The sequence below is a fragment of the Streptomyces sp. NPDC050433 genome, from assembly GCF_044458565.1.
Classification (GTDB): Bacteria; Actinomycetota; Actinomycetes; order Streptomycetales; family Streptomycetaceae; genus Streptomyces.
The window spans coordinates 1-226,144 of sequence record NZ_JBITIB010000008.1 but is presented as its reverse complement, the minus strand read 5'-3'; the positions used below and the strand labels follow the sequence as shown (position 1 = coordinate 226,144).

Annotated in this window: 201 protein-coding genes, 7 tRNA genes and 6 pseudogenes (1 of these 214 cut by a window edge); 55 read left to right on the top strand and 159 right to left on the bottom strand. The window is 70.5% G+C overall.

Annotation, left to right across the window (positions count from 1 at the left end):
• A protein-coding gene (locus tag ACIBLA_RS12815; RefSeq protein WP_363244805.1) for an SDR family oxidoreductase crosses the window boundary here: on the top strand, positions 1–479 show its 3' portion. 268 nt of this gene lie to the left of the window's left edge; 479 of the gene's 747 nt are visible here — the last part of the coding sequence; its start codon lies off the left edge, out of view; the stop codon is at positions 477–479.
• Positions 480–539: 60 nt separating this feature from the next.
• Here ACIBLA_RS12815 and ACIBLA_RS12810 read toward each other — a convergent pair whose 3' ends face one another.
• A complete protein-coding gene (locus ACIBLA_RS12810; protein ID WP_399198564.1) occupies positions 540–1,724 on the bottom strand; it encodes an ROK family transcriptional regulator in 1,185 nt (394 codons plus the stop codon).
• Positions 1,725–1,853: 129 nt separating this feature from the next.
• Here ACIBLA_RS12810 and ACIBLA_RS12805 point away from each other — a divergent pair, with 129 nt between their 5' ends.
• Positions 1,854–3,101, top strand: coding sequence for an MFS transporter (locus ACIBLA_RS12805; protein WP_363245211.1), 1,248 nt, complete (start codon positions 1,854–1,856; stop codon positions 3,099–3,101).
• A gap of 245 nt (positions 3,102–3,346) precedes the next feature.
• The gene (locus ACIBLA_RS12800; RefSeq protein ID WP_363245212.1) at positions 3,347–4,732 is read left to right on the top strand and encodes a solute carrier family 23 protein; all 1,386 of its coding nucleotides are present in this window, start codon (positions 3,347–3,349) and stop codon (positions 4,730–4,732) included.
• A gap of 13 nt (positions 4,733–4,745) precedes the next feature.
• Here the strand turns inward: ACIBLA_RS12800 and ACIBLA_RS12795 are convergent, their stop codons facing one another.
• Both ACIBLA_RS12795 and ACIBLA_RS12790 read right to left on the bottom strand, forming a co-directional pair.
• Positions 4,746–6,467: an NAD(P)/FAD-dependent oxidoreductase gene (locus ACIBLA_RS12795; RefSeq protein WP_363245213.1), complete on the bottom strand. Its 1,722-nt coding sequence runs from the start codon at positions 6,465–6,467 to the stop codon at positions 4,746–4,748.
• 97 nt (positions 6,468–6,564) lie between these two features.
• Positions 6,565–7,389 (bottom strand): carbon-nitrogen hydrolase family protein, encoded by an 825-nt coding sequence (locus ACIBLA_RS12790; protein WP_399198540.1) that lies wholly within the window; start codon positions 7,387–7,389, stop codon positions 6,565–6,567.
• 298 nt (positions 7,390–7,687) lie between these two features.
• On the opposite strand from ACIBLA_RS12790, the gene ACIBLA_RS12785 reads away from it, so the two are divergent.
• Positions 7,688–8,278, top strand: a complete 591-nt coding sequence (locus tag ACIBLA_RS12785) for a hypothetical protein (RefSeq protein ID WP_399198538.1) — start codon at positions 7,688–7,690, stop codon at positions 8,276–8,278.
• Between the two features lie 78 nt (positions 8,279–8,356).
• On the opposite strand, the gene ACIBLA_RS12780 is transcribed toward ACIBLA_RS12785, so the two are convergent.
• The 14 genes from ACIBLA_RS12780 to ACIBLA_RS12715 all read right to left on the bottom strand — a co-directional run bounded on the left by ACIBLA_RS12780 (position 8,357) and on the right by ACIBLA_RS12715 (position 25,525).
• Positions 8,357–8,812 (bottom strand): Lrp/AsnC family transcriptional regulator, encoded by a 456-nt coding sequence (locus tag ACIBLA_RS12780; protein ID WP_354609492.1) that lies wholly within the window; start codon positions 8,810–8,812, stop codon positions 8,357–8,359.
• The gene (locus ACIBLA_RS12775; RefSeq protein WP_363245216.1) at positions 8,803–9,006 is read right to left on the bottom strand and encodes a hypothetical protein; all 204 of its coding nucleotides are present in this window, start codon (positions 9,004–9,006) and stop codon (positions 8,803–8,805) included. Before ACIBLA_RS12775 ends, ACIBLA_RS12780 begins: the two co-directional genes overlap by 10 nt.
• Positions 9,003–9,875, bottom strand: coding sequence for an RNA polymerase sigma factor SigF (locus ACIBLA_RS12770; protein ID WP_399198537.1), 873 nt, complete (start codon positions 9,873–9,875; stop codon positions 9,003–9,005). The genes ACIBLA_RS12775 and ACIBLA_RS12770 overlap by 4 nt, the downstream gene beginning before the upstream one ends.
• A 178-nt stretch (positions 9,876–10,053) precedes the next feature.
• A complete protein-coding gene (locus ACIBLA_RS12765; RefSeq protein ID WP_363245217.1) occupies positions 10,054–11,496 on the bottom strand; it encodes a GuaB1 family IMP dehydrogenase-related protein in 1,443 nt (480 codons plus the stop codon).
• A 217-nt stretch (positions 11,497–11,713) separates the two neighbouring features.
• Positions 11,714–12,763: a sugar-binding domain-containing protein gene (locus ACIBLA_RS12760; RefSeq protein WP_363245218.1), complete on the bottom strand. Its 1,050-nt coding sequence runs from the start codon at positions 12,761–12,763 to the stop codon at positions 11,714–11,716.
• Between the two features lie 102 nt (positions 12,764–12,865).
• The gene (gene rpe / locus ACIBLA_RS12755) at positions 12,866–13,549 is read right to left on the bottom strand and encodes a ribulose-phosphate 3-epimerase (protein WP_363245219.1); all 684 of its coding nucleotides are present in this window, start codon (positions 13,547–13,549) and stop codon (positions 12,866–12,868) included.
• Between the two features lie 195 nt (positions 13,550–13,744).
• The gene (locus ACIBLA_RS12750) at positions 13,745–16,930 is read right to left on the bottom strand and encodes an amidohydrolase family protein (protein WP_399198536.1); all 3,186 of its coding nucleotides are present in this window, start codon (positions 16,928–16,930) and stop codon (positions 13,745–13,747) included.
• A 4-nt stretch (positions 16,931–16,934) separates the two neighbouring features.
• Positions 16,935–18,251, bottom strand: a complete 1,317-nt coding sequence (locus ACIBLA_RS12745; RefSeq protein WP_399198535.1) for a PLP-dependent aminotransferase family protein — start codon at positions 18,249–18,251, stop codon at positions 16,935–16,937.
• Positions 18,248–19,651, bottom strand: coding sequence for a (3,5-dihydroxyphenyl)acetyl-CoA 1,2-dioxygenase DpgC (dpgC, locus tag ACIBLA_RS12740; protein ID WP_399198534.1), 1,404 nt, complete (start codon positions 19,649–19,651; stop codon positions 18,248–18,250). The genes ACIBLA_RS12745 and dpgC overlap by 4 nt, the downstream gene beginning before the upstream one ends.
• Before the next feature lie 83 nt (positions 19,652–19,734).
• Positions 19,735–20,499 (bottom strand): enoyl-CoA-hydratase DpgB, encoded by a 765-nt coding sequence (gene dpgB / locus ACIBLA_RS12735; RefSeq protein WP_399198533.1) that lies wholly within the window; start codon positions 20,497–20,499, stop codon positions 19,735–19,737.
• Between the two features lie 110 nt (positions 20,500–20,609).
• Positions 20,610–21,818, bottom strand: a complete 1,209-nt coding sequence (dpgA, locus tag ACIBLA_RS12730) for a 3,5-dihydroxyphenylacetyl-CoA synthase DpgA (RefSeq protein WP_399198532.1) — start codon at positions 21,816–21,818, stop codon at positions 20,610–20,612.
• Entirely contained in the window at positions 21,815–23,059 is a 1,245-nt protein-coding gene (locus ACIBLA_RS12725) for an aminotransferase class I/II-fold pyridoxal phosphate-dependent enzyme (RefSeq protein WP_399198531.1), read from the bottom strand. The genes dpgA and ACIBLA_RS12725 overlap by 4 nt, the downstream gene beginning before the upstream one ends.
• Positions 23,060–23,161: 102 nt before the next feature.
• Positions 23,162–24,415: a hypothetical protein gene (locus ACIBLA_RS12720; RefSeq protein WP_399198530.1), complete on the bottom strand. Its 1,254-nt coding sequence runs from the start codon at positions 24,413–24,415 to the stop codon at positions 23,162–23,164.
• A gap of 258 nt (positions 24,416–24,673) precedes the next feature.
• Positions 24,674–25,525 carry an enoyl-CoA hydratase-related protein gene (locus ACIBLA_RS12715; protein ID WP_363245268.1) on the bottom strand — a complete coding sequence of 284 codons (852 nt, stop codon included), beginning with the start codon at positions 25,523–25,525 and terminating at the stop codon, positions 24,674–24,676.
• Between the two features lie 307 nt (positions 25,526–25,832).
• Here ACIBLA_RS12715 and ACIBLA_RS12710 point away from each other — a divergent pair, with 307 nt between their 5' ends.
• Positions 25,833–26,834, top strand: coding sequence for a helix-turn-helix transcriptional regulator (locus ACIBLA_RS12710; protein WP_363245269.1), 1,002 nt, complete (start codon positions 25,833–25,835; stop codon positions 26,832–26,834).
• Positions 26,835–26,855: 21 nt separating this feature from the next.
• Here the strand turns inward: ACIBLA_RS12710 and ACIBLA_RS12705 are convergent, their stop codons facing one another.
• The 4 genes from ACIBLA_RS12705 to fmt all read right to left on the bottom strand — a co-directional run bounded on the left by ACIBLA_RS12705 (position 26,856) and on the right by fmt (position 31,870).
• Positions 26,856–28,193, bottom strand: coding sequence for a hypothetical protein (locus ACIBLA_RS12705; RefSeq protein WP_363245227.1), 1,338 nt, complete (start codon positions 28,191–28,193; stop codon positions 26,856–26,858).
• Complete coding sequence (locus tag ACIBLA_RS12700) at positions 28,190–29,155, bottom strand: RimK family alpha-L-glutamate ligase (protein ID WP_399198529.1); 966 nt, start codon at positions 29,153–29,155, stop codon at positions 28,190–28,192. Before ACIBLA_RS12700 ends, ACIBLA_RS12705 begins: the two co-directional genes overlap by 4 nt.
• A gap of 261 nt (positions 29,156–29,416) precedes the next feature.
• Positions 29,417–30,850: a transcription antitermination factor NusB gene (locus ACIBLA_RS12695; protein ID WP_363245229.1), complete on the bottom strand. Its 1,434-nt coding sequence runs from the start codon at positions 30,848–30,850 to the stop codon at positions 29,417–29,419.
• A gap of 63 nt (positions 30,851–30,913) precedes the next feature.
• A complete protein-coding gene (gene fmt / locus ACIBLA_RS12690; RefSeq protein WP_363245230.1) occupies positions 30,914–31,870 on the bottom strand; it encodes a methionyl-tRNA formyltransferase in 957 nt (318 codons plus the stop codon).
• Positions 31,871–32,183: 313 nt separating this feature from the next.
• On the opposite strand from fmt, the gene ACIBLA_RS12685 reads away from it, so the two are divergent.
• A complete protein-coding gene (locus ACIBLA_RS12685) occupies positions 32,184–32,726 on the top strand; it encodes a hypothetical protein (RefSeq protein WP_363245231.1) in 543 nt (180 codons plus the stop codon).
• Positions 32,727–32,819: 93 nt separating this feature from the next.
• Here the strand turns inward: ACIBLA_RS12685 and ACIBLA_RS12680 are convergent, their stop codons facing one another.
• The 14 genes from ACIBLA_RS12680 to pyrR form a co-directional block, all read right to left on the bottom strand.
• Complete coding sequence (locus ACIBLA_RS12680; RefSeq protein ID WP_399198527.1) at positions 32,820–34,967, bottom strand: primosomal protein N'; 2,148 nt, start codon at positions 34,965–34,967, stop codon at positions 32,820–32,822.
• A gap of 125 nt (positions 34,968–35,092) precedes the next feature.
• A complete protein-coding gene (metK, locus tag ACIBLA_RS12675; RefSeq protein WP_363245233.1) occupies positions 35,093–36,301 on the bottom strand; it encodes a methionine adenosyltransferase in 1,209 nt (402 codons plus the stop codon).
• 242 nt (positions 36,302–36,543) lie between these two features.
• Positions 36,544–37,797 (bottom strand): bifunctional phosphopantothenoylcysteine decarboxylase/phosphopantothenate--cysteine ligase CoaBC, encoded by a 1,254-nt coding sequence (gene coaBC, locus ACIBLA_RS12670; protein WP_363245234.1) that lies wholly within the window; start codon positions 37,795–37,797, stop codon positions 36,544–36,546.
• 97 nt (positions 37,798–37,894) lie between these two features.
• Positions 37,895–38,167: a DNA-directed RNA polymerase subunit omega gene (gene rpoZ, locus ACIBLA_RS12665; RefSeq protein WP_023542989.1), complete on the bottom strand. Its 273-nt coding sequence runs from the start codon at positions 38,165–38,167 to the stop codon at positions 37,895–37,897.
• Positions 38,168–38,248: 81 nt separating this feature from the next.
• Complete coding sequence (gene gmk, locus ACIBLA_RS12660) at positions 38,249–38,812, bottom strand: guanylate kinase (protein WP_363245235.1); 564 nt, start codon at positions 38,810–38,812, stop codon at positions 38,249–38,251.
• A gap of 38 nt (positions 38,813–38,850) precedes the next feature.
• Positions 38,851–39,174: an integration host factor gene (locus tag ACIBLA_RS12655; RefSeq protein WP_016638838.1), complete on the bottom strand. Its 324-nt coding sequence runs from the start codon at positions 39,172–39,174 to the stop codon at positions 38,851–38,853.
• A gap of 224 nt (positions 39,175–39,398) precedes the next feature.
• Positions 39,399–40,277 carry an orotidine-5'-phosphate decarboxylase gene (pyrF, locus tag ACIBLA_RS12650; protein WP_363245236.1) on the bottom strand — a complete coding sequence of 293 codons (879 nt, stop codon included), beginning with the start codon at positions 40,275–40,277 and terminating at the stop codon, positions 39,399–39,401.
• Positions 40,274–41,383: a quinone-dependent dihydroorotate dehydrogenase gene (locus tag ACIBLA_RS12645; protein ID WP_399198525.1), complete on the bottom strand. Its 1,110-nt coding sequence runs from the start codon at positions 41,381–41,383 to the stop codon at positions 40,274–40,276. The genes pyrF and ACIBLA_RS12645 overlap by 4 nt, the downstream gene beginning before the upstream one ends.
• 15 nt (positions 41,384–41,398) lie before the next feature.
• Positions 41,399–44,719 carry a carbamoyl-phosphate synthase large subunit gene (carB, locus tag ACIBLA_RS12640; protein WP_363245238.1) on the bottom strand — a complete coding sequence of 1,107 codons (3,321 nt, stop codon included), beginning with the start codon at positions 44,717–44,719 and terminating at the stop codon, positions 41,399–41,401.
• A complete protein-coding gene (gene carA / locus ACIBLA_RS12635) occupies positions 44,712–45,863 on the bottom strand; it encodes a glutamine-hydrolyzing carbamoyl-phosphate synthase small subunit (protein WP_363245239.1) in 1,152 nt (383 codons plus the stop codon). The genes carB and carA overlap by 8 nt, the downstream gene beginning before the upstream one ends.
• Positions 45,860–46,498, bottom strand: coding sequence for a hypothetical protein (locus tag ACIBLA_RS12630; protein ID WP_363245240.1), 639 nt, complete (start codon positions 46,496–46,498; stop codon positions 45,860–45,862). Before ACIBLA_RS12630 ends, carA begins: the two co-directional genes overlap by 4 nt.
• Positions 46,495–47,781: a dihydroorotase gene (locus ACIBLA_RS12625; RefSeq protein WP_363245241.1), complete on the bottom strand. Its 1,287-nt coding sequence runs from the start codon at positions 47,779–47,781 to the stop codon at positions 46,495–46,497. Before ACIBLA_RS12625 ends, ACIBLA_RS12630 begins: the two co-directional genes overlap by 4 nt.
• 2 nt (positions 47,782–47,783) lie before the next feature.
• A complete protein-coding gene (locus ACIBLA_RS12620; protein WP_363245242.1) occupies positions 47,784–48,806 on the bottom strand; it encodes an aspartate carbamoyltransferase catalytic subunit in 1,023 nt (340 codons plus the stop codon).
• 129 nt (positions 48,807–48,935) lie between these two features.
• Entirely contained in the window at positions 48,936–49,511 is a 576-nt protein-coding gene (pyrR, locus tag ACIBLA_RS12615; RefSeq protein WP_363245244.1) for a bifunctional pyr operon transcriptional regulator/uracil phosphoribosyltransferase PyrR, read from the bottom strand.
• Between the two features lie 215 nt (positions 49,512–49,726).
• On the opposite strand from pyrR, the gene bldD reads away from it, so the two are divergent.
• Positions 49,727–50,227: a transcriptional regulator BldD gene (gene bldD / locus ACIBLA_RS12610; protein WP_329828429.1), complete on the top strand. Its 501-nt coding sequence runs from the start codon at positions 49,727–49,729 to the stop codon at positions 50,225–50,227.
• A gap of 482 nt (positions 50,228–50,709) precedes the next feature.
• Here the strand turns inward: bldD and nusB are convergent, their stop codons facing one another.
• The 14 genes from nusB to ACIBLA_RS12540 all read right to left on the bottom strand — a co-directional run bounded on the left by nusB (position 50,710) and on the right by ACIBLA_RS12540 (position 64,487).
• Positions 50,710–51,141, bottom strand: coding sequence for a transcription antitermination factor NusB (gene nusB, locus ACIBLA_RS12605; protein ID WP_363245246.1), 432 nt, complete (start codon positions 51,139–51,141; stop codon positions 50,710–50,712).
• A 2-nt stretch (positions 51,142–51,143) separates the two neighbouring features.
• A complete protein-coding gene (gene efp / locus ACIBLA_RS12600; RefSeq protein WP_363245247.1) occupies positions 51,144–51,710 on the bottom strand; it encodes an elongation factor P in 567 nt (188 codons plus the stop codon).
• 84 nt (positions 51,711–51,794) lie between these two features.
• Positions 51,795–52,907 carry an aminopeptidase P family protein gene (locus tag ACIBLA_RS12595; protein WP_399198523.1) on the bottom strand — a complete coding sequence of 371 codons (1,113 nt, stop codon included), beginning with the start codon at positions 52,905–52,907 and terminating at the stop codon, positions 51,795–51,797.
• A gap of 107 nt (positions 52,908–53,014) precedes the next feature.
• Entirely contained in the window at positions 53,015–54,046 is a 1,032-nt protein-coding gene (locus ACIBLA_RS12590; RefSeq protein ID WP_363245249.1) for an AAA family ATPase, read from the bottom strand.
• 144 nt (positions 54,047–54,190) lie between these two features.
• On the bottom strand, positions 54,191–54,631 hold the full coding sequence (aroQ, locus tag ACIBLA_RS12585) for a type II 3-dehydroquinate dehydratase (RefSeq protein ID WP_363245250.1): 441 nt from the start codon (positions 54,629–54,631) through the stop codon (positions 54,191–54,193).
• Complete coding sequence (gene aroB, locus ACIBLA_RS12580; protein ID WP_363245251.1) at positions 54,628–55,731, bottom strand: 3-dehydroquinate synthase; 1,104 nt, start codon at positions 55,729–55,731, stop codon at positions 54,628–54,630. The genes aroQ and aroB overlap by 4 nt, the downstream gene beginning before the upstream one ends.
• Positions 55,728–56,294, bottom strand: coding sequence for a shikimate kinase (locus ACIBLA_RS12575; protein WP_363245252.1), 567 nt, complete (start codon positions 56,292–56,294; stop codon positions 55,728–55,730). The genes aroB and ACIBLA_RS12575 overlap by 4 nt, the downstream gene beginning before the upstream one ends.
• On the bottom strand, positions 56,291–57,475 hold the full coding sequence (gene aroC / locus ACIBLA_RS12570) for a chorismate synthase (RefSeq protein ID WP_399198522.1): 1,185 nt from the start codon (positions 57,473–57,475) through the stop codon (positions 56,291–56,293). Before aroC ends, ACIBLA_RS12575 begins: the two co-directional genes overlap by 4 nt.
• A gap of 134 nt (positions 57,476–57,609) precedes the next feature.
• On the bottom strand, positions 57,610–58,455 hold the full coding sequence (locus ACIBLA_RS12565) for a shikimate dehydrogenase (protein WP_399198521.1): 846 nt from the start codon (positions 58,453–58,455) through the stop codon (positions 57,610–57,612).
• The gene (gene mltG / locus ACIBLA_RS12560; RefSeq protein WP_399198520.1) at positions 58,442–60,283 is read right to left on the bottom strand and encodes an endolytic transglycosylase MltG; all 1,842 of its coding nucleotides are present in this window, start codon (positions 60,281–60,283) and stop codon (positions 58,442–58,444) included. The genes ACIBLA_RS12565 and mltG overlap by 14 nt, the downstream gene beginning before the upstream one ends.
• 190 nt (positions 60,284–60,473) lie before the next feature.
• Positions 60,474–60,950 carry a Holliday junction resolvase RuvX gene (gene ruvX, locus ACIBLA_RS12555; protein ID WP_363245257.1) on the bottom strand — a complete coding sequence of 159 codons (477 nt, stop codon included), beginning with the start codon at positions 60,948–60,950 and terminating at the stop codon, positions 60,474–60,476.
• Positions 60,951–60,983: 33 nt separating this feature from the next.
• The gene (alaS, locus tag ACIBLA_RS12550; protein ID WP_363245258.1) at positions 60,984–63,653 is read right to left on the bottom strand and encodes an alanine--tRNA ligase; all 2,670 of its coding nucleotides are present in this window, start codon (positions 63,651–63,653) and stop codon (positions 60,984–60,986) included.
• Positions 63,653–64,015, bottom strand: coding sequence for a DUF6167 family protein (locus ACIBLA_RS12545; RefSeq protein ID WP_363245259.1), 363 nt, complete (start codon positions 64,013–64,015; stop codon positions 63,653–63,655). Before ACIBLA_RS12545 ends, alaS begins: the two co-directional genes overlap by 1 nt.
• Positions 64,016–64,022: 7 nt before the next feature.
• Positions 64,023–64,487, bottom strand: coding sequence for a DUF948 domain-containing protein (locus ACIBLA_RS12540; protein ID WP_363245260.1), 465 nt, complete (start codon positions 64,485–64,487; stop codon positions 64,023–64,025).
• 245 nt (positions 64,488–64,732) lie between these two features.
• Here ACIBLA_RS12540 and ACIBLA_RS12535 point away from each other — a divergent pair, with 245 nt between their 5' ends.
• Complete coding sequence (locus ACIBLA_RS12535) at positions 64,733–66,997, top strand: ATP-binding protein (RefSeq protein ID WP_399198519.1); 2,265 nt, start codon at positions 64,733–64,735, stop codon at positions 66,995–66,997.
• Between the two features lie 31 nt (positions 66,998–67,028).
• Here the strand turns inward: ACIBLA_RS12535 and rpsD are convergent, their stop codons facing one another.
• Positions 67,029–67,643: a 30S ribosomal protein S4 gene (gene rpsD / locus ACIBLA_RS12530; protein ID WP_147877610.1), complete on the bottom strand. Its 615-nt coding sequence runs from the start codon at positions 67,641–67,643 to the stop codon at positions 67,029–67,031.
• A gap of 180 nt (positions 67,644–67,823) precedes the next feature.
• Between rpsD and ACIBLA_RS12525 the strand changes: the two genes are divergently transcribed.
• The gene (locus ACIBLA_RS12525) at positions 67,824–68,501 is read left to right on the top strand and encodes a DUF2470 domain-containing protein (RefSeq protein WP_399198518.1); all 678 of its coding nucleotides are present in this window, start codon (positions 67,824–67,826) and stop codon (positions 68,499–68,501) included.
• Positions 68,502–68,520: 19 nt separating this feature from the next.
• Here ACIBLA_RS12525 and ACIBLA_RS12520 read toward each other — a convergent pair whose 3' ends face one another.
• Positions 68,521–69,888 (bottom strand): replication-associated recombination protein A, encoded by a 1,368-nt coding sequence (locus ACIBLA_RS12520; RefSeq protein ID WP_363245264.1) that lies wholly within the window; start codon positions 69,886–69,888, stop codon positions 68,521–68,523.
• 45 nt (positions 69,889–69,933) lie between these two features.
• On the bottom strand, positions 69,934–70,569 hold the full coding sequence (locus tag ACIBLA_RS12515) for a vitamin K epoxide reductase family protein (RefSeq protein WP_399198517.1): 636 nt from the start codon (positions 70,567–70,569) through the stop codon (positions 69,934–69,936).
• 143 nt (positions 70,570–70,712) lie between these two features.
• Between ACIBLA_RS12515 and ACIBLA_RS12510 the strand changes: the two are divergent.
• Positions 70,713–71,459, top strand: a pseudogene (locus ACIBLA_RS12510) (ABC transporter ATP-binding protein); the annotation flags it as partial.
• A 198-nt stretch (positions 71,460–71,657) separates the two neighbouring features.
• Here the strand turns inward: ACIBLA_RS12510 and hisS are convergent.
• Positions 71,658–72,920 carry a histidine--tRNA ligase gene (gene hisS / locus ACIBLA_RS12505; RefSeq protein ID WP_399198515.1) on the bottom strand — a complete coding sequence of 421 codons (1,263 nt, stop codon included), beginning with the start codon at positions 72,918–72,920 and terminating at the stop codon, positions 71,658–71,660.
• Between the two features lie 13 nt (positions 72,921–72,933).
• Positions 72,934–73,647 (bottom strand): MBL fold metallo-hydrolase, encoded by a 714-nt coding sequence (locus ACIBLA_RS12500; RefSeq protein WP_399198514.1) that lies wholly within the window; start codon positions 73,645–73,647, stop codon positions 72,934–72,936.
• A 169-nt stretch (positions 73,648–73,816) separates the two neighbouring features.
• Between ACIBLA_RS12500 and ACIBLA_RS12495 the strand changes: the two genes are divergently transcribed.
• Together ACIBLA_RS12495 and ACIBLA_RS12490 are read left to right on the top strand one after the other, a co-directional pair.
• A complete protein-coding gene (locus tag ACIBLA_RS12495) occupies positions 73,817–74,605 on the top strand; it encodes a peptidylprolyl isomerase (RefSeq protein WP_363244294.1) in 789 nt (262 codons plus the stop codon).
• Positions 74,606–74,852: 247 nt separating this feature from the next.
• Positions 74,853–76,082, top strand: coding sequence for a DUF349 domain-containing protein (locus tag ACIBLA_RS12490; protein ID WP_363244295.1), 1,230 nt, complete (start codon positions 74,853–74,855; stop codon positions 76,080–76,082).
• Positions 76,083–76,159: 77 nt separating this feature from the next.
• Here the strand turns inward: ACIBLA_RS12490 and ACIBLA_RS12485 are convergent, their stop codons facing one another.
• The 15 genes from ACIBLA_RS12485 to pgsA form a co-directional block, all read right to left on the bottom strand.
• Positions 76,160–78,754, bottom strand: a complete 2,595-nt coding sequence (locus ACIBLA_RS12485) for a RelA/SpoT family protein (protein WP_363244296.1) — start codon at positions 78,752–78,754, stop codon at positions 76,160–76,162.
• 190 nt (positions 78,755–78,944) lie between these two features.
• Entirely contained in the window at positions 78,945–79,490 is a 546-nt protein-coding gene (locus tag ACIBLA_RS12480) for an adenine phosphoribosyltransferase (RefSeq protein ID WP_363244297.1), read from the bottom strand.
• Positions 79,487–80,623 (bottom strand): protein translocase subunit SecF, encoded by a 1,137-nt coding sequence (gene secF / locus ACIBLA_RS12475; protein ID WP_363244298.1) that lies wholly within the window; start codon positions 80,621–80,623, stop codon positions 79,487–79,489. Before secF ends, ACIBLA_RS12480 begins: the two co-directional genes overlap by 4 nt.
• 1 nt (position 80,624) lies before the next feature.
• Positions 80,625–82,424 carry a protein translocase subunit SecD gene (gene secD / locus ACIBLA_RS12470; RefSeq protein ID WP_363244299.1) on the bottom strand — a complete coding sequence of 600 codons (1,800 nt, stop codon included), beginning with the start codon at positions 82,422–82,424 and terminating at the stop codon, positions 80,625–80,627.
• 144 nt (positions 82,425–82,568) lie between these two features.
• The gene (gene yajC, locus ACIBLA_RS12465) at positions 82,569–83,072 is read right to left on the bottom strand and encodes a preprotein translocase subunit YajC (protein WP_399198513.1); all 504 of its coding nucleotides are present in this window, start codon (positions 83,070–83,072) and stop codon (positions 82,569–82,571) included.
• A gap of 166 nt (positions 83,073–83,238) precedes the next feature.
• Positions 83,239–84,336: a Holliday junction branch migration DNA helicase RuvB gene (gene ruvB / locus ACIBLA_RS12460; RefSeq protein ID WP_363244301.1), complete on the bottom strand. Its 1,098-nt coding sequence runs from the start codon at positions 84,334–84,336 to the stop codon at positions 83,239–83,241.
• An 83-nt stretch (positions 84,337–84,419) separates the two neighbouring features.
• Positions 84,420–85,046: a Holliday junction branch migration protein RuvA gene (ruvA, locus tag ACIBLA_RS12455; protein ID WP_363244302.1), complete on the bottom strand. Its 627-nt coding sequence runs from the start codon at positions 85,044–85,046 to the stop codon at positions 84,420–84,422.
• Positions 85,043–85,600 (bottom strand): crossover junction endodeoxyribonuclease RuvC, encoded by a 558-nt coding sequence (gene ruvC, locus ACIBLA_RS12450; RefSeq protein WP_363244303.1) that lies wholly within the window; start codon positions 85,598–85,600, stop codon positions 85,043–85,045. Before ruvC ends, ruvA begins: the two co-directional genes overlap by 4 nt.
• Before the next feature lie 166 nt (positions 85,601–85,766).
• A complete protein-coding gene (locus ACIBLA_RS12445; protein WP_164249023.1) occupies positions 85,767–86,519 on the bottom strand; it encodes a YebC/PmpR family DNA-binding transcriptional regulator in 753 nt (250 codons plus the stop codon).
• A 62-nt stretch (positions 86,520–86,581) separates the two neighbouring features.
• Positions 86,582–87,187 (bottom strand): pyridoxal 5'-phosphate synthase glutaminase subunit PdxT, encoded by a 606-nt coding sequence (gene pdxT, locus ACIBLA_RS12440; protein WP_363244304.1) that lies wholly within the window; start codon positions 87,185–87,187, stop codon positions 86,582–86,584.
• Positions 87,177–88,091 (bottom strand): pyridoxal 5'-phosphate synthase lyase subunit PdxS, encoded by a 915-nt coding sequence (gene pdxS / locus ACIBLA_RS12435; protein ID WP_363244305.1) that lies wholly within the window; start codon positions 88,089–88,091, stop codon positions 87,177–87,179. Before pdxS ends, pdxT begins: the two co-directional genes overlap by 11 nt.
• Before the next feature lie 115 nt (positions 88,092–88,206).
• Positions 88,207–88,752: a hypothetical protein gene (locus ACIBLA_RS12430; RefSeq protein WP_363244306.1), complete on the bottom strand. Its 546-nt coding sequence runs from the start codon at positions 88,750–88,752 to the stop codon at positions 88,207–88,209.
• A gap of 225 nt (positions 88,753–88,977) precedes the next feature.
• Positions 88,978–90,141 carry a glycosyltransferase family 4 protein gene (locus ACIBLA_RS12425; protein WP_363244307.1) on the bottom strand — a complete coding sequence of 388 codons (1,164 nt, stop codon included), beginning with the start codon at positions 90,139–90,141 and terminating at the stop codon, positions 88,978–88,980.
• Entirely contained in the window at positions 90,138–91,058 is a 921-nt protein-coding gene (locus tag ACIBLA_RS12420) for a phosphatidylinositol mannoside acyltransferase (RefSeq protein ID WP_363244308.1), read from the bottom strand. The genes ACIBLA_RS12425 and ACIBLA_RS12420 overlap by 4 nt, the downstream gene beginning before the upstream one ends.
• Positions 91,055–91,780: a phosphatidylinositol phosphate synthase gene (pgsA, locus tag ACIBLA_RS12415; protein WP_363244363.1), complete on the bottom strand. Its 726-nt coding sequence runs from the start codon at positions 91,778–91,780 to the stop codon at positions 91,055–91,057. Before pgsA ends, ACIBLA_RS12420 begins: the two co-directional genes overlap by 4 nt.
• 239 nt (positions 91,781–92,019) lie before the next feature.
• Between pgsA and ACIBLA_RS12410 the strand changes: the two genes are divergently transcribed.
• Positions 92,020–94,233 carry an elongation factor G-like protein EF-G2 gene (locus tag ACIBLA_RS12410; RefSeq protein WP_363244309.1) on the top strand — a complete coding sequence of 738 codons (2,214 nt, stop codon included), beginning with the start codon at positions 92,020–92,022 and terminating at the stop codon, positions 94,231–94,233.
• Between the two features lie 154 nt (positions 94,234–94,387).
• Positions 94,388–96,043 (top strand): hypothetical protein, encoded by a 1,656-nt coding sequence (locus ACIBLA_RS12405; protein WP_363244310.1) that lies wholly within the window; start codon positions 94,388–94,390, stop codon positions 96,041–96,043.
• Between the two features lie 15 nt (positions 96,044–96,058).
• On the opposite strand, the gene ACIBLA_RS12400 is transcribed toward ACIBLA_RS12405, so the two are convergent.
• Complete coding sequence (locus ACIBLA_RS12400; protein WP_363244311.1) at positions 96,059–96,628, bottom strand: HIT domain-containing protein; 570 nt, start codon at positions 96,626–96,628, stop codon at positions 96,059–96,061.
• A 66-nt stretch (positions 96,629–96,694) separates the two neighbouring features.
• Between ACIBLA_RS12400 and ACIBLA_RS12395 the strand changes: the two genes are divergently transcribed.
• Positions 96,695–97,399 (top strand): potassium channel family protein, encoded by a 705-nt coding sequence (locus ACIBLA_RS12395; RefSeq protein WP_363244312.1) that lies wholly within the window; start codon positions 96,695–96,697, stop codon positions 97,397–97,399.
• Between the two features lie 41 nt (positions 97,400–97,440).
• On the opposite strand, the gene thrS is transcribed toward ACIBLA_RS12395, so the two are convergent.
• Positions 97,441–99,423: a threonine--tRNA ligase gene (thrS, locus tag ACIBLA_RS12390; protein WP_363244313.1), complete on the bottom strand. Its 1,983-nt coding sequence runs from the start codon at positions 99,421–99,423 to the stop codon at positions 97,441–97,443.
• Positions 99,424–99,617: 194 nt separating this feature from the next.
• On the opposite strand from thrS, the gene ACIBLA_RS12385 reads away from it, so the two are divergent.
• On the top strand, positions 99,618–100,343 hold the full coding sequence (locus ACIBLA_RS12385; protein WP_363244314.1) for an exonuclease domain-containing protein: 726 nt from the start codon (positions 99,618–99,620) through the stop codon (positions 100,341–100,343).
• A 53-nt stretch (positions 100,344–100,396) separates the two neighbouring features.
• Here the strand turns inward: ACIBLA_RS12385 and ACIBLA_RS12380 are convergent.
• Positions 100,397–100,468, bottom strand: a tRNA-Val gene (locus tag ACIBLA_RS12380).
• Between the two features lie 39 nt (positions 100,469–100,507).
• Complete coding sequence (locus tag ACIBLA_RS12375; RefSeq protein ID WP_363244315.1) at positions 100,508–100,963, bottom strand: SRPBCC family protein; 456 nt, start codon at positions 100,961–100,963, stop codon at positions 100,508–100,510.
• 93 nt (positions 100,964–101,056) lie between these two features.
• On the opposite strand from ACIBLA_RS12375, the gene ACIBLA_RS12370 reads away from it, so the two are divergent.
• On the top strand, positions 101,057–103,594 hold the full coding sequence (locus ACIBLA_RS12370; RefSeq protein WP_363244316.1) for an SCO7613 C-terminal domain-containing membrane protein: 2,538 nt from the start codon (positions 101,057–101,059) through the stop codon (positions 103,592–103,594).
• Between the two features lie 88 nt (positions 103,595–103,682).
• Here the strand turns inward: ACIBLA_RS12370 and ACIBLA_RS12365 are convergent.
• Positions 103,683–103,754, bottom strand: a tRNA-Val gene (locus tag ACIBLA_RS12365).
• A 54-nt stretch (positions 103,755–103,808) separates the two neighbouring features.
• Positions 103,809–104,267 carry a TIGR02611 family protein gene (locus tag ACIBLA_RS12360; RefSeq protein WP_363244364.1) on the bottom strand — a complete coding sequence of 153 codons (459 nt, stop codon included), beginning with the start codon at positions 104,265–104,267 and terminating at the stop codon, positions 103,809–103,811.
• A 190-nt stretch (positions 104,268–104,457) separates the two neighbouring features.
• Here ACIBLA_RS12360 and ACIBLA_RS12355 point away from each other — a divergent pair, with 190 nt between their 5' ends.
• Positions 104,458–104,871: an SsgA family sporulation/cell division regulator gene (locus ACIBLA_RS12355; RefSeq protein ID WP_078078286.1), complete on the top strand. Its 414-nt coding sequence runs from the start codon at positions 104,458–104,460 to the stop codon at positions 104,869–104,871.
• 188 nt (positions 104,872–105,059) lie between these two features.
• Positions 105,060–105,617 carry a CGNR zinc finger domain-containing protein gene (locus ACIBLA_RS12350; protein ID WP_363244317.1) on the top strand — a complete coding sequence of 186 codons (558 nt, stop codon included), beginning with the start codon at positions 105,060–105,062 and terminating at the stop codon, positions 105,615–105,617.
• 3 nt (positions 105,618–105,620) lie between these two features.
• Here ACIBLA_RS12350 and ACIBLA_RS12345 read toward each other — a convergent pair whose 3' ends face one another.
• On the bottom strand, positions 105,621–105,773 hold the full coding sequence (locus tag ACIBLA_RS12345) for a hypothetical protein (protein WP_363244318.1): 153 nt from the start codon (positions 105,771–105,773) through the stop codon (positions 105,621–105,623).
• Between the two features lie 127 nt (positions 105,774–105,900).
• Positions 105,901–106,374, bottom strand: coding sequence for a hypothetical protein (locus ACIBLA_RS12340; RefSeq protein ID WP_363244319.1), 474 nt, complete (start codon positions 106,372–106,374; stop codon positions 105,901–105,903).
• 206 nt (positions 106,375–106,580) lie between these two features.
• On the opposite strand from ACIBLA_RS12340, the gene ACIBLA_RS12335 reads away from it, so the two are divergent.
• Positions 106,581–107,093, top strand: coding sequence for a DsbA family protein (locus ACIBLA_RS12335; protein WP_363244320.1), 513 nt, complete (start codon positions 106,581–106,583; stop codon positions 107,091–107,093).
• A gap of 42 nt (positions 107,094–107,135) precedes the next feature.
• On the opposite strand, the gene ACIBLA_RS12330 is transcribed toward ACIBLA_RS12335, so the two are convergent.
• Genes ACIBLA_RS12330 through ACIBLA_RS12320 form a run of 3 tightly spaced genes read right to left on the bottom strand, consistent with a single transcriptional unit; the run spans position 107,136 to position 109,895 of the window.
• Complete coding sequence (locus ACIBLA_RS12330; RefSeq protein WP_363244321.1) at positions 107,136–107,975, bottom strand: GNAT family N-acetyltransferase; 840 nt, start codon at positions 107,973–107,975, stop codon at positions 107,136–107,138.
• Between the two features lie 42 nt (positions 107,976–108,017).
• Complete coding sequence (locus tag ACIBLA_RS12325; protein ID WP_363244322.1) at positions 108,018–108,839, bottom strand: aminodeoxychorismate lyase; 822 nt, start codon at positions 108,837–108,839, stop codon at positions 108,018–108,020.
• Positions 108,840–109,895 (bottom strand): chorismate-binding protein, encoded by a 1,056-nt coding sequence (locus ACIBLA_RS12320; RefSeq protein WP_363244323.1) that lies wholly within the window; start codon positions 109,893–109,895, stop codon positions 108,840–108,842. It abuts the gene before it with no gap.
• 179 nt (positions 109,896–110,074) lie between these two features.
• On the opposite strand from ACIBLA_RS12320, the gene ACIBLA_RS12315 reads away from it, so the two are divergent.
• From ACIBLA_RS12315 to ACIBLA_RS12295, 5 genes are all read left to right on the top strand, one after another.
• A tRNA-Gly gene (locus ACIBLA_RS12315) sits at positions 110,075–110,147 on the top strand.
• A gap of 34 nt (positions 110,148–110,181) precedes the next feature.
• Positions 110,182–110,255, top strand: a tRNA-Cys gene (locus ACIBLA_RS12310).
• Between the two features lies 1 nt (position 110,256).
• A tRNA-Val gene (locus ACIBLA_RS12305) sits at positions 110,257–110,328 on the top strand.
• Positions 110,329–110,348: 20 nt separating this feature from the next.
• Positions 110,349–110,420: transfer RNA gene (locus ACIBLA_RS12300), tRNA-Val, on the top strand.
• A gap of 23 nt (positions 110,421–110,443) precedes the next feature.
• A tRNA-Val gene (locus ACIBLA_RS12295) sits at positions 110,444–110,515 on the top strand.
• 57 nt (positions 110,516–110,572) lie between these two features.
• Here ACIBLA_RS12295 and ACIBLA_RS12290 read toward each other — a convergent pair.
• From ACIBLA_RS12290 to ACIBLA_RS12275, 4 genes are all read right to left on the bottom strand, one after another.
• Positions 110,573–110,854 carry a zf-TFIIB domain-containing protein gene (locus ACIBLA_RS12290; RefSeq protein WP_363244324.1) on the bottom strand — a complete coding sequence of 94 codons (282 nt, stop codon included), beginning with the start codon at positions 110,852–110,854 and terminating at the stop codon, positions 110,573–110,575.
• Positions 110,855–110,922: 68 nt separating this feature from the next.
• A complete protein-coding gene (locus ACIBLA_RS12285) occupies positions 110,923–111,912 on the bottom strand; it encodes an aminoglycoside phosphotransferase family protein (protein WP_363244325.1) in 990 nt (329 codons plus the stop codon).
• Between the two features lie 207 nt (positions 111,913–112,119).
• Positions 112,120–112,326: a hypothetical protein gene (locus ACIBLA_RS12280; protein ID WP_356592158.1), complete on the bottom strand. Its 207-nt coding sequence runs from the start codon at positions 112,324–112,326 to the stop codon at positions 112,120–112,122.
• 187 nt (positions 112,327–112,513) lie between these two features.
• A complete protein-coding gene (locus ACIBLA_RS12275; protein WP_329389828.1) occupies positions 112,514–112,771 on the bottom strand; it encodes a hypothetical protein in 258 nt (85 codons plus the stop codon).
• Positions 112,772–112,976: 205 nt separating this feature from the next.
• Between ACIBLA_RS12275 and ACIBLA_RS12270 the strand changes: the two genes are divergently transcribed.
• On the top strand, positions 112,977–114,287 hold the full coding sequence (locus ACIBLA_RS12270) for a protein kinase (RefSeq protein ID WP_399198563.1): 1,311 nt from the start codon (positions 112,977–112,979) through the stop codon (positions 114,285–114,287).
• A 31-nt stretch (positions 114,288–114,318) separates the two neighbouring features.
• On the opposite strand, the pseudogene ACIBLA_RS12265 reads toward ACIBLA_RS12270, so the two are convergent.
• Positions 114,319–114,486, bottom strand: a pseudogene (locus tag ACIBLA_RS12265) (rRNA methyltransferase); the annotation flags it as partial.
• A gap of 262 nt (positions 114,487–114,748) precedes the next feature.
• On the opposite strand from ACIBLA_RS12265, the gene ACIBLA_RS12260 reads away from it, so the two are divergent.
• Positions 114,749–116,098 carry an aspartate aminotransferase family protein gene (locus ACIBLA_RS12260; protein ID WP_399198562.1) on the top strand — a complete coding sequence of 450 codons (1,350 nt, stop codon included), beginning with the start codon at positions 114,749–114,751 and terminating at the stop codon, positions 116,096–116,098.
• A gap of 31 nt (positions 116,099–116,129) precedes the next feature.
• Here ACIBLA_RS12260 and ACIBLA_RS12255 read toward each other — a convergent pair whose 3' ends face one another.
• Positions 116,130–116,591 carry an Lrp/AsnC family transcriptional regulator gene (locus tag ACIBLA_RS12255; RefSeq protein ID WP_399198512.1) on the bottom strand — a complete coding sequence of 154 codons (462 nt, stop codon included), beginning with the start codon at positions 116,589–116,591 and terminating at the stop codon, positions 116,130–116,132.
• Positions 116,592–116,770: 179 nt separating this feature from the next.
• On the opposite strand from ACIBLA_RS12255, the gene ACIBLA_RS12250 reads away from it, so the two are divergent.
• Positions 116,771–117,757, top strand: coding sequence for an alpha/beta hydrolase (locus ACIBLA_RS12250; RefSeq protein ID WP_363244328.1), 987 nt, complete (start codon positions 116,771–116,773; stop codon positions 117,755–117,757).
• A 333-nt stretch (positions 117,758–118,090) separates the two neighbouring features.
• A complete protein-coding gene (locus ACIBLA_RS12245; protein ID WP_399198561.1) occupies positions 118,091–119,578 on the top strand; it encodes a Na+/H+ antiporter NhaC family protein in 1,488 nt (495 codons plus the stop codon).
• Between the two features lie 192 nt (positions 119,579–119,770).
• On the opposite strand, the gene ACIBLA_RS12240 is transcribed toward ACIBLA_RS12245, so the two are convergent.
• The 8 genes from ACIBLA_RS12240 to ACIBLA_RS12205 form a co-directional block, all read right to left on the bottom strand.
• Complete coding sequence (locus tag ACIBLA_RS12240; RefSeq protein ID WP_363244329.1) at positions 119,771–120,664, bottom strand: RNA methyltransferase; 894 nt, start codon at positions 120,662–120,664, stop codon at positions 119,771–119,773.
• Entirely contained in the window at positions 120,657–121,922 is a 1,266-nt protein-coding gene (gene cobA, locus ACIBLA_RS12235) for a uroporphyrinogen-III C-methyltransferase (RefSeq protein WP_399198511.1), read from the bottom strand. Before cobA ends, ACIBLA_RS12240 begins: the two co-directional genes overlap by 8 nt.
• A gap of 394 nt (positions 121,923–122,316) precedes the next feature.
• Positions 122,317–125,643 carry a nicotinate-nucleotide--dimethylbenzimidazole phosphoribosyltransferase gene (gene cobT, locus ACIBLA_RS12230; RefSeq protein WP_399198510.1) on the bottom strand — a complete coding sequence of 1,109 codons (3,327 nt, stop codon included), beginning with the start codon at positions 125,641–125,643 and terminating at the stop codon, positions 122,317–122,319.
• 335 nt (positions 125,644–125,978) lie between these two features.
• Positions 125,979–127,199: a precorrin-6y C5,15-methyltransferase (decarboxylating) subunit CbiE gene (gene cbiE / locus ACIBLA_RS12225; protein WP_399198509.1), complete on the bottom strand. Its 1,221-nt coding sequence runs from the start codon at positions 127,197–127,199 to the stop codon at positions 125,979–125,981.
• 157 nt (positions 127,200–127,356) lie between these two features.
• Positions 127,357–127,995, bottom strand: a complete 639-nt coding sequence (locus ACIBLA_RS12220; protein ID WP_363244333.1) for a GNAT family N-acetyltransferase — start codon at positions 127,993–127,995, stop codon at positions 127,357–127,359.
• A gap of 130 nt (positions 127,996–128,125) precedes the next feature.
• Positions 128,126–128,986 carry a MetQ/NlpA family ABC transporter substrate-binding protein gene (locus ACIBLA_RS12215; RefSeq protein WP_363244334.1) on the bottom strand — a complete coding sequence of 287 codons (861 nt, stop codon included), beginning with the start codon at positions 128,984–128,986 and terminating at the stop codon, positions 128,126–128,128.
• A 101-nt stretch (positions 128,987–129,087) separates the two neighbouring features.
• Entirely contained in the window at positions 129,088–129,756 is a 669-nt protein-coding gene (locus tag ACIBLA_RS12210; protein ID WP_363244335.1) for a methionine ABC transporter permease, read from the bottom strand.
• Positions 129,753–130,877, bottom strand: a complete 1,125-nt coding sequence (locus tag ACIBLA_RS12205; RefSeq protein ID WP_399198508.1) for a methionine ABC transporter ATP-binding protein — start codon at positions 130,875–130,877, stop codon at positions 129,753–129,755. The genes ACIBLA_RS12210 and ACIBLA_RS12205 overlap by 4 nt, the downstream gene beginning before the upstream one ends.
• Positions 130,878–131,499: 622 nt before the next feature.
• Between ACIBLA_RS12205 and ACIBLA_RS12200 the strand changes: the two genes are divergently transcribed.
• Positions 131,500–131,859 (top strand): hypothetical protein, encoded by a 360-nt coding sequence (locus tag ACIBLA_RS12200; RefSeq protein ID WP_363244337.1) that lies wholly within the window; start codon positions 131,500–131,502, stop codon positions 131,857–131,859.
• A gap of 2 nt (positions 131,860–131,861) precedes the next feature.
• Complete coding sequence (locus ACIBLA_RS12195) at positions 131,862–132,305, top strand: hypothetical protein (protein ID WP_399198507.1); 444 nt, start codon at positions 131,862–131,864, stop codon at positions 132,303–132,305.
• Positions 132,306–132,382: 77 nt separating this feature from the next.
• On the opposite strand, the gene ACIBLA_RS12190 is transcribed toward ACIBLA_RS12195, so the two are convergent.
• Together ACIBLA_RS12190 and ACIBLA_RS12185 are read right to left on the bottom strand one after the other, a co-directional pair.
• The gene (locus ACIBLA_RS12190) at positions 132,383–132,886 is read right to left on the bottom strand and encodes a GNAT family N-acetyltransferase (RefSeq protein ID WP_363244338.1); all 504 of its coding nucleotides are present in this window, start codon (positions 132,884–132,886) and stop codon (positions 132,383–132,385) included.
• Between the two features lie 349 nt (positions 132,887–133,235).
• Positions 133,236–134,411, bottom strand: coding sequence for a glycerophosphodiester phosphodiesterase (locus ACIBLA_RS12185; RefSeq protein WP_363244339.1), 1,176 nt, complete (start codon positions 134,409–134,411; stop codon positions 133,236–133,238).
• 139 nt (positions 134,412–134,550) lie between these two features.
• Between ACIBLA_RS12185 and ACIBLA_RS12180 the strand changes: the two genes are divergently transcribed.
• The gene (locus ACIBLA_RS12180; protein ID WP_399198506.1) at positions 134,551–135,324 is read left to right on the top strand and encodes a lysophospholipid acyltransferase family protein; all 774 of its coding nucleotides are present in this window, start codon (positions 134,551–134,553) and stop codon (positions 135,322–135,324) included.
• 79 nt (positions 135,325–135,403) lie between these two features.
• Here the strand turns inward: ACIBLA_RS12180 and ACIBLA_RS12175 are convergent, their stop codons facing one another.
• Positions 135,404–136,993 carry an MFS transporter gene (locus tag ACIBLA_RS12175; protein WP_399198505.1) on the bottom strand — a complete coding sequence of 530 codons (1,590 nt, stop codon included), beginning with the start codon at positions 136,991–136,993 and terminating at the stop codon, positions 135,404–135,406.
• On the bottom strand, positions 136,990–137,538 hold the full coding sequence (locus ACIBLA_RS12170; protein WP_363244341.1) for a TetR/AcrR family transcriptional regulator: 549 nt from the start codon (positions 137,536–137,538) through the stop codon (positions 136,990–136,992). Before ACIBLA_RS12170 ends, ACIBLA_RS12175 begins: the two co-directional genes overlap by 4 nt.
• Before the next feature lie 122 nt (positions 137,539–137,660).
• Here ACIBLA_RS12170 and ACIBLA_RS12165 point away from each other — a divergent pair, with 122 nt between their 5' ends.
• On the top strand, positions 137,661–139,880 hold the full coding sequence (locus ACIBLA_RS12165; protein WP_399198504.1) for an NADP-dependent isocitrate dehydrogenase: 2,220 nt from the start codon (positions 137,661–137,663) through the stop codon (positions 139,878–139,880).
• A gap of 78 nt (positions 139,881–139,958) precedes the next feature.
• On the opposite strand, the gene argH is transcribed toward ACIBLA_RS12165, so the two are convergent.
• The 3 genes from argH to ACIBLA_RS12150 all read right to left on the bottom strand — a co-directional run bounded on the left by argH (position 139,959) and on the right by ACIBLA_RS12150 (position 143,176).
• Positions 139,959–141,386, bottom strand: coding sequence for an argininosuccinate lyase (gene argH, locus ACIBLA_RS12160; protein ID WP_363244343.1), 1,428 nt, complete (start codon positions 141,384–141,386; stop codon positions 139,959–139,961).
• Positions 141,387–141,513: 127 nt separating this feature from the next.
• Positions 141,514–142,707: an argininosuccinate synthase gene (locus ACIBLA_RS12155; protein ID WP_363244344.1), complete on the bottom strand. Its 1,194-nt coding sequence runs from the start codon at positions 142,705–142,707 to the stop codon at positions 141,514–141,516.
• 61 nt (positions 142,708–142,768) lie between these two features.
• Complete coding sequence (locus tag ACIBLA_RS12150; protein ID WP_363244345.1) at positions 142,769–143,176, bottom strand: DUF488 family protein; 408 nt, start codon at positions 143,174–143,176, stop codon at positions 142,769–142,771.
• Positions 143,177–143,246: 70 nt separating this feature from the next.
• Here ACIBLA_RS12150 and ACIBLA_RS12145 point away from each other — a divergent pair, with 70 nt between their 5' ends.
• Positions 143,247–143,822 carry a pyridoxamine 5'-phosphate oxidase family protein gene (locus ACIBLA_RS12145; protein WP_363244346.1) on the top strand — a complete coding sequence of 192 codons (576 nt, stop codon included), beginning with the start codon at positions 143,247–143,249 and terminating at the stop codon, positions 143,820–143,822.
• Between the two features lie 98 nt (positions 143,823–143,920).
• Positions 143,921–144,634 carry a L,D-transpeptidase gene (locus ACIBLA_RS12140; protein WP_399198503.1) on the top strand — a complete coding sequence of 238 codons (714 nt, stop codon included), beginning with the start codon at positions 143,921–143,923 and terminating at the stop codon, positions 144,632–144,634.
• A gap of 11 nt (positions 144,635–144,645) precedes the next feature.
• Here the strand turns inward: ACIBLA_RS12140 and ACIBLA_RS12135 are convergent, their stop codons facing one another.
• The 6 genes from ACIBLA_RS12135 to ACIBLA_RS12110 all read right to left on the bottom strand — a co-directional run bounded on the left by ACIBLA_RS12135 (position 144,646) and on the right by ACIBLA_RS12110 (position 150,304).
• Positions 144,646–145,224, bottom strand: a complete 579-nt coding sequence (locus ACIBLA_RS12135; RefSeq protein ID WP_363244348.1) for an arginine repressor — start codon at positions 145,222–145,224, stop codon at positions 144,646–144,648.
• 7 nt (positions 145,225–145,231) lie between these two features.
• Positions 145,232–146,446, bottom strand: coding sequence for an acetylornithine transaminase (locus ACIBLA_RS12130; protein ID WP_399198502.1), 1,215 nt, complete (start codon positions 146,444–146,446; stop codon positions 145,232–145,234).
• Positions 146,443–147,360: an acetylglutamate kinase gene (gene argB, locus ACIBLA_RS12125; protein WP_363244350.1), complete on the bottom strand. Its 918-nt coding sequence runs from the start codon at positions 147,358–147,360 to the stop codon at positions 146,443–146,445. The genes ACIBLA_RS12130 and argB overlap by 4 nt, the downstream gene beginning before the upstream one ends.
• Entirely contained in the window at positions 147,357–148,538 is a 1,182-nt protein-coding gene (argJ, locus tag ACIBLA_RS12120; protein WP_363244351.1) for a bifunctional glutamate N-acetyltransferase/amino-acid acetyltransferase ArgJ, read from the bottom strand. The genes argB and argJ overlap by 4 nt, the downstream gene beginning before the upstream one ends.
• A 61-nt stretch (positions 148,539–148,599) precedes the next feature.
• The gene (argC, locus tag ACIBLA_RS12115) at positions 148,600–149,628 is read right to left on the bottom strand and encodes an N-acetyl-gamma-glutamyl-phosphate reductase (protein WP_363244352.1); all 1,029 of its coding nucleotides are present in this window, start codon (positions 149,626–149,628) and stop codon (positions 148,600–148,602) included.
• Between the two features lie 91 nt (positions 149,629–149,719).
• Positions 149,720–150,304 (bottom strand): CGNR zinc finger domain-containing protein, encoded by a 585-nt coding sequence (locus ACIBLA_RS12110; RefSeq protein WP_363244353.1) that lies wholly within the window; start codon positions 150,302–150,304, stop codon positions 149,720–149,722.
• Positions 150,305–150,387: 83 nt separating this feature from the next.
• On the opposite strand from ACIBLA_RS12110, the gene ACIBLA_RS12105 reads away from it, so the two are divergent.
• Positions 150,388–151,560, top strand: coding sequence for an epoxide hydrolase (locus ACIBLA_RS12105; RefSeq protein WP_399198501.1), 1,173 nt, complete (start codon positions 150,388–150,390; stop codon positions 151,558–151,560).
• 90 nt (positions 151,561–151,650) lie between these two features.
• Here the strand turns inward: ACIBLA_RS12105 and ACIBLA_RS12100 are convergent, their stop codons facing one another.
• The gene (locus tag ACIBLA_RS12100; RefSeq protein WP_399198567.1) at positions 151,651–153,279 is read right to left on the bottom strand and encodes a hypothetical protein; all 1,629 of its coding nucleotides are present in this window, start codon (positions 153,277–153,279) and stop codon (positions 151,651–151,653) included.
• Between ACIBLA_RS12100 and ACIBLA_RS12095 the strand changes: the two are divergent.
• Positions 153,263–153,445, top strand: a pseudogene (locus ACIBLA_RS12095) (short-chain dehydrogenase/reductase SDR); the annotation flags it as partial. The gene ACIBLA_RS12100 and the pseudogene ACIBLA_RS12095 overlap by 17 nt on opposite strands.
• A gap of 17 nt (positions 153,446–153,462) precedes the next feature.
• Here ACIBLA_RS12095 and ACIBLA_RS12090 read toward each other — a convergent pair.
• A complete protein-coding gene (locus ACIBLA_RS12090) occupies positions 153,463–153,675 on the bottom strand; it encodes a hypothetical protein (protein ID WP_363244355.1) in 213 nt (70 codons plus the stop codon).
• Here ACIBLA_RS12090 and ACIBLA_RS12085 point away from each other — a divergent pair.
• Positions 153,674–154,651: an SDR family NAD(P)-dependent oxidoreductase gene (locus ACIBLA_RS12085; protein WP_399198500.1), complete on the top strand. Its 978-nt coding sequence runs from the start codon at positions 153,674–153,676 to the stop codon at positions 154,649–154,651. The genes ACIBLA_RS12090 and ACIBLA_RS12085 overlap by 2 nt on opposite strands.
• A 57-nt stretch (positions 154,652–154,708) precedes the next feature.
• Here the strand turns inward: ACIBLA_RS12085 and ACIBLA_RS12080 are convergent, their stop codons facing one another.
• The 4 genes from ACIBLA_RS12080 to ACIBLA_RS12065 form a co-directional block, all read right to left on the bottom strand.
• The gene (locus tag ACIBLA_RS12080; protein WP_399198499.1) at positions 154,709–155,374 is read right to left on the bottom strand and encodes an ATP-binding protein; all 666 of its coding nucleotides are present in this window, start codon (positions 155,372–155,374) and stop codon (positions 154,709–154,711) included.
• Positions 155,375–155,452: 78 nt separating this feature from the next.
• Positions 155,453–156,028, bottom strand: coding sequence for a histidine phosphatase family protein (locus ACIBLA_RS12075; RefSeq protein WP_363244358.1), 576 nt, complete (start codon positions 156,026–156,028; stop codon positions 155,453–155,455).
• Positions 156,029–156,059: 31 nt separating this feature from the next.
• Positions 156,060–156,503: a GNAT family N-acetyltransferase gene (locus tag ACIBLA_RS12070; RefSeq protein WP_363244359.1), complete on the bottom strand. Its 444-nt coding sequence runs from the start codon at positions 156,501–156,503 to the stop codon at positions 156,060–156,062.
• 63 nt (positions 156,504–156,566) lie between these two features.
• A complete protein-coding gene (locus tag ACIBLA_RS12065; protein ID WP_399198498.1) occupies positions 156,567–158,003 on the bottom strand; it encodes a PLP-dependent aminotransferase family protein in 1,437 nt (478 codons plus the stop codon).
• Between ACIBLA_RS12065 and ACIBLA_RS12060 the strand changes: the two genes are divergently transcribed.
• The gene (locus ACIBLA_RS12060) at positions 158,002–158,898 is read left to right on the top strand and encodes a DMT family transporter (protein ID WP_363244361.1); all 897 of its coding nucleotides are present in this window, start codon (positions 158,002–158,004) and stop codon (positions 158,896–158,898) included. The genes ACIBLA_RS12065 and ACIBLA_RS12060 overlap by 2 nt on opposite strands.
• A 24-nt stretch (positions 158,899–158,922) precedes the next feature.
• Here ACIBLA_RS12060 and ACIBLA_RS12055 read toward each other — a convergent pair whose 3' ends face one another.
• Positions 158,923–160,167, bottom strand: a complete 1,245-nt coding sequence (locus ACIBLA_RS12055; RefSeq protein ID WP_399198497.1) for a glycoside hydrolase family 10 protein — start codon at positions 160,165–160,167, stop codon at positions 158,923–158,925.
• 157 nt (positions 160,168–160,324) lie between these two features.
• On the opposite strand from ACIBLA_RS12055, the gene ACIBLA_RS12050 reads away from it, so the two are divergent.
• On the top strand, positions 160,325–161,185 hold the full coding sequence (locus ACIBLA_RS12050) for a 3-hydroxybutyryl-CoA dehydrogenase (RefSeq protein WP_363244362.1): 861 nt from the start codon (positions 160,325–160,327) through the stop codon (positions 161,183–161,185).
• A 247-nt stretch (positions 161,186–161,432) separates the two neighbouring features.
• Here the strand turns inward: ACIBLA_RS12050 and pheT are convergent, their stop codons facing one another.
• The 7 genes from pheT to infC all read right to left on the bottom strand — a co-directional run bounded on the left by pheT (position 161,433) and on the right by infC (position 169,059).
• Complete coding sequence (gene pheT, locus ACIBLA_RS12045; protein WP_399198496.1) at positions 161,433–163,982, bottom strand: phenylalanine--tRNA ligase subunit beta; 2,550 nt, start codon at positions 163,980–163,982, stop codon at positions 161,433–161,435.
• Positions 163,982–165,112, bottom strand: a complete 1,131-nt coding sequence (gene pheS, locus ACIBLA_RS12040) for a phenylalanine--tRNA ligase subunit alpha (RefSeq protein WP_363246456.1) — start codon at positions 165,110–165,112, stop codon at positions 163,982–163,984. The genes pheT and pheS overlap by 1 nt, the downstream gene beginning before the upstream one ends.
• A 117-nt stretch (positions 165,113–165,229) precedes the next feature.
• A complete protein-coding gene (locus tag ACIBLA_RS12035; RefSeq protein WP_363246455.1) occupies positions 165,230–166,423 on the bottom strand; it encodes an ATP-binding protein in 1,194 nt (397 codons plus the stop codon).
• A gap of 93 nt (positions 166,424–166,516) precedes the next feature.
• Complete coding sequence (locus tag ACIBLA_RS12030; RefSeq protein WP_399198495.1) at positions 166,517–167,356, bottom strand: TrmH family RNA methyltransferase; 840 nt, start codon at positions 167,354–167,356, stop codon at positions 166,517–166,519.
• Between the two features lie 187 nt (positions 167,357–167,543).
• Positions 167,544–167,930, bottom strand: a complete 387-nt coding sequence (gene rplT, locus ACIBLA_RS12025; protein ID WP_363246453.1) for a 50S ribosomal protein L20 — start codon at positions 167,928–167,930, stop codon at positions 167,544–167,546.
• Between the two features lie 116 nt (positions 167,931–168,046).
• Entirely contained in the window at positions 168,047–168,241 is a 195-nt protein-coding gene (rpmI, locus tag ACIBLA_RS12020) for a 50S ribosomal protein L35 (protein ID WP_363246452.1), read from the bottom strand.
• Positions 168,242–168,363: 122 nt separating this feature from the next.
• Positions 168,364–169,059, bottom strand: a complete 696-nt coding sequence (infC, locus tag ACIBLA_RS12015; protein WP_399198494.1) for a translation initiation factor IF-3 — start codon at positions 169,057–169,059, stop codon at positions 168,364–168,366.
• A gap of 375 nt (positions 169,060–169,434) precedes the next feature.
• Between infC and ACIBLA_RS12010 the strand changes: the two genes are divergently transcribed.
• The gene (locus tag ACIBLA_RS12010; protein ID WP_363246450.1) at positions 169,435–169,797 is read left to right on the top strand and encodes a DUF1844 domain-containing protein; all 363 of its coding nucleotides are present in this window, start codon (positions 169,435–169,437) and stop codon (positions 169,795–169,797) included.
• Positions 169,798–169,809: 12 nt separating this feature from the next.
• Here the strand turns inward: ACIBLA_RS12010 and ACIBLA_RS12005 are convergent, their stop codons facing one another.
• A complete protein-coding gene (locus ACIBLA_RS12005) occupies positions 169,810–170,568 on the bottom strand; it encodes an SseB family protein (RefSeq protein WP_363246449.1) in 759 nt (252 codons plus the stop codon).
• 74 nt (positions 170,569–170,642) lie between these two features.
• Between ACIBLA_RS12005 and ACIBLA_RS12000 the strand changes: the two genes are divergently transcribed.
• Positions 170,643–171,359 (top strand): serine hydrolase, encoded by a 717-nt coding sequence (locus tag ACIBLA_RS12000; protein WP_399198493.1) that lies wholly within the window; start codon positions 170,643–170,645, stop codon positions 171,357–171,359.
• Here ACIBLA_RS12000 and mycP read toward each other — a convergent pair.
• Both mycP and ACIBLA_RS11990 read right to left on the bottom strand, forming a co-directional pair.
• Positions 171,334–172,542 (bottom strand): type VII secretion-associated serine protease mycosin, encoded by a 1,209-nt coding sequence (mycP, locus tag ACIBLA_RS11995; RefSeq protein ID WP_363246447.1) that lies wholly within the window; start codon positions 172,540–172,542, stop codon positions 171,334–171,336. The two genes, ACIBLA_RS12000 and mycP, sit on opposite strands and share 26 nt — an antisense overlap.
• Positions 172,539–173,339 carry a hypothetical protein gene (locus ACIBLA_RS11990; protein ID WP_363246446.1) on the bottom strand — a complete coding sequence of 267 codons (801 nt, stop codon included), beginning with the start codon at positions 173,337–173,339 and terminating at the stop codon, positions 172,539–172,541. The genes mycP and ACIBLA_RS11990 overlap by 4 nt, the downstream gene beginning before the upstream one ends.
• Positions 173,340–174,223: 884 nt before the next feature.
• Between ACIBLA_RS11990 and ACIBLA_RS11985 the strand changes: the two genes are divergently transcribed.
• Entirely contained in the window at positions 174,224–175,426 is a 1,203-nt protein-coding gene (locus tag ACIBLA_RS11985) for an amino acid deaminase/aldolase (protein WP_363246445.1), read from the top strand.
• Positions 175,427–175,460: 34 nt separating this feature from the next.
• On the opposite strand, the gene ACIBLA_RS11980 is transcribed toward ACIBLA_RS11985, so the two are convergent.
• Genes ACIBLA_RS11980 through ACIBLA_RS11965 form a run of 4 tightly spaced genes read right to left on the bottom strand, consistent with a single transcriptional unit; the run spans position 175,461 to position 179,987 of the window.
• Complete coding sequence (locus ACIBLA_RS11980; RefSeq protein WP_399198492.1) at positions 175,461–176,393, bottom strand: DUF2510 domain-containing protein; 933 nt, start codon at positions 176,391–176,393, stop codon at positions 175,461–175,463.
• Between the two features lie 31 nt (positions 176,394–176,424).
• The gene (locus ACIBLA_RS11975; protein ID WP_363246443.1) at positions 176,425–177,228 is read right to left on the bottom strand and encodes a 3-oxoacyl-ACP reductase; all 804 of its coding nucleotides are present in this window, start codon (positions 177,226–177,228) and stop codon (positions 176,425–176,427) included.
• 3 nt (positions 177,229–177,231) lie between these two features.
• On the bottom strand, positions 177,232–178,605 hold the full coding sequence (locus ACIBLA_RS11970) for an aldehyde dehydrogenase family protein (protein WP_363246442.1): 1,374 nt from the start codon (positions 178,603–178,605) through the stop codon (positions 177,232–177,234).
• An 11-nt stretch (positions 178,606–178,616) separates the two neighbouring features.
• Positions 178,617–179,987 (bottom strand): glutamine synthetase family protein, encoded by a 1,371-nt coding sequence (locus tag ACIBLA_RS11965; protein ID WP_399198491.1) that lies wholly within the window; start codon positions 179,985–179,987, stop codon positions 178,617–178,619.
• 78 nt (positions 179,988–180,065) lie between these two features.
• Here ACIBLA_RS11965 and ACIBLA_RS11960 point away from each other — a divergent pair, with 78 nt between their 5' ends.
• From ACIBLA_RS11960 to ACIBLA_RS11945, 4 genes are all read left to right on the top strand, one after another.
• Positions 180,066–180,818: a FadR/GntR family transcriptional regulator gene (locus tag ACIBLA_RS11960; protein WP_399198490.1), complete on the top strand. Its 753-nt coding sequence runs from the start codon at positions 180,066–180,068 to the stop codon at positions 180,816–180,818.
• A 157-nt stretch (positions 180,819–180,975) separates the two neighbouring features.
• Positions 180,976–182,478, top strand: coding sequence for an ethanolamine permease (eat, locus tag ACIBLA_RS11955; RefSeq protein ID WP_363246439.1), 1,503 nt, complete (start codon positions 180,976–180,978; stop codon positions 182,476–182,478).
• 72 nt (positions 182,479–182,550) lie between these two features.
• Positions 182,551–183,240, top strand: coding sequence for a gamma-glutamyl-gamma-aminobutyrate hydrolase family protein (locus ACIBLA_RS11950; protein ID WP_363246438.1), 690 nt, complete (start codon positions 182,551–182,553; stop codon positions 183,238–183,240).
• Between the two features lie 159 nt (positions 183,241–183,399).
• The gene (locus ACIBLA_RS11945; RefSeq protein WP_399198489.1) at positions 183,400–184,878 is read left to right on the top strand and encodes an alkaline phosphatase PhoX; all 1,479 of its coding nucleotides are present in this window, start codon (positions 183,400–183,402) and stop codon (positions 184,876–184,878) included.
• 71 nt (positions 184,879–184,949) lie between these two features.
• Here ACIBLA_RS11945 and ACIBLA_RS11940 read toward each other — a convergent pair whose 3' ends face one another.
• Entirely contained in the window at positions 184,950–185,873 is a 924-nt protein-coding gene (locus ACIBLA_RS11940; protein ID WP_399198488.1) for a LysR family transcriptional regulator, read from the bottom strand.
• A gap of 70 nt (positions 185,874–185,943) precedes the next feature.
• Here ACIBLA_RS11940 and ACIBLA_RS11935 point away from each other — a divergent pair, with 70 nt between their 5' ends.
• Positions 185,944–187,137, top strand: a complete 1,194-nt coding sequence (locus tag ACIBLA_RS11935; RefSeq protein ID WP_399198487.1) for a TDT family transporter — start codon at positions 185,944–185,946, stop codon at positions 187,135–187,137.
• Here ACIBLA_RS11935 and ACIBLA_RS11930 read toward each other — a convergent pair.
• The 4 genes from ACIBLA_RS11930 to ACIBLA_RS11915 form a co-directional block, all read right to left on the bottom strand.
• Positions 187,076–187,807, bottom strand: coding sequence for a helical backbone metal receptor (locus ACIBLA_RS11930; protein ID WP_399198486.1), 732 nt, complete (start codon positions 187,805–187,807; stop codon positions 187,076–187,078). The genes ACIBLA_RS11935 and ACIBLA_RS11930 overlap by 62 nt on opposite strands.
• Before the next feature lie 13 nt (positions 187,808–187,820).
• Positions 187,821–188,372 carry a helix-turn-helix domain-containing protein gene (locus ACIBLA_RS11925; RefSeq protein ID WP_399198485.1) on the bottom strand — a complete coding sequence of 184 codons (552 nt, stop codon included), beginning with the start codon at positions 188,370–188,372 and terminating at the stop codon, positions 187,821–187,823.
• A 293-nt stretch (positions 188,373–188,665) separates the two neighbouring features.
• Complete coding sequence (locus tag ACIBLA_RS11920) at positions 188,666–191,287, bottom strand: ABC transporter permease/substrate binding protein (protein WP_363246216.1); 2,622 nt, start codon at positions 191,285–191,287, stop codon at positions 188,666–188,668.
• Positions 191,280–192,443: a glycine betaine/L-proline ABC transporter ATP-binding protein gene (locus ACIBLA_RS11915; protein WP_399198484.1), complete on the bottom strand. Its 1,164-nt coding sequence runs from the start codon at positions 192,441–192,443 to the stop codon at positions 191,280–191,282. Before ACIBLA_RS11915 ends, ACIBLA_RS11920 begins: the two co-directional genes overlap by 8 nt.
• 277 nt (positions 192,444–192,720) lie before the next feature.
• Between ACIBLA_RS11915 and ACIBLA_RS11910 the strand changes: the two genes are divergently transcribed.
• Together ACIBLA_RS11910 and ACIBLA_RS11905 are read left to right on the top strand one after the other, a co-directional pair.
• A complete protein-coding gene (locus ACIBLA_RS11910) occupies positions 192,721–193,626 on the top strand; it encodes a 5'-3' exonuclease (protein WP_363246220.1) in 906 nt (301 codons plus the stop codon).
• 102 nt (positions 193,627–193,728) lie between these two features.
• On the top strand, positions 193,729–194,577 hold the full coding sequence (locus ACIBLA_RS11905) for a siderophore-interacting protein (protein ID WP_363246214.1): 849 nt from the start codon (positions 193,729–193,731) through the stop codon (positions 194,575–194,577).
• 57 nt (positions 194,578–194,634) lie between these two features.
• Here ACIBLA_RS11905 and ACIBLA_RS11900 read toward each other — a convergent pair.
• Positions 194,635–194,919, bottom strand: a pseudogene (locus tag ACIBLA_RS11900) (ABC transporter permease); the annotation flags it as partial.
• 314 nt (positions 194,920–195,233) lie between these two features.
• Between ACIBLA_RS11900 and ACIBLA_RS11895 the strand changes: the two are divergent.
• Positions 195,234–196,032 (top strand): annotated as a pseudogene (locus ACIBLA_RS11895) (SDR family oxidoreductase).
• Positions 196,033–196,630: 598 nt separating this feature from the next.
• Here ACIBLA_RS11895 and ACIBLA_RS11890 read toward each other — a convergent pair.
• The 13 genes from ACIBLA_RS11890 to ACIBLA_RS11830 all read right to left on the bottom strand — a co-directional run bounded on the left by ACIBLA_RS11890 (position 196,631) and on the right by ACIBLA_RS11830 (position 209,145).
• Complete coding sequence (locus tag ACIBLA_RS11890; protein WP_363246213.1) at positions 196,631–196,915, bottom strand: DUF6355 family natural product biosynthesis protein; 285 nt, start codon at positions 196,913–196,915, stop codon at positions 196,631–196,633.
• Positions 196,916–197,075: 160 nt separating this feature from the next.
• The gene (locus ACIBLA_RS11885) at positions 197,076–199,904 is read right to left on the bottom strand and encodes a DEAD/DEAH box helicase (protein WP_363246219.1); all 2,829 of its coding nucleotides are present in this window, start codon (positions 199,902–199,904) and stop codon (positions 197,076–197,078) included.
• Positions 199,905–199,997: 93 nt separating this feature from the next.
• Positions 199,998–200,894 (bottom strand): diacylglycerol kinase, encoded by an 897-nt coding sequence (locus tag ACIBLA_RS11880; RefSeq protein WP_399198483.1) that lies wholly within the window; start codon positions 200,892–200,894, stop codon positions 199,998–200,000.
• Between the two features lie 4 nt (positions 200,895–200,898).
• Positions 200,899–201,792, bottom strand: a complete 894-nt coding sequence (gene tatC / locus ACIBLA_RS11875) for a twin-arginine translocase subunit TatC (protein ID WP_363246211.1) — start codon at positions 201,790–201,792, stop codon at positions 200,899–200,901.
• A gap of 112 nt (positions 201,793–201,904) precedes the next feature.
• Positions 201,905–202,201: a Sec-independent protein translocase subunit TatA gene (gene tatA / locus ACIBLA_RS11870; protein WP_363246210.1), complete on the bottom strand. Its 297-nt coding sequence runs from the start codon at positions 202,199–202,201 to the stop codon at positions 201,905–201,907.
• 208 nt (positions 202,202–202,409) lie between these two features.
• On the bottom strand, positions 202,410–202,607 hold the full coding sequence (locus ACIBLA_RS11865; protein WP_399198482.1) for a hypothetical protein: 198 nt from the start codon (positions 202,605–202,607) through the stop codon (positions 202,410–202,412).
• A 38-nt stretch (positions 202,608–202,645) separates the two neighbouring features.
• Positions 202,646–202,900 carry a hypothetical protein gene (locus ACIBLA_RS11860; RefSeq protein ID WP_399198560.1) on the bottom strand — a complete coding sequence of 85 codons (255 nt, stop codon included), beginning with the start codon at positions 202,898–202,900 and terminating at the stop codon, positions 202,646–202,648.
• 50 nt (positions 202,901–202,950) lie between these two features.
• Positions 202,951–203,922, bottom strand: coding sequence for a helix-turn-helix transcriptional regulator (locus tag ACIBLA_RS11855; RefSeq protein ID WP_399198481.1), 972 nt, complete (start codon positions 203,920–203,922; stop codon positions 202,951–202,953).
• Positions 203,923–203,940: 18 nt separating this feature from the next.
• Entirely contained in the window at positions 203,941–204,897 is a 957-nt protein-coding gene (locus ACIBLA_RS11850; RefSeq protein WP_399198480.1) for a helix-turn-helix transcriptional regulator, read from the bottom strand.
• Positions 204,898–205,022: 125 nt separating this feature from the next.
• Entirely contained in the window at positions 205,023–205,397 is a 375-nt protein-coding gene (locus ACIBLA_RS11845; RefSeq protein WP_363246206.1) for an FKBP-type peptidyl-prolyl cis-trans isomerase, read from the bottom strand.
• 43 nt (positions 205,398–205,440) lie between these two features.
• On the bottom strand, positions 205,441–206,376 hold the full coding sequence (locus ACIBLA_RS11840; protein ID WP_363246205.1) for an FKBP-type peptidyl-prolyl cis-trans isomerase: 936 nt from the start codon (positions 206,374–206,376) through the stop codon (positions 205,441–205,443).
• Between the two features lie 126 nt (positions 206,377–206,502).
• On the bottom strand, positions 206,503–207,864 hold the full coding sequence (gene pafA / locus ACIBLA_RS11835; protein ID WP_023542813.1) for a Pup--protein ligase: 1,362 nt from the start codon (positions 207,862–207,864) through the stop codon (positions 206,503–206,505).
• Between the two features lie 9 nt (positions 207,865–207,873).
• A complete protein-coding gene (locus tag ACIBLA_RS11830; RefSeq protein ID WP_399198479.1) occupies positions 207,874–209,145 on the bottom strand; it encodes an MFS transporter in 1,272 nt (423 codons plus the stop codon).
• A 162-nt stretch (positions 209,146–209,307) separates the two neighbouring features.
• Between ACIBLA_RS11830 and ACIBLA_RS11825 the strand changes: the two genes are divergently transcribed.
• Positions 209,308–210,366: a LacI family DNA-binding transcriptional regulator gene (locus ACIBLA_RS11825; RefSeq protein ID WP_399198478.1), complete on the top strand. Its 1,059-nt coding sequence runs from the start codon at positions 209,308–209,310 to the stop codon at positions 210,364–210,366.
• 66 nt (positions 210,367–210,432) lie between these two features.
• On the opposite strand, the gene prcA is transcribed toward ACIBLA_RS11825, so the two are convergent.
• The 6 genes and pseudogenes from prcA to arc form a co-directional block, all read right to left on the bottom strand.
• Positions 210,433–211,224 carry a proteasome subunit alpha gene (gene prcA, locus ACIBLA_RS11820; RefSeq protein WP_363246202.1) on the bottom strand — a complete coding sequence of 264 codons (792 nt, stop codon included), beginning with the start codon at positions 211,222–211,224 and terminating at the stop codon, positions 210,433–210,435.
• Positions 211,225–211,277: 53 nt separating this feature from the next.
• Positions 211,278–212,123 (bottom strand): proteasome subunit beta, encoded by an 846-nt coding sequence (gene prcB / locus ACIBLA_RS11815; RefSeq protein WP_363246201.1) that lies wholly within the window; start codon positions 212,121–212,123, stop codon positions 211,278–211,280.
• A pseudogene (locus tag ACIBLA_RS11810) lies at positions 212,075–212,308 on the bottom strand (endonuclease VII domain-containing protein); the annotation flags it as partial. The pseudogene ACIBLA_RS11810 and the gene prcB, both read right to left, overlap by 49 nt.
• Before the next feature lie 72 nt (positions 212,309–212,380).
• Entirely contained in the window at positions 212,381–212,599 is a 219-nt protein-coding gene (locus tag ACIBLA_RS11805) for a ubiquitin-like protein Pup (RefSeq protein WP_363246200.1), read from the bottom strand.
• Positions 212,600–212,732: 133 nt separating this feature from the next.
• Positions 212,733–214,244 carry a depupylase/deamidase Dop gene (dop, locus tag ACIBLA_RS11800; RefSeq protein WP_363246199.1) on the bottom strand — a complete coding sequence of 504 codons (1,512 nt, stop codon included), beginning with the start codon at positions 214,242–214,244 and terminating at the stop codon, positions 212,733–212,735.
• A 236-nt stretch (positions 214,245–214,480) separates the two neighbouring features.
• Positions 214,481–216,247, bottom strand: coding sequence for a proteasome ATPase (gene arc, locus ACIBLA_RS11795; RefSeq protein ID WP_363246198.1), 1,767 nt, complete (start codon positions 216,245–216,247; stop codon positions 214,481–214,483).
• A gap of 253 nt (positions 216,248–216,500) precedes the next feature.
• Between arc and ACIBLA_RS11790 the strand changes: the two genes are divergently transcribed.
• Complete coding sequence (locus ACIBLA_RS11790; protein ID WP_363246197.1) at positions 216,501–216,821, top strand: ferredoxin; 321 nt, start codon at positions 216,501–216,503, stop codon at positions 216,819–216,821.
• Positions 216,822–216,852: 31 nt separating this feature from the next.
• Here the strand turns inward: ACIBLA_RS11790 and ACIBLA_RS11785 are convergent, their stop codons facing one another.
• From ACIBLA_RS11785 to ACIBLA_RS11775, 3 genes are all read right to left on the bottom strand, one after another.
• The gene (locus ACIBLA_RS11785) at positions 216,853–217,440 is read right to left on the bottom strand and encodes a hypothetical protein (protein WP_363246196.1); all 588 of its coding nucleotides are present in this window, start codon (positions 217,438–217,440) and stop codon (positions 216,853–216,855) included.
• A 164-nt stretch (positions 217,441–217,604) separates the two neighbouring features.
• A complete protein-coding gene (locus tag ACIBLA_RS11780) occupies positions 217,605–218,507 on the bottom strand; it encodes a tRNA (adenine-N1)-methyltransferase (RefSeq protein ID WP_363246195.1) in 903 nt (300 codons plus the stop codon).
• 53 nt (positions 218,508–218,560) lie between these two features.
• Entirely contained in the window at positions 218,561–219,847 is a 1,287-nt protein-coding gene (locus ACIBLA_RS11775) for a site-2 protease family protein (RefSeq protein ID WP_363246217.1), read from the bottom strand.
• A 70-nt stretch (positions 219,848–219,917) separates the two neighbouring features.
• Between ACIBLA_RS11775 and ACIBLA_RS11770 the strand changes: the two genes are divergently transcribed.
• Both ACIBLA_RS11770 and ACIBLA_RS11765 read left to right on the top strand, forming a co-directional pair.
• On the top strand, positions 219,918–220,793 hold the full coding sequence (locus ACIBLA_RS11770) for a PD-(D/E)XK nuclease family protein (protein WP_363246194.1): 876 nt from the start codon (positions 219,918–219,920) through the stop codon (positions 220,791–220,793).
• An 81-nt stretch (positions 220,794–220,874) separates the two neighbouring features.
• Complete coding sequence (locus ACIBLA_RS11765; RefSeq protein ID WP_363246193.1) at positions 220,875–221,546, top strand: response regulator transcription factor; 672 nt, start codon at positions 220,875–220,877, stop codon at positions 221,544–221,546.
• A gap of 84 nt (positions 221,547–221,630) precedes the next feature.
• Here ACIBLA_RS11765 and ACIBLA_RS11760 read toward each other — a convergent pair whose 3' ends face one another.
• The 3 genes from ACIBLA_RS11760 to ACIBLA_RS11750 all read right to left on the bottom strand — a co-directional run.
• Complete coding sequence (locus ACIBLA_RS11760) at positions 221,631–223,235, bottom strand: ABC transporter substrate-binding protein (RefSeq protein WP_399198477.1); 1,605 nt, start codon at positions 223,233–223,235, stop codon at positions 221,631–221,633.
• A 465-nt stretch (positions 223,236–223,700) separates the two neighbouring features.
• Positions 223,701–224,402 carry an HAD family phosphatase gene (locus ACIBLA_RS11755; RefSeq protein WP_363246913.1) on the bottom strand — a complete coding sequence of 234 codons (702 nt, stop codon included), beginning with the start codon at positions 224,400–224,402 and terminating at the stop codon, positions 223,701–223,703.
• A 143-nt stretch (positions 224,403–224,545) separates the two neighbouring features.
• A partial coding sequence (locus ACIBLA_RS11750; protein WP_399198476.1) for a vitamin B12 dependent-methionine synthase activation domain-containing protein occupies positions 224,546–226,144 on the bottom strand: 1,599 nt, incomplete at its 5' end.

Sequence of the window (226,144 nt, the reverse complement as noted above, 5' to 3'; positions counted from 1 at the left end):
TGGTCCACGTCTCGATCGTCGGGGTCGACCGACTGCCGCTGCGCTACCACCGGACGAAGCGGATCGTCGAGCGGATGGTGGAGGATTCGGGTCTCGGCTGGACGATTCTGCGCACGACCCAGTTCCACGATCTCGTGCTGCGGATGCTGGAGGGCGCGACGAAACTGCCGGTCGCCGCCCTGCTGCCGGCCGAGGTGCGTCTGCAGCCGGTCGGCTCGGCGGAGGTCGCGTCCCGGCTGGCGGACCTGGCCACGCGCCCGCCGTCGGGCCGGGTTCCCGACTTCGGCGGTCCCGAGGTCCGGACGGTTCGCGATCTGGCGGATGCCTATCTGCGGGCGACGGGCCACCGGCGACGGCTGGTGACGCTGCCACTGTTCGGGAAGGCGTACGCGGGCTACCGCCGGGGCGACCAGCTGACACCCGAACGAGCGGTGGGGAAGGAGACGTTCGAGGACTTCCTGGCGACGCGGAAGCTGTGAGGGAGCGCTGAGGGGAAGCCCTGGAGGAAAGCCCTGGGGAAGGCCCTGCGGAAGCTCTCGTCAGACCGGTGGTGCGAAGAGGTCGTCCTGGGCCGCGTCCCGCGCCGTGAGCAGCGCTCCCCGCAGTACGGCCGCGCCGCCCAGCGGGCTGGCCACCACCTCCGTACGGAGGGGGGACATCTCCGCGAGGCGGGCCTCGACACGGGAGGCCAGTGCCGTACCGCCCGCGTGGCCGACCTCGCCCCCCAGCACGACGCGACCCGGATCGAGTACGGCGCTGATGGCGGCGGCGCCGACCGCGAGGCGCGCGGCGAGGGCGTCGAGGAAGGCGTCGCCCGCCGCGCCCGCCGTGAGGGCGGCGCGGACGACGGCCGCCGCGGGCGGCTCCTGGGGGCCGGCATCGGCGAACAGGCCGTGCCGCTCGGCGAGTTCGCAGACGGCGGCCGAGCCGGCGAGCGTGTGGAACCCGCCGTCGCAGGCGGTGGCGGAGGGCAGCCCCGAGGTACCGGGCACCGGCAGGAAGCCGATCTCGCCCGCGCCGCCCGACGCGCCCCGCCGGACCTTCCCGTCCAGGACGAGCGCGGCGCCCACACCGAGGCCGAGCCACAGCAGGACGAAGGTGCCCGCGCTCTGGTCGCGGGCGGCGCCGGCGCGCTGTTCGGCGACGGCGGCGAGGTTGGTCTCGTTCTCGACGAGGACGGTGGCGGGCAGGCGTTCCTGGAGCGCGGCGACGAGTCTTCGGTGCCAGGCGGGCAGGCCGCTGGTCTCGCGGAGTTCACCGGTCACCGGGTCGATCAGGCCGGGCGCACCGATGCCGACGCTGTGCAGCCGTACGGCGCCGGCCTCGTGGGCCGTCCGCTCCAGCAGGGCCGCGGCGCCCTCGACGGCCGGTTCGGTGCCGGTGTCGCTGCCGATGGGCAGCACGGCCTCGGCGAGTGTCGTCCCGAGGAGGTCGCTGACGACGACGGCGACGCTCCGGGTCCTGACGTCGAGCGCCGCGAGGTGCGCCCGGTCGGCTGCCAGCCCGTACAGCCGCGCGTTGGGGCCGCGGCGTCTGCCGCCCGTCTCGCCCACGATCCTGACCAGGCCGGTGTCTTGCAGCCGGTCCACGAGGTCGGCGACGGTGGGCCGGGAGAGCCCGGTGAGGGTCTTGAGCTGTCCCGCCGTCAACGGGCCTTCTTCCTGGAGCAGTTCCAGGGCGAGACGGTCGTTGATGGCCCGTGCCGTGCTCGGGGATGCGGCCATGCCGGGATCCTTCCAGATGTCCGCGATCTCTCGCGGTAGTGCCATCTATTTATCATGCAGGGTTCCTGATAGTTTACTGCCGCACTGTTGGGCGGGCGTCACCGCGCCGCACGGGGAGGACGAGACGCAATGCCGACTGGGACACCGGTCTTCGACAAACAACGACTGCGCCAGGCACGGTTCGCCGTGGCCGCGGTCTTCTGTGTGCACGGCTCCGTCACCGGCAGTTTCGCCACCCGTATCCCCTGGATCCAGGACCACGCGGGCCTGAGCGCCGGGCAGTTGGGCCTCGCGCTCGCCTTCCCCGCCATCGGCGCCTCGGTCGCGATGCCGCTGGCCGGCGCGATCAGCCACCGCTTCGGCGCGCGTACGGCGCTGCGCGGGCTGCTCGCGCTCTGGACGCTCTCCCTCACGCTGCCCGCGCTCGCCCCCAACCTGCTGACGCTCTGCCTGGCGCTCTTCGTGTACGGCGCCACCTCGGGCATGTCCGACGTGGCGATGAACGCGCTCGGCGTGGAGATCGAGAACCGGCTCGACAAGTCGATCATGTCCAGCCTGCACGGCATGTGGAGCACGGGCGCGCTTCTCGGCTCGGCGGGCGGCACGCTCGCCGCCCACCTGGACAGCGACGCGCGCGTGCACCATCTGATCGCGGCCACCGTGCTCACGGTCGTGGGCCTGCTCGCCTGCCGGTGGGTGCTCGACCTGCGCAGCGCGCCGGACGACGAGCCGCCGCCACGCTTCGCCCTGCCGCCGAAGTCCGCGCTGCTCATCGGCGCGATCGGGTTCTGCGCGGTCTTCGCCGAGGGCGCGAGCCTCGACTGGTCGGCGGTGTATCTGGAGGACGTACTGGACACCTCCCCCGGTCTCGCCGCCGCGTCCACCACGGCCTTCGCGCTCACCATGGCGATCGCGCGGCTGCTCGGCGACCGGGTCGTCGACCGCTTCGGCGCCGTGCGCTGCGTGCGGGTGGGCGGCTTCTCCGCCACCCTCGGGGGCGCGTTGGTGGTCTTCGCGCCGAATCCGGTGGTCGCGATGGGCGGGTTCGCCTTCGTCGGGCTGGGGGTGGCGGTGGTCGTACCGCTGGCCTTCGCCGCCGCCGGGCGCAGCGGGCCCAACCCCAGCCAGGCCATCGCGGGCGTCGCGACGATCACGTACACGTCGGGGCTGATCGCCCCCTCGGCGATCGGCGCGGTGGCCGACGCGACGTCGCTGGTCGTCTCCTTCGGGCTGGTGACCGTGCTGGCCTTCGGTCTGGTGCTGGGGGCGAGCGTGCTGAGGACCGGGGACCGGCGTACGGCTCCGGACGCCGGGGCACCGGATGCCGGAGCACCCGCGCCCGGCCCCGCACCCGCGCCCTCCGTGCAGAACGACTGACGGGTCCGGTCCTGGGCTGCGACGGCCACCAGTACGGCGCCTGTTGGCGCTGGGTGCGGCGCAACTCCGGTTCGCCGACGTGCAGTCGGGCCTTGGCCTGCCGCATCCGGGCGCTGTCGGCGACGACCGAGGCCGGATGGTGAGGAGCTGGGGGCTTGTGGACGCGGCCCGAAGCCCGTAGACAGCAGGCCCTACCATGACGCTGATCTTTTCGGCGCCGTATCTCGGAAGTGGAGCCACCCCTCATGAAGCTCGGTGTGCGCTGGACCCTGCACGGCGACGGGCGCACGCCTGCGCCCGGCGCCGTCGTACGCCCCGATGAACGGCTCTCCTGGCCCCGTACGGCGGGACTCGGCGCCCAGCATGTGGTGGCGATGTTCGGCGCGTCGTTCGTCGCGCCCGTCCTGATGGGTCTCGACCCCAACCTCGCGATCATGATGTCCGGCGTCGCGACGATCGTGTTCCTGCTGGCCACGCGCGGCCAGGTGCCGAGCTATCTCGGCTGTTCGCTCTCCTTCGTCGGGGTCGCCGCGACCATCCGGGCGGCGGGCGGCGACAGCGCCACCGTGACCGGCGCGGTCTTCGTCGTCGCCGTCGCGCTCTTCCTCGCTGGGCTCGCCGTGCGGCGCTTCGGCGCCCGGATCATCCACGCCGCGATGCCGCCGGTGGTGACGGGCGCGGTCGTGATGCTCATCGGATTCAATCTGGCGCCGGTCTCCGCCAAGACGTACTGGCCGCAGGACCAGTGGACCGCGCTGCTGGTGATGGTGGTCACCGGGCTGGCCGTGGTCTGTCTGCGCGGCTTCTGGTCACGTATCGCGATCTTCCTCGGACTGGTCTTCGGCTACGGCGTCTCCTGGCTCTTCGACCGGGTCTTCGGAAAGATCCACTCCCCGGCGGGCGGCGCGGAGTCCGTGGACCACTGGCGGCTGGACCTGTCCATGGTCGGTAAGGCCGACTGGATAGGCCTGCCGGACTTCCACGCGCCGAGCTTCGAGTGGTCGGCGATCCTGGTCGCGCTGCCGGTGGTGATCGCGCTGATCGCGGAGAACGCCGGGCATGTGAAGGCCGTCGGCGAGATGACCGGCACCTCGCTCGACGGGAAGCTGGGCACGGCGATCGCCGCCGACGGCGCCGCTTCGATGCTCTCCACCGCCGTCGGCGGGCCGCCCAACACCACGTACTCCGAGAACATCGGCGTGATGGCCGCGACCCGCGTGTACTCGACCGCGGCGTACTGGGCCGCCGCCGGCTTCGCCCTGCTCTTCGGACTCTGCCCGAAGTTCGGCGCCGTCGTGGCCGCGATTCCGGGCGGGGTGCTGGGCGGGATCACGGTCATCCTGTACGGCATGATCGGTCTGCTCGGTGCGCAGATCTGGATCAACGCCGGGGTGGATCTGCGTAATCCGCTGAATCTGGTACCGGCCGCCGCGGGCATCATCATCGGTGTCGGCGGGGTCAGCCTGAAGTTCACCGACAGCTTCGAACTCAGCGGGATCGCGCTCGGCACGCTCGTGGTGATCGTCGGCTACCACGTGCTCCGCGCCTTCGCCCCGCCGCATCTGAAGGGCGACGGACCGCTGCTCGACTCCGGCACGTCCACGTACGACAGCGGGGACCAGGGGAAGTGACCGGTGGGGCCGCTCAGTCCTCCGGCAGTTCCACCGGCGCGATCGCGTCGTAGACGTCACCCGGCCCCGGATTCGTCGCGTCCGTCGCGCCGCCGAAGTGGGTCAGCACGCCCCACACGGCGTTCAGCGCGGTCTGTACGGCGCCCTCGGCCCACCCCGCCGTCCAGGAGATGTCGTCGCCCGCCAGGAAGATCCCGCGCTTGTCCGCGGGCAGCCGGTCCTGCATGAAGTGGGTGAACAGGCGGCGCTGGTAGCGGTAGTGACCCGGCAGGTTCGCCTTGAACGCGCCCATGAAATACGGCTCGTTCTCCCACGAGACCGTCACCGGACTGCCGATGACATGCGCCCGGATGTCGACGTTCGGATAGATCTCGCCGAGCGACTTCAGCATGACCTCCATCCGCTCGTTCGCCGACAGGGGCAGCCACTTCAGGCTGTCGTCGCACCAGGTGTAGGAGAGACAGATGACGGCCGGCTTGCCAGGCCCGTTGTCCAGGAGGTACGTGCCGCGCGTCATCCGGTCGGTGAGCGTCATCGACATGGTGTCGCGGCCGGTCGGCTCGCCCCGGTCGTCGACGGCCTCGTCCAGCCAGAACGGCCGGTCCACCGGCACGAACAGCTTGGACGACTCCATGTAGTGGGTGCGCTCCATCGCCGTCCAGTGGTCGATCGGGAAGAGCGAGTCGGCGCAGTCGATCTTCGAAAGCAGCAGCCAGGACTGCGCGGTGAAGACGGCGGCGCGGTAGGTGCGGATCTCCCCCGAGGCGTCGGTGACGGTGATCCGGTTGCCCGCCGTGCGGCGCAGCCGGGTCACGGCGCCGCGCGGCACGCCGCCGTGCAGGGAGGAGAGCGAGGTGCCGAGCGGCCAGTGCGTGATCTTGGCGGGCTCGCGTTCCCAGAGCCGCAGCGGCAGTTGCTGACTGCCGCCGACGATGCCGCGGTGGTGGTCGTCGGCCTCGGAGTAGACGACGCGCAGGATCTCCAGGATCGAGTTGGGGAAGTCGGTGTCCCAGCCGCCCGTACCGAAGCCGACCTGGCCGAAGATCTCTCGGTGCCGGAAGGACTTGAAGGCGTCGGAGTCGCAGAGGAAACCGTAGAAGGTCTGGTTGTCGAGCTTCTCCACCAGCCGCGCCCAGATCTCCCGGATGCGCGGTACGTCGCGCTCGCGCATGGCACGGTTCATGTCGGAGAAGTCGGCGCCCTCTTCCAGGCAGGTGTTCCAGGCCGCCATGACGTCGCGGTAGACCTGCGGCAGGTCGTCGATCGTACGGGCGTAGTGCGACTCGCCCTTGAGGTCCACGACGGTCGAAGGGGTGCCGGGGGCAAGGGGGTTGGGGAACGGTTCGGTGTCCAGGCCCACCAGGTCGATGTAGTGCTGGAGCGCCGTGGACGACGGGGGGAAGCGCATCGCGCCCATCTCGGCGGTGAGGGAGGGGTCGCAGCCGTCGAAGCCGACGGTGCGCAGCCGGCCGCCGATCCGGTCGGCCTCGTGGACGACGGGACGCAGGCCCATCTTCATCAGTTCGTACGCGGCGACGATGCCGGAGAGTCCGCCGCCGATGACCGCGACCTCGGCGCCGTGCTCGGTCGCCGGGATCTGGCCGAGGCCCGCGGGGTGGGCGAGGTGGTCGTCGTACGCGAACGGGAAGTCCGGACCGAACATGGTGATCGGCGGCAGGGCGGCCGACGGCTGCGCCTCGGAGTGCTGGACGGAGGTGGGCACCGTGGACGTCATGGGGTACGGACTCCTTGCGGGGGCGTGCGGGTGTGGTGCGGGGGCGGTCTTGGGGATGTCGCGGGCGGTCGCGGGGCGGTCGCGGTCGCTGTCCCGGTCAGTGCAGCGAGCCGTACAGGCCGGGGCACCGGTCACGCAGATACGGGTTGGCGGCGCGGGAGGCCCGTAGCAGCTCGGGGTCGACGTCGCCGAACAGCAACTCGTCGCCGCGGCCCGCCCTCGCGCGCGTGGTGCCGTCCGGCCCGGCCAGGCAGCTCAGCCCGACGAACTCGAACGCGTCGGCGCCCTCGCCCTCGTGGCCTGTCCGGTTCACGTACGCCACATACATCTGGTTCTCGAAGGCGCGCACCGGGACGACCGATTCGGCGACGAACTGGAACGGATGCATCTGGGCGGTGGGCACCAGCAGCAGATCGGTCCCGGCGAGCGCGTGGGCGCGTACGTTCTCCGGGAACTCGACGTCGTAGCAGATCATGATTCCGACCCGCAGGCCGTCGAGGTCGGCCTGGACGACGGGGGTGTCGCCCGGCGTGAACCACTCCTGCTCGAAGCCGCCGAAGAGGTGGGTCTTGCGGTAGTCGGCGAGGGGCGAGCCGTCCGGGCCGACGAGCCGGGCGGCGTTGTGGATCGTCTCCCGCCGCGCGGGGTCGGCGGAGCGTTCCGGGTAGCCGTACAGGACCGCGATGCCGTACTCGTCGGCGATACGGGACACGGCCCCGGCGGCCGGGCCGTCGGCGGTCTCGGCGAGCCGGGACACGTCCGCGCCGATCGCGTAGCCGGTGAGGAACATCTCGGGACAGACCAGCAGGCACGCCCCGCCGGCCGCGGCGGCACGGGCGGCGCCGTCGACGACCTCAAGGTTCTTCACGGTGTCGCCGGGCCGGCCGGAGCTCTGGAGCAGGGCGATACGCGACGACGGCATGGCGGACCTCGGGACGTCAGGTGTTCGGGGGGACGCCTTGACGGTACGGCTCCGGCTTCCGCCGCGACAAGGCGCCTCTGTTGCGTGTGGGCGGGGCGTTCGTTGCGTCTTCGGGCCTGTCCACGGCGATTCGTTGCGCCGCTGGTCGTAGCCGGTTCTCCGCCGTTCGGCGGAGTGGACGGGGACCGTGGCGTGACGCCCCGGTGGGGGCCCGCGCGGGACGGTGATCGAGCCGGGGGGAGCCCGGCGCAGGTCATCGGTACCGGGGGAACCGGTACTCCTGAGAAGGGGGATTTCCATGAGTCTTGCCGCACCGTCGCCCCGCCGCCGCAGCCGCGCCGCGGTGGTGGGGGCCGCGCTGCTGATCGCCACCGCCGTCGCCATCACCGGCGGATCGGCCGTCGCGACGGACACCGACGGCGCCGGAGCGGGTGACCGGGGCACGACGCGCGAGGCGGCGGCGCTCACCGGCTCCGCCAAGCTGTACCGCTCGCTCGGTGACGACATCACCTTCACCTTCGACGCCCACCTCGCCGCCAAGGACAACGGCGACCCGACCAAGGCGACCGGCACCTTCCGGTTCAGCCACTACCTGAACGGCGACGGCGCGTCGGCGGACGCCACGGTCGACTGCCTGCTCACCGGCGGGAAGGTGGCCGTCGTGAGCGGCGTCATCACCAAGTCCGGCCTGCCGGGTGCCGAGGGCCTGCGGGTCGGCGTCACGGTGCACGACGTGGGCGGGAAGGACCGGCTGGGCTACAGCTGGGCCTCCACCGGAAATCCCGTGGAGCAGCCCCAGCTGCCGAAGTGCGTCAGCTCCGCGCCGTTCGAGAAGGTCAAGGCGGGCACCGGCGACTTCAAGGTGCTGCCCTGGGAGCCGGAGTTCTGAGCCGGCCGACCGGCGCGGCGTGAGACGGCCGGGGCTCCCGCACAGGGGACGGGAGCCCCGGCACCACAACCGTCGGCGTCAGCCGGGTGCGCCCGACGAGAAGCGCCTGAGCAGCGGGGAGAGCACCAGGACCGACTTCGTACGCTCCACGTACGGCTCCCCCGCGATCAGTTCGAGCACCCGCTCGAAGTGGCGCATGTCGGACGCGAAGACCTGGACCACGGCGTCGGCGTCGCCCGTGACGGTCGACGCGGACACCACCTCCGGGTAGCGCGACAGACCACGCCGGATGTCCTCGGGCGAGGTCTTGTGCCGGCAGTAGATCTCGACGAACCCCTCGGTCTCCCAGCCGAGCGCGGCCGGGTCCACCCGCACGGTGAAGCCCGTGATGGCGCCTTCGGCACGCAGCCGGTCGACGCGCCGTTTCACGGCGGGCGCCGAGAGGCCCACCTCGGAGCCGATGTCCGCGAAGGAGCGGCGGGCGTCCTCGGCGAGGGCGTGCACGATGCGTTCGTCGAGCTTGTTCAGTCGCACTGCGGGCGGATCACTTCTCTGCGGGTGGTGGTTCTGCCGGGGCCGGCCGAGGGGGCGGCGCGCCCCGTATCGAAGTAGACCACGAGGCCGACGCCGCCCCGCACCGCGCGAAGGGCCCGCGTGGAGATCCGGCCGCTGCCCGGCGGCAAGCGGGTGCGGGCGGTCTGGGACCGCCCGGCGTGCCGATCGGTCATTCGACCGCCAGCAGGCCCTCCCGCAGCCGCCCGGTGATCCGCGACAGCAGTCGCGACACATGCATCTGGGAGACACCCAGCTCCTGCCCGATCTCCGACTGCGTCATCTCCGCGCCGAAGCGCATCTGGAGGATCCACCGCTCGCGGTCGTCCAGCTCCTCGATCAGCGGTTTGAGCGCCTGCACGTTCTCCGCGGCCTCCAACTGCGCGTCGGGCGCGCCGAGTCGGTCGGAGAGCGGGGACGAGGAGTCGGCGGTGTCGTCCGACGGCAGGTCGATCGAGCCGGCCGTGTAGCCGTTGCTCGCGACGACGCCTTCGATGACCTCGTTCTCGTCGAGGCCGAGGTGGTCGGCGAGTTCGGGCGTCGTCGGCGCGCGGTCCAGCTCCTGCGACAGGTGGTCGGTCGCCTTGGCCAGGTCGATCCGCAACTCCTGGAGCCGGCGCGGCACATGGACGGCCCAGCTCGTGTCACGGAAGAAGCGCTTGATCTCACCGACGATGTACGGGACGGCGAACGTCGCGAACTCCACCTCGCGGCTCAGCTCGAAGCGGTCGATCGCCTTGATGAGGCCGATGGTGCCGACCTGGACGATGTCCTCCATCTGGTCCGAGCGGTTGCGGAAGCGCGTCGCCGCGTACCGCACGAGGGCCAGGTTCAGCTCGATGAGAGTGTTGCGGACGTAGTTGTGCTCGTGTGTGCCTTCCTCCAGCTCCGCGAGCCGGACGAAGAAGATCCGCGAGATCTCCCGTGCGTCCTTGGGTGCCACGTCCGCCGGGCACTCCACGTACGGAAGCCCCAGTTCCGCCAAGTCGGCCTGGTGGGTGCCGTACCGCGTGCTGTCGGTCGGGACTGTGTTCGCCGTGGACACTGTGTCCTCCCCTGTTCCGTTGGACAGTGCACAGCCCGTGTACCCAGACCGAACCCAGTCATGTCTCCCGGATCCCGACCGGGATATGCCAGTCCCGGTCACCGCGGCTGCGACAACCGGGACAACGTCCCGCGTACGAGGGAGAGATGGCAGGTCAGAGAGGTGGGAGCGGCCCCTGCTAACTCCAACTGGCGTGCAGCGGCTTGCCTTCCGCGTAACCGGCCGCGCTCTGCACACCGACGATCGACTTCTCCGCGAACTCCTCCAGCGAGCCGGCCCCGGCGTAGGTGCACGCGGACCGGACCCCGGCGATGATCGAGTCGATCAGGTCCTCGACACCCGGCCGCACCGGGTCCAGGAACATCCGCGAGGTGGAGATGCCCTCCTCGAAGAGCGCCTTGCGGGCGCGGTCGTACGCCGACTCCTCGCTCGTACGGTTCCGTACGGCGCGTGCCGACGCCATGCCGAACGACTCCTTGTAGAGCCGTCCGTCGGCGGCCTGCTGGAGGTCGCCGGGCGACTCGTACGTACCGGCGAACCAGGAACCGATCATGACGTTCGACGCACCGGCGGCCAACGCCATGGCGACGTCGCGCGGATGGCGGACGCCGCCGTCCGCCCAGACGTGCTTTCCGTACTTCCTCGCCTCGGCGGCGCACTCCAGGACGGCGGAGAACTGCGGTCGCCCGACGCCGGTCATCATGCGGGTGGTGCACATGGCGCCGGGCCCGACACCGACCTTGATGATGTCCGCGCCGGCCTCGATGAGATCGCGCACGCCCTCGGCGGCCACGATGTTGCCCGCGACTATCGGCACCTTCGGATCGAGCGCCCGGACGGCCCTGATCGCCGTGAGCATCGACTCCTGGTGGCCGTGCGCGGTGTCCACGACGAGCGTGTCGACGCCGGCGTCGAGGAGCTGTTGCGCCTTGCCCGCGACGTCGCCGTTGATGCCGACGGCGGCGGCGATACGGAGCCGGCCCTGCGCGTCGGTGGCCGGGGTGTAGAGCGTGGCGCGCAGAGCCGCCTTACGGGTGAGGATGCCGACCAGCTTGCCGTCGCCGTCGACGGCCGGTGCCAGCTTGCGGTTGGCGCCGTCGAGCCGGTCGAACGCCTCGCTCGGGTCGATGCCGGCGTCGACGAGCAGCAGGTCCTTCGACATGACCTCGGACAGCTGGGTGAACCGGTCGACCCCGGTCAGGTCGTGCTCGGTGACGACCCCGACGGGACGCAGATCGCCGTCGACCACCACTCCGGCACCGTGCGCCCGCTTGTGCAGCAGGGACAGGGCGTCGCCGACGGTCTGCGTCGGTGCCAGGATGATCGGGGTGTCGAGCACGAGATGGCGCGTCTTGACCCAGGAGACGACCTCGGTGACGACCTCGATCGGGATGTCCTGCGGGATGACGACGAGGCCGCCGCGCCGGGCGACGGTCTCCGCCATCCGGCGGCCCGCGATCGCCGTCATGTTGGCGACGACGAGGGGGATGGTGGTGCCGGAGCCGTCGGGTGCGGCGAGGTCCACGCCCTGCCGGGAGCCGACGGCCGAACGGCTCGGCACCATGAACACATCGTCGTACGTCAGGTCGTACGGCGGCTTCAGATCATTGAGGAAACGCATACCGACTCTCTCACCTGCGGTTCTACGGAAAGGGCGGGTGGGGAGTCAGCTCCGACCGGTGACGGTCCCGGCTGCGGCTCCTACGTCATCATCGCCGATGGCACACGTTTCTGGCGAACCGGCGGGGTGCTTTCCGTACCATCGGCCGATGCGCGCCGGGGGCGTTGGTGGCTTCGCCCGAGACCGCGTACGTGCTGGTCACCGGGGAGCGCCGGACTCACTCGCCGTCGGGGTCCGCGCGCTCCAGGGCCGGGCGGGGGCCGGGCGCGAAGTCGTGCAGCAGGAAGTCGGCGGCTGCGGTGTCGGTCACCAGGCTCGTGACGAGTCCGGATCTCAGAACGGCTCCGATGGCCGCGCCCTTGCGCTGGCCGCCCGCGATCGCCACGACCTCGGGGATACGGCGCAGCCGGTCGGCCTCGACGGTGATGCACCGCTCACCGAGGTCACGTCCGACCCGCCGCCCCTCCGCGTCGAAGAGGTGCGCGGACATCTCGGCCTCGACCCCGAGGGACGCGTAGTGCGAGCGCTCCTCGTCGGTGAGCATGTCGTGGACCGTGGAGATCCCCGGCTCCCAGGAGCCGATGGAGACGGCGGCGACGGTGACCTTGTCGAAGTACTCGAAGGCGCGGGCGATTCCGGGCTGGGCCCGCAGCGCGGCGGCCGTCGCCGGGTCGGGCAGCAGCATCGGGGCGTAGATCGGGTGCGCCTCGCCGCCGGAGACCTGCGCGGCGCGGCGTACGGCCTCGACGGAGCCGCGCTCGGCGGTGCCCGCGTCGTACACACCGGTCAGCTGGACGACGGTGCAGGGCGGCAGCCGGTCGAGGGCCGCGGCCATGTGGATGGTGGAGCGGCCCCAGGCGAGGCCGAGGATGTCGCCCTCGACAACCAGTTCGCCGAGGAGGTCGGCGGCGACCTCGCCGAGGTTCTCGGGGTCGGGCGACTCGTCGGCGGTCTCGGCGGGCGACTCCACGACGACGGCGTGCCGCAGGCCGTAGCGGGCCCGCAGGGCGTCGGAACGCTCGGCGTCCAGCTCGGCGGGGACGCGGATCTCGATCCTCACGAGGTCGCGTTCGAGCGCGGTCTCCAGGACCCGGGCCACCTTGAAGCGGCTGACGCCGAACTCCTCGGCGATCTGGATCTTGGACTTGCCCTCCAGATAGAAGCGCCGGGCCATGGCCGCCGCCTGCACCAATTCCGCGGGTCCCATGCGCAGGGCCGACCGACCCGCCGACATACCAGACACCGCGATCTCCTCACTGCTGTTCACACTCTGGACGCGCTCTCATCCTGTCAGACTCGGCGGTCCTTGATCAGCCCGGTTGGGCGCCGTTCATTCAGCCGTGGCCCGGCGGCCGTGTGGAGTTGTGGCTCAGTGGGCACAGGCCCAGCCGGCCGAGGCGGTCGCCTCGTCGGCCTGGTGGCGCAGCATCCGTACGGCTGCCGCCGGGTCGTCCGTGCCGTACACCGCCGATCCCGCGACGAAGACGTCGGCGCCCGCGTCGGCGCACCGTTCGATGGTCTCGGCCGAGACTCCGCCGTCGACCTGGAGCCACAGCTCCAGTCCGTGCTTGGAGATCAGCTCCCTGCTGCGGCGGATCTTGGGCAGCATGATGTCCAGGAAGGCCTGGCCGCCGAAGCCCGGCTCGACGGTCATGATCAGCAGCATGTCGAGTTCGGGGAGCAGGTCCTCGTACGGCTCGACTGGCGTCGCGGGCTTCAGCGCCATCGAGGCGCGCGCGCCCTTGGCGCGGATCTCCCGCGCGAGGCGTACAGGGGCCGCCGCCGCCTCCACATGGAAGGTGACCGAACCGGCTCCCGCCTCGACGTACTGCGGCGCCCAGCGGTCGGGGGCCTCGATCATCAGATGGCAGTCCAGCGGGGTCTCCGTCGCGCGGGCAAGCGCTTCGACCACCGGCACACCGAGGGTCAGATTGGGCACGAAGTGGTTGTCCATGACATCGACGTGCAGCCAGTCGGCGCCTTCGGCGGCTTTCGCCTCATCGGCGAGACGGGCGAAATCGGCGGACAGGATGCTGGGGTTGATCTGGGCCATGTGCCAAGCCTGCCATGCTCCGGGCGACTTCCCCGCCGCGATGGGCGGCATCGGGCGCCGGGGCCGGGCACACAGCGCGCAATCCTCGCGTTTCAACGGTTCCGTGTGCGATTCACCGATTCTGTGGGCGGCGGTGGGAGTGGGCGCCGGAGTGGCCACCGACCCGGCCCCCGCCGGTTCTCCCTCAGCTCTTCCTCAGCACAGACAGCCCGTCCCGCCGGGGCGCGGGTCCTGCCACCCGTACCGGCGCTCGGTCCGCGCGGACACCAGGGACCGCTCCTTCGCATTGGCAGCGGGAGACGGCGTACGTGTGGCCCTGAAGGGCTCCAGCAACGAGGACACCGTACGGACCGTGCCGCCCGTCACCACCGTCCGTACGGCCGCCGCCGCGTCGATGTCCCGCAGCGGATCGCCGTCCACGAAGACCAGATCGGCGAGCATGCCCGCTTCGAGCGCACCGAGGTCGTCGTCCACGCCCATGCGCCGGACGGGGTTGGCGGTGGCGGTGCGCAGCGCCTCGTACGGGGTGAAGCCGCCCCGCACCATCGCGCGCAGGTTCTGGTGCAGCGACAGGGCGGGATCGTCCAGCGGGGCGTCCGAGCCCGCGATGACGCTGCCGCCGCCGCGCTGTACGCGCAGCAGCATGTCGACGCCGCCCGCCAGCAGCGCGCGGTTCAGCCCGGCGTCCGGGCCGCCGGCCGCGTCCGCCTTGGCCACCAGGGCCGTGTAGTCCCACGGCGGGTAGAGCAGGCGGGTCCGTTCGTCGGTGACCAGGGAACGGTCGTCGGCGAGCAGCACGGAGGAGTTCATCAGCGTGGAGGTGACGGGCATCCCGGCGGCCGTCAGGACGGCGATGGCGTCCTGGTATGCCCTGCCCAGCCGGGTCTGGGTCTGCGAGTAGCCGACGCGGTTGCCGCCGCCCGTGTGCTCCATGGCGTCCATGCCGTACGCCGCGTGCGGGTAGGCGTAGTGCGAGGTGACGAGCAGCCCCCGCTCGTGTGCCTGGCGGGTGACCGCGCGCTCCAGTGGGGCCTGCAGCCGGATGTAGGTCTTGACGAGGTCGTACGAGAGCCGTTCGGCGCGCTCCATCTCCAGCCGCAGCTGGTCGGTGCCGACCACGGGACGGGCGAAGTTCCAGAACACCCGCGCCCCGTCCAGGGCGTCGCCCGTACCGAAGAAGCGCGGCCCCACCTGGGCGCCCGACTCGATGGCCTCCCTCGTCTCCACCATCTGGTAGGCCGGATCGCCCGGTGACAGCACGGTGGTGATGCCGTACGACAGCAGCAGGCGTCCCGTGCGGTCGCCCCACTGCCGGCCGCGTATGTGCCAGTGCAGATGGGCGTCGACCAGGCCGGGCATCGCGGTCAGGCCCGACAGGTCCACGACGGTGTCGCCCCGGCCCTGTCCCGCGGGGCGGATCGCGGCGATCCGGTCGCCCCTGACGACGATGTCGGCGGCGCCGCGCAACTGATGGGCGCGCCCGTCCCACACGGCACCGGCGCGGAGCACCACGGTGCGGGCAGTCGCCGGTCTGCGGTAGGTGAGGGGGACGGGCACGGTATGCGGGGTGCCGCCGGTGAGCGGGACGGTGCGCAGCGTGCCGTTGCTCAGATAGAAGAGACGGCCGCGCGTGTCCACGGAGAGGGAGTCGGTGACCTCCGCGGTGATCTGCTCGGGTGCGCCGGTGATCTGTCCGGTGGGATCGACGGGCACCCGCCACGCCGTGCTCTCCATGACGAAGACGAAGTGCTTGCCGTCCGGGGTCCACACGGGTCCGTCGTCGCCCCGGGTGGCGATCGACCGGTGGGCGGCCACGGGCTGGGAGCGGGTGGCGCCGGTGGCCAGGTCGACGGTGAGGACTTCGCTCAGCCCGGCCCGGTTGCGCCTGGAGTAGGGCTGGTTGGCGGCGACCGCGAGGTGGGCGCCGTCCGGGGACCAGGTGGGGCGGCCCGGCTGGAAGAGGACGGGCAGCACCTGGCGTACGGCGCCGGAGGCGAGTTCCAGCACCCAGGTCGCGCCGTTCTCGTCCTGGTAGGCGATCTTCGTGCCGTCCGGGGACCAGCGGGGGGTGAGCTGCGCGCCCGGCAGGGAGGTCAGCCGTACCGGCTCACCGCCGGTGAGGTCCCGGCGCCACAGCGCGGCCGTTCCCGAGCGGTCGCTCGCGTGGACGAGGGCCGTGCCGTCGGGGGACCAGTCGGGGTCGGAGTTGAAGAATCCGTCGTCGGCCAGTCTGACGGGGGCCTCGCCGGTCTTCATCACCCACAGCGCGTTCAGGGCCCGGAAGGCGATGCGCTGCCCGTCGCGGGAGACGACCGGGCTCGCGATTCCCTTGGCCTGCTTGGCCGCCTGGGAGGTGAAGTCCCTGACCCGCGGCGTCCAGGGCTTGCGGGTGAAGGTGACCGTCGCGGTGAAGTCCACCGTCCGGGGGGTGCCGCCGGGGCGCAGCCGCCGGACGCGCCCGCCTGCCGTGTAGAGCAGGTCACTGTCCGAGGTCCAGGATGTGCGCACGGCGTGCACGTCCTCGCCGGCGGCGGCCACCTGGCCGTCGATCATGACATCGGCTCGGGTCCCCGCGAACTGCACATAGCTCACCCGGCGCCCGTCCGGGCTCGGCGCCGGGCCGAAGATCTTCGCTCCGGCGCTCGCGGTGATCAGCCGGGTCCTGGTCCCGGTCGCCACGTCCACGGAGTCGATCGCCGCGTCGTTCACCGTGCAGACGATCGTGCTGCCGTCCGCCGACCAGGCGGGTGTGCCGTCCTCGTCGGGGCCGGTGGTGAGCTGCGTACGGACGCCGGTGGCCGGGTCGAGCAGCCACAGGTCGTTGCTGCCCGACCGGTCGGAGGTGAAGACGATCCGGCTGCCGTCGGGCGCGTACTGCGGCTCGCGGTTGTCATACGCGTCGTCGGTCAGCCGGGTGAGGCCGGTGCCGTCGCGCTTCACCGACCACAGCTGGTAGGCGCCGTCGCGGAAGGACTGGAACACGACACGGCTGCCGTCCGGCGCCCAGTGCGGCTGGGTGGCGTCCTGCAGTTCGCCGGTGAGCCGGACGGCGGCGCCGCCCGCACCGGGGACCAGCCAGATCGCGCTCAGTACGTCGACGGCGAGGCCGGTGCCGTCGGGAGAGAGGGCGGCGGCCATGTTGGTGCCCTCGGAGACGGTGACGGTGACGGCACGAGGCGTACCGCCGGGTCGCTCGGCGGGCCGCCCCGGCTCCGTGCCGGCCGCGGCGGCCCGGCCCGCGCTCGTACCCCCGGCGGTCAGCGCGCCGGCGGTCACCGCACCGCTCACGGCCAGGACATGCCGTCTGCTCGGGCCGGGAGCGGGGGCGGGGGCGGAGTTCGTGACGTCCATCAGGTTCTCGTGTTTCTTCAGGAGGGACATACCGTCAGGAGGGACAGACCGCGTGCAGGAAGCGGGCCAGTCGGGCGACCCCTTCCTTGATCGCGTCGGGGTCCAAGTAACTACAAGCCAGGCGGAGTTGGTAGTCCCCGCCGCTGCCCAGATAGAAGTGGGACATCGGAGTCCACAACACTCCGAACTCGCGGGCGGACCGTTCGAGCAGCCGCTCGTCCGCCGGTACGGGAAGCCGGACCCGCACGAAGAAGCCGCCGCGCGGCCGGTTCCAGGAAACCCCGGCGGGCGCGCCGGTGCCCGGTCCGAGCGCGCGGTCCAGCGCGTCCAGCAACAGACGCAGATTGCGCTGGTACAGCGCGGCCTTGGCTCTGACGACCGAGGCGAGCGAGCCCCGGTGCTCCAGCAGGATGCCGCCGACGACGGCCTGGGCGATGGGCGAGGTGTTGACCGTCACCATGCTCTTGAGGGTGGCGAGTTCGTCGGCGAGCAGCCCGGTGCGGCCCGACGCGTCCCGTACCCGCTGGTCGGCGACGACGTAACCGACCCGGGCTCCCGGCATGCACACCTTGGCGAACGTGCCCAGATGCACGACCCGTTCACCGCCGGGCAGCGCCTTCAGCGGCGGGAGCGCGCCCGGCTGTCGCGCGGTGAACGCGTAGGCGTTGTCCTCCAGCAGGAGGAAGTCCTCGCGGGCGGCGACGTCGAGCAGCCGGTGGCGGTCCGCCAGGCCGAGGAAGCCGCCGGACGGGTTGGAGAAGTCCGGCGCGACGTACAGGGCCCGGATACGGCGGCCCGCCTCGCGCGCGGCCCGGCACACGTCGTCCAGCCGGTCGAAGTCGATCCCGTCGTCGGTGTCGTCGACCGGGACGAGGTCCACGCCGAGCAGGCCGGCCGCCCCGGACAGACCGACGAAGCACGGGTTGACGACCGCCACGAGATCCGTGGGCTCGGCGGCGAGCGCGCGCAGCGCCAGCAGCATCGCCTCCTGGCAGCCGACCGTGATCACCACGGACTCGGGCGTCACGTCGATGCCCTGGTCGGTGCGGAGCGCGCCCGCCACCAGATCGCCGATGAGACCCCGGCTCGGCCCGTACTGGTAGAGGAGCCGTTCGGCCCGGTCGGGCTTGAGCCCCCGGTCCTCGGTGAGATGGCGGAGATAGCGGTCGATGTGCCGGGGGATGTCGATCTGGTCGAAGAAGCTGATGTGGGGGGCGCCCGGTGCGAAGGAGAGCGCGTCGGGGAAGCGGCCCATCACCTCGTTGAGGAAGTTGATCGATCCCATGGCGGGGGAGCCCAGGGAACTGTGCAGGCTCTCGCGCCGCAGGACGACACCCGCCCCGGCGGTCACCGGCCCGTCTCCGCGCCGGGCTTCAGCGGATCGGTGGCCGAGGGCCCCGTCCCCGACCGCGCCGAGAAGCGGCCCACCTTGTCCAGCACGTCCTCGCCGTAGAGCCGTTCGGCCTGGGCCAGCGAGAACTCCGCCATGTACGCGCGGAACGCGTCGACAGGCTCCTCCGAGACACGCAGCATGCGCCGGTTGGCGAGCACGGCGGGCGCCGCCAGCTGGGTCACCGCGTCGTCCACCGCCCGGTCCATCGCCTTCGGGTCGACCACCTCGTCGATCAGCAGCCGGGCGTCCGGCTCGCCCGCCCAGATCTTGCGTCCGCCGAGCACCGCCTGGCGGGCCATCCGGCCGCCGGTCAGCCGCGCCAGCCGGAAGTTCGCCGCGCCGGGCACGATGCCCTCCTGCGCGGCGGGGAGGCTGAGATACGAGTCGGCGGCGGCGATCACCTTGTCCATCACCAGCAGCAGCTGGGTGCCGCCGCCGATGGCGAACGTCTCCACCGCCGCCACCCACGGCTTCTCCACGCCGTGCGCCGGGAAGGTGTCCGGGCGGCCCCGTGTGGACAGACCCCGGTACATCTTGCTGATGTAGCCGAGTTCGCGCTGGAGCAGGAAGCCGGTGAACGAAATCCGGCCGTGGTGCAGATCGGCCAGATTGACGCCCGCGCTGAAGACCCGACGCCCCCGGTAGCGCGGGTGGGTCATGGGCCCGCCGCGCAGCACCCCCACCCTGATCCCGTCGTCCAGCAGCACGAGGTCGACGGCCACTTCGAGCTGGGCGATCAGCTCGTTGTCCTCGGCGTTGAGACAGGAGTCGTTGTGGAAGGTCACATGGCCGCCGTCGCCGTGCCGCTCCACCGTCACCTTGCCCAGCTCGGCCCGTCCTGTGACCCGGAAGTCCGGCAGCAGCGCGTGTGCCCGGGGCGTCGGGTCCCGCATCACGTCGACCAGATGTGCGCCCGCGCAGGACAGCCGCAGGATCTCCCGGAAGAAGATGCCCTGGTCGATCTCCCGGCCTTCCTTGTCCGCCTGCGCGTGGCGCAGCTCCTCGGCCAGCTGGGCGCCGTCCGGGACGAGTCCGGGGAAGCTCTCGGCCGCCGCGCCTGCCAGCTCGGTCAGCCCGAGCCGTACGGTACGTCCTTCGGTCAGCCGGTCGTAGACCGCCGCCGCGTGGGTCCGCAGGAAGGCGGCCCGCAGCTCGCGGCAGGCGCGGTGGACCGCCGCGGCTCCCAGTTGCTGCTCCTCGGAGCGGTCGGAGCGCGGCGGCAGCGCGGCCAGCGGTGCCTCGCGGTCGCGGATCTCGGCGGCCAGCGCGAGGGCGGCGGCGGACAGCTCAGCACCGCCCGCCGGGGCGACGGCGGTGGCGGGGGCGGAGACGGATCTGGGGGAGCCTGACGTCGACACGCGGTTCCTTCGGACGAGGAGGGAGAGGGAGGGGGCGTGCGGGTCCCCGTCCGGGCGGGCGGAAAGCCGCTTCGTACGGTGGGTCAGCGCGCCTGGGCCAACGAGCCGTCGGCCGCTGCCTGTCCGGCCGCTGCCTGTCCGGCCGTGGTGCGGCGGCGCAGACTGCGGTCGCACGCGGCCAGATGGGCGCCCAGGGCCTCCTCGTAACTGAGGGTGGCGTCGAACAGCAGCCTGCGCCGGATCGACCACTCGCGGCCCGGCACGGCCGACAGCTCGCCCGCCACCAGCACCGCGCGGCGCAGGGCAGCCTCGCCGCCGTCCGCCGTCTCGTCCACCAGGTCCAGATCAGCGGCCTGTTCACCGTCCAGCCAGGGGCGGCGCAGCAGCAGGCGGCGCGCCCGCGCCATGCCGATCTGCTGCGCCAGCCGGTGCACCGCCGTGCTCGGCCAGGCGCCGTCCTCGGCGCCCGAGAGCCGCAGGCGCGTGTCGCCTGCCGCGATCCGGTAGTCGGCGGTGAGCAGCGTCTCCAGCGCGGGGCCGGTGCAGGTGCCCTCCACGAGCGCGAGGGTGGGGCGCCCCGAGGTCTCCAGCCGACGCAGTGCCCGCTCCCAGGTGTTGACCAGATGGATGCCCGTACCGGCGGGGGACACGCCCTCCGCGGCGCCGGCGCCGCCCAGCAGGAGCAGGACGACACCGCGGTCGGCGCCCTCCGCCTTCTCGGCGGCGGTGCGCACCCGGTCGACCAGCGCCGGGGTCAGTTCCTCGTCGCCGACCGTCAGGACGGCGGCTGCCTCGTCGTGGAGACGGACGGTCAGGGCGTTGGGGGTATCGGTATCCGTGCCGGACACGGTCACACTTCCTTCGTCGTCCGCCGGTGAGGGCGGTGAGGGTGGTGGGGTCAGGTGGGGGTGGTTCGGTCAGTGCGGCGGGTGCGGTCGGTGTCATGGCACGGGTGCCGTCACCACTGGACGAGCGCCGTCTCGATGGTGGAGCCGGGGCCCATGGTCATGAGCACGCCGTAGTCACCGCGCCGCACCCGGCCCTCCTCCATCAGGCGCTCGTAGGAGAACAGGAACGAGCCGCTCGACAGGTTTCCGTAGTCGCGCAGCACCCCGGTGGTGTGGCGCAGCGCGTACGTGCTGAGGCCGAGGTTGACCTTCACCGAGTCGATGACCTTCTTGCCGCCCGAGTGGACCAGCCAGTGGTCGATGTCCGCGCGCTCCAGACCGGTGCCGCCGAGCAGCCGGTCGACCACCTCCTCGGCGTTCGCCCCGACGACATACGGCACGTCACGGTCGAGGAAGAAGCTGAACTTGCCCTGGTCGTCGTCCCAGTCGTAGCGCATCGCGTCCACCGCTTCGGGGATGATGCGGCTGGCGGCCTTCAGTACGGTGCCCACGGGCGCCGCCTCGCCGGCTTCCGCCGTCTCCGTCGCGTGCGCGCTGTGCGCCGCGTGTGCCGTTCCCGCCGGGTCGGTGACCATCACGACGGCCGCCGCGCCGTCGCCGAAGAGGCTGTTCACCACCGAGGTGCGCATGGTGCCGTCGAAGACATAGGCGGCGGAGCAGACCTCCGCGCAGACCATGACGGCCGCCTGCCCGGGGTTGGCCGCCGACCAGGACGCGACGGCGGCCATGGCGTTGAGGCCGGCGTTGCAGCCCATGCCCACGACGTCGAGCCGGCCGGTGGAGACCGGCAGCCCCGCGTCCTTGACGAGATGGGCGGAGAAACCGGGTGTGAGCAGCCCCGTGGTGGTCACACAGCACAGGTATCCGACATCGGGGAGCGCGAGCCCGGCCCGCTTCAGGGCCGTCTCCAGTGCCTCCCTGCCCGTCCTGATGCCCTGCTCCTTGTGCTTGGCGAGCAGTTCGCCCTGGGTCTCGGTTTTCCGTGTGCCGTCGGCCAGTTCGGGCGGCAGCGTCAGATAGCGGCGCTCGATGGCGCTGTTGAGGAAGACGGACCTGATCCGGCGGTCCTCGATGCCGAACAGCTCCAGCATCTCGCGCTGTGTGTAGGAGTTGGCGGGGGTGGCCGTGCCGAAGCCGACAACCGACGGCCGGGGCCCCGCGTTCGCCGTGCTGAGCCGCTGTCCGGGCGCCCGGGTCCCGGGCGCGGTGGGCACGGCAGCGGCGAGGGAGGCCGGGGCGGTGGGTGCTGGGGCGGTCATGCCGGCACCTCCAGCTCGTTGGTGGCCAGCTCGATCTGCTCGGTGGTGTGCGCGGCCGAGACGGCCATCCGGATCAGACCGCTTCCCTTGGCCACGGTCGGGAAGAACGCGGGGGTGACGATGACACCCGCCTTGCGCAGCCGCGCCGCGGCCACCAGCGCGTCCTCCTCGCTCTTGAAGAGCGCCCCGCGGATCGGCGACCGGGTGCCCGCGTTGAACAGCGCGCCTCCCATGCGGGAGTCGAAGAGTTCGGTGTTGCGCCACAGATCCCGCTGGAGCCGCGCGACCGTACCGTCGAGATGCAGCTCCGCCGACGCCCGGCAGGCGCTGACGACGGGAAGGGCGATGGGGCCGCCGAAGATCAGCGGATTGCCGAATCTTCGCAGCTCCACCGTGTCCTCCTCGGTGTTCAACAGGACGAAGCCGCCGTTACTGCCGCCGAACGCCTTGGCGAGCGAGCCGACGAGGATCACCGAAGCGGGCAGCCCGCCGGGCAGGTGGCGGAACTCCTCGTACGCGAAACCCGCCCCCTGCTCACCGGAGATCGACACACCGTGCGCGTCGTCCACATACAGATAGCCCTCGGCCGCCGCGCACAGGTCGTACAGCGCACCCACGTCGATGAGCCCGCCCATGGACCCCACGCCGTCCACGAGGACGATCGGCGTGCGGCCGGCGTCGCGTACCGCCGCCAGCCGGACGGCGAGGTCGTCCAGGTCCTCACAGTCGAACCGGTCCACGTCGCCGATCTGTTCGAGCACGCCGCGCAGGACCTGGATGGACGCGTGCGCGGTGCGCTCGACCAGGAAGGTGACCCCGCTCACCGACACGGGGTAGCTGGGCAGCACGCCCGTTCCCAGCAGCGGCAGCACCCCCAGGTGGACGCTGCCGACGGCCGTGAAGCACGTGGCGTGCCGGCCACCGTAGATGACGCCGAGCATCCGCTCCAGCGATTCGAGGTCCTCGTACCGCATCCGGGTGCGTGACGAGGAGAACTGCACGCCGACCCGGCGCAGGCTGGCGACGGCCGCCTCCACCACGGCCGGGTGGGTGTCGAGGCCCAGATAGGAGCAGGAGATGAACTCGACGGCGCTGCGGCCGTCGGCGAGCGTCACCGCTTTCCCCTCCCGCCCGGTGAAGACATGGCTGGTCAGGTCGGTGGCGATGGCCCGGGTCAGCGCGTCCGACGTCTTGTCTACGCGCGTGGCTACCCAGTTGTGTCGTTCGATCGTACGAGGCATCGGGGTGTCTCCAGGGATGCGTACGGATGCGTGAGAAGAAGCGGTCGGAGCGGCGCGGAAATCTCGCGGGAACGGCGTGACGAACGTGCCGCGGAAGGGAGTTCAGCCGGCCGGGCGGTTGACGAAGAAGGGTGTCTTGCCCCGTGCCGTGTGGTGGAACTCGGAGCTGTCGACCCGCTCCAGCGTCAGCCCGCGGTACAGCGGCGCGGTGAAGACCCTCCCCATGTGGTAGGCACCGTGCAGCGCGGCGACGGCGTCCTCGGCCGTGACCGAGGGCGGCGTACGTTCCGAGACCAGCAGCCGGATCGAGAAGCCCGGATCGTGCTGGGTCACCTCGAACTGGCAGTCGGCCGGGTCGCTGATGCCCAGCGTCGCCAGCTGCTCCATCACCAGATCACGGGAGATGGTGGTGCTGTCGACATTCATGGACATGCCCACCCGGCCCGTGAGGGTCAGCTGCCGCGCGGCACTGCCGCACAGACAGGGGCGGGTCTCGATGAATCCCTCGTCGCCGATCCGGTAGCGCAGCAGCGGCATACCGGAGTCGGTGAGCATCGTGACGACGACCTCGCCGACCCGGCCGTCGGGCTGTATCCGCTCGGCGTCCGTGTCGACCACCTCGACCACCAGCACGTCCTCGTGCAGATGGTGGGTCGAACCGCTCTGGTAGGTGCACTGGTAGCCGACGGGCCCGGTCTCGCTGGTGGAGTACGAGAACGAACGCACCCGCAGATCGGGCCGGGCGTCCGCGAGTTGACGCTCCCTGCTCTCACCGAGGATCTCCCCGATGTACAGCAGACTGCCCACGCCGCACAGGAGTTCACGTGTCGCGTCGCCGGTCAGCAGCCCCGTCCCCGCCGAGGGTGAGCAGATGACCGCGTCCACCCGGTTCTCGCGCAGCAGCTCCGCCGTCTCCGGGGAGGCGAGGGCGCTGCTGCCCATGGGGAACGACATGGCCGGCAGCAGCTCCGTGACCTCCTGGGCGAAGGTGAACGCGCCGTTCAGCTCGCCCGGGTAGAGAAAGTTGGCGATACGGCGGGGATGCGGCCGCAGCGCGCTGCGCACCCCGCGCGCGCCGAGAGCCGAGACCCGGCGGCTGAACTCCCACGAGTGGTAGATCATCTTGCGCCGTCCCGATGTACCGCTGGAGCGCAGGACGAGCCCGGAGCGGCCGTCGCCGAGCACCAGGTTCTCCGAGGCGGGCGGACAGGACGCCTGGAGGTCGGCCGGTGAGAACAGGGGGAGTTTGAGCAGATCGCGCGGCACCCGCACGTCGAGCGCGCCGGGCCAGCCGGCGGCCACCGCCGGATTCCTCTTCAGGGCGTCCACGGTGCGGGCGAGGTTGCGCTGCTGCATTTCCTCAAGCTGCGCCCGCGTCAGAATGTCGAGATTCTCTGCCAGTTCAATCTTTGACGACTCACCGGCACGCGCCTCGCTGTGGCGCGAGGTCGGATACATTTCCCCCAGCACGATTTCCTCACTTGGTCCGCTGTTCAACAGATTTACCTGTCCGCACCGGTCGGCCGAGGCATGTTTTTCAGCCATTGCGCCGCTGTCGCCGGGCTGGAGAAAGTTGAATTCCGGTTGCTTCCGGCGTATGCTCCGACGCCCTCCTCACGGCGGTACGTTCGCTGCCGCAGGCTGATTCCCGTTCTGGTCCGCGCCACGGTATCCGGGCCAGTCCGGTGGGCGGCGGCCGTTGAACGCGGCGACGCCCTCCACCCAGTCGGCCGAGAAGGCGACCGTGTGCCAGGCGGCGTCCTCGACTTCGAGCCCCGCCGCCAGATCCCGGCCCTGTCCCAGTCGCAGCGCGCGCTTGGCGGCCCGCAGCGCTACCGGTGAGTTGGCCGCGTAGGTCCGTGCGAGATCGAGAGCCGTGGCGCGGACCGCGCCGGCGGGCGCGAGGACGTCCACCAGCCCGAGGTCGCGCGCTTCGGTGGCCGGTACCTGTCGCCCGCTGAAGATCAGCTGGGCCGCGACGGCCGCGCCGACCCTGCGCGGCAGCAGCTGCGTACCGCCGCCGCCCGGAATGACCCCGACCGTGGTCTCGGGCAGCCCCACGGTCGCCCCGGGGTCCGCCACGATGACGTCGCAGGACAGCGCGATCTCGTAGCCACCGCCCAGTGCGTAGCCCTGAACAGCGGCGATGACCGGCATGGGCAGCGCCAGGACGCCCGCGTACGCCGCCCGGCTGCCCGGCCGCGCCGCGGCCCGGTCGGCCTCGGTGTAGCCGGCACGCTCCTTGAGATCGGCGCCCACGCAGAAGGCGCGTTCGCAGCGGGAGGTGATGACGGTGACGCCGACGGAGGGGTCATGTCCGAGATCAGCCGTCGCGTCGGCCAGCGCGGCGCCGAAGTTGGCGGAAACCGCGTTCATGCGTTCTGGCCGATTCAGGACCAGTTCGGCGATCCGGCCGTTGTCTGTGCGGTGAACGAGAATGTACGCTCCGTAGCGCAGTTCGGACATCACGCCCTGCCCGGTCCGGAATCGGGGCCGATGTCCGCCATCGACGGTGAGCACGCCGTCCCGCTGTGAATTCCGGCCACGGCCGAATATGGCGCGGTTGGACATGTGATTGAGCGCAGCACGACTCGCTTCTCCCCCGACGTAATCAGTGCCTGATACGACGTAAATCTGCCACCCGCCGAGAGGGGGCCGCCAGTGCGCATGCACGTCGTAATACCGCCAGGCGAGAATGCGACGGGACGAAAACCCGCCAAATTGCCTGAACGGATTAATCTGGATTCTTCGGACATGAGGTAGTGCAGTGAATATGCCAGCTCACCATGTTGATCGTTCCCCGTTCCCGATAGACGAGGAGATCACCACGGCCTACGCATTCCTCTGCGGTTCGGGGAACGCGTCCGTCGAGCAGATCGCCGCCGCGCTGGAAATCGGAATCGACGGGGCGCGGCAATTGGTCGGCCGCCTCACGGAGTTACATCTGATCGATTGCGCCGGGGACGGCACGTACACACCGGGATCGCCCCGGGCGCTCGGCGCCGGCGTCATCGCCCCCGCCATCAGGCAGCTGGAGAGCGGCCAGCAGCAGATCATCAGGATGATGACGGAGCTGGACACCCTCACCAAGATCTACGAGCGGAGTCCCGCCGAGCGGCTGCGCCGCCCCCGGATCGAGATCCTGCCCGAGGTCGCCGCCGTACGGGCGGTCCTGACCGAACTCTCGGCGGGGGCGCGGACGGAGATCCTCACCTCCCAGCCGGGCGGCGCCCGGCCCGCCGATGTGCTGCGCGAGTCCCTCGAACGGACGGAAGCGGTGCTGGGCCGCGGCATCACCATGCGCACCGTCTACCAGCACACCGCCCAGTTCTCCCAGGTCATGGTGGACTACGTCCGCCATGTGACGGAGCGGGGCGTCGAAGTGCGCATGCTCGGCGACGCCTTGATGCGGATGATCATCTTCGACCGGGAGATCGCGGTCCTGCCGCAGTACGACCGGGACGGTGCCGTGGTCGTCAGCGACCGGAGCATCGTGGACTTCGCCGTGCAGGCGTTCGAACGCGCCTGGCCGGTGGCGAGGCCGTTCCCCGTCTCGTACGACCGGGGCCAGGTCAAGAGCACCTCCGTCGACATCCAGCTCTCCATCTCGCGGTTGCTGGTGGAAGGGCTGGAGGACAAGGTGATCGCCCGCCGCATGGGCATGTCGCTGCGGACCTGTCAGCGCCATATCTCGGAGATCATGTCGCGCATCGGGGCCCGCAACCGGATGCACGCGGGCTATCTCCTGGGGAAGCTGATCGACGGGCAGAACTGACCGGGCACCGGGGCTCCACGTTCAGGACCGATCCCCGTCCCGGGCGGACGAGGCGCCGGGCGGGGCGTCCGGCGAGTCGTCGGGTGAGCCATCCGGGGAACCATCGGCGGAACCCCCGGGCGCGACCTCGGGCATGGCCTTGGAAGCGCCCGGGGGCATGACGTACCGGGTGACCGCGAGACCGGCCACGAGCAGCACCAGCCCGACCAGCACACCCACCCCCATGCCGAAGTGGGCCGGCTGCGGCAGCCAGGACGCGGAGGTGCTGACCGCGAGCCCGGCCGCCATGTTCCCGCAGATCTCACCGATGGCCGTGACCAGGCTGACGAGCGCGATGACATCCGCCAGCCGTGTCTGCGGCACCGTGTCCGCCGCCTCCACCTGGATCTTCGGGAAGGCCAGACACTCCGCGACGGCGAACAGCGTCAGCCCCGCGAGGACGAGCGTCAGACTGCCGGTGAAGGAGAGCACGAGCCCCGTGCCCCCGCCCACCGCGACGATCAGATACAGCGCGCCGCGCCTCAGCCGGGTGAAGAACGGCAGGAGCGCCAGCTGGATGGCGATGATCGCCAGCGGCTGGAAGCTGAGGAACAGCGTCCGGTGCTCCGCCTGGGCGGGGTTGACCACCTCGTACAGCAGGATCATCGCGTAGAGGAACCCCATCGCGAAGTAGATCGCGAAGGTGTAGCCGAGCAGTACCGCCACCGCGGGCGTCCTGAGGACGGTGAGCCGTCCACGCAGCCCGTTCGCACCCCGGGGCGGCAGCGCGAAGTCGAGCCCCCGGGCGAGGAGTCCGACGGTGATCCCGATCGCCGTCTCGACGGCGGCCAGGGCGAGCAGCGCGGGAACCCCGGCCCGCCCGACCGGCCCCGCCGCGAGCGGCGCCAGCACATAGGCGGTGTTCAGCAGGATGAAGAAGACCTGGAAGACCTGGCTGCGGCGGTCGTCGGTCGCCGCGGCCACCAGCAGGGAACGCACCGCGGGGCGTGAGATGCCCACGCCGAGACCGGCCAGCACCGCGAAGAGATACAGCGCCGGGGCCGAGGTGCTGACGGCGACGGTGACGAATCCGGCGGCCTTCAGCGACGAGGCGATCGTCAGGACCCAGGCCGGATGGACCCGGCTGAACGCGATCGGCGTGACCACCGCGCCGACCAGGGCCGAGCCGACATGCACGGACAGCGCGAAGGAGAAGACGGACGGCGCGATCCGCCCGCCGTGCAGGACCGCCACCGGAAGCAGCGTGAGCACCATCGCCAGACCGAAGTTGGACAGCAGGGTGAAACCCAGCCCCGCTCCCACGGCCCGGGGGTGCCAGCCCGTCTTCGGCGTCGCCGTCTCGGTAACCGTTCCCGTCATGCGCGGGGCGCCGGGGCGGGCCCGGACAGCAGCCGACCGACCCACGGGAAGAACGCGTCGGCCAGCTGCGACCGGGCGGGCTCGGGCATCGAGGAGAACTCCGCCATGGCGGTGCCCCACTCGCCGAGCACCGGCCCGTCGTCGGTCAGCAGCCAGTCCACACAGAGATATCCGGCCTGGAGATCCGCGACGATCCGCTCCACGTCGCCGAGCACGGCCGCCACGTCCGGGTTGGCGCTCGAACTGCCGCCCTGGGTGATATTGGCGAGATACGCGCCCTCCGCCGGGCTGCGCAGCATGCTCGCGGCGAACTTCCCGTCGACCATCGCCACCCGCAGATCGCCCTTGTTGGGCAGATACTCCTGCACGATGTAGCTCTGCCCGGTCTGGGACGCGATGTCGACGGCGGCCCGCAACTGCTCGTAGCTGTCCAGCTTCAGCACACCGAAGCCGATGCCCATCTCGCGCGCCTTGAGGATGTACGGACCCTCGCCGATCTCCTTGCGGACGACATCGAGACCCTTGCGCGCGTAGCGCCCGAAGGGCAGCGCCACCGTCTTCGGCACCCGCACCCCGAGCGTCGACGCACGGGCCAGGATCGCCAGCTTGTCGCGCTCCAGGCACTCCGGCCCGACGAGCGAGCGGTTGAGCAGGACGGAGTCGCTGGCGTCGATGGCCCGGTAGATGCCCCGCAGGAAATGAGTGGCCTGCGGGTCGCCGCTCACATCGTCCACGATGTACGCCTGCCGCGTCCGGAGCAGATCCACCCCGCCGTGCCACAGCCGGGGGCGCTCGTCGCACGCGGGCACGAGCTCGTTCGCGCTGATGAACCGGAAGGCGAATCCGTGCCTCGCGCAGGGTTCCGCCCAGCGCTCGGTCATCTGCACGGTGATCTTGTCCACGTACTCCGGCAGAAAGTCGTCCGGATGGCAGATCCACGTCACCAGGCGCTCATTCGCCACGATCGCAACTCCTACGAGAGACCTCATCGGCATGTGACGGCACCCCCGCGACCCACTCCGACCGCTGCACCGACGACGTCTCACTCTTTCAGGATTCCGGCCGGCCTCTCGCCCTTCCAGGGGCTCGGATCTTCGCCTTGCGCCGATGCGACAGGGGTGCGAGGTGGCGGCGGTCGGCGGGTCAACGGGCCCTGAACGGCAGCATCGCCGCACCGGCGTGCCGTACAGGGAGAACCGCGTCTTCCTAAGGGCGGGTGCCTCTCAGGCCGTACGGCGCAGGAGCGCCAGATACATCGCGTCCGTGCCGTGCACATGCGGCCACAGCTGGACGTCGGGGCCGTCGCCCAGCGCCGGGACACCGGGCATCAGCGGCCGGGCGTCGACCCACTCGGCCTCGGCGGCGGGACCGCCCCGGCCCTTCAGCACGTCCTCGACCACGGCGCGTGTCTCGGCGAGGTGCGGGGAGCAGGTGGCGTAGCCGACGACGCCGCCCACGCGTACGGCCTTCAGTGCCTCACGTAGCAGTGAGCGCTGGAGCGGCGCGAAGCCCTCCAGGTCCTCGGGGCGGCGCCGCCAGCGGGCCTCCGGGCGGCGGCGCAGGGCGCCTAGTCCGGTGCACGGGACGTCGACCAGGACGCGGTCGAAGACGCCGGGGTGCCACGGCGGGCGGGTGCCGTCGGCGGTGATCACCTGGTACGGGCCGGGGTTGCCCGTGAGCGCGCGCTCGACCAGGCGCGCCCGGTGCGGCTGCTTCTCCGCGGCGAGCAGCCGCGCGCCGCGACCGGCCGCCAGGGCGGCCAGCAGCGCCGCCTTGCCGCCGGGGCCGGCGCAGCCGTCGAGCCACCGCGCGTCGGGGCCCTCCAGCGGCGCGTTGGCGAGCGCCACGGCGACGAGCTGGCTGCCCTCGTCCTGGACTCCGGCCAGCCCCTCGCGTACGGCGTCGATGGCGCCGGGCTCGCCGCCCTCGGTGAGCCGGACCGCGTACGGGGACCAGCGTCCCGGCAGCGCCGACTCCTCGCCCAGTGTGTCGAGCAGCGCGTCGGCGGAGATCCGGCCGGGGCGCGCGACGAGCGTCACCTCGGGGCGTTCGTTGTCCGCCTCCAGCAGGTCCTCGATGCCGGCCCGGCCGCCGCCGAGCGAGTCCCAGAGCGCGGAGACGACCCAGCGGGGGTGCGAGTGGACGACGGCGAGGTGCTCCTCGGCGTCCTCGTCGTACGGCGGTGCGACGCGCTCCACCCAGGCGTCCAGGTCGTCCTGGGAGATCTTCCGCAGGACGGCGTTGACGAACTTCGCGCGCCCGTCGCCGAGCACGACGCGGGCCAGCTCCACGCTGGCCGACACGGCGGCGTGGGTGGGGATACGGGTGCCGAGCAACTGGTGGGCGCCGAGGGCGAGTACGTCCAGTACGGGCGGGTCGACCTGGCGCAGGGGGCGGTCGATGCAGGCGGAGATGATCGCGTCGTAGGTGCCCTGGCGGCGGAGTGTGCCGTACACCAGCTCGGTCGCGAGCGCGGCGTCGCGGGTGTCGAAGTCGCCCGAATCTCTCGCCTTCTTGAGGAGGGGCGGGAGGACGAGGTTGGCGTAGGCGGCGCGTTCGTCGACGGCCCGCAGCGCCTCGAAGGCGAGGATCCGCACGGGATCCTTCTTGGGACGGCGGTAGGTCTTGGGGGGACGGCGACGGGCCTGCTCGTTCAAAGGTGCTCCGCAAGGTGCTACGCGTCAGAGGTCATGGGTGCTGCTTGTGGAAGGCGGTCGCTTTCAGCGTACGTCCGCCGCGGCGCCTGCCGCGCCGAGCCGCTCACCGGGGGCGATCCGGACGCCGCGCGCCCAGTCGGCGGCCCGCATGGGCTTCTTGCCCTGCGGCTGGACCCAGAGCAGCTCGACGGCGTACGAACCGGTGCCCACGTGCACGGAGTTCTTGCCGACGGCGGGCTCCCCGGGGGCCAGGTCGGTGCGGTCGGTCACGGGCGAGAGCTGGATCAGCTTGAGGCGTTCGCCGCGGAAGAGCGTCCAGGCGCCGGGCGCGGGGGTGCAGCCGCGTACGACGCGGTCGACGCGCAGCGCGGGCGCCGTCCAGTCGACCTGCGCGTCCTCGACGGTGAGCTTGGGCGCGAGCGTGATGCCGTCGGCGGGCTGCGGTACGGCCTTGAGCGTGCCGTCCTCGATGCCGTCCATGGTCGCGGCGAGCAGCCCGGCACCGGCGAAGGCGAGGCGGGTCAGCAGGTCGCCGCTGGTGTCGGTGGGCCGTACGTCCTCGGTGATCACCCCGTACACCGGACCGGAGTCCAGCCCTTCCTCGATGAGGAAGGTGGCGGCGCCGGTCGTCTCGTCACCGGCCATGACGGCGTGCTGTACGGGGGCGGCGCCACGCCACGCGGGCAGCAGCGAGAAGTGCAGATTCACCCAGCCGTGCGCCGGGACGTCGAGCGCGACGCGGGGCAGCAGCGCGCCGTAGGCGACGACGGGGCAGCAGTCGGGGGCGATCTCGCGCAGCCGGGTCAGGAATGCCTCGTCGCGCGGTTTGGCGGGCCGCAGGATCTCGATGCCCGCCTCTTCGGCGCGCTGGGCGACGGGGCTGGCGACGAGCCTGCGGCCCCGGCCGGCGGGTGCGTCGGGGCGGGTGACGACGGCGGCGACCTCGTGCCGGTCGGAGGCGATCAGTGCGTCCAGGGCGGGTACGGCGACCTCGGGGGTGCCTGCGAAGACGAGCTTCACTGCGGGACTTCCTCGCTCTCTCGTGCGGCTCAGAGCCTGTCGGGGCCGGGCGGGCGGCGGGCACCGGCACGGTCGACGACGGACAGCGCACCAGTCTATGGGCCCGGACCGGGTCCGGCGGACCCGGTCGGGTGGGGGCCTCAGGGGCCGGCGGTCAGGGGGCGTACGGGAGCCCGTACGCCCCGCGCATATGCGCATACGCCCCCGCAGCGTGACCACAACGGCGGGTGGCGCGTTGTCAAGGGAGATTGACCACAAACGGGCCGCCCGGTGCGGCCCGATCCGTTTCAACGCCGGTTCGAGAGGCTTGTTCATGGCCGACCACGCAACCCACGACGCACAAGCCCGGGCAAATCTGCACCTGTTGGTGCGGGACATCGAGCGCGTCCGCCGGCAGGTGGACGCATTGCGCACTCTCACAGCCCAGTTGGGCAACGTCTACCGCCCGCGCCGCTCAGGCCCCTCGACGGGCTTCGTCGTCTACGGCCGGGCGCCAGCCCCGACCGTCCGTCTCGCGCAGGAGTTGCGGGACAGTGTCGAGAGCCTGGTGACGGCGGCCGTGGACTTCGATCGCTCGCTGGGCTTCTCGTGGGACGCGGTCGGCTCGGCGCTCGGTGTCACCAAGCAGGCGGTGCACCGCCGTTACGGTACGAGGCGGGCGGCCCAGCAGGCGGCCGTCGCCGACGGCGACAGTCCGCAGGACGCCGCGCAGGCCCGCCCGATCGGCCCTGTGGGGCCCGTTGTCCCGGCCGTGCCGGCGGCGCGGTCGATGCCACCGCAGTCGGCGGTGGCCGCCGCGCAGCCGCTCCGCGAGGAGGCGCGTCCGGGGGCGTTCCCCGGCCCGCGCAACGGCTGACGCCGGGAGCTGGTACTCGGGCGCCGGTACGTGGGCGCCGGACCCGCCGCGTCGGCAGCGGTTCCGGCGTCCGGAAGCTGAACACCCCGCCCGTCAGCCGATGTCGGGGGGATCGATCCGGATCCGCACCGGGTCACCGCCACCGCGTGCCAGCCGGCTCGCCTGCCTCGACTTCAGGGCCGCCGCCAGCGCCGCGCCGCTTCCCGGCGGCACCCGCAGCAGCGCGCGCTCCCACACCTCGCCCGGAGGTGGGTCACCGGTCCTGCGGGGCCGGGCCGGGTCGGTGACCGGCAGCGGTACGGGCCCCAGGACCTCGGCGTCGGGCGGCAGTTCGGCGGCGGTCAGGAACGCGGCGACCGCGTCGGGCCGGCCTGTCACCGCCGCCATCCGGGACACCGGCGGAAAGCCCAGCTCCGCCCGCTCGGCCAGCTCACGCTGGGCGTGGCCCACGGGGTCCCACCGCACGAGCGCCTGCACGGGCCGCAGCGTCGGCTCGGCCACGACGACGACCGTGCCGCCGTCGCCCTGCCCGCGGACCAGCGAGGCGGCGTGCAGCCAGCGCCGTAGCGCCTCCTCCCCCGCTCTCAGGTCCGGCCTGCCCAGCATCGCCCAGCCGTCGAGGAGCAGCGCCGCCGCGTAGCCGCCTTCGGCGACGGGCTCGGCGCCGGGTGTGCTGACCACGAGGGCGGGGCGGCCCGGCACGGTGTCGAGGATGTGGTCGCGGCCCGACGTACGCACCGGGACCGCCGGGAACGCCCGGCCCAGCTCCTCCGCCGTACGCCGCGCCCCCACGACGCTGGCGCGCAGCCGCGTACCTCCGCACTCCGCGCAGCGCCAGGCGGGCTCGCCGCGACCGCACCACGCGCAGTGCAACTCCCGCTGTTCGGGCGCCTCCAGGGGGCCCGCGCAGTGACGGCATCGGGCGGGGGCACGGCAGCGCTCGCAGCCGAGCCGGGGCACATAGCCGCGCCGGGGCACCTGCACGAGGACCGGGCCGGTCCTGAGTCCGTCCCTGACTGCCTGCCAGGCGAGGCTCGGCAGCCGGGCCGCGCGCGCGGCCTCGTCGCGCGCCAGCTCGCCGTCCCCGACGGTCCGCACCAGGGGCGCGGCGGCCCTCAGCCGCTCCCGGTCGGCCGTCAGGGGCAACGCCCAGCCGGTCTCGACCAGTTGGGCCGCCTCCACCGTGCATGCCGTACTGCCCAGCAGGAAGGCGCACTTGTCGTGCGCGGCGCGCAGCAGCAGGACCTCGCGGGCGTGCGGCAGCGGCGCGTGCTGCTCGCTGTGACTGGAGTCGCCGTCGTCCCAGATGGCGACGAGCCCGAGATCCCGTACGGGGGCGAACATGGCCGCGCGGGTCCCCACGACGGCGCGCACCGCGCCCCGCCGGACGGCGAGCCACTGGCCGTACCGCTTCTGAGGTCCCGCCTCGGCGGTGAGCAGCGCGTGGTGCCCCTCGCCGAGCAGGTCCGTGAGCGCGCTGTCGACGCGCGCCGCCACCCGGCCGTCCGGCACGACGACGACCGCCCCCCGGCCCGACGCGAGCGTCGCGGCGACGGCCCGCGCCAGCTCGTCCGCCCAGTGCGGTCCGGGCAGCGCGGTCCACACGGCGCGGGGGGTGCCGCCGTCGGCGAGCGCGTCCAGGAAGGCCGCGCCCTTCGCGTACCGCTCCCAGGTGCCCGCCTCCGGCTTCTCCGGCGCGGGCAGCGGTTCGGGCGACGGCTTGGCCTCCGCGCGCGCGTTCCTCGGCGGCACCGCCAGTTGCAGTACGTCGGCGAGGCTGCCCGCGTAACGGTCGGCGACCGCCCGCGCGAGCCCCAGCAGCTCGGCGCTGAGCACCGGCTCCGTCGACACGACGCCGGCGAGCGCGGCGAGCGGCCCCGCGTAGTCGGACTCGGCCCGCCGCTCGACGACGAACCCGTCGATCAGCCGCCCGCCCTCCCGCCGCCCACCCCGCACCTGATGCGCCCCGGCCCCGAACCGCACCCGCACCCGCACCCCTGGCTGGGCGGCCTCGTCCAGCTCCTCGGGCACGGCGTAGTCGAAGAACTGGTCGAGATGCAGCACGCCCTTGTTCACCACCACCCGCGCGACGGGCAACTCCCCCGCCAACGGCGCCCCCCGCCACGTCCGCGGCTTGGCCCGCGGCACCTTGGCGGCCCGCACGGTCTCCCGAATGAGCGCGAGCTGCTCCGGCCCACCGTCTTCGGCGGACTCCTCGGGCTGCTCGTCGTCGCTGCTCACAGCCAAATTCTTACAGACACCACTGACACCGGCGGCCCCTCGCCGAGCATGCTCCCGGTACGGCGGCGGGCCCCGGACACCAGGGGTGTCCGGGACCCGCCGCCGTACGACGTGCGTCGAGCGCCTTACAGACCGGCCGCCGCGCGCAGCGCGTCCACGCGGTCCGTGCGCTCCCAGGTGAAGTCCGGCTCCTCGCGGCCGAAGTGGCCGTACGCCGCCGTCTGGGCGTAGATCGGGCGGAGCAGGTCCAGGTCGCGGATGATCGCGGCCGGGCGGAGGTCGAAGACCGTGGCGACGGCCTGCTCGATCTTCTCGACGTCGACCGAGGCGGTGCCGAAGGTCTCGATGAACAGGCCCACCGGCTCGGCCTTGCCGATCGCGTACGCGACCTGGACCTCGCAGCGCGAGGCGAGGCCGGCGGCCACCACGTTCTTCGCGACCCAGCGCATCGCGTAGGCCGCCGAGCGGTCCACCTTCGACGGGTCCTTGCCGGAGAAGGCGCCGCCGCCGTGGCGGGCCATGCCGCCGTAGGTGTCGATGATGATCTTGCGGCCGGTGAGGCCGGCGTCGCCCATGGGGCCGCCGATCTCGAAGCGGCCCGTGGGGTTGACCAGCAGGCGGTAGCCCTCGGTCTCCAGCTTGATGCCGTCCTCAAGGAGCTGCTTGATCACGTGCTCGACGACGAACTCGCGGATGTCGGGCGCCAGGAGCGAGTCCAGGTCGATGTCCGACGCGTGCTGCGAGGAGACGACGACCGTGTCGAGGCGGACGGCCTTGTCGCCGTCGTACTCGATGGTGACCTGGGTCTTGCCGTCGGGACGCAGGTAAGGGATGGTCCCGTTCTTGCGGACCTCGGACAGCCGGCGGGAGAGCCGGTGGGCGAGGTTGATCGGGAGCGGCATCAGCTCGGGCGTCTCGTCGCAGGCGTAGCCGAACATCAGGCCCTGGTCGCCGGCGCCCTGCTTGTCCAGCTCGTCCTCTTCGCCGCCGACCCGCTTCTCGTAGGCGGTGTCGACGCCCTGGGCGATGTCGGGGGACTGCGCGCCGATGGACACCGAGACGCCGCAGGAGGCGCCGTCGAAGCCCTTCTTCGAGGAGTCGTAGCCGATCTCCAGCACCTTGTCGCGGACGAGCTTCGCGATGGGCGCGTAGGCCTTGGTGGTCACCTCGCCGGCCACATGGACCAGGCCGGTGGTGATCAGGGTCTCGACCGCCACCCGCGAGGTGGGGTCCTCCTTCAGGAGCGCGTCGAGAATGGTGTCGCTGATCTGGTCAGCGATCTTGTCGGGGTGACCTTCGGTCACGGACTCCGAAGTGAACAGACGGCGCGACACATCGCTCCCTGGGGTTGCAGCGGCTGCTGGCTAGATCTTGGCGGAACGGGCGGGGAGCTGCGCCCCACGTCGTTCCTCGGCCAGTTTATCCGGCCGAGGGCGCGGATGGTCCAGACGTCTCGGACTGTGGGAGTGGAGTTAGGGGTGTCACTCCGTCCTGCGATACGACGATCACCCCCGATCCGGAACCGGAACACCTGGTTTGAGCCGTTTTTGCCCGACCGGAGGAGTGAACGAAGATTTCACTTCCCGTTCGTCTGCACGGATCCGAGTGCCGGTACGACCAGGTCCCACACGATGTCGGCCAGCGCCTCCTTGGGACCGTACGGCACGGGTGTCTCGCCGCCGTCCGCGGCGAGGATCACCGCCTCGTTCTCCTCCGCGCCGAAGGTCTTGCGCTCCCCCACCTCGTTGACGACCAGCAGGTCGCACCCCTTGCGGCGCAGCTTCGCCCGGCCGTTGGCGAGCACGTCGTCCGTCTCGGCGGCGAATCCGACGATCACCTGCCCGGGCCTGGCCCGCTCCGTGCCGATCTCCGCGAGGATGTCGGGGTTACGGACCAGCACGATCGGCGCCGGCTCCTCCCCGTCCTTCTTCTTGATCTTGCCCTGGGCATAGTCGGCGGGGCGGAAGTCCGCCACGGCCGCGGCCATGACCACGGCGTCGGCGTCGGCGGTCGCCTTCAGGACCGCCTCACGCAGCTGTACGGCGGTGCCGACGCGCACCACGTCGACGCCGGCCGGGTCGGGCAGTCCGGTGTTGGCCTCGATGAGGGTGACGCGAGCGCCACGGGCCGCCGCCGTACGGGCCAGGGCGTACCCCTGCTTCCCGGAGGAGCGGTTGCCGAGGAAGCGGACGGGGTCGAGCGGCTCACGGGTGCCGCCGGCGGAGACGACGACGTGCCGGCCCGCCAGGTCGGGCGCGGTCACGCCGCGCGCCAGCACCCGGCGGCAGACCTCGAAGATCGCGTCGGGGTCGGGCAGCCGCCCCTTGCCGGTGTCGACGCCGGTGAGGCGGCCGACGGCGGGCTCGATGACGACGGCGCCGCGCTCGCGCAGGGTCGCGACGTTCGCGCGGGTGGCGGGGTGCTCCCACATCTCGGTGTGCATGGCCGGTGCGAAGACCACTGGGCAGCGCGCGGTGAGGAGGGTGTTGGTCAGCAGGTCGTCCGCCTGGCCGTGGGCCGCCTTGGCGAGCATGTCCGCGGTGGCGGGGGCGACGACGACGAGGTCGGCCGACTGGCCGATGCGTACGTGCGGCACCTCGTGGACGTCCGACCAGACCTGGGTGGAGACGGAGTGGCCGGAGAGCGCCGCCCAGGTCGCCTCGCCGACGAAGTGCAGGGACGACGCGGTCGGTACGACCCGTACGTCATGGCCCGACTCGGTGAACCGGCGCAGCAGCTCGCACGCCTTGTACGCGGCGATCCCGCCGCTCACCCCCAGGACGACCTTCGGCCTGCCGCCCGCCTGTCCCGATCGCTCCGCCTGGTCCACCGTGTCTCCCCGCGTTCGGATGGATGCGTCTCCCCCATGACACACCACGGGCCCGGCAGTCGCGCTGCCGGGCCCGTGGGATAAGGAACTGTCGCCGTTACTGCGCCGGGCCGTCGATGGCCTCGGACGTCAGCAGACCCGCGTTGATCTCACGCAGGGCGATCGAGAGCGGCTTCTCGTGGACGTGTGTGTCCACCAGCGGACCGACGTACTCAAGCAGGCCCTCGCCGAGCTGCGAGTAGTACGCGTTGATCTGACGCGCGCGCTTGGCCGCGTAGATCACGAGGCTGTACTTCGAGTCCGTGGCCTCAAGCAGCTCGTCGATCGGCGGGTTGATGATGCCCTCGGGCGTGGAAATGGAAGAGGACACTCTCTTGCCTTCCGAAAGATAAATCAGGGAAATACAGGAAATACCGGGTGCTACCGACGGCTGCGCGAAAGCAGACAGAGATCAGGTAACCGCCATCAAGGCTAGCAGCTCGCGCGCCACGTCCTCGACGGAGGTGTTCACCAGGCTGGTGTCGAACTCCGACTCGGCGGCCAGCTCCACCCTCGCGGCCACCAGCCGGCGCTCGATCACCTCGGGCGACTCGGTGCCCCGGCCGGTCAGCCGGCGGACCAGCTCGTCCCAGCTCGGTGGCGCCAGGAAGACCAGTTGCGAGTCCGGCATCGAGTCCTTGACCTGCCGCGCGCCCTGGAGGTCGATCTCCAGGAGTACGGGCTCGCCCGCCTCCAGGCGTTCGAGCACCGCACGACGCGGCGTGCCGTAGCGGTTGCCCGCGAACTCCGCCCATTCCAGCAGCTCGCCGTTGGCGACCAGCTTGTCGAACTCCTCGTCGGTGACGAAGAAGTACTGGACGCCGTGGCGTTCGCCGGGACGCGGTTTTCTGGTGGTGGCCGACACCGAGAGCCATACCTCGGGGTGGACCTTGCGCATATGGGCGACGACCGTGCTCTTGCCGACCCCCGAGGGGCCGGAGAGCACGGTCAGTCGCGGACGTACCTCTGGTGCCATGCGGCGATTATCCAGGTTCCCGGGGGTGCCCGAGAACGTCAGGCGCCGCTGCCACCGAACTCGCGTTCAAGCGACGCGATCTGGTTGGAGCCGAGACCCCGCACACGGCGGCTCTCGGAGATGCCGAGTCGCTCCATGATCTGCTTGGCGCGCACCTTGCCCACGCCGGGCAGCGATTCGAGGAGGGCGGAGACCTTCATCTTGCCGATGACGTCGTTCTCCTGACCCTGCTTGATGACCTCGTGGAGGGAGGCGCCGGAGTGCTTGAGTCGATTCTTGACCTCGGCCCGCTCCCGGCGAGCCGCGGCGGCCTTTTCGAGCGCGGCTGCGCGCTGTTCAGGGGTAAGGGGCGGAAGAGCCACGCCTACGTCACCTCGGATGTCGAACTGTCGGATACGGACCGGTGAGGAACAGGTTCGCTCCACACCAGGGCGAGTCAACGAGCGAGGCTTCCGCTCGTTGGCTCTCGACGGAGACTAGCGGTGAAGACCGCTCTCGTCAGCGAGAACAGCCGAAAAGTCCTGGTCAGCATCGCTCGACCAGGACATTCCAGGCAAAACAACCCGCTTTTCTGCTTCAATCCGCGTCAGCGCGCTCCGTCCGTGCTCTCGCCCGCGCCCTCAACCGCCGTCCGGACCTCGTCGCTGAACCGCTCCGCCGCCGCACGCAGGGCGTAAACATCCGGACCGTGACGGAGTACGCCGCGGCTGACGCTCGGCACCACGTTTCCGACGGCCGCGCCGAACACCCCCGGAAGATCGGCGGCGGTCGCGCCCTGCGCCCCGATGCCGGGCGCGAGGAGCGGACCGTTGATGGCGAGATCCACGCCGGCCTCGCCGAGGGTCGCGCCGACGACCGCGCCGACCGAACCGAGCGGCGTCGCCCCGGAGTTCTCCACGGCCGCGTGGTCGAGCATCACCTGCGCGACCGAGGAACCGCCCTCGGCGGTGGCCCGCTGGACCTCTGCACCCTCCGCGTTGGAGGTGAGCGCGAGCACGAAGAGACCGGAGCCGCTGACGCGTGCCGCGTCCAGGGCCGGCCGCAGCGAGCCGAAGCCGAGGTACGGCGAGACCGTCACGGCGTCCGAGAAGAGCGGGCTGTCCTTGTCGAGATACGTCGCTGCGTACGCGGCCATGGTGGAGCCGATGTCGCCGCGCTTGGCGTCCATCAGGACAAGCGCGCCGGCGGCCCGCGCCTCGGCGACCGCCTTCTCCAGGACGGCGACACCTCGCGAGCCGAACCGCTCGAAGAACGCCGACTGCGGTTTCAGTACGGCGACCCGGTCGGCCAGTGCCTCGACGACCGTCCGTGTGAAGGCCGTCAGGCCCGCGACGTCGTCGCTCAGGCCCCAGGCGTGCAGGAGCGAGCTGTGCGGGTCGATGCCCACGCAGAGCGGACCGCGGGTGTCCATGGCGCGGCGCAGCCGGGCCCCGAAGGGCTCGACCTCGCTCTCGGCGGCGTTCATGCGTGCACCTTCCGGGTGTCGGCGCCGACGGCTTCGGCGAGGGTGGCGTACTCGCTGGTCGCCAGCCGGGCGGCGAGCCCCTTGTGGATGCCGCGGCTGAAGAACGGGCCCTGGTAGATGAAGGCGCTGTAGCCCTGGACGAGCGTCGCGCCCGCCAGGATCCGCTGCCAGGCGTCCTCGGCGTTCTCGATACCTCCGACGCCCACCAGGGTGATCCGGTCGCCCACACGGCCGTACAGACGCCTCAGGACCTCCAGTGAGCGCGCCTTGAGGGGCGCTCCGGACAGTCCACCGGTCTCGGCGAGCAGGGAGGGGGCCGTCTTCAGGCCGAGGCCGTGCCGCGCGACGGTGGTGTTGGTCGCGATGATGCCGTCCAGGCCCAGCTCGACGGCCAGGTCGGCGACGGCGTCGATGTCCTCGTCGGCGAGGTCCGGTGCGATCTTGACCAGCAGCGGGACCCGCCGTCGCGTGACGACCCGGTCGGCGGCCTCGCGTACGGCCGTCAGCAGCGGGCGCAGCTGGTCGACGGCCTGGAGGTCGCGCAGGCCGGGGGTGTTCGGGGACGAGACGTTCACGACGAGGTAGTCGGCGTGGGCGGCCAGGCGCTCGGTCGACGTCACGTAGTCGCCGATCGCCCCGTCGTCCGCCACGGCCTTGGTCTTGCCGATGTTGACGCCGACCGTCGTACGGAAGACGGCCCGGCGGGCGGCGAGACGCAGGGCGACGGTGGCCGATCCGTCGTTGTTGAACCCCATGCGGTTGATCAGCGCCCGGTCGGCGGGCAGCCGGAACAGCCGCTGCCGGGGGTTGCCCGGCTGCGGCTGCCCGGTGACGGTGCCGATCTCGACGTGGTCGAAGCCGAGCATGGCCATGGCGTCGACGGCTACGGCGTTCTTGTCGAAGCCGGCGGCGAGGCCGAAGGGGCCGTGCATCCGCAGCCCGAAGGCCTCGGTGCGCAGCTCCTCGTAACGAGGCGCGAGCGCCGCGGCGACGAAGGTGCGCAGCACCGGGACGCGGACGACGAACCGGATCCAGCGGAAGGCCAGCTGGTGGGCCTGCTCCGGGTCCATCCGCCGGAAGAAGAGACGAAAGAAGAGTCGGTACATGAGAGCAGGCTCCTCCTAGTCCTCGCGGGCGGCGATGAGGTGCTGGGCGTGTTCCTGGAGCGAACGGACGCCGACGTCGCCGTGGTTGAGGGCGTCGATGCCCTGGACCGCTGCCGCGAGCGCCTGCACCGTCGTCAGGCAGGGGACGCCGCGTGCCACGGCGGCCGTACGGATCTCGTAGCCGTCCAGCCGGCCGCCGGTGCCGTAGGGGGTGTTGACGATGAGGTCGACCTCGCCGTCGTGGATGAGCTGGACGATGGTCCTCTCGCCGTTCGGCCCGGTGCCCTCGAACTGCTTGCGTACGAGCGTGGCGTTGATGCCGTTGCGCCGCAGGACCTCGGCGGTGCCGGAGGTGGCGAGCAGTTCGAAGCCGTGCGCGACCAGTTCACGCGCGGGGAAGATCATCGAGCGCTTGTCGCGGTTGGCGACGGAGATGAAGGCGCGGCCCTTCGTAGGAAGCGGACCGTACGCCCCTGCCTGGGACTTGGCGTACGCCGTGCCGAAGACGGAGTCGATGCCCATGACCTCGCCGGTCGAGCGCATCTCCGGGCCGAGGACGGTGTCGACGCCGCGTCCGTGGATGTCGCGGAAGCGCGACCACGGCATGACGGCCTCCTTGACGGAGATCGGCGCGTCCATGGGCAGGGTGCCGCCGTCGCCGCCCGCGGGCAGCATGCCTTCCGTACGGAGGTCGGCGATCATGGCGCCGAGGGAGATCCGTGCGGCGGCCTTGGCCAAGGGCACGGCGGTGGCCTTGGAGGTGAAGGGCACGGTGCGCGAGGCGCGCGGATTGGCCTCCAGGACGTAGAGGATGTCCCCGGCCAGCGCGAACTGGATGTTGATCAGGCCGCGTACACCGACGCCGCGCGCGATGGCCTCGGTGGAGGCGCGCAGCCGCTTGATGTCGAAGCCGCCGAGGGTGATCGGGGGCAGGGCGCACGCGGAGTCGCCCGAGTGGATGCCGGCCTCCTCGATGTGCTCCATGACACCGCCGAGGTACAGCTCCGTGCCGTCGTAGAGCGCGTCGACGTCGATCTCGATGGCGTCGTCGAGGAAGCGGTCCACGAGGACGGGCCGGGTGGGGCTGATCTCGGTGGACTCGGCGATGTACGAGGAGAGGCGCGTCTCGTCGTAGACGATCTCCATGCCGCGCCCGCCGAGCACGTACGAGGGGCGGACCAGCACCGGGTAGCCGATCTCGTCCGCGATGGCCTTGGCCTCGTCGAAGGTGGTGGCCGTGCCGTGCTTGGGCGCGGGCAGACCGGCCTCGGCGAGGACGCGGCCGAAGGCGCCCCGGTCCTCGGCGGCGTGGATGGCCTCCGGGGGCGTGCCGACGACGGGGACGCCGTTGTCCTTGAGTGCCTGGGCGAGACCGAGCGGTGTCTGGCCGCCGAGCTGGACGATGACGCCCGCGACGGGCCCGGCCAGTGTCTCCGCGTGGACGATCTCCAGGACGTCCTCCAGGGTGAGCGGCTCGAAGTAGAGCCGGTCGGAGGTGTCGTAGTCGGTGGAGACGGTCTCCGGGTTGCAGTTGACCATCACGGTCTCGTACCCGGCCGCGGTCAGTGCGAACGAGGCGTGCACGCAGGAGTAGTCGAACTCGATGCCCTGACCGATGCGGTTGGGGCCGGAGCCGAGGATGATCACGGCTGGCTTCTCGCGCGGCGCGACCTCGCTCTCCTCGTCGTAGGAGGAGTAGAAGTACGGGGTCTTCGCGGCGAATTCGGCGGCGCAGGTGTCGACCGTCTTGTAGACGGGGCGCACGCCCAGCGCGTGCCGGACCTCGCGTACGACGTCCTCGCGCAGCCCCCGGATCTCGGCGATCTGGGCGTCGGAGAAGCCGTGCCGCTTGGACTCGCTGAGCAGCTCGGGGTCGAGCTTCTCCGCGGCGGCCAGCTCGTCCGCGTACTCCTTGATCAGGAACAGCTGGTCGACGAACCACGGGTCGATCTTCGTCGCGTCGAAAACCTCCTGCTGGCTCGCTCCGGCACGGATGGCCTGCATGACGGTGTTGATCCGGCCGTCGGTGGGAACCTTCGCCAGCTCCAGCAGTTCGGCCTTGGTACCGAGGGAGGCCGGGTCGCCGGTGAAGGAGAACTGGCTGCCCTTCCTCTCCAGCGAGCGCAGCGCCTTCTGCAGTGCCTCGGTGAAGTTACGGCCGATGGCCATTGCCTCGCCGACCGACTTCATGGTGGTGGTGAGGGTGGCGTCGGCGGCGGGGAACTTCTCGAAGGCGAAGCGCGGGACCTTCACCACGACGTAGTCGAGGGTCGGTTCGAAGGACGCCGGGGTCTTCTCGGTGATGTCGTTGGGGATCTCGTCCAGCGTGTAGCCGACGGCGAGGCGCGCGGCGATCTTGGCGATCGGGAAGCCGGTGGCCTTGGAGGCGAGCGCGGAGGAGCGCGAGACGCGCGGGTTCATCTCGATGACGATGATCCGCCCGTCGACCGGGTCGACGGCGAACTGGATGTTGCAGCCGCCGGTGTCGACGCCGACCTCGCGGATGATCGCGATACCGATGTCGCGCAGCCTCTGGTACTCGCGGTCGGTGAGGGTCATCGCGGGCGCGACGGTGATGGAGTCGCCGGTGTGGACGCCCATCGGGTCGAAGTTCTCGATGGAGCAGACGACCACGACGTTGTCGTGCTTGTCGCGCATCAGCTCCAGTTCGTACTCCTTCCAGCCGAGGATGGACTCCTCCAGAAGCACCTCGGTGGTCGGCGAGAGCATCAGGCCCTGTCCGGCGATCCGGCGCAGCTCGTCCTCGTCGTGGGCGAAGCCGGAGCCGGCGCCGCCCATGGTGAAGGAGGGGCGTACGACGACGGGGTAGCCGCCCAACTCCTCGACGCCGGCCAGGATGTCGTCCATCGAGTGGCAGATGACGGAGCGGGCGGACTCGCCGTGCCCGATCTTGGCGTTGACGGCCTCCACGACGCCCTTGAAGAGGTCGCGGTCCTCGCCCTTGTTGATGGCTTCGACGTTGGCGCCGATCAGCTCGACGCCGTACTTGTCCAGGACGCCGTTGTCGTGCATGGAGATCGCGGTGTTGAGCGCGGTCTGGCCGCCGAGGGTGGGCAGGAGCGCGTCGGGGCGCTCCTTGGCGATGATCTTCTCGACGAACTCGGGGGTGATCGGCTCGACGTACGTGGCGTCGGCGATCTCCGGGTCGGTCATGATCGTGGCCGGGTTGGAGTTGACGAGGATGACGCGCAGGCCTTCGGCCTTGAGGACGCGGCAGGCCTGGGTACCCGAGTAGTCGAACTCGGCCGCCTGGCCGATGACGATCGGACCCGAGCCGATGACCAGGACGGACCGGATATCGGAGCGCTTAGGCACGCTGGCCCTCCATCAGGGAGACGAAGCGGTCGAAGAGGTACGCGGCGTCGTGCGGGCCGGCAGCCGCTTCGGGGTGGTACTGGACGCTGAAGACCGGCCGGTCGAGGAGCCTGAGTCCTTCGACGACGTTGTCGTTGAGACAGACGTGGGAGACCTCGGCGCGGCCGTAGGGGGTGTCGGAGATCTGGTCGAGCGGGGCGTCGACGGCGAACCCGTGGTTGTGCGCGGTGACTTCGACCTTGCCGGTGGAACGATCCTGCACCGGCTGGTTGATGCCGCGGTGTCCGTACTTGAGCTTGTACGTCCCGAACCCCAGTGCGCGGCCCAGGAGTTGGTTGCCGAAGCAGATGCCGAACAGCGGGGTGCCGCGCTCCAGCACGCCCTTGACCACCGTGAGGTCGGCGGTGGCGGGGTCGCCGGGCCCGTTGGAGAGGAACACGCCGTCGGGCGCGACCGCGTACACGTCGTCCACGGTGGCGGTGGCGGGCAGCACATGCACCTCTATGCCGCGCTCGGCCATCCGCTGCGGGGTCATGCCCTTGATGCCGAGGTCGACGGCGGCGACGGTGAACCGCTTGGTGCCGACTGCCGGGACGACGTACGTCTCGGTGGTCGCGACCTCGGCGGAGAGGTTGGCGCCCTTCATCTGGGGCGCCTCCTTCACGCGGGCGGTCAGCGCCGCGTCGTCGTCGAGGAGGCCGCCGGGGAGCGCGTCGCCGGAGAAGATGCCGACGCGCATCGCGCCGCGCTCACGCAGATGGCGGGTGAGCGCGCGGGTGTCGACGCCGCTGATGCCGACGATGCCCTGGCGGACCAGCTCCTCGTCCAGGGTGCGCTTGGAGCGCCAGTTGGACGGGACGCGGGCGGGGTCGCGTACGACATAGCCGGCGACCCAGATCCGGCCGGACTCGTCGTCCTCGTCGTTGACGCCGGTGTTGCCGATGTGCGGGGCGGTCATGACGACGACCTGGCGGTGGTACGAGGGGTCGGTGAGGGTTTCCTGGTAGCCGGTCATGCCGGTCGAGAACACCGCCTCGCCGAAGGTCTCCCCCACGGCCCCGTAGGCACGGCCGCGGAAGCTCCGGCCGTCCTCCAGGACGAGTACGGCGGGAGCGCCGGCGGCTCCCCGGGTGGAGAGGGTCATCGTGCGGTGCCTTCCGTCGTGAAGGGTGCGTCGTTGGTCGGCGTGGTCGACGCGGCCTTGGTTGGTGTCTGATTCGTCGTGATCGACTGGTTCATCAGGTTGATCGCCTCGACCCAGGCCGTGTGCTCCGCCGCGCGGTCGGAGCGGAAGCCGGAGTCGAGCAGCCGCTCGCCGTGCTGCCAGGTGAGGATCAGCAGCCCGCCCTCGGCGAGGACCTTTCCTGCGATGCCCTTGTCGAGCCGGGCGGCGCGCAGTCGGCCCGCCGGGACGAAGAAGTCGGTGGCGCCGGGCCGTACGACGCTCACGCCCGCGTCGGTGAGCGTCAGCTCCACCCGGCTGCGGACACCGAGGCCGTGGGCGACGATCCGGTCCAGCCACTGACCGGCGGTCGTGGAGCCGTGGTACCGGCCGCTGAGCCGCAGCCGCACGTCACCGGCGGCATCGCTCTCGGGCACCCGCGGCAGCTCCGGCAGATCGGACTGGAGGCTTCCGCGCCACTTCCAGCCCTGGCGCATCAGCCAGTACACGAAGGCGATGAACAGGAGCAGACCCACCGCCCAGCCGATACGGGCGGCCCAGTCGGTCACCTCCGCCGACTTCTGCTCGGCGGCCAGATTGATCAGTGCAGCGCTCACGCCAGATTCCCGTCGACGACCGTGGCACGGCCCCGCAGGAAGGTGTGGGTGACGCGTCCCGGCAGCTCACGGCCCTGGTAGGGGGTGTTACGGCTGCGGGAGGCGAAGCCCGCGGGGTCCACCACTCCACGGTAAGCGGGATCGACGAGCGTGAGGTTGGCGGGCTCACCTGCCGAGACGGGACGCCCGTGACCGGCGAGCCGGCCGATCTGCGCGGGCCGCACCGACATCCGGTCGGCGACGCCCGCCCAGTCGATGAGTCCGGTGTCGACCATCGTCTGCTGGACGACGGAGAGCGCGGTCTCCAGACCGACCATGCCCATGGCCGCCGCCGCCCACTCGCAGTCCTTGTCCTCGTGCGGGTGCGGGGCGTGGTCGGTGGCGACGCAGTCGATCGTGCCGTCCGCCAGGGCCTCGCGCAGCGCGAGGACATCGGCCTCGGTGCGCAGTGGCGGGTTCACCTTGTAGACGGGGTCGTAGGACCGTACGAGCTCGTCCGTCAGCAGCAGGTGGTGCGGGGTGACCTCGGCGGTGACGTCCCAGCCCTTGGACTTGGCCCAGCGGACGATCTCGACCGAACCTGCCGTGGAGAGATGGCAGATGTGGACGCGGGAGCCGACGTGGGCGGCCAGCAGGACGTCACGGGCGATGATCGACTCCTCGGCGACGGCGGGCCAGCCGCCGAGTCCGAGTTCCGCCGAGACGACGCCCTCGTTCATCTGGGCGCCCTCGGTGAGCCGGGGCTCCTGGGCGTGCTGGGCGATGACGCCGTCGAAGGCCTTCACGTACTCCAGGGCCCGGCGCATGATCACCGCGTCGTCCACGCACTTGCCGTCGTCGGAGAAGACCCGCACCCCGGCGGCCGAGTCGTGCATGGCGCCGAGTTCGGCGAGCTGCTTGCCCTCCAGGCCGACGGTGACGGCGCCGACGGGCTGCACGTCGCAGTAGCCGGACTCGCGGCCGAGCCGCCAGACCTGCTCGACCACACCGGCGGTGTCGGCGACGGGGAAGGTGTTGGCCATGGCGTGCACGGCGGTGAAGCCGCCGACCGCCGCCGCCCTGGTGCCGGTGAGGACGGTCTCGGAGTCCTCGCGGCCGGGCTCGCGCAGATGCGTGTGCAGGTCGACCAGGCCGGGCAGCAGGATCTGCCCCCCGGCCTCCACGACGGTGGCGCCGGGCGCGTCGATGGAGGTGTCCACGCGCTCGATGACCGTGCCGTCGATGAGTACGTCGCGCACTTCGCCGCCGAGCACCTTGGCGCCACGGATCAGGGTCTTGCTCATGGTTACTTGCTCTCCTCGGTGGCGGACGACGCGCGGGAATGGGTGACGGCGGGCTCGTTGCCGCCAAGTAGCAGATACAGGACGGCCATGCGGGTCGAGACGCCGTTGGCGACCTGCTCGACGGCCGTGCAGCGGTCGGAGTCGGCGACCTCGGCGGTGATCTCCATGCCGCGGTTCATCGGGCCCGGATGCATGACGATCGAGTTCGCGGGCATCCGGGCCATCCGCTCGCCGTCGAGCCCGTAGCGCCGTGAGTACTCGCGCTCGGTGGGGAAGAAGGCGGCGTTCATCCGCTCGCGCTGGACCCTCAGCATCATCACGGCGTCGGACTTGGGCAGCACCCGGTCGAGGTCGTACGACACGTCGCACGGCCACGTCTCGACGCCGATCGGCACCAGGGTCGGCGGGGCGACGAGGGTGACCTCCGCGCCGAGTGTGTGCAGCAACAGGACGTTGGAGCGGGCGACGCGGCTGTGCAGGATGTCGCCGACGATCGTGATGCGGCGGCCTTCGAGGTCCCGGCCGATGCCCGCGTCGGCGCCGACGAGCCTGCGGCGCATCGTGAAGGCGTCGAGGATCGCCTGGGTGGGGTGTTCGTGCGTGCCGTCACCCGCGTTGATGACGGCGCCGTCGATCCAGCCGGAGTTGGCGAGGCGGTACGGGGCGCCCGAGGAGCCGTGCCGGATGACGACGGCGTCCGCGCCCATCGCCTCCAGCGTCAGCGCGGTGTCCTTGAGCGACTCTCCTTTGGAGACCGACGAGCCCTTGGCCGAGAAGTTGATGACATCGGCGGACAGGCGCTTGGCGGCGGCCTCGAAGGAGATCCGGGTGCGGGTCGAGTCCTCGAAGAAGAGGTTGACGACGGTCCGGCCGCGCAGCGTCGGCAGCTTCTTGATGGGCCGGTCGGCGACACGGGCCATCTCCTCGGCGGTGTCGAGGATCAGCACGGCGTCGTCGCGGGTGAGGTCGGCGGCGGAGATGAGATGGCCGGGGGTACGGGGGCTTGCCCCTGTGAGGCGCAGCATCGGGTGTGCTCCGTTGTGTGGAGGTGGCTCTGGGTTCCGGGGTGTCCCACCGGGCGGGCACAGCGGCGTGGGGGCGCGCCGGCGTGCGGGCGGCCCTGTGCGGGCCCGCGGCGTACGGAGGGACCCGCGCTACTGGTCGGCGGCCGGATCGGGCCTGCGCAGGCCGAGCAGCACGGTGTCGCGGCCGTCCTCCTCGGCGAGCAGGACCTTGACCGTCTCGCGCAGCGAGGTGGGGAGGTTCTTGCCCACGTAGTCGGCGCGGATGGGCAGTTCGCGGTGGCCGCGGTCGACGAGGACGGCGAGCTGGACCGCGCGCGGCCGGCCGATGTCGCCCAGCGCGTCGAGCGCGGCACGGATGGTGCGGCCGGAGAAGAGCACGTCGTCCACGAGGACGACGAGCCGTCCGTCCACGCCGTCGGCCGGGATGTCGGTGCGGGCCAGCGCGCGGGCGGGCCGCATGCGCAGGTCGTCGCGGTACATCGTGATGTCGAGGGATCCGAACGGGATCTTGCCGCCGGTGATCTCTTCGAGCTTGTCGGCCAGCCGCCGGGCCAGGTAGACGCCTCGGGTGGGGATGCCGAGCAGAACCACGTCGTCGGCGCCCTTGGCGCGTTCGACGATCTCGTGGGCGATACGGGTCAGTGCCCGTGCGATGTCGGGTGCCTCCAGCACGGGGCGGGCGACATCAGAGCTGTGCGTGTCCATAAGAAACGGACCTCCTTCTCCGCCTCACAGGACGGACGTTAAAGGACGTCGGATTTGCGCCGTCGACATTACCAGGTCCGGCGGCCTTTTCCGGACTTGTGGCGGGGCGGGTCCGGACCATTCGGCTTGACGCATCCAAGTCACGCTGCGTAACCTCACAGTGAGTTACCAGCCACGCGGCGGAGCCGCAGATTTCCCAGCGTCCGGGGAGCCTTATGTCCAGCGAATACGCAAAGCAGCTCGGGGCCAAGCTCCGCGCCATCCGCACCCAGCAGGGCCTCTCCCTCCATGGCGTGGAGGAGAAGTCCCAGGGCCGTTGGAAGGCCGTTGTGGTGGGGTCGTACGAGCGCGGGGACCGCGCGGTGACCGTGCAGCGCCTCGCCGAGCTGGCCGATTTCTACGGTGTGCCGGTGCAGGAGCTCCTGCCGGGCACGACGCCGGGCGGGGCCGCCGAGCCGCCGCCGAAGCTCGTGCTGGATCTGGAGCGTCTCGCCCATGTCCCGCAGGAGAAGGCCGGCCCGCTTCAGCGGTACGCGGCGACGATCCAGAGCCAGCGCGGCGACTACAACGGCAAGGTGCTGTCGATCCGCCAGGACGACCTGCGCACCCTCGCGGTGATCTACGACCAGTCGCCGTCGGTCCTCACCGAGCAGCTGATCAGCTGGGGAGTGCTGGACGCGGACGCGCGGCGCGCCGTGGCCCACGACGAGAGCTGAGCGGCGCGGCACAGACCAGCAGAAACGTCACATCCCGTAGGGGCGGACCGCGGCGGCGGTCCGCCCCTGCGGCGTGTGTGGCCAGGGGCCGTACGCCGGCGACGCGGTCGACGCCCCCGGCAGGGGCCCTGGTCGCCCGGTGCACGCGCGGGCGGGCGCCGCGTGGCCCCGTCGGCGCCGATCCGCTCCGGGGACGCCCAGGCGGCGGTCAGCGGCCCCGCCGGCCTGGCGGCGCCGGAGGGAGCGTGCCCGCGACCGGGTGGCCGGGGCACGCCGGGAAGTACGTCACCCGGATGGCCCAGTCATGGACGACCGGGTCCGGGCCGGCGTTCAGGAGGGGCGCCGGGCCCGGCTTCGGCGGCCCCCGGCCGCGCTCAAAACGCCGGACGGGCCGCGTGTGCGGCCCGTCCGGCGCTGGAGAACACTGTCGACGCCGCTAGGGTCTGTCGTTCGGATCTTGCCGGGGTGTCCGAACGACAGGCCTAGTCGGCGCGGAGCAGGCTCGGCTTGAGGTCCTTGAAGCGGCCGAGGAGGCCGTTCACGAACGACGGTGAGTCGTCGGTGGAGAACTCCTTGGCGAGCTGCACCGCCTCGTCGATCACCACGGCGTCGGGCGTCCCGTCCACCCACACCAGCTCGTACGTGGCGAGCCGCACGATGTTCCGGTCGACGACCGGCATCCGGTCGAGCGTCCAGCCCACCGCGTAGGTGGAGATGAGTTCGTCGATCCGCTCGGCGTATTCCGCGTACCCCTCGACCAGCTCCATCGTGTATTCGCTGACCGGCGGCTGGCGGTCGTCGGTCCGGGCGTGCCGGAGCCAGTCCGCGAGGACCGTCCGCACGGGCGCCCCGCGCTGGTCGGCCTCGAAAAGGATCTGGAAGGCGCGCTTACGGGCCTTGTTGCGGGCGGCCACGGTTAGCTGTTCACCCGGCCGAGGTACTCGCCGGAGCGGGTGTCGACCTTGATCTTCTCGCCGGTCGTGATGAAGAGCGGGACACCGATCTCGTAACCGGTCTCCAGCTTGGCGGGCTTGGAGCCGCCGGTGGAGCGGTCGCCCTGCACGCCGGGGTCGGTGTGCTCGATGACCAGCTCGACGGCGGCGGGCAGCTCGACGTAGAGCGCGTTGCCCTCGTACATCGCCACCGTGGCCTCGAAGCCCTCCAGGAGGAAGTTCGCGGCGTCGCCGACGATCTCCCGGCTGATGTGGATCTGGTCGTAGGTGCCCATGTCCATGAAGACGAAGTACTCGCCGTCCATGTATGAGAACTGCATGTCGCGGCGGTCGACGCTGGCCGTCTCGACCTTCACGCCGGCGTTGAAGGTCTTGTCGACGACCTTGCCGGAGAGCACGTTCTTCAGCTTGGTGCGCACAAAGGCCGGGCCCTTGCCGGGCTTGACGTGCTGGAACTCGACGACGGACCAGAGCTGGCCAGAGTCGAGCTTGAGCACCATGCCGTTCTTGAGGTCGTTCGTGGAAGCCACGGTTGCGGAATCTCCTGGACTGAAGCTGGGTGGGACCACGGGTGCGCGCCACCGGTGCGACCGGCGAAAAAGCTTGCCGGAGCACTAGAGCGCGAGCAGTTCCTTGGTCGTAATGGTGAGTAGCTCGGGTCCGCCGTCCGCCTCGGGGCGGACGACGAGCGTGTCATCGATCCGGACACCGCCCCGGCCCGGAAGGTGGACCCCCGGTTCGACGGTGACCGGCACACAAGCGTCCAGTTTACCCATGGCAGCGGGTGCCAACTGCGGGTCCTCGTCGATTTCGAGCCCGACACCGTGTCCGGTACGGACCGCGAGCCCGTCGCCGTACCCCGCCGACTCCAGCGGCTGACGTGCCGCGCGGTCCACGTCCCGGTAGGCGGTACCGGGCGTCAGAGCCTCCCGACCTGCCCGTTGTGCGGCGAACACCAGGTCGTACAGCTCGATCTGCCAGTCGGCGGGCGACGAGCCGATGACGAAGGTACGGCCGATCTCGCAACGGTATCCGTGGTATTTGGCACCCAGGCGAACGGAGAGGAAATCCCCCTCCTCGACCCTGCGGTCCGTCGGCCGGTGACCGGGGCGGCCGGCGTTCGGCCCGGTGGCGACCGAGGTGCGGAAGGCCGGTCCGTCGGCGCCGTGGTCGACCAGGCGCCGCTCCAGCTCCAGGGCGAGATGCCGTTCGGTCCGCCCGACGAGGATCGATTCGAGTAGTTCGCCGAGTGCCTGGTCGGAGATCTCGGCGGCGATACGGAGGTGGGAGATCTCCTCCTCGTCCTTGACCGTCCGCTGCTGTTCCACGGTGCGGCCGAGGTCGGCGAGGAGCAGCCGGGGCGCCACGGAGCGGATGGCGCGGTGGCGGGCGACGGTCAGATGGTGCTCCTCGACGGCGAGGGTCCGTGCGGCGGACGGGTCGACCAGGTCCGCGGCGGCGACGGCCGGATCGCCCGTCGTGGTCGGGAGCACGCTCAGCCGCAGCCGCTCGTCGGGGCGGCCGTCGGCGGGGTCGCCGGTGGAGGTGCGGGGGCAGAGCAGTACGTCGCGCTGGTCGGCGACGCCGACCAGCAGGACGGCACCGGGAGGCGCGCCGCCCGCGAGATAGCGGACGTTCGCGGGGAGTGACACCAGGGCGGCATCGCTGCCGACCGCGGAGCACCGGTCGCGCAGCCGCCCGCGACGGACCGCATACACCTCTGACATGTATCGAGCCTATGAGCGTCGGCCCGCCTCGGCGCGCCGACGCGTCCGACCGAGCGGGCGGGCGCCAAGCGACGCCAAGAGGTGACGTTGGCGAACCGGCATCGGGGCTACCAGGCCGGTGGGCTCGCGATCGAGCGGGCGAGTACGTCGTCCAGGACCCGCGCCGTCGTCTCCACGTCGTACTTCGAGTTGTCGATGATCGGCAGTCCAGATCCGTACCAGCCGGCCATCCGGCCGTGGATGCCCGCCACTTCCTCGTCCGAGAGTCTGCGGTTGCCGCTGCGCTCCGCGTTCCGCTCCAGGACGATCTCCAGGCCGGGCAGCAGCACCACGGGCAGCAGGCCGGGGCCGACATGACGCTTCCAGCCGCCGAGCCCGACGACGGGGCGGTCGGGGAAGACCGCGTCGTCGAGGATGCAGGAGATCCCGTTGGCGAGGAAGTTACGGGCGGCGAAGCCGCAGGTGCGGCGGGCGAGGCGGTACTGGGCCTCGGAGTGCTCGTTCCACCCCGACTGCGGGTCGGCGAAGCCGGAGCAGACCCACTCGCGGACGTCGTCGAGGCTGATGTGGGCGGTGGGGACCTGTCGGCGGGCCGCCCAGTGCCTGGCGACGGTCGTCTTGCCCGCGCCGGCCGGGCCGATCAGCAGGACGGCCAGCGTGGCGGCGCCCGTACCGCTGTCGGCGAGATGCGGCACGGGGAGCGGAACCGGTCCGCCCGGCGGCAGTTGGATGTGCCCGGTCGAGTCCGGCGACGGTGACGCCGGTGGGCCCTGAGGGGGTACGGGCACCTGCGGGATCCGCTGGGGGCCGGTGGACCGGCCGGACGGCGGCGGCCCCTGCGGGGCGCGCGGCGCGCCGTGCTGGGGCGGTCCCCCGTGGGGCTGCGGGTGCGGTGCGCCGTGCGGCGGGGGGCCCGGAGGCCCGCCCGGAGCGGGCTGGGCGCCGTACGGCGCCGCGCCCGGTACGGGTGGTTGCCCGTGGGGCGCGGGAGGGCCCGCCGGGGGGCCGGAGCGAGGTGTGCCGTGCGGTGGCGGACCGTGGGGCGGGGAGCCGTGCGCCCACGCGCCCGCGCCCTGTCCGCCCGCTCCGTGCGCCGAACCATGGGGAGGCGGCAGCGGAGCCCCCACTGCGTGCTGCATCCGGTGCCACTCCGTCTCGTACGTCTGACGCTGACCGCTCGGCCACCCGGCCGACTTGCCCCCGAACGGTACCGTTCCCCGTCGCTTCCGTAAGAACGCCGGAAGCCCTCCCCGAGTGCCCGGCCGCCCGTTCGGGCTCGCCCCTCAGCCGTCCAGTTCCTCGGCGATGGCGCGCAGCGCCAGTCGGTACGAGCCGATGCCGAACCCCGCGATCGTGCCACTGGCGACACCCGAGACGACCGACGTGTGGCGGAATTCCTCGCGTGTGTACGGGTTCGAGATGTGCACCTCGATCAGCGGCGCGGTGCGCTGCGCCGCGGCGTCGCGCATTCCGTACGAATAGTGGGTGAAGGCCCCGGGGTTGATGACGACGGGGATCGATCCGTCGGCCGCCTCGTGCAGCCAGCGGATCATCTCGCCCTCGTCGTTCGTCTCGCGTACGTCGACGGCCAGACCCAGCTCCTTGCCCGTCGACTGGCAGGTCTCCACAAGACCGGCGTAGGAGACGGAGCCGTAGACGTCCGGTTCGCGGGAACCGAGGCGGCCCAGATTGGGACCGTTGAGCACCAGCACCCGACGGGTCATTCGGACACCTCCCCGTACGCGGCGAGCAGTACCGCCGGGTCCGGTCCCTCCAGCACGGTCGGCTTGGCCAGACCGTCCAGGACGATGAAACGCAGCAGGTCACCGCGGGACTTCTTGTCGAGCTTCATGGTTTCCAGCAGCTTGGGCCACTGGTCGCCGCGGTAGGTCAGCGGCAGTCCGACGGACTTCAGGACGGCGCTGTGCCGTTCGGCGGTGGCGTCGTCGAGGCGGCCCGCGAGGCGGCCCAGTTCGGCGGCGAAGACCATGCCGATGGAGACGGCCGCGCCGTGCCGCCATTTGTAGCGTTCGTTCTTCTCGATGGCGTGGGCGAGCGTGTGGCCGTAGTTGAGGATCTCGCGTACGCCTGACTCCTTGAGGTCGTTGGACACGACCTCGGCCTTGACCCGGATCGAGCGCTCGATCAGCTCGGCGGTGTGCGGTCCGGCGGGTGTGCGGGCGCCTTCGGGGTCGGCCTCGACCAGATCGAGAATGGCCGGATCGGCGATGAATCCCGCCTTGATGATCTCGGCCATGCCGCTCACGTAGTCGTGCACGGGCAGCGAGTCCAGCGCCGCGAGGTCGCAGAGGACCCCGGCGGGCGGATGGAACGCGCCCACGAGGTTCTTGCCCTCGGCGGTGTTGATGCCGGTCTTGCCGCCGATTGCCGCGTCGACCATGCCGAGGACGGTCGTCGGTACGGCGATCCACCGCACGCCGCGCAGCCAGCTCGCGGCGACGAAGCCCGCGATGTCGGTGGTGGCGCCGCCACCGACGCCGACGATGACATCGCTGCGGGTGAAGCCGGTCTGGCCGAGCGCCTTCCAGCAGTAGGCGGCGACCTCGACGGTCTTCGCCTCCTCGGCGTTCGGCAGCTGGATGGCGACCGCCTCGTACCCCTGGTCCGCCAGGTCCTGGCGCAGCGTCTCGCCGGTCTCGGCGAGCGCTTCCGGGTGCAGCACGGCGACGCGCCGGGCCCGGGTGCCGATGAGCGCGGGCAGCTCGCCCAGCAGCCGCCGGCCGACCAGGACCTCGTACGGGTCGTGGCCCGCGGTGCCGCCGACCTGGATACGGGTGACCGGCTGGTCCTCGTCCGTCGTCATGCGTGGTTCTCCTTGCCGGGGGTGGCTGACGGATCGGCGTCGGGAATGGCCGCGGCGCCCAGGTCCAGAGCCTCGATGACGGCTTCGGCGACCTCGTCGGGCGCTCGCTCGTCGGTCGGCACGACCGCGCGCGCGACCTCCGTGTAGAGGGAGCGGCGCTCCTCCATCAGCAGCTTCCACTGCTGGCGGGGATTGATGGCGAGCAGCGGGCGGGCCAGGCCCAGTCCGGTGCGCCGGACCGCCTCGTTCGCCTCCATCGAGAGATAGACGACGGGCAGCCCTTCGAGCAGTCCGCGGGTGTCCTTGTCGAGGACCGCTCCCCCGCCGAGCGCGAGGACGCCGGAGTGTTCGGCGAGCGCGGTCCGTACGGCGGCCCGCTCCAGGTCCCGGAAGTGCTGCTCGCCCTCGTCGAAGAAGATGTCCGAGATCTCCCGGCCCTCGGCGGCGACGATGTCGGCGTCGGTGTCCCGGTAGGCCGTGTCGAGGCGTTCGGCGAGCAGCGCGCCGACGGTGGTCTTGCCGACCCCCATGGGGCCGACCAGAACGATCTGCGGGCCACTCATCGGATCACCAGGTTCTCAAGGTACGACTCGACGTTGCGCCGGGTCTCCGGGACGCTGTCGCCGCCGAACTTCTCGGCCACGGCGTCCGCGAGGGTCAGCGCGACCATCGCCTCGGCGACGATGCCCGCCGCGGGCACCGCGCAGACGTCGGAGCGCTGGTGGTGCGCCTTGGCCGCCTCGCCGGTGGCGACGTCGACGGTGGCGAGTGCGCGGGGCACGGTCGCGATGGGCTTCATCGCGGCCCGTACGCGCAGCAGTTCGCCCGTCGTCAGCCCTCCCTCGGTGCCGCCGGAGCGGCCCGAGGCGCGCCTGATGCCCTCGTCGGTGATCATGATCTCGTCGTGCGCCCGGGAGCCGGGCACACGGGCGAGGCCGAAGCCGTCGCCGACCTCGACTCCCTTGATGGCCTGGATGCCCATGAGGGCGGCGGCGAGGCGGGCGTCGAGCCTGCGGTCCCAGTGGACGTGGCTGCCGAGGCCGACGGGCACGCCGTACGCCAGCACCTCGACCACACCGCCGAGGGTGTCACCGTCCTTGTGGGCCTGGTCGATCTCGGCGACCATCGCCTCGCTCGCCTCGGGGTCCAGACAGCGCACGGGGTCGGCGTCGAGCCGCTCGACGTCGCCGGGGGTCGGGTACACGCCGTACGGGGCTTTGGCCGCGGCGAGTTCGACGACATGGGACACGATCTCGATCCCGGCCGTCTCCTTCAGATACGAGCGGGCGACCGCGCCGAGCGCGACCCTGGCCGCCGTCTCGCGGGCGCTCGCGCGCTCCAGGATCGGCCGGGCCTCGGAGACGCCGTACTTCTGCATGCCCGCGAGATCGGCGTGGCCGGGGCGCGGGCGGGTCAGGGGCTCGTTCCGGGCGAGACCGGCCAGCACCTCCGGGTCGACCGGATCGGCCGACATGACCTGCTCCCACTTGGGCCACTCGGTGTTGCCGACCATGATCGCGACCGGCGATCCCATGGTCAGGCCGTGCCGTACGCCGCCGAGGAAGGTGACCTCGTCGCGCTCGAACTTCATGCGCGCGCCGCGTCCGTAGCCGAGGCGCCGCCTGGCGAGGTGATCACCCACGATCTCCGTGGTGATCGGCACACCCGCGGGAAGGCCCTCCAGCGTCGCGACGAGTGCGGGTCCGTGCGACTCCCCCGCTGTCAGCCAGCGCAACCTGCTCAACGGTGCTCCTCGGTAATTCTCGGCTACTTCGACGGTACGACTGCGGTACGCATCCTCGGGTCCCGATCCTGCCATGTCCGGCCCTCCGTCCCGTGAATCCGTCCAGCCTGCGGATACGCGTCCGGCGGAGGCCGTCAGACGGGGTGGGCCCCGAGCGCCCGCTCGCCCGCCGCGCGCATCACGGCGAGCGGGGCGGGCACGCGGCCGGTCATCAACTCGACCTGGAGGACGGCCTGGTGCACGAGGAGGTCGAGACCGCCGACCACGGGGCCGCCACGGGCTGACCAGGCGTCGGCGAGAGCGGTGGGCCAGGGGTCGTACAGAACGTCGAAAAGCGTGCCGGGGCCGACGGGGACGCGGCGGGCCAGTTCGTCGGTGGCGCCGGCGGGGGTCGTCGCGATCACCAGCGGCGCGCCGAGGGCGTCGGCCGCCCGTGACCAGTCGGCGGTACGGACGTCGACGCCGAGCCGTTCGCCCCAGCCGCGCATCTCGGTGGCGCGGGCCTGACTCCGTACATACGCGGTGACGGGCCCCGTACAGATACGGGAGAGCGCGGCGAGCGCGGACGACGCGGTCGCTCCGGCGCCGAGGACGGCCGCCGACTCCACCGTGCCGACGCCCCGCTCGCGCAGGGCGGCGAGCATGCCGGGGATATCGGTGTTGTCACCTGTGCGCCGGCCGTCGCCGTCGATGACGACGGTGTTGACGGCCTCCACCGACGCCGCCGTCCCGCTGACCATGTCGAGCAGCGGGATGACGGCCCGCTTGAGCGGCATGGTCAGCGAGAGCCCGGCCCAGGAGGGGCCGAGGCCGGTCAGAAACGCGGGGAGTCCCGCCTCGGCGACGTCGAAGCGGCCGTACGACCAGTGGGTGAGGCCCAGTTCCGCGTACGCCGCCCGGTGGAGCACCGGGGAGAGCGAGTGCGCGATGGGTGAACCGAGGACGGCCGCCCTGCGCTCGGTGGTACTAGTCGTTCGCATTCTTCCGTCGCTCGTTGAATTCCGCGACCAGCTTCTCGTGCTCGGCCAGGGTCTTGGTGAATTCGGTGGTCTTGCCGTCGATGGAGATGAAGAACATCCAGGCGCCCGGGTCCGGCGCCTTCGTGGCGTTCAGCGCGTCTGCGCCCGGATTTCCGATCGGCCCCGGCGGAAGACCCTTGTGGAAGTAGGTGTTGTACGGGTCGGGGTTGGACCTGATCTCCGCCGTGGAGATGTCGATCTCGCTCTCGTTCTTCAAGTAGTTGAACGCCGAGTCGAATTCGAGCTTCTGATTGGTGGCGGTGTTCGTCGGCTTGAGCCGGTTGAAGACGACGGATGCCATCTTCTTGAAGTCGTCGTGCGTGATGCCTTCGGCCTGCACCAGGCTGGCGACGGTGACGACGTCGAGCGGCGAGTCGAGACCGAACTTGTCGGCCGTTGCTTCCAGGTCGTACTTCTCGTACTCCTGGTTGGAGCGCGCGACCATCTGCTTGAGGACGTCCTCCGGCTTGGTCTTCTCACCGATGTCGTAACGCGCGGGATAGAGGAATCCTTCGAGCGGATCCTTTATGTTCTTGTCGTCGTCGGCCCAGTCGGGCAGGCCGAGTTTATCGGCCTCCGCCTTGGCGACATCGGCCGTGGTACCGGGATCGAGTTGGAGCTTCGTGTCGATGAGTTCGTAGACCTGAACGGCACGCCTGCCCTCCGCGATGGTCAGCGAATTCAGGTTGGCCGGGTTGGTCATCAACTCGACCGCGGCCTTCGCCGACATTTCCTTCTTCATCGGGTAGAGACCGGGCTGAATGGCGTTGCCCTTGGGGTGCTCACCGGCCGCGTCGATGAACGCCTGGGCGCTCTTGACCACACCGGCCTTCTTGAGAATGTTGCCCATTTCGGCGAGCCCGGCGTTCTTCGGGATCTCGACCTGCGCGGTGCCGGTACCGGAACCGGTGAAGTCGGCGGGCGGACCGAAGCGTTCCTGCCAGAACTGGTACGCGTAGTAACCGCCGCCGGCCGCGCCGGCGACGAGGACCAGGGAGGCCACGAGGCAGGCGCCGCCGCCACGGCGCTTCTTCTTCGGCTTGCCGCCGCGGCGGTCACGTCCGCCGCCTCCGCCGCGCCGGCCGCCGTCCTCGTCGTACTCGTCGTCGTATTCGGGGTCGTCGTCCCGGTCACGGCCTCGGTCATGGCCCCGGTCGCCACCGCGGTCGCGGTCGTCGCCGCGGTCGTCGCCGGTGAAGAACGGGTGCGTCTCCTCGGGCTGCGGCCCGTCCCAGTCGTTGTCGGGCTGGGGCGGAGGCGGGGGCTCCTGTTGACGGCGGACCTGGGGGCGGGGGGGCGGATACGCCTGCTGGCCCGCGTAGGGGTCGCCGGGGTTCTCGCCGTACGGCATGGCCGCCTGCTGGCCGGTGTCCCAACCACCGCCGTGCTGGGGGTTGTTGGGCTGTTGGCCGGCGTACTGCTGCTGATTGCCGTACTGCGGCTCGCTGTACTGCTGCTGCGGGTGTTGGGGGTGCTGCTGAGGATGCTGCGGCTGCTGGGTGTACTGCTGCTGACCCGTGTCCCAGCCGGCACCCCCGTACTGCGGGTCGTACTGCTGCTGAGCATGCTGCGGGTGCTGAGGCTGCTGCGCGTACTGCTGCTGACTCGTGTCCCAGCCACCACCGCCGTACTGCGGGTCGTACTGCTGCTGCCGATGGGGCTGCTGAGCCTGGGCGTTGTAAGGAGCCCCGCCGTCGGCGGCCTGCTGCGCTCCCCACCCCTGGTCCCCGTACAGGGGATCCTCGGGGTGCCACGGTTCGGAGCCTCTGCCCCGGCCATAGTCAGTCATCGATCCCCTAGAGCCGCGAGACGACAGGGGCCGGGCGCGGATGGCCCGGTGTCCGTGACGCCTCTCTCTGTGCGGTAGTTGTTCGAATCTCGCCGCATCGCGCGGAACGTTACCGTATCGCGACCAGGCGACCTTCATCCGCGCAGGCAGATAACCGTAAGAATGTTCCACTTTCGCCTGATCGGGCGTCTCAGGTCTGAACGTCCACGCCCTCACCGGGCGGTGCGCCCGTGGCCCTCTCGGACTCCAGCGCGTTCTGCAGAATGATGACGGCCGCCGCCTGATCGATGACGGACCTGCCCTTCTTGGACTTCACACCTGAGGCACGCAGTCCCTGGCCGGCGGTCACCGTGGTCATTCTCTCATCCACGAGCCGTACGGGGACCGGGGCGATACGGCGGGCCACTTCCTCCGCGAACGCCCGCACCTTGACCGCCGCCGGGCCCTCGCCCCCGCTGAGCGAACGCGGCAGCCCGACCACGACCTCGATCGGCTCGTACTCCTCCACCAGCTGCGCGAGCCGCCGATGGGCCGCCGGGACATCACGTCCCGGCACGGTCTCCACCGGTGTGGCGAGGACCCCGTCGGGGTCGCACGAAGCGACCCCGATCCGGGCGTCCCCGACGTCGATGGCCAGCCTGCGGCCCCGGCGCGCGAGCGCCGTCATGCGGCCACGCCCTTCGCCATGTCCTCAGGCTCCTCAGGCCGTCTCGGCCACAAGGCGCTCGACGGCGGCGGCGGCGTCGCCGATGGCCTCCGGGTTCTGACCGCCGCCCTGGGCGACGTCCGGCTTGCCGCCGCCTCCGCCACCGAGGGTCTTGGCGGCGGCGCGGACCAGCTCGCCGGCCTTGAGCCCGCGCTCACGGGCCGCCTCGTTGGTCGCGATGACCGTCAGCGGACGCCCGCCCACCGTCGTGAACAGCGCGACGACGGCCGGACGTCCGGAGGTGATCCGGCCGCGTACGTCGAGCACCAGCCTGCGCAGGTCGTCGGCGGACGTGCCGTCCGGCACCTGACCGGTGACCAGGGCCGTGCCCCGTACGTCCTTGGCACCCTCGACCAGCCCCGCGGCGGCGGCGAGCACCTTCTCCGCGCGGAACTTCTCGATCTCCTTCTCGGCGTCCTTCAGTTTGGCGAGCATGCCGGCGATCTTCTCCGGCAGTTCCTCGGAGCGGCCCTTGACCAGCTCCTGGAGCTGGGCGACGACGGTGTGCTCCCTGGCGAGGAAGTTGTAGGCGTCCACGCCCACCAGAGCCTCGATACGGCGCACGCCGGAGCCGATCGAGGACTCGCCGAGCAGCTTCACCAGACCCAGCTGGGCGGTGTTGAGCACGTGCGTACCGCCGCACAGCTCTTTGGAGAAGTCGCCGATGGTGACGACCCGGACCCGCTCACCGTACTTCTCGCCGAACTCGGCGATGGCGCCCTGCTTCTTGGCCTCGTCGATGGACATGACCTCGGCCTGGACGTCGAGTTCACGGGCGAGGACTTCGTTGATCTTCTGCTCGACGTCGGTGAGCACCGTGCCGGGTACGGCGGCGGGCGAGCCGAAGTCGAAGCGGAAGCGTCCCGGCGAGTTCTCGGAGCCGGCCTGGGCGGCCGTCGGGCCCAGCGCGTCGCGCAGCGCCTGGTGCGTCAGGTGGGTGGCGCTGTGGGCGCGGGCGATGGCGCGGCGGCGCCGGGTGTCGATGGCGGCGAACGCGGCGGAGCCGACCGTGACTTCACCGACCTGCACGGATCCCTTGTGCACGGAGACACCGGGGACCGGCTGCTGGACGTCGCGCACCTGGATGACGGCGCCGGTGTCGAGCTTGATCCGGCCCTGGTCGGCGAGTTGGCCGCCGCCCTCGGCGTAGAACGGGGTGCGGTCGAGTACGACCTCGACCTCGTCGCCCTCGGTGGCGGCGGGCGACGGCACACCGTCGACGAGCAGTCCGACGATCCGGGACTCGCCCTCGGTGCTTCCGTAGCCGGTGAATTCCGTGCTGCCGGAGGTGTCGGCGACCTCGCGGTAGGCGGAGAGGTCGGCGTGGCCGGTCTTCTTGGCCTTGGCGTCGGCCTTGGCCCGGTCCCGCTGCTCCTTCATGAGCCGGCGGAAGCCGTCCTCGTCCACGGACAGGCCCTGTTCCGCGGCCATTTCGAGGGTGAGGTCGATCGGGAAGCCCCAGGTGTCATGGAGCAGGAACGCCTTGTCGCCGGCCAGGACCGAGCCACCGGCGGCCTTGGTCTCGGTGACGGCGGTGTCGAGGATGTTGGTGCCGCCCTTGATGGCCTTGAGGAAGGCGGCTTCCTCGGCGAGGGCGACGGTCTCGATGCGCTTGCGGTCGGTGATCAGCTCGGGGTACTGCTCGCCCATGGACCTGATGACCACGTCGAGCAGGCCGGCGACGACCGGTCCGGTGGCACCGAGGAGCCGCATGTTGCGTACGGCGCGGCGCAGGATACGGCGCAGCACGTAGCCGCGGCCCTCGTTGCCGGGGGTGACGCCGTCGCCGATGAGCATCACGGAGGTGCGCATGTGGTCGGTGACGATGCGCAGCGAGACGTCGGAGGCGGGGTCGGCCCCGTAGCGGACACCGGTCAGTTCGGTGGCCTTGTCGATGACGGCCATCGACGTGTCGATCTCGAACATGTTGTGCACGTCCTGGAGGACCATGGCGAGACGTTCGAGGCCGAGACCGGTGTCGATGTTCTTGGAGGGGAGGTCGCCCAGGATCTCGAAGTTCTCCTTGCCCTCTCCCTCGCCGCGCTCGTACTGCATGAAGACCAGGTTCCAGATCTCCACGTAGCGCTCGTCGTTGACGGCGGGGCCGCCCGCCTCGCCGAACTCGGGGCCGCGGTCGTAGAAGATCTCCGAGCAGGGTCCGCAGGGGCCGGGCACGCCCATGGACCAGTAGTTCTCCTTCATACCGAGCCGCTGGATCCGCTCGGCGGGGAAGCCCACCTTGTCGGTCCAGATGTCGGCGGCCTCGTCGTCGTCCAGATAGACCGTGACCCACAGCTTCTCGGGGTCCAGGCCGTAGCCGCCGTCGGCCACCGAGGTGGTCAGCAGCTCCCAGGCGAGCGGGATGACGCCTTCCTTGAAGTAGTCACCGAAGGAGAAGTTGCCGCACATCTGGAAGAACGTGCCGTGCCGGGTGGTCTTGCCGACCTCTTCGATGTCCGGCGTACGGACGCACTTCTGGACGCTGGTCAGGCGCGGGGCGGGCGGCTTGGCCTCCCCGAGGAAGTACGGCTTGAAGGGCACCATGCCCGCGGGGACCAGCAGCAGAGTCGGGTCGTCCGCGATGAGCGACGCCGAAGGGACGACGGTGTGCCCGCGCTCCTCGAAGAAGCGCAGCCAGCGGCGGCGGATTTCGGCCGACTCCATCAGTGGTCCTCATTCCGGTTGTGCGGTGTGCGCGAGTTGACGCGGTCGCTGTGGTCGTGGACGTACTTGTCGTACGGGCTTTGGACACGGCTCTCGACGGCGAGGCGGCGCCCGGCGGGGAGTTCGGGGTCGGCGGGTGCGTCGAGCCCCAGCACCTCGCCCAGTTCGGACTCGCGCTGGGCCATGCCCGCCCGGACGTCGAGTGCGAAGTCCTTGAGCCGGTGCCCGGCGTCGACCGCCTTGTTGGCCGCCTGTGCGGCGAGACTCTCGGGCGTCAGCTGGCGGAGCTTGGCGTGGACCTTGGTGGTGGCCCACACACCGGCCGCCGCGCCCGCGGAGAACCAGAACGTACGGCGGAACATCGCTGCCTCAGCCCTTCTGCTTCCTGCTGCGTCGGGCGGACGGAACGGTCCTGCCCACGATCACCGTGCTCCGGCCGCGTGCGGCCGACGGCGCTGCCCCGCGGTCGGCGGGTGCCGGCTCGGCCGGGGCCTTGCGGCCCATCGCCCGCCGCACTCCGTAGCCGAAGGCCGCGACCTTCACCAGGGGTCCGCCGAAGGTCGACGCGACGGTCGTGGAGAGCGCGGAGGCGTTGGAGGTGACCTCCTGGACGTCCGTCGCGATGGCGTCGACCCGGTCGAGCTGGGTCTGCGCCGCGCGGACGGTCGCCGAGGCGTCCGCGAGCAGCGGTACGGCCTGGTCGGTCACGTCCGCGACGAGTTTGGTGGTCGCCTTGAGCGTCTGGGCCAGCCTCACGAGCACCACGGCGAGGAGGGTGACCAGAACCGCCCAGAAGACGGCCACCAGGATCCCGGCAACCTCTCCACCGGTCACGCTGCACCGCTCTCTGTGTCGGGACCGTCCCCACGGGCGCGGGGAACACTGTCGTTGTCGGCCGGCTCAGATCCGAGCGATCCTGGCGGCCCGGGAAAGTCGTCCCTCGACCCTATCGCGCCCGGAGTGGCTCCCCGTACCGCTTTACGGCGGTCGCGGACCCTGCCTCGTCGGCCTGGCTGCGGAAGGGGAGTTGCCGCGCCGGATTGTACGCAGCGCTGCCGGATGAGTACTCTGCGTGTCCCATGCGACCTGTCCCCGGCAATCTCCCGGCGGAGCTGAACCGGTTCGTGGGCCGTGCCGACGAACTGACCGAGCTGACACGCCTTCTCACCGGATTCCGGCTGATCACCCTGGTGGGTGTGGGCGGTGTCGGCAAGACGCGACTGGCCGTCCACGCGGCCCGGAATCCGCGGCGGTCCGCGGATCTGGAGAAACGCTACTGCGACGGTGTCTGGCTCGCCGAACTCTCCGCGATCCGCGACCCCGGACTGCTCGACCACGCGCTCGTCGACGCCCTGCGCATCACCGACCACAGCGGCCGGCATCCCCGCGAGGTGCTGCGCACCCATCTCGCCGACCGCGGCCTGCTGTTGGTGCTGGACGGCTTCGAACAGCTCGTCGACGCCTGCGCGGAGCTGGTACGGGACCTCCTGCGCCGCTGCCCCGGCCTCCAGGTGCTGGCGGTCGGCCGCAGGCCGCTCCGGCTTGGGGGCGAACGGACCGTCCCGCTCGCCCCCATGTCGGACACCGACGCGGCGCGGCTGTTCGCCGACCGGGCCGCCGACATGGCGCCCGGCAGCCGCCCCCTGGACGAACACAGCGACGCCGTACGGGAGTTGTGCCGCCGCCTGGACGGCATCCCGCTGGCGCTCGAACTGGCCGCCGCCCGGCTGCGCGCCCTGTCCGTCGACCAGATCCTCCGGCGCATCGACAACCGCTTCCAGCTGCTCACCGGGGGCGCGCGGGGCGAACTGCCGCGCCATCGCACGCTGCGCACCGCGATCGGCTGGAGCCATGAGCTGTGCACCCCGGCCGAACGGCTGCTGTGGGCACGGCTCTCGGTCTTCGCCGGACCCTTCGACCTGGAGGCGGTCGAATATGTGTGTGTCAGCCCCGATCTGCCGGACGAGAGCGTGCTCGACGTCCTCGGCGAGCTGATCGCGCAGTCCGTGGTCGTACGCGAGGAGTCGCCCGCCGGACCGCGCTACCGGATGCTGGACACGGTGCGCGCGTACGGCGCCGAGTGGCTGGCCGCCCTGGCGGACACCGACCGGATGCGCAGGAGACACCGGGACTGGTACATGGGCCTGGTGACCTGGTGCGAACTGGACTGGTTCAGCCCCCGGCAGGCGGAGATCGCCGCCTGCGCCGACAGCGCGCTGCCCAATCTCCGCGCCGCCATCGAACTCTGTCTGGAGACGGAGGGCGAGGCCTCTCTGGGCCGGCATCTGACGGGCACGCTCTGGTTCTACTGGGCGGGCTGCGGCCGGCTCACCGAGGGGCGGCACTGGCTGGAGCGGGCTCTGGCGCCGACCGACCGGGACGACGGGGCGCCGCGCGACCAGGAACAGGAACAGAACCGGGACCGGGACCGGCACGACGGAGCACGGCTCAAGGCCCTGTGGGTGCTGGGCTATGTGGCCATCCTCCAGGGCGACAACACGGCCGCCGTGGGAGCCCTGTACGAGTGCCGGGCAGAGGCCGCCCGTACGGGAGACGCCCTCGCGCACGCGTACGCGGTGCACCGGCTGGGCTGTCTCGCGCTCCTCACCGGCGACATGCCGCGCGCCGAGCGGCTGCTGCGCTCCGCGCTCGGCACGTACCGCGAGCTGGGCGAGATCAACAGCAATGTGCTCATGGGCCAGACGGAGCTGGCCCTCTCCTTGGTCTTCCAGGGCGACCTGGACACGGCCGTGGCGCTGTGCGCCGATGTGAGGGAGATCTGCGAGGACAGCGGCGAGCGCTGGGCCCGGTCGTACGCACTCTACGTCCACGCGTACGCGGCCTGGACGCGCGGCCGGCTCGGTGAGGCGCGTGCCCTGCTGACGGAGGCGGTCGCCACCCACCACACCTTCAACGATCTGGTCGGCCTGGTGCTGGCGATGGAGCTGCTGGCCCTGGTGACCGCGGCCGAGGGGGACGCGGCGGAGGCCGCGGTGCTCCAGGGCGCGGCCACCCGGCTCTGGCAGTCGGTCGGGGCGCCCCTGTTCGGCTCGCCGACCTTCGGGGCGCAGCGCGAGCAGTGCGAACGGCGGGCGACGGAGCTGCTGGGGGCCGAGTCGTACGGCGAGCATGTCGCGGAGGGGCGCGCCCTGCCGCCGGCGGCGGTGGTCGAACGGGCGCTGGCCGGGCCGCGCGGTCGATCGGCGCCGCCGCGTCAGCTGTCGCCCGGCCGGCGACCGACGCCGGAGAGCAGGGCCGATCGTGGGACGGACCGGGAAGGGGACCGGGAAACGCGAGAGCCCGCCGGCTCCCCCGGCCAGATCGGCGGGGAAGCGGCGGGCTGAAGCGCGGTCAGTCGCGCGAACTACGCCTGGATCAGCGGGCGTAGTACTCGACGACGAGCTGCTCGTCGCAGATGACCGGGATTTCCTTGCGCAGCGGGTCACGGTCCAGACGGAACGCCAGCGCCTTCAGGTTCACCTGGAGGTAGCGCGGGGTCTCGCCGTCCGTGTCGTAGCCACCCTCGCGCGCGACCTGGAAGGGAACCTTCTCGCGGCTGCGCTCGCGGACCATCACGACGTCGTCGGGACGGACACGGAACGACGGCTTGTCGACCTTGCCGCCGTTGACCTCGATGTGGCCGTGGACGACCATCTGACGGGCCTGGTAGATGGTGCGGGCGATGCCCGAACGCAGGACCAGGGCGTCGAGACGACGCTCCAGCTCGACGACCAGCGCCTCGCCGGTCTTGCCGCCGGCCTTGCGGGCGCGGTCGTAGGCGCGGGCCATCTGGCGCTCGCTGATGTCGTACTGAGCACGCAGACGCTGCTTCTCCAGCAGACGGACCTTGTAGTCACTGTTCTGCTTGCGGCCACGGCCGTGCTCGCCCGGCGGGTAGGGACGGGCCTCGAAGTACTTCACGGCCTTCGGCGTCAGCGCGATACCGAGCGCGCGCGACTTCTTGACCTTGGGACGCGACTGGTTAGGCACGTTCTCCAGACCTCCGTTGTAGGTTAGGTTAGGCTCACCTTACTCAAAGGAGATCGCATGTCTCGTCGCCCTGGGAACACCACACGCATCACAGACAGTCTCGACGCGCAGGGCATCGATTCGACGGAGGTCCGATCAGCTCATGGTCAGCCGCGTCCCAGCGGGCTTGAAATCGCCCGGATGCCGTCAGCAGCCGAGCGCACACGAACTCTCGTACAGAGTACATGCTCAAGCGTGCTGCTCCTGCCGGGCCTGGACGGCGCCCGACCCGACCAGTTGATGCCCGACGCGCGGACCGTGAACAGCGACGGTGACGTGCTGCTGGTCTTCGCCGCGGACTCCCCCGTCGTCAGGGCGGCGACGCACGCGCAGGCCGACGAGCTGCCCGTGGTGCTGGAGATCACCGATGTCGCGCCGGTCTCCGTGCCCCACCGTATCCGGGGCCGCGCCTGGGTCTCCGGCTGGCTGACCCGCGTACCGAACGCGGCCGAGCCCGGCCGGTCGACGCTGCGGCTGGAGGTCGGCGAGGCGTATGTGGACGACCTGTGGGGCGCCGAGGGGGTGGAGGCGGACGCATTCGCCGCGGCCGTGCCGGACCCGCTGTCGGAGCACGAGGCCGAACTGCTCCAGCATCTGCACGCCGCCCACAGCGCCGAGGTGGCGACGCTGCGCACGCTGCTCGGCGAGCGGACCGGCGGGGCGGCGGCCGTGCCGGTCGGCGTGGACCGCTTCGGGCTCCGGGTGCGCTACACCGGCGTCAGCTGCTTCGACGCCCGCTTCGACTTCCCCGAGCCGGTGCGTGACGTGGCCGGACTGCGCCGCGCGATGCACGCGCTCTTCGAGGCCGCGAGCAGCTGAACCGGTCGGTGGTCGGCGGTCAGTTCGCGGGGGCGTCGCCCCGCAGGCGTTCGCGGACCTTCTCGACCACGTCCGCGTAGCGCGCCTCCGCGCCGTACCGCGTCGGCTCGTAATACCGCTTGCCGCGCACCTCTTCAGGGGCGTACTGCTGCGCGGCGATACCTCCCGGCACATCGTGCGGGTAGACGTACCCCTGCGCGTGACCGAGCTTGGCCGCGCCCTTGTAGTGGCCGTCGCGCAGATGCGGCGGTACGGGACCGGCCAGCCCCTTCTTCACATCCTCCAGCGCCGCGGAGATCGCGAGCGTCGCCGCGTTCGACTTGGGGGCCAGCGCCAGCGCGATCGTGGCATGGCTCAGGGTGAGGGCGGCCTCCGGGAAACCGATCATCGCCACGGCCTGGGCCGCCGCGACGGCGGTGGGCAGAGCCGTCGGGTCGGCGAGGCCGATGTCCTCGCTGGCCGAGATCATCAGCCGGCGGGCGATGAACCGGGGGTCCTCACCCGCCTCGATCATGCGCGCCAGATAGTGCAGGGCCGCGTCCACGTCGGAGCCGCGGATGGACTTGATGAGGGCGCTCGCCACGTCGTAGTGCTGGTCGCCCTCGCGGTCGTACTTCACGGCGGCCCGGTCGACCGTCTCCTCCACCGTGGCGAGGCCGATCTCCTTCTCACCCTTGGAGATCGCGGCGCCGGCCGCCGCCTCCAGGGCGGTCAGGGCCCGCCGGGCGTCTCCCCCGGCGATCCGCAGCAGATGTGCCTCGGAGTCGTCGGGCAGTGAGACCGCGCCGCCGAGCCCGCGCTCCTCGGTGAGCGCGCGGCGCAGCAGGGCGCGCAGGTCGTCGTCCGTCAGCGGCTCCAGCGTCAGCAGCAGGGAGCGTGAGAGCAGTGGTGAGATGACCGAGAAGTACGGATTCTCGGTGGTGGCCGCGATGAGTGTGATCCAGCGGTTCTCCACGGCGGGCAGCAGCGAGTCCTGCTGGGCCTTGCTGAAGCGGTGGATCTCGTCCAGGAAGAGGACGGTCTCCTTGCCGAAGCCGCCGGAGGCACGCCGGGCGCCGTCGATGACGGCGCGGACTTCCTTGACGCCCGCGGTGATCGCGGACAGCTCCACGAAACGCGCGTCGGTCGCCTTGGAGACGACATAGGCGAGCGTCGTCTTGCCCGTACCGGGCGGTCCCCACAGGAGCACCGACGAGGGGCCCGCCGGTCCCCGGCCCTGCGCGGCCTGTTCGACCAGGCGGCGCATCGGGGAGCCGGGCTTCAGCAGATGACCCTGGCCGACCACCTCGTCCAGGACGCGCGGACGCATCCGTACAGCGAGCGGGCTGCTGGACGGGTCCTTCTCCTGGCGGTCTTCGGCCGCTGCGGTAAAGAGGTCGGGCTCCACATTCCGAACCCTATGTCAGCCCACTGACAGTGCGGACCGGCGCGGTCAGCTGGTCCAGAAGTCCCACCAGCGGGTCAGGATGAGCATCCCGATGATCCCGATCCACAGCACCGGCACCACCCAGTGGAACTCCCCCAGCGCCCCGCGCAGCCACCTCGGCGCCGGGATGATCCCGCGTGTGACGTTGTACGTCGAGACGTAGCAGAACATCACGATCGTGGCGACCCAGGCGAGACAGCACCACAGGCAGAGCGAGCTGATGTTGTAGAGCGACTGGTACTGAAGCCAGGTGCAGAAGCCGACACCGAACAGCATCCCCGCGTTGAGCCCCAGCCAGAACCACCGCCGGTACCGCGCCCCCGCGAGCAGCCCCAGCCCCACGCACACCACGACCGCGTACGTCACCAGACCCAGCATCGGGTTCGGGAACCCGAACGCCGACGCCTGGTCGCTCTTCATGATGTTCCCGCACGACACCACCGGGTTCAGACTGCATCCCGGCGTGAAACCCGGATCCTCCAGCAGCTTGAACTTGTCGATCGTGATCACCCACGACGCCAGCACACCCGCCGCACCCGTCACCACCAACAACCACGCCAGCACCCGCCCCGCCCCGAAGAGACCGGGGGTGCCGTGCTCCTCCCGGTCTGCGGACACGTCGTCCAGTGCCGTACTCGTCATATCGCCGTTCCATCACTCGTGTCCTGCGTCCGCAGAGGCCCAGCCCATTCTGCCGCACCCGCCCCCGTGTCCACCGTTCGATGGACATAAGGACGTACGGACGGTCGTCCCGGAACCATCCGTTCCGCACGAGGCTCAAGGGCATGAGAGAAGCAGTGGCAGCGAGAGCGGCGTCGGGGGACCTCGCGGTGGACGTACGCGGGCTCCACAAGCGGTACGGCGGCGTGACGGCGGTCCAGGACCTGGACCTGGGCATCGGACGCGGTGAGGTCTTCGGCATCCTCGGGCCCAACGGCGCGGGCAAGAGCACGACGGTGGAGATCCTGCAGGGCCACCACGACCGGGACGGCGGCGAGGTAACGGTCCTCGGGGCGGATCCCGCCACCGGCGGCAGGCTGTGGCGCTCCGGAATCGGCATTGTGTGGCAGGACGAATCCGCGCCCGCCGAGTTGACGGTCCGTGAGACCGTGTCCCGTTTCGCCGCGTATTACCCGACGCCGCGTGATCCCGACGAGGTCATCCGTCTGGTGGGCCTCGGCGAGAAGGCGACGAGCCGGGTCAAGAGCCTGTCCGGCGGACAGCGTCGTCGGCTGGACGTGGCGCTGGGTGTGATCGGCGGCCCCGAACCGCTGCTCCTCGACGAGCCGACGACCGGTTTCGACCCGGCGGCCCGCCGCCAGTTCTGGGAGCTGATCCGCTGGCTGGCGGACGAGGGCACCACGATCGTCCTCACCACGCACTGTCTGGACGAGGCCGAGGCGCTGGCCGACCGCCTCGCCGTGATCGCGGCGGGCCGACTGGTGGCCGAGGGCACCCCGTCCGCTCTGCGCGCGAAGTACGGCGCGGCGGCCGTGGTCGGCCCGCACCACGGCCGGCCGCGTCGCGAACACTGGCCGGGGCGAGGCCGCACAACACGGCCCGACAACGACCCGGCAAGTGTCGGCAACCCGGCAACACGGCGCTTCACGCACCCACGGAGCCGCCAGGAGGCATGCCCCGCAGCACGCGGCGCGGCCCGGCGACATCGGCAACGACCAGGCAGGCCCCGGACGTTGGAAACGTCCGGGGCCTGTCGGGCACCTGGGCCGTCAGGCGAGTCTCGCCGTCAGGTCCGCCACCAGCGCGTCGAGCGGTACGGGCTTCTGCTCGCCGCTCTCCATGTCCTTGACCTGCGCCACGCCTTCGGCGAGATCGCGCTCACCGGCGACGATCGTGAAGCGCGCCCCCGACCGGTTCGCGTTCTTCATCGCGCCCTTGAGCCCCTTGCCGCCGTAGCTGAAGTCGGCCGCGATCCCGGCCCTGCGCAGCTCGGTGACCAAGCCGAACAGCAGCCGGCGCGCCTCCTCGCCGAGCGGCACCGCGAACACGCTGGTGGCGGGCGGCAGTTGGAGCGTGATGCCCTCGGCCTCCAGCGCCAGCACCGTACGGTCCACCCCCAGCGCCCAGCCGACCGACGGCAGCGCGGGGCCGCCGATCATCTCCGAGAGCCCGTCGTAGCGCCCGCCGCCGCCCACCGCGGACTGCGCGCCGAGACCGTCGTGGACGAACTCGAAGGTGGTGCGGGTGTAGTAGTCCAGTCCCCGTACGAGCCGTTCGTCGTCCTCGTACGCGACACCCGCCGCCGTCAGCAGATCGCGCACCTCCGCGTGGTACGCCCGGCAGGCGTCGCACAGATAGTCGCGCAGCTTCGGTGCGGCGGTCAGCTGCCGCTGCACCTCCCGGCGCTTGTCGTCGAGGACCCGCAGGGGGTTGATCTCGACACGCCGGCGCGTCTCCTCGTCCAGGTCGAGATCGCGCAGGAAGCCCTGCAGCGCCTCGCGGTAGACGGGGCGGCACTCCTTGTCGCCCAGGGAGTTCAGCAGGATGCGGAAGCCGCGCAGCCCCAGCGCCCGGTACGCCTGGTCGGCGAGGATGATCAACTCGGCGTCGAGCGCCGGGTCCTCGGCGCCGATGGCCTCCGCGCCGACCTGCGAGAAGTGGCGGTAGCGGCCCTTCTGCGGGCGCTCGTAGCGGTAGTACGAGCCCGAGTACCAGAGCTTGACGGGGAGGTTGCCGGCCTTGTGCAGGTTGGCCTCCAGCGCGGCGCGCAGCACGGAGGCCGTGCCCTCGGGGCGCAGCGCCAGTTCGGAGCCGCCCTTGGTGGTGAGGGTGTACATCTCTTTGGTGACGATGTCGGTGGACTCGCCGACACCGCGGGCGAAGAGTTCGACGTCCTCGAAGCCGGGCGTCTCGATGTAGCCGTAACCGGAGTTCTTCAGCGGTGCGGAGATCGCCTCGCGCACCGCGAGGAACACGGCGGATTGCGGCGGAAGCAGGTCGTACGTGCCCTTGGGGGCCTGAAAGGTGTTCATGGGTTTCGCTGCGTCACATTCCTCGTCGCGGAGCGGCGTTCGCGCCGCTTCCGTAGCCTGCGGCCACCTCGCGCAGATAGGGGTTGGTGGCTCGCTCCCGGCCGATGGTCGTCTGGGGGCCGTGGCCGGACAGCACCACGGTCGAGTCGTCGAGCGGCAGGCACACCCGGCCCAGCGACTCGAGCAGCTCGGCCGCGTCGCCGCCGGGCAGGTCCGAGCGTCCGACGGAGCCGGCGAACAGCAGGTCACCCGAGAACAGGACGGGCGGGATGTCCGCCGCCTCGGGCATCCCGAAGGTCACCGACCCCTTCGTATGGCCGGGCGCGTGCGCGACGCCGAAGCGCAGGCCCGCGAGGTCCAGCTCGGCGCCGTCGCCCAGTTCCTTGACGTCGTCGGGCTCTCCCACGGTCAGCTCGCCCATGAGCGGCATCCCGATGGCGCGGCCGATGCCCTTCTCGGGGTCGTTCATCATGTACCGGTCGGCCGGGTGGATCCACGCGGGCACGTCGTGGGCGCCGCACACGGGGACGACCGACGCGACATGGTCGATGTGGCCGTGGGTGAGGATGACGGCGACGGGCTTGAGGCGATGCTTCTTGAGCGTCTCCTCGACGCCCTCGGTGGCCTGGTGGCCCGGATCGATGATCACGCACTCCTCACCTGCGGCAGGGGCGACCAGATAACAGTTGGTCCCCCAGGCCCCGGCGGGGAACCCGGCAATAAGCACGATCGTCCTCAAATGTCGTCCGTCGGGAGATTGCAGCAGATCAGAGCCTACCGGCGCTCCTCAGCACACAGGTAACCCATATACCGTACGGGGCTAGTTACGCGTTCATGAGGACGTGGTTCTGAGGACTGCCTTCACAGGGCCCACGAAGACACGAGGAGACGACCCGGTGGTCAACAGCGAGCAGCGCCGGCGCCAGCTTGCCAGGGAGAAGTTCGAGCGGCAGCAGCAGCGCCGGGCGGAGATCCGCACCAAGGCCAGGCGCCGTAACGTGATCATCGCTTCCGCGCTGGCCGTCGTGCTGGCGGCGGGGGGTGGCGCGTACGCCATCGCGGGCCTGACGGACGACAACGGCGAGAAGGATGCCGCGCAGGACAATCCTTCGGCGCCGCCGTCGCCGAGCGAGAGCAAGCCGGCCGGGCCGAAGATGACGATCGACGCCAAGGCCAAGTACACGATGACCCTGAAGACGAGCCAGGGCGACATCGGGATCGCGATGGACGCGGCGAAGACGCCGGAGACGGTGAACTCCTTCAAGTCCCTCTCGGACAAGAAGTTCTTCGACGGCACCAAGTGTCACCGTCTGACCACGGAGAACATCTTCGTGCTCCAGTGCGGCGACCCGAAGGGCGACGGCACGGGCGGTCCCGGCTACACGATCGCGGACGAGAATCTCGACGCGCTCGGCAAGCCCGCCGCGGACGGTGCGGTGACCTACCCCGCAGGGTCGGTGGCGATGGCGAATACCGGCCAGCCGAACAGCGGTGGCAGCCAGTTCTTCCTGGTATTCAAGGACACCAAGCTGCCGCCCTCCTACACCCCGTTCGGGACGCTGGACGCCGACGGCCTGAAGACGGTGAAGGAGGTGGCGGCGGCGGGTGTCACCGGCGACAACAAGGGTGACGGTCCGCCGAAGAAGACCGTCACGATCGAGAAGGGCACCGTCGACAAGACGTGACCACAGGTGACCGGCGGGCCGGCCCGCGGCGTGGGGGCCTCGGGCGGCCCGTCGCCGTACCCCGTGAATTTCGGCCGTGCGGAGTGCGGACAGCCGGGCCGCCGGTCACCTAGATTGGCGTTGTGCGACGTGCGGATCGGTTTTACGGATCCGCTCCGGCGTCGCGGAAGACGGGCGAGGCCCGTCCAGGAAACTGTGGACGATGCCCGGGGGGCACCCCTCGCAGGCATCAGGTGGAGGAGGCGCTGTGAGCAGCGACCCGTGGGGCCGTGTCGACGAGACAGGCACCGTGTACGTGCGTACGGCCGAGGGCGAGCAGGTCGTCGGATCGTGGCAGGCAGGCTCTCCCGAAGAGGCACTGGCCTACTTCGAGCGCAAGTACGAGGGCTTGGTGGTCGAGATCGGCCTTCTCGAACGGCGGGTGAAGACCACCGATCTCTCGGCCAAGGACGCGCAGGCCGCCATCGACCATCTGCGGGCGCAGGTGGACGAGCATCACGCCGTCGGCGATCTCGCCGCTCTGCGTACGCGGCTCGACGGGCTTGTCGCCACGGTCGAGGCGCGCCGTGAGGAGCGCAAGGTCCAGAAGGCCAAGCAGACGGACGCCGCGCGCGAGGCGAAGCAGGCGCTGGTCGCGGAGGCCGAGGAGCTGGCGCGGAGCGACCAGTGGCGGTCCGCCGGTGAGCGGCTGCGCGCGCTGGTGGACACCTGGAAGGGCCTGCCGCGGCTCGACCGGAAGTCCGACGACGAGCTGTGGCACCGCTTCTCGCACGCGCGGTCGGCGTTCTCCAAGCGCCGCAAGGCGCACTTCGCCTCGCTGGACGCGCAGCGCGAGGAGGCCCGTAAGGCCAAGGAGAAGCTGGTCGCCGAGGCCGAGTCGCTGTCGGGCTCCCGCGACTGGGGCGGGACGGCGGCGCGCTACCGCGAGCTGATGACCGAGTGGAAGGCCGCGGGCCGCGCGCAGCGCGAGGCCGAGGACGACCTGTGGAACCGCTTCCGCGGCGCCCAGGACGTCTTCTTCGCCGCCCGTGGTGAGGTCTTCGCCGAGCGCGACGCGGAGCAGACCGAGAATCTGAAGGTCAAGGAGGAGCTGGCGGCCGAGGCCGAGCGGCTGCTCCCGGTGAAGGACCTGAAGGCGGCGCGTGCCGCGTTCCGGGCCCTGAACGAACGGTGGGAGGCCGTCGGGCATGTGCCGCGCGACGCCAGGCCCAAGGTCGAGGGCCGGATGCAGACGGTCGAGCGGGCGCTGCAGGAGTCCGAGGAGACCGAGTGGCGCCGTACGAACCCGGAGGCGCGTGCGCGTGCCGCAGGTCTGACGGGCCAGCTCCAGGCGGCCGTCGACAAGCTGCGCACGCAGATCGACACGGCACGCGCCTCGGGCAACAACGCCAAGGCGGACAAGCTGGCGAAGGAGCTGGAGGGCCGGCAGGCGCTGCTGGACCAGGCGCTGAAGGGTCTGCAGGAGTTCGGCGGCTGACACCCGCGTGTACGACGAAGGAGCGGCCCGGCGGTGATCTCACCGCCGGGCCGCTCCTTCGTGCAGTGTCTTACGGCCTACGGCCTGCGGGCGGAGGTGACGCGGTAGACGTCGTAGACGCCCTCCACGCCCCGTACCGCCTTCAGCACATGCCCCAGGTGCTTCGGGTCACCCATCTCGAAGGTGAAGCGCGAGGTGGCGACCCGGTCGCGGGACGTCTGGACGGCGGCCGAGAGGATGTTGACGTGCTGGTCGGACAGGACGCGGGTGACGTCGGACAGCAGCCGGGACCGGTCCAGCGCCTCGACCTGGATGGCGACGAGGAAGACGGACGACTGGGTGGGCGCCCACTCGACCTCCAGGATCCGCTCCGGCTGCTGCGACAGCGAGTCGACGTTGACGCAGTCCGCGCGGTGCACGGAGACGCCGCTGCCGCGCGTGACGAAGCCGATGATCGGGTCGCCCGGAACCGGCGTACAGCAGCGGGCGAGCTTGACCCACACGTCCTCGACGCCCTTGACGACCACACCGGGGTCGCTGCTGGAGCGGCGCTTGGAGCGTCCGCGCGAGGGCGGCGCGCTCTCGGCGATGTCCTCGTTGGCGGCCTCCTCGCCGCCGAGGGCCTGCACGAGTTTCTGTACGACGCCCTGCGCGGCGACATGGCCCTCGCCGATCGCCGCGTACAGGGACGAGATGTCGGGATAGCGCATCTCGTGCGCGAGCGTGACGAGCGAGTCACCGGTGAGAATGCGCTGGATCGGCAGGTTCTGCTTGCGCATCGCCTTGGCGATGGCGTCCTTGCCGTGCTCGATCGCCTCGTCGCGGCGCTCCTTGGAGAACCACGCGCGGATCTTGTTCCTGGCCCGTGGTGACTTGACGAAGCCCAGCCAGTCCCGCGAGGGTCCGGCGCCGGACGCCTTGGAGGTGAAGACCTCCACCAGGTCACCGTTGTCGAGGGTCGATTCCAGGGGGACGAGCCGCCCGTTGACCCGCGCCCCTATGGTGCGGTGGCCGACCTCCGTATGGACGGCGTACGCGAAGTCGACGGGGGTGGCCCCGGCGGGCAGCGCTATGACATCGCCCTTGGGTGTGAAGACGAAGACCTCGTTGCGCGACAGGTCGAAGCGCAGGGACTCCAGGAACTCGCTGGGGTCCTCGGTCTCCTTCTGCCAGTCGAGCAGCTGGCGCAGCCACGCCATGTCGTTGACGGTGTCCTGGCTCGCGCCCTTGCCGGCGTTCTTGGGGATGTCGGTGCGGACCTTGGACGCCCCGGCGACGGCTTCCTGCTTGTACTTCCAGTGCGCGGCGATGCCGTACTCGGCCCGGCGGTGCATGTCGAACGTACGGATCTGGAGCTCGACCGGCTTGCCGCTGGGCCCGATGACCGTCGTGTGCAGCGACTGGTACATGTTGAACTTGGGCATCGCGATGTAGTCCTTGAACCGTCCCGGTACCGGATTCCACCGGGCGTGGACGGTGCCGAGCGCCGCGTAGCAGTCGCGGACCGTGTCGACGAGGACCCGAATGCCCACCAGGTCGTAGATCTCGGCGAAGTCCCGGCCCCGCACGATCATCTTCTGGTAGACGCTGTAGTAGTGCTTCGGCCTGCCGGTGACGGTGGCCTTGATCCGGGCGGCGCGCAGATCGGACTGGACCTCGTCGGTCACTATGGCCAGATACTCGTCGCGCTTGGGCGCCCGCTCGGCGACGAGCCGGACGATCTCGTCGTACATCTTGGGGTAGAGGATCGCGAAGGCGAGGTCCTCCAGCTCCCACTTGATGGTGTTCATGCCCAGGCGGTGGGCGAGCGGCGCGTAGATCTCCAGCGTCTCGCGGGCCTTCTTCTCCTGCTTCTCCCGCTTGAGATAGCGCATGGTGCGCATGTTGTGCAGCCGGTCGGCGAGCTTGATGACCAGGACACGGGGGTCCTTGGCCATGGCGACGACCATCTTGCGTACGGTCTCGGCCTGGGCGGCCTCGCCGAACTTGACCTTGTCGAGCTTGGTGACGCCGTCGACGAGGAGGGCGACCTGCTCGCCGAAGTCCTTGCGCAGCGTGTCCAGGCCGTACTCGGTGTCCTCGACGGTGTCGTGCAGCAGTCCCGCCATGAGGGTGGCGGGGTCCATGCCGAGTTCGGCGAGGATGGTGGTCACGGCGAGCGGGTGGGTGATGTACGGGTCGCCGCTCTTGCGCTTCTGGCCCCGGTGCCAGCGTTCGGCGACCTGGTAGGCGCGCTCGATCTGGCGCAGGACGGCGGTGTCGATCTTGGGGTCGTTGCCGCGTACGGTCCGCAGCAGCGGTTCGAGGACCGGGTTGTACGGCGACGAGCGCTGCACGCCGAGCCGGGCCAGCCGGGCGCGTACGCGGTTGGAGGAGCCGCCGGAACGCGAGGGGGCTGCCGGGGCGGGCTTGGGTGCGGTGACGGGGACCGGGAGCTGGTTCTTCGCGGGCGTGGAGCCCGGTGTCGGGGCGGGGGCCGAGCCGGGGGCCGATGCCGGGGTGGTCGCCGGCCGGGGCTTGGACCCGTTGGGGGCGGACCCGTTGCGCTCGGCGGGGGTGTGCGCAGCCGTCCTCGCCCCGTCCGCCGGATTCTGCGGCGGGGCAGGCGCTGCCGAGGCCCGGTCTACGTGCGGATCGGGCTGGGCGGCGAGTGGCTGGGCCTCGTCTGGCAAGAGCGCTCCTCGTGCGTTTCCGGGTCCCCCGGTCAGGTCCGGAACGGCCATGGTAACGACCTCGTGGCGTGGCCGCTCACGGGACCGGCGCCCGCACGGACTCCCGGCTAGTCACGGGAACGCGAACGCTCCGGGTGGAATTCCCGGAGCGTCCGCTTTTGTCGCGCTTCATCGCACGTGACCGACTGGGTCAGACCTTGATCAATGCCTCCAGCGGCGCGCCCCGCAGATGCGGCTCCAGGCGCGCCCTGCCACCGAGGAAGCCCAGCTCCAGCAGGACGGCCACGGCCACCACCTCGGCGCCGGCCCGGCGTACGAGTTCGACCGAGGCCTCGGCCGTGCCTCCGGTGGCGAGCACGTCGTCGATGACGATGACGCGGTCGCCCTCCCGCAGGTCCTCAGCGTGGACCTCCACCTCGGCGCTGCCGTACTCCAGGTCGTACGTCTGCGAGAGCGTCGCACCGGGCAGCTTCCCCGCCTTGCGGACGGGGATGAAGCCGATGCCGGAACGGACGGCGACCGGTGCGGCCAGGATGAAGCCGCGCGCCTCCAGGCCGACGATCCTCGTGGCACCGTGCCGTACGGCCAGCTCCGCGAGCGCGTCGGTAAGCACCGTGAACGCCTTCGGATCCGCGAGCAGGGGCGTGATGTCCTTGAACATCACGCCCTGCTTCGGATAGTCGGGCACATCGCGGATACGGCTGAGGAGCAGTTCCCTCGTGCTGTCGTCGGTCATCGACGCTTCCCCGACGGACGGCCCCGGCCACGGCCGTGGCTCCGGGGACCCGCGACCACGGCGGCGGGCGGGGTGTCCTGCATCGGTGCCGCGCCGTCGTCCGGCTCGGTGTCCGTCGGCCCGTCGGAGCCCTCCGGCGCGTCATCGGCGCTCTGGCCCTTGGCCGCGGCGGCCTTCCGCTTGGCCAGCACCCGCTTCTTCAGCGCCTTGATCTGCGGCTCGCGCTCCTTGAGGTCGGCGACCAGCGGAGTGGCGATGAAGATCGACGAGTAGGCGCCGGCGGCGAGGCCGACGAACAGCGACAGCGAGATGTCGTTCAGCATGCCGGCGCCGAGGACACCGCCACCGATGAAGAGCAGACCGGCGACCGGCAGCAGCGCGACCACGGTGGTGTTGATGGAACGCACCAGGGTCGAGTTGATGCTGCGGTTGGCGACCTCGCTGTAGGTGAAGCGTGTCTGCTTGGTGATGTCCTTCGACCCCTCCTTGAGGCTGTCGAAGACCACCACCGTGTCGTAGAGCGAGTAACCGAGAATGGTCAACAGACCGATCACCGTGCCCGGTGTGACCTCGAAGCCGACCAGCGCGTACACACCGACCGTGATCGTGAGGTCATGGATCAGGGCGATCAGCGCGGCGACCGCCATTCTCCATTCGAAGGCGATCGCCAGATAGATCACCACCAGGATCATGAAGATCCCGAGCCCCGTCCACGCCTTGTTGGCGATCTGCTTGCCCCAACTCGGCCCGACCAGGTCGGCGTTGATCTTCTCCTTGGGGATGTCCAGATCCTTGGAGAGCTGGTTCTGCACCTTGTCGGCCTGCGCCGTGTTCAGCTCGGTGACCTGGATACGCAGGCCGCCGTTGCCGAGCTTCTGGACGATCGCGTCATGGCCGGAGGCCTTCTCCGCGTGCTCCTGGGCAGCTGCCACGGAGATGCTCGTCTGCGGGGTGTTGAAGACGGCACCGCCCTTGAACTCGATGCCCATGTTGAGTCCCCGCACCGCCAGGCCCGCGATGGCCGTGATGGTGATGAGGATCGAGAGCGCGTACCAGAACATGCGCTTCCCGACGAAGTCGTAGCCGACCTCGCCGCGGTAGAGCCGGGCGCCGAGATCTCCGAGTCGCGACATCTCACGCCTCCTTCGGGTCGGTGGGGGCGCTGAGACGACGGGTGCTGCGGCGCAGCGGCGGCTTGGCTCCGAGGCGCTTGGGGTCGAGACCCGACCACGAACCACCGCTTGAGAAGAACTTCGTACGGGCGACCAGAGTCATTATCGGCTTCGTGAAGAAGAAGACGACGACGACGTCGAGCACCGTGGTCAGGCCGAGCGTGAACGCGAAGCCCTGCACCTTGCCGACGGTGACGGTGAACAGCACGGCCGCGGCGAGGAACGACACGAAGTCGGACACCAGGATCGTGCGCCGGGCGCGCGGCCAGGCCCGTTCGACGGCGGGCCGGAGCGTACGGCCCTCTCTGATCTCGTCGCGGATTCGTTCGAAGTACACGATGAACGAGTCCGCGGTGATACCGATCGCAACGATCGCACCACACACCGCTGGGAGGTTGAGGGCGAAGCCGATACCCGGTCCGAGCAGAGTCATGATCGCGTACGTCATGACCGCCGAGGCCAGGAGGCTGACGATGGCGATCAGCGCGAGACCCCGGTAGTAGAGCACCAGGTAGATGATCACCAGCGCGAGGCCGATGGCGCCCGCGATCAGACCGGCCTCCAGCTGCTCACCGCCGAGTGCGGCGGTGACCGTGGTGACGGTCTCCTCCTGGAAGGTGAGCGGGAGCGCGCCGTACGACAGGATGTTGCCCAGGTCCTGCGCGGACTCCTGGGTGAAGTTGCCGGAGATCTCCGCGTTGGCGCTCAGCGTCTGGCGTACCGAGGGCGCCGAGACGACCTCGCCGTCGAGGACGATGGCGAACTGGTTCTGCGGGGCCTGCTGCTGCGAGAGCTTGCTGGTGATCGCCTGGAACTTCTTCGAGCCACCGCTCGTGAAGTCCATCTGGACGATCCACTGGCCGGTCTGCTGGTTGATGGTGGCGTTGGCGTCGTCGACGTCCTTGCCGCCCACCTCGGCCGGGCCGAGGATGTACTTCTCCCACACGCCGTCGTTCTCACCACAGGCGAGTGTCGGCTGGCTGGGCTTCGCGTTGTCGCCGAGCGCGCCCCTGGCCTTCTCGTTCGTGCAGTCGAGCGCCGTGAAGTCGGCCTGCAGCTTCTCCGTCGCGGGGTCCGCGGGCGGCGCAGCGCTCTCGCTCGGCGCGGGGCTCTTGGAGGCGTCGGGCTTGGCGTCGGCCGAGCCGCTGGGAGTGGGCGTCTCTTCGGCGGCCTTCAGGTCGTCCGTGAGGGCACGGCCCTGGGTCGTCTCCGAGGCGCTGGGGGCGCCGGCGGCGGGCGGGGCGGCGGACTCCTTGTCCGGCTTGCCGCTCCCGGAGGGATCCGGGCTCGGGCTCTCGCTCGAACCGGCGCTCGGAGTCGCCTCCGGCTGCGGCTGCTGCGCGGAGGGGTCACCCGGTCCGAGGGTCAGGACCGGCCGGAAGTACAGCTGAGCGGTGGTGCCGACCTGCTCACGAGCCTGCTCGGAGTTCGTGCCCTTGGGGATGTTGACAATGATGTTGTCGGATCCCTGGGTCTGAACCTCGGCCTCCTGAACGCCGAGACCATTCACACGACGCTCGATGATGCCGACCGCGGTGTTCATGTTGGTCTCGTTGACCGCGTTCGCCTGGCCCGGCGAGCTCTTGGCCTTGAGCGTGATGGTCGTGCCGCCGGCGAGGTCGATGCCGAGGCGCGGCGTCATCTCGCCCGTCCCGAACATCCCCCCGACGAGGGCGATCATCGCGATCAGGAACAGGATCAGGGTGCGCCCCGGCTTTCCCGGGGCCCCCGCCTGCCTTCGGCCCTTCTGAGGTGCTGCCACCTTTTCGTTTCTCCCTGTCCGACCGCTCCACGCCGGGTGAGCGACGGAGCGGCAACGAAGTGTTGTGGGGACCTGCCCACGCGAATGCCGACGACGTCCGGGGACCGCGGCGCGCCCGGAGGCGCGGTGCGGTGCCGGACGTGACTACTTCGCGCCGCTCTCGCCGTCGGCCTTGGCGTCCTTGGGCTCCGCCTTCTCGGCGTCGGCGTCGGCCTTGGGCGCCTCGACGTCGTCGGTGGCATCGGCCGCGGCGTCGGTGTCGGCGGCGCCGTCCTTCTTGCCCAGGTCGATCCCCGACGCGTCACCGTCGGTCAGCGAGGAGGCGTCGTCGGGCACGACGGGGCTGTCGTCCTCGTACTCTTCCTCGTCGCCGTGGACGATGCGGTTGTACTCCTCGTCGGTGAGGACCGCGCCAATGGCGTTCTTCGCGTACACGGCGTGCACGGCCGGGGCGACCTCAAGGAGGACCGTGTCGTCGTGAACTTCCTTGACGGTGGCGTACATGCCCCCGATCGTCCGGACGCCGGTGCCGGGCTGCATCTCATTGCGCATCTGCACAGCCGCCTGCTGCTTCTTCTTGGCGGACCGGGTCATCAGGAACATGGCCCCGATGAGCACGATGAAGGGGAGGAGGGTCACGAGACTCACGGGAGGGAACTTCCTTCGCACGACCGCGCTGTCGGGCGGCCTGATATACGGGGGTGGGTAAGCCGTCTTTATAAGGGCGGCATCGGCGGAGTCTAAGCGAGTCCGCATCAATGGAACAACGCCCAGCATGGCACCGGGGTTCCTGCCCGGGCGAGTGCCTGTGCGCTCACGCCCCGAACAGCCCCGGTTGTCCGCCCGCGCCGGGGCTCCGCGGGGGTGGGTCGAGCCCCAGATGCGCCCAGGCGGCGGGGGTCGCGACCCGGCCGCGCGGGGTGCGGGCGAGCAGCCCCTCCCGTACGAGGAAGGGCTCGGCGACCTCCTCGACCGTCTCGCGCTCCTCCCCCACCGCGACGGCGAGGGTCGACAGACCGACCGGGCCGCCGCCGAACAGCTTGAGCAGGGCCTGGAGCACGGCACGGTCGAGCCGGTCGAGGCCCCGTTCGTCCACCTCGTACACCTGAAGGGCGACGGCGGCGATGTCGCGGTCGATCCAGCCCTCGGCCTTGACCTGGGCGTAGTCGCGGACCCGGCGCAGCAGCCGGTTGGCGATACGGGGTGTGCCGCGGGAGCGTCCGGCGATCTCGGCGGCCCCGTCCGCGTCGATCTCCAGGTCGAGGAGGTGCGCGGAGCGGTGGATCACCCGTTCCAGCTCGGCCGGCTCGTAGAACTCCATCTGCGCGGTGAAGCCGAAGCGGTCGCGCAGCGGGGGCGGCAGCAGACCGGCCCTGGTGGTGGCGCCGACGAGGGTGAAGGGGGGCAGCTCCAGCGGGATGGCGGTGGCGCCGGGGCCCTTGCCGACGATGACGTCGACGCGGAAGTCCTCCATCGCCATGTAGAGCATTTCTTCGGCGGGCCGGGACATCCGGTGGATCTCGTCCAGGAAAAGGACCTCGCCCTCCTGGAGGGAAGAGAGGATCGCGGCGAGGTCGCCCGCGTGCTGGATGGCGGGGCCCGAGGTGATACGGATCGGGGCGCCCATCTCGGCCGCGATGATCATGGACAGGGTGGTCTTGCCGAGGCCCGGCGCGCCCGACAGCAGGACGTGGTCGGCGGTGGCGCCGCGGGCGAGGGCGGCTTTGAGCACGAGGTCGAGCTGTTCGCGTACGCGCTCCTGCCCGACGAACTCGTCCAGCGACTTGGGCCGCAGCGCCGCCTCGACCGCCTGGTCCTCGCCGTCGGCCGACGCGGCGACGAGCCGGTCCGGCCCGTCCGTCGGCGGGGGGCCGCCTCCCGGCGTCCCGGTGCTGCTGTCGTCCCAGTTCACTGTCGCTCACCTCGTGGAATCGGGACGTCCCTGGACGGTCCCGTGGAATTCGGCCCCGGCGCGTACCCGAGTGTGCGTCCGGGTCAGCGTGTCCGGTTCAGCGACTGGAGCGCTGCCCGCAGGAGTCGCGGTACGGCGGGTGCCTCGCCGGCCTTGATCGCCTCATCGGCCTGGGGTGTGACCAGGGCGACCGCCTCGTCGGCCTCCCTGGTCGCGTAACCGAGGCCGATCAGGGCGGAGTGCAGCTGATCGTTCCAGGCGGCGGAGACGGGGGTGCCGATGCCCTGTCTGCCGATATGGCTGCCGACGGGCTCGCCGAGCCGGTCCTTCAGCTCCAGCAGCAGCTTCTGCGCGCCCTTCTTGCCGATGCCGGGGACGGCGGTCAGCGCCTTCTCGTCGCCCGTGGCGACCGCGACGCGGAGGGCGTCGGGCGCGTGTACCGCGATCATCGCCTGGGCCAGCCGCGGACCGACACCGCTCGCGGTCTGGAGCAGCTCGAACGTCTGCCGCTCGTCGTCGTCGGCGAAGCCGTACAGCGTGAGCGAGTCCTCCCGCACCACCAGCGACGTGGCGATCTTCGCCTGCTCGCCGATCCGCAGCGCGGCGAGGGTGGCCGGGGTGCACTGGACCAGCATGCCGACGCCGCCGACCTCGATCACCGCGGAGGTCGGGGCGAGGGCGGCCACCGGGCCGCTGACGAAGGCGATCATCGGGGGACCTTCCGTACGGGGACGTGGCTGGTGGGGCGGGACTCCTTGGCCGCGGCGTGCGCCTGCTGGAGTCGGTTGACGGCGGGGGCGCGCCAGATGTGACAGATCGCCAGGGCGAGGGCGTCGGCGGCGTCGGCCGGTTTGGGCGGGGCGTCCAGCCGCAGCAGCCGGGTCACCATGGCGCCGACCTGTGCCTTGTCGGCGCGCCCGCTGCCCGTGACGGCGGCCTTGACCTCGCTGGGGGTGTGCAGGGCGACGGGGATCCCCCGGCGTGCGGCGCAGAGCATGGCGACGGCGCTGGCCTGGGCCGTCCCCATCACCGTGCGGACATTGTGCTGGCTGAACACCCGCTCCACCGCGACCAGTTCGGGCTGGTGCTCGTCCAGCCAGGCTTCCACGCCCTGCTCGATGGCGACCAGGCGCGAGCCGAGGTCCAAGTCGGCGGCCGTACGCACCACACCGACGCCGAGCATCGTCAACGGGCGTCCCGCGACGCCCTCGACGACACCGACGCCGCACCGCGTCAGTCCGGGGTCCACGCCCAGTACCCGCATCGTGCCCCTCCCCCTCACACTCTCGGTCCTGCTCGATCACACGTTCTGCCGGTGAGTCAGAACCCCTGATCGGCACAGTATCGGTCGGCACCGACAACGCGGCGGGCCGACGGGGGTGTGTCCCCGTCGGCCCGCCGCGTACAACCGAGTTGACGCTGTGCGCCGGTCAGGCGTCGACCTTCTCCATGACGTCGTCCGAGACGTCGAAGTTGGCGAAGACGTTCTGCACGTCGTCGCTGTCCTCCAGCGCGTCGATCAGCTTGAAGATCTTCCGCGCCCCGTCCTCGTCCAGCTCGACCTGCATGGTCGGCACGAAGTTGGTGTCGGCGGAGTCGTAGTCGATCCCGGCCTGCTGGAGCGCCGTGCGGACCTCGACCAGGTCGGTGGCCTCACTGAGCACCTCGAAGGACTCACCCAGGTCGTTGACCTCCTCGGCGCCCGCGTCGAGGACCGCGCCCAGGACGTCGTCCTCCCCCAACTCGCCCTTGGGGACGATCACGACGCCCTTGCGGTGGAACAGGTACGAGACGGAGCCGGGGTCGGCCATCGAGCCGCCGTTGCGGGTCATCGCGACGCGGACGTCGGAGGCGGCGCGGTTGCGGTTGTCGGTCAGGCACTCGATGAGCACCGCGACACCGTTGGGCCCGTACCCCTCGTACATGATCGTCTCGTAGTCGGCGCCACCGGCCTCAAGGCCGGCGCCGCGCTTGACGGCGGAGTCGATGTTCTTGTTCGGCACCGAGCTCTTCTTCGCCTTCTGGATGGCGTCGAAAAGGGTCGGATTACCGTCGACGTCGGCGCCCCCGGTGCGGGCCGCGACCTCGATGTTCTTGATCAGCTTCGCGAAGAGCTTGCCGCGCTTGGCATCGATCACGGCCTTCTTGTGCTTCGTCGTAGCCCATTTAGAGTGGCCGGACATCTGCCTGTCTCCTTCGCGTAACCAATCCTGCTCCGTTCGGCAGAGATCCTACCGGGATCCCCTCACCCCGCGGAGCGCACCATCTCCGTGAAGTAGCCGTGCAGCCGGTGGTCGCCGGTGAGTTCCGGGTGGAACGCCGTCGCGAGGGCGTCGCCCTGCCGCACGGCGACCACATGCCCGTCGTGCTCGGCGAGCACCCGCGCCTCGGCGCCCACGGACTCGACCCACGGCGCCCGGATGAAGACCCCGTCGACCGGTCCCACACCCACGACGTCGACGGCCGCCTCGAAGGACTCGTTCTGCCGTCCGAAGGCGTTCCTGCGGACGATCATGTCGATACCGCCGACGGTCTCCTGTCCGGAGCGCGGGTCGAGGATCTTCTCGGCGAGCATGATCATCCCCGCGCAGGTGCCGTAGACCGGCATCCCGGCGCGTACGCGCTCGCGCAGCGGCTCCAGCATCCCGAAGAGGACGGCCAGTTTGGACATGGTGGTCGACTCGCCGCCGGGGATCACCAGGCCGTCGACGGCGGCCAGTTCGTCCGGCCGCCGTACGGTCGTGGCCACGGCACCGGCCGCCGCCAGGGCGGCCAGATGCTCCCGTACGTCGCCCTGGAGGGCCAGGACGCCGATCAGCGGGCCGGGTGCGGCGGCCTGGTCACCAGCCACGGTTGGCATAGTGCTCGGACTCGGGCAGGGAGTCGATGTTGATGCCGACCATGGCCTCACCGAGGTTGCGCGAGGCGTCCGCGACGATCTTGGGGTCGTCGTAGAAGGTGGTGGCCTTGACGATGGCGGCGGCGCGCTTGGCCGGGTCGCCGGACTTGAAGATGCCGGAGCCGACGAAGACGCCCTCGGCGCCGAGCTGGCGCATCAGCGCGGCGTCCGCCGGGGTGGCCACGCCGCCGGCAGAGAACAGCACGACGGGCAGCTTGCCCAGGTCGGCGACCTCCTTGACGATCTCGTACGGGGCGCGCAGCTCCTTCGCGGCGGCGTACAGCTCGTTGTTGTCGTAGCCGCGCAGCCGGGCGATCTCGTTCTTGATCTGGCGCAGATGACGGACGGCCTCGACGACGTTGCCGGTGCCGGCCTCGCCCTTGGAGCGGATCATGGCCGCGCCCTCGGCGATACGGCGCAGGGCCTCGCCCAGGTTGGTCGCGCCACAGACGAACGGCGTGGTGAAGGCCCACTTGTCCGCGTGGTTGACCTCGTCGGCCGGGGTCAGCACCTCGGACTCGTCGATGTAGTCGACGCCGAGGGACTGCAGGACCTGGGCCTCCACGAAGTGGCCGATGCGGGACTTGGCCATCACCGGGATCGAGACGGCCTCGATGATGCCCTCGATCATGTCGGGGTCGGACATCCGCGCGACGCCGCCGTCCTTACGGATGTCGGCGGGAACCCGCTCCAGCGCCATCACGGCGACCGCGCCGGCATCCTCGGCGATCTTCGCCTGCTCGGGCGTGACGACGTCCATGATCACGCCGCCCTTGAGCTGCTCGGCCATGCCGCGCTTCACGCGCGCGGTGCCGGTCTCGGGGGTCTGGCCGGTGGTGGGAAGCGTGCTGGACACGGTGACGACCTCACTGGAACGGGGACGGGAGCTGTTCGACGAGGCGAGCAAACCTCTCCGGACCAGTCCACAGCAAGGGCCAATAAGTGGCCGGTGGATCGTTCTCCCAAGCTGCCTAGGTGCCGGGGCGGTCGGCGAGCGCGACCGGCGGCTCGTCGTCCATCTCGAAGGCGAGCGGGAACGGGGCGTGGCCGGCGAGCCGGAACCAGCGGACCGTGCGGTGGCGGCGCAGGGCGCGTGCCGCGCGTACGGAGTCGTTGTGGAAGCGACGGGCCATGGGGACCCGGCGTACGGCCGCGGCCAGCTCGGTCGCGGCCTCCTCGCCGCCCGGCGCGGCCCGTACGGCCTCGACCTGCGCGACCTCGCCGAACACGGCCCGCAGCGCCTCGCTCAGCTCGCTCTCGGCCACTTCGCGCGCCTCCTCCTCCGCCTGCCGGGCGGCGTGCGCGCCCTGGTAGAGCACCATCGAGGCGGCGGGATCGAGGACGCCCGCGGTGGCCAGCTCCTGGGCGACCGAGGCACGGCGCAGCAGTTGGGCGTCAAGGGAGGCACGTGCGGCGTCGATCCGTGAGTGGAGGCGGTCGAGGCGGCCGGCGGTCCAGCTGAGGTACAGGCCGATCGCCAACAGCACGACGAAGATCCAGATCAGGGTTTCGGTCACGCACGGCAGGCTACTGGTGGCGGGGGCGTGTTCCCCCACCCCGCCCCTTCCCGAGACCCGGGGGCGAGCCCCCAGACCCCCGGTGTCCTCAATCGCCGAACGGGCTCATTCGAGCCCCGCCCGGCGATTGAGGGCACGACACCGCGACCCGCCCTGCGATCCGGCGCACAGCACGCAGCCCGCCGGGCATTCGGGAAGAGGTCCCCGGCCCGACGCCGGGGCAGCTCAGTCGCGGCCCGTCAGGCCGAAGCGGGCGCGCAGGCCCAGCCGTTCGTCCGTGGCCACCGACGCCGCGCCGTCGGCCACGGTCTCGTAGACCGCCAGAATGTCCGCGCCCACCGTCGACCAGTCGAAGCGCCGCACATGCGCGCTCCCCCGCTCCCGCAGCTCCTTGCGCCGCTCCGGGTCCCGCAGGAGCCGTACCGCCGCCTCCGCCAGCGCGTCCGCGTCCTCGTTGGCGAACAGCTCCCCGGCCGCGCCCTGGTCCAGGACCTGTGCGAACGCGTCAAGGTCGCTCGCCAACACCGCCGCGCCCGCCGACATGGCCTCGACCAGGATGATGCCGAAGCTCTCACCCCCGGTGTTCGGCGCGACGTACAGGTCGACGCTGCGCAGCAGCCGCGCCTTGTCCTCGTCGCTGACCATGCCGAGGAATTCGACGCGCCCGCGCATCTCCTTGGGAAGCGACTCCACGGCCTCCTTCTCGTCCCCGCGCCCGGCGACCAGGAGCCGGGTCTCCGGGAAGGCGTCGAGGATCTTCGGCAGGGCCTTCATCAGGACGGGCAGCCCCTTGCGGGGTTCGTCGATGCGCCCTATGAAGCCGATCGTGCCGCCCTGCCACTCGGGGTTGATCTCGGCCTTGGAGAAGAAGCCGACGTCGACGCCGTTGGGGATGACGACCGCGTCGCCGCCCAGATGCTCGACCAGCGTGCGCCGCGCGTACTCGCTGACGGCGATCCGCGCGCTTATTTTCTCCAGCGCCGGCTGGAGGATCGGGTATGCGGCGAGCATCACGCGCGAGCGCGGGTTCGACGTGTGGAACGTCGCGACGATCGGCCCCTGCGCCGCCCAGCAGGCGAGCAGCCCCAGCGAGGGAGCGGTGGGCTCGTGGATGTGGATGACGTCGAACGTGCCGTCGTGCAGCCAGCGCCGTACGCGGGCCGCCGCCACGAAGCCGAAGTTCAGCCGGGCGACCGAGCCGTTGTACGGCACGGGCACCGCCCGCCCGGCGGAGACCACGAACGGGGGGAGCGGCGTCTCGTCGTCGGCGGGCGCGAGCACGGAGACGTCGTGGCCCAGCCGGATCAGGTGGTCCGCGAGGTCCCTGATGTGGAACTGCACGCCGCCCGGCACGTCCCAGGAGTACGGGCAGACGATGCCGATCTTCACCCGGCCTCCCCGGCGTCGGGGCGTGGTTCGAGGTCGGCGAGCCAGAGCCGTTGCAGCATGTGCCAGTCCTCCGGGTGCTCCGCGATGCCCGTGGCGAACATGTCCGCCATGGCCTGTGTCATCACAGACGACTTTTCGGCCCGCGTACCTGTCTGCGGCACCTCGACGGCCGGATACACCCGCCCCCGCATGAGCTTGGGCCCGTCGAAGTGGAGCTCCACCGGAAACAGCAGCGCCCCGGTCTGCTGCGCCAGTATCGCGGGCCCGGCCGGCATCCGCGTCTTCTCACCGAAGAACGTCACCTCGATGCCCGACGCCGACAGATCGCGGTCGGCGACCAGACAGACCAGGCCACCGGAGCGCAGCCGCCTGGCGAGCGTCCCGAAGGCGCTGCCCCCGGTGTGCGGCAGCACCTCCATACCAAGGCTCTCGCGGTACGCCACGAAGCGGTCGAAGAGCGACGCGGGCTTGAGCCGTTCCACGACCGTGGTGAACGGAACGCCCATCCCCCGGGTCAGCCAGGCCCCGGCCAGATCCCAGTTGGCCATGTGCGGCAGCGCCAGCACGACGCCCCGCCCGCTCTCCAGACCCTCCGTCAGCAGATGGATGTCCTTGATCTCGACACTGTCCCGCACCCGCTGGTCGCTCCAGACGGGCAGCCGGAACGACTCCATCCAGTACCGCATGTACGAGCGCATGCCGGCCTTCGACAGTTCCCGGAGGCGTTCGGGGCTCGCGTCGGGCACCACGCGGGCCAGATTCGATTCGAGCCGCAGCACGTTCGTGCCGCGCCGCTTCCACACGCTGTCGGCGATGGTCCTGCCGAGTGCCACGGCCGCCGGTTCGGGCAGCTTCTTGACGGTGCTCCAGCCGACTCCGTACAGGGCGTCGACGAGCCGGTCCCGCCCGCCGCTCATGAAGCGGATCCGCCGGCCTTGGCCGCGTCGGCCGCCGCGTCCGCCTCGGCGGACTCGCGCCGTACGGTCACGACGCGCTGCCCGAGTGTCACCAGACTGCCCGCGGCCACCACCCACAGCGCGATCGGCAGCAGGATCTCGATACCGGGCACCCCGAACGTCTTGTGCATCCCCGCGAGACCCGCCGCCACCAGCGAGATGACAAGACGCTCGGCCCGCTCGATGAGCCCGTTGACCGCCACCGGCAGCCCTATCGACTCACCGCGGGCCTTCGTGTACGAGACGACCTGGCCGCTCGCCAGGCAGAAGATCGACACGGCGCACAGCACGTTGTTGTCGCCCGTCCCCGCGTACCAGAGCGCGAATCCGCCGAAGACCGCGCTGTCGGCGACCCGGTCGAGCGTGGAGTCGAGGAACGCCCCCCACCGGCTGGAGATCCCGGCCTGCCGCGCCATGTTGCCGTCGACGAGGTCGGAGAAGACGAAGAGCGTGATGACGATCGTGCCCCAGAAGAACTCTCCGCGGGGGAAGAAGAACAGCGCTCCCGCCATCACTCCCGCCGTACCGATGAGCGTCACAGCGTCGGGACTCACCCCCCGGCGGAGCAGAAACGCGGCGAACGGGGTGAGGACACGCGTAAAAAATGCACGCGCGTACTTGTTCAGCATGGCCTTCCCGACGGTCGTTGGGCAGGCGGCCCCATCGGCCACCGGCTGGCCCATCGTAGCCACGACCGAAGCCCTCCACCGCCGGGGCCGCCCGCCTCGACGGCGCCCGGCCCCGGCGACGGAGCCGACCACGACCCCGACCACGGACTCGGCGCCCGGACGCGACGTATGGACGCGGGCCGACCCGAGTGGAAAGCTCGAAGAACCACCGTGGGCATCGCAGGAGCTGCCACGCGCGGCTCCCACCGCCCGCGCCCGGCTCCTCACCGTGCGATCGATCGGGAGGCATGATCATGGGCGACAAGGCGAACGGACATCCCGGAGCCGCCGGCAGGGCTACGACGGCCGACCAGCCATCCTCCGTACGGAACGTGGTGCTGGTCGGCCACAGCGGATCCGGCAAGACGACTCTGGTCGAGGCCCTGGCACTGACCGCCGGGGCCCTCACGCGGGCGGGCCGTGTGGAGGACGGCGGCACCGTCTCGGACTACGACGAGATCGAGCACCGGCAACAACGTTCCGTACAGCTGTCCCTCGTCCCACTGGAGTGGGGAGGATGCAAGATCAATCTGCTGGACACCCCCGGCTACGCGGATTTCGTCGGGGAGCTGAGGGCCGGTCTGCGCGCCGCGGACGCGGCCCTCTTCGTCGTCTCGGCGGCCCAGGAGGCGGAGGCGGTGGCCGGGTCCACCCGCGCGGTGTGGGAGGAGTGCGCCGCCGTCGGCATGCCGCGCGCGATCGTCGTCACGCATCTGGAGACCGCCCGCACCGGCTTCGACGAGCTGACCCGGATCTGCGGCACGATCTTCGGCGGCGACGACCCCGACGCCGTCCTGCCGCTGTATCTGCCCGTGTACGGCGCCGAGGGACCCGACGGGCACGCGCCGGTCACCGGGCTCACGGGACTGCTCTCGCGGACGGTCCACGACTACTCGTCGGGCACACGCGAGGCGCTGGCGCCCGACCCCGGCCGGCTGCCGGTCATCGACGAGGCCCGCGCCCGGCTGATCGAGGGGATCATCGCCGAGAGCGAGGACGAGACCCTCATGGACCACTATCTGGGCGGCGGCGAGATCGACGAGCAGACCCTCGTGGACGATCTGGAGAAGGCCGTCGCCCGCGGCGTCTTCCACCCCGTCCTCGCGGCGGCGCCGGCCGCCGACGGCGCGCGTCAGGGCCTCGGCACGGTCGAGCTGCTCGAACTGATCACCGGCGGCTTCCCCACCCCGCTGGAGCGCCGGGCCCCCGAGGTGACCACCCCGCACGGTTCGGCCCGCCCGCACCTGAGCTGCGATCCGCGCGGTCCGCTGGTCGCCGAGGTGGTGAAGACGGCGTCCGACCCGTACGTCGGCCGGATCTCCCTCGTCCGGGTCTTCTCCGGCACCCTGCGGCCCGACGAGACAGTGCATGTCTCAGGGCACGGGCTGGCCGACCGCGGCCACGAGGACCACGACGTCGACGAGCGGATCGGCGCGCTGTCGGCGCCCTTCGGCAAGCAGCAGCGCGTCCTCGACAGCTGTATCGCGGGCGATCTGGCGTGTGTGGCGAAGCTGTCGCGCGCCGAGACGGGCGACACGCTCTCCGCCAAGGACGACCCGCTGCTCATGCGGCCCTGGGACATGCCCGACCCGCTGCTGCCGCTCGCCGTCGAGGCGCACAGCACGTCGGACGAGGACAAGCTGTCGCAGGGCCTCGCGCGGCTCGCGGCCGAGGATCCGACGATGCGTCTGGAGCAGAACCCGGCCACCCGTCAGGTCGTCCTGTGGTGTCTCGGCGAGGCGCACGTGGACGTCGCCCTGGAGCGGCTGCGCAACCGGTACGGCGTCCAGGTGGATGTCGTACCGCACAAGGTGCCGCTCCAGGAGACCTTCGGCGGGCCGGCCTCGGGACGCGGCCGGCATGTCAAACAGTCGGGCGGCCACGGCCAGTTCGCGATCTGCGAGATCGAGGTCGAGCCGCTGCCCGTCGGCTCCGGTGTCGAATTCGTCGACCGGGTCGTCGGCGGCTCGGTGCCCCGGCAGTTCATCCCTTCCGTGGAGAAGGGCATACGGGCCCAGGCGGCCCGCGGCGTCGCCGCCGGGCATCCGCTCGTGGACGTGCGGGTGACGCTGGTCGACGGGAAGTCGCACTCGGTGGACTCCTCCGACGGCGCCTTCCAGACGGCGGGGGCGCTCGCGCTGCGCGAGGCGTCCGCGGAGGCGCGTATCGAACTGCTGGAGCCGGTCGCCACGGTGGAGGTCGTGGTCCCCGACGAGTACGTGGGCCCCGTGATGAGCGACCTGTCGGGGCGGCGTGGCCGCGTGGTCGGCACCGACCGGGCGGGGGCGGGCCGGACGGTCGTACGGGCCGAGGTGCCGGAGATCGAGATCGGCCGGTACGCGATCGATCTGCGGTCGGTGTCGCACGGGACGGGCCGGTTCAGCCGCTCGTACACCCGGCACGAGGCGATGCCGGCGCATGTGGCCGACCGGTTCCGGACAAGCACCGGCGCCGCCGTGGTGGCCTGAGGCGCGGATGAGCGGGGCGCGGGGGCTGGTTTCTCCCTGACGCGGAGGCTGTGCCCCGGTTACGCTGTGGTGCGCCCCAGCTCAGCAGGTGTGCGGGGCGCGGTAGTTGGGAAAAGGGCGCAGCAGCGGATGCTCGCGGCGATGGGGGCGGACAGTGGCGCACGACGGATTCGATTTCTCTCCTGGGGCTCAGGTTCCGCTCCAGGGGTCGGCGGGTCAGACGGCGGCGACGCATGCCCTGGCCTCGGCGGCGTACCGGGACAGTCCGGTGGAGGAAATCCTCAAGGCGAACAGCGAGTGGCACAAGTCCGAGGTGAAGAAGGGCAAGGTGTCGCTCTTCGAGCCGAATCTGGGCGAGGCGTTCTCCCGCGCCGTGCAGACGCGGATGCTGGGCGGCGGCCGTGCCGCGCTCATCCAGTCCTTCGGTACGGAGCCGCAGACCGTGGTCGAGCACTGTCTGGCGGCGATCCGCATCCGTAAGGAGCGCGACACCCGGCTCACCCTGGTGACCGTCCTGTTCGGTGTGCTGTTCCTGCCGGGCACGTTGCTGTGGATCGGTGTCTTCCAGCTGCGCAGGACGCTGGCGGGGTCGAAGGACAAGAAGGCGGGCGCGATCGGCGGCGCCCTTCTGTTCGGCGTCGCCGCGCTGGCGGCGGTGTTCTTGATCGCGCTGCCGTTCACGGGCTTCCTCGGCTGGTATCTGCGCGGTGTGATCCTCGCGCCCGTCATCGGCTGGCTGCTCGCCAAGCGGATCTGCGAGACGACGGCGAAGGACCTGCGCGCACGCTGGACCGACCTGCTGGAGGGCGGCGGTCTCGGCGCCAAGGTGCCCGAGGCGGTGCCGGGGCATCCCGACGAGACCGCGCGGGAGGAGCTGCGCCACGGGCTGGAGAAGCTGACCGCCGAGCAGCGTTCCAACGCGGTCTTCTACGCGGGCCCCAAGGGGATACTGGGCATGGGCACCCGGTGGGGCAACTGGACGCTCGCGGAGGATCTGGTTCCCAAGGAGGCCGGCAAGGAGATCCACCAGTTCCGCAGTTACGACGTGATACGGGCGATGCACGACCAGCTGAAGATGCTGGAGCGCGGCCCGCTCAACTCCGGTGGTTTCACCAAGCCCGAGGTGAAGCACTGGATCGTACGGCCGGTCGACGAGAACGCCGGATCGGTCAGCAGGCCGGAAGGTCAGGACGTCGAGACGTACCAGGTCAAACCGCACGAGATACAGCGGATCTGCAACCACCAGCAGTTCGGCGCGGGTGACCGGCACTATCTGGGCGTGCAGTTCGTGCTGTGGGACGGCCAGTTGGTCATCACGATGATGATCACGGTGACGGTCCTGCACGAAACGCTGCGTATCGAGGTGACGGGTCACGCGCTGGGGCCGGTGAACCCCCTCTTCTTCTCGAAGCCGTCGCCCAAGACGGTCACCAAGGCCAAGCCGATCAGGTTCTGGGAGACCACGAAGCACAATCTGCCGCTGGTGGAGCCGAAGGAGGCGGTGCGCCTCGCGGTCCGCGCCCCGTTCACCTGGTATCCGCCGATCCTCGACTTCCTCGGCGGCAAGCTGGCGCTGCCCGAGCCGTTCGGTCTGCGGCACGCCTGGGCGGACAAGCCGTGGCGCCACCGCTTCATGGCCGACGACGCGATGCGCGCGGCCACGCCGGTGCTGCGGGTGGCGCACGCGGCGGCCCTGCGGGTGCTGAACGAGAACGGCGTGGACACCGAGCGCTTCGGCAGCCGCTCCTCGTCCCTCAGCGGCGCCGTCCAGGACCCGACGCCGAAGAAGGCCGACGTGTACGACGCGTAAGGCCGCGTGCCGGGACTACGAGGGGTCGGGCGCCGGCCACGCGTCGGCCAGCATCTGCCGGGTGTCGGCCAGCAGTTGGGGCAGCACCCGCGTATGGGCGACGACGGGCATGAAGTTGGCGTCGCCGCCCCAGCGCGGCACGACGTGCTGGTGCAGATGGGCGGCGATGCCCGCCCCGGCGACGGTGCCCTGGTTCATGCCGATGTTGAAGCCGTGCGCCCCGGAGGCCGTACGCAGCGCGGTCATCGCCTGCTTGGTGAGCGCGGCCAGTTCCGCGGTCTCGGCGTCGTCCAGCTCCGTGAAGTCGGCGACGTGCCGGAACGGGACGACCATGAGATGGCCGCCGTTGTACGGATAGAGGTTCAGCACCGCGTAGACCGACTCGCCGCGGGCGATGACGAGCCCGTCCTCGTCGGACTTGCGCGGGATCGAGCAGAAGGGGCAGCCGTCGTCCGCGTTCGGGCCGCTGGGCTTGTTCTCGCCCTGGATGTAGGCCATCCGGTGGGGCGTCCACAGGCGCTGGAACGCGTCCTGGGTGCCCACTCCGATCTGCTGCTCCGGCTCACTCGTCATGCTGTTCAGCATATGACTTCGGCCCGCCGAGGCGTGTCGCCGGGCCCGCCCGGCGCACCGCCCGGCCATGCTGGCGCGATGCATGTCCGCAACAGAACCGACCGCCTGCGTGAGTGGGAGCGGCGCCTCGAACTGCCGCTGCTCATCGGCTCGCTGCTCTTCCTCGCCTGCTACGCGGTGCTCGTACTGAACCACAGCCCCGACCCCCTCCCGCGCGAGGTCGCGTTCTACGTCCTCCTCGCGATCTGGGCGGTGTTCGCGGTGGACTACGCGGTGCGTCTGGTGCTGAGCAGCCGGGGCGTCCGCTTCGTGACGTCGCACTGGCTGGACACGGTCGTCCTGCTGCTGCCCCTGCTGCGCCCGGTGCGCATCGTCAACACGTACGTGGCGGTCCAGCGCCGCCGTGACCAGCCCCGGCTGACTCTGTACGGGCGGGTGATGATGTACGCGGGGATCACGGCCGGCCTGCTCAGCTTCGCCGCGGCGCTCGCGGTCTACCAGCAGGAGCGCGGTGCGCCGGGCGCCACCATCCGGACGTTCGGGGACTCCGTGTGGTGGGCCTGCTCGGCGATCACCACGGTCGGATACGGCGACGTCACACCGGTGACGCCGTGGGGCCGGGTGTTCGCGGTCTTCCTCATGGTCTGCGGTGTGGCGCTGCTGGGCGCGGTGACGGGTTCGTTCTCGTCGTGGCTGATCCAGGTCTTCGACCGCGAGGACCGCGCGAACCGGGCGAGCGCCGCGAACCGGCCGCCGGGCGACGTACGGCCCCCGGGGGGCTGACGCCTCCCGGGGGCCGTACGGCACGCCTGTGTCCCTGGGTCTCAGACCTGTACGCGGCGCTCCACGACGTCCAGCAGCTCGGCCAGCGCCTCGTCGGCGGGGATGCCGTTCTTCTGTGTCCCGTCCCGGTAGCGGAAGGACACCGCGCCGTTGGCGACGTCCTCGTCACCGGCGATGATCATGAACGGCGTCTTGGCCTTCTGGTGGTTACGGATCTTCTTCTGCATCCGGTCGGCGGACGCGTCCACCTCGACCCGCAGGCCCTTGGCCCTCGCCCGCCCGGCGAACTCCTGGAGGTAGGGCACATGCGCGTCACCGATCGGGATGCCGACCGCCTGGACGGGCGCCAGCCAGGCCGGGAACGCGCCCGCGTAGTGCTCCAGGAGCACCGCGAAGAAGCGCTCGATCGAGCCGAACAGCGCCCGGTGGATCATGACGGGCTGCTGCTTGGTGCCGTCGGACGCGGTGTACTCAAGCTCGAACCGCTTCGGCTGCTGGAAGTCGACCTGGATGGTGGACATCTGCCAGGACCGGCCGATGGCGTCCTTGGCCTGCACGGAGATCTTGGGGCCGTAGTACGCGGCGCCGCCCGGGTCCGGGACCAGCGGCAGCCCCTGCTTGTCGGCGGCCTCCTGGAGCGCCGCGGTGGCCTCCTCCCACTCGGCGTCCTCGCCCATGAACTTGTCGGACTCGGGGTCGCGGGTGGACAGCTCCAGCTCGAAGTCGGACAGGCCGTAGTCGCGCAGCAGCTCCAGCACGAAGGTGAGCAGGGAGTCCAGCTCCTGCGCCATCTCCTCCTTGGTGCAGTAGATGTGCGCGTCGTCCTGGGTGAAGCCGCGTGAGCGGGTGAGGCCGTGCACGACGCCGGACTTCTCGTAGCGGTAGACCGTGCCGAACTCGAAGAGGCGCAGCGGCAGCTCGCGGTAGGACCGCCCGCGCGCCTTGAAGATCAGGTTGTGCATCGGGCAGTTCATGGCCTTGAGGTAGTAGTCCTGGCCGTCGAACTCCATGGGCGGGAACATGCCCTCCGCGTAGTGCGGCAGGTGCCCCGAGGTCTCGAAGAGCTTCTTCTTCGAGATGTGCGGGGTGTTGACGAACTCGTACCCGGACACCTCGTGGCGGTGGCGCGAGTACTGCTCCATCTCCTTGCGGATCACCCCGCCCTTGGGGTGGAAGACCGCGAGTCCGGAGCCCAGCTCGTCGGGGAAGGAGAACAGGTCCAGCTCGCTGCCCAGCCTGCGGTGGTCGCGGCGCTCGGCCTCGGCGAGGAAGTCGAGGTGGGCCTTCAGCTCGTCCTTGGACGGCCAGGCGGTGCCGTAGATCCGCTGGAGCTGCGGGTTCTTCTCGCTGCCGCGCCAGTAGGCGGCGGCGGAGCGCATCAGCTTGAAGGCCGGGATGTTACGGGTGGTGGGCAGGTGCGGACCGCGGCACAGGTCCTTCCAGCACAGCTCGCCGGTCTTGGCGTCCAGGTTGTCGTAGATGGTCAGCTCACCGGCGCCGACCTCGGCCGAAGCGCCCTCGGCTGCGTCGGCGGCCTTGCCCTTGAGCCCGATCAGTTCGAGCTTGTACGGCTCGTCGGCCAGCTCGGCCCGCGCGTCCTCGTCGGTGGTGACCCGGCGGGAGAACCGCTGCCCCCGCTTCTGGATCTCCTGCATCTTCTTCTCGACGCGCTTGATGTCGTCGGGGGTGAAGGGCTCGGCGACGTCGAAGTCGTAGTAGAAGCCGTCCTTGATCGGCGGGCCGATGCCCAGCTTCGCCTCGGGGAACAGCTCCTGCACGGCCTGCGCCATGACATGCGCGGTGGAGTGGCGCAGGATGTTCAGGCCGTCCTGGGAGGACATCTCGACGGGCTCGACGCTCTCGCCGTCGGCGACCTCGTAGCTGAGGTCCTTCAGCTCCCCGCCCACCCGGGCGGCGATCACGATGCGCTCGCCGGGGAAGAGTTCGGCCGCCGTAGTGCCCGTCGTCACCACGCGCTCTTCCCGCTCGGAATCGCGTACGACGGTCACACGGACATCTGACACCGGTCTCTCCTTCACTCATGGGACGCGCACGCTCGATTCCGTACGCGACGGGAATCGTACCGAGCCGAAGGGGCCCCTCGCTAAACGGTTGAATTGTGCTGTCATCTCCGGCGTACGCCGCAAAGGGCGCGGGTATCACCGATTCGGGCAGTCGGCCGGATGCCATCTGCCAAGCGTGCGCGAGGAGTTCGGGGATGACGCACTGGTACGAGGGGCCCCTGGCCGCATTCGACATCGAGACGACAGGCACCGACGCCGAGGAGGACCGGATCATCTCGGCCGCCCTCGTCGTCCAGGACATCTCGGGCGCCCGGGCCCGGGTCACCCGCTGGCTGGTCAATCCGGGGATTCCGATACCGGTCGAGGCGGCCGAAGTGCACGGTCTCACCGACGCGTTGGTCCAGCGCACGGGCCGCTGGCCGGCGCCGGTCATCGAGGAGGTGGGGCGGGCGCTGGCCGAGCAGTGCATGGCGGGCCGGCCGCTGGTGGTGATGAACGCGCCGTACGGTCTGACGGTGCTCGACCGCGAGATGCGGCGCCACCGCGACTCGTCACTGGCCCGCTATCTGGAGAACGCGCCGTTCTGCGTGCTCGATCCGAGTGTGCTGGACCGGCATCTCGACGCGGTCCGCAAGGGCCGCAGACGGCTGGTCGATCTCTGTTCGCTGTACGGGGTGGTGCTGGACGGCTCGCACGACGCCGCGGCCGACGCGGCGGCGGCGCTCGAAGTGGTCCGGTCGGTGGGGCGCCGGTTCGCCACGACGACGCAGCAGCTCACCCCGGCCCAACTGCACACGCGACAGGCGATCTGGCACGCGGCGCAGGCGCGCGGCCAGCAGGAGTGGTTCGCCCGCGGCGGCACCCGGGCGGCGCCGAACCCGGCATGGCCGCTGCGGCCCCAAATGCCCCTGGTGGCCTGAGGATCAGGGCAGCGAAAAGGCCGGTCCGTCAGTGACGGACCGGCCTTTCCCGGTGGGCGATACTGGGTTCGAACCAGTGACCTCTTCGGTGTGAACGAAGCGCTCTCCCACTGAGCTAATCGCCCGGGAACGGACTGAACCATACAGGTCTCGGCGGGTTTCGTTCAAACCGTATGCGGGCGTGCGAGGACCTTCCGCAGCCCCCGCCGTCCGGCCCTCATCATCAGCGCGTGATTGGCGAGGAAGAAGGGGCGCCCGGCCACCGCGAGGCGCCGCAGCAGCGGCTTGTTGACGTCGACCTCCTGCTCGTACAGGGCGCGTGTGCCGCTCCCTCGCGCGCTCAGGGTCCAGCGCGCCCACCCTTCGAGGTCGCCGGTCATCTCCATCTCCAGGACACGGGCGCGCGGGTCGTTCCTGCTCTCACGGGCGCGGACGAAGAGGTCGTACGGAATCACGGACCGGAACCGCGCGATCCCGCTGCGCTCGTCGAGGGGCGTCACCTCGCGGACCTGCGGCCACCAGTCCGGATAGTCAGCGGCCCGCTTGAGCACGCCGAACACGGCGTCCGGGGCGGCGTCGAGGTCCCAGACGCTGCGGAAGCGGTAGTGGTGCCAGTCCATGGGTCAAGTGTGGGGCCCCGCGCACGTACTCACACCCGTATCTGAGTACGGCAGCCGATGGACTGTGCTGTGGCGCGGAGCACACTCCAGCCCATGAAGAACGTTCCGAGACCGGCCGAGGAGCTAGCGGTCCTCGATGGCGAACTGGCCCGAATCGAGGCGCGCAGAGCGCAGTTGCTCGCCCGCAGGTCCTATCTGTTGACGCTGCTGACACCGCAGACCCCGCAGGCACCGGCGGCATCGGGACCGCCGACCCCGCCGGCGGCGTGGCCCGCCGCGAGAGCACCGGAGACGTCCCCGCCGAGCGTGCAGAACGTGCTGCTCGCGCTGGGCAGTGTGCTGCTGACGATCGCGGCGATCGCCTTCACCGTGGTCAGCTGGGGCGCCATGGGCATCGGCGGCCGGTCCGTCGTGCTGGGCACCGTCACCCTGGCCGCGCTCGCGGCGCCCGCCGTCCTGCTGCGCCGGGGTCTGACCTCGACCGCCGAGGCCGTCGCCGCGCTGGCGCTGGTGCTGACGGTCCTCGACGCCTACACCCTGCACCGGGTGGCGCTCGCCGGCACGGACCCGCTCGGCTACACGGCCACCGCGTGCGCCGTGCTGGCCACGGTCTGGGCCGGATACGGCCTGCTCGTCGACCGGCTGCGTATCCCGCTGCCCGGCGCGGTCCTCACTGCCCAACTCCCGCTGCCGCTCTGGGCGCTGGCCACCGGCGCGAGCGAGTTGACGCTGGCGTGGGCGCTGCTGGCGACCGCTGCCGGGGACGCCGCGATCGCGCTGTGGACGAAGCCCGCGCCGGCCAGGTCGGTCGCGGGTGTCACCGCCTGGATGGCGGGCGGCTGGGCGCTGCTGATCGCGGGCTGGCACTCGGTGACGGCCGACGCGCCGCTCGACGCGGTGTGGCCCGGCGTCCTGCTGGTCGCGGGGGCCGGTCTGGGTCTCGTCGTGGCCGTGCGCGTTCCCGCCGTCTCGTTCGCCGGCGCCCTGGTGGCCGGTCTGGCCGCGATCACCGCGACCGGCGGTGTGCTGCGGCCGTCGGTGCCGTTCGGCTGGGCCGTCGTCGGGTATCTGCTGTGCGGCGCGGCCCTGTTGACGGCCGTACGGGCTCCGCTGCCGCGTGCGGTGGTGCGCGGGCTGTGCATCGCCGCCGGTGCCGTCGTGGCGGGGGCCGTCCTGTGGGCGCTGCCCCCGGTGGTCGCGACGCTGCTCGGCCCGCTGTCCCGGGCCGACGACGTCTGGTCGGGCGCACCGGGCGGCGTACGGGAGGCGATCGGGATGGATCCGGGATGGTCGGCCATGGCCACGGCGCCGCTGGTGCTGCTGATCGCCGCGGGGCTCCTCGCGGCGGCGTACCGCCGGCTGCCCGCCGCCTCACGACCCGCCGCGCTCGGTGCCGCGACGGCGCTGGGCTGGGCCGCGGTGCTCGTCCTTCCGGGGGCGCTGGACGTCGGGTACGCGGCGGCCGTGGCGACACAACTCGCGCTGACGGCGGGCGCGTTGGGGCTCGCGGTGTACGCGTGCCTGCCCACCGCGCCGCACCGACCGGACCCCTCGGTACTGCCGGCGGTCTCGACGACGGCCATGGTCTGCGCGCTGTCCGGCGCCGCGGGTGTCTCGCTGCTGGCGCTGGCCACGGAGACGACGACACTGGTCACCCTCGGGGTGCTGCTCGCCCTGCTCTGCGGCGGCGCGTCGGCCCTGAACGCCACCGTGCCCGAAACCGGCACCGGTACGGACACCGCGACCGACAGCGACACGGACGGCACGGCCCCCGCCCCGCCCACGCCCGAGGCACGGGTCGCCTTCCTGGCACGGTCCTTCCGGACCCTCCTCGCCTGCTTGTCCGTCGCGACAGCCGTGGCCCTGCTGTGCGCCATCGGCGCGTCCGCCGGACTGCCGCGTGAGCACGTCGCCCTGGTCGTCCTCGTGATACCGGCCGCCGTCGCGCTGCTCGGCGCGCGCCTGCGCCGCCACTGCGTGGCCCTGCCGATCGAGCTGACGGCGGCCGGAGCCGGTCCGCTCGCCGTCGTCCTCGCCTCGGGCCACCCGGAGATCGTCGCCCTCGTGCTCGCCCTCTGCGCGGTCGTCGCGGCGGGCACCGCGCTGCGCCCGGAGCGCCGCCCGACGGCCGGACATCTCGCGGCGGCACTGTTCGTCCTGGCCACCTGGGTGCGGCTGTACGCCTCCGACGTGGCCACCCCGGAGGCGTACACCCTGCCGGTGACCGTCCCCGCGCTCGTCGTGGGTGTCCTGCGGCGCCGCCGGGACCCCGAGGCGTCGTCCTGGACCGCGTACGGCCCCGGCCTCGCCGCGACGCTCCTGCCGAGCCTCGTCGCCGCCTGGGGCGACACGCACTGGCTGCGCCCGCTGGCCCTGGGGGTCGCCGCGCTCGCCGTCACGCTCGCCGGCGCCCGGCTGCGGCTCCAGGCGCCGCTGGTCCTCGGCGCCTCCGTGCTCGCCCTGGACACGCTGCACGAGCTGGCGCCGTACGTCGTCCAGGTCGTGGACGCCCTGCCGCGCTGGCTGCCGCCCGCGCTCGCCGGACTGCTGCTGCTGGCGGTGGGCGCGACCTACGAACGGCGCCTGCACGACGCCCGGCGGTTCCGGCAGTCCCTGGGCCGCATGCGCTGACGGGCCCGCGCCGGAAAGCCGGGGCGTCACGTACCGGAAAAGGCCGATGCCCCGGAGACGGTGAAGTCTCCGGGGCATCGATTCCGGGTGGGCGATACTGGTTTCGAACCAGTGACCTCTTCGGTGTGAACGAAGCGCTCTCCCACTGAGCTAATCGCCCGGACGCGGGGCAAACATTACCCCATGTCAGTGGCTCCCCCGGACCGTTCCTCGCTCACTCCTCGATCTTCCAGGGCATGGTCAATCCGAACTTCCAGAGGTAAATCGCGCCGAGTACCGCGATGATCACCACACCGATGGTCGTGAGGATGAGATTGCGCCGCCGCACCTTGGGATCGAGTGCTTTCTGCGCCGCCTCGGTGACCTTGCGCCGCGTCCACCGGAGCACCAGCTGGGCCCAGACGAACTCGGTCGCCCAGATCGCCATTCCGCCGAAGATCACGAGCCAGCCGGGGCCCGGCAGCACCAGCATCGCGGCCCCCGCCACGACCACCGCGAGCCCGACGACGAATACGCCGACCTGCCAGCTCACATGGAGCGTCTTCGAACTCTTGATAAAGCCTGGAGCACGTGAGCCCAGCTCACGCTCGGCCGACTCGTCGACCGATTCCCCCGCGGATTTCTCTGCCGTCGGCACGACGACATCCCCCCGTTCGTCACTCTCCGCATGCATGACTCCCAACTTACCCGACGCCGAGTCGTCACCGGAATGGCGGCATAAGTCGAAGTTAGGCACCGCTGTACGAGCTACCTGAAGGATCACAAAACAGACAGAGGGGTTTACAACGGCACCGTAGGTGGCATGTCGATTTCGCCGACGTGCGAATCCCCGAGCGCACACTGAGCGAAAGGCCCTGGCGCTTATGAACACCACGGTCAGCTGCGAGCTGCACCTGCGCCTCGTTGTGTCGAGCGAGTCCTCACTGCCTGTACCCGCGGGCCTGCGGTATGACACGGCCGATCCCTATGCCGTGCACGCCACCTTCCACACCGGAGCCGAGGAGACGGTCGAGTGGGTGTTCGCCCGCGACCTTCTGGCCGAGGGGCTTCACCGGCCCACCGGCACCGGCGACGTCCGAGTATGGCCCTCCCGCAGCCAGGGCCAAGGCGTCGTCTGCATCGCGCTCAGCTCCCCCGAAGGAGAGGCGCTGCTGGAGGCGCCGGCGCGAGCCCTGGAATCCTTCCTCAAGCGAACAGACGCCGCGGTGCCACCCGGCACCGAGCATCGGCACTTCGACCTCGACACAGAGCTTTCCCACATCCTGGCCGACAGCTGAGCCAGGCCGAGAACTGCACGGCGCCGTCCGACTCGGGGAGACGGCGCCGCGCTGACAACCACATACAGGCGGACAGTGACGCCGTCGCCGCGGACCCCCGCGACGACGGCGTCACCGCGTTCCCTCGCACACCCTAGGATCTGCTGAACCCGGCGGGCACCGGTCCGCAGCAGGCCAGGGAGCGAATCGTGCAGATCCCCCACGACACCCGCAACGCCCTTGAGACCGTCGTCAGTCTCGTCAACACGATCCCCGAGGCCGACGGCCCGGACGGGCTCCCCGATGTCGAGGCCCTGTACGGCTTCGCACGGGCCCACCGTATGAGTGGAGTGGGTGATCTCGGCCCGCGCGATCTGCGGGCCGTACAGGCCGTGCGCGGGCGCTTCGCCGAGGTGTTCGCGGCGCCCGGTCCCCGTGAGGCTTCCGAGCTGCTCAATCACCTGGTGGCCGCCGCCGGGACGACCCCACAGCTGACGGATCACGACGGCTACGACTGGCACGTGCACTACTTCGCGCCCGACGCGTCGATGGCCGACCATCTCGCCGCCGACTGCGGCATGGCGCTCGCGTTCATCGTCGTGGCGGGTGAACAGGAGCGGCTGCGGCGCTGCGAGGCGCCGGACTGCGGGCACGCCTTCGTCGACCTCTCTCGCAATCGCTCCCGCCGTTACTGCGACAGCCGCACCTGCGGCAACAGGCTGCACGTGGCCGCCTACCGGGCGCGCCGCAAGGAAGCGGCCGGCTGAGCGTCACAGCAGGAACAGATCATGGACCGCCGCCATCAGAAGCAGGGCGCCGATCACCGCCAGGAAGATCATCAACGGCGGCTGGGAGAGCGCGAAGAGGCAACCGCGCGGCTCTTCGGTGGGTGCGGGGGTTTGGCCCCGTGAGGTATCGAGCATCGCGGGGTGATCATGACGCAGGCGACGGTCCGCCGAACAACCAACACGCTTCCCGGTGAGGCGAGTTCGTCAGATTCCCGGCAAACGTCCAGCCCCTGAGACGGACGGGCCTCCTGGAGGGTCCCGGTCAGATGCCGTGCTTCTTGAGGATGGCCTCGACATCGCTGAAATCGTCGCCGGAGTCAGTGCCGGAATGGTTGCCGCCGGACTTCTTCGTCTTGGCCGACTTCGGCTGCGTGGCGGGGGCCGCGGACGTCCCGAGCGAGGGCGCGGAGGCCGTCGGCGCGACCGCGTCGCGCTGCGCGGCCCTGGCCGCCTCCTTGCGTTCCTTACGGGTGCCGACACCCGCGCGCCGCTCCACCATCCGTGTCGTCATGAAGAGCAGCCACGAGACTCCGAGGAGCCCCACACCCACCCAGGCAGTCGGGCTGAACGCCTTGTCGGCGAGCCACTGGACCACGCCGGTCATCACCAGGGCGACCGGCACCAGCGAGTAGGCGGCGATCCGGGTGGCCGCCAGGAAACGCTTGCGGTACGCGGTGATCGCCGCGATACCGAGGCCGGCAGCGGACACCGCGGAACAAATGGTCTCGGCAATCATCCGGTCCTCCAGGCGTGGGCGCCGTCGTCGGTCGTGGGCGGTCTCGTCGGGCAGGACGGTCCGTGCCGACCTGTCGACACTTCCATCCTGCACCCCCCGGCGGGGTAGGGGCCACGGTCCGGAGGGACCTCAGGGAGATCTCGGGGATCCGTCTCCTCCCCAGGTCCCGGTCGGGAGCGGGTCCGCCGACCTGGAAGACTGATCGCATGAGTGACTTCCCCACCGCGGGCCCCGTCGTGCTCGACGTCTGGTGCGAGCTGCAGTGCGCCGACTGCCACACCGCCCTGACGGACCTGCGCGCGCTGCGGGCACGCTACGGCGACCGGCTCGACGTACGGCTGCGGCACTTCCCCCTGGACAAGCACCAGCACTCCTTCGCCGCCGCCCAGGCGGCCGAGGAGGCGGTGGAGCAGGGCCAGGGCTGGCCCTACGCGGAGGCGGTCCTGGCCCGCCACGCGGAGCTGGCCACCAGGGGCGAGCCGCTGCTGATCGAGGTCGCCCGCCAACTGGGGCTGGACGACGAGGAGTTCGACACCGCGCTGATCGACGGCAGGCACACCCTGATCGTCGACGCCGACCAGGCCGAGGGCAAGGCGATCGGCGTGACCGGCACCCCCACGTATGTCATCGGCGGCGAACGGCTCGACGGCGGCAAGAGCCAGGAGGGGCTGCGCGAGCGCGTCGAGGAAATCGCGGACCGGCTGCTCGCCGAGGGCTGAGCGGTCCGGGCGGGCGGTCGCCGGACACCCTGCGAGGAGTGCTCAGAGCAGGGTTTTGAAGACGTTGCGGTGCGTGGTCGCGTATCCGAGGGATTCGTAGAGGCCGATCGCCGGGGTGTTGCCCGCGAAGACGTGCAGGCCGAGCACCTTCCGGCCGTCGGAGAGGGCGATCCTCTCGGCGTGCAGCATCAACGCGCGGCCGTAGCCCTTGCCGCGCTGCTCCTCGGCGACCTCCACGTCGAACACGTACGGGAGGACCGAACCGGGGGCGATCTCCCTGCTGCTCACCCACACATGGCCCACCACGTCCCCGGCGTGCATCAGCACCTCTATCCGGCTGCCGGGGGTGGCCGGGCCGTCGGGCAGGTTCTGCCGGCGGCCGGCCTCCGCCTTGGCGTGGGCCTGGTCCGCCGGCAGCCCCCGGTCGATCCAGCTCCGGCGGAAACCGTCGAGCGAGTGCTCCTGCCAGACCTCGTACTCCGCCTCGTCCATCGGTCTGCCGACGAGTCCGGCAGGCAGGGCCGGCGGGTCCTGCGGGAGGTCCTTGATCATGTTCCTGCTGCGCTCGGTGTAGCCCAGGGTCTCCAGCAGCGGCAGTATGCCTCCGGCCTCGGTGGGGACGGAGGCGATCACCTGGCCGCAGCCCCAGCCGCGCAGGACCTCCTCGGCGGCCAGCGCGGCGATCGTGCCACGGCCGCGGCGCCGGCCGGCCTCGTCGATCCGCAGTCGGCGCAGCACACCCGCGGGCGTGCCGAACGCACCGTCCATGCCGAGTTCGATCACGCCTGTGGGGCGGCTGTTGTCGCACACGTCGTACGTACGCGACTTCATGCCGTCGTCGGTCTGCTGAAGCGGCCCGGTCGGCCGCAGAGTGGTGGTCATCAGGGGAGTTGTACCCATCTCGCGGGCACGCGTCATCCGGTTTTACGGATCGAGGTCGCTCGCGGCGCGCTCCTCGAAAACGCGCATGGCCTTGGCGGTGACCGGACCGGGAGCGCCGGGCAGCGCACGGCCGTCGACCCGGTGGACCGCCTGCACGTCGCGCGTCGACGACGTCAGGAAGATCTCGTCGGCGCGGTCGAGCGCGTCGAACGGCAGCCGGGTCTCGTGGGCTCCCGTCCAGTCCACCGTGAGTGCCCGTGTGATCCCGGCCAGACAGCCCGATGAGACGGGCGGGGTGTGCAGTTGCCCGTCCAGGACGACGAAGACGTTGGTGCCCGTGCCCTCGCAGAGATCTCCCACGGTGTTGGCGAACAGCGCCTCGGAGGCGTCCTGTTCGCGGGCTCGGGCGAGGGCGACGACGTTCTCCGCGTACGACGTGGTCTTGAGCCCCGTCAGCGCGCCGCGTTCGTTGCGGGTCCAGGGGACGGTGATCACCGCCGTGGTGTCGGGGCGGCGCTTCGTCTCGCTGACGGCCACGACCAGCGTCGGACCGGCGTCACCGCGGTCCGAACCGAGCGGTGACAGACCGCCGGTGTAGGTGATCCGCAGCCGGCCCATCGCCATCGGGTTGGCGTCCAGGACGGCGGCGCAGGCGGCGCGCACCTCGTCGTGGTCGGGGTCGGGCAGCCCGAGGCCGCGCGCCGAGCGGGTGAGCCGGTCCAGATGCCGGGTGAGGGCGAAGGTCCGTCCCTCGACGGACTTCACCGTCTCGAAGATTCCGTCGCCCACCGTCAGCCCGTGGTCGAGCACGGACACCTGCGCGGCGTCGGCCGCCCGCAGTCCGCCGTTGACCCAGATCATCATCTAGCCGGTCCTTCCCGTCTCCTCGTACACTGCCGACGCTACCGCCAGCAGCCGTGATGCCTTGAGTTCTGTCTCCTGCCACTCACGCTCGGGGTCGGATCCCCAGGTGATGCCCGCGCCGGTGCCGAAGCGGACGACGGGCCCGTGCGGCGGGTCGCGTTCGATCCAGAACGTCCTTATCCCGACGGCCAGTTCGGCGGTGCCGCGGTCGGCGTCCACCCAGCCGACAGCGCCGCAGTACGGCCCTCGGGGCGCCGTCTCCAGCTCCTCGATGATCTTCAAAGCGCTGGATTTCGGCGCGCCGGTGACTGAGCCGGGAGGGAATGTCGCGCCCAGCAGTTCCGCCCAGCCGGCGCCCTCGGCGAGTTCCCCGCGCACCGTCGAGACGAGATGGACGAGTCCGGGGTGGGGCTCGACTGCGCAGAGGGCGGGCACGGTCACGGATCCGGTGGCGCTGACACGGCCGAGGTCGTTGCGGACCAGGTCCACGATCATCACGTTCTCGGCGTGGTCCTTCTCCAGCAGATCGGCGGCGGTCCGGCCGGTGCCCTTGATGGGGCCGGACTCCACGGTGCGGCCGGTGCGCCGCAGATACAGCTCCGGGGAGGCGGTGGCGATCTCCACACCGTGGGCGGGCAGCCGGATCGTGCCCGCGTACGGGGCGGGGTTGCCGCGCGCCAGAAGGGCCGTCAGCGCGTCGACATCGGCCGCGTCCGGGTCGGGCAGCGGCGCCGTCAGGACGCGGCAGAGATTGGCCTGGTAGACCTCGCCGGCCGCGATGAGTTCGCGCACGCGCCGTACGCCCGAGACGTACGCGGCACGGTCGAGCGACGACGTCCAGTCGCCCGGCGCGGGCCCGCTCCACCGGCCGGGGGCGGGAGCGGGCACCGGTTCTGGGCGTACGTCGCCGAACCGGGCGCAGGTGAGGCGGCCTTCGAAGTCCATGACCACGGCCCAGAAGCCGGTCGAGTCGAGGGCTTCCGGGTCACGGGTGACATCGCGCAGATCGGTGGCGAGGAGATCACCGAAGCGGGCCAGCGGAGGGAGGTCGTGCACGGTGCCGAGTCTAGGACGGCTCACGGGACGCACCGCGAAGGTGTCACGACCGTGCCGTAAAGGTGCCGCAGTGTGAACGCACGGCAGCACGCTGCACAAACGCGTTTTTGTACTGGCCCCGTAATCCGCTAGAGTTCACCACGTCGCCGGGCCGCGCAGGAGGGGTCCGGAAACGGCACGCGGACGTAGCTCAGTTGGTAGAGCGCAACCTTGCCAAGGTTGAGGTCGCCAGTTCGAACCTGGTCGTCCGCTCGATGGGGGATTCAGTCCCGGCCCCCGTACTCCTGGTGGAGTGGCCGAGAGGCGAGGCAACGGCCTGCAAAGCCGTCTACACGGGTTCAAATCCCGTCTCCACCTCCAAGGACGATTAGCTCAGCGGGAGAGCGCTTCCCTGACACGGAAGAGGTCACTGGTTCAATCCCAGTATCGTCCACTGGATCCACTTGGATTCCCGCGCGATTAGCTCAGCGGGAGAGCGCTTCCCTGACACGGAAGAGGTCACTGGTTCAATCCCAGTATCGCGCACGCAGTACACGCGGGGTCACCCTGCGCGATTAGCTCAGCGGGAGAGCGCTTCCCTGACACGGAAGAGGTCACTGGTTCAATCCCAGTATCGCGCACAGCCCGAAGCCCCCGGCCACTTTGGCCGGGGGCTTCGTCGTGCGTGGGCGCTTCCCTCAGGAGGAGAAGAGCATCCGGCCGAAGCCCTTCTGACGGTGGTGGCCGCCGTGATGACCACCGTGCGGCGCGCCCCACGCGGGAGCCGGCGCCGCCGGGGCGGGATAGCCGGGGGCCGCGGGCGGCGGCGGGGCCTGCTGTCCCCACTGGGCCTCGAGGCGGGTCAGGGACTCCAGCTCGCCGTAGTCGAGGAAGATCCCCCGGCAGCCGCTGCACTGCTCTATCTGGACACCGTTGCGGTTGTACGTGTGCATCGCCGCATGACACTTGGGGCACTGCATTGGTCGGCTCAGCTCCTCGCCGTTCGATCGGCATCGCCGGAATGCCTCCCGGCGACGGTCAGTTCACCTTACGACGACGGCCCGGCCGCCAACTCCGTTGGGAGTGTGGCAATTCGGGCACAGGTCTCGATCATCGTCTCTTCCACCTCGTCCAACTCACGGCCCTGCTCGGTCGATTTGGCGACAGCGAGGGCGGCTGTCTGGACGGTGAGGGCGCGGGCGGCGACGTCGAGCCGGGGCCAGGGGTCGCCGTCGTACGGTACGGCGGGCCCGCCCGCCGACCGGTAGGCGCCGAGGAAGCGCTGCCACTCGTCGGGGGCCAGCAGTCCGGCGGCGTACCAGGCGGCGGGGCGGGCCAAGTCCCAGGCGGCGTCGCCGAGTCCGAGGTCGTCGACGTCGATCAGCAGCCACGGTCCGTCCGGTGCGGGGTGCCGTACGAGCTGGCCGAGGTGCAGGTCTCCGTGGCACAGCAGCCCGCCCGTGGGTGCTGGCGCCTCGCCCCTGGCCCAGGCGGGCAGCCCCGCCCAGGCGCGCTCCACATCGGCGGTGGCCGGGTGGCGGCCGGCGGCCCGCATCCGGGTCAGGGCCAGGGCGGCTTTGCGGGGGCCGCGCATGGCCGGGATCGCCGACGGCGCGAGGGCGGCGGGCGGTACGGCGTGCAGCCGGGCCAGCAGCGTCGCCGCCGCTTCCCAGGGCGCGTCGTCGGGGCGGTCGGGGTCGACGGGGGTGCCGTACGGCCAGGCTGTGACGGGCCGGTCCTCGACAGGCGGGGCCGGCGCCGGGAGGGGTGGGAGCAGGATGCCGGCGAGCAGCGGATGCGCGGCGACGGCGAGCCGGGCGCGGTGGTCGGCCGGATCGGTGCCGGGCGCGTGCGCCTTGGCGACGGCGGCCCCGTGCCGTACGACGACGCCGTCGGTCCGGTCGGCCAGAACGGTCCCGGCTGCTCCGCAGGCGTGGCAGGGCTGTGGGGGCGTGACGGGGTGGGCGGCGTGGCGGGCGGTGTCGGCGAGCGCGCGTACGACGGACGTGCTCGTGGCTGTGGGCGCGGATGTGGTCACGGCGGTGTCCCCCGGTGCGGTGTGTTTCCGCCCGGAGCCTACGCGGGGCGTCTCGGCGACGGGTCCGGAACGGGTCCGGACAGCGCGATGGCCGGTCAGCTCCCCAGCTGACCGGCCAAACGCTGCCGTCCGCCGCACCCCCGTCCCCACGGGGTTGTTGGCCGGATGTCCCTGGCTCGGGCCGCTCTCCCGAACCTGGGGCGCCGCTCAGCGCCCCAGCATCACGCCCACGGACGACGCTTGTGTGACCACTGCTTCCCAGCCGCCGAATACGACGACCAGCAGGGCCGCGAGAGGGAGGACCATGGCTGTCGCCACCAAGGGGTGGCGCGGACCGGAACTCCGCCCGCCGAACGCGTCGAATGCCCTGCGTCCCTGCGTGCGGATCATCGCTCGCGATGCCGTGTCGGCCATGGTCCCTCTCCTGTCGTGTCTGGCAGCGGCGAGTGTCTGACCTCGGGGGACGAGTGCTGCACTCGCCGCTGACAACAACATTAGGTAAGCGCCGCCGCCGGGTCGTCATGCCCGCGTACCGATTGACGGGCCTCCCGGAGGATGAGCGATACCCCCGACACGTACTCCCCTGGGTGGAGAAGGGGGCTCAGGCCTTGGGGTCTTCCCGGAGGGGTCGCTCCGAGAGGTCCTCCCTGGGTACTGGTTGTTCGACCAGAGCGAGCACTCGCGTGGCCATGAAGCGCGCCGTGCGCACCACCGAACCGTTGCGGGTGACTTCACTCACTTCCACCACTCCTCGACGCACCGCCGTCTCCACCCGGCGGCCTGCCCGACTTGCCACGACTTCGTACGTACGAGTCGTGTCACCCGCGTCCACCACTATCTCCACGCGGTCACCCTTCATTGATCCAATCCCCCTTCTGCGACGGACCTTTGAGATCTCGCACGGGCCTGAGGACCTTGGATCCGCGGTCCCCTGACCACCTCTCAAGTTTCTCACCCAGCACTGACAATCGATCCGTTCGCGAGGGCGCGGCCTATGAGCGGCCCGGGGCGCGGGTACGTAAGCTGTGCCACGGCACACGGACGACCGGGCAGCGGGGATGGACATGGCGATGATGCGGCTCCGGCGCGAGGACCCGCGTGTCGTCGGTTCTTTCAGGATTCACCGGCGGCTGGGCCAGGGCGGTATGGGGGTCGTCTATCTGGGTTCGGACCGCCGAGGCCAGCGGGTCGCGCTGAAGGTGATCAGGCCCGATCTCGCCGAGGACCAGGAGTTCCGCTCGCGGTTCGCCCGCGAGGTGTCGGCGGCCCGGCGGATCCGCGGGGGCTGTACGGCGAGGCTGGTGGCCGCCGATCTCGACGCGGACCGGCCGTGGTTCGCCACCCAGTACGTGCCGGGGCCCTCGCTGCACGACAAGGTGGCCGAGGACGGGCCGCTGACCGCCGCCGAGGTCGCCTCCGTGGGAGCCGCGCTCTCCGAGGGCCTGCTGGCGGTCCACGAGGCGGGGGTCGTCCACCGCGATCTGAAGCCGTCGAACATCCTGCTCTCCCCCAAGGGCCCGCGCATCATCGACTTCGGGATCGCCTGGGCCACCGGGGCGAGCACACTCACGCACGTCGGTACGGCGGTGGGGTCGCCCGGCTTCCTGGCGCCCGAGCAGGTGCGTGGCGCGGTGGTGACCCCGTCGACCGACGTCTTCGCGCTCGGTGCGACGCTGGCCTACGCCGCGACGGCCGACTCGCCCTTCGGGCACGGCAGTTCGGAGGTCATGCTGTACCGGGTGGTGCACGAGGAGGCGCAGCTGTACGGGGTGCCGGACGCGCTGGCGCCGCTGGTGCGGGCCTGTCTGGCGAAGGACCCCGAGGAGCGGCCGAGCACGCTCCAGTTGTCGATGCGGCTCAAGGAGATCGCGGCACGGGAGGCGCAGGGGCTGCCGGACGGCCGGCCGCCGGCACAGCGGGAGCGGACCGGGCAGGACATGGCGACGGGCCGGCTTCCGGAGCGTACGGCGCGGATGCCGCAGCGGACCGAGCGCACGGAACGTTCGGAGCGGTCGGGGCCGATCGAGCGGCAACACCGGAACGACCACCGGCCGGAGCGGTCCACGCAGGGCCGTGCGGTCGGCGGGTCCGACTCGCGTACGCACGAATCGCGTGCGCATGAGTCTCGTGGTTCGGCGCAGCGTACGGGTGGCGGGCGTCCCCCGAGGCCCCGTGACGGCTCGTCACGTACGGGTTCACGGACGGGCTCGCGTCCCGGCGGCCGTCAGGGCACCAGGCCGGGGGCGCGTACGACCTCCGGTGGACGCGGCGGGCGCAGGCCGGCCAATCCCCGGCTGCTGCGCCAGCGGCTGATCGTCTTCGTGGTGGTGACGCTGATCGTCGCGCTGGGGATCGCGGCAGCGCAGCAGTTGTAGGCCGGATCAGTCTCTGGGCCGCGTCATGTAGAGCGGCGAGCGCGTCAAGAGTGATCGACTTCTCGTCCGGACAGAGGGCGGCGGTGACGAATCCCGCCTCGCGCAGCAGACCGGCGTCCTTCGGCCAGGACTCCAGCCGGGTCCAGAGGACGGCGTCGACGCCGAATGCCGCCGCGTTACGGAAGGCGGCCCCGAGGTTGGTGGTGTTCCAAGTCCGCTCTCCGCCCAGGACGGTCGCCCGTTGACGTCGTGAACCACCTGCAGTCTGCAACTGGTTCAGGGGCTACCTGGACCTCCATGAGAACGGACTCCCGACTGGCGGTGACGAAACATCGCGCAGTGGAAGCCTTTTGCGCATTATTATTGCGCGCAGGAAGTCCTTCACTCCATTCTTTGCAATCGCATGCTGTGCCAACTGCCCTAACGTTGCTCCACAACCAGTGGACGACGAGAGGCAAGACATGACGACAGTTTCGGGTGAGCGCCAGGCCGAGAGTTCCCTTCAGTCAACGGAGGAATTCTGGGACAGTGCGCGACGTCATTTGATCCGCTACGGTCCGGCCGGCTTCATCCCGTCGATCATCGAACGTGCGGACGGCTGTTTCCTGTATGACGAGAACGGACGCGCCATTCTCGACTTCACGTCTGGGCAGATGAGCTCTCTGTTGGGCCATTCCTACCCGGCAGTCGTGGAGACCGTGTCGCGATCGATCGCCACACTGGACCATCTGTTCAGCGGAATGCTGAGTCGCCCGCTCGTCGACCTGGCCGAAGCGCTGTCGCGCACGCTTCCCGAGGCGTTGAGCAAGGCCATGATCCTCAGTACCGGTGGCGAGTCGAATGAAGCCGCCATCAAGATGGCCAAGCTCTACACGCAGAAGCACGAGATCGTCTCATTCGACCAGTCCTATCATGGTTCCACGCACGCGGCCGGCGCGGCGACCTACAGCCTGTCTCGCGCGGGATACGGTCCCCTCGCCCCGGGGAATCTCATCATTCCCACCCCGAACCCGTATCGCTCGGTGTTCAGGGACGAGGAGGGAGCGCATGACTGGCAGGCCGAGCTGGACTTCGGATTCGCTATGGTCGACCGTCAGTCCGTGGGCAGCTTGGCGGCCTTCATCGCCGAGCCCATCCTCGGCACCGGAGGGCTGATCGCCCCTCCCGACGGATACTTCGCCGCCCTGCGAAAGAAGTGCGACGAGCGCGGCATGCTCCTCATCATCGACGAGGCACAGACCGGCCTGTGCCGCACCGGTGACTGGTACGCGTTCCAACACCAGGGAATCGTTCCGGACATCCTTACCCTGTCCAAGACCTTGGGTGCGGGTCTGCCGGTGTCGGCGGTGGTCACCACCGAGGAGATCGAAGCCACGTGCAGTGACCGAAGGTTCATGTTCACGACGACCCACGTCTCCGACCCCCTGGCCGCGGCTGTGGGCCTGACGGTCGTCCAGACGCTCGAAGAAGGAAAGTTCGACGCCACCGCGCGCCGGCTCGGCGAGCGACTGCGACAGGGACTCCTGGACCTTCAGAACCGGCACGAGCGCATCGGGGACGTTCGTGGCCGCGGCCTGTTTCAGGGCATCGAGCTCGTCATGGACAGGGAAACGAAAGAACCGGCGGACAGCTATGGCACCGCAGTCACTGCGGCCTGCTTCGAGCTCGGACTGCACCTCAACATCGCCCAGATGCCCGGCGTCAACAGCATCCTGCGCATTGCACCCCCGCTGACGATCCCTGAGGCTGCCCTCGATTCGGGGCTGGCGATTCTCGACGAAGCGCTCACGATTGCCCGGAAGCGCGGATAGCCGTGCGAGCGGTCCCGGATGAAGTGCTTCGTCAGATCGTGCGAACTCGCGAGGGGACGTCGGACTTGATGAGCAACATCGGGAACCGCGAATGGAGCCTGCCGAAGCCCGGCAACGTCAGGAGCTTGGTGGTCATGAACAGCTCGTATGCGGCAAGATCCCTCGTCGCCACCACCACCTCGAAGTCCGGCGAGCCGAACATGCGCCGCGCCTCGACCACCTCTGTGTAGGAGATCAGCTCCGACTCGAACCGCTTGGTAATGGCGGGCGATTGATTCTCGAGCTCGATGTCCACCAGCACCTCGAATCCGCGACCGACGGCCGATGGTGCAAAACTCGCATGGTAGCCAGTGATGATGCCCTCGTCCTCAAGGCGCTTGACGCGCCGTAGGCACGGCGAGGGCGTCAGCCCGACAGTCTCGGCCAGTTCGAGGTTGGACTGCCGACAGTTACGTCTGAGTTGATCAATTATTGCGCGATCGATGCCATCCATTGGCCAACTATGCCACGAGGACAGGAGGGACCGATGTGAGCAACAGCATCGACTTCAGTTCCTCCACGACAACATGCAGCGCCCACTGCCTCACGGAAAGCGGCTGGTAGGCCGGGGCAGGGACCCATCTTCCTTCAGGCAGCAGTGGCTCAGAACACGAACGCATCGAGGTATGGAGCATGACGAAGTTCCCGACGTTGGACCCTGAACTCGCGGCTGCCGTCGCGACGATCCCCTGTCTCGACATCTCGGACGTCGCCGCAGCGCGCGAGCTGAACAACACACTGTCCGAGCCTGCGCTAGCGGCTCTGTCGTACGACGGGGTGGACGTCTTCGACGTCTCGGCCCCGGGCCTGGGCGATGCTCCCGATGTCCCGATCCGGCTGCTGAGACCGGCGGGCGTACGTGGTGAGCTTCCCGTCGTGCTCGCGATACATGGCGGCGGTTTCGTGCTCGGGCGTGCGCAGGACTACGAGTACTTCTGTCTGGACGTCGTCCGGGAGCTGGGGATCGCGGTGGCCAACGTGGAGTACCGCCTCGCGCCGGAGACGCCGTTCCCCGGTCCGCTGGACGACTGCTACGCGGCCTTGAGCTATGTCCACGCCAACAGTGAGAAGCTGGGGATCGACCCGGCCCGTATCGCCGTGGGTGGCTCGAGCGCCGGCGCGGGACTTGCCGCCGGAACGGTCCTGAAGGCGCGCGACGAAGGTGGCGCCCCGATCGCGTTCCAGTACCTGGTCAGCCCCGCGCTTGACGATCGTCTCAGCACTCCGTCGTCGATCCAGTTCGTCGACACGCCTGTGGTGAACCGCCGCACCGGGGTCCTGTCCTGGCAGCACTACCTCGGTGGTGACTACACCGGGCCGGACGATCCCGATGTCTCCGTCTACGCGGCGCCCGGACGCGCCGCCGACCTGTCCGGTCTGCCGCCGACCTACATCGCCGCGATGGAGCTCGATCCGCTGCGCGACGAGAACATCCAGTACGCGCTCCGCCTGCTCCAAGCAGGCGTCAGCGTGGAGCTGCACTCCCATCCCGGTGCATTTCACGGGTCGACTGAGCTTGCGCCGCTCGCCCAGAGCAGCGTCAGGGCTCAGCGGGAGATCATCGATGCGCTGGGCCGAGGGTTGCGGGCCAGGACACCGACTTCATGGACATCTCCCTGAGAGCTCGAAGAAGAACATGCGGGCGCACGGCTCATCGACCAGCGAGGTCAAGTCGCAGAACCCACAAGTTACTTCTCTGCAATCCCTGAGGGCTGTCCCGTAACCCCTGGTGGATCAGCGCGCACGGGACCGGCGCGGCCCCCAGTGAGGCCCACGCGCGTGCCTGGACTCGGCCTCACAGGGGCCGGGTCAGATGTGAACTTCTTGCTACCGCACCACACCACACCACACCACCCATCCTTTGAAAGCGGGAGACGATCAGCCATGCCGGTAGAGAATCCTCGGAGTAGGAAACACCCTGAACCCAACGCGCCAGCACCGGAACCTGCTGCGATAAGCCTCGGCGATCTGAATACCAGTCCCATTCCCGAGGACAGACTGAGGTTCCGGATCGGAATCCTCGGTGCTTTCATCGCCCCGGCGGTCTTCTTGGCCGGAGTGGTTGCCTACTTCGTGATATTCGGAGTCTTCGACTTGAACGCCCTCACGGCCTCGGGGCTGGCCGGGCTGCTTGTCGCCGCGCTGTTCGCCACGTCCTACTCCCGGTTCTGGGATTGCGTCATCGCTGGTGTCTCTTCGCGGAACTCCGTCACTCTGCTGCTGATCCTTCTTTCAGTGAGCCTGGTCCCGGCGATGATCACTCAGACGGACGTTGCCGGTGGGTTCGTGTGGCTCGCGGGGCAGATCGGGATCGGCGGCGGCGAGTTCGTCGCGGTGACTTTCGTGATGGTGTGCACCATCTCGATGTCGACGGGCACCTCGCTCGGCACCATGTTCACAGCCTTCCCGATCTTCTACCCGGCCGGCGCCCTGCTCGGAGCAGATCCGCTGTTGTTGGCCGGAGCTGTGTTGTCCGGAGCCTTGTTCGGCGACAACCTTGCCCCCATCTCGGACTCGACCGTCGTCTCGGCCTCGACGCAGCGCTATCGCCGCCGTGAGGGGGTTGCCGAGGTCGGCGGGGTGGTGCGGTCCCGAGCTCGATACGCTCTGGTGGCGGCCGGGGTCAGCGGCATCCTGTTCCTGGTGTTGGGGCTGCTCCGGTCGGGCGACGCCGTCGCCCTTTCCTCCGTCGACGGCGGAAAGGGCGACCCGCTCAGTCTGATTATGGTCGTGCCTGTCGCCGTCCTGCTGGTGGTGGCCTTCTGGAAGCGTGACATCTTCCTGGCCACGACTGTCGGTCTGCTGGTCGGCATCACAACTGGCCTGGTGACCGGGCTACTGAGCCCGGCCGACGTCATCTCAGCCAACGATGACGGAACTCCGGGAGGTTTCCTGGTCGCCGGGATAAGCGACATGTTGCCGCTTCTCGGACTGGGGATCGTTGTCTTCGGCATCGTCGGCGTATTCCAGGGCGCAGGAGTCTTCGATCTCATCGTCGACCTTGCCAGTCGCTCCGATCGGACCCGTACACCAGTCAGAGCCGAGCTGACCATTGGCCTGGGGGCCGCGGCCGCGGCCGCTGTCTTCGCGGGAGTCAACAGCCCGTCGATGCTGATGTTCGGCCCTGTGGCTGACCGGCTCGGGGCACGGGCCCAGTTGCACCCATACCGGCGGGCCAACGTTATGGATTGCTTTGCCCTCAGCATTGGGGCGGTGGTGCCGGTGGGCAGCGTGTTTCTGCTGGTCTCGAGTCAGCTGACCCAGGGGTACGGAGAGGGCGCGCCCGAGTTGTCCGCAGTGTCGATCTTCACCACAGCGTTCTATCCACTCGTACTCACCGTCGTGATGTTCCTGGCAGTGCTGACCGGGTGGGGCCGTCGCTTCGAGGGCGAGGGCGGAGCCGAGTTGCGCAAGCCGCCTGGCCGAGTCGACAGCGACTGATGCCGGTGACCCCTGGGCGAGCTCGACCACGTCGCCGGGGCCCGCTGGGCGATCGAGGAGACCGCAACGTCGTCGGCGATCTTGTTCACGTTGAGGGGACTGGCGTACTCGACCGTCACGTCCTGCGGGAAATGTCAGTAATCAAAGTCGCTGGTTCCCGGCCCTTCCCCGATGAGGCCAGGACGACGGTCTCTACCGGGTCGCGTAGAAGGCGACCGCGGACGAGGCCGCGACGTTCAGCGAGTCGACCCCGTGCATCATGGGGATGGTGACCCGTGCGTCGAGGAGTCGATCGGCGCCGGGCGTCAATCCACGCCCTTCGGTGCCGAAGACCAGCGCCAAGTTCTGATGGTCTTGTGCGACCAGTTCATCGACAGTGATCGCACCCTCTCCTAGCGTCATGCCTGCCACGACGTAACCCGCCTCCTTCAACAACTGGATGCCGTCGGGCCACGGCTCGATGCGCGTCCACGGCACCTGGAAGACAGTGCCCATCGAGACGCGCACCGAGCGACGGTACAGCGGGTCGGCACAACTCGGTGTCACCAGCACAGCGTCGACTCCGAGCGCCGCGGCAGACCGAAACGCCGCACCTATGTTTGTATGATCGACCAAATCTTCCAAGATGGCGATCCTCGATCGCCGCGGGGCGCCGCTGACCCGCGGTTCCTGCGCCGCGTTGGCGTGGTCGACCATGTCCTCGAAGACGACGGCGCGTTGTGCCTTCTTCAGGAGGTCGGCGGGCGGCGGCAGGGGCTTGCGGCGCATGGAGGCGAGCGCGCCGCGGTGGACGTGGTAGCCGGTGACGCGTTCGGCCAGGTCCGGGGTGACCTGGTAGACGGGGGCGGGGGTCCGGTCGATGACATCGCGCATGACGTCGGTCCACTTGGCCGTCAGGAGCATGGACCGCATCTCGTAACCGGCCGCGACCGCACGGCGGATGACCTTCTCGCCCTCGGCGATGAACAGGCCTTCGGCGGGCTCGCGGCGACGGCGGAGTTCGACGTCCGTGAGGTCGGTGTAGTCGGCGAGGCGAAGGTCGGCGGAGCCGTCGGGGGCCGCTTCGACGGTGACGATCTCAGCCACGGTCGGTGTCCCGGTGGGTGTTCCGGTCGGCATCGGGGTCGGTGCCGGGGTTCGCGCCGATGGAGACCACGTCGCCGATGACGATGACGGCCGGGGGCCGTACGTCCTGAGTACGGACGGCTTCGGCGGCCGTTCCGAGCGTCGCGTCGACGCGGCGCTGGGTCGCCGTGGTGCCCTCCTGGATGAGCGCCACCGGGGTGGACGGCGGCCTGCCGTGGGAGATGAGGGTCAGGGCGATGGCACCGATCTTGTCGACAGCCATCAGCAGCACGAGTGTGCCGCGCAGCCGGGCGAGTGCCGGCCAGTCGACCAGGGAGCGCGGGTCGTCGGGAGCGACATGGCCGCTGACCACCGTGAACTCGTGCGCCACGCCCCGGTGTGTGACGGGGATGCCCGCCGCGCCGGGGACGCTGATGGAGCTGGAGATGCCGGGGACGACGGTGCAGGTGATGCCCGCGTCTGCGAGAGCCTGTGCCTCCTCCATGCCGCGCCCGAAGACGAAGGGGTCGCCGCCCTTGAGCCGTACGACAGCCTTGCCCGCCTTGGCGTGCTCGATCAGCGCGTTGTTGATCGCCTCCTGGGCCATGTAGCGGCCGTACGGGATCTTCGCCGCGTCGATCACCTCGACGTGCGGCGGGAGTTCGTCGAGGAGGTCGCGCGGGCCGAGTCGGTCGGCGATGACGACGTCGGCCTCGGCGAGGAGACGCCGGCCGCGGACGGTGATCAGCTCCGGGTCGCCGGGGCCGCCGCCGACGAGGGCGACTCCGGGAGTCCGGGTGCGGTGGCGGGGGGCGGCGAGGGTGCCGTCGCGCAGGCCCTCGACGATGGCGTCACGTACGCCGGCGGAGCGTCGCGGGTCGCGTCCGGTGAGGACGGCGACGGTGACGCCCTCGCTGCGGCCGGTGGCCGGGGTCCAGGCTGTGGCGGCGTCGGCGTCGTCGCTCCGTACGCACCAGGTTCTGTTCCGCTCGGCCTCGGCGGAGGCACGGGCGTTCGCCTCGGGGTCGCTGGAGGTGACGAGGACGTACCACGCGTCGCTCAGGTCGCCGTCGGCGAACGCGCGGCGTTCCCAGCGCAGTTCGCCGGCGTCGGCCATGGCTTCGACCGAGGGCGTGGCGGACGGCGACACGAGCAGGATGTCGGCGCCGGTCGCGATGAGCGCCGGCAATCGGCGCTGGGCGACCTGTCCGCCCCCGATGACGACGACGCGCCGCCCGGCAAGACGGAGTCCGACGGGGTAGGCGGGATGCTCGGCCATGGCGCTACGGGCTCCTCTGGGGACGGTGCGGGGTGCTGAAGGGGCTGGTGGGACGCGGGGTTCCAGCTTAGTGCGGGGCGTGAGGGCTCGGGGTGGCCTGTCGCCTCGCCCCGGCGGCCCGCACGGGTCCGGGTGCGGGTGCGGGTGCGGGTGCGGGTGCGGGTGCGGGTGCGGGTGCGGGCGGCGGAGCTTTCCCCTACCCGCCCCTTCCCGAAACCGGGGCTCTGCCCCGGACCCCGCACGGCCTTCGGTCGTGCCCTCAAACGCCGGGCAGGCTGGGGTTTCGGGGCTCCACCCCGGACCCCGCTCCTCTAACGCCGGAGGGCTGGGATTGCCCGCCCGGCCCCAGGCCTCAGGAGAGGGCTGGGAGGGGTGGGGTGGGGGAGGCCGCCGGCTACTTCTCCGTCACTCCCGCCGAGTCGAACGTCGCCACCTCGTGCATCGCCCGCGCCGCGCTCTGCACCACCGGGAGCGCCAGCAGGGCACCCGTGCCCTCGCCCAGGCGGAGGTCAAGGTCGACCAGCGGGCGCAGGCCCAGCTTGTTGAGGGCGGCCACATGGCCCGGTTCGGCGCTGCGGTGGCCCGCGATGCAGGCCGCCAGCGCCTCGGGGGCGATGGCGCGCGCGACGAGGGCCGCCGCTCCCGCGCTCACTCCATCGAGAATCACCGGCGTACGCAGCGAGGCACCGCCCAGCAGGAAGCCGACGAGTGCGGCCTGTTCCAGGCCGCCGAAGGCCGCGAGGACGCCGATGGGGTCGGCGGGGTCGGGGCGGTGGAGTTCGAGACCGCGTCGGACGACGTCGACCTTGCGCGCGTGCGTCTCGTCGCTGATGCCCGTGCCGCGTCCGGTGACCTCGGCCGGGTCCAGCTCCGTGTAGACGGAGATCAGCGCCGCGCAGGCCGTGGTGTTCGCGATGCCCATCTCGCCGGTGATCAGGCCCTTGTTGCCCGCCGCCACCAGGTCGCGGGCAGTCTCGATGCCCGTGTCGATCGCGGCCAGCACCTCTTCGCGGGTCAGCGCGGGGCCGGTGGTGAAGTCGGCCGTGCCCGCCCGGACCTTGCGGGGCAACAGGCCGGGGGTGGCGGGCAGTTCGCCCGCTACGCCGACGTCGATGACACAGACCTCCGCGCCGACCTGATTCGCGAAGGCGTTGCAGACCGCCCCGCCGCCAAGGAAGTTGGCGACCATCTGCGCCGTCACCTCCTGGGGCCAGTGCGTGACGCCCTGCGCGTGCACGCCGTGGTCGCCGGCGAAGACCGCGACGGCGGCGGGCTCCGGAATCGGTGGCGGGCACATCCGGGAAAGACCGCTGAGCTGTGCGGAGATGATCTCCAGCATGCCGAGCGCCCCCGCGGGCTTGGTCATCCGCTTCTGCCGCTCCCACGCCTCGCCGAGCGCCTTCGCGTCGAGAGGGCGGATACCGGTGATGGTCTCCTTCAGGAGGTCGTGGGGCTCCTCGCCGGGCAGCGCCCGGCGGCCGTACGTCTCCTCGTGGACGACCCAGGACAGCGGGCGGCGCTTGGACCAGCCCGCCTGCGTCAGCTCGGGCTCCTCCGGGAACTCGTCGACGTACCCGACGCACAGATACGCCACGACGTCCAGGTGCTCGGGGAGGCCGAGCGCGCGGACCATCTCGCGTTCGTCGAAGAAGCTGACCCAGCCGACGCCCAGTCCTTCGGCGCGGGCGGCGAGCCACAGGTTCTCGACCGCGAGGGCGGAAGAGTACGGCGCCATCTGCGGCTGCGTGTGGCGGCCGAGGGTGTGCCGGCCGCCGCGGGTGGGGTCGGCGGTGACGACGATGTTCACCGGGGTGTCGAGGATGGCCTCGATCTTCAGTTCCTTGAACTGCTTGGCCCGGCCCTTGGGGAGCGACTTGGCGAAGGCGTCGCGCTGGCGCTGGGCCAGTTCGTGCATGGTCTGCCGGGTCTCGGCAGAACGGATGACCACGAAATCCCACGGCTGTGAGTGGCCGACGCTGGGGGCGGTGTGCGCGGCTTCGAGGACGCGCAGCAGCACCTCGTGCGGGATCGGGTCGGGGCGGAACCCGTTGCGGATGTCCCGTCGCTCGCGCATGACGCGCAGGACGGCCTCGCGCTCGGCGTCGTCGTAGCCGGGGGCGGGAGCGGTGGCGGTCACGGTGGCGGCAGGGAGTGAGGCGTCGTCCGCGACGGCGGGGGGCTCAGGCTCGGGCTCCGCGTCGGGCACGGGGGCCGGGGCCGGGGTCACGACGGGGACGGCCGCGGCCACCGGTGTGGGTTCCTCCTCCACCGCGGCGGGCTGGGGCTCCGGCTCCGCAGGTACGGGCTCCGGCTCGGGCTGGGCCTCGGCGGCCGGCGCGGGCTCGACCGGCTCGACCCGCTCGACCGGGGCGGGCGGTACCGGGTCGGCACCGGGCAGCGCTATCGGCTCGCGCTTCTCCTCGGCCTCGACCGGCTCGACGACCGGGGACTCGTCCACGACGACGGCTTCGGGTACGGGGACGGGCTCGGGCTCGGGCTCGGGCTCCGCCACAGGCTCCTCGGCCACCGGCGCGGGCGTCGACGCGGGCTGGGGCTGCGGCTCAGGTGCCGGCTCGGGCTCGGGCTCCGGCTCGGCCACTGCTTCGAGCACCGGTTCGGGCTCCGGTTCAGGCTCGGGCTCCGGTGCGACTTCCTGCACCGGTACGGGCACAGGCTCAGGGTCCGGCACCGGCACGGGGGCGAACTCCGGTCCGAAATCGGGGACGACCGTTTCCGCCGGCGTCTCCGGGACGGCGGCTTCCTCCGGCACCACCTCGGCGACCGCGACCGCGACCGCCGCCTCCGCCATCGGCGTCTCGGACTGCGGCGGCAGGGACGCCCACGGGTCCGCACCCTGCACGGGAATCGCGCCGAGCTGGGGCCCCGGCAGTACGGCGGCCTCCTCACGCGGGATGTCCAGATACTCGGGGCCGGTCGTGGACGGCCCCTGAGTCTGGACAGGCACCGGAGTCGGCGGCGTGGTCGTGGGACCACGGTCGGCGAGCGAACGCACCACGCCACCCGTGGAGTCGGGCATCGGCGGGCCCATGTGCAGCGGTCGGCGCGCGGGCGGCGGCGCCGGCGTGGACGTGGCGGTCGGGACACGTACGGCCCCGAGGTCGACCGAGCCCGAGTCGCGCCCACCGGCTTCGTGAGCGCCCGGTTCAGGGGCCGGTGCCGACGCGGGTTCAGGTGCGGGTTCCGGTGCCGGTGCTTCGGCGGCCAGCGGCGGTGCGGGCGCCTCGGCGACTGCGTGCGGCGCCTCCCGTACGGCCTCCTGGGCCAACTCCGGTGCTGGTTGCGATGCGACCTCAGGAACCGGAATCTCCACAGGAGCGGCGGCCGGTGCGTACGTCTCCGGCGCCACCGTGAACTCGGCCTGCCGCACCTGCATGTGGGCCACGTCCGGCGCGGGGTACTCCGGCTGCGAGTACGTCGCGAGCTGCGACTGCGGCTGCTGCGACTGCGGCGCGAACTCGGTCTGTCCCAACTGCTCCGGAATCTGCGCGGCGGGAACGGGCTCGGCCACAGGCACCGGCTGCGGATGCGGATCGCCCCACGCACCCTGCGAACTCGGCATCAACAGAAGGTCGTCGTCCTCGGGAGCACTCTCGGAGGGGTCCAGGTAGGCGTAGGAGCCGGCAGCGGGGTCGCCCGGCTTCTCCACCATGCCTGCGTTCTCCGGCTGTCCCTCGCCCAGGACCTGGCCGGTGTCAGTCATGCGTACCCCTCGCCCATTGGTTGTGCTCCTTCGGCCCTTCGACCGGGACGCCCGATCCGGCGGCCCGTCCGGCGCCCGTCAGTGTCAACGAGCGTGGGCGTCGCGCGGCACGAATCGAGCCGCGACCCGCACGTATTCTCGCGGCCGTTCGCGGTCGACACGCGGTGATCTGCGGCGGCCGTCTGTGGGCTGCGCCACGTCGCGCGTCCCCCGTGCAGCCGTACCACATGAGGGTCCAAAAGGACCCCCTTTTCCGGACATTGACGAACGAAGCGACGAACGACCGGCTGCGGCACAACGGTCGCTCAGCCTACCTCGCGCCGCTGACAACGGGGTCAGGGGGCGCGGTCCGGCCGCTTCCCCGAGACCAGGAAAACCACGGAGCGTTCGCGCTCCGACCACGCCCCGGTGTCCATGTCGACGGACTGGAGCAGGACGCATTCCACGGCGTAACCGCCCTCGCGGAGCGCGGTGCAGACGGCCTCCGCCTCGTCGCGCGTCGCGGCGTGGGTCACGATGCGCGCGGGCCTGCGGTCGGCGCAGGCGATGACGACATCCACTCCCCCGCCGCCGATGCGTACGACATCGGGTTCGGGCAGATTCTCCAGCACATGGGGCGCACGGCCTTCCACGACTTCCAGTTGTACGCCGGCGCGACGGGCGGCGGCAGCGGTGCTCGCGCACGCCCCCGGTTCCGCGTCGACGGCGATCACGGCCGCTCCGAAGCGCCCCGCCTCCGCGGCGAGTGCGCCGCTGCCGGACCCGATGTCCCAGACCAGGTCGCCGGTACGGGCGCCCAGCCGGGCGAGTTGGGCCGCGCGCAGCCAGGTCGACTCGCCCTCGTCGAGGTCGACGCCGTACTCCTCGGTGGGCAGCGCCCAACCCCGTTCGGCGGGTGGGTACTCGGGGTCGTGGCCCGCGATCCAGCCACCGGTGCGGACGGACGCGGCGCCGATGCCGCCGATGACGATGACGACGTTGGGATCGCGCCAGACATGGTCCGCGACCTTGTCGGAGGTGAGGACGGTGACCTGTTCGCGTTCGGTGCCCAGCTCCTCGCAGATGACGAAGGTGCGGTGAACTCCCTGGAGCAGCAGGGCGAGTTCGGCGGGCCCGGCGCCCGGGGAGGTGAGGACGGCGACCTTGGTGTGTGCCCGGCACACGTTGACGGCGCGACGGAGTGTGCGCCGCTGGGCGACCACCACCTGTGCGTCGTCCCAGGGCATTCCGGCGCGGGCGAAGGCGGTGGCGACGGCGGAGACCGCGGGGACGACTTCGACCTCAAGTCCGTGCTCGGGCGCGCGCAGGGTGCGTACGACGCCGAAGAAGCCCGGATCGCCGTCGGCCAGGACGACGGCGCTGCCGCGGTGTCCGGCGATCCTGCGGGCGGCGAGGTCGACGCTGCCGAGGCGGACGCGTTCGGCGTCCGGCGGTATTTCCGGCAGGGCGAGATGGTGGGCCGCGCCGGCCACCAGAGTCGCGGCGGCGAGGGCGGACGTGGCCGCGGGCGTGAGGGGCGAGCCGTCCCAGCCGATCACCGTGACGCGGTCGGCCATCGTCGTCAGTCTCCCCAGGGGTTGTCAGGTCGTTTCGTCGCAGGCCGGAGGTGCCGCGGTTCTGCTGTGTCTTGAGGGGGTCCGCACCGTGGCGGTCGTGTGAGGGTACCCGTCGGCCGTCGCGCCGTCTGCCGTGGGTGCGGGCAGCCGCCGGGGTTCAGTTCCAGTCGGTGAACGAGGCGTAGCCGCCCGCGTCCGCCATCTGGTCGGCCACGCCTTCGAGGTCTTCCGGCAGCAGGCTCCACACGATGAGGTCCGTGCGGATGTCGATCCAGCCGCCGGTCTCCGTCTGCGAACGTGCTATCCACGCGTTGCGCAGGACGCCCTCGCTGATACAGCCGGCCTTCTGCGCGACCTGCTGGGCGGCCGTGTTGTCCGCGGCCGTGCGCAACTCGATGCGCTCGAAGCCCTGGTCGCGGAAGAGCCACTGCGCGACGGCGAGCACCGACTCGGTCGCGTAGCCCTCACCGCGCGCCCAGGGGGCGGTGACGTAGGAGATCTCGGTCGCGCGGGTGCGCCAGTTGGTGTTCTTCAGTCGCGCGAGACCGACGAGGCGCTGGGTCAGGAACTCGGTGACGGCGAGGACCAGTCCGCGCCCCTCGGTGCGTTCCGCGGGAGCGATTCGGCCCACCCACTCCTCGGCGTGCCGAGTGCTGTACGGGTGCGGCGCCGACATCCACGCGATGACCGGTTCGTCATTCATCATCTCGATGTGCGCCGGGATGTCCGCGGCCTCGAACGGGCGCAGCACCAGCCGCTCGGTGCTGATGGAGACGTCCGGAAAGGTGGTAGTCATGCTCAGCTCCATGCCTCAGTCCGTCGTAAATGCACAGCATGCAGCATCGGGTGAGCCCCGCACACGACCGGGGTGTGCGGGGCTCGTACCGGATTGACGGCCGGGTTACGCGGGCGCGTTGCGCGGCGCGCTACGCCGGCGGGCCGAACGCGGGCAGGACCGCGCCGTTCTTGTAGGTGTCCTTGATGTACGTCTCCACCTCTGGCGAGTTGAGGAGCTTCGCGAGCTTCAGCACCCGCGGGTCCTTCTCGCTGCCCTCCTTCACGGCGAGGAAGTTGGCGTACGGGTTGTCCGCGGTCTTCTCCAGCGCCAGGGAGTCCTCGGCGGGGTTGAGGTCGGCCTCGATCGCGTAGTTGCCATTGATGACGGCGGCGTCCACGTCGTTCAGCGCGCGGGGCAGGGTGGCTGCCTCCAACTCCTTGAACTTCAGGCCCTTGTCGTCCGTGATGTCGGCGAGCGTGCCGTTGCCCGTCACACCGTCCGCGAGCGTGATCACGCCGTTGTCGGCGAGGAGCTTCAGGGCGCGCCCCTCGTTGACGGTGTCGTTCGGGATGGCCACGGTCTGGCCGGACTTGAGGCCGCTCAGGTCCTTGACGGTCTTGGAGTAGAGGGCGAGCGGTTCCAGGTGGACATTGACGACCGGCACGATGTGGGTGTCGTTCTTCTTGTTGAAGTCGTCGAGATAGGGCTTGTTCTGGAAGAAGTTGGCGTCGACCTCGCCACTCTCGGTGGCGGTGTTCGGCAGGACGTAGTCCGTGAACTCCTTGACGTCGAGCTTGAGTCCGGCGTCCGCCGCCAGTTCGTCCTTGACGAAGTTCAGGATGTCGGCGTGCGGGGTCGGGGACGCGGCGACGAGCAGGGGCTTCGACTCGTCGGCCTTGGCGCCGTCCGCCGACTTCTCGGCGGGGTCGGACGCGGTGCCGCAGGCGCTCAGGCCGATGGCGAGGGCGGTGGTGGCCGCGGCGGCGGCGATCTTGAGGTGAGTGCGCACGAAAAGTGCCTCTTTCCGGGTGTGTGGTGGTCAGGTCCGCACAAGGAGTGCGGGCCGGTGGGACATCTGGGGAGTCGGGCGCGGGGCGCCGTACGGTCGGGCTATGCCGTACGGGTCCGGCGGGTCAGCAGCCGTACGGCGAGGTCGCCGATCAGCTGGATCACGGTGACGATCACGATCAGCACGACGACTGTGGCGATCATGAAGTCGTTCTCGAACCGCTGGAATCCGTAGGTGACGGCCTTGGAACCGAGACCTTCGCCGCCGACCGCGCCGGCCATCGCCGAGTAGCCGATGAGCGCGATGACGGTGGTGGTCGTGCCCGAGACGATCGACGGCAGGGCCTGCGGGAGAAGCACCTTGCGGATGATGGTGGGAATGGAGCCGCCCATGGCCTGGACGGCTTCGACCAGGCCGTGGTCGACCTCCCGGATCGCCGTCTCGACCAGCCGCGCGAAGAACGGGATGGCGCCGATGGCGAGCGGCACGATCATCGCCGTGGGACCGATGAAGGTGCCGACGACGAAGGTGGTGAAGGGGATCAGCGCAATCAGCAGGATGATGAAGGGCAGCGAGCGGCCGATGTTCACAATCACGCCGACGACCTTGTTGACGGCGGTGTTCTGGAGCAGGCCGCCCTTGTCGGTGAGGACGAGCAGGACGCCCAGCGGCAGTCCGCCGGCGACGGTGACCAGGGCCGACCACAGCACCATGTAGAGGGTGTCGAGAGTCCCCTGAGTGAGCAGGGGCTCCATTTCGGACCAGGTCACTTGGCACCATCCTTGGTGAGCGGGGCCCTGGTGAGCACGGGCTCGGCGGTCACGCCGCCGTCGGCCGTCACGCCACCGCCGGCCGTCACGCCGCCGTCGGCCGGCTCCACGAACTCGACCTGGAGTCCCTGCTCGCGCAGGAAGCCGACGGGCACGACGTTCTCCTCGAAGGGGCCGGGCAGTTCGATCCGCATCCGGCCGATCTGGCGGCCTCCGACGGTGTCCATCGCCGCGCCGAGGATCGAGATGTCGATGTTGTAGGTGCGCGACAGCTGGGAGATGACCGGCTGGGTGGCCGCCTCGCCGTGGAACGTCACGTCGATGACCGTGCTGCCGGGTCCGGACCCGGTGCCGTCGACCGGGAACAGCTCGCGCGCGAGCCGCGAGCCGGGGGTGGCGAGCAGTCCGCCGACCGTGCCGGACTCCGTGATCCGGCCCTGCTCCATCAGCGCGGCCGAGTCGCAGATCGTCTTGACGACCTCCATCTCGTGCGTGATCAGCAGGATGGTGAGGCCGAGCTGCTGGTTGATGTCGCGCAGGAGTCCCAGGATCGAGCGGGTGGTTCCGGGGTCGAGCGCGCTTGTCGCCTCGTCGGAGAGCAGCACCTTCGGCTTGCCCGCCAGCGCGCGGGCGATACCGACGCGCTGCTTCTGGCCGCCGGAGAGCTGGGCCGGGTAGACCTTTGCCTTGTCGGCGAGGCCGACGAGGTCGAGCAGTTCGCGCGCCCTGCGTGAACGTTCCTGCCCGGTGTGGCCCAGGATCTCCAGCGGCAGTTCGATGTTGTCCTGGACGGTGCGCGACGACAGCAGGTTGAAGTGCTGGAAGACCATGCCGATGGAGCTGCGTGCGCGGCGCAGTTCCCTGCCGGCCCGCCGGCCGCGGCCGGCGAGCGCGGTCAGGTCGGTCCCGTCGACGCTCACGGTGCCGGCGGTGGGACGTTCGAGGAGGTTGACGCAGCGGATGAGCGAGGACTTGCCGGCGCCGCTGCGGCCGACGACTCCGAAGACCTCGCCCTCGCGTACGTGCAGGTCGACGCCGTCCAGAGCGGTGATCTCATGGTCGCGCGACCTGCCGGTCCGGGCGGCCCGATAAACCTTCGTCAGGCCCGTAGTGGTGATCACAGGAGGTTTCCGTCACTGTCGGGTGCGCGGCACGGCGGCCGGCGGGGTACGGGGATTCGGGCGGTCCGACAGGGCTCGGCACGTCGACTCACGGCACAGCACGTCAACTCATGGCGGCTCACGGCCGGCCATGTGTCAGGGACGTACGGGTGCTACGAGACGTGACCACGGACGTGGCGTCGCTTCTGTCGGGTCTCGCTTCGGGGCGCGAGGCTCAGGCAGGGGCCCTCAGTGGGCGCACATTCGACACAGACAGCGAGCACCGGGCGTCGTGATCGCCTCGGTCGCAAGGGTGCGGCTGCTCGTCGTGGTCATGTCGGTAAGTAAAGCAGACGTATAGGCACGGTTCGGCTGGCTGTCCGAATAGCGGATACGCGGGAAGGCGGCCCGTCGATCTTCCGATTCACCGCTCTGACCTGCATGGATATACCCGCGAGGTCGTCGGCGAGGTGTCGGCACCCGGTCGGTGGCGGTCGTGGGCTGTGGCCAAGACCACGGTCAGGGTCACGATCACGGCAAAGCCGATGGCGACGACGACGGCGGTTGCGGCGCCCAGTCGGCGGCCCACTGCCCCCCAGGGGCGATCGCACCGGGTTTTTCAGGCCGTAATACTCTCGTCGTCATGCTTGTCGCCCTGACGGTCGCGGTCTCCGTGGCCGCTCTCGTCCTCGCCGCCTGGTGCGGTTTCGCCGCGTACCGGGACCAGCCCACCAAGGACTGGCACTTCATGGGCATGGCCGTGGTCACGGTGCTGGCGTTGGCCCAACTGATCGTCGGGATCGTTCAGTTGGCGCGTGGCGAGGACCCGGCCCAGGGTTCGGTGATCTTCGTCTCGTATCTGATCGGCGCGTTGGCCGCCATTCCGGCGGCCGGGTTCCTGTCCCTGGCCGAGCGGACCCGCTGGGGCTCGGTGACGGTCTCCGCCGGCGCCGTCGTCCTCGCCGTACTGGAAGTGCGTCTGTACGACATCTGGGGAGGCTGACAGTGGAGACCGGAACAGGCGCCGCCGACGCGGGCACGGGCGAGCGGCCGGCGGGGCGGACCAGGCTCGTCCAGGGGCCCGGACTGCTGCTCGTCTGGCTGTACGGAGTGATGTCGGTCGGCGCGGTGTCGCGGACGGCCTTCGAGATCTCCACCAAGTTCGACCGGGCACCGCTGGCGTACACGCTGTCGGGCGTCGCTGCCCTCGTGTACGTGTTCATCACCTACACGCTGGTACGGGGCGGCGAGACGGCCCGGAAGGCGGCGCTGGTGTGCTGCGGCGGCGAACTCGTCGGCGTGCTCACCGTCGGGACCTGGACGATCGTGGACCCCTCCGCCTTCCCCGACGCGACCGTGTGGTCCGGGTTCGGCTGGGGGTATCTCTTCATTCCCGTGCTGCTGCCGATCACGGGGATGCTGTGGCTGCGCAGGTCCCGACGGAGTTGAGCGGGCTTGACCGGTTGAGCGGGCTTGGACCGGTGACCGGTGACCGGGTGACGGCTTGAGAGGTGAGGGGCCGACGGTCAGGCGCTGGCGACGAACGCCCCCGTGGCCGCTTCCTTCTCCAGCGTCACGACCGTGAGACCGGGACCGGCCGACTCGCTGGCCACCGGCGCGTACCCCTTGCTCCGGTACAGCCGCAGATTGCCCTCGCTGCGATGGCCGGTGAACAACTGAAAGCGCTTGGCCGCCTCGTCCCCGGCGAAGCTCCCCTCGATAGCGTCGAGCAGCCGGCCGCCGAGACCGTGGTGCCGCATCCGCGGGTGGACGATGAGCTTGCCGATCCTGGCCGTGCCCTCGGTGTCGATGACGCCCCGTACGGAGGCCACGACTTCGCCGCCGAGCCTGGCCACGAGAGCGTGGCCGCGGGCGATTTCGTCCTTGAGGTCGTCGAGGGTCTGGGTCAACGGTTCGATGGTGTAGTCACCGTAGAGCTCGGCCTCGCTCTGGTAACAGAGATACTGGAGCTTGAGGATGTGCTCCGCGTCCTGCGCACTCGCTGCTGAGATGGTCACGCTCATGCCCATGTGTGCATGCCTCCCGCTCACCTGCCGCCGCCGGTTGTCTACCGCTCCTTTCCCCGGAGTTCAGGAGCTGCAACCTCTGTGACGAGCATTGTGCGCAGGCATCACAGGCAAGCGGAACGCAACGACTCCAATTCACCCTGTGAGATACCCAACTCTCCTGTGATTTCTCGGTGGGTGGACCCGTCGGGTGCCAACTTCGCAGCCGCCGGGGCACGACGGGGGCCAGGTGTACGTTCTGCGGCCCCGTGCCCAACTCGGCGCCCAACTCGGAGCCCACGACACGCGGTTGTGCCCCGGCGAATTCAAGATCACCCGGCCGGGGCACAACCGACACGTCAGGGACGGGGACTCACTTCTTCTTGTTGAAGTCGGCCGCCGCCAGCAGACCCGTGTCCGGGTTGTCGGTGAAGATGCCGTCGACGCCCTGCTCGAAGTAGACCTTGAAGGCGCCGAAGGCGTCGCCGTACGCGTGGGGATCCGTACCGATCCGGAAGTCGGCCGGCAGGAAGCTGTTCTCGTTGCGCATCGTGTACGGGTGCAGGATCAGGCCCTTGGCGTGGGCGTCACGCACCAGCGTGGTGGGCTCGCCGAGCTTGCCGGCCTTGTCCTTCGGAATGATCAGGTCCACCCACGGGCCGATGCCCTGCGCGAAGGACGCGATCCACTTCAGCCCCTCGGGCTTGATGAGGTCGGCCACGAAGCGAGGGTCGCCCGACTGCTTGAGGTCCCACGGCTGGGTGTTCGCGGCGTCGAACAGCACGACGCGCGGGGTCGAGACCAGCTTCGCCATGCGCTGCATGCTGGTGGGTTCGAAGGACTGGAGGAACAGCGGCGAGTCGCTGCGGTCCCTGCCGTACCGGCGCAGCAGCTTCGCGAGCGGCTCCTCAAGGCCGAGGCCCAGCCCCCGGAAGTAGGTGGGGTGCTTCGTCTCGACGTACAGCCACACGGGCTCGCCCCGGCGACGACCCTCGTCGTCGGCCCAGCGCAGGACCTCCTCGAAGGTGGGGATCTCCCAGCGGCCGTTGTAGAGGGTGCTCTGCTGACGCGACTGCGGGATGCGCTCCTTGGCGCGCAGCGTCTTCAGCTCGGCGAGTGTGAAGTCCTCGGTGAACCAGCCGGTGAGGCTGACCCCGTCGACGCTCTTGGTCGTCTTGCGGCCGGCGAACTCCGGGTGGTCGGCCACGTCCGTGGTCGCGGTGATGTCGTTCTCGTGACGGCAGACGAGATGACCGTCCTTGGTCGGCACGAGGTCCTGCTCGATCACGTGCGCGCCGAGGTCGAGCGCGAGCTGGTACGAACCGAGGGTGTGCTCGGGCCGGTAGCCGCTGGCGCCGCGGTGTCCGATGATCGTGGGCACCGGCAGGCCCTTGTGGGGCGGGCGGTTGCTGCCGCCGCGCGCGTCGGCGGCCGGCGCGGCCTGCGCCGTGCCGGCCGTGCCTGCGGAAAGACCGAGTGCGGCCGAGCCGAGCACCGCCGCTCCCAGCACGGTCCGTCGTCCCGGTATGTTCCGCGCACCCTGTGTCATGAACGCTCCTTCATGTGATGTCCATGTTGCTGTCCCGCACCTGTCAAGCGAGGGCTTGATCGTAGGCAGTCACCCCCTACACCGGGCAGACCTGGCGCGAACACACCACAAACTCGTGTCAACACTGCGTAACCGATCGATGAACCCGATGTGCGCGGGGGCCCGGCCCGCGAGTATCGTCCTCACCTGCAGAGAGTTCGTCGGCTCGATACGACCGCTCACCAACCGGAGGACCCCGTTGTCCCGCTTTGCGCTCGTCAAGGCAGTGCTCGGACCGATCTTGCGTCTGATGTTCCGGCCACGGGTGGAGGGCGCGGAGAACATTCCGGGGACGGGTCCGGTGATCCTCGCCGGCAACCACCTCACGTTCATCGACTCGATGGTTCTTCCGCTCGTCTGCGGCAGCCGTCAGGTGTTCTTCATCGGCAAGGACGAGTACGTCACCGGCAAGGGCCTCAAGGGCCGGCTGATGGCCTGGTTCTTCACCGGCTGCGGCATGATCCCGGTGGACCGTGACGGCGGGCGCGGCGGTGTGGCGGCGCTGATGACCGGCCGCCGGGTGCTGGAGGACGGCCATATGTTCGGTATCTACCCGGAGGGCACACGCTCCCCCGACGGACGGCTGTACCGGGGCCGTACGGGTATCGCGCGGCTCACGCTGATGACCGGCGCGCCGGTGGTGCCCTTCGCGATGATCGGCACGGACAAGATCCAGCCGAACGGCTCCGGCATGCCGAGGCCGAGCAGGGTGACGGTCCGCTTCGGCGCGCCGATGGAGTTCTCGCGCTACGACGGCATGGACCGCGACCGCTATGTGCTGCGGGCGGTGACCGACTCCGTGATGACGGAGGTCATGCGGCTCAGTGGGCAGGAGTACGTGGACATGTACGCCACCAAGGCGAAGGCGGCCTGACCTCTTCCGGCGGGGGCGGTGGCGCCGTATCGGTTACGACCGGCGCCACGCCCGTACCCGCGTGCGGCTCCCGTCCGCGTTACCCCACCCGCTCCTCGGTCTCCGAGACCTCCGCCGCTTCCGGCGCCTCCTTCACGCCGTCCTCCAGCTTCTGGCCGCGCAGCAGGAACCACGCCGCCACCGACGTCGCCAGCAGGAGCGCCGCCCCCGCGCCCGCCGCGATGCGCAGGCCGTGGACGAAGGCCTCCTGCGCAGCGGCGATCAGTTCCGCGGCCTGGTGGCCGGGGATGGCGCTCGCCGCCTCCACCGCGCCGCCCAGGGACTCGTGCGCGGCGGACGCCGTCTCGGCGGGGACGCCCGACGGGGTGGGGAAGCCCCGGTAGATGCCCGTGACGATCGAGCCGAGGAGCGCGATGCCGAGCGCGGCGCCCAGTTCGTACGCCGTCTCCGACACCGCCGACGCCGCGCCCGCCTGTTCCCTGGGGACGCTGGAGAGGATCACGTCGGCCGTCACCGTGAAGGCGAATCCCGCGCCGACGCCCACGACCAGCAGCGCTCCGCCGAGCATCGGGTAGCCGGTGTTCTCGGTCAGCAGGACGAGGCTGGCGGTCGCCAGGCCGACTCCGGCGAGGCCGCCGGCCACCACCAGCCGCACAGAGAACCGCCGGGCGGCCCGGCCCGCGAGCAGGCCCGCCGTCACGGCGCCGACGGCGGCGGGCAGTTCGGCCACGCCGGCCTCCAGCGGCCCTCGTCCCTGGACGAGTTGCAGATACTGCGAGAGGAAGAAGACGAGCCCGGACAGACCGAGGATGGTCAGCAGGTCGGCCAGTACGGCCGCGGAGAAGCCGCGGTTCTTGAACAGCCGCATGTCGAGCAGCGGGTGGCGGATCCTGAGCTGTCTGCGGACGAAGCGGACGAGTGCCGCGACCCCGACCACCGCCGTCGCGGCGATGTCCCAGCGCAGCCCGTGAGCGGCGGCTTCCTTGATGGCGTACACGACACCGACGATCCCGACGAGGGACAGCAGCACGCTCTGCAGGTCCCACGGACCGGGTGCCGGGTTCTTCGACTCGGGCAGCAGTTTCACGCCGACGACGACGAGGACCGCCATGACGGGCAGGTTGATCAGGAAGACCGAGCCCCACCAGAAGTGCTCCAGCAGGAATCCGCCGACGACCGGGCCCACGGCCGCGCCCGCCGAGGCCGCGGCGCCCCAGATGCCGATGGCGACGCTGCGCTCCCTGGGGTCGTGGAAGATGTTGCGGATCAGGGCCAGCGTGGACGGCATCAGGGTCGCGCCGGCGATACCGAGCAGCGCCCGCGCGACGATCATCATCTCCGGGCTGGTCGCGTACGCGTTGAGCACGGAGACGGCACCGAAGGCGACAGCGCCGGTGAGCAGGAGTTTCTTACGGCCGATCCGGTCGCCGAGGCTGCCCATGGAGACGAGCAGGCCGGCGATGACGAACGAGTAGATGTCGCCGATCCAGAGCAGTTGGGTGCCCGACGGCTTGAGGTCCTCGCTGAGGAAGGGGGTGGCGAGGCCGAGGACCGTGGCGTCGACCGCCACCAGCAGCACGGCCAGGACGAGTACGGCCAGGGCCAGCCAGCGTCCGAGGGGGCGGTGCCGCAAGTCCGTCTCGGTCGCCCGCGGTTCGGTGCCGCTCATTGCTCCACGCTCCGTCGTGCTCCGCCGAGCAGCAGCTCGGCGATCATGTACTGGAAATCCTTCGGTGCGACCCGTCCGTCCAGGACGGCCCACGCGCATGCGCCCACGAGTCCGTAGAACGCCTCGGTGAGCCAGGCGGGAGGCAGGTCGATACGGAACTCGCCCTGCTCCTGTCCGCGCCGGAAGAGCGCGGAGACCCGGGCGTCGAGCCGGTCCCAGCCCTCGTTGACCTCGCCCTCGAAGAGCTGGTTCTCGGTGACGAGGAAGGCCAGCAGCCCGGCGGCGGGCTCGATCTCGGCGACGAGTCGGCGCAGCGCGCCGCTCGCCGGTCCCTCGTCCGGCCGCGCCGCGTCGAGCGCCGCCTCGCACTCCCGGATGCCCAGCTCCTCCAGCGCCTTGACCAGGGCGTCGCGCCCCGCGAAGTGCCGGTGCAGGGTGGCCCGGCCGATGCCGGAGGCCCGCGCGACCTCGTCCATGGTGGCGGTGGACTTGCGGCTGAGGAGGGCGGCGGCCGTACGCAGCACCTGGTCCCGATCGACTGTCATGAGACAAACATAACCCAAATGAGACACTGATGTCTCACGCGCTCCGGGCCACTGTCCAGCGGCCCCCGGCCACGGGATATCTTGATGTCGAGCAATGTTGCAGACGTGGAGCGGAGCACCCGGTGACAGACTCGACCATCATTTACACGCACACCGACGAGGCCCCGGCCTTGGCCACCTACTCATTCCTGCCTGTGGTCGAGGCCTATGCCTCGACGGCCGGGGTCACGGTGGAGCGCCGTGACATCTCCCTGGCGGGGCGGATCATCGCCGGTTTCGCCGACCGTCTCGAAGCGGGACAGCGGATCGATGACGCGCTCGCGGAGCTGGGCGCCCTCGCCAAGACCCCCGAGGCGAACATCATCAAGCTGCCGAACATCTCGGCGTCGATCCCGCAGCTGAAGGCGGCGATCGCCGAGCTGCAGGAGCAGGGTTACGCGCTGCCCGACTACCCGGACGACCCGAAGTCCGACGAGGACAAGGACGTACGGGCGCGTTACGACAAGGTCAAGGGCAGCGCCGTGAACCCGGTGCTGCGCGAGGGCAACTCGGACCGCCGCGCCCCCGCGTCGGTGAAGAACTACGCCAAGGCGCACCCGCACCGGATGGGCGCCTGGACGGCCGGGTCGAAGACGAACGTCGCGCACATGGACGCCGACGACTTCCGCTCCACCGAGAAGTCCGCCGTGATCGCCGAGGACGGCACGCTGCGGATCGAGCTGGTGGGCGACGACGGGAACACCACCGTGCTGCGCGAGTCGGTGCCCGTGCTGGCCGGCGAGGTCGTGGACGCCTCCGCGATGCGCGTGGCCGCGCTGCGCGAATTCCTCACCGCTCAGATCGCCCGCGCCAAGGCCGAGGGCGTGCTGTTCTCGGTGCACCTCAAGGCCACGATGATGAAGGTCTCCGACCCGATCATCTTCGGTCACACGGTCCGCGCCTTCTTCCCCAAGACGTTCGCCGAGCACGGCCACGCGCTCGCCGCGGCCGGTCTGAGCCCCAACGACGGTCTCGGTGGCATTCTCAAGGGCCTTCAGTCGCTGCCCGAGGGTTCGAAGATCGCCGAGTCCTTCACGGCCGAGCTGGCCGAGGGTCCCGCCCTGGCGATGGTCGACTCCGACAAGGGCATCACCAACCTGCACGTGCCGAGCGATGTCATCGTCGACGCCTCGATGCCGGCCATGATCCGCACCTCGGGTCACATGTGGGGCCCGGACGGCGGCGAGGCCGACACGATCGCCGTCATCCCGGACAGCAGCTACGCGGGCATCTACCAGGTCGTCATCGACGACTGCCGCGCCCACGGCGCCTTCGACCCGTCGACCATGGGCTCGGTGCCCAACGTCGGTCTGATGGCACAGGCGGCCGAGGAGTACGGCAGCCACGACAAGACCTTCGAGATCCCGGCCACCGGCACGGTGCGCGTCGTGGACGCGGCGGGCAACGCCGTACTGGAGCAGACGGTCAGCGCCGGCGACGTCTTCCGCATGTGCCAGACCAAGGACGTGCCGATCCAGGACTGGGTCAAGCTGGCCGTCAGCCGCGCCCGCGCCACCGGCAGCCCCGCGGTGTTCTGGCTGGACGAGGGCCGCGCCCACGACGCCAACCTGATCGCCAAGGTCAACGCGTACCTGCCGGAGCACGACACCGACGGTCTGCGGATCGAGATCATGAAGCCCGTCGACGCGATCGCGTTCTCCCTGGAGCGGATCCGGCGCGGCGAGGACACCATCTCGGTCACCGGCAACGTCCTGCGTGACTACCTGACCGACCTCTTCCCGATCCTGGAGCTGGGCACGAGCGCCAAGATGCTCTCGGTCGTACCGCTCATCAACGGCGGCGGCCTCTTCGAGACGGGCGCGGGCGGCTCGGCGCCGAAGCACGTGCAGCAGCTCGTCAAGGAGGACTACCTGCGCTGGGACAGCCTGGGCGAGTTCCTCGCGCTGGCCGTCAGCTTCGAGCACCTCGCGAACACCACCGGCAACGCGCGCGCCCAGGTACTGGCCGACACCCTCGACCGCGCCACCGGCTCGTTCCTGAGCGAGAACAAGTCGCCCAGCCGCAAGGTCGGCGGCATCGACAACCGCGGCAGCCACTTCTACCTGGCGCTCTACTGGGCGCAGGAGCTGGCGAAGCAGACCGAGGACGCCCAGCTCGCCGGCGCGTTCGCGCCGCTCGCCAGGACGCTGTCCGAGCAGGAGCAGACGATCGTGGCCGAACTGCTCGCCGTGCAGGGGGCGCCGGCCGACATCGGCGGCTACTACCAGCCGGACCCGGCCAAGGCCGAGGCCGTCATGCGGCCGTCGAAGACCTTCAACCAGGCGATCTCGACGCTGCGTTGATCCGACGCGTACACACGTGAGCCGGGCGGGCCGCAGATGCGGCCCGCCCGGCTTCCGTTACGGCTGCTGTACCGCTCTCTACTTCTTGGCCGTCGCCCACGCGTGCTGGAGCGCCAGGTCCGTCTTCACCTCGGCGAGCTGGACGGCGACCGCCGAAGGCGCCGTACCGCCGCGCCCGTCACGGGAGGCCAGCGCGCCGGAGACGTCGAGGACCGAACGGACCTCGGGCGTCAGATGCTCGGAGATCGAGGCGAACTGATCGTCCGTCAGCTCGTGCAGCTCGATCCCCTGCTTCTCGCAGACCTTGACGCACTCGCCCGCGACCTCGTGCGCGACACGGAACGGCACCCCCTGCCTGACCAGCCACTCGGCGATGTCGGTGGCCAGCGAGAACCCGGCCGGCGCCAGCTCCGCCATCCGCTCCCGGTTGACGGTCAGCGTCGCCATCATGCCGGTGAACGCCGGGAGCAGGACCTCCAGTTGGTCACAGGAGTCGAAGACGGGCTCCTTGTCCTCCTGCAGATCGCGGTTGTACGCCAGCGGCAGCGCCTTGAGCGTGGCCAGCAGCCCCGTCAGATTGCCGATCAGCCGGCCCGACTTGCCGCGCGCCAGCTCGGCGATGTCCGGGTTCTTCTTCTGCGGCATGATCGACGAGCCGGTGGAGAACGCGTCGTGCAGGGTGACGAAGGAGAACTCCTTCGTGTTCCAGATGATGACCTCTTCGGCGATCCGCGAGAGATTCACGCCGATCATCGCGGTGATGAAGGCGAACTCGGCGACGAAGTCCCGCGAGGCCGTGCCGTCGATCGAGTTGGCGGCCGAGCCGTGCTCGAAGCCGAGGTCCGCGGCGACCGCCTCCGGGTCCAGCCCCAGCGACGAGCCCGCCAGCGCTCCGGAGCCGTACGGGGAGACCGCCGTCCGCTCGTCCCACTGCCGCAGCCGCTCCGCGTCCCGCGACAGGGACTGCACATGCGCCAGCACATGATGGGCGAAGAGCACCGGCTGGGCGTGCTGGAGATGCGTACGGCCCGGCATGGCCACGTCGGGGTGCGCCTCGGCGAGTCCCACCAGCGCGTCCTGCAACTCGGCGATCAGCCCGCCGATGATCCGCGCGTGGTCGCGCAGATACATCTTGAAGAGGGTCGCCACCTGGTCGTTACGGGACCGGCCGGCGCGCAGCTTGCCGCCGAGGTCCGGGCCGAGCTGTTCCAGGAGGCCGCGTTCCAGGGCGGTGTGGACGTCCTCGTCCGCGATGGTCCCGGTGAAGGAGCCGTCGGCGACGGCGGCCTCCAGCCGGTCGAGCCCGGCGAGCATCCGGTCCAGCTCCTCCTGGGTGAGGAGGTCCGCCTTGTTGAGCACGCGGGCGTGCGCGCGGGAGCCCGCGATGTCGTACGGCGCGAGGCGCCAGTCGAAGTGCACGGAGGCCGACAGTTTGGCCAGGGCCTCGGCGGGGCCGTCGGCGAAACGGCCGCCCCAGAGCCGGACGTCACCGGTGTTGCTGCTCACTGCTGGGTTGCTCCTTGAGTGCGGTCACACAGATGGGCGGGGTGAGGGAGTCTGTCCCCTACCCCGCCCCTTCCCTAAACCGGGGCTCCGCCCCGGACCCCGGTCCTCAGCCGCCGGACGGGCCGAATCAGGCCTGGTCCCGCTTCGCGGCGATCTTCGCGGAGAGGCCGAACAGCTCGATGAAGCCCTGCGCCTTGGACTGGTCGAAGGTGTCGCCCGAGTCGTACGTCGCCAGGTTGAAGTCGTACAGCGACTCCTCCGAGCGCCGGCCGGTGACGACGGCCCGGCCACCGTGCAGCGTCATCCGGATGTCGCCGGTGACGTGCTGGTTGGCCTCGTTGATGAAGCCGTCCAGGGCCCGCTTCAGCGGGGAGAACCACAGGCCGTCGTAGACCATCTCGCCCCACCGCTGCTCGACCTGCCGCTTGTAGCGGGCCAGTTCGCGCTCGACGGTGACGTTCTCCAGCTCCTGGTGGGCGGTGATCAGCGCGATGGCGCCCGGCGCCTCGTACACCTCACGGGACTTGATGCCCACGAGCCGGTCCTCGACCATGTCGATCCGGCCGATGCCCTGGGCGCCCGCCCGCTCGTTGAGCTGCTGGATCGCCTGGAGGACCGAGACCGGCTTGCCGTCGATAGCGACCGGGACGCCCGCCTTGAAGGAGATGACGACCTCGTCGGCCTCGCGGTGCTCGGCCGGGTTGGAGGTGTACTCGTAGATGTCCTCGATCGGACCGTTCCAGATGTCCTCCAGGAAGCCCGTCTCGACGGCCCGTCCGAAGACGTTCTGGTCGATGGAGTACGGGGACTTCTTGGTGGTCGCGATCGGAAGGTTCTTCTCCTCGCAGAAGGCGATCGCCTTGTCACGGGTCATCGCGTAGTCGCGGACCGGGGCGATGCACTTCAGCTCGGGGGCGAGGGCGACGATGCCGGCCTCGAAGCGGACCTGGTCGTTGCCCTTGCCGGTGCAGCCGTGGGCGACGGTGTCGGCGCCGTGCTTCTTGGCGGCGGCCACGAGGTGCTTGACGATCGTCGGCCGGGAGAGCGCCGAGACCAGCGGGTAGCGGTCCATGTAGAGCGCGTTGGCCTTGATCGCCGGCAGGCAGTACTCCTCGGCGAACTCGTCCTTGGCGTCGGCCACCTCGGCCTCGACGGCACCGCAGGCGAGCGCGCGCTTGCGGATGACGTCCAGGTCCTCGCCGCCCTGACCGACATCCACGGCGACGGCGATGACCTCGGCGCCCGTCTCCTCGGCGATCCAGCCGATGGCGACGGAGGTGTCCAGGCCTCCCGAGTAGGCGAGTACGACGCGCTCGGTCACGGGTTTCTCCTTACGGTGCATACGCTGATGGGTATAACTATGCAGTGCACCGTATGTTTTGTCAACGCGACCCCTGGGTGGTCCCCCCGGCGCTCTCCGTCACCTCCGCCGCCAGCACCAGGGGGTGGCTGTGCTCCAGGTCCTTGGTCGCGGTGAGCAGGGTGAGGGTGCCGTCGGCGGCCAGTGCCCTGAGGCGTTCGAGGGCGTCGGCGGCGGCCGATCCGGGCTCCGCCAGCTCCATGCGGTAGCGGTCGCCGAACTCCGCGTACTTCGCCGGATCGTGCCCGTACCACTTCCGCAGCTCGGCCGAGGGAGCCGCGTCCTTCAGCCAGTCGTCGAACACGGCGTCGGTCTTGGCGAGCCCGCGCGGCCAGAGGCGGTCGACCAGCACCCGCGTCCCGTCGTCCGGCCCGGCCGCCTCGTAGACCCGTCGGACGTGTACCGCGGCAGTGGGCTTCTTGGAGGTCATACGTCCCGTCCCATCCCGTCTGTTGGAAACATCTCGACGCGCGCGATTGTCGGCGCCGACAATAGATGCCATGGGAAAGCTCTACGAACGGATCGACGGCCGGATACGCACCTTCATCGAGGAACAGCCTGTCTTCTTCACCGCAACGGCCCCGCGCGCCGATGACGGTCATGTCAACCTCTCGCCCAAGGGCCGCTCCGGCAGCCTCGTCGTACTGGACGAGTCGACGCTCGCGTATCTCGACTTCGGCGGCAGCGGCGCCGAGACCATCGCGCACCTGCGCGAGAACGGCCGCATCACCCTGATGTGGTGCGCGTTCGACGGACCGCCCAAGATCGTGCGGGTGCACGGCCGCGGGGAGCCGGTGTTCCGGGACGATCCGCGCTGGGCGCGGTACATCGCGCACTTCACGGGCGCGGACGGGCCGAGCGCGCGGGCGATCATCCTGGTCAGCGCGGTACGGATCAGCGACTCGTGCGGATTCGCCGTCCCCTTCATGGAGTACCGGGAGGAGCGCACCCTGCACGCGGAGCACTTCGCCAGGAAGACGGACGAGGAGTTCGCGGCGTACTGCGAGAAGAAGGTGGGGGTCAGCCTGGACGGGCTGCCCGCACTGCCACTGCCGCTGCCCGCCCGGACGGCCTAGGGTCTGTCGTTTGGATCCGGCCTGATCCAAACGACAGACCCTAAGCGTTGTCCGCGAGCTGAGAGGCCGTCACCCCGCGCACGGCGTACGGTCCGAGCATGCGCATCCTTCTCTCGCTCGGCTCCGTCCTGCTCGCCGTCGTCGCCACAGTCGCGGCGGGGCCTGTCGCGCCCGCCGACACCTCCGTACCGCTCCCCGAGCGGATGGCCGACACCGGCGGCGGCAGTCAGCTGATCACCGCCGAGGCCGCGAGCACCGCCGCGACCACGGGCCGCGTCACCTGGTGGGACCGGAGCGGGGACCGCTGGGTGGCGGCAGGGTCGGCGGAGGCGCGGTTCGGTTCCGGCGGGCTGGTCGCGGGCACCGAGCGCGTGCAGGGCACCTCGACCACGCCGACCGGGCTGTACGACCTGCCGTACGCCTTCGGGATCCGGCAGGCGCCGAAGGGGACCCGCTACCCGTACCGACCGGTGACCGAGCGGTCCTGGTGGTGCCAGGACAACGACTCGCGCGCCTACAACCGCTGGGTCGAGGGGCTGCCGGCCGACTGCCGGGCCGGTGAGGCCGAGAAGCTGACCGACTACGGCACCCAGTACGCCCACGCCCTGGTCATCGGCTTCAACTACAACCGGCCCGTGCGCGGCCGGGGCGCCGCGATCTTCCTGCACGTCAACGGCAAGGGCGCGACGGCCGGCTGTGTGTCCGTGCCCGCCGAGGCGATGAGCCGCATCCTGACGTGGGCCGACCGCGGGCGCTCACCGCATATCGCGGTGGGCACGCAGTCGGGGGCGACCGCGATCACCCGCTACTAGGCCGTGTCCGCTCAGCCGTCCTTCTGGGCCAGTCGCAGCAGATGGTCCGCGAGCGCCTGCCCGCCGACCGGGTCGCGGCTGATGAGCAGCAGCGTGTCGTCACCGGCGATGGTGCCGAGGATGGGCCGGAGTTCGGCCTGGTCGATGGCGGAGGCGAGGAACTGCGCGGCGCCCGGCGGCGTACGGAGCACCACGAGGTTGGCGGAGGCCTCGGCGGAGATGAGCAGTTCGCCGGAGAGCCGCCGCATCCGCTCCTCCTTCGCCGACTCACCGAGCGGGGCGTGCGGGGTGCGGTAGCCGCCCTCGCTGGGGACCGCGTAGATCAGCTCACCGCCGGTGTTGCGGATCTTCACGGCACCCAGCTCGTCCAGGTCGCGCGAGAGCGTCGCCTGGGTGACGTTCAGACCGTCGTCGGCGAGGAGCTTGGCAAGCTGGCTCTGGCTGCGGACCGGCTGCCGGTTGAGGATGTCCACGATCCGGCGGTGCCGCGCCGTGCGCGTCTGTGGGACGGAGGGGCCGTTGTGCTCGGCCGCGCCGTTCCCACCGTCCCTGTCGAGCCCGTTGTGCTCGGGTGCCTGCGCCTCGGTCATCGTCGTCTCATTCCCCGGATCGTCCGTCCCCGTTGGTCCCACGCGTGCTGTCGAGGATGCCGGGCAGGGCCTGGAGGAACGTTTCCACCTCGTCGTCGCCGATGATCAGCGGTGGCATGAGCCGTACGACATCGGGAGCGGGCGCGTTCACCAGGAAACCGGCATCCTGAGCCGCCTGCTGCGCCTGTGGCGCCAGTGGCTCGGTGAGCACGATACCCAGCAGCAGCCCCGCGCCACGGACATGGGAGACCAGCGGGTGTCCCAGCGCCTCGATTCCGTCCCGCAGTTTCTCGCCCAGCCGCTTCACCGTGTCGAGCGCGCCGTCGGCGCCGAGCGTGTCCAGGACCGCGAGCGCGGCGGCGCAGGCGACCGGGTTGCCGCCGAAGGTCGTACCGTGCTGACCGGGCTTGAGCAGGTCCGCCGCCGGGCCGAACGCGAGCGTCGCGGCGAGCGGCAGGCCGCCGCCGAGGCCCTTGGCGAGCGTGACGACATCGGGCTCGACGCTCTGGTGGGCCTGGTACTCGAACCAGTGCCCGGTCCGCCCGATACCCGTCTGGACCTCGTCGAGCACCAGGAGGGTGCCGGTGGCGCGGGTGATTTCCCTGGCCGCTTCGAGATAGCCGCGCGGCGGGACGACGACGCCGTTCTCGCCCTGGATCGGCTCGATGATCAGCAGCGCGGTCTGCTCGGTGACGGCGGTTCTGAGCGCGTCGACGTCTCCGTACGGCACATGCGTGACATCACCGGGCAGTGGCAGGAAGGGCTCGCGCTTGGGCTGCTGCCCGGTGAGCGCGAGCGCGCCCATCGTGCGGCCGTGGAAGCCGCCCTCGGTGGCGACCATGTGGCGGCGGCCGGTGAGCCGGCCGATCTTGAACGCGGCTTCGTTCGCCTCGGCGCCGGAGTTGCAGAAGTAGACGCGGCCGGGGCGGTCGGCGAGGGCGATGAGCCGTTCGGCGAGGGCGACGGGCGGGCCCGCCACGTACAGGTTCGACACATGCCCGAGCGCCGCGACCTGCCGGGAGACCGCGTCGACGACGGCGGGGTGCGCGTGGCCGAGGGCGTTCACGGCGATGCCGGCGACGAAGTCGGTGTACGCGGTGCCGTCGGCGTCCCAGACGATGGCGCCCGCGCCGCGCACGAGGGAGAGCTTCGGGGTGCCGTAGTTGTCGGCCATCACATCCTGCCAGCGCCGCGTGAGCCGCTGGTTGCTGTCGTCGGTCATGCTGCTCCCCCTTCGGTCGTTTTCTCCTGGCCGTCGGGGACGACCATCGTGCCGATGCCTTCGTCGGTGAAGATCTCCAGCAGGATCGAGTGCTGTACGCGGCCGTCGAGCACGCGGGCGGTGTTGACCCCGTTGCGTACGGCGAACAGACAGCCCTCCATCTTCGGCACCATGCCGCTGGACAGCTCGGGCAGCAGCTTCTCCAGCTCGGTGGCCGTGAGCCTGCTGATCACGTCGTCGTTGTTCGGCCAGTCCTCGTACAGGCCCTCGACGTCGGTGAGGACCATCAGCGTCTCGGCCCCCAGTGCGGCGGCGAGCGCGGCGGCGGCGGTGTCGGCGTTGACGTTGTAGACGTGTCCGTCGTCGGCGCTGCGCGCGATGGAGGAGATGACCGGGATTCGGCCGTCGGCGAGCAGCGCCTCGATGGCGCCCGTATCGATCGCGGTGATCTCGCCGACGCGCCCGATGTCGACCAACTCGCCGTCGATACGCGGCCGGTGCCGGGTCGCCGAGATGGTGTGGGCGTCCTCGCCGGTCATGCCGACGGCGAGCGGGCCGTGCTGGTTGAGCAGCCCGACGAGTTCGCGCTGGACCTGGCCGGCGAGCACCATCCGTACGACGTCCATCGCTTCGGGCGTGGTCACCCGCAGACCGGCCTTGAACTCGCTGACCAGCCCGTGCCGGTCGAGCTGCGCGCTGATCTGGGGGCCGCCGCCGTGCACGACGACCGGCTTGAGACCGGCGTGGCGCAGGAAGACGACGTCCTGGGCGAAGGCGGCCTTGAGGTCTTCGTCGACCATGGCGTTGCCGCCGAACTTGATGACGACGGTCCTGCCGTTGTGGCGGGTGAGCCAGGGCAGCGCCTCGATGAGGATCTGCGCCTTGGGCAGGGCGGTGTGTTTGCGTGCGGTCATGAGCTGTACGCGCTGTTCTCGTGGACGTAGTCGGCGGTGAGGTCGTTGGTCCAGATGACGGCGGACTCGGTGCCGGCGGCGAGGTCGGCGGTGATCCGGATCTCGCGGAAGCGCATGTCGACGAGGTCCCGGTCCTCGCCGACGGAGCCGTTCTTGCAGACCCAGATGTCGTTGATGGCGACGTTGAGGCGGTCGGGGTCGAAGGCGGCGGAGGTCGTACCGATGGCGGACAGGACCCGGCCCCAGTTGGGGTCCTCGCCGTGCAGTGCGCACTTGAGGAGGTTGTTGCGGGCGATGGAGCGGCCCACCTCGACGGCGTCGTCCTCGGTCGCCGCGTTGATCACCTCGACGCGGATGTCCTTGCTGGCGCCTTCGGCGTCGCCGATGAGCTGGCGGCCGAGGTCGTCGCAGACCGTACGGACGGCTTCCGCGAACTCCGCCTGTCCCGGCGTCACTTGGGAGGCACCGGAGGCGAGCAGCAGCACGGTGTCGTTGGTGGACATGCAGCCGTCGGAGTCGACCCGGTCGAAGGTGGTCCGGGTGGCGGCGCGCAGGGCCGCGTCGAGGGCGGGGCTGTCGACATCGGCGTCGGTGGTGAGCACGACGAGCATGGTGGCGAGGCCGGGTGCGAGCATGCCCGCTCCCTTGGCCATGCCGCCGACGGTCCAGCCGTCGCCGCCCGCGACGGCCGTCTTGTGCACGCTGTCCGTGGTCTTGATGGCGATGGCGGCCTTCTCGCCGCCGTGGGCGGAGAGTTCGGCCGCGGCCTTCTCGATTCCGGGCAGGAGCTTGTCCATCGGGAGGTTGATGCCGATGAGCCCGGTGGAGGCGACGGCGATCTCGCCGGGACTGTGGCTGTCGTCCGAGCCGTCGGGGGCAGCCAGGTTCAGAACCTCGGCGACCTTCTCGGCGGTGGCGTGGGTGTCCTGGAAGCCCTTGGGGCCCGTACAGGCGTTGGCACCACCGGAGTTGAGGACGACGGCGGAGATCTCACCGCCCTTGACGACCTGCTCCGACCAGAGGACGGGGGCGGCCTTCACACGGTTGGAGGTGAAGACGCCCGCGGCGGCGCGGCGCGGACCGGTGTTGACCACGAGGGCCAGGTCCGGGGCGCCGCTGTCCTTGATCCCGGCGGCGATGCCCGCCGCCGTGAATCCGCCTGCTGCCGTGACGCTCACTGCATCTCCTTGTTCGGCTGGTTCGGCTGGTTCCGCTTGATCGGCTGGTTCGTGGTGAGGTTCATGGTGCGACACCGGTGGCCGGGAGCCCGGTCTCCTCGGGCAGTCCGAGGGCGATGTTCATGCTCTGGACCGCGCCGCCGGCCGTGCCCTTGGTGAGGTTGTCGATGGCGCTGATCGCGATGACGCGGCGGGCGTTCTCGTCGAGGACGACCTGGACGTGTACGGCGTTGGAGCCGTACACGGACGCGGTCGCCGGCCACTGGCCCTCGGGCAGGAGCTGGACATACGGCTCGTCGGCGAAGGCCTTCTCGTACGCGCCCCGCACGTCCGCCGCGGTGACGCCCGGCCGCGCCTTCGCCGAGCAGGTGGCGAGGATGCCGCGCGCCATGGGGGCGAGGGTGGGAGTGAAGGAGACACCGACGCGCTCCCCCGCCGCCGCGCTGAGGTTCTGGATCATCTCGGGGGTGTGCCGGTGGCCGCCGCCGACGCCGTACGGGCTCATCGAGCCCATGACCTCGGAGCCGAGCAGATGCGGCTTGACGGCCTTGCCCGCCCCGGACGTGCCGGTGGCGGCGGTGATCACGGCCTCGGGCTCGACGAGCCCCGCGCCGTACGCGGGAAAGAGCGCCAGCGACACGGCCGTCGGATAGCAACCGGGCACCGCGACACGCCTGGACCCCTCCAACGCGGCGCGGTTGCCCGGCAGTTCGGGGAGGCCGTAGGGCCAGGTGCCGGCGTGGGCGGAGCCGTAGAAGGCCTCCCAGTCGGCGGCGTCCTTGAGGCGGAAGTCGGCGCCCATGTCGACAACGAGCACATCGCCGCCGAGCTGCTCGGCGACGGCGGCGGACTGCCCGTGCGGCAGCGCGAGAAAGACCACGTCGTGCCCGGCGAGCACGTCGGGGGTGGTCGGCTCCAGGACACGATCGGCCAGCGGCCCGAGGTGCGGCTGAAGCGCGCCGAGGCGCTGACCCGCGTTGGAGTTCCCGGTGAGGGCGCCGATCTCGACGCCGGGGTGCCCCAGGAGCAGCCGGAGCACTTCCCCACCGGCATATCCACTGGCTCCCGCCACTGCTGCACGTACGGCCATCGAAGCCCTCCCTGTCGATGGCATGACTATACGTAGTGCCGCAGCTTTATGCAATGACGGTATCGCCTTCACCCTCACACGGAGACAACGATCACTCCGCCGATCTGGGGCCTTTGCGCTGGTTGGCCTGGTTGGCGTTGAAGCGCGCTTTCTTCTGGCGATTCCCGCACGTGTTCATGTCACACCATCTGCGGGTGCGGCTTTGGCTGGTGTCGAAGAAGGCGGCTTGGCAGGTTGGTGAGGCGCACAGGGCCAGCTTTCCGTCTCGTTCGCCTGCGATGACGCTGATCGCGTCGGCGGCAATCACGCCGAGGGCATCCTCCACACAGGAAGCCGAGCCGAGCTGCCATCGCCGCTTGCCCTCGGGCGTCAGGATCGCCGCGGCCCGACCCTGAGCGCTGAAGTCATTGATGACCCGGACAGCAGACGCGGGGAGGCCGTCCTGGATCGCGGCGGCTGTCGCGGCGGCGTGAATCGACTCCCTCAGTTCCCGAGCGAGGTCGAGCTGGGCAGTGGTGCAGGAGTCCACGGCGAGGCCGTTCACCGCCAGCCAGTCGACGAGTCGGTGCGGCGCGGGAATGCGCTCCACAGCGTTGCCGTGACGCTCCGACAGAGTCCCGGTGAAGCTGGTCGCCAGCACGTTGCCGAGGCGGAAGTCAGGGAATCCAGCGCGCATGGAACCACCTTAGCCGGTTGCGGTGTGGCTCGGGGAACTGCTAGAACCGTCTTAGCCGGTTCCACTATGGCACAGGAGGTCTCATGCCCCGTCCAACCAGCGACGTGCAAGCATTTGAAGCCCACACGACCGACGCCGACCTCGACGATCTGCGCGCGCGACTGGCCGCGGCGCGACTGCCGGAGGCCGAGACGGTCCATGGCGCCGCGCCCGGCCCTCACCGATGGGAACAGGGCGTTCCGCTCGCCGACCTCGTCGATGTCGTGAACTACTGGCGCACCGGGTACAACTGGCGGTCGTTCGAAGAGCGCCTCAACCAGATCGGCCAGTTCCGCACAACCATTGATGATCTGGGAATCCACTTCCTGCACCGCCGATCCGCGCGCGCGGACGCCACTCCTCTGATCTTGACGCACGGGTGGCCGGACAGCATTGCCCGGTTCATCGACGCAGTGGACGAGCTGGCAGATCCGAAAGACGCGGACGCGCCCGCGTTCCACGTCGTGGTCCCGTCGCTACCGGGCTTCGGTTACAGCGACAAGCCGGCCACCACCGGGTGGGGAACCGAGAAGATCGCGGCCGCATGGGTGGAACTGATGGGACGGCTCGGCTACAGCAAGTTCGCAGCCCACGGCGGCGACTGGGGAGGCAATATCAGCACGGTCCTCGGCGGCAGGTTCCCGGCGCACGTTCTCGGCATCCACACCACCTTCGCGGAGGGGCCGCCCGGTCTGACAACAAACGGGCTGACGGCGGTCGAGCGCGAATGGACCGAGGAGACCCACGATTTCTGGCACCACCGCGCGGCGTACGCGAAGCAGCAGGCGACCCGGCCGCAGACCATCGGCTACTCGCTCGTCGACTCACCGGTCGGGCTTCTCGCCTGGATCCTCGACAAGTTCGCCGAGTGGTCGGACACCGAGGACAGCCCGTTCGAGACGATTTCCAGGGACAGAATTCTGGACGACGTCACCCTGTACTGGCTGACGCGGAGCGGCGCATCGTCGGCCCGTATTTACTACGAAAGCCACAACTCGCTGGATCCCGAACTCCGGGTCGATGTCCCGTCGGCCATCACTGTGTATCCCCGCGACGTCGAGAAGTGCCCGCGCCCCTGGGCGCGGGAGCGGTACCGGCGGATCGTCCGATGGGGGTCCCCCGAAACCGGGGGACATTTCCCGTCGCTGGAGGTTCCCGAGTATTTCGTCAAAGACCTCCAAGAGGGCCTGGCGGCCGTGCTGGCCGCTCACCGGTGAACGCGGCCGGGTGCCGGCACTCGACGCCTGCGACGGCCGAACTCGTGGAACGGCTGAGCAGGCCCCGGAGAAGGAAGTGCGGGCACGTCGTCAGCCGCTCAACGCCAGCAGCCGCCATGCCAACTCCCGTGCCGCCAGGTCCGGATGCGGGGTTCCGTCGCACAGGGAGCCGGAGACCACGCGGCGCGGGGAGAAGGCGATGTGCTCCACGGCGGGACGGGCCGCCGCCGGGAGCAGCCGCATCGCCGTCAGCGCGCGCAGCGCGCCGGGATACGGCTGGTGCGGATCGCCGTGGCGGGCGAGCTGGTCCGCGATCACCGGCGCCGTGTCACGCGTACGGCCGGTGACCCGCCAGATCGCGGCTGCGGCGTCCGCCCTGCTCTCCCGGCTCGGCGCCTTCAGCCGTTCCTCCACCAGGGGCAGCAACACCGCCGCACGCGGGCCGAGTTCGGCCGCGACCCGGACGGCTGCGCTACGCCGCCCCACGGCGTCCGGCAGCGCCCGTACGATGTCCACGGCCGGCCCCTCCTCGCCCGTGACCCGCGCCAGCGCCGCCGTCAGGTCGCCGGCCCCGGCCCGTGCGCGCAGGGCCCGCACGGCGGCCGGGCCGGCCGATTGGCCTAGGTCCTGTCCGGCGGATGCCGGCAGCAGACGGACCAGATCGTCCACATGTCCGGCCGCGAGCGCGGGGAAGTCCCGTAGCGCGTCGGCCCATTCGGTGCGCGGCCGGGCCGCGACCCGCCGTACGACCGGTTCGGCCGCCGCGCCGTACACCTCCACGGCGGCGGCCACGACCGCACCGCCCGCGCTGAGCGGAGTCATCCGCAACGTGGCCGCCTCTTCGGTCAGTTCATCCATGAGACGCAGGACGAGACCGATCGCGCCGGGCGCTCGCAGCCGTATCGCCGCGAGGGTCGACGCCACCCGTACGGCCGGGTCATCGGACGTCAGATGGGGCGCCAGCCACGGCGCGGGCTCACCGCCCGCGAGCGCGGCGCCCACCCGCGCCACCCGGCACAGGTCCTCCGCGTCCACGGCCGACGCGGCGAGCCACGGCAGGACGTCCCTCTCACGGTCGCGCCAGACCTCGGTCAGTTCCCACGCCAGTGGCAGGCCCCGCTCCACCGCGCGCAGGGCCGCGTCGGGGTCGTCCAGCAGCCGGTCCATGAGCGGCCGGTAGGAGTCGGGCCAGGGATGGTGCGTCTCATCGGCGGGCGCCGACTCGTGGGCGTCGACCGCCGCCGCCACCAGGGCGGGAGGCAGCGGCAGTTGAGCCGTACGCAGCAGATCCGTCACGGCCGCCCTGCGCACCGGCGGCTCCGGCGCCGACAGCAGTGCGCGGGCGCGCGCGCCGCTGGTGTACGGCGAGACGTCGAGCAGACCGAGCGCCGTGACGAGGTCGGCCCGTACGTCGGCGTCGCGCTCCTCCTCCAGCCGCGCCCGCAGCAGCGGGAGCAGCGGCAGGGACGCGTCCTCGCAGGCGGCGACGGTCCACACCATCGCCCGCCGCACGGCCGGGTCCTCGTCGGCCACCAGGCCCAGCAGCGCGGGCAGCGCCACGGCCACGGCCCGGCGCACCTGCCGGTACTCGCGGCCCGTCACGCCGGCCGCGCCGTGCAGGAGCCACAGCAGCCGCAGCGGGTCGCCAGGGCCTTCCAGCGCGAGCCGCGCGAGGAAGGGCACGGCGGCGGCGGTCGCCGAGAAGGCGTTCCCGAACATGCGGATCAACGCGGTGGAACCGGGCTTCACCGCGACGGACCTGAACATGAACATGGGGACGCAGACCGTCGAGGAGGGCGCGGAGATCATCGTCCGGATGGCGCAGGTGGGCCCGGACGGCCCGACCGGGGGCTACTTCGGCATGGAGGGTTCGATGCCCTGGTAGCTGTCGGCGTCCGCGGATCACGGACCGGTCCGCTCCAGGTCGGCGGGGAGCCGTTGCCCGGTCAGCGGACGCCGTACCCGCTCCGTCCGGTCCGGCGCCGCGAGCCAGCCGTCGAGGAGCCGCCGCCGCTGACGGGTACGGCGGGCGTCGTCGTCCGATACGGACCGGGTGCGACGCCCCGAGACGGGCGCTTGACTTCGAGAGCGCTCCAATACGTACCGTCGTGGCATGACTACTCCTCAGCACAAGATCGGTTCAGGATTCGGCGCGACGAGCACCGCCGAGGAGGTTCTGCGGGGTGTGGATCTCGACGGCAAGCTCGCGGTCGTCACCGGTGGTTACTCGGGTCTCGGGCTGGAGACGACGCGCGCTCTGGTCGGCGCCGGCGCCCATGTCGTGGTGCCCGCCAGGCGGCCCGCCGTCGCCGAGGAGGCCGTCGCGGGGATCGCGGGAGCGACGGGCCGGGTCGAGGTCGACGAGCTCGACCTCGGTGACCTCGACAGCGTCCGGGCCTTCGCCGAGCGGTTCCTCGCCTCCGGGCGCGGCATCGACATGATGATCGGCAACGCCGGGATCATGGCATGCCCCGAGACCCGCGTGGGACCGGGCTGGGAGGCGCAGTTCGCGACGAACCACCTCGGTCACTACGCACTCGTCAACCGCCTCTGGCCCGCGATCGAGCCCGGCGGCGCACGCGTCATCTCCGTGTCGTCGGCCGGCCACCGCCAGTCGCCCATCCGCTGGGACGACGTGTCGTTCGAGCGGGGTTACGACAAGTGGCAGGCGTACGGCCAGGCGAAGACCGCCAACGTGCTGTTCGCCGTGCACCTCGACGCGCTCGGCAAGGACGCCGGCGTCCGGGCCTTCTCGCTTCACCCCGGTGGCATCCTCACGCCGCTCCAGCGGCACCTTCCCAAGGAGGAGATGGTCGCCTTCGGGTGGATCGACGAGGAGGGCAATGTGCTCAACACGTCGTTCAAGACGCCCGAGCAGGGCGCGGCGACGCAGGTGTGGGCGGCGACCTCGCCTCAGTTGGCGGGCGCCGGCGGCGTGTACTGCGAGGACTGCGACATCGCCGAACCCGCCGACGAGGCCGACTTCAAGGGTGGCGTACGCGCGTACGCGACGGACCCCGAGCAGGCGGCGCGGCTGTGGAAGCTCTCCGCCGAACTCACGGGCGTCGACGCGTTCGCGACGGCCGGCTGAGCGAACGGCGAAACGAACGGCGAAACGAACGGCGAGGCGGGCGGCGGGGCCGGCGGCTCACAGGTCGGGCAGGTTCTCCCGTACGTACTGCTCCGTCCGCGCCGCGTCGCGCCGGCCCACGTCCACGCTCAGCACGTGCCAGTCCGTCCCGGCCAGCAGCCGCACCGTCAACTCCTCTTCCCGGCGCAGGTGTTCGGCAGCCGACGACAGGTCCTTGACGGACCGGGTACCGGGCGAGTCGCCGAGCTTGGTGACGTACCAGTCCTCCCAGTCCGGGCCCTCGCGCTCGACGGCGCGGCGCAGGGCGGTGTCCGGGTCGTCCCGCAGATACACCACGGTCACCCGGGTCGGCCGGACCGCCTCTTCCAGGTCGGCCAGGACGGTGGAGATCACGCTCTCGTCGTGGCCCCATGCCACGAGTGAGGGGATGAACGGCAGCAGCGCGTCCGTGACCAGTACGTCCACGCCTGCGGCGCGGGACCGTGCGACGTAGTCGCGGGTGGACTCGACCAGCGTGGCGGGCCGCACACTGCCGGTGCCGTCGGCGAACTCCTCGGCGACGGGGCGGAAGGACGGGCGGCTGAGGATGTCCGCCTCCTCGAAGTGGTCGACGGTCGCACCCGATTCGGCGGCCCGACGGGCGATGGCGCGGCAGAGTGTCGACTTGCCGACTCCGGGACTGCTGCCGACAACTGCGATCATGTGTCCGGTCACCGGGGTCATCGCGGCAGTCTCGCACGCGGGCATCGACCAGGCGTGAGCGCCGATCACACAGCGGCGCCGCTCACGCGGGAGCGCCGCTCACGCGCGGGCGTCGAGGCGCAGGCTCCAGCGGCCGGGGCCGCCCATGAGGGTGATCGTGGACAGCGGGCGGACGTCCACGTTCCAGAAGGTCGGCGCGGGGGCGTGCAGGGCGTAGACGAGCGCCGCCCTGATGACCGCCGGTTCGGCGACGGCCACGATGGCGCCGACGTCGTCGGCCGGGCGTGTGTCCAGCCAGCCCCCTATGCGGGAGATGAACGCCAGCAGCGGCTCACCGCCGTGCGGGGCCGAGCGGGGATCGGCGAGCCAGGCGTCCACGGCTGCGGGTTCGCGGGCGGCGACGTCCGCGAACGTACGGCCACGCCAGCGGCCCATGTCGCAGTCCCTGAGGGCCGGCTGGACGAGGGGCGCGTAACCGAGGGCCTCGCCGGTCGCGCGGCTGCGCGCGGTGGGCGAGCAGTAGCGCAGATCGGCGGCGGCCAGCGGCACAAGCGCGTGCGCGACGAGCTGCACCTCGTGCCAGCCGGTCTGGTCGAGGGGGCGGTCGTCGTCGAAACGTTCGGCGAGTGGCGCTGAGCTGCGCGCGGCGGCGACCAACGTGACGCGAACACTCATGTCGGGATCGTGGGCCCGAAAGCCGTACAGGTCAAGAGGGGGGCTGAAGGTCCAGAGTCATCCACATCAGGGGGTTTTCGAGCGACTTGAACCCCACCTTCTCGTAGACGCCGTGGGCGTCCTCCGTGGCGAGCATCACGCGCCGCAGCCCGAGCGTGGCGAGGTGGTCGCGTGCGGCGGCGACCAGTTCGGTGCCGAGGCCCTTGCCCCGGGCGACGGGGTCGACGTATACGTCGCAGAGCCAGGCGAAGGTGGCGTGGTCGGTGACGACGCGGCCGTAGGCGACCTGCTCGCCCGACGCGGTGTCGTAGACGCCGAAGTTGAGCGATCCGGCGATCGCCCTGTCCTGGACGGCGCGGCTGCGGCCGAGGGCCCAGTACGCGTCGGTGGACAGCCAGCGGTGGATCCGGTCCGCGTCGAGGCGTGCGGGGTCGGTCGAGATGTCGTACGCGGCGGAGGCCGTCGGCTCGGTCATGGCGGAAGGTTGCCAGGTGGCGGGTCCGTTGTCAGTGGCGGATGCCACGATCGGGGCATGTGGTCAGCTCAGTACTTCGTCGCAGGCGGTACGCAGCCGCCGCACGCCGTCGGCGATCTCCTGCGGTCCGGCTACGGCCGCGTAGCCCAACCGGAGGTGGCCCGCGGAGGGTTCGGCGCAGAAATAGGGCCGACCGGGCGTGACGGCGACGCCCGCGCGCAGCGCCGCGGAGACCAGGGCCTGTTCGTCGGCCCCGTCGGGCAGCCGCAGCCACAGGTGATAGCCGCCCGGCGGGACGTGCGGGAGGGCCAGTTCGGGCAGGTGTTGGCGGACGGCCGCGGTCATGGCGATCCTGCGGTTCTGCAATTCCCTTGAGATGAACCGCAGATGGCGGCTCCAGGCGGGTGAGCCGACCAGTTCGAGCGCGGCTTCCTGGAGGGGGCGGGCGACGAAGAAGCAGTCCACGACATGGATGGCGCGGAGCCGTTCGAGCACCGGGCCACGGGCGGCCAGCACGCCGACCCGGAGGCTCGGTGAGGTCGCCTTGGTGAGGGAGCAGACGTGGACGACCACTCCGTCCGGGTCGTCGGCGGCGAGGGGGCCGGGCAGCGGGCCGGCGTCCTCGTGGATGAGACGGCGCACGAAGTCGTCCTCCACAACGAAGGCGCCGGCCTCGCGGGCGATACGCAGCACCTCGGGCCGGCGCGCGGCGGAGAGGACCGCACCGGTGGGGTTCTGGACGAGGGGCTGGCAGACGAACACCCGTGCGCCGGTGGCGCGGAAGGCGGAGGCGAGGAGTTCGGGGCGTACGCCGTCGGCGTCCACGGGTACGGGGACGGGCCGGACTCCGGCGGCCCGTGCGATGGCGAGCATGCCGGGATAGGTGGGTGATTCGACGAGGACGGGCGCGCCGGGCGGGGCGAGTGCGCGCAGCGCGGTGGTCAGGGCGCTCTGGCCGCCGGAGGTGACGAGCACATCGGCGGCGGTCCAGCTGTCGCCGATGTCGCGGGCGAACCATTCGCGGAGTTCGGGCAGTCCGTCGGTGGGCGGGCGGCTCCACGCGCCGGGGCGTCGTCCGGCGCGGGCCAGGGCGGCGGCCATGGCCTGCTCGGGCTGGAGGGAGGAGTGCAGATAGCCGCCGTTGAACTCGATCACGCCGGGCGGGGGCACGGCGAGGGTGGTCAGCACGGCGGAGGAGTCGACGCTGCGCGGGACGAGTTCGGTGGCGGCGTCGGCGCTGAGCGCGACCTCCTGCCAGGAGGTGTCCCTGGCCTGCGGTGTGCCGGGCCGGGCCGGTGCGCGGAAGGATCCGGCGCCGGGACGGGTGACTACCAGGCCCTCGGCGGAGAGCTGGGCCAGTGCCCGCGAGACGGTCACCGGAGAGACCCGGTGGCGCTCGACCAACTCCCTGCTGGACGGTAGCTTTCCACCAGGTGAGTAGCGGTTCAGCTCCGCTCGTAGCGATTTCGCCAAATCTGCCACACTGCTACGCTCTTGCATGACAGCACAGGATAGCGCTACTCATACCACCCCGGTAGCGGTCACCGGCGGCACACTCCTCGCGGCGGCGGGCGTCCTCGCCTTCTCGCTCACCTTCCCGGCGACGGTCTGGGGGCTGGAGAGTTTCGGCCCCTGGTCCCTGGTCGCGATACGCAGCGTGCTCGCCGCGCTCATCGCGGGCGGCTTCCTGCTGGCGCTGCGCGTGCCACTGCCGCGGCGGCGGCACTGGGGCGCGCTCGCCGTGGTGGCCTCCGGTGTGGTCCTGGGCTTCCCGATACTCACGACACTGGCCCTCCAGACGTCGACCACGGCGCACGCCGCCGTCGTGGTGGGGCTGCTGCCGCTGAGCACCGCCGCGTTCTCGGCGCTGCGTACCGGCAGGCGCCCGTCACGTACGTTCTGGAGCGCGGCCGTCGCGGGCGCGGCGGTGGTGATCGTCTTCACCCTCCAGCAGAGCGGCGGGGCCGTCTCGACCGGTGATCTGTATCTGTTCGGCGCGCTGCTGGTGTGCGCGGCCGGCTACACGGAGGGCGGGCGGCTGGCCCGGCTGATGCCCGGCTGGCAGGTGATCGGCTGGGCGCTGGTCGCGTGCCTGCCGCTCAATCTGGTGGTCTCGGCCGTGGCCCTGTCCTTCGAGCCGGTACAGCTGACGGCTCAGGGCGTGACCGGCCTGGTGTGGGTGGCGGCGGGGTCGACCTTCTTCGGTCTCTACGTCTGGTATCGGGGCATGGCCTCGATCGGGGTCGAGAAGGCCAGCCAGCTCCAGCTGGCCCAACCGCTGCTGACCCTGGTCTGGTCGGTGCTGCTGCTCGGGGAGCACCTGGCGACGGCCGCGCCGCTGGCGGCCGTCGCCGTACTGCTGTGCATCGCGGTCACCCAGCGCGCCCGCGCCTAGGCCGTGTCCGCGGCAGGCTTTGTGTCAGCCCCGCCGTGGCGGGCGGACCCGCGTCGTGTAGTGGTCGGCCACCGCCCTCGCGAACGCGCCGTTCTTGTCGTTCACGCACTCCAGCGCGGAGAAGTAGCAGTGCCCCCGCACCTCCGGGTACTGCTTCGCGAAGGTCAGATGACGGGAGACCTCCGCCACGTCCTGCCACGGTGCGGGCTGGGCGGGGTCGCCGGCCTTGTAGAGGGCCTCGCCGATGTAGAGGTCGACGTCCGTCCCCTTCACCACCTCGCTCCACCAGGGCACGAGCTTCGCGTAGTCGGCCGCGGCGAAGCCGATGTTCCAGTAGACCTGCGGAGTGATGTAGTCGATCCAGCCCTCCTTGACCCACTTCCTGGTGTCGGCGTACAGGTCGTCGTAGGTCTGCACGCCGGCCTTGGTGTCGGAGCCCGTCGGGTCGGTGGCGATGTTGCGCCACACCCCGAACGGGCTGATGCCGAAGGCGACATGCTTCTTGATCTGCTTGATCCGCTCCGCCGTCTCGCGCACCAGCCGGTCGGTGTTGTCCCGCCGCCAGGAGGCCTTGTCGGGGAAGCCGGCGCCGTGCTCCGCGTACTGGGCGTCGTCGTTGAAGACCTGACCGGCGACCGGGTACGGATAGAAGTAGTCGTCCCAGTGCACGCCGTCGATGTCGTAGCGCCGTACGGCGTCGAGCATCGCGTCCTGGACGAACTTCCTGACCTCGGGGATGCCCGGGTTGTAGTACAGCTTTCCGCCGTACGGCAGGATCCACTCCGGATGCAGCCGCGCCGGGTGGTTCGGGACCAGCCGGGAGGGGTCCGTGTGATTGGCGACGCGGTACGGGTTGAACCAGGCGTGCAGTTCGAGACCGCGCTTGTGGGCCTCCTTCACGGCCGTACCCAGCGGGTCCCAGCCCGGATCCTTGCCCTGGACTCCGGTCAGATACTCGGCCCACGGCTCGTACGGCGAAGGCCACAGCGCGTCGGCGGTCGGCCGCACCTGGAAGACGACCGTGTTCAGCTTCCGGTCGACGGCGGTGTCGAGGAACTTGAGCAGTTCGGCGCGCTGTTGGGCCGCCGGCAGTCCGGGCTTCGACGGCCAGTCCCGGTTCACGACCGTGGCGAGCCACATCCCGCGCATCTCGCGGCGCTCGCTGTGCCGATCACCGGTGGTCGCGGCGACGACGTCCGTCGCCATCGCCAGTGACGTCAGCGCACCCGCCGTGACCGTCACGAACCGTCTTCTACCGATTTCCCGCATTTACTGACCCCTCGTCGGTTAACTCGGACAGATGCTGCCGCACAGCATGCCCGCCCCGGCCCGCCGTGCACACACCTGCGCGGAGTAACGTCGGGGCCGTGGCGGGCACCGGAATCACACGGAGCCCCGCAGGACAGGGACCAGCGAAAGGCACGATGTGACCGACATCGAACGCGTCGGAGTGGTGGGCTGCGGCCAGATGGGCGCAGGCATCGCGGAGGTGTGCGCCCGCAGCGGCCTCCGGGTGATGGTCGCCGAGACCACCGGTGAGGCCCTGGAGATTGGGCGCACCCGCCTCTACAACTCCCTCTCGAAGGCCGCCGAACGCGGCAAGATCACCGAGGAGGAGCGCGACGCGACGCTCGACAGACTCAGCTTCACCACCGATCTCGGGGAGTTCGCCGACCGCGATCTGGTGATCGAGGCCGTTGTCGAGAACGAGCAGATCAAGACGGAGATCTTCCAGGTCCTCGATCAGGTCGTGACCCGGCCCGACGCGATCCTGTCGTCCAACACCTCCTCCATCCCGCTGGTGAAGCTGGCCGTCGCGACGTCGCGTCCCGACCAGGTCATCGGCATCCACTTCTTCAACCCGGCACCGGTCCAGCAGCTGGTCGAGCTGATCCCGGCGCTGACGACCTCCGACGACACGGTCAAGCGCGCCGAGGCCGTCGTCCAGGACGTGCTGGGCAAGCACGCGATCCGCGCCCAGGACCGGTCCGGTTTTGTGGTGAACGCCCTTCTCATTCCTTATCTGCTGTCGGCGATCCGGATGTTCGAGTCCGGCATCGCGAGCCGTGAGGACATCGACAACGGCATGGAGATGGGCTGCGCCCACCCCATGGGCCCGCTCAAGCTCGCGGATCTGATCGGCCTGGACACCGTGGCCTCGGTCGCCGATTCGATGTACGCGGAGTACAAGGAACCGCTGTACGCCGCTCCCCCGCTGCTCCAGCGCATGGTGGACGCGGGGCGCCTCGGCCGTAAGACGGGGTCGGGCTTCTACCCGTACGGCTGAACCGCCCCCGGCCGGTGACCTGTCCGCCGCCCGGCCTCAGGTGATGGAGGATCGGCGGCCCGCCGCCGCCATGCCCCAATCGGCTGTGGGGGGGGGGGGGGGGGGGGCGGGCGGGGGGGGGCCCCCCCCCCACCCCCCCCCCCCCCCCCCCCGCCCCCCCCCCCCCCCCCCCCCGGGGGGGGGGGGGCCCCCCCCCCCCGGGGGGGCCCCCCCCCCCCCACAGCCGTTCACCGCGTACCGACGCGGCTCACGCCCCGCGCAGCACCGCCCCGGTGCGCTCGGCGGCCAGCGCCACCGCGGCGTCGCGCGCGGCGGTGGCCTCGTCCACGGTCAGCGTCCGGTCGCCGGCGCGGAAGCGCAGCGCGTACGCCAGGGACTTCCGCCCCTCGCCCAGCTGCTCACCGGTGAACACGTCGAACAGCCGCACCGATTCGAGCAGTTCGCCCGCGCCTTCGCCGAGCGCCCGCTCCACATCGGCGGCCGGCACGTCCTCGGCCACCACCAGCGCCACGTCCTGCGTGGCGACCGGGAAGGTCGAGATCCGCGGCGCCCGCAGCGCGCCCGTGCCCGCCCGCTCCACGAGATCCAGTTCCAGCTCCATGGCGCAGGTGCGCTCCGGCAGGCCGTACGCCTTGATGACGCGCGGGTGCAGCTCACCGGCGTGGCCGACCAGCGTCCGCTCGCCGTCCACCGTCGCGTACAGCGCCGCGCAGCGGCCCGGGTGCCACGGCGCGTGCTGGTCGGCCTCGACGCTCAGCTCGACGCCCGCCTCGGCGGCGACCGTACGGGCCGCCTCGACCGCGTCCGCCCAGTCGGCGGGGCGGCCCTTGCCCCACCAGCCGGCCTGCTCGCGCGCACCGGCGAGGACGACGGCCGCGCGGCGCGGCTGCCGGGGCAGCGCGGCGTCGAGTGTCGCCAGCTCCTCCGGCGAGGGACGCCGGTCGACGGGCAGCCTGGCCGGCACCTTCTCCTCGCCCGTGGGCCGGAAGACGAGGCCCGTCTCGTACAGCGCGAGGTCGTGCGAGCCACGGCCGTCGTTACGGCGCAGCGCGCCGAGGAGACCTGGCAGCAGCGTCGTGCGCATGGCGGGCTCGGTGTCCGCGAGCGGGTTGACGAGCGTGACCGTACGGCGACGGTCGTCGTCGGCGGGCAGTCCGAGCTGGTCGAGCTGCGCCTCGCCCATGAACGGGTAGTTCAGCACCTCGACATAGCCGGCGCCGGCCAGCGCGCGGCCGACCCTGCGGTGCAGCCGCTGCCGTTCCGTGAGCCCGCGTCCGGCCGGCGGCCTGGGCAGCGTGGAGGGCAGGTTCTCGTACCCCTCCAGCCGGATGACCTCTTCGGCGAGGTCGTTGATCTCGCGCAGGTCGGGACGCCAGCTCGGGACGGTGACGATCAGCTCGTCCTGTCCCTGGGCGTCGCAGCCGATCTCCTGGAGCCGGCGGACGACGGTCTCCCTGCCGTACGCGAGACCGGCCACCTTGTCGGGGTGGTCGGCGGACATACGGATGGTGTGCGGCCCGGTCGGCGCGACGACCTCGGTGACGCCGGCCTCCGCCGAACCGCCCGCGAGCAGCACGAGCAGATCGACGGTCCGCTGCGCCGCGGCGGAGGCGGCGTGCGGGTCGACACCGCGCTCGAAGCGCCTGGACGCCTCGGAGGGCAGCTTGTGCCGGCGCGCGGTGCGCGCGATCGAGATCGGGTCGAAGTGCGCCGCCTCGATGACGACCTCGGTGGTGCCGCTCGCCGGGCGCCCGGCGGCGGACGACGACAGCGGGCTGGCCACGATCTCGCCGTCGGCGATCTCGGTGTCGGCGCCGCCCATCACACCGGCGATACCGATCGGACCGCGGTCGTCGGTGATGACGAGGTCCGCCGCGTCCAGGACGCGCTTGACGCCGTCGAGCGTGGTCAGCTCCTCGCCCTGCTCGGCACGCCGGACGCCGATCGCGCCCTCCACCCGGTGGCGGTCGTACGCGTGCAGCGGCTGGCCGATCTCCAGCATCACGTAGTTGGTGATGTCGACGGCCAGCGAGATCGGCCGCATGCCGGCCTTCTGGAGCCGGCGCTTGAGCCAGATCGGGGACCGTGCCTCGGGGTCGAGCCCGGTGACCGTACGCGCGGTGAAGTGGTCGCAGCCGACCGGGTCGGCGATCTCCACGCGGTGGCCGTACGAGTTCGGCGCGGGCACGTCGAGCAGCGCCGGGTCGCGCAGCGGGAGCCCGTACGCGATGGCGGCCTCGCGGGCGATGCCGCGCATCGACAGGCAGTAGCCGCGGTCGGGGGTGACGGCGATGTCGAGGACCTCGTCGACGAGCTGGAGCAGCTCGATCGCGTCGGTGCCGACCTCGTACTCCGGCGGCAGGACGATGATGCCGCCACTGCCGTCGTCGCCCATGCCCAGCTCGCCGCTGGAGCAGATCATGCCGTGGGAGGTCCTGCCGTACGTCTTGCGGGCGGAGATCTCGAATCCGCCGGCCAGCACGGCGCCGGGCAGCACCACGACGACCTTGTCACCGACGGCGAAGTTCCGGGCGCCGCAGATGACTTCCTGCGGCTCACCGGTGCCGTTGGCGTCGCCCACGTCGAGGGTGCAGAAGCGGATGGGCTTCTTGAACTCGGTCAGCTCCTCGATCGTGAGGACCTTGCCGACGACGAGGGGGCCCTTGAGGCCGGCGCCGAGCTGTTCGACCGTCTCGACCTCAAGGCCGGCGGGGACGAGCCTGGCCTGCACGTCGCGGCCGGTCTCGGTGGCCGGCAGGTCGACGTACTCCCGCAGCCAGGAAATCGGGACGCGCATCAGATCTCCATCCCGAACGGCCGGGTGAACCGGACGTCACCCTCGACCATGTCTCGCATGTCTTCGACGTTGTGGCGGAACATCAGCATCCGCTCGATGCCGAACCCGAAGGCGAATCCGCTGTACTTCTGGGGGTCGACGCCGCAGGCGATGAGCACCTTCGGGTTGACCATGCCGCAGCCGCCCAGCTCGATCCAGCCCTCGCTGCCGCAGGTGCGGCAGGGCCGGTCCGGGTTGCCGACGGACTCGCCGCGGCACACGTAGCAGACCATGTCCATCTCGGCGGACGGCTCGGTGAAGGGGAAGAAGTTCGGCCGCAGCCGGGTCTTCATGCCCTCACCGCCGAACAGCTCCTGGACCATGTGGTCGAGGGTGCCCTTGAGGTCGGCCATGGTGAGGCCCTCGTCCACGGCGAGCAGTTCGACCTGGTGGAAGACCGGGGTGTGGGTGGCGTCCAGTTCGTCCGTGCGGTAGACGCGCCCCGGACAGATGACATAGACGGGCGGCTCACGGTCGAGCAGGGCGCGCGCCTGGACCGGCGAGGTGTGCGTACGCAGCACGACTCCGGACTCGTCGCCGGACGTGCCCTCCGGGCCCTGGACGAAGAACGTGTCCTGCATCTGGCGCGCCGGGTGGTCGGGCACGAAGTTCAGGGCGTCGAAGTTGAACCACTCCGCCTCGGCCTCGGGACCGTCCGCCACCGCGTAGCCCATGGCCGTGAAGATGTCGGCGATGCGCTCCATGAGGGTGGTCAGCGGGTGCCGGGCGCCGGCGGGGACGCGGTCGTACGGCAGCGTGACGTCCACCGCCTCCTCGACCAGCACGCGCGTGTCACGCTCGGCCTCCAGCTCCGCCTGCCGGGCGGCGAGGGCCTTGTTCACGGCGCCGCGGGCCTGGCCGACGCGCTTGCCCGCCTCGGCCTTGGCCTGCGGCGGCAGCGCGCCGATCTCGCGGTTGGCGAGCGACAGGGGCGAGGTGCCGCCGGCGTGCGCCGTCTTCGCGTGGGCGAGCGCTTCGAGGTCACCGGCGGCGGCGAAGGCGGCGAAGGCCTCGTCCCGCATGCGCTCGATCTCTTCGGGTTTCAGCGCCTCGACCTCGACTGGGTCGTACGACTTGTTGGGTGCGGACATCTCTTCCCGTACTTCCGGTTGCCTGGGCGAAAACGACCCCGCTCGATGGCCGAGGACGCAAAGGTGCCAAGGGTCGAGTCTAAAGGCCGTACGGAGTGGTGAAGCCCGTGGGCGGTCTCAGGCCAGATAGGCCGGGGCGCCGACGGGCAGGATAAATCGGAACTGGGCGCCGCCGCCGGGTCCGCGGCCGACGGTGATCGTCCCGCCGTGCGCCTCGACGATGCCCTTGACGATGTACAGGCCCAGGCCGGTCCCACCGCGCTTGCTCCCCCGCCAGAAGCGGGTGAAGACGCGGCCCATCGACTCCTCGGGAATGCCGGGGCCTTCGTCGCTCACGGTGACCGCTGTTCCTTTCGCGCCGCCGTCGGCGTGGGTGTGCTCCGCGTGCGCGTGGTCGGCGTGCGCGGACTCGACGGGTTTGACCTGGGCGGGTGCCACCTCGATGGTGACGGTTCCCTCGCCGTGGCGCACGGCGTTTTCCAGCAGGTTGCCGAGTATCTGGTCGATCTTGTCGGGGTCGGCCCAGAGCGCGGGCAGCGGCTGCTGGATCCGTACGAGGAAACGGTCGGGTGACTGTCCGGACGCGGTGATGGACTGGATGTGGCGTCCGACGGCGGTGGGGATGTCGACGGGCTGGCGGCGCACTTCGAGGCGGCCGGAGTCGATCCGGGAGATGTCGAGCAGTTCGGCGATCAGCCTGGTCACGCGGTTGGCGTCGGCGTCGACGGTCTCCAGCATGAGCCGCTTCTGGTCGTCGGTGAACCGCTCCCACTTGGCGAGCAGCGTCGCGGTGAAGCCCTTCACGGAGGTGAGCGGGGAGCGCAGCTCGTGCGCGACAGTCGCGATCAGCTCGGCGTGGCTGCGTTCGGTACGGCGGCGGGCCTCGGTGCCGCGGATGCTGATCACGAGCCGGCGTACGGGCCCCTGGGGGTACGCGCGCACGTAGCGGGCCGAGACCAGGACCTCACGGCCGCCGGGCAGCAGCAGATTGCGCTCGGGCTGGCCGAAGCGGGTGAGGAGACCGCCGTACGGATCGGTGAGCGTCCACCAGCGGCGGCCTTCGAGGTCTTCGAGCGGCAGGGCGCGCTCCAGCGGGCTGCCGACGGCATCGGCGGCGACGACGGCGGTGATCCGGGCGGCGGCGGCGTTGAAGCAGATCACGCGGCCCGTCTCGTCGGCGACGACGAGGCCGTCGGGGAGGTCGTCGGGATCGATCCCGAAGCCCGGCCCCGGGTCCGGGGGAACGGCGCCGCCGGGATCAGGACTGACCGGTCCTCGCGTGATGGCCGACCCTCTCGCCCCCACCGTCATGCCCGCATCCCACCTCTTCCGAAGGGCACAGTGGGCCCGACGTGTCCGTCACCCTACTCGCTCTCATCGCTCAAGGTGACCGCGCGGACCCCCTCAGCTCCCGGCGCGGACACGCTGCGCCCGAGCCGAGGCGTAGAGACATACGGCCGCGGCGGTCGCGAGGTTCAGACTCTCCGCCCTGCCGTGGATCGGGACGCGTACGACGGCGTCCGCGAGCGCCCGGGTCTCGGCGGGCAGACCCCATGCCTCGTTGCCGAAGATCCAGGCGGTCGGGCCGCCCATGGTGCCCGCGTCCAGCTCGTCGTCGAGGTCGTCGTCGCCCGCCCCGTCGGCGGCCAGGACGCGGACTCCCGCGCCCCGCAGGCCCGCCACGGCCTCTTCGACGGGGACGCCGACGGCGACCGGCAGATGGAAGAGCGAACCGACGGACGCGCGGACCGACTTGGGGTTGTAGAGGTCGACGGACGCGTCGGTGAGGACAACGGCGTCGGCGCCCGCGGCGTCCGCGCAGCGCAGCACGGTGCCCGCGTTGCCGGGGTCGCGTACGTGCGCCAGGACGGCGACGAGGCGGGGCCGCGCCCGCAGGACGGACTCGAACGGCGAGTCCAGGAACCGGCAGACGCCGAGCAGGCCCTGCGGGGTGACGGTCTGGGAGAGGTCGGCGACGACGGTGTCGTCCGCGTGGTGCACCTGCGCCCCGGCGGCGCGGGCGGCGGCGACGATGTCGGCGTACCGCTCGGCGGCCTCGACGGTGGTGAACAGCTCGATCAGTGTCGGGAGGCCGTCGTCACCCCGGTGCTCGACCGCTTCGCGTACGGCCTGCGGGCCCTCGGCAATGAACCGGCGTTCCTTGCCGCGGAAGGCGCGTCTGGCGAGCCGCCGTGCGGCGGTGACGCGCGGGGAACGCGGAGAGATCAGCTCGGGGGTGCCCATGGGCGGCGGCTCGCTTCTCGTGTCGCTTCTCGTGCGGACGTGCGCGCGCGTGGATGGGAGACGCGCGCGGGTACGTGCTCCGTGTACGGGAGTGGAACGCGCCGGACCCGCAGGCGGTGTGCCTGCGGGTCCGGCGGGAAGTGCTGCGATCAGGATCCGGGATCCATGACCGTGATCCGGCAGGGGATCAGGCAGCGGCCTTCGGGGCGTTGACGTCGCTCGGGAGCGCCTTCTGGGCGACCTCGACCAGCGCGGCGAACGCGGTGGCGTCGTTGACCGCCAGCTCGGCCAGGATCTTGCGGTCCACCTCGACGTTGGCGGCGTTGAGACCCTGGATGAGGCGGTTGTACGTCATGCCGTTCTGGCGGGCGGCGGCGTTGATCCGCTGGATCCACAGCCGGCGGAAGTCGCCCTTGCGCTTCTTGCGGTCGTTGTAGTTGTAGACCAGGGAGTGAGTGACCTGCTCCTTGGCCTTGCGGTACAGGCGCGAACGCTGGCCGCGGTAACCCTTGGCCTGTTCGAGAATCGCCCTGCGCTTCTTGTGGGCATTGACTGCCCGCTTGACGCGTGCCACTTGTTAACTCCTTGCAGCGGGGCTGGGTCCGGCGGGAATCACTCACCGCTCACCCGGCCCGAAACGAATTGGATCCCGGTCCTGGCGTCGCGCCCCCGTCACCGGGGGCCGCGACGTCACTTGCCGAGAAGCTTCTTGATCTTCTTGGCGTCGCCCGGGGCCAGCTCGACAACGCCGGTCAGGCGTCGGGTCACTCGCGACGACTTGTGCTCGAGCAGGTGGCGCTTGCCGGCACGCTCACGCATCACCTTGCCGGAACCGGTGACCTTGAAGCGCTTGCTGGCACCGCTGTGCGTCTTGTTCTTCGGCATAGCGCCGTTCTCTCCTCGTCAGTGGCGCTCCCGGCCGGTTCGGGCCGGCTCCTGGGAGCGTCAGTTGTCTCATCGGAAGTTCCGGGCGGAACCCTCGGGCGCCTGGATGGCCGCCCCGTGGGTCACGCGTCGGAGGACGATTCGGCCGGAGCCTCGGCGTCGGCGTTCGCACGAGCCCGCGTGGCGTCCGCGGACGCTTCCACCTGGCCGTCGGACGCGTGTCCCTGGCGCTCCGCCTTGCGGGCCGCCTGGGCCTCGCGGGCCTCGGCCATGGCTTCGGTCTTCTTCTTGTGCGGGCCCAGAACCATGATCATGTTCCGGCCGTCCTGCTTCGGGTTCGACTCGATGAAGCCGAGCTCCTCGACGTCCGAAGCCAGCCGCTGGAGCAGCCTGAAGCCCAGTTCCGGGCGGGACTGCTCACGACCACGGAACATGATCGTGATCTTGACCTTGTCGCCCTGCTTGAGGAACCGGACGACGTGACCCTTTTTGGTGTCGTAGTCGTGCGGGTCGATCTTCGGCCGGAGCTTCATCTCCTTGATGACCGTGTGCGCCTGGTTCTTGCGCGCCTCACGGGCCTTCATGGCCGACTCGTACTTGAACTTCCCGTAGTCCATGAGCTTGCACACGGGCGGACGGGCGGTCGCCGCGACCTCGACCAGGTCCAGGTCGTACTCCTGCGCGAGCTCCAGGGCCTTCGCAAGCGGCACGATGCCGACCTGCTCGCCGCTGGGGCCGACAAGGCGGACCTCGGGAACACGAATCCGGTCGTTAATGCGGGGCTCAGCGCTGATGGATCCTCCTCGGTAGCACCACACGACTGTCTGGCAGACAGCCGCGTAACGTCTGTTTCGTCAGACCAACCGCGAGGGGAAAGCAAAAATGCCCCGAACGGGACACAGGCGGCAGCTCCATGAATACCGGAACACCGCCGCGTCAAACCGCGGGGCGTATCGGGCGGCTCCATCGTCCGTACGGAACGATGGGCGCCGCCTGACCGGTGACCCGCCGCCCCAAGGGGCAGCCAGGTGGGAGAACGGAGCCTCCACTTGTGGGTCGGCCACACTCGTGTCCGACCGGTCGTAACACAAGGTTAGCAGCACGGTGGGCATGCTGCTAACCGTCGTGCGCGGGGTGATCGGAGGGTGACCGCGGCAGCGGCGGCCGAAACGCCGGGGCCTATCGTGTGCGGCATGAGCGACACGCCCTCCCCCCAGGACTCCCCCGACTTCGACGCCATGACCCGCGACATCGCGGAGGTCCCGGCGGTCGAGGTGATCGTGACGGTCGCCGTCAACCTGATGAGCGCCGCCGCGGTGAAGCTCGGTCTCACGGAGGACGGCGACGCGCACAAGGACCTGGACGAGGCCCGCAAGCTCGTGCACGCGCTGGCCGGGCTGATGGACGCGAGCGCGACGGAGATCAGCTCCTTCCACGCGGCGCCGCTGCGGGACGGGCTGAAGTCGCTCCAACTGGCCTTCCGCGAGGCGTCGCTGGTCCCGGACGAGCCGGGCCAGGGCCCCGGCGAGAAGTACACGGGACCGGTCTACGGCTGATCGTCGGCCGGCCTACGGCTGATCGGAGCCGGTCTTCGGCTGATTCCGCACGAACAGGGGCTCGCCCGGAGGTGAGGCGGCGGCAGGCAGCAGTGCCAGGTCGAGACCGCGCACCAGGCGGGCCCTCAGCACGTCGTCCGCCGCCAGCGCGCCCGCGATCCGCCGGACCGCGTCCGCCGGGGCGGCGCCTTCGACCAGGACGAGCGCGAGCATGCCGTCGGCGTCACCCGGACCGAGATGCGCCCTCAGTACGGAGGGCTCGGCGGCGACCACGTCTCTCACCGCCGTGACCACGGCAGGGTCGTCGAGCGGGTCGGTGCTGGTGCGGCCCTCGGCGAGCGCGAACAGGGCCGGTCCGGCGAGTTCGTACGGCACGGGCCCCGCCAGGTCGATGACGACGGTGTCGGCCTTCTCGTGCGCCGCCGCGCTCAGCGCCTGGTGCAGCGGTACGGCGACGGGGCGCGCGGCCGGGTCCCAGCGGGCCAGCGAGGCTGTGGAGGTGAAGGCGGGCAGGGCACGCCGGCCGCCGGCCTGGAGGGTGGGCACAGCCATGTCGCTGTTCTTCTCGCGCCGCAGCCCCCTCTCGTCCTCCTCGGTCTCGCCGAGGACCGCGACGACGGGGACGAGGAGCCGGGCGCCCTTGAGGGCGGCGAGAACGCGCGGCTCGGCGGTCCGATCGCCGGACCAGACGGCGAGGGCTTCCGTGAGGGCGGGGTCGGCCGTGCCGTCGTCGTCGGAGAAACCGGAATCCGGAATGTTCTTGAGAGCCACGGGCCGAGCCTAGTGGGCGTGCTGTCCCTGCCCGGCGACGGAGGGCAGAATCAGCGGCGGACCGAGGGGGACACATGCGCGCTTGCGGCGAACCGCTCGTCGGGACGGCCGACGAGAACGTCACGTACGACGTCGCCGTACGCGACACGGCCACCGGCACCACCGCGGCGTACCGCCACGCCCCCGTCCCCGCCCCCAACCACCCCACCGCCAGCGTCGTCAAGCTCGGCATCCTCGCCGCGCTGCTGCTGCGCGCCCAGGACACGGACCGGGAGCCGACCCCGCAGCAGCGCGCCTCGGCGGCCGACATGATCGAGCGCAGCGACAACGACGCGGCCACCGCGCTGCTGAACGCGGTCGGCGGCGCCGGCGAACTGGACGCGGCTCACCGGCGGCTCGGTCTGCGCGAGTCGGCCGCGGCGCCGGACTGGGGCATGACGCGTACCACGGCGACGGATCAACTGGCGCTGCTGGGCGCCGTGTTCGGCGGTGGACCCTCGCCTCTCGACGAGCGCTCGCGCGCCTTCGTCCGGGACCTGATGACCCGTGTGGTGCCGGATCAGGCGTGGGGCGTCTCGGCGGCGGGCAGCGCGCCGGCGCTGAAGAACGGCTGGATGCCGTTGAGTGCCACCGGACTGTGGGTCGTCAACTCGGTCGGCCGCGTCACCACCGGGGACCGCGACTACCTCGTGGCCGTCCTGTCGGGCGGGCATCCTACGAAGGACGCGGGGATCGCCCTGGTCGAGGCGGTGGCGCGGGCCGCCGTCAGCGCCACCGGCGGCGGCCGATGAGCGGTCCGCCGCGCCAGAGGACCACCGCGCCGGCCAGCAGCAGGGCACCGAGGCCGCCCGCGAGCGGGGCGAGCCAGGCGGCGGGCTCGGACCCTCCGGAGGCGTTGTCGGGCCCGCGGCCGAAGTACTGCTTCGTGTAGCCGGTCGCCTTCTTCGTGTCGGCGGTGGCGGTGCTCAGCCTGGCGCCCGCCTTGATCGCGGCGGCCGGGTCGACGATGCCGTAACCGGTGGAGTCGTCGCGGCCGCCTTCCGGGGCGTCGCGCGCGGTGTCGGCCAGCAGCTTCTTGATCTGCGCCGGGCTGAGGTCGGGGTGGGCCGCGCGTACGAGGGCAACCGCGCCGGAGACGAAGGCGGCGGCGGCGCTGGTGCCCCAGCCTTCGTAGTAGCGGCGGTCGGGGTCCGCTATGACGACGTCCACGCCGGGCGCGCTGACGGTCGCGTACCAGCGGCGCGTGGAGAACGCGGCGTGGGTGCCGTAGCGGTCGACGGCCGTCACGGCGATCACGCCGGGGTACGCCGCCGGGTACGAGACGCGGTCGCCCTTCTCGCCGCCGTTGCCGGCCGAGGCGACGACCGCGGCGCCCTTGGACAGGGCGTACTGCACGGCGGCGTCCTCGCCCGGCTCCGGGTGGGCCGACTCGCTGTCGTCGCCGAGGGAGAGGTTGATCACGTCGGCGCCGTTGTCGGTGGCCCAGCGGATGCCGTCGGCGAGTGAACCGCCGCGCGACTTGCGGGCCTTGGCCCGGTCCGGGTCGGTGCCTTCGAGGATCACGCGCACCGGCAGGATCTTCGCCTCCGGGGCGATCCCGAGGACGCCCTTCCCGCGATCGGGGCCGTACCCGTGGCCCGCGATGATGCCCGCCATGGCCGTGCCGTGGCGGGCCCAGGCGCGGTCGCCGCTCTTGGCGCCGAAGCCGATGAGGTCCTTGCCGGTCAGGACCTGCCCGGTGAGGTCGGGGTGGGTGGGGTCGACGCCGGTGTCGAGCACCGCGACGGTGATGCCCCCGCCCTTGGTGGTGCGCCAGGCGTCGTCGGTGTTCATCGCTTCCAGGGCCCACTGCTGGGCGCGGATGACGTCCGCGTGGGCGGGCGTCGCGGGGACGGCCAGCAGGAAGGAGGCGGCGGCGAGGGTGGCCGCCACCCGGTGCGCGCGGCGCCTGGTCGGTGTCGGGGGTGTCGTCATCCGGGCTGCTCCGTTGCCTTGCCGACTGATCCACGCAGACCCCGCTCGACCCGTTCGGCGACGCCCTCCGCGTCATGGCCGAGACCGGACTGGGCGGCGTCCGTCTTCGCGCCGTCCGCGGTGGCCTTGTCGGCCGGCTGCGGGTCGGGGACCCGGCGCCCGTCGGCGAAGCCGGAGACCGCGTAGACGACGACCGGCGCCTCGGTGAGGACGTTCACCGTCCAGCTCGCGCGCTGACCGTCGCCGAAGCCGGCGGCGACGGTGCCCTTCACCGGGTAGGTGCGGGGCATCAGATCGGTGCGTTCCATGAGCTTCTCGTCGGCGAACCGGGCGCCCAGTGCCTTCATTGCTTCCGGTTCGGCCTCCGTGAAGACCATGCCGACGGTGATGACGGCGCTGTTGGTGACGTCCGTGTAGGTCGCCCGCAGGACCCGTTCGCAGCCGACCGGACGGAGCGTCTTGAGGAGGAGGGGGTCGAGCGCTCCGGCACAGTCGTTCTCGGGTGCCACGGCGACCCGATTCCAGGTCCGGTCGGCGCCGCCGGGACCCGCGCCGTCGCCCTTGATGGTGGGCGGGAAGAAGGTGTCGACGGGGGTGCTGTGCCAGAGCGTACGCAGTGGTCCGTACCCGGCGCCCGGCGCGGCGTCGGCGGACGAGTCGCCGGTCAGCCAACTGCCGGTGACTGCGCCGCCGATCAGACCGAGGCCGAGGACCACGCAGGCGATCGCGGCGGCCGTCCTGCCGGGGTGGCGGGCGGGCACGGGGCGCAGCCGGGTGGTCGTTTCGGCGGGGGTCACGGGAGGCTCGACCGGTCGGCGGTAATGCGGGGCCGGGGGCCCGGCCGGGCGCTGCGGGGCCTCGGAAGCGACCTTGTAAGAAGGAGGCAGCGGCGGGAGGGGGGTGGAGACGCCCGTGGACGCGAAGGGCGGCGGCGTCAGCGGTCGTGGTGGTGCCGCGGGGCGCCGGGTGGGCCGGGGCGGGACCGCGCCGGTGGGCTTCGGGGCCGGGGGGACGGGGCGCAGGCGGGCCGTGTCGTCGTCGAGGGGCACGGTGGATCGCGGGGTCGTGCGCGCTGCGGGGGTGCGCTGGGCGGGGGGCCGCTGGACGGGTGGTCGCTGCGGCGGCGGTCCGGCCGGGCGCGGGGGTATGGCGGGCTGCCCGCCCGAGGACCGGCCCGCTGTTTCGGGAGGCATGGGGCCCGGCATGTCTGCGAGGCGCTCGGAGGCCTTCGGTGCGGGAAGGCCCACGGGCTTCGGGGCCGGAAAGTCGTCGGGCTTCGGGGCCGGGGTCCTGGCCGGCTTCGGTGCGGGGGTCCCGGCCGGGGGGCGCTCCGCCTCCGTACCGGAGGTACCGGCGGCGGGTCCGGGCCCGGAAGCCCCGGCGGGGCCGACCGGATCGGCGGGCTCCGCGGCGGGCTGTGCGGGCTGCGGTTCCGACGGTGGCGGGGGGCTCGCAGGGTGGGGCGGTAGGGGCGCGCGCCGCGCTTCGGTACTCATCCGCCCCCCTGGGATCACAGCCTTGTCCACGACGGATCGCCGTCCGGGGCAGGCCCGTTCGTCGCCGCGTGGGCGTCACTCTACGGGCTGCCGAGCACCCCGCGGGAACAGGTCCGCAGGTCGGGGGCGGATCTGACCAGAACATCCCCCTACCGTCGGGTAAGCCCGTCTGGCAAGCTCGGACGATGACTCCCCGCGCCGCCGACAGGGCCCGGTACGACCGGGCCACCGCTCATCTGGACGCTCCGCTCGCCGTGGTCGATCTCGACGCCTTCGACGCCAACGCGGACGATCTCGTCCGCCGGGCGGCGGGCAAACCGATCAGGGTCGCCAGCAAATCGGTGCGCTGCCGCGCGCTGTTGGAGCGGGTCCTGGCGCGCGACGGGTTCGCGGGCGTCATGTCGTTCACCCTGGCCGAGTCGCTGTGGCTGGCGCGTGCCGGCTTCGACGACGTACTGCTGGCCTATCCGTCGGTGGACCGGAGCGCGTTCGCCGAGCTGGCCGCCGATCCGAAGCTGGCCGGAGCCGTGACGGTGATGGTCGACGATCCTGCGCAGCTGGATGTGATCGACCTCGCGCGGGCGGGCGGTACGGAGGAGATCCGGGTCTGCCTGGAGCTGGACACGGCGTTCCGGCTGTTCGGCGGGCGGGTGCGGATCGGGGCGCGGCGCTCGCCGCTGCGGGAGCCGGCCCAACTGGCCGAGCTGGCCAGGTCGATCGCCCGTCGGCCCGGTTTCCGGCTGGTGGGACTGATGGCGTACGAGGGGCATGTCGCGGGTGTCGGCGACGCGGTCGCGGGCCGGCCGCTGCGCTCGCGCGTGGTACGGCTGATGCAGTCCGCCGCGCGCGAGGAGCTGGCGGAGCGGCGCAGGGCCGTGGTGCGCGCGGTGCGGCTGGTGGCGCCGGAGCTGGAGTTCGTCAACGGCGGTGGCACGGGCAGTGTGCAGCACACCGCGGCCGAGGACTCGGTGACGGAGATCGCCGCCGGGTCGGGGCTTTACGTGCCGCGGCTGTTCGACAACTACACGTCGTTCACGGGCCGTCCGGCCGCGCTCTTCGCGCAGCCGGTGGTACGCAGGCCGGGTGTCGGCGTGGTGACCGTGCTCGGCGGCGGCTATCCGGCGTCCGGCCCGGCGGGCCGGGACCGGCTGCCGGAGCCGTATCTGCCGGAGGGGCTGCGGTACGACGCCCAGGAGGGCGCCGGCGAGGTGCAGACGCCGCTGCTGGGCTCCGCCGCCGACGATCTGCTGATCGGCGACCGGGTGTGGTTCCGGCACGCGAAGGCCGGGGAGCTGTGCGAGCGCTTCGACGAGCTGCTGCTGATCGAGGGTGACCGGGTGACGGCGACGGTCCCGACGTACCGGGGCGAGGGCCGTACGTACCTCTGAGACGGGTCGTGAGGGGGCGGCGCCCGCCGGACCCTCAGGAGGGGCCGATGGAGCTGCCGACGCCGCCCGTCGCGTCGCCGATTCTCCGGATGCCCTCGGTGATGGTGTCCATGCCGCTGAGGGGCGGGCCCTTGGGCCCCGCGTCGAAGCCGAATCGCACGATGATCAGTGATTCGGCGCCGATGGTCGAGGGGAAGGCCAGCGACTGGACGTAACCGCCGGGCCCCGAGCCCGTCTTGACCTTCCAGCGCACCAGGTATCCGGTCCGTCCGGCGACGGTGACCGCCTCGGACTTGACGACCGTGTGCGAGGTGACGCCTCCGTAGTAGGAGTTGCCGATCGAGTCCTCGTCGTACAGAGCGTCGGACGCGTCCTGGATGTCCTCCTTGGCGAGGGCTTCGGGTCCGGCCGCGTCGGTCTGGGTGGCGGTGAAGGACATGACGCTGCCGTATCGGCAGTACCGGTTGGTCTCGCCGGGACACTCGTAGTCCGCCACGGTCGTCATGGTGACCGACCGGTCGACGACGCTGTCCGACTTCTCCCAGTCGTCCGGGATGGGCAGGGTGATGCCGTTGAGCTGGTCGACCAGCACGGTGGGGTCCGCGCTCGGCTCGTCCGTGGGGCTCGCGCCGCCGGTGTCGTCCGTCGGGCCGGGCGCGGGCCCGGTGGTGGTCGCGGCGGCCGGGGGCGCGGTCTTGGGCTCGTCGTCGCCGAGCAGCGTGACACCGACGACGATCGCGACGGTGAGCACGAGCCCGGCGGCCACGGCGGCGACGACCCGGCCCCGCCGACCGCCACCGGGGCCACCGCCCACCGCGAGAGGCACCGTCTGCGGTTGCTGGTACGGCTGTTGGTACGCGCCGCCGATCGGCCGCGTGTGCGCGGTCCAGGCGTTCCCGTCCCACCAGCGCTCGGTGCCGGGCGCGCCTTGGTCCGCGTACCAGCCGGGCGGCGTCGTCATGCTCATCCCGCAAGCCTAGGCGGCGTGCCCGCGAGGGCTACAGCGGAGTCACGTACGCCCCGCCGATACCGCCGTCCACCATGAAGTCCGTCGCGTTGACGAACGACGCGTCGTCGCTGGCGAGGAACGCGACCGCCGCGGCGATCTCCTCCGCCTCGGCGAACCGCCCGCCCGGAATGTGCACCAGACGGCGCGCGGCCCGCTCGGGGTCGCTCGCGAACAGCTCACGCAGCAGCGGTGTGTTGACCGGTCCGGGACAGAGCGCGTTGACCCGGATGCCCTCACGGGCGAACTGCACGCCCAGCTCACGTGACATGGCGAGCACACCTCCTTTGGAGGCGGTGTACGAGATCTGGCTGGTGGCCGCTCCCATGGTCGCGACGAAGGACGCGGTGTTGATGATCGAGCCGCGCCGCTGCCGGCGCATGTAGGGGATGACGGCCTTGCAACAGAGGTACACGGAGGTGAGGTTGACCTCCTGGACCCGGCGCCACGCCTCGATACCGGTGGTCAGGATCGAGTCGTCCTCGGGCGGCGAGATGCCCGCGTTGTTGAACGCGACGTCGACGCTGCCGTACGTGTCGAACGCCTTCTTGAAGAGGGCGTCGACCTGGTCCGCGTCGGTGACGTCGACCCGTACATACGTGCCGCCCACCTCGTCGGCCGCCGCCTTCCCCGCCGCCTCGTCGATGTCGCCGCAGACGACGTGTGCGCCCTCGGAGGCGAGCCGGCGGGCGGCGGCGAGACCGATGCCGCTGGCCGCCCCGGTGACGACGGCGGTACGGCCGACCAGCCGGCGGCAGACAGGCGCCTCGGCGCTCTGGTTGATCTCGTCGGACATGGATCAGGCCTCCGTACTGATGAAGATGTTCTTGGTCTCGGTGAACGCGGTGAGGGCGTCGGGGCCCAGCTCACGGCCGACGCCGGACTGCTTGTAGCCGCCGAAGGGTGTCGAGTAGCGCACGCTGCTGTGGGAGTTGACGGACAGGTTGCCGGCGGCGACGGCGCGTGAGACGCGCAGCGCGCGGCCGAGGTCGCGGGTCCAGAGGGAGCCGGAGAGCCCGTACGCGGTGTCGTTGGCGAGGCGGATCGCGTCCTCCTCGTCGTCGAAGGGAAGCACGACGGCGACCGGGCCGAAGATCTCCTCGGTCACGGCGGGGTCGTCGGCGGCGACATCGGCGAGGACGGTCGGCGGGAACCAGAAGCCCGGTCCGTCGGGGGCGCTGCCCCGTACGGCCGCCCGGCCCTCGGGGACGTACCCGCGCACCCGCTCCAGTTGGGTGCGCGAGATCAGCGGACCCATCTGGGTCTTCTCGTCCGACGGGTCGCCGACGACCACCGACCGGACGGCGGGGGCGAGGAGTTCGAGGAAACGGTCGTACGCGGTGCGCTGGACGAGGATGCGGGTACGGGCGCAGCAGTCCTGTCCGGCGTTGTCGAGGAAGGCCATCGGCGCCTCGGCCGCCGCGCGTTCCACGTCGGCGTCGGCGAAGACGATGTTGGGGCTCTTGCCACCGAGTTCGAGGGTCACGCGCTTCACCAGCCGCGCGCCCCTGGCCATGATCTCCTTGCCGACACGGGTCGAGCCGGTGAAGACGATCTTGGCGACGTCCGGATGCTCGACCAGCGCCTGCCCCGCGATGTCCCCGGCGCCCGGCAGCACCTGGAACAGATGCTCGGGAAGGCCTGCTTCCAGGGCGAGTCCGGCCAGGCGCAGCGCGGTCAGCGGGGTGGTCTCGGCGGGCTTGAGCAGTACGGCGTTGCCTGCGGCGAGGGCCGGCGCGGTGCCCCAGGCGGCGATGGGCATGGGGAAGTTCCACGGGGCGATGACACCGACGACACCGAGCGGTTCGAGGAGGGTGATGTCCAGTCCGCCGGCGACCGGGATCTGACGGCCCGTCAGTCGCTCCACTCCCCCGGCGGCGTAGTCGAGGAGATCGCGGACGTTGCCGGCCTCCCAGCGGGCGTTCCCGAGGGTGTGGCCCGCCTCCGTGACCTCCAGCCGGGCGAGTTCTTCGATGTGGTCGTCGACAACGGCGGCGAAGCGGCGCAGCAGGCGCGCGCGGTCGGCGGGGGCCGCCCCGGCCCACCGGCGCTGGGCGGCGGCGGCCCGTACGACGGCGGCGTCGACCTCGGCGGGGCCGGTCGCCGGGACGGTGGCGACGACCTCCTCGGTCGCCGGATTGAGGATCCGATGGGCGTGGGGCTGGTCGGGCACGTCTTTCTTCCTCACATGCGTTCGAAGGAGCGGCGCAGCTCCCAGTCGGTCACGGCGGCGTCGAAGGCGGCCAGTTCGACACGGGCCAGGTTGAGGTAGTGGGAGACGACCTCGTCCCCGAAGGCGGCCCTGGCGATGGGGCTGTGCTCCCAGAGTCCGGCGGCCTCGCGGAGGGTGGTGGGGACCTGCTCGTACGCGGAGGTGTAGGCGTTCCCCGTGCAGGACTCGGGCAGATCGAGCTGGTGCTCGATGCCGTACAGACCGGCCGCGACCAGGCCCGCGACCGCGAGGTGGGGGTTGACGTCGCCGCCGGGCAGCCGGTTCTCGAAGCGCATGGAGCGCCCGTGGCCGACGACGCGCAGCGCGCAGGTGCGGTTGTCGTTGCCCCACGCGACGGCGGTCGGGGCGAAGGAGCCGGGCGCGAAGCGCTTGTACGAGTTGATGTTCGGCGCGTACAGCAGGGAGAAGTCGCGCAGCGCGGCGAGTTGGCCGGCCAGGAAGTGGCGCATCACGGGCGACATGCCGTGTGCGTCGTCGCCCGCCATGACGTTCGTGCCGGGTTCGTCGGCGGACTGGAGCGAGAGGTGGATGTGGCAGGAGTTGCCCTCGCGCTCGTTGTACTTGGCCATGAAGGTGAGCGAGACGCCTTCTTGGGAGGCGATCTCCTTGGCGCCGGTCTTGTAGATCGCGTGCTGGTCGCAGGTGAGCAGGGCCTCGTCGTAACGGAAGACGATCTCGTGCTGGCCGGGATTGCACTCGCCCTTGGCGGACTCGACGCTCAGCCCGGCGGCGGTCATGTCGTTGCGGATCCGGCGCAGCAGGGGCTCGATACGGCCGGTGCCGAGGATGGAGTAGTCGATGTTGTACTGGTTGGCGGGGGTGAGGCCGCGGTAGCCGCTGTCCCAGGCCTGCTCGTAGGTGTCCTTGAAGACGATGAATTCGAGTTCGGTGCCGACGTGCGCGGTGTAGCCGTGCTCGGCGAGCCGCTCCAGCTGACGGCGCAGGATCTGGCGGGGCGCGGCGACGACCGGTGAGCCGTCGTTCCAGGCGAGGTCGGCGATGAGCATCGCCGTCCCCTCGTTCCAGGGGACGCGGCGCAGGGTGGAGAAATCGGGGTGCATGGCGAAGTCGCCGTAGCCGCGGTCCCAGGAGGACATCGCGTATCCCTCGACGGTGTTCAGCTCGACATCGACGGCGAGCAGGTAGTTGCAGCCCTCGGTGCCGTGTTCCAGTACGTCCTCCAGGAAGAACTTGGCGGCGAACCGCTTGCCCTGGAGTCTGCCCTGCATGTCGGGGAAGGCCAGGACGACGGTGTCGATCTCGCCGCTCACCACGAGGGCGCGCAGCTCCTCGACGGAGAGCGGGGGTGTGCGGTCTGCCACGGGACAACTCCTCCATCGGCCAGCCGGGGACCTTAAGGTATTCCGGGAGACCATTGCTTGGGAAGGGGAAACGGCGACGTGGCGAAGAAGGATGCGGCGGAGGAGAGTGAGCCCGGCGACCGGCTGACGCCCGTCCTGCGCCCCGTGCGTGCGGGCAACGGCTTCGAGGAGGCGCTGGAGCAGATCATGCAGGTGCTGCGCCTCGGTCTGGTGGCGGGCGGTGAACGGCTGCCCGCGGAGCGGGAGCTGGCGGAGCGGCTGCGGATCAGCCGGGTCACGCTGCGCGAGGTGCTGAAGGTCCTGGGCGAGCAGGGGCTGGTGGAGAGCCGGCGGGGGCGTTACGGCGGCACGTTCGTCCTGCCGCGGCCCGACACCCCGCGGCAGCAGGTCGAGGAGGAGCTGCGCCGCCGGGTCGCCGGGGTGGACATCGAGGACGTGCTGCGCTTCCGCGAGGTGCTGGAGGTGGGCGCGGCGGGCCTGTGCGCGGCGCACGGCCTGTCCGAGGACGGGGCGGCCCGGCTGCGTACGGCACTGGCGGCCACGCACGACGCCCCGCTGGGCGACTACCGGCGGCTGGACACGCTGCTGCATCTGACGCTCGCGGAGCTGTCGGGGTCGGCGCGGCTTACCGAGCAGTACGCCTCGGTGCGGGCGACGGTGAACGACCTGCTGGACTGCATCCCGCTGCTCGTACGGAACTTGGAGCACTCCCAGCAGCAGCACACGGCGCTGGTGGAGACGGTCCTGGACGGCGACGCGGACGCGGCGCGCGAGGTGATGCGGGAGCACTGCGGCGGAACGGCGGCGCTGCTGCGGGGATTTCTGGCCTGAGAGCGGGGTAGCGGGGGGGGTGGTGGGCTACGAGGGGTCCGTAACAGCCGCTTAACGCAGAGGGCTTGCGCGTGAGCGATTCCGGCCGCAATGGTGTGGCCTCACACCTTTACCCGTGGCATCAATCCGAGGCAGCTATCCGAGGCAGGAGCGGCTCATGGCCGAAGGCACGGACTCCCGAATCCCACCAGCCGATCCGTCCGGTCCGGCGGGCCCGGCACCGGGTGTTCCCGCACCGGGCGGCCCCGCCGGCGACGCGGCCTATCTGCAGCGCCGTACGCTCAAGCGCGGCAGCGCCGGCTGGCTGCTGCTGACCGGTCTCGGCGTCGCGTACGTCGTCTCCGGGGACTTCTCCGGCTGGAACATCGGCCTCTCCGAGGGCGGCTTCGGCGGGCTCGCCATCGCGACGCTCCTGATGGGCGCGATGTACGCCTGCCTCGTCTTCTCCCTCGCCGAACTGTCCGCGATCCTGCCCACGGCGGGCGGCGGTTACGGCTTCGCCCGCCGGGCGCTCGGCACCTGGGGCGGCTTCCTGACCGGCACGGCCATCCTCATCGAGTACATCCTGGCGCCCGCCGCGATCTCCATCTTCATCGGCGACTACGTCGAGTCGCTGAACCTCTTCGGGCTGGACGCGGGCTGGCCCGTCTATCTCGCCTGCTTCGCCGTCTTCATCGGCATCCACCTGTGGGGCGTCGGCGAGGCGCTGCGCTTCAGCCTGGTCGTGACGGCCATCGCCGTCGCCGCGCTGCTGATCTTCGCCGTGGGCGCGTTCGCCGAGTTCGACAGCGCCGGCCTCAACGACATCCCCGTCCAGGAGGACGCGTTCGGTGCCAACTCCTGGCTGCCCTACGGTCTGTTGGGGATCTGGGCCGCGTTCCCGTTCGGCATGTGGTTCTTCCTGGGTGTGGAGGGCGTGCCGCTGGCCGCGGAGGAGGCCAAGGACCCGGTGCGTTCGATGCCGCGGGCGCTGTCGATCTCCATGGGCGTCCTCGTCCTGCTGGCGCTGATCACGTTCTTCGCCGCGACGGGTGCCCGCGGCTCCGAGGCCGTCATGGAGGCCGGTAACCCACTGGTCGTCGCGCTCCAGGGCGACGGTGATCCCACGGCGCTCAGCCGGTTCGTCAACTACGCGGGGCTCGCCGGTCTGGTCGCGTCCTTCTTCTCCCTCATCTACGCCGGCTCCCGGCAGCTGTTCGCGCTCTCCCGCGCCGGCTATCTGCCCCGCTTCCTCTCCCTGACCAGCAGCCGCAAGGCGCCCTACCTCGGCCTGCTGATTCCGGGCGCGATCGGCTTCGCCCTCGCCGCGGGCAGCGGCAACGGCGGCCGGATGCTGAATGTCGCGGTCTTCGGCGCCACGATCTCCTACGCCTTGATGGCCCTGTCGCATCTGGTGCTGCGCCGCCGCGAACCCGGTCTGCACCGCCCGTACAGGACTCCCGGCGGCATGCTGACCTCCGGCGTGGCGTTCGTGCTGGCACTGTCGGCGCTGGTGGCGACGTTCCTGGTGGACAAGGACGCGGCGTTCATCGCGCTCGGGGTCTATGTCGTCGCTCTCGCCTACTTCGCCTTCTACAGTCGGCACCGGCTGGTCGCCGCCGCGCCCGAGGAGGAGTTCGCCGCGCTCGCGGAGGCGGAGGCGGAGCTGAAACGGGACTGAGGTCCCGGCCCCGCCCGGCAGGTGACACGTACGACCGCACGACAGCACAGCACCACAACGGAGGAACGTTCAGTGAAGCCGCTCATCGGCGTCAGCACGTATCTGGAGACGTCGGCCAAGTGGGGCGTCTGGGATCTGCCCGCCGCCCTGCTGCCCCTGGGGTATCCGAGGCTCGTCCAGCGCGCGGGCGGCGTCGCCGTCATGCTCCCGCCGGACGAATGGGCCACCGCCGCCTCGGTGGTCGCCCGGCTCGACGGGCTGGTCGTCGCGGGCGGCCCGGATGTCGAGCCGGTCCGGTACGGGGCCGAGCCCGACCCCCGTACCGGACCACCCGCCAGGGAGCGGGACGACTGGGAACTGGCCCTGATCGAGGCGGCGTTGGCGTCCGGCACGCCTCTGCTCGCGATCTGCCGGGGCATGCAGCTGCTGAACGTCGCCCTCGGCGGAACGCTCATCCAGCATCTGGAGGGCCACACGGCCGCGACTCTCGGCGTCTTCGGCGAGCACCCCGTGAAGCCGGTGCCCGGTACGCGGTACGGCACGGCCGTGCCGGAGGAGTCGGACGTACCGACCTCCCACCACCAGGCGGTGGACCGGCTGGGCGAGGGCCTGATCGTCTCGGCGTACGCGGGCGACGGGACGGTGGAGGCGGTGGAGCTGGTGGACGACCGGTGGGTGCTGGGCGTGCAGTGGCATCCGGAGATGGGGCAGGACGTGCGCGTGATGGAGGCGCTGGTGGCGGCGGCGCGCGGCGACGGGTGACCCGCGCCGCGCGGCCGTGTGAAGCACCCGTGCCGCCCGGCCGGTGAGACGGCATGTACCGATGGTGTGCCGTTCACCTGTTGTTCGCGGGTGGGGGGAACCGTGTGCCGGGTTCGGGTCACCCATGGCCGTCGGACCGCGCATCCCCAGGAGATGAACGTGCCCATCACCCGTAGAGATTTCTCCAAGACCTCAGCCGGCGCGGGCCTCACCCTCGTCGGTACCGCCGGTGTGCTCTCCACCGCCTCCGCTTACGCCTACGCGGACGAGAGCGCCAACGCGAGCGCCGAGGCCGCCGTGAGCGGCGACCAGCCGCAGGACGCGCGGTCCTCCCAGGCGCTCGGCAGCAGGACCGGATACGGCCCGCTGATCGACGACCCGGAGGGCCTGGTCGCGCTGCCCGCCGGCTTCTCGTACAAGGTCATCAACCGCGCGGGTGTCACCAAGCTGGACAGTGGCGAGTTCACGCCGGGCAGCCACGACGGCACGGCAACCTTCCCGGGCACCCGCGGCTCCACGCTCCTGGTCACCAACCACGAGATCGGCGGCGACCGCGCCGAGGCCGACTTCCCCGTGCCGCTCACGCCGGGACTCGTCTACGACCCCGCCGCCCCCGGCGGCTGCACCGTCGTCGAGGTCTCCAAGCACGGCGAGTACGTGGCGGAGTGGGTCGGCATCGCCGGTACGCAGGAGAACTGCGCGGGCGGTCGCACACCTTGGGGCACCTGGCTGACCTGCGAGGAGGACACCACCAGGGCCGGTGAGGACGGCATGACCAAGGACCACGGTTATGTCTTCGAGGTGGACCCGTACGACCGCCGCGCGAACCAGGACCCGAAGCCGATCAAGGCGCTCGGCCGGTACGACCACGAGGCGGTCGTCGTCGACACCAAGCGCGGCCACATGTATCTCACCGAGGACGCCGACGAGCCGAACGGCCTGCTCTTCCGCTGGACTCCGCCGAAGGGCTTCCGGCACGGCCGCGGCAAGCTGCGCGGTCTCTCGGACACCGCGGGCGTGCTGGAGGCCTTCAAGTGCTTCGACTCGAAGGGCGCGTTCGTCGACGACCTGTCGCGCGCCACGAAGGCCGGCACCGTGTACGGCGTCGACTGGGTGACCGTGCCGGACCGCGACGCCAGGACCGTGTCGGTGCGTGAGCAGTTCACGGACACGCAGGTCACGCGCGCCCGCAAGCTGGAGGGCATGTGGTGGGCCGACGGCGGCGCGTACATCGTCTCCTCCTACGCCCGTGAGGAGAGCCCGAAGCAGCACGACGGCCAGGTGTGGTTCTACGACCCGGCGCGCCGCAAGCTGACCCTCAAGCTGATCCTGGACGTCAACCAGGACCCGTCGAAGGACGGCGCCTTCGACGGCCCCGACAACATCACGGTGTCGCCGTACGGCGGTGTGATCCTGGCCGAGGACGGCGACGGCGTCCAGCACCTGTTCGGCGCGACGGACTCGGGCAGGACCTACCCGATCGCCCGCAACGAGCTGAACGAGGGCACCGCCGAGGAGCCCGAGTACAGCGAGTTCGCCGGTGTCGTGTTCTCGCCCGACGGCAAGACGCTGTACGCGAGCATCCAGAACCCCGGCATCCTCCTGGCCATCACCGGCCCCTGGCGCCACCAGCGCTGACGATCCACCGCCAACGGCCGCGCCCCGACCCGTGGGCGCGGCCGTTGGCGTTACGGCGCCACGCGTGTCCGTTACGGCGCCACACGTGTCAGGGACAGCAGGTCGCGGGCAGGTCCGCTGGGCCGGTGACCCGTCGGCCACACGGCTCGCAGCTCGCGCCGCAGCTCGATGCCCGTCACCTCGACCTCGGTCAGCCGGCGTGACGCCAGCTCCTCCCCCACGGCCAGTTCGCTGACCACCGAGGGTCCCGCACCGCTCACCACCGCCGCCTTGACCGCCGTCGTCGAGGACAGTTCGAGCAGCGGCTCGGCGAGGCCTCCGTAGGAGGCGAGTGCCGCGTCGAGCACCTGGCGGGTGCCGGAGCCCTCCTCACGGAGGATCAGCGGGGCAGCCGCCAGTTCGGCTGCCGTCAGCGCTGTACGCCGTCCGCTCCACGGGTGCGCCGGTGCCACCACGACCACCAGCCGGTCGCGGCCGATCACCGTGCCGTCCAGCCCTCCGGGCACGGCCAAGCCCTCCACGAAGCCGAGGTCCGCCTGGCCGCCGAGCAGTCGCGCGGCCACGGCGCCCGAGTTTCCGGCCAGGAGCGAGACGGCCGTGTCCGGGCGGGCCGCGCGCAGTGCGATGAGCCAGCCGGGCAGCAGATACTCCGCGATGGTCATGCTCGCCGCGACCCGCAGCCGTGAGTCGCGCCGGTCGCGCAGCGCCTGAGCGCCCGCGTCGAAGGCCTCCGCCGCCTCCATGATCCGGCGCGCCCAGTCGGTGACGAGGGCGCCCGCCTCGGTGAGCCGGGAACCGCTCGGCGACCGGTCGAAGAGGCTGACGCCGAGCTGTCGTTCGACGGACCGTATCCGGCTGCTCGCCGCGGGCTGGCTGATGCCCAGCTCACGGGCCGCCCCGCCCATGCTGCCGTGCCGGGCAACGGCGATGAGCAGTTCCAGCGCGCCCAGCTCGGGTACCCGGTGGGCGAGGGTCACAGGAGGCTCATCAGTCATACACGCAGGTTATGGCCTCATAGCGCCAAGGGGCCTGGTGAGGAGGGCGGAGAGCGAGGAGGGTGCGAGCATGCCCACCCTCGCTCCCGCCACGCCGACGCCGACAACGCCGCCCACCCCGCTCGCGACGCCCCCCGCGACGCCCCACCCCCGGCGCTTCCCTGCCCTGCGCCATGTCGGCCCGAACTGGTACGCGAGCGTGATGGGCACCGCGATCGTCGCGAGCGCGGGCGCCGCACTCCCCTGGCACCCGTCGGTCGCCCCCGTACTGCGCGCCCTCTGCGTCACCGTCTGGGCGCTGTCGGCGCTGATGCTCCTGGTCGTGCTGGCCGCCCGCGCCGGGCACTGGATCCACCACCGCGACCAGGCCCGCGCCCATCTGCTCGACCCCGCTGTCGCGCCCTTCTACGGATGTCTCGCGATGGCCCTGCTCGCCGTCGGCGGCGCCACCCTCACCGTGGGCCGGCACGTGATCGGCGAGAGCGCGGCCGTCGCCGTGGACGCCGTGCTGTTCACGGCGGGCACGCTGGTCGGTCTGGCGGCGGCCGTGGGCGTCCCGTATCTGATGGTGGTCCGTCACCGGGTACGGTCCGCCGACGCGTCCCCGGTGTGGCTGCTGCCAGTGGTGGCGCCCATGGTGTCGGCGGCGCTCGGCCCGGCGCTGATCCCGTATCTGCCCGTAGGGCAGGGGCGCGAGGCGCTGCTGCTCGCCTGCTACGCCATGTTCGGCCTGAGCCTGCTCGCGACGCTCACCCTGCTGCCGCTGGTCTTCGGCAGGCTCGTGCTGTTCGGACCGCTGCCCGTTGCCCTGACGCCGGCGCTCTTCCTCGTACTCGGCCCGCTCGGGCAGTCGACCACGGCGGTCGGCCATCTCGCGGAGGCGGCGCGCGCCGCGCTCGGCGCGGCGCCCTCGCTCTCGGCCCTGGCCGCGTTCGCCGTCCTGTACGGCGTCCCGGTGCTGGGCTTCGCCCTGCTGTGGCTGGCGCTGGCGGTCGCGATGGTGGTGCGCGCGGTACGGCGCGGGATGCCGTTCTCGATGACGTGGTGGGCCTTCACCTTCCCCGTCGGCACCTGCGTGACCGGCGCCGCCGGGCTGGCCCGCACGACGGGCCTGGACGCCCTCTCCTGGCTCGCGTTCGGCCTCTTCGCGCTGCTGGCAGCCGCCTGGGCGGTCGCCTGGGCCCGCACCGTCCACGGTGTGGTCAGCGGAGCGCTGCCCGCAGCACCGCCGGCGCCTCGGCCAGTGACGGCCCGTACCAGGTGAGGTACCGCCCGTCGACCAGCGCGGCCGGCAGTGCGGGAAAGGCCTCGGGTCCGTCGTCGGCGGTGAAGCGGTACGGCTCGTCGGGCAGGACGACCAGATCGGCGCCCGATGCCCGCAGCTCGTCCAGTGGGATGCGCGGGTAGCGCTCGGCCCGGTCCGCGTAGACGTTGTGCACGCCGAGCCTGGCGAGCAGATCACCGGCGAAGGTGTTCCGGCCGAGCACCATCCACGGCCTGCGCCAGATCGGTACGACGGCCCGGCGCCCGCCTCCGTACGGAGGAGGCACCGTCGCCCACGCCTCCCGCGCCTCGTCCAGCCAGCGCGGCACCGTGAGCCCGCAGCCGGTCACGAGCATCCGCTCCAATTCGGCGAAGGCCTGGTCGAGGTCGCGCACCTCGGTGACCAGCACCTCGATGCCCGCCGCCCGGAGCGCGGCCAGATCCGGTTCGCGGTTCTCCTCCTCGTTGGCGAGGACGAGGTCGGGGCGCAGCGCGGTGATCGCGGCGATGTCGGGATTCTTGGTGCCGCCGACGCGTACGACGTCGAGGCCGCCGGGGTGGCTGCACCAGTCGGTCGCGCCCACGAGCAGTCCGGGCGCGGTGACCGCGACGGCCTCGGTGAGCGAGGGCACCAGCGACACGATCCGCGAAACCCTCGCCGCGGTCGGCATGGCGGAGGCGCGCTCAGCGCCGGGTGTCGAACGTCGCGTCGATGTGTTCGGCGACGGCGACGACCAGGATGCGGGTGCCGGGCTCGGTGGCGCGCCAGCGGTGTCTGACCCCGCCGGAGAGGTACAGCGTGTCGCCGCGCTCCAGGCGGTAGGCGCGGCCTTCGGCCTCGACCTCCACCGAACCGTCGGCGATGTACATCACCTCGTCGTTGCGGTGCTGGTACTCGCGCCCGGTGTCCAGCTCGCCGGTGTACTCCTTGGCGTGCAGCTGGTGTCCGCCACGGACCACCCGGCGCACACCGGCGCCGCCGCCGTCGGCGGCCCGTACGACGTCGACCGTGCGCGCGGAGTCGGCGGCGGCGTGCAGCGCCGCGACGGTCGTCTCCAGGGCGTCGGCCACCCGCTCCATCGAACGGGCGCTCGGCCGGGCGCGTTCGTTCTCGATCTGACTGAGGAAAGGTACGGAGAGCCCGCTGCGGTCGGAAACGGCCGCCAGCGTCAGCCCGAGCGACCTGCGCCGCCTGCGGACGGCGGCGCCCACCCTGAGCGCTTCCTTGTCGTCCATGTCTGGGCTCCCTCCGGCCGGATCGTCATCTTCTCAGAGTTGACGGCCGCATACGGGCGGTCTGCCTCACCCGCACCCGATCCGCCGCCGATCCGTCCCGATCCGGTTACCGACCCGTAGGGCCACAGGTCCAACCTACGACTCTCAGCGCCGATCGCACCCCCGCGAGCCGGGAGCGGGTACGGCCGCAGGTCGGCCGCGGGTCGGCCGCGGGTGCGGAGAAGGCGGGCACCGCTTGTCGCGGTGCCCGCCCGTCACTCTCCGTCGGCCGGCTCTCGCCTGCCGCTGACGCCCTACTGTGGGGCGATCTGGTCGGCAATGCCCGGATTTTTGTCCATCCAGGCCTTGACCGCCTCTTCCTCATGTCCCGTGCCGCGCTTCTGGATCTCGTTCTCCAGACCGGCGAGCTGCTGCTCGCTCAGCTTGAAGTCCTTGAACCACTCGGTCAGCTGCGGATAGTTCTTGGGGAAGTCCTTGTTGCCCACGGTGCGGATCTGGTCGCCCTCGCCGAATGCCTTCTGCGGGTCCTTCAGCTTGGTCAGCTCGTACTCGTTGTACGCCCAGTGCGGGGTCCACAGCATGACGGCGATCGGTTCCTTCTTGCCGTACGCCCGCTTCAGCTCGGCGAGCATGCCGGGTGTGGAGCTGTCGACGACCTTGTAGGCGCCGTCCAGACCGTAGCCGGGCAGGACCGTGTTCTTGAGGATGTTCATGGTCTCGGTACCGGGCTCGATACCGACGATCCGGCCCTTGAACTCGTCCTCGCGGCCCTTCAGATCCGCCAGTGAGTCGACGCCCTTCACATAGGAGGGCACGGCGATCTCCAGGGACGTCGGCCCGTACCAGGAACCGAGGTCGGTGAGTCTGTCGCCGTACTTGTCCCAGTACTTCTTCTGCGTGTTGGGCAGCCAGCCGTCGAACTGGACGTCGATCTGCCCTCGGGCCATCGCCGTGTACATCGGACCGACCTCGAACTGCTTGAGGTTCATCTTGTATCCCCGGTCCTCGAGCACCGCCTTCCACAGATACGTGGCGGCGATGTCCTCCTCCCAGGGGAACCAGGCGACCTCGATGGGCCGTTCGCGCTCGTCCTTGCCGTTCGCGCCCTTGCTGACGCCGCCGACCGGGGTCCACTTGTCGGCGAGTCCGGGATTGTCCCCCAGCCAGGCGCGTACCGCCTCCTGCTCCTTGCCCTTCCCGGCGCCCTGGATCTCCGCCTCAAGACTGGTGAGCTGGTCCTCGGTCATCTTGAAGTTCTTGAGCCACTTGGCGACGCTCGGGTTGTCGGCGGAGAAGCCCTTGCGGGCGAGCGTGTGCACCCCGTCGCCCGCGCCCCAGGTGCCCTTCGGGTCCTTGAGCTTCTTCAGGTCGTAGGTGTTGTACGCCCAGTGCGGGGACCACAGCGTGACGACGACCGGTTCCTTCTTCTCGTACGCGCGCTTCAGCTCGGCCAGCATGCCGGGCGTGGAGCCGTCGACGACCTTGTACTCGCCTTCGAGGCCGTACTCCTTCAGGACCTTGTCCTTGAGGATGCCCATCTCGCCCGCGCTGGGCTCGATGCCGATGATGCGGCCCTTGAACTGGTCGGCCTTGCCCTTGAGATCGGCCAGCGAGTCGACGCCCTTCACGTACGAGGGAACGGTCAGCTCCAGGGACGTCTCGTCGTACCAGGCGCCCATGTCCTCCAGCTTGTCCTGGTACTTGTCCCAGTAGGTGGCGTGGGTGGTCGGCAGCCAGGAGTCGGTCTGGATGTCGATCTGGCCGTTCGCCTGGCCGGTGTAGAGCGCCCCGGCCTCGTACTGGGTGGCCTCGACCTCGTAACCGCGCCGCTCCAGCATCTCCTTCCAGAGGAAGGTGGAGGCGATGCCCTCGTCCCAGGGGATGTAACCCATGCTGATCTTCTTGCCCTGGCCGACATCACCTTCACCGGCGACCGTCGTGCTCTTGCCCTCGCCGAAGATGCTCATGCCGCCCGCGACGAGCGCGAGGACGACGACGCCGACCACGGCGACCGAGGGGTGCGGGCGGTGGTCACGGATCTTGAGCGAACCGCTCACGGCCCGCGCCTTGGCCAGCGCGCGGCGGCCCAGCGGCGAGACCTGGCGGCCCAGCGCGCCGGTCAGCCGGTCCAGATACATCGCGAGGATGACGATGGAGACACCCGCCTCGAAGCCGAGACCGATGTCGACATTGCCGATGGCGCGGTAGACGGCGCCGCCGAGTCCGCCGCCGCCGACCATGCCCGCGATGACGACCATCGACAGGCCCAGCATGATCACCTGGTTGACGCCGGCCATGATCGTCGGAAGGGCGAGGGGCAGCTGGACGCGCAGCAGGGTGTTGCGCGGGCTGGTGCCGAACGCCTCGGCGGCCTCGACCAGTTCGGCGTCGACCTGCCGGATGCCCAGCTCCGTCATACGGACGCCGGGCGGCAGGGCGAAGATGATCGTGGCGATGATGCCGGGGACCACGCCGACGCCGAAGAAGATGATGCCCGGAATCAGATAGACCATGGCGGGCATGGTCTGCATGAAGTCGAGCACCGGCCGGATGACGGCGCTGACGGTGGCCGAGCGCGAGGCCCAGACGCCGAGCGGCACCGCGATGACCAGGATGACGATCGTGGCGACGAGCACCAGCGAGAGCGTCGACATCGCGAGTTCCCACAGCTCGATCGAGTCGATGAGCGCGAAGCCGACGAAGGCGAGACCGGCGGCGAGCAGACCGCGCAGCCACCAGGCGAGCACGGCCAGGATGCCGGCGAGGAGCAGCGGTTCGGGACCGCTCAGCACCGCGTCGACGGCGTCGTACATACCGGTGACGACCGAACTGATCGCGTCGAACAGCCAGGAGAGATGGCGCTGGAGGAAGTCGACTCCGGTGTCGACCCACTCACCGAGCGGGAGCCTAGGCACTGGCCGCCTCCTTATCGACGGTCAGGGTGGTCGCGCCCCCGAGTACGCCGGCCTCCGGCGCCGCCGTGCTCGGGGCCGCGTCGGAGGGTGTCATCGGCTCACCGAGCACGGCGAGAAGCCTGGCGCGCGGTACGACTCCGACGAGCCGCCCCTCGTCGTCGGTGACGGCGACGGGGACGGAGCTGGTCGAGCAGGGGGTGAACAGCTCGATGATCGGGGTGCTCGTGGTGACGGTGGCGGGCGCCGCCGCGAGCACGTCCTTGTCGGTGCGCAGTTCCTTGCCGCCATCCGTACGGATGCCATGGGCGGTGTCGGCGTCCGCCATGATCGCGCCGGCGGTCAGGACACGTGAGCGGTCGACGTCCTGGGTGAAGGAGGCGACGTACTCGTTGGCCGGGGTGACGAGGATGTCCTCGGCGGTGCCGAGCTGGACGATCTCGCCGTCGCGCATCACGGCGATCCGGTCGCCGAGCCGCATGGCCTCGTTGAGGTCGTGGGTGATGAAGACGATGGTCTTCTTCAGCCGCTTCTGCAGTTCCAGGAGCTGGTCCTGCATGTCGCGGCGGATCAGCGGGTCGAGCGCGCTGAACGACTCGTCCATGAGCAGCAGGTCCGCGTCGGTGGCGAGCGCGCGGGCCAGTCCGACACGCTGCTGCATACCGCCGGACAGCTCGTCGGGCCAGGCCTTCTCCCAGCCGGCCAGGCCCACGAGCTCAAGCGCCTCGGCGGCGCGCCTCTTCCGCTCGCCACTGGGAACGCCCTGGACCTCCAGGCCGTATCCCGCGTTCTCCAGCACGCTGCGGTGCGGGAACAGCGCGAAGTGCTGGAACACCATGCTGATCTTGGTGGAGCGCACGGTACGCAGCTCGGCCGCGCTCAGGGCGGTCACGTCCTGGCCGTCGAAGAGCACCCGCCCGGCCGTCGGCTCCAGCAGTCCGTTGAGCATGCGCAGCAAGGTGGACTTACCGGATCCGGAGAGTCCCATCACGACGAATATCTGACCGGGATCGACGGAGAACGAGGCGTCGATCACCGCTGCGGTCGTACCGTCGGCGCGCAACTCGTCACGGTCCGTGCCGCTTTCGAGCTTCCTCACCGCTTCTTCGGGTCGTGCGCCGAATACCTTGTACAGGTGTTCCGCCTGCAGCCTGGACACATATACCTCACGCCGTCGAAATGAGAAACGGCCCGCCACCCCCGCCGGCGGGCCGTGGAGCGGTACGGGTTCGGCCCGCGTGGCCGGTCGACGGTCTGTGTGAGTCCGCGCCCGGGTCCGCTCCGCATGCGCGCCTGCCCCGGCCGGCGGGAGGCAAACGCTTATGTGGTCCACACCACTGAGAAGTACTGCCGCGCAGGTCAGAAGCCGGGTCGGACCGGATCGTCCGCCCGCTGTCAGTGGGATGCGGCATCATCGGGGTGTGACGCGACGCCTGATGCTCCTCGACACCGCTTCCCTCTACTTCCGGGCCTATTTCGGGGTCCCCGACTCAGTGCGTGCCCCCGACGGCACGCCCGTCAACGCGGTCCGGGGGCTGCTCGACTTCATCACCCGGCTCGTCCAGGACCACCACCCGGACGATCTCGTGGCCTGCTGGGACGCCGACTGGCGACCGCAGTGGCGGGTGGATCTCATCCCGTCGTACAAGGCGCACCGTGTGGCGGTCGAGACGCCGGAGGGGCCGGACGAGGAGGAGACCCCGGACACGCTCGCACCGCAGGTGCCGATCATCGAGGCGGTGCTGGACGCGCTGGGGATCGCGCGGGTGGGCGTCGCGGGGTATGAGGCGGACGATGTGATCGGCACGCTCACCGGCGCCGCCTCGGGCCCGGTGGACATCATCACGGGCGACCGCGATCTGTACCAACTGGTGGACGACGCCCGTCAGGTGCGGGTGCTGTATCCGCTCAAGGGGGTCGGCTCACTCCAGGTGACGGACGAGGCGTGGCTGCGCGAGAAGTACGGGGTCGACGGCTCCGGCTATGTCGATCTGGCGCTGCTGCGTGGGGATCCGAGCGACGGGCTCCCCGGCGTGCCCGGAATCGGCGAGAAGACGGCGGCCAAGCTGCTCGACGCGTACGGCGACCTGGCGGGGATCATGGCGGCGGTCGACGATCCGCGGTCGGGGCTCACGCCCTCGCAGCGCAAGCGGCTGGACGAGGCCAGGGACTATGTGGCGGTCGCTCCGACGGTGGTCAGGGTCGCGGGCGACGTACCAATGCCGGACTTCGACCCGGCGCTGCCCGCCGAGCCGCTCGACCCGGAGATGCTGGACGCGCTGGCGGCGCGGTGGGGGCTGAACAACGCGCTGCACCGGCTGCTCACCGTGCTCGGGAAGTGAGGAGAGGTGCGACAGGCGACGAAGTGCTAACTTAGGTATACCTAAGCACCGCACACGACCGTCGCGCGACGGCCGCATGCCGTACGAGTCGAGGGAGACGCCGTGGCAGCACAGCAGGCCCGCAGGTCACCGAAGGTCCACCAGGCGCGGGTGGTGCGCGCCCAGCGCATCACCCCGCACATGGTGCGTCTGGTCCTCGGCGGCGACGGACCCGCCGGGCTCGACGCGGGCGAATTCACCGACCATTACGTCAAGTTGCTCTTCGCCCCCGAGGGTGTCAGCTATCCCGAGCCGTTCGACATGGACCGTGTTCGCGAGGACTTCCCGCGCGAGCAGTGGCCCGCGACCCGTACGTACACGGTGCGCGAGTGGAACCCGGCCGCCGGGGAGATCACGATCGACTTCGTGGTGCACGGGGACGAGGGCCTGGCGGGACCGTGGGCGGCTGCCGCACAGCCCGGCGACACGGTGCGGTTCCTCGGGCCCGGCGGGTCGTACGCCCCCGACCCGGCCGCCGACTGGCATCTGTTCGTCGGTGACGAGAGCGCGCTGCCCGCGATCGCCGCGTCCGTGGAGCAGGCTCCGGGGGGTGCCAGGATCCGCGTGTTCGTCGAGGTCGAAGGGCCCGACGAGGAGCAGAAGATAGCCGCCCCCGCCGGGGCCGAGATCGTCTGGCTGCACCGCGGGAGCCGTCCGGTCGGTGAGGCTCTCGTCGCCGCCGTACGTGCGCTGGACTTCCCCGCCGGTGATGTGCACGCCTTCGTGCACGGCGAGGCCGGTTTCGTGAAGGAGCTGCGCCGACATCTGCGGCACGACCGGCGGATCCCGCGCGAGCGGCTGTCGATCTCGGGGTACTGGCGGCTGGGTCAGAACGACGAGGCGTGGCGGGCGGTCAAGCGCGAGTGGAACGAGCAGGTGGAGCGCGAGCAGGAAGGCGCGGCGCAGACCTGACGCGGCGTTCGTCCTCGATCGCCGTCCCGCGATCGAGGACGAACGCTCGGCGCGCTGGACGGACTTCTGGTACGAGCGGAACGTCCGGGTCGAGAGCCAGACCGCGACGACGGCGAGCACCAGCAGCGGTCCCCTGACGGGGTCGAAGTCCGCGATGCGGGCCATCCACGACGGCATCTGGGCCGGCGCCATGAAGGCCGACGAGAGGAACGTCAGCGGCAGCAGCAGGAAGCTGTTGATGCCGATGATCGACTCGCGCTGCCGTACGAGCATGCCGAGTGCGTTGGACAGCGCCCCGAAGACCGTACCGAGCAGGATCGCACAGACGAGCAGCACGAGCAGCAGGTGCCGACGGAGAGCTTGCGGCGTTCGAAGTGGCCGAGGAAGTCCTCCCATTCGGCGTCGGTGGGGGTGCGGTACTCCTCGGCCGGGCGCAGGGCTCGGCGGCGGGAGATGAACGCACGGTGGGCCTCGATGGTCTCGGTGGGGTAGATGGTTAATGGTGCAGTCGGGTATTGAAACTGCCCGAATACCTGTCTCATCTGCACCTTGTGTGCCGTGTGGTGGCTGGGTCTGCGCGTCTCAAGGGGTGTAAGCGTCGCAGGGCCCGGGAAAATCGGGTGCCGTGTGAAGGGCTGCTCGCCAGGATGAGGATCATGACTAGTGAGACGCGCGTGGGGAGTCGGCAGGTCGTGGGAGAGGCGGGGCGCCCGCTTGCCTTGGTCACGGGGGCGGGACGTTCGGCGGGGATCGCGGCGTCCGTGGTACTGAATCTGGCCCGGGCCGGTTGGGACGTGGCCTTCACGTACTGGACTCCATATGACGCGCGCATGCAGTGGGGCATGGAGCCGGGTGCGCCCGAAGAGCTGCAGAAGAAGGTGGCGTCCCATGGGGCGAGAACGCTTGCGGTCGAGGCGGACCTGAGCGACCCGGCAGTGCCGGCTCAGCTCTTCGACAGCGTTGAGCGGGAGCTGGGCAACGTCACCGCGCTGGTGCTCTGCCATTGCGAGTCGGTTGACTCCGGCTTGCTGGACACCACGGTGGAGAGCTTCGACCTGCACTTCGCGGGTCAATGCGCGGGCAACGTGGCTGCTGATCCGGGAGTACGGGCTGCGATTCCGCGGGCAGCACGGAAGCGGGCGGATCGTCAGCCTGACCAGCGACCACACCGCTGGCAACCTGCCCTATGGGGCGAGCAAGGGGGCCATGGACCGGATCACGCTGGCCGCCGCCCGCGAACTCGCCCATCTGGGAGTGACCTGTAACGCGATCAATCCCGGGCCGACTGACACCGGGTGGATGACCGAGGAGCAAAAGGCGGACATGATCCGCTTCACACCCCTGGGACGCCTTGGCGTGCCGCGGGATTGCGCGAATTTGGTCACGTTTCTCTGCTCGGCAGAGGGTGGATGGATCAACGCCCAGCTTCTCCAGAGCAATGGCGGTCTCGGGTAGCCAAGCGTACGAGGCAAGGCTCACGGGCGCTTCCGGCTGGCGACGTCGGCGGCGTGGGCGGCCCAGTCCCCGGCGGATGCCTTCTGCCATAGGAAGGCGACTTGGATGTGGACGCCGAGCATCCGGGCGAGGATGGCGGCGGGGAGTTCGGCGGCGAGGGCGAACAGAGCTGTGGAGCGGTCCTGTTGGGGTCGAATGCCGATCTTGTGCAGCCGCAGAGCGATCTGGCTGTCGCTGAGTGGACGCCCTGGTTGTCCTCCGGGGAAGAGCCGGGGGCGTCGTCCGGAGTGCCGATCTCGGCCTTGCCGCGTCGGGTCGCGACGAGCTCGCGGACCAGGGTGCCCAGCGGCATCGGAAGGATGACGGGCGAAGTTCCGAAGGTGATCGAGACGGTCTCGCCGGTGACGTCGACGTGGTCGACGGTGAGTTGGCTGATGCGTTCGGCAAGGTCCGTGCGGGCCTGGACGGTCGTGGTGATCCATCTCTCCAGGGCGACGAGCCGTTCGTCGCGCGGCGGCAGGGCTCCCGTCGCAAGATCCCCGACAGAGTCAGCGTCGTCGGGCGTCCAGGCCCTTCCACAGGTGTCAGCGGGTCGGTGTCAGCAGGTGCGGCCGACGTACCACGCGTCGCTGACCTTGCTCTTCGAGCCGAGCCAGGTGACGCCGGGGCCGACACACTGCTCGTAGTTCCAGCCGGAGACCTCGACCTCGATGACGACGCGCGAGCCGTCATTCGTGCAGTGGTTGTAGTACGAGTCGCTGGACGTCGAGTAGTAGCCGCAGGGCGTCGCGGCGGCGGACGGGGCGGCGGACGCCGCGGTGGACATTCCCAGGACCATGGCGACAGCGCCGACGAGGGCGGGGAGGGACTGACGAACGCGCATGCGGCTACTCCTTGTTGAGAGCGTGGAACCCCAGGGCACCTGAATCGGTGCGCACGCAGAGCATCGCATCAACTACCGTCAGCAACCGATCACTTCACCCGTACGTGGCTGCCAGGTCACTGAACTGGGGGACTCCGCACGGCCGTCGCCGGCCCCGCCCTCACCCCACCGAGCTGTACGCCACCACCCCGCGCAGCACCGCGTCGACCGCCTTGCGCGCGTTCTTCGCGACCGTGCTGTTCTCGCGGGGCGCCGCCGCCGCGATCTGCCCGAGGACGTCGATCACCTGCTTGCACCAGCGGACGAAGTCGCCCGCCGGCATCTCGGCGTCGCGCAGCACCTCGTCGAGGCCCTTGCCCGACGCCCACATGTACACGGCCCAGGCGAAGCCGAGGTCGGGCTCGCGCTGGCCCACCCCCTCCGCCTGATTGATCTTGAAGTCCTCCTCCAGCGCGTCGAGCCGGCCCCAGATACGGACCATCTCGCCGAGCGCGGCCTTGGCCGCGCCGCTCGGCAGCCGGGGTGCCACCGCGTCGTCCGACTGGCGCGCCTCGAAGACCAACGCCGAGACACACGCGGCCAGTTCCGCCGGGGAGAGCCCTTCCCACACGCCCTCGCGCAGGCATTCGCTGGCGAGCAGGTCCAACTCGCCGTAGAGCCGCGCCAGTCGCTTGCCGTTGCCCGTGACCTCGTCGCCGCGCAGATAGTCCATCTCCGTGAGGAGGGCGACGATACGGTCGAAGGTGCGGGCGATGGTGTTCGTACGGCCCTCGATCCGCCGTTCCAACTGCCGGGTGTCACGCTGCAGCCGGTGGTAACGCTCCGCCCACCGCGCGTGGTCCTCGCGCTCGTCGCAGCCGTGGCACGGGTGCGCGCGCAGCTCCGTACGCAGCCGGCCGATCTCGCGGTCGTCGGCGGCCGGTGCCCGCCCCTTGCGGTGCCGCTCCGGCACGACATGACCGGCCTTCGTGCGCAGCGCGGACGCCAGGTCGCGGCGCGACTGCGGCGAGCGCTGGTTGAAGCTCTTGGGGATCCGCATCCGGTCCAGCGCCTCGACCGGCACCGGGAAGTCCATCGACGCGAGCCGCTTGACCTGCCGCTCGGCGGTCAGCACCAGAGGCCTTGGGCCGTCGTGATACTCCACGCCCCGGTGTCCGCCCGCCCGCCCGGCCGGCAGTCCGGGGTCGAGCACCAGCGCGAGGCCGGCGAACTTGCCGGTCGGGACATGGATGACATCGCCGGGCTTGAGCTTCTCCAGCGAAGACGCGGCGGCGGCCCGCCGCTGCACGGCTCCCTGCTTGGCCAGCTCCGTCTCACGGTCCTTCAGGTCGCGGCGCAGCCGCGCGTACTCCTCGAAGTCCCCCAGGTGGCAGGTCATGCCCTCCCGGTAGCCCTCCATCCCCTCTTCGTTCCTCTGCACCTGCCGGGAGATCCCGACGACCGACTTGTCCGCCTGGAACTGGGCGAAGGACGTCTCCAGCAGCTCGCGCGAGCGGTGCCGGCCGAACTGGTGCACCAGATTGACCGCCATGTTGTACGACGGGCGGAAGCTGGAGCGCAGCGGATAGGTGCGCGTGCCCGCGAGACCGGCGAGCGCGCCCGGGTCCATTCCGCGCTGCCACAGGACCACCGCGTGGCCCTCGACGTCGATGCCGCGGCGGCCGGCACGCCCGGTGAGCTGGGTGTACTCGCCGGGTGTGATGTCGGCGTGCTGCTCACCGTTCCACTTGACGAGCTTCTCCAGGACGACGGACCTGGCGGGCATGTTGATGCCGAGCGCCAGCGTCTCCGTGGCGAACACGGCCTTGACCAGACCGCGTACGAACAGCTCCTCGACGACTTCCTTGAACGTCGGCAGCATGCCGGCGTGGTGGGCGGCGATGCCGCGCTCCAGGCCCTCCAGCCATTCGTAGTAACCCAGGACATGCAGGTCCTCGGTGGGGATGGACGCGGTCCTCGCCTCGACGATCTCCCGGACCTGGGCCCGCCTGCTGTCGTCGTTGAGCCGCAGACCCGCGTGCATGCACTGCTGTACGGCGGCCTCGCAGCCGGCCCGGCTGAAGATGAACGTGATGGCGGGCAACAGGTCCTCGGCGTCCAGCCGCTCGATGACCTCGGGCCTGCCGGGCGTCCAGATCCGGCCGCGCTGCCTGCGCTCGCGCTCCCGGTCCGCCTCGCGGACCATCTTGCCGCGGCGGCGGTCACGCGGGTTGTACGTCTTCTGGTTCTCCATCCGGGCCAGCCGGACGAGGTCGGGGCTGACCTCGCGGCGCGCCTCGCCGCGGCCTCCGTGGTCGGTGCTCTCCTCGAAGAGGTCGTACATCCGGCGGCCCGCGAAGACGTGCTGCCACAGCGGCACGGGGCGGTGCTCGGAGACGATCACTTCGGTGCTGCCACGGACGGTGTCCAGCCAGTCACCGAACTCCTCCGCGTTGGACACGGTCGCCGACAGGGACACCAGGGTCACCGACTCGGGGAGGTGGATGATCACCTCTTCCCAGACGGCGCCGCGGAAGCGGTCGGAGAGGTAGTGCACCTCGTCCATCACGACATAGCCGAGCCCGGCCAGCGACTGGGAGCCCGCGTAGAGCATGTTGCGCAGGACTTCGGTGGTCATCACGACCACCGGGGCGTCGGAATTGACGCTGTTGTCGCCGGTGAGCAGCCCGACCTTGTCGGCCCCGTAGCGTTTCGCCAGGTCCGCGTACTTCTGGTTGGACAACGCCTTGATGGGGGTGGTGTAGAAGCACTTACGGCCCTCGGCGAGCGCCAGGTGCACGGCGAACTCACCGACGATCGTCTTGCCGGAGCCGGTGGGCGCCGCGACCAGGACGCCCTTGCCGGACTCCAGGGCCTGGCATGCCTCGATCTGGAAGGGGTCGAGGCCGAACTCGTACATCTCGCGGAACGGCGCGAGTGCGGTGGCCTGCTCGGCTGCGCGGGTCCGAGCTGCGGCGTATCGCTCGGCCGGTGTGAGGTCCTCTGTCATCTTGCTCACGAGCCTACCCGCCACCTCTGACAGCGGGCGCGATCTTTACGGGCGGGCTGCCGGAGCCTCTGCGGGAGCCGCCTCCGGTGCCCGTCAGGCGCCGGGCGCGAGCACCCGTACGGCCCCGGCGACGCACCGCGCGGTCAGGGGCAGCGGGCCGAGCGGCTCCCCGTCGGCGTAGCCGGTGAGGCCGGAGGCGGCGAGAGTTATCTTCGCGGTGCGGTGGACGGTGACCTTGGGGTGGTCGAGATGCGTGCCCCGGTAGACGCGCGGAAACACCTTCAGCAGCGTGGCACGGCTGCAGTCGCCGACGACGGTGACGTCGAAGAGCCCGTCGTCCATGGCGGCGTCCGCGCAGATGCGCATGCCGCCTCCGTAGGAGGGGCCGTTACCGACGGCGACGAGGGTCGCCTCGATGTCCCGATCGGTGCCGTCGTCCAGGGTCATGCGGTAGGGGACGGGCTTGAAGGCGGCCAGTTCGGCCACCATGGCCAGGTCGTACTTGAAGCGGCCGGCCGGCCAGCGCATGCGGTTGCCGCGGTCGTTGACGCGTGAGTCGAAGCCGGAGGCGAGGACGGTCCCGAACCACCGGCCCTCGACCCGCCCCAGGTCCAGCTCCCGGATCCCGCCGTGCTTCAGGGCGTCGGCCGCGATCCGCCCGGCCGCCGCGGGGTCCCGGACCGGCAGGCCCAGCGCCCGGCCGAAGTCGTTGCCGGTGCCGACGGCGACGACCCCGAGCGGGGTGTCCGTACCGGCCACGGCCTGGAGCGCGAGGGAGACCAGACCGTCCCCGCCGACGGCGATGAGCGCGCCGGTGCCCGCCGCGACGGCCTCGCGTGCGCGGCGCAGCGCGTCGTCGGCGTCGGAGCCGAGCACCGTACGGACGGAGTACCCGGCGTCCCTGAGCTCGCGGGCGGCAGGCTGCGCGGCGCGTGCGCCCCTGCCGCGCCCGGCGGTGGGGTTGACGAAGAGGCTGATCTCACTGGTCACGGGGTCAGGTGATGTCGTCGTAACCGTTCACACGGGTGTTACGGCTGCTGTCCGCCTGCTCCGGGAGGGAGGGCACCGCGGAGACCGGTTCGACACTGCCGACGCTCTCGGGCGTGTGGTCCAGGTCGGACGCCTCGTCGTCGTCCAGGTCCGCGTCCGGGTTCTTGCGACGCCTGCGCCGGTCGTTGACGAGCGAGAAGCCGACCGCGCCGAAGTAGAGGATCACGATGGGGCCCGCGAGCGCGAGCATGCCCACGGGGTCGGTCGTGGGAGTGATCACCGCGCCGAAGACGAAGACGCCCATGACGACACCGCGCCACCAGCCGGCCATCCTGCGGCCGGTGACGATGCCGGTCATGTTGAGCATGACCAGCACCAGGGGCAGCTCGAAGGCGAGACCGAAGACGAGCACCATGCGGGTGGTGAAGTCGAGGACCTCGTCGAGCGAGAGGATGTTGGACGAGCCTTCCGGCGTGAGGCTGATGAGCACCTTCACGCTGATCGGCAGGATGATGTAGGCGAGGTAGGCACCGGCCGTGAAGAGCGGCACCGCGCTCGCCACGAAGGCGTACGTGTACTTCTTCTCGTTCTTGTGCAGGCCGGGCGCGATGAACGCCCAGAGCTGGTACAGCCAGATCGGGCTGGCCACGATGATGCCCGCGGTGAGGCTGACCCGGATCGTCGTGGTGAACGGCGAGGTGAGGGTGTTGAAGGAGACGACCGCGCAGTTTCCGCCGTCGCTCTCCTGGAGCCCGTTCTCACATTTGGGGACCGACTCGGAGAGGAACGACATGATCTGCTCGCTGTAGAACACGGCCACGATCGTCACCACGACGATCGCGAGCAGCCCTTTCGACAGCCGGTTGCGCAGCTCACGAAGATGCTCCACGAGCGGCATGCGCCCCTCGGGATCCTTCTCTTCTGTGCGGGCAGACTTGGGCAACCCACGTCCTCATCTCGTGCGGCAGGCCGTCACCGTGCCCGGTGCGTGCATCGGCCCAGGGGTCGGATCAGCGCTTGGTCGAGTCGGTCGGCTCTGCGACGGGCCGCGAGCTGGTGACATCGCCGGGCGCCGCCTGGATGGTGCGGGGCGCGGGCTGGTCCGGGTCGGCGGAGGAGGCGGTCGGCGGGTCCGTCGGGGCCGTGCCGCTCTTGTTCTCGTCGGACTTCATCGCCTTCGCCTCGCTCTTGAGGATGCGCGCCGACTTGCCGAGTGAACGGGCCATGTCGGGAAGCTTCTTGGCGCCGAAGAGCAGGATGATGACGACGAGAATAAGGATGATCTCGGTGGGGCCGAGCCTACCCATAACATTACCTTCTTCACCGAGGCGACAGAGTCTGGGACGACAGCCGGACAACTCACTGTCTGACCATCGTGCTGGCAGCGATCGTAACCCGCAGGGGTAAACGCAGGGCAATGCCTGTGCGTACTCCCTACGACGGCCCCCGCCTCCAGTCCGAGACCGCTTCGTCACCCTACCGCCCGAACTGGTGATGGAGGGAGGGTGCATTCATTTATCGGATGGCATCGCCGGTCTTCGCGAGATGGGTGGCGGCCAGCTCCAGCTCCTCCGCCGCCCGGTTGATCCGCCGCGTCGTGGAGGCGACCTGGTGGCCGAGGCGCTGAGCCTCGACGAAGACGCGGATCGCGAGGACACCGAGCACGGCGATCCCGCAGAACCCGAGGGCGATGGCGAGCATGGGCCAGAACATGCGTGGAGCCTTGTCTCCTAGAGCGTCGGATACATCGTCTAAAGCGTCGAATGCAGGCGCAGGGTCCGCACGCCGCCGCCGGTGAGCAGTTCGACGATGCGTTCACCGGCGGGTTTGCGCACCACCGTCTCGCACTCGGGGCAGGTGAAGGAGTAGAAGGTCGTACGGCGGCTGGCGCCGATCGCGAGCCGCAGCGCGCCGGCCGACAGCTCGAAGCGGGCCCGGCACTCGGGGCAGGAGGCCTGGAAGAGGACCGGCGCCATAGGTACCGACGGCATGGACGTCGGCGGCATGGACGTCGGTGCCGGGAAACCACCCATCGTGGACATATCCCCCACATCCCCTAGCTTCGGTGGTACGCGTCGTCGGAGTCGTACGCCGCCAGCGCCTCACGGGCCGCCCGCCGCGCGCTCTCCGCGAGTTCCGGCGGGGACGTGATCCGCCCGTCCCGGCCCAGCCGCAGCGCGAGCCGGCGCAACGACGCGGGCGCGGGCGTACGCAGCGTGATCCGCAGCCCGCCGTCCGGCAGCTCCTCGGCACTGTCGTGCGGGTAGTACTCCGCGACCCAGCGCCCGCCGGGGCCGACCTCGACCACCACCTCGGGATCCTCCGCCGACGGCTGCACCAGTCCCGCCGACAGGTCGCGCAGCTCCAGCTCCGGCGGCGCGGCCGGCTCGTCCAGCAGCTTGATCTCCGCGACCCGGTCCAGCCGGAACGTACGCCGCGCCTCGGAGAGCCGGCACCAGGCCTCCATATACGTATGGCCCACCGCGAACAGCCTGATCGGATCGACCTCGCGCTCGGTCAGCTCGTCCCGCGCCGGGGAGTAGTAACGCAGCCACAGCCGCCGCCGCTCCGAGATCGCCCGGTCCACATCCGCGAAGACGCCGCCCTCCGACTCGAACGTGACCGACAGCCGGGAACTGGCACCCGCCACCTCCCCGGCCGCGGCCTCCAGCTTCGCCGTGGCCCGCAGCAGCGCCTGCCGGTCGCTCTCCCGCAGTCCCGGCAGGGTGGCGACGGCGCGGGCGGCCACCAGCAGCGCGGTGGCCTCGTCCGCCGCCAGCCTCAGCGGCTCCGCGACATCGTCCGGGTTGTGCCACCAGATACGGTCGCCGTCGGTGTCGATGTCCAGGAGATCGCCGCCGCGGAAACTCGTCCCGCACATGGGCAGCACGTCCAGGTCGGAGATCAACTCGTCCTCGGTGATCCCGAAGGCGCGGGCGACATCCTGGACATGCGCGCCGGGGCGCTCGCGCAGATAGGTCACCAGCGAAAGCATCCGGCGCGTCTGGTCGATGGCGTTGGCTGCCATGGTGTCTACGAGTTCCCCTCAGGCCTTGGCCACGGCGCGCAGCCGGTCCACCACGTCGGCCCGCAGGTCAGCGGGCTCCAGCACGACCACGTCGGGACCGAACTCCACCAACCAGGCGTCCAGGCCATGACCGTACGGGATCTCCAACTCGTCCCAGCCGTCCCCCAGTTCCCGCGACGACACCGCCCTGGCACGCAGCGGATAACCGCTCTCGGAACGGAGCCGGATCAGCGCCGAACGCGTCGCCGTCTCCCCCGCCCAGCTCTCGACCGTCTCGCGCACCGTGACCACGTCCGGCACCGGCGCACCGAACTGCCCCGGCCTGGAACGGACCCGGCCGCTGATCCGCGAGAGCCGGAACACCCGCTCGGCCCGCCGCTCCCGGTCCCAGCCCGCCAGATACCAGTGGCCGCGCCAGCACTCCAGCGTCCAGGGCTCCACCTGGCGCTGCTCCGGCCTCGCGGCGTTGGCCTTGCGGTAGTCGAACACGACGGGCCTGCGGTCACGGCAGGCGAGCATCAGCGGCTCGAACGCGGCCTCATGGACAGGGATACGCGGTTCGAGGGCGCTGTGGTGCGCCTCGTACGAGTCCTCCGCCTCCGGCATACCCGCGGCCCGCAGCTTCTGCAGCGCACCGCTGGCGGCGCCCGCCAGACGCGCCTGCTGCCAGACCTTGGCGGCGAGCCCGAGCGCGGCGGCCTCCTCGGCGTCCAGGGTGATGGCGGGGAGCCGGTTGCTGTCCCGGCGGGCCAGATAACCCGTCTCGCCGTCCAGGTTCTCCACCGTCTCGATGACCAGGCCGAGTTCGCGCAGATCGTCCTTGTCCCGCTCGAACATTCGGTTGAACGAGTCGTCGGAACCGGCTTCCAGATACGCCTCGATGGACTCGCGCAACTCGCGCTTGCTGAGCGGGCGCCGGGTGCCGAGCAGGCACAGCGCGAGATTCATCAACCGCTCGGCCTTGGCAATGGCCATCGACGCCCTACACCTCATTTGATAGTGCCGCATCCGCGCGTCGACCGTACCGCCCGGAAGTCCCCCGGTAAAAGCCGAGGGCCCACGCCGGACAGCATGGGCCCTCGGTGTGTCCGCGGCGTCGATCAGACGGAGACCAGATCGCAGACGAAGATCAACGTCTCGCCGGGGGCGATGGCGCCGCCACCCGCGCCACGCTCGCCGTACGCGAGGTGCGAGGGAATCGTCAGCTGACGACGGCCGCCGACCTTCATGCCCTGGACACCCTTGTCCCAGCCGGAGATGACCTGCCCCTGACCCAGCTGGAACTGGAGCGGCGCACCGCGGTTCCAGGAGGCGTCGAACTCCTCGCCCGTGGAGAACGCCACGCCCACGTAGTGGACGGAAACGAAGTCGCCCGCCTTGGCCTCGGCGCCGTCGCCCTCCCAGATTTCCTTGATCTCCAGGTCGGCCGGCGGCTCGCCACCCGGGAAGTCGATCTCGGGCTTCTCGATGCTCACTGAACTGCTCCTCTAACTGATGAACGGGGCAACCGGGACAGTCTTACACCTTCGCAAGGATGTCCACGGCGAAGACCAGCGTGGAGTTCTTCGGAATGCCCTGCTGCTCCTTGTCACCGAACGCGTCGGCCGGCGGGATGACGATCAGCACCCGGCTGCCGGCCTTCTTGCCGACGACGCCGTCCTTCAGCCCCTTGAGGGTGAGCTGCGGCAGCGGGAACGTGACGGTCTTGCCGTTCTTGTACGTGCTGTCGAAGGTCTTGCCGTCCTTCCACAGCAGCGCCTCGTAGTTCAGAACGACCGAGTCGGTGTCCTTGACAACCTCGCCCTTGCTCTCCAGCACATAGTTGGAGACGAGCTTCTTCGGCGGGTCCGTCTTCGGGACCGTGACCGTGGGAGCCTTGCCGTCCGTGTTGACCCCGACCTTGGGCAGGTCGGCGTCGTCCTGCGGGACCTCGGTGCCCTTCGCGGAGGTCGGGACCTGGGTGGCCTTCAGGATGTCCACGACGAAGACAAGAGTGGAGTTGGGCTTGATGTCGCCCTGGCCCTGCGCCCCGTAACCCAGGTCCGGCGGGATGACCAACTCGACGCGGCTGCCGACCTTCTGACCCTCCAGGCCCTTGTCCCAGCCCTGGATGACCATGCCCGCGCCGAGCGTCAGGTCGAACGGGGCCTTGCGGTCGAAACTGTTGTCGAACGGCTTGGTCGAATCCCACGACTGACCCAGGTAGTTGACCTGGATCGCGTCGCCCTTCTTCAGCTTCGCACCGTCACCCTCACTGACGACATCGACCTTCAGTTCCTTCGGCGGAGTCCCCTGCCCCTTCGCGAGAGTCGGCTTCTCACCGAACTTGGCACCCGCGGTGATCTCGGGAAACCCGTTCTTGGACGAGGTGGAGTCGGAGCCCTTGTCGTCACCGCAGGCCGCCGTGGTCAGCAGCAGAAGGGGGATGACGATGAGGCCGGCAAGTCGGCGCACGAATTCCTCAGATCTGAGACGGAAGATTAAGTTCCTCGACACTCTAGGGCGTGGCAAGGGCCCCGCACGAGGAACGTACGGGGCCCGAGTCGCGTTCCGGGACAGCCGAAGCGTCCCTCGATACGGTCACATACCGGCGATCAGCTTTTCCACCCGGTCGTCCACCGAACGGAACGGGTCCTTGCACAGGACCGTGCGCTGCGCCTGGTCGTTGAGCTTGAGATGGACCCAGTCGACGGTGAAGTCCCGCCGCTGCTCCTGCGCCCGGCGGATGAAGTCTCCGCGCAGCCGCGCCCTGGTGGTCTGCGGGGGCACGGACTTGCCCTCGAAGATCTTCATGTCGTTGCAGATACGGGCCGCTTGGCCGCGCTTCTCCAGCAGGTAGTAGAGCCCGCGGCGGCGGTGGATGTCGTGGTAGGCGAGATCTATCTGGGCGACCCGCGGATGGGACATGGTCATGTTGTGCTTGGCCCGGTACCGCTCGATGAGCTTGTACTTCATGACCCAGTCGATCTCCGTGTCGATCCGGTCCAGGTCCTCCGCCTCGATCGCGTCGAGCGTACGGCCCCAGAGCTCCAGGACCTGCTCCACGGTGCCGGTACGGATACCCCGGCGGTCGACGAAGTCCACGGCCTTCTCGTAGTACTCCCGCTGGACCTCGATCGCGGACGCCTCGCGCCCGCTGGCCAGGCGCACCTTGCGCTGACCGGTGATGTCGTGGCTGACCTCACGGATCGCCCGGATCGGGTTCTCCAGGGTGAGGTCACGCATGACCGTGCCCGCCTCGATCATGCGCAGCACGAGATCCGTGGCACCGACCTTGAGGAGCATGGTCGTCTCGGACATGTTCGAGTCGCCGACGATCACATGCAGCCGGCGGTAGCGCTCCGCGTCGGCGTGCGGCTCGTCACGGGTGTTGATGATGGGACGGGAGCGGGTGGTGGCGGAGCTGACACCCTCCCAGATGTGCTCGGCGCGCTGACTGACGCAGTAGACCGCGCCACGCGGAGTCTGCAGCACCTTGCCGGCGCCGCAGAGCAGCTGCCGGGTGACGAGGAACGGGATGAGGATGTCCGCGAGCCGGGAGAATTCCCCGTGGCGGGCGACGAGATAATTCTCGTGGCAGCCGTAGGAGTTTCCCGCCGAATCGGTGTTGTTCTTGAACAGATAGACGTCGCCCGCGATTCCCTCCTCGTGCAGGCGGCGTTCGGCGTCGACGAGCAGGCCTTCGAGAATGCGCTCGCCGGCCTTGTCGTGCGTGACCAGTTCGGTCACGTTGTCGCATTCGGGTGTCGCGTATTCCGGATGCGATCCCACGTCGAGGTAGAGGCGGGCACCGTTCCGCAGGAAGACGTTGCTGCTGCGGCCCCATGAGACAACACGGCGGAAGAGGTAGCGCGCCACTTCGTCAGGCGACAGCCGGCGCTGTCCCCTGAAGGTGCACGTGACGCCGTACTCGTTCTCCAGCCCGAAAATGCGGCGGTCCATGTCTGAACATTACGCCTGATGGCCTGAGCTGAAACCGTGTTGGGCCGCACCGTTGCGATCATTTTCGTTTCCGGCGTCCCCGGTGGGGCCGCCGCCCGCGCCACCGCCGGGAACCACCAGGACCTTCCGGGTGGCCAGCAGAACCAGCAGCGCCGCCAGACCGCCCGCCCCCGCGACCGCGAAGCTCGCCGATGTCCCGGCCAGCTCCACTGCCGGGCCGGCCACCCCCGTACCCAGCGCGGCGCCGACGCCGAAGGTGGTGACGAGCCAGGAGAACGCCTCCGTCACCGTGCCGCGCGGGGCATGCCGGTCGACCACGATGAACGCACAGGCCAGCGCGGGCGCCAGGAAGACCCCGGAAAGGGCGGCGAGCGCGGTCATGGCCACGACGCCGGGGGTCAGCATCAGCGGGAGATAACCGACGGCGAGCAGGGCGGTGATCCACAGCAGCCTCCGTTCCGGAGTGCCGGTCCACTGCCGCGCCCCGTACACCAGCCCGCCCACCAGCGCGCCGAGCCCCAGGGCCGCCATCAGATAGCCGTACACGGACTCGCGGCCCTGGTCGTCCGCGTACGCGACGCCGGCGACGGTGATGGAGCCGAGAGCCAGACCGATGAAGAGAAAGGCCGCGAGGAGCGCGAGGAGCCCCGGTGAGCGCAGGGCGCCGAGCCAGTGCGCCTCCCGAGGCGCCGAACGCCAGGCGCGCGAGGGTTTGGAGAGCACCACGGTGAGCGCGCCGAGGACCCCGATGGCGTTGATGACCAGCAGGGCGGCGCCCGGCGACCAGAGGGCGACGAGGAGCGTGACGAACAGCGGGCCCGCCGTGAACATCACCTCCTGCGCCACGGCGTCCATGGCGTACGCCCGGTGCACCCGGTCCTCCCGGCCCAGCACGCTGGGCCACAGGGCCCGCAGGCCGCCTTCGAGCGGCGGGGTGAAGAAGCCCGCGACGACCACCGCCGCGCAGGCGAGAGGCAGCGGTTCGATACCCGTGGCGGCGAGGAGGACCATGCCGAGGGCGGAGACGACCGCGGCGGGGAGCTGGACACGCGGCTGGCCGACCAGATCCACGGCACGGCCGAGCAGCGGCTGGCCGAGCGCGGTGGCCAGCCCGTAGACGGCCGCCAGGACGCCCGCGAGGGTGTAGCTGCCGCCCGCGTCGCGGGTGAACAGCACGACCGCGATATGGCCGGTGGCGCTGGGCAGCCGCCCCACGAGCGTGCCGGTGAGCAGTCGTGCGGCGTGCGGTGCCCTGAGAATCTCCACATAGCCTGCGGCCATGACTCCCCCTTCTCTCCCCCGGCCCACCCGGCGCCAGCAAGTTTTACGTATAACTTCCGGCGTCATACGTACCATGTCGGCAGCTCACGGGTCCACCGACTTGGGGCCACCGCCGCGCGCAACGGACATCCGGCGCACCCGCCACCACGGAGGACGACACCCATGGCAGAGCCGCCCCGTACGGACCGACCCGGTCCCGGCACGGCCGCGCGGCCCGCGAGACCCACCAGCAGGGACGTGGCGCACGAGGCCGGGGTGTCACAGGCCACCGTCTCCCTCGTCCTCGGCGACAAATGGCGTGGCCGGGTCTCCGAGCGCACCGCCGGGCTCGTCCGGGACACCGCCCGCGAACTCGGCTACCGGCCCAACCTCGCCGCCCGCAACCTCCGGCTCGGCCGCACCAGGACCGCGCTGCTGGTCGTACCCGCCCTCACCCACGAATTCTTCGCCCGCGTCTACACAGGCGCCGCCTCCGTCGCCACCGAACACAGCTTCGGAGTCGTCCTCTACCCGTCACCCGACGGCGTCGGACCCGCCAAGGACCCCTTCGCCTCGGCACGGGCGGCACTGGACGGAGTGATCGCCTCGTCCATCGCGGCCGAAGCTCTCGCCGGCATCCGCGGCACCGAACTGCCCCTGGTCATGCTCGACAGCGACCCCACCGGATCCGGCGCCGCCGCACACGTCAACCTCGACATCGCCGACGCCATGCGGCAGGTGACGGACCATCTGCTCGGACTCGGCCACCGCCGGATCACCCACCTCGCCTCGGCCGTGACCTCCTGGACGTTCACCGTACGGGCCGACACCCTGGCCCGGGCCGTACGCGAAGTGCCCGGAGCACACGTCACCACCACGACCTCACCCCTGGAAGTGCACGCCGCACGCGAGGCGGCCGAACGGGCACTCAGCGGCCCCGGCCCACGGCCCACCGCACTCATCTGCGACAGCGACGTCCTGGCGGCAGGCGCCATCAAAGCCGTACGGAAACTCGGCCTGCGGGTCCCGGACGACGTCTCCGTCACCGGCTTCGACGACCTGGCCCTCGCGACGGCCGTGGAACCGGAACTGACCACCGTGCGGCTGCCCGCCGAACAAGTCGGCGAACACGGGATGTCGGCCCTGCTCGCCATCCTCGACGGACGCGAGCCCGAGACCACCGTCCTGCCCGTCTCACTGGTGATCCGCGGGTCGACCGCTCCTCCCCCGCCCGGCACCTGACACCCCCGGACAGACCGGTGCCCCGGACCGCACGGACGGTTCGGGGCACCGGAAGAATTGCGCCGCTCACTCCTCGGCGTCGCCCGACCCCGCAGACCCCGCAGACCCTTCGGACTCCTCGATGTCCGAAGGAGCGTCCGTCGGCGTGGACGCCGCACCGTCCGCCTCCAGCAGACGAGCGAGCTGACGGCCCACCACCCGCTTGAACTTGCGCTCCTGCGGCCGGGTACGGTCCAGGACCGCCACCTCCAGCCGCTCGGCGGGAATCTCCCGCTCACTGCCGTTCGTATCGCGGGACAGCGCCTGCACCGCCAGCTTCAGCGCCTCGGCGAGCGACATCCCGTCACGGTGCTGCTGGTCCAGGAACGTGCTGATCTGCTCCGAGTTACCACCGACCGCCACCGAGCCGTGCTCGTCCACGATCGACCCGTCGTGCGGCAGCCGGTAGATCTGGTCCCCGTCGGCCGTCGGACCGACCTCGGCGACAACCAGCTCCACCTCGTACGGCTTCTCACCGGCGCTGGAGAAGATCGTGCCCAGCGTCTGCGCGTAGACGTTCGCCAGCCCACGAGCCGTCACATCGTCACGGTCGTAGGTGTATCCACGCAGATCCGCATACCGGACACCACCGATGCGCAGATTCTCGTACTCGTTGTACTTACCGGCCGCGGCGAACCCGATCCGGTCGTAGATCTCGCTGAACTTGTGCAGCGCGCGGGACGGATTCTCACCGACGAAGACGATGCCGTCGGCGTACTGCAGCACAACCAGGCTGCGACCGCGGGCGATGCCCTTACGGGCGTACTCCGCCCGGTCGGCCATGGCCTGCTGGGGTGAGACATAGAACGGCGTCGACACCGGCTATCCGTCCCTTCCTGTCAGTGACATGTCTATTCAGAAGAGGCCGGGCGTCAGAGCAGCTCGGCGCGCGGGCCGTCGGGCTGATCCAGCCGGCGCTCGATGATCGAGCGGGCGATCCGCGAGGACTCCTCGTCGGTGACCCTGCGGAAGCCCTCGTCACTCATGACGTTGACGAGGGGATAGATCTTGCGGGCCACGTCCGGGCCACCCGTGGCCGAGTCGTCGTCCGCCGCGTCGTAGAGCGCCTGGATGACCAGCGTGACCGCCTGCTCCTCCGTCAGCCCCTCACGGAACAGCTTCTTCATCGCACCACGCGCGAACAGCGAGCCCGACCCGGTCGCCGCGTACCCGTTCTCCTCCGAACGGCCACCGGTGACGTCGTACGAGAAGATGCGGCCCTTCTCCCGGTCGACGTCCCAGCCGGCGAAGAGCGGGACCACGGCCAGCCCCTGCATGGCCATGGCCAGATTGCTGCGGATCATGGTGGAGAGCCGGTTGGCCTTGCCCTCGAAGGAGAGCTGCGCGCCCTCGACCTTCTCGAAGTGCTCCAGCTCCAATTGGAAGAGCTTGACCATCTCCACGGCGAGACCCGCCGTACCCGCGATACCCACGGCCGAGTACTCGTCGGCCGGAAAGACCTTCTCGATGTCGCGCTGCGCGATCATGTTGCCCATGGTCGCCCGACGGTCACCGGCGAGAATGACCCCGCCGTCGAACGTCACGGCGACGATCGTCGTCCCGTGCGGCGCCTCGATCGCACCCTGGACGGGCGGCAGCACCCGGTTGCCCGGCAGGATCTCCGGCGAGTGGACGGACAGGAAGTCCATGAACGAGGCCGACCCGGGCGTCAGGAAGGCAGCTGGCAGACGCCCGGTGCTACGAGTGTTGGCTTCCACGCGTTTCCCTCCAGGTATGCGATGGCACGGCGCAGGGTGTCGGGATCGTCCCCCAACTTGCCAATGGCCGAATTGCAGTTGAAGCACAGTACGCCTCGGACCCTACCCGTCTCATGGCAGTGATCCACATGCGCGGCGGAGGCGGACGGGCAGATGACGCAGATGCCCATCTGCGACGAGATCATCTTCGCCGCGACGACACTGCGGGAAGGTGCTCCCGACACCGGGAGCACCTCATCACCCGTTCAGACACGTGACTACTGTCCACCCTTTTGCACGAAGGACCGAACGAAGTCCTCGGCATTCTCCTCGAGTACGTCGTCGATCTCGTCCAGCACGGAGTCCACGTCGTCCGACAGTTTCTCCTGGCGTTCCTTGAGGTCCTCGGACTGCTGTACGTCCTCGGTCGTCTCCTCGACCTCCTCGGTGGAACGCGTCGCCTTCTGCTGCCCGCCGTCGGTGTCCTTGGTCGCCATAACCCTCACCCCGCTCGGTTGCCCCGCTCGATGTGACCTTCAAGATCCGACCCTACAAGCAGGGTCCGACATCGGCCCCGCAGTTCGTACAACGTCCGGGGGCCATCTCCATGATTCCCGGACCGCGACCATTTCAGCCGCCCGAGAGCACCCGGACCAGGTCCTCGGCCGTGCGGCATCTGTCCAGGAGCGCTTTCACGTGGTTACGGGTGCCCCGGAGAGGTTCCAGGGTCGGTACCCGCTGGAGGGAGTCCCGGCCCGGCAGGTCGAAGATGACCGAGTCCCAGGAGGCCGCGGCCACGTCGTCCGCGTACTGCTCCAGGCAGCGGCCCCGGAAATAGGCGCGTGTGTCCTCAGGCGGCTTCGTCTCGGCCCGTTCGACGTCCGGTTCGTCCAGGAGCCTGTCCATCTTGCCGCGGGCCACCAGACGGTTGTAGAGGCCCTTCTCGGGGCGTACGTCCGAGTACTGGAGGTCCACCAGGTGCAGCCGGGCCGCGTCCCATTCCAGGTTGTCCCGGCGGCGGTAGCCCTCCAGGATCTCCTTCTTCGTGATCCAGTCCAGTTCGCCCGACAGGCTCATCGGGTCGTTCTCCAGCCGGTTGAGCGTGTCCTCCCAACGGCCCAGCACGTCTCGGGTCTGGTCGTCGGCGTCGGCGCCGTAACGCTCCTCGACGTATTTGCGCGCGAGTTCGAAATACTCCATCTGGAGCTGCACTGCGGTGAGTGTCCGCCCGCTGCGGAGCGTGACCAGGCGGGCGAGGGAGGGGTCGTGCGAGACCTGGTGGAGGGTGCGTACGGGCTGGTCGACGGCCAGGTCGACGTTGATGAACCCGTCCTCGATCATGGACAGGACCAGGGATGTCGTGCCGAGCTTGAGATAGGTGGAGATCTCCGAGAGATTCGCGTCGCCGATGATCACATGGAGCCTGCGGTACTTCTCGGCGTCCGAGTGCGGCTCGTCCCTGGTGTTGATGATGGGCCGTTTGAGGGTGGTCTCCAGTCCGACCTCGACCTCGAAATAGTCCGCTCGCTGGCTGATCTGGAAGCCGTGCTCGTGGCCGTCCTGGCCGATGCCGACCCGGCCGGCGCCGGTGACGACCTGCCGTGAGACGAAGAACGGCGTCAGGTGGCGCACGATGTCCGAGAACGGGGTTTCCCGCTTCATCAGGTAGTTCTCGTGCGTGCCGTACGAGGCGCCCTTGTTGTCGGTGTTGTTCTTGTAGAGCAGGATCGGCTGGGCGCCGGGGAGCTGTCCGGCGCGCTCGGCGGCCTCGGCCATGATGCGTTCGCCGGCCTTGTCCCACAGGACGGCGTCGCGTGGGTTGGTGACCTCCGGGGAGCTGTATTCCGGGTGCGCGTGGTCGACGTAGAGCCGTGCGCCGTTGGTGAGGATCACATTGGCCAGCCCGATGTCCTCGTCGGTGAGCTGGCTGGACTCGGCGGCCTCGCGGGCGAGGTCGAAGCCTCGTGCGTCCCGCAGCGGGTTCTCCTCCTCGAAGTCCCAGCGGGCGCGGCGCGCCCTGTGCATCGCCGCCGCGTAGGCGTTGACGATCTGGGAAGAGGTGAGCATGGCATTGGCGTTCGGTTGGCCGGGGACGGAGATGCCGTACTCCGTCTCGATGCCCATTACTCGCCGTACGGTCATGCGGCCCTCCTTGCCCGGCGGCGTTCCCCTTCGGGAACGGCGCTCAAGTACCGCTGTCTCTCCGGTGCGTGTGCAGTGCCCGTCCCCGCACTGCGCGACGTGGCGGTACCCAAGAGCCTAGAACGCCTCTGCATTGGTGGGGAGATCGTTTCCGTCATTGGCCTGGTGTCGTGAAAGGTACGGGGAAAGCAACCGGCTGCGGATGCCCGTCCGGACATCCGCAGCCGGTCTGTGTCTTACAGGTACTGTCCGGTGTTCGCCACCGTGTCGATGGAGCGTCCGGTGTCCGCGCCCTGTTTTCCGGTGACGAGGGTGCGGATGAAGACGATCCGCTCGCCCTTCTTGCCGGAGATACGGGCCCAGTCGTCGGGGTTGGTGGTGTTGGGCAGGTCTTCGTTCTCCTTGAATTCGTCGACGCAGGCCTGCAGGAGGTGGGCGACGCGGAGTCCTCGTTGGTTCTCGTCGAGGAAGTCCTTGATGGCCATCTTCTTGGCCCGGTCGACGATGTTCTGGATCATCGCGCCGGAGTTGAAGTCCTTGAAGTAGAGGACTTCCTTGTCGCCGTTGGCGTAGGTGACCTCAAGGAAGCGGTTCTCCTCGGATTCGGTGTACATCCGCTCGACGACCGACTGGATCATGCCCTGGACGGTGGACTCGGGCGAGCCCTTGTGTTCGGACAGGTCGTCCTCGTGCAGGGGCAGCGAGGAGCGGAGGTACTTGGCGAAGATGTCCTTCGCCGCTTCCGCGTCCGGGCGCTCAATCTTGATCTTCACGTCGAGCCGGCCGGGTCGCAGGATCGCCGGGTCGATCATGTCCTCGCGGTTGGAGGCGCCGATGACGATGACGTTCTCCAGGCCCTCGACTCCGTCGATCTCGGCGAGCAGCTGGGGGACGATGGTGTTCTCCACGTCCGAGCTGACGCCGGATCCGCGGGTGCGGAAGAGGGATTCCATCTCGTCGAAGAAGACGATGACGGGTGTGCCCTCGCTGGCCTTCTCACGGGCACGCTGGAAGACGAGGCGGATGTGCCGCTCGGTCTCGCCGACGTACTTGTTGAGGAGTTCAGGGCCCTTGATGTTGAGGAAGTAGCTCTTCCCCGCGGGTCGGCCGCTGACTTCGGCGACCTTCTTGGCGAGGGAGTTGGCGACGGCCTTGGCGATGAGTGTCTTGCCGCAGCCGGGCGGACCGTAGAGCAGGATGCCCTTGGGCGGGCGCAGTTCGTGCTCTTTGAAGAGGTCCGGGTAGAGGTACGGCAGTTCGACGGCGTCGCGGATCATCTCGATCTGGCCGCCGAGGCCGCCGATCTTGCTGTAGTCGACGTCGGGGACCTCTTCGAGGACGAGCTCCTCGACCTCGCTCTTGGGGACCACCTCGTAGACATATCCGGAGCGCGGTTCGAGCAGGAGGGCGTCGCCGGCGCGGATGTTGATGTCGAGCAGCGGCTCGGCGAGCCGTACGACCCGTTCCTCGTCGGTGTGTCCGACGACGAGGGCGCGCTCGCCGTCCTCAAGGATTTCCTTGAGGGTGACGATGTCTCCGGCCCGCTCGAATTCCATGGCCTCGACCACGTTGAGGGCCTCGTTGAGCATGACTTCCTGGCCGCGCCGGAGCTCTTCGAGCTCGACGCCGGGGCTGACGTTCACCCGGAGCTTGCGGCCCCCGGTGAAGATGTCGGCCGTGCCGTCCTCGTTCGCCTGCAGGAAGACGCCGAAGCCGGCGGGCGGCTGTGCGAGCCGGTCGACCTCTTCCTTGAGGGCCACGATCTGGTCGCGGGCCTCACGGAGCGTGTTGGCTAGCCGCTCGTTCTGCGCGGACACGCCTGCCAGGTTCGTCTGCAGTTCGACGATCCGCTCTTCGAGAATTCTCGTATGACGCGGAGAGTCGGCGAGCTTACGTCGCAGGACGGCGATTTCCTGCTCGAGAAAGGCAACCTGGCCGGCCGGGTCTTCGGACCCTCGTCCGGGCCGGATGCCGCGGTTGATGTCGTCGTCGTGGGCTGCCACGGTCCTCACCTCCTCCAAGGGGAGCTGGACGCTTCCTGACCCTACCTGGGTAGGTGGTGATTAAAACCCCTAGATCACAAAGACTGTCGGGGCGTGTCCGATCTTCACCCTTGCGCTCTCCCTCACGCCAGGGGAATACCCACCGTTCAACATCGGAAAGCGGCCGGTTGTATCGTCGAAGTGTTCAACACCCGTCAGGGCTGGCGTGACTTGCCCGAGATTGCCTCACACCACGCAGGAAACGGCAGGAGATATGACCGTGCAGCAGCAGGCTCCGAGCGACGCAGTCACCGAGGGCGGCGGGCCGCTCGAAGTCTGGATCGACCAGGACCTCTGCACCGGCGACGGGATCTGCGCCCAGTACGCGCCGGACGTCTTCGAGCTGGACATCGACGGGCTGGCGTATGTGAAGAGTGCCGACGACGAGCTTCTGCAGTCGCCCGGCGCGACGACGCGTGTGCCGCTGCCGCTTCTCAAGGATGTTGTCGACTCGGCCAAGGAGTGTCCGGGTGACTGTATTCATGTGCGGCGTGTTTCGGACAGCGTCGAGGTGTACGGCCCCGACGCGGAGTGAGCGTCCGGGCGGGTCACATGGAGTGACGGGGTCAGACGCTCCGCGATTCGTTCTGGGCGCTTCGTACGAAGGCGCCGTTCTTCCACTGCCAGGTGAGGCGCTGGTCCTCGTCGGGGCAGCAGGCGGGGACGTCGGGGCCCGAGTAGCCGAGGAGTCGTGCCTGGACGAGGCCGTCGCGTATGTCGAGGTCGGTGACGCTCTGCCGGTCGGCGGGGTCCACGAGTGTGGCGACGATACGGGGTGGGCCGGCGTTCTTGGTCGCCGTCAGGACGTAGACACCGCTGGGCGGGGTGCCGGAGCCGGCGTCGCAGCGGGCCGCGGCGACGGTTTCGGGGTTGCCGTCGCCGTCGAGGTCGCCGGTGGCCTTCTTCGTGACCAGTGCCTTCGCGCCGCCGCATTCGAGGGGGAAGTCCACGGCGGCGGTGTCGGGCGCGGGCTGCGGTGCCGCGTTCGGGGCGGTGCGTGCGGTGGTTTCGGGGCTTGACTGGTTGGCCGTGGCGGCGTCGGGCTGGAGCAGTCCGGCGGCGGCCATGACGCCGGCCATCGCGGTGGCCGTGGCGAGCCAGTGCACCGGACGCGGGCGGGTGTGCGCGAGGTCCGGGACGTCGGAGATCTGCACGCGGTGTCTCCTGTGAAGGCAGTGCCGGTGGGGGTGGCGTGAATGGTGCCACACGTCACAGTGCGGTGGAACAGCGGGGTCGGTAAGGCCAACGTAAAGACGCCGCCGCCGAGTTCGCGTCGGGTGGACGTGAACGGGGCGGCGGCGCCGGTGTGTTGTGGACCTCAGCCTCGGGATCCGCTGCCGCTTCCCGGTCCGTCGTAGTCCTCGCCGTACGCGCCCTTGGAGGGGCGGCGGCGGCGCAGGGGCGGCTCCACTCCGTCGGCGAGGCGGCGGGCGGTGACGAGGAAGCCGGTGTGGCCGATCATGCGGTGGTCGGGGCGTACGGCGAGTCCCTCGACGTGCCAGTTGCGGACCATCGATTCCCAGGCGGCGGGCTCGTTGAAGGAGCCGTGTTCGCGGATGGTCTCGACGGTGCGGGCGAGCTGGGTGGTGGTGGCGACGTACGCGCAGAGGATGCCGCCGGGTACGAGGGCCTTCGACACGGGTTCGACGCATTCCCACGGTGCGAGCATGTCGAGGATGACGCGGTCGACCTCGGTGTCGGAGAGGTTGTCCTGGAGGTCGCCGACGGTGAGCTGCCAGGCGGGGTGGGGGCCGCCGAAGTAGCGCTCCACGTTCTGCTGGGCGATGTCGGCGAAGTCCTGCCGGCGCTCGTAGGAGTGCAGCATGCCCTGATCGCCGATGGCGCGCAGCAGGAAGGTGCTGAGCGAGCCCGATCCCACGCCGGCTTCGACGATTCGTGCGCCGGGGAAGATGTCGGCGAAGGCCAGGATCTGGCCCGCGTCCTTGGGGTAGACCACGGCGGCGCCGCGGGGCATGGACAGGACGTAGTCGGGGAGCAGGGGGCGCAGCGCGAGGTAGGCGACGTTTCCCGTGGTGCGGACAACACTGCCCTCGGGAGCACCGATCAGCTCGTCGTGGGGGAAGGAACCCTTGTGGGTGTGGAAGTTCTTCCCGGCTTCGAGCGTGAAGGTGTAGTGGCGTCCCTTGGGGTCGGTGAGCTGGACCTGGTCCCCGACCTTGAAGGGGCCGCGACGTCGGGCGGCACCGGTCGGTTCGGACATGCGGTCAGACTACCTGCTGGATATGAGGCTCCCTCACGTGGTGTGGGGCGGTCTCATGTGGCGTCGGGCCTGGCCATGGCGGCGACGAAGGCGCGTTCGACGTCGGCGGTGGACAGGACACCGTAGATCTCGCCGTTCTCCTCCACGACGAGGTATTCGGTCGCGGGGTTGGCCCTGAGGCGGTCGAGGAGTGCTTCGCCGGCGAGTTCGGCGGGGACCTTCATGCCGTCGGTGAGGTCGTGGGCGAGGCCGCTGACGGCGACCCAGGGGCGGCGGTGGGTGGGGACGCCGACGATGGCGGCTTCGCGGACGAGTGCGGTCGGTTCGCCCTGTCCGTCGACGACGACGAGCGCGCGGGCGCCGGCTTCGTTGGCGCGGCGAAGGGCTTCGGAGAGCGGGGTGGCGGATTCGACGGGGACGGCGCGCCGGGTGAGGGCGCGGGCCCGCAGGTCGGGCAGGTGTTCGCGCAGGCGGGCCATGCGCAGGCTGTTGCCGGCGCCGGTCCAGATGATCGCGGCGAGGATGGCGGCGAGGAGTGCGTCGGTGACGGTTTCGACGCCGCCGATGTCCTTGGTGGAGTTGCCGAGGGCGCCGGTGTGGGTGAGGAGCGGCAGGCCGATGAGCACGGCGACGGCGAGTGCGCGGCCGACCCAGACGGCGGCGACGGTGCCGGCCATGGGTTTGCCGGTGATCTTCCAGACGACGGCGCGGAGCATCCGGCCGCCGTCCAGGGGCAGGCCGGGCAGCAGGTTGAAGGCGGCGACGATGAGGTTGGAGATCATCAGTCCGGCGAGGAGGACGCCGGGGACGGTGCCGGGCTCGACGGCCGCCATCGTGAGGTAGAAGAAGCCCGCGAGGACGAGGGAGAGCAGGGGGCCGACGAAGGCGAGCATGAATTCGCGGCCGGGGGTCTCCGATTCCTTCTCGATCTCGGAGACGCCGCCGAAGAACTGGAGCTGGATGCGGCGCACCGGCAGTTTGTAGCGCAGCGCGACGACGGTGTGGGCCAGTTCGTGGACGAGTACGGAGGCGTAGAAGGCGACGGCGAAGAAGAGTGCGACGAGGTAGCGGACTCCGCCGAGGTGGGGCAGCACGCGGTCGAGCTGGCCGCCGAAGACCCAGGTGATGAGCGCGGCGACCAGGAACCAGCTGGGGGCGACGTAGACGGGTACGCCGAAGGGACGGCCCATCAGAATCCCGCCTCCGGGGTCTTCGGGCCTCTTCCGCTTGCCGCCGGGGGGCGCGTCCTCAGGACCGGACTGCGGCCTTCTGCTCTCGCCGCTCTCGTCGTCCTTGTTCACGTCATCCCTTCGTTGCGGCGCCGTCGCTCGCTCGATCATGTGGTGCGCGGGGGGTCTCGCCTCGATGGTATTCCGCTCGCTGTCGGTGGCGGGTCGTAGGGTCTGTGTCATGAGTGCGAGTCAGCAGCCCAATTCGCTGTCACCGTCGCGTGCGAGCGACTTCATGCAGTGCCCTTTGCTGTACCGGTTCCGGGTGATCGACAAGCTTCCGGAGAAGCCGAGCGAGGCGGCGACCCGAGGGACGCTGGTGCACGCGGTGCTGGAGAGGCTGTTCGACGATCCCGCTGTCGAGCGTACGGCGCCGCGGGCCAGATCGATGGTTCCGGGTCAGTGGGACCGGTTGCTGGAGTCGAGGCCGGAGCTGGGTGAGCTGTTCGCGGGGGACGAGGGCGGGGAGCGGTTGTCGCGCTGGCTGTCGGAGGCCGAGCAGCTGGTCGAGCGGTGGTTCTCGCTGGAGGATCCGACGCGTCTTGAGCCGGCCGAGCGTGAGTTGTTCGTGGAGACGGAGCTGCGGTCGGGGCTGCGGCTGCGCGGGGTGATCGACCGGGTGGATGTGGCGCCGTCGGGCGAGGTGCGGATCGTGGACTACAAGACGGGCAAGGCGCCGCGTCCGGAGTACGCGGAGGGCGCGCTGTTCCAGATGAAGTTCTACGCCCTGGTGATCTGGCGGCTGAAGCGGGTGGTGCCGCGCCGGCTCCAGCTGGTCTATCTGGGCAGCGGCGACGTCCTGACGTACGACCCGGTGGAGGCCGATCTGGAGCGTGTCGAGCGGAAGCTGCTGGCGCTCTGGGAGGCGATCAGGCAGGCGACGGAGTCGGGTGACTGGCGGCCCCGGCCGACGAAGCTGTGCGGCTGGTGCGACCACCAGGCGGTGTGTCCGGAGTTCGGCGGCACCCCGCCGGTGTATCCGCTGACGGTGCCGCCGGCGGAAGGGGCGGAGCCTCGTCCGGCCGTGGAGGCGGTCGAGTCGGCTCAAGGGGTCTAAGGGGGTGGTGTGCCCGCCGGAGTCGTGGGTGGGCACTCAAGGCAGAATGGACCGGGATCAGTCCCGTCGAAGGAGTTCCCTGTGGCGATCCGCGTCCTGCTGGTCGATGACCAGCCACTGCTGCGTACCGGCTTCCGGATGATCCTGGAGGCCGAGCAGGACATCGCGGTCGTCGGCGAGGCCGGGGACGGCCTCCAGGCCATCGACCAGGTCCGGGCGCTCCAGCCCGATGTCGTGCTGATGGACATCCGGATGCCGAGGATGGACGGTGTCGAGGCGACCCGTCAGATCACCGGCCCCGGCAAGGACGGCCCGGCGAAGGTGCTGGTGCTGACCACGTTCGATCTGGACGAGTACGTGGTGGAGGCGCTGCGCGCCGGGGCGAGCGGCTTTCTGCTGAAGGACGCGCCCGCGAACGAGCTGGTGCAGGCGATCCGGGTGGTGGCCGCCGGTGACGCGATGCTGGCGCCGAGCATCACCCGCAGGCTGCTGGACAAGTACGCGGACCATCTGCCGTCCGGCGAGGAGCAGGTGCCGGACACCCTGCACACGCTGACCGAGCGCGAGGTGGAGGTGCTCAAGCTGGTGGCGCGCGGGCTGTCCAACGCCGAGATCGCGGCGGACCTGTTCGTGAGCGAGACGACGGTGAAGACGCATGTGGGTCATGTGCTCACGAAGCTGAGTCTGCGCGACCGTGTGCAGGCGGCGGTTTACGCGTACGAGAGCGGCCTGGTGCGCCCCGGCGCCCAGTAGGCGGACCGACGCACAGCGTGTACGAGTGAGGCCCCCGGCATCGGTGCGATGCCGGGGGCCTCACTCGTACACAAGGTCTACGGGTCAGACGGCGCTGCCGGTGCCCAGCTCCCACAGCAGCAGCTCGCCCGAGGAGTTGAGGGCCCACTCGACCCCGGAGATGTCGTCGTCGGCGGCGACGTACTGCTTGCCCTGCCAGAGCGGCAGCACCGGTACGTCCTCGGCGACGATGTCCTGCATCTGCCCGAAGGCCTTGGCGGCGGCGCTGCGTTCGGCCTCGCGGCGCGACTGCGGGATCAGCTGCCCGCTCACCTTCTTGTTGGCGTACGGCGCGTTGAGGAAGTTGTCCTCGTCGAGGAACGGTGCGATGTAGTTGTCCGGGTCGGGGAAGTCGGGGAACCAGCCCATGCCGTAGACGGTGTAGTCACCGCGTGTCTGAGCGGGACGGAACTTCGACCACTCGGTGCCCTTGGTGTCGACCTGGAAGAGCCCGCTGGAGTTGAGCTGCTTCTTGAGCGTCTCGAACTCCTTGGCCGTGGCCTCGCCGTAGTGGTCGGTGGTGTAGTGCAGGGTGAACTTCACGGGCGTCTCGACACCGGCCTCGTCGAGGAGCCTGGCGGCCTCCTCCCGGTCGGGCTCGCCGTACTTGTTGAAGAACGAGTTGGTGTGCGTCGCGATGGTCGCCGGGATGAGGGAGTACAGCGGCTCGGCGGTGGAGCCGTACACCTCGGAGGCGATCTGGCCGCGGTCCACGAGGGAGGCGACGGCCTGGCGTACGGCCTTGTCCTTCACCACGGGCTCGTCGGTGTCGAAGGCGAGGTAGCGGATCTCCAGACCCGGCATCTCGGTGAGCGCGACGCTGTCCTTGGGCTTGGCGGACATCTCCTCGATCTGTCCGGGCGACATGGTGCGGGCCATCACGTCGATCTCGCCGGAGTCGAGCGCCTTGCCCATGGCTGCCGCGTCGGGGTACGAGCGCAGCTCGACCTTGTCGTTGCGGAGCTTGAGGTCGCCCTTGTACGAGGTGTTCTTGGTGAAGACCGCCTTGACGACCTGGTCGCCGTCCAGCTCGGCCTTGAAGTTGTACGGGCCGGAGCCGTTCACCTCGAAGCCGTCGCGGAGCTTCTTGCCCTCGTACGACGCGGGGTCGACGATGCCGGCGACGGGTGTGGAGAGCTTGTACGGGAACGTGGCGTCGGGGGTCTTGAGGTGGAAGATGACCTCGGTGTCGCTGGGCGTCTCGATGGTGTCGATGTTCTTGAGCAGGCCCACCGCGCCTGCCTCGGAGTTGATGTCGATCACGCGCTCGATGGAGAACTTCACGTCCTTCGAGGTGACCTCGGCGCCACCGGAGAACTTCAGCCCCGGACGCAGCTCGCAGCGGTAGCTCTCGTTCTGGTTGTCCGAGAACCGGCAGCCGGACGCGGCCTCGGGGACCGGGGCTCCGCCGCCGCGCGGGATGTGCATCAGCGTCTGGAGGGACTGGCGAAGGATGTTCCACGAGCCGGTGTCGTACGCGAACGCCGGGTCCAGGGGCGCCGGGGACTCCTCGGTGACGGTGAACTGGTCCGTGGTGCCCACGACGATGGCGTCACCGCTGCCGGACGAGTCGTCCGAGCCGCCGCAGGCGACGAGCACCGGTGCGAGCAGACCGGCCACCACCGGCAGCACGAGACTCTTGCGCTTCATCCTGGACGTACTCCCTCATCCGAACACCCTGGGATACAACGGTGATTGAGAATTTCGCGACGTGATTGACCGTCGGAACACACCGTTGAGGCGGTGAACGAGTGGCGAAGTTCTCGCGTTGAGATTAGTCGGAGGGTGCGGATGTGATGAACCGGGCCGACTTCGGGCGTAATCGCAAAGTGATCTGCAATTGCCGGGAAGCGACATCGGGCCGTGCGAATGATCCGCGCATCGAGTGAGAAAACGGGACACATGGGTGCCCGTTTCGGCACGGCGGGCGGGCAGGCGTCGGGTGCGGAACGGGCGTGATCACGCTCGGCGACGGAACGGAGAGTGACAAACGTCACGCGCTTATCCCTGTCGGCCGTCATGATCACGTCCGGAATGATCAACGAGCGCTCTCCGCAAGCGCTTACGCATTACCCCGGCTTTGGATAGTTTCAGGGGCCAAGCTCTGTATGCGTATCAGTGCTTGCGCGTCATCAGACCACGGAGAAATACCAGGTCGACCTCTTCGAGAGACTTCACGATCACCCGTCCCGCGGCGGCGGCGATGGGCGCGACGGACGGTACCGCGACCACCCGGCAACCCGCGGCCTCGGCGGACGCGACGCCGGTGGCCGTGTCCTCGATGACGGCGCATCTGGACGGGGCGGCACTCAGCCCGCTCGCGGCCAGCAGATACGGGTCCGGGTGCGGCTTGGTGTTCATCACCTCGTCACCGGCCACGGTGAGGCCGAAGTGGTGGCGTCCGACGGTCTCCAGGACGCGGTCGATGATGCGCCGGTGGGAGGCCGAGACCAGTGCCGTGGGCACGCCGTGGTGGGCCAGCTCGGCAAGGAGCCTGGCGGCTCCCGGCATCAGCGGCACGTCCAGGGCGATGCGCTCCTCGAAGCGGTCGTTCAGTAGCACGGTCAGCTCGTCGAGGGTGATGTCCGCGCCGGTAGCCTCGATGAGATAGCCGGCACTCCTGGTCATCGGCCCGCCCACGACCACATCGCGCCAGGCCTCGTCCAGGGGGTGGCCGAGGTCCTTGAACACCTCGACCTCCGTGTCCCACCAGAAACCCTCGGTGTCGACCAGGGTGCCGTCCATGTCGAGCAGCACGGCCTGGAGGGCCGATCCTTCGGCCGTACGGGGCAAGGACGCGGGAACCGTACTGGTCATTCCGGCACACCTCCGAGAGGGACGAGAAGGCCGGTCGCCTTTCCTGACGGGGAATCCCGCCGAGTCCGGCAACCGGCCCACACTGGACCGACCAGTGTACGACTCGTCCGGGCGAAGTGCGCGCTGAGAGCCTTTGTCGCGCTTTATCGCGCGTTGAAGTACTTCGCTTCGGGGTGGTGGATGACGATGGCGTCGGTGGACTGTTCGGGGTGGAGCTGGAACTCTTCGGAGAGTTCGACGCCGATCCGGCCGGGCTCCAGGAGGTCGGCGATCTTCGCGCGGTCCTCCAGATCGGGGCAGGCGCCGTAGCCGAGCGAGAAGCGCGCCCCCCGGTACTTCAGCGCGAACATGTCCTCGACCTGGGACGGGTCCTCGCCGGCGAAGCCGAGTTCGGAGCGGACGCGGGCGTGCCAGTACTCGGCGAGGGCTTCGGCGAGCTGGACGGACAGGCCGTGGAGTTCGAGGTAGTCGCGGTAGGCGTTCTTCTCGAAGAGTTCCGCCGTGGCGGCGCCGATCTTCGAGCCGACCGTGACGACCTGAAGCCCCACCACATCGGTCTCGCCGGAGTCCTCCGGGCGGAAGAAGTCCGCCAGACACAGCCGGCGCCCACGCCGCTGCCGCGGGAAGGTGAACCGGGTGCGCTCCGAGCCGTCCTCACCGAGCAGGATCAGATCATCACCCTTGGACACACAGGGGAAGTAGCCGTAAACCACCGCCGCCTCCAGGAGACTGCCGGTGTGGAGCTTCTCCAGCCAGCCCCGCAGACGCGGCCGGCCCTCCGACTCCACCAACTCCTCGTAGCTGGGTCCGCCCTTACGGGCCTCCTTCAGCCCCCACTGCCCCTTGAACAACGCCCCCTCGTCCAGCCACGAGGCGTACTCCTTCAGCTGGATACCCTTCACCACCCGCGTGCCGAAGAACGGCGGCCTGGGAACGGGATTGGTCACCGACACATCCGAACGGACCGCACCCTCCTCAAGGCGCTCCACCACCGCAGCCGTGGCGGGTTTGACACGGCGCTGTTTCAGCTCCGGCAGTACGGCTCCGGGGACACCCCGCTTGACCCCGATCAGCGCGTCCATCAGCCGCAGCCCCTCGAACGCGTCACGCGCGTAGCGGACTTCACCCTCGTAGATCTCGTGCAGGTCCTGCTCGACATAAGCACGGGTAAGAGCGGCACCGCCCAGGATGACGGGGAAATCCGCGGCCATCCTGCGCCGGTTCAGCTCCTGAAGGTTCTCCTTCATGATGACCGTGGACTTCACCAGCAGCCCCGACATCCCGATCACATCCGCCCGGTGCTCCTCCGCGGCCTCCAGGATCGCCGAGACCGGCTGCTTGATCCCGAGATTCACCACCGTGTAGCCGTTGTTGGACAAAATGATGTCGACCAGGTTCTTCCCGATGTCGTGCACATCACCACGCACCGTGGCCAGCACAATCGTGCCCTTGCCCGCAGCCTCTTCGCCGTCGGCGACTTTCTCCATGTGAGGTTCCAGGAACGCCACCGCCGTCTTCATCACCTCCGCCGACTGCAGCACGAACGGCAACTGCATCTGACCGGAACCGAACAGCTCACCCACGACCTTCATACCGTTCAGCAGAATGTCGTTCACGATCTCCAGCGCCGGGCGCCCGGCGAGCGCAGCAGTGAGGTCGTCCTCCAGGCCGTTCTTCTCCCCGTCGATGATCCGCCGCTCCAGACGCTCCTCCAGCGGCAGCGCCAGCAACTCCTGCGCCCG

Excerpts from the sequence above, each read along its gene's own strand:
- ACIBLA_RS11830 (WP_399198479.1), bottom strand. The coding sequence starts at position 209,145 with ATGGCCGCAGGCTATGTGGAGATTCTCAGGGCACCGCACGCCGCACGA.
- ACIBLA_RS12060 (WP_363244361.1), top strand. The coding sequence starts at position 158,002 with ATGACAGCACAGGATAGCGCTACTCATACCACCCCGGTAGCGGTCACC.
- rpe (WP_363245219.1), bottom strand. The coding sequence starts at position 13,549 with ATGGCCCAGATCAACCCCAGCATCCTGTCCGCCGATTTCGCCCGTCTC.
- ACIBLA_RS11885 (WP_363246219.1), bottom strand. The coding sequence starts at position 199,904 with ATGACAGAGGACCTCACACCGGCCGAGCGATACGCCGCAGCTCGGACC.
- ACIBLA_RS11940 (WP_399198488.1), bottom strand. The coding sequence starts at position 185,873 with ATGACTGATGAGCCTCCTGTGACCCTCGCCCACCGGGTACCCGAGCTG.
- ACIBLA_RS12220 (WP_363244333.1), bottom strand. The coding sequence starts at position 127,995 with ATGACTACCACCTTTCCGGACGTCTCCATCAGCACCGAGCGGCTGGTG.
- ACIBLA_RS12595 (WP_399198523.1), bottom strand. The coding sequence starts at position 52,907 with ATGTCAGAGGTGTATGCGGTCCGTCGCGGGCGGCTGCGCGACCGGTGC.
- ACIBLA_RS12705 (WP_363245227.1), bottom strand. The coding sequence starts at position 28,193 with ATGACGGGAACGGTTACCGAGACGGCGACGCCGAAGACGGGCTGGCAC.
- hisS (WP_399198515.1), bottom strand. The coding sequence starts at position 72,920 with ATGAACACCTTTCAGGCCCCCAAGGGCACGTACGACCTGCTTCCGCCG.
- ACIBLA_RS12190 (WP_363244338.1), bottom strand. The coding sequence starts at position 132,886 with ATGGGCATGAGCGTGACCATCTCAGCAGCGAGTGCGCAGGACGCGGAG.
- ACIBLA_RS11925 (WP_399198485.1), bottom strand. The coding sequence starts at position 188,372 with ATGGACGACAAGGAAGCGCTCAGGGTGGGCGCCGCCGTCCGCAGGCGG.
- ACIBLA_RS11890 (WP_363246213.1), bottom strand. The coding sequence starts at position 196,915 with ATGCGCGTTCGTCAGTCCCTCCCCGCCCTCGTCGGCGCTGTCGCCATG.
- ACIBLA_RS12145 (WP_363244346.1), top strand. The coding sequence starts at position 143,247 with ATGGGAAAGCTCTACGAACGGATCGACGGCCGGATACGCACCTTCATC.
- ACIBLA_RS12625 (WP_363245241.1), bottom strand. The coding sequence starts at position 47,781 with ATGAGCAAGACCCTGATCCGTGGCGCCAAGGTGCTCGGCGGCGAAGTG.
- ACIBLA_RS11805 (WP_363246200.1), bottom strand. The coding sequence starts at position 212,599 with ATGGCGACCAAGGACACCGACGGCGGGCAGCAGAAGGCGACGCGTTCC.
- ACIBLA_RS12075 (WP_363244358.1), bottom strand. The coding sequence starts at position 156,028 with ATGAGTGTTCGCGTCACGTTGGTCGCCGCCGCGCGCAGCTCAGCGCCA.
- ACIBLA_RS12795 (WP_363245213.1), bottom strand. The coding sequence starts at position 6,467 with ATGACGTCCACGGTGCCCACCTCCGTCCAGCACTCCGAGGCGCAGCCG.
- ACIBLA_RS12345 (WP_363244318.1), bottom strand. The coding sequence starts at position 105,773 with ATGCTCGATACCTCACGGGGCCAAACCCCCGCACCCACCGAAGAGCCG.
- ACIBLA_RS11935 (WP_399198487.1), top strand. The coding sequence starts at position 185,944 with ATGCCCACCCTCGCTCCCGCCACGCCGACGCCGACAACGCCGCCCACC.
- ruvC (WP_363244303.1), bottom strand. The coding sequence starts at position 85,600 with ATGCGGGTACTGGGCGTGGACCCCGGACTGACGCGGTGCGGCGTCGGT.
- ACIBLA_RS12340 (WP_363244319.1), bottom strand. The coding sequence starts at position 106,374 with ATGATTGCCGAGACCATTTGTTCCGCGGTGTCCGCTGCCGGCCTCGGT.
- ruvX (WP_363245257.1), bottom strand. The coding sequence starts at position 60,950 with ATGACGGCGCTCGCGCGCCGGGGCCGCAGGCTGGCCATCGACGTCGGG.
- ACIBLA_RS12335 (WP_363244320.1), top strand. The coding sequence starts at position 106,581 with ATGAGTGACTTCCCCACCGCGGGCCCCGTCGTGCTCGACGTCTGGTGC.
- ACIBLA_RS12250 (WP_363244328.1), top strand. The coding sequence starts at position 116,771 with ATGACGAAGTTCCCGACGTTGGACCCTGAACTCGCGGCTGCCGTCGCG.
- mycP (WP_363246447.1), bottom strand. The coding sequence starts at position 172,542 with ATGACGACACCCCCGACACCGACCAGGCGCCGCGCGCACCGGGTGGCG.
- ACIBLA_RS12620 (WP_363245242.1), bottom strand. The coding sequence starts at position 48,806 with ATGCTGCGCCTCACAGGGGCAAGCCCCCGTACCCCCGGCCATCTCATC.
- ruvA (WP_363244302.1), bottom strand. The coding sequence starts at position 85,046 with ATGATCGCCTTCGTCAGCGGCCCGGTGGCCGCCCTCGCCCCGACCTCC.
- ACIBLA_RS12070 (WP_363244359.1), bottom strand. The coding sequence starts at position 156,503 with ATGACCGAGCCGACGGCCTCCGCCGCGTACGACATCTCGACCGACCCC.
- ACIBLA_RS11760 (WP_399198477.1), bottom strand. The coding sequence starts at position 223,235 with ATGAAGCGCAAGAGTCTCGTGCTGCCGGTGGTGGCCGGTCTGCTCGCA.
- cobT (WP_399198510.1), bottom strand. The coding sequence starts at position 125,643 with ATGACTGACACCGGCCAGGTCCTGGGCGAGGGACAGCCGGAGAACGCA.
- pgsA (WP_363244363.1), bottom strand. The coding sequence starts at position 91,780 with ATGGGCCAGCCGGTGGCCGATGGGGCCGCCTGCCCAACGACCGTCGGG.
- aroB (WP_363245251.1), bottom strand. The coding sequence starts at position 55,731 with ATGACGACGGACGAGGACCAGCCGGTCACCCGTATCCAGGTCGGCGGC.
- ACIBLA_RS12260 (WP_399198562.1), top strand. The coding sequence starts at position 114,749 with ATGACGACAGTTTCGGGTGAGCGCCAGGCCGAGAGTTCCCTTCAGTCA.
- ACIBLA_RS12360 (WP_363244364.1), bottom strand. The coding sequence starts at position 104,267 with ATGCATGCGGAGAGTGACGAACGGGGGGATGTCGTCGTGCCGACGGCA.
- ACIBLA_RS11910 (WP_363246220.1), top strand. The coding sequence starts at position 192,721 with ATGCTCCTCGACACCGCTTCCCTCTACTTCCGGGCCTATTTCGGGGTC.
- carA (WP_363245239.1), bottom strand. The coding sequence starts at position 45,863 with ATGACCCTCTCCACCCGGGGAGCCGCCGGCGCTCCCGCCGTACTCGTC.
- ACIBLA_RS12200 (WP_363244337.1), top strand. The coding sequence starts at position 131,500 with ATGCTTGTCGCCCTGACGGTCGCGGTCTCCGTGGCCGCTCTCGTCCTC.
- ACIBLA_RS12685 (WP_363245231.1), top strand. The coding sequence starts at position 32,184 with ATGGCCGACCACGCAACCCACGACGCACAAGCCCGGGCAAATCTGCAC.
- gmk (WP_363245235.1), bottom strand. The coding sequence starts at position 38,812 with ATGGCACCAGAGGTACGTCCGCGACTGACCGTGCTCTCCGGCCCCTCG.
- ACIBLA_RS12525 (WP_399198518.1), top strand. The coding sequence starts at position 67,824 with ATGCCGTCAGCAGCCGAGCGCACACGAACTCTCGTACAGAGTACATGC.
- ACIBLA_RS12030 (WP_399198495.1), bottom strand. The coding sequence starts at position 167,356 with ATGGGCACCCCCGAGCTGATCTCTCCGCGTTCCCCGCGCGTCACCGCC.
- ACIBLA_RS12370 (WP_363244316.1), top strand. The coding sequence starts at position 101,057 with ATGAAGAACGTTCCGAGACCGGCCGAGGAGCTAGCGGTCCTCGATGGC.
- ACIBLA_RS12385 (WP_363244314.1), top strand. The coding sequence starts at position 99,618 with ATGACGCACTGGTACGAGGGGCCCCTGGCCGCATTCGACATCGAGACG.
- ACIBLA_RS12280 (WP_356592158.1), bottom strand. The coding sequence starts at position 112,326 with ATGGCCGACACGGCATCGCGAGCGATGATCCGCACGCAGGGACGCAGG.
- pafA (WP_023542813.1), bottom strand. The coding sequence starts at position 207,864 with ATGGACCGCCGCATTTTCGGGCTGGAGAACGAGTACGGCGTCACGTGC.
- rpmI (WP_363246452.1), bottom strand. The coding sequence starts at position 168,241 with ATGCCGAAGAACAAGACGCACAGCGGTGCCAGCAAGCGCTTCAAGGTC.
- pyrR (WP_363245244.1), bottom strand. The coding sequence starts at position 49,511 with ATGGACACGCACAGCTCTGATGTCGCCCGCCCCGTGCTGGAGGCACCC.
- ACIBLA_RS12085 (WP_399198500.1), top strand. The coding sequence starts at position 153,674 with ATGACTACTCCTCAGCACAAGATCGGTTCAGGATTCGGCGCGACGAGC.
- ACIBLA_RS12375 (WP_363244315.1), bottom strand. The coding sequence starts at position 100,963 with ATGGACTGGCACCACTACCGCTTCCGCAGCGTCTGGGACCTCGACGCC.
- ACIBLA_RS11780 (WP_363246195.1), bottom strand. The coding sequence starts at position 218,507 with ATGTCCGAACCGACCGGTGCCGCCCGACGTCGCGGCCCCTTCAAGGTC.
- ACIBLA_RS12180 (WP_399198506.1), top strand. The coding sequence starts at position 134,551 with ATGAACCCGATGTGCGCGGGGGCCCGGCCCGCGAGTATCGTCCTCACC.
- ACIBLA_RS12645 (WP_399198525.1), bottom strand. The coding sequence starts at position 41,383 with ATGTACCGACTCTTCTTTCGTCTCTTCTTCCGGCGGATGGACCCGGAG.
- ACIBLA_RS12010 (WP_363246450.1), top strand. The coding sequence starts at position 169,435 with ATGAGCGACACGCCCTCCCCCCAGGACTCCCCCGACTTCGACGCCATG.
- ACIBLA_RS12100 (WP_399198567.1), bottom strand. The coding sequence starts at position 153,279 with ATGTTCGGGAACGCCTTCTCGGCGACCGCCGCCGCCGTGCCCTTCCTC.
- ACIBLA_RS11825 (WP_399198478.1), top strand. The coding sequence starts at position 209,308 with ATGGCAGAGCCGCCCCGTACGGACCGACCCGGTCCCGGCACGGCCGCG.
- ACIBLA_RS12725 (WP_399198531.1), bottom strand. The coding sequence starts at position 23,059 with ATGCCTCGTACGATCGAACGACACAACTGGGTAGCCACGCGCGTAGAC.
- secF (WP_363244298.1), bottom strand. The coding sequence starts at position 80,623 with ATGTCGCGACTCGGAGATCTCGGCGCCCGGCTCTACCGCGGCGAGGTC.
- ACIBLA_RS12330 (WP_363244321.1), bottom strand. The coding sequence starts at position 107,975 with ATGACCACCACTCTGCGGCCGACCGGGCCGCTTCAGCAGACCGACGAC.
- ACIBLA_RS11755 (WP_363246913.1), bottom strand. The coding sequence starts at position 224,402 with ATGACCAGTACGGTTCCCGCGTCCTTGCCCCGTACGGCCGAAGGATCG.
- aroQ (WP_363245250.1), bottom strand. The coding sequence starts at position 54,631 with ATGACCCGTCGGGTGCTGGTGCTCAACGGTCCCAATCTGGGCCGCCTC.
- ACIBLA_RS12150 (WP_363244345.1), bottom strand. The coding sequence starts at position 143,176 with ATGACCTCCAAGAAGCCCACTGCCGCGGTACACGTCCGACGGGTCTAC.
- tatA (WP_363246210.1), bottom strand. The coding sequence starts at position 202,201 with ATGGGTAGGCTCGGCCCCACCGAGATCATCCTTATTCTCGTCGTCATC.
- ACIBLA_RS12810 (WP_399198564.1), bottom strand. The coding sequence starts at position 1,724 with ATGGCCGCATCCCCGAGCACGGCACGGGCCATCAACGACCGTCTCGCC.
- ACIBLA_RS12000 (WP_399198493.1), top strand. The coding sequence starts at position 170,643 with ATGCGCGCTTGCGGCGAACCGCTCGTCGGGACGGCCGACGAGAACGTC.
- ACIBLA_RS12545 (WP_363245259.1), bottom strand. The coding sequence starts at position 64,015 with ATGTTCCGCCGTACGTTCTGGTTCTCCGCGGGCGCGGCGGCCGGTGTG.
- ACIBLA_RS12400 (WP_363244311.1), bottom strand. The coding sequence starts at position 96,628 with ATGCTGAACAGCATGACGAGTGAGCCGGAGCAGCAGATCGGAGTGGGC.
- ACIBLA_RS11855 (WP_399198481.1), bottom strand. The coding sequence starts at position 203,922 with ATGGCAGCCAACGCCATCGACCAGACGCGCCGGATGCTTTCGCTGGTG.
- ACIBLA_RS12535 (WP_399198519.1), top strand. The coding sequence starts at position 64,733 with ATGCGACCTGTCCCCGGCAATCTCCCGGCGGAGCTGAACCGGTTCGTG.
- ACIBLA_RS12515 (WP_399198517.1), bottom strand. The coding sequence starts at position 70,569 with ATGACGAGTACGGCACTGGACGACGTGTCCGCAGACCGGGAGGAGCAC.
- ACIBLA_RS11850 (WP_399198480.1), bottom strand. The coding sequence starts at position 204,897 with ATGGCCATTGCCAAGGCCGAGCGGTTGATGAATCTCGCGCTGTGCCTG.
- ACIBLA_RS12750 (WP_399198536.1), bottom strand. The coding sequence starts at position 16,930 with ATGTCCCTCCTGAAGAAACACGAGAACCTGATGGACGTCACGAACTCC.
- ACIBLA_RS11980 (WP_399198492.1), bottom strand. The coding sequence starts at position 176,393 with ATGAGCATGACGACGCCGCCCGGCTGGTACGCGGACCAAGGCGCGCCC.
- ACIBLA_RS12765 (WP_363245217.1), bottom strand. The coding sequence starts at position 11,496 with ATGCGTTTCCTCAATGATCTGAAGCCGCCGTACGACCTGACGTACGAC.
- ACIBLA_RS12065 (WP_399198498.1), bottom strand. The coding sequence starts at position 158,003 with ATGCAAGAGCGTAGCAGTGTGGCAGATTTGGCGAAATCGCTACGAGCG.
- ACIBLA_RS12175 (WP_399198505.1), bottom strand. The coding sequence starts at position 136,993 with ATGAGCGGCACCGAACCGCGGGCGACCGAGACGGACTTGCGGCACCGC.
- ACIBLA_RS12790 (WP_399198540.1), bottom strand. The coding sequence starts at position 7,389 with ATGCCGTCGTCGCGTATCGCCCTGCTCCAGAGCTCCGGCCGGCCCGGC.
- ACIBLA_RS12055 (WP_399198497.1), bottom strand. The coding sequence starts at position 160,167 with ATGCGGGAAATCGGTAGAAGACGGTTCGTGACGGTCACGGCGGGTGCG.
- ACIBLA_RS11790 (WP_363246197.1), top strand. The coding sequence starts at position 216,501 with ATGACCGTGCAGCAGCAGGCTCCGAGCGACGCAGTCACCGAGGGCGGC.
- ACIBLA_RS12590 (WP_363245249.1), bottom strand. The coding sequence starts at position 54,046 with ATGCAGCACGCAGTGGGGGCTCCGCTGCCGCCTCCCCATGGTTCGGCG.
- pheT (WP_399198496.1), bottom strand. The coding sequence starts at position 163,982 with ATGCGCGTCCCGATTTCCTGGCTGCGGGAGTACGTCGACCTGCCGGCC.
- ACIBLA_RS12270 (WP_399198563.1), top strand. The coding sequence starts at position 112,977 with ATGGCGATGATGCGGCTCCGGCGCGAGGACCCGCGTGTCGTCGGTTCT.
- pyrF (WP_363245236.1), bottom strand. The coding sequence starts at position 40,277 with ATGAACGCCGCCGAGAGCGAGGTCGAGCCCTTCGGGGCCCGGCTGCGC.
- pheS (WP_363246456.1), bottom strand. The coding sequence starts at position 165,112 with ATGTCCGCACCCAACAAGTCGTACGACCCAGTCGAGGTCGAGGCGCTG.
- ACIBLA_RS12800 (WP_363245212.1), top strand. The coding sequence starts at position 3,347 with ATGAAGCTCGGTGTGCGCTGGACCCTGCACGGCGACGGGCGCACGCCT.
- ACIBLA_RS12185 (WP_363244339.1), bottom strand. The coding sequence starts at position 134,411 with ATGACACAGGGTGCGCGGAACATACCGGGACGACGGACCGTGCTGGGA.
- tatC (WP_363246211.1), bottom strand. The coding sequence starts at position 201,792 with ATGCCGCTCGTGGAGCATCTTCGTGAGCTGCGCAACCGGCTGTCGAAA.
- ACIBLA_RS11975 (WP_363246443.1), bottom strand. The coding sequence starts at position 177,228 with ATGTCCGACGAGATCAACCAGAGCGCCGAGGCGCCTGTCTGCCGCCGG.
- dop (WP_363246199.1), bottom strand. The coding sequence starts at position 214,244 with ATGACCGTACGGCGAGTAATGGGCATCGAGACGGAGTACGGCATCTCC.
- ACIBLA_RS12135 (WP_363244348.1), bottom strand. The coding sequence starts at position 145,224 with ATGACCGAGGCGCAGGCACCCGAGCACAACGGGCTCGACAGGGACGGT.
- ACIBLA_RS12395 (WP_363244312.1), top strand. The coding sequence starts at position 96,695 with ATGCATGTCCGCAACAGAACCGACCGCCTGCGTGAGTGGGAGCGGCGC.
- ACIBLA_RS12325 (WP_363244322.1), bottom strand. The coding sequence starts at position 108,839 with ATGATGATCTGGGTCAACGGCGGACTGCGGGCGGCCGACGCCGCGCAG.
- ACIBLA_RS12080 (WP_399198499.1), bottom strand. The coding sequence starts at position 155,374 with ATGACCCCGGTGACCGGACACATGATCGCAGTTGTCGGCAGCAGTCCC.
- ACIBLA_RS11865 (WP_399198482.1), bottom strand. The coding sequence starts at position 202,607 with ATGTTCTGGCCCATGCTCGCCATCGCCCTCGGGTTCTGCGGGATCGCC.
- mltG (WP_399198520.1), bottom strand. The coding sequence starts at position 60,283 with ATGACTGACTATGGCCGGGGCAGAGGCTCCGAACCGTGGCACCCCGAG.
- ACIBLA_RS12775 (WP_363245216.1), bottom strand. The coding sequence starts at position 9,006 with ATGACCGATCGGCACGCCGGGCGGTCCCAGACCGCCCGCACCCGCTTG.
- ACIBLA_RS12275 (WP_329389828.1), bottom strand. The coding sequence starts at position 112,771 with ATGAAGGGTGACCGCGTGGAGATAGTGGTGGACGCGGGTGACACGACT.
- bldD (WP_329828429.1), top strand. The coding sequence starts at position 49,727 with ATGTCCAGCGAATACGCAAAGCAGCTCGGGGCCAAGCTCCGCGCCATC.
- argB (WP_363244350.1), bottom strand. The coding sequence starts at position 147,360 with ATGACCGCACGCAAACACACCGCCCTGCCCAAGGCGCAGATCCTCATC.
- ACIBLA_RS11985 (WP_363246445.1), top strand. The coding sequence starts at position 174,224 with ATGACTCCCCGCGCCGCCGACAGGGCCCGGTACGACCGGGCCACCGCT.
- ACIBLA_RS11860 (WP_399198560.1), bottom strand. The coding sequence starts at position 202,900 with ATGCCGCCGACGTCCATGCCGTCGGTACCTATGGCGCCGGTCCTCTTC.
- cobA (WP_399198511.1), bottom strand. The coding sequence starts at position 121,922 with ATGGCCGAGCATCCCGCCTACCCCGTCGGACTCCGTCTTGCCGGGCGG.
- ACIBLA_RS12105 (WP_399198501.1), top strand. The coding sequence starts at position 150,388 with ATGCCCCGTCCAACCAGCGACGTGCAAGCATTTGAAGCCCACACGACC.
- ACIBLA_RS12785 (WP_399198538.1), top strand. The coding sequence starts at position 7,688 with ATGAGTCTTGCCGCACCGTCGCCCCGCCGCCGCAGCCGCGCCGCGGTG.
- eat (WP_363246439.1), top strand. The coding sequence starts at position 180,976 with ATGGCCGAAGGCACGGACTCCCGAATCCCACCAGCCGATCCGTCCGGT.
- ACIBLA_RS12290 (WP_363244324.1), bottom strand. The coding sequence starts at position 110,854 with ATGCAGTGCCCCAAGTGTCATGCGGCGATGCACACGTACAACCGCAAC.
- ACIBLA_RS12140 (WP_399198503.1), top strand. The coding sequence starts at position 143,921 with ATGCGCATCCTTCTCTCGCTCGGCTCCGTCCTGCTCGCCGTCGTCGCC.
- ACIBLA_RS12710 (WP_363245269.1), top strand. The coding sequence starts at position 25,833 with ATGCCAGCTCACCATGTTGATCGTTCCCCGTTCCCGATAGACGAGGAG.
- ACIBLA_RS12410 (WP_363244309.1), top strand. The coding sequence starts at position 92,020 with ATGGGCGACAAGGCGAACGGACATCCCGGAGCCGCCGGCAGGGCTACG.
- ACIBLA_RS11775 (WP_363246217.1), bottom strand. The coding sequence starts at position 219,847 with ATGATCGAGCGAGCGACGGCGCCGCAACGAAGGGATGACGTGAACAAG.
- argC (WP_363244352.1), bottom strand. The coding sequence starts at position 149,628 with ATGGCCGTACGTGCAGCAGTGGCGGGAGCCAGTGGATATGCCGGTGGG.
- ACIBLA_RS12255 (WP_399198512.1), bottom strand. The coding sequence starts at position 116,591 with ATGGATGGCATCGATCGCGCAATAATTGATCAACTCAGACGTAACTGT.
- ACIBLA_RS12575 (WP_363245252.1), bottom strand. The coding sequence starts at position 56,294 with ATGAGTGGCCCGCAGATCGTTCTGGTCGGCCCCATGGGGGTCGGCAAG.
- ACIBLA_RS12355 (WP_078078286.1), top strand. The coding sequence starts at position 104,458 with ATGAACACCACGGTCAGCTGCGAGCTGCACCTGCGCCTCGTTGTGTCG.
- ACIBLA_RS12170 (WP_363244341.1), bottom strand. The coding sequence starts at position 137,538 with ATGACAGTCGATCGGGACCAGGTGCTGCGTACGGCCGCCGCCCTCCTC.
- cbiE (WP_399198509.1), bottom strand. The coding sequence starts at position 127,199 with ATGGCCGACCGCGTCACGGTGATCGGCTGGGACGGCTCGCCCCTCACG.
- ACIBLA_RS12805 (WP_363245211.1), top strand. The coding sequence starts at position 1,854 with ATGCCGACTGGGACACCGGTCTTCGACAAACAACGACTGCGCCAGGCA.
- ACIBLA_RS11930 (WP_399198486.1), bottom strand. The coding sequence starts at position 187,807 with ATGCCGACCGCGGCGAGGGTTTCGCGGATCGTGTCGCTGGTGCCCTCG.
- ACIBLA_RS12445 (WP_164249023.1), bottom strand. The coding sequence starts at position 86,519 with ATGTCCGGCCACTCTAAATGGGCTACGACGAAGCACAAGAAGGCCGTG.
- ACIBLA_RS12480 (WP_363244297.1), bottom strand. The coding sequence starts at position 79,490 with ATGACCGACGACAGCACGAGGGAACTGCTCCTCAGCCGTATCCGCGAT.
- ACIBLA_RS12035 (WP_363246455.1), bottom strand. The coding sequence starts at position 166,423 with ATGACGGTGGGGGCGAGAGGGTCGGCCATCACGCGAGGACCGGTCAGT.
- ACIBLA_RS12130 (WP_399198502.1), bottom strand. The coding sequence starts at position 146,446 with ATGACCGACGACAGCAACCAGCGGCTCACGCGGCGCTGGCAGGATGTG.
- ACIBLA_RS12565 (WP_399198521.1), bottom strand. The coding sequence starts at position 58,455 with ATGCGAACGACTAGTACCACCGAGCGCAGGGCGGCCGTCCTCGGTTCA.
- ACIBLA_RS12715 (WP_363245268.1), bottom strand. The coding sequence starts at position 25,525 with ATGTCCGAACTGCGCTACGGAGCGTACATTCTCGTTCACCGCACAGAC.
- alaS (WP_363245258.1), bottom strand. The coding sequence starts at position 63,653 with ATGGAGTCGGCCGAAATCCGCCGCCGCTGGCTGCGCTTCTTCGAGGAG.
- ACIBLA_RS12090 (WP_363244355.1), bottom strand. The coding sequence starts at position 153,675 with ATGCCACGACGGTACGTATTGGAGCGCTCTCGAAGTCAAGCGCCCGTC.
- dpgA (WP_399198532.1), bottom strand. The coding sequence starts at position 21,818 with ATGACCGCCCCAGCACCCACCGCCCCGGCCTCCCTCGCCGCTGCCGTG.
- ACIBLA_RS12110 (WP_363244353.1), bottom strand. The coding sequence starts at position 150,304 with ATGCGCGCTGGATTCCCTGACTTCCGCCTCGGCAACGTGCTGGCGACC.
- ACIBLA_RS11770 (WP_363246194.1), top strand. The coding sequence starts at position 219,918 with ATGAGTGCGAGTCAGCAGCCCAATTCGCTGTCACCGTCGCGTGCGAGC.
- ACIBLA_RS12720 (WP_399198530.1), bottom strand. The coding sequence starts at position 24,415 with ATGCAGCAGCGCAACCTCGCCCGCACCGTGGACGCCCTGAAGAGGAAT.
- ACIBLA_RS12420 (WP_363244308.1), bottom strand. The coding sequence starts at position 91,058 with ATGAGCGGCGGGCGGGACCGGCTCGTCGACGCCCTGTACGGAGTCGGC.